Raw genomic sequence first — 230,686 nt, 5'->3', positions numbered from 1 at the left:
TAGGTACTATACAATAAGGGATATAGTACAAATTAGTCGGAAACTGGAGTTTTATAGCCAGCGATAAAGTGGCCAGCATGGTAGTAATTACCAGTAATATCAAACTTACCAACCTGTTATCAGCGTAAATATCCTTACGGAAAAGATAAAGGAAAATCATGAGCAGCGATATAGCTATAGCCACCAGGAAAAACTGCCCCAAGAGCACTAAGTTCCTGTTACCGTTAACACGGGCGTTATCCTCAAAGGCTTTTTTAAATGATTCCAGCTTTTGATAAACATCGTCATTAACTACCGAGCCTTTGTAAACTATCACTTCTCCTTTTTGTACCATTCCGCGTGTTACCGAAAGGCCATCTACAACTTCCTTCTCCAGCCTTGAAGTAAGGTTATTATCATAGGCAAGATTATTTTGGAGGCGGTTACTGATCACATCGAGCAGGAAGGCTTTATCTAAATCTGTGTGCTTGCTCAGCACTTTATCACAATAAGCCTGCGCTTTTTCTTTGGTAAACAGTTCGCTGGTGTTTTTATCAGTGGCTACATTCTTATCCAGAATCCGTATGGGGTAATTTTCGGAGCTTTGCTGATATTTGGCATTGGGTTTAAAAATCCCTGTTTGGTAAATTTCGGTTAATAAATCGGTACCGACAGCAATGTACTTCGACTTGAGTTTGTCATTGATACCGGCATTGTGCCATTTAATTTCCAGGTCGGCTTTAAAACCTTCAATCTGCTGATTTTGCATCCCTGCGTCCAGCTGGTAAATCGGCGTTATGCTTTCCAGCGCCGATTTTTGATCGGCTATGATTTCCTGCGGTGTTTTTAGTATTGCGAAATTATAGGGCGATATCAGGTCTTTCTGGTTCCAGATCCTCCCCTTTTCGTGCTCGTAGCTAAATTTTGCCTGCTTCGGTAAAAAGTAAACAATAAGCACGATACTAATCAGCATCATCAAAAACTTAACATTACGGGCGTATTTGCGCAGTAAAGCCTTTTGGCGCGAAGTGGATAGTTTTGCCATTTAAATGATTAACCTGCCAAAAATAATATAAGTTTCTGTTATATGCAGTTTTTCTTGCTTTTGTAAAAATAAATTTGATATCTTTATGATATCATTTTAAAATCAAACTAAATCATGAATACTGAAAAAACCATTAACCCGCCATCCGGCTTCTCTGTGTTTATTTTGGCTATTGCTTTGTTAATTGCGGCCGTTTTCTGCTTAAGCACCGGACTGGAAGCTATCGGTTTCCTATTAATTCCGGTGAGCCTCATATTTTTACTTCCTGGCATCATCGTTGTTAATCCCAACGAATCAAAAGTGCTTACCCTTTTTGGCAAGTATGTTGGTACTGTAAAAACTGACGGCTTTTTCTGGGTTAATCCATTCACTGTTAAAAAGAAGGTATCATTGAAGGCATTTAACCTTAACGGGCAACAACTGAAAGTGAACGATAGCATTGGTAACCCTATTGAAATCGCAGCGGTTATAGTATGGCAGATAAAAGATACCGCCGCTGCCGTATTTGCGGTTGAAAATTACATTCAATATGTAAATATCCAGAGCGAAGCTGCAGTAAGGCACCTGGCCAACTCTTTCCCTTATGATAACCTGGAGGATGAAACCGCGGCTATTACCCTGCGCGGTGGTGCCGAACAGGTAAGTTCTATGCTGGAGAAGGAATTGAACGAAAGGCTTGACCGCGCCGGCATTGAGGTATTAGAAGCCCGCATCTCTCATTTGGCCTACGCTCCTGAAATTGCCCATTCCATGCTGCAGGTACAGCAGGCATCGGCCATAATAGCTGCCCGTAAGCTGATAGTTGAAGGTGCCGTTGGCATGGTTGAAATGGCACTGAACAAGCTATCCGAAAAAAACATAGTTGAACTTGACGAGGAACGCAAGGCAGCCATGGTAAGCAATCTGCTGGTTGTACTTTGCGGTGATAAAGCTGTTAACCCTGTTGTTAATACCGGTACTTTATACCATTAATACCATGGATCAATTCAGAAGCTTTGATCAGCTCCGCGTATCGGAATTACCAGTACTGAGGCATGGTTTTTGGCGACCATGGTACGAACTTACCGACGGGCAGTTTAGCTATGGTAAGCTCACCTATATGGGAGCTTTAAAACGCGCTTGCTTACTGGAAACAGCGAATGGAAACTGGATAGTAAAACGCAAGAACTGGTTAGGCCGAAAACTTGCTATTGAGCAGTCCGATGGCATGGAAACAGGTTTGGTGACACCAGACATCTGGAACCGTAAGATAACGCTCAATTTAAACAATGGGCTCATGGCTACTTTTTATAACAAAAAGATCCTTTCACGCACCTGTACCTGGGTAAACGAGCAATTGGGCGATATCCTGAATGTAGAAACCAAAATATGGAGCCGGAAAAAGCCATTTATTGTAAAAATGAACCTCGATATGATCAAAAAAGTACCAGAACTGCCGCTATTGGCGTTACTGGGCATAAATTTAGTTTTGTTAAAACAGGCCCAGGCAGCGGCCGCAAGTTGATATGGCCGAAAAAAAAGCATTTGTATTACGCATTAACCCCGACATGCTGAAGGAGATTGAGAGCTGGGCTGCCGAAGAATTCAGAAGCACCAACGGCCAGATCGAATACCTCATGCAACAAGCCCTGCACGCCAGGAAAAAAGGAAGTTCGAAGAAGAAAAAGGAAGATAGTGATTAGCGGCAGTAGCAGTAGGTAGCAACTGTTTGCCGTTTATAGTTTGCAGTTAGTATAATTATTGTCCCATTACAAAAGCCCTAATTTTAGATAATCAAAAAACTGCAAACTAAACTATCAACTGATTTAAAACCTGCTACTGCCACTAAAAAACTGCAACTAATTTTATTATGCGTGCATAGTATTTTCTTTCTTTCAAATCACTAAATTTGCCCACCAATTTTAATGAGGGACACATGAAAGAAGTAGTAATAGTAGCGGCTACACGCACACCTATAGGTAGTTTTGGAGGCAGTCTGGCCGCTATCAGTGCCACACAGCTGGGCGCGGCAGTCATCAAATCGGCAGTTGAAAAAGCGGGTTTACGGCCCGATCAGGTTCAGGAAATTTATATGGGCAATGTAATGTCGGCCAATGTTGGGCAGGCGCCTGCTACACAGGCAGCCATATTTGCAGGGCTCCCCTATCTGCCCGCAACAACCGTTAACAAAGTTTGTGCATCGGGTATGAAAGCCATTATGTTAGCCGCCCAAAGCATAGCCATAGGGCAAAACGATATTGTTGTTGCCGGCGGCATGGAAAGCATGAGCAACGTACCTTATTACCTGGATAAAGCCCGCAACGGTTACCGTTTAGGTAACGGGCAAATCATTGACGGTTTGGTAAAAGACGGTCTTTGGGATGTTTACAACGACTATCATATGGGCTCAGCAGCCGAACTTTGCGCTGCCGACTGCAACATCAGCCGGGAGGAACAGGATGCATATGCCATACTATCATACCAGCGCGCCCAAAAAGCACAGGCAGACGGTAAATTTAAAGACGAAATTACCCCGGTTGGTCTTAAAGACAAAAAAGGCGATATCACCATGTTTACCGAAGATGAGGAACCTCAAACAGTTAAGTTTGACAAGATCCCATCATTAAAACCCGTATTTAAAAAAGACGGCACGGTTACGGCCGCCAACGCGTCGACCCTGAATGATGGCGCAGCAGCTGTAGTGCTTATGAGCCGCGAAAAAGCAGATGAACTTGGCATAAAGCCGCTTGCTAAAATAGTATCTTATGCCGATGCCCAGCAGGCACCCGAATGGTTTACCACTGCGCCCTCAAAAGCTATTCCGCTGGCACTGCACAGGGCGGGCCTGCAAAATTCCGATATCGACTTCTTTGAGATCAATGAAGCCTTCTCTGTAGTATCAATAGCCAACAACCAGCTTTTGAACCTCGACCCGGAAAAAGTAAACGTTAACGGCGGTGCTGTTTCATTAGGCCACCCTCTCGGCGTTTCGGGTGCGCGAATCATTGTTACCCTTTTACACGTATTAAAGCAAAATAACGGTAAATATGGCGCTGCAGGTATCTGTAACGGAGGCGGCGGTGCCAGTGCAATGGTTATCGAAAATTTACGTTAGTATTTTATAAATAACGTCATTATAAGCAAAATATATTTTTAATGATGTTGCGTGTGGGCGCGTTAGGGATTGCAGTGAAAAGCCCACAGCGCGGGTTGCGGTTGCGGGCAGGAAAAGCGAGGACTTGTAACGGAAAGCCCGGGCCGCAGGTAACGCCCATATTTATAAAATAGATTATAAAATACAATACTAACCAATAGCTTACAATTACATCATTATAAGAAACGAAACAATCTTATTCTATATAAAGAAACTTGCAAAGCCATCTCGCAAAGACATAAAAAATAAGCTCAACTAATTAAATTAAAATAGTGACAAAAAAAACCCTTCTTACTATCTTCTCCATACTGCTTTGCATGCAAACTTTTGCGCAATACTATGACGAAGGTACAAGGCTCAAAAAACTTAACGAATACCAGGATAGTCTCACTCGCCTTGGCAAAAAGATTGTAAATGATGAGAATGACATGGAGCGTAAAAACGCTAATTACCAGTTTATTAAAACACTGGTACAGGCGTTAAAAATCAATAACTCCTTCCTGTTCCCCTTTGATTCTGTTAAGAGCATCAGCATTGTTAACTCTCCAGATAACCGCTTCAGGATTTTGAGCTGGCATGTTACAAACCTCGATGGCAGTTATCGCTTTTATGGTACTGTTCAAATAAATACCGGCGGCCCGCTCAAAATGTACCCGCTCGAAGATTATTCGCCTTTATTGAAAAACCCGGAAGATTCGGTAACCGATAGCCATAAATGGTATGGTGCCCAATACTATAAGATAATGCCGGTGTACGGCCCCAAACCATATTATGTATTATTAGGGTGGAAAGGTAATACCGTTAAATCTACAAAAAAAGTGATCGATGCAATTTCATTTAATAATGGCGTGCCGCAGTTTGGTATGCCCGTGTTTAACGGCAATGGCAAAACCCGCAACCGGGTGATATTTGAATATGCCCGGCAGGTATCTATGCTGTTAAGATTTGTACCCGAGAAAAACATTATTGTTTTTGACCATCTTTCGGCGCCAGATGGGCGGAGTAAGGACAAGCCCGAGACCTTTGGCCCCGACCTGAGTTATGACGGCTATAAATTAAAAGATGGCCGCTGGACTTATATAGAAAACCTTGATATGCGCAATATTACCGACGGCAATTCGGCCAACGATAATGAATATATTGACCCCAAAAAGCAAGCTGCAAAAGACCGCGCCCTTTTACCGGTAAAACATTAAGAAATTAAATAACACCAACGCCCCGAAAACCAACACATTTATTGTTTAAATTGTAACACTTTCGGTATTAAATTTCGGATTAGAAGATTTATATTACCTTTAGCAAATTTTAAGTTAACTGATGCAAGAAAAAACTGCTCCCCTAAAATCAAAATTCCCCAAGAGCGTCCCTTACATTATCGGCAATGAAGCTGCTGAACGTTTTAGCTTTTATGGCATGCGTTCCATACTTACCCTTTTTTTGGTAAAACAATTCTTTAACCCTGCAGGTAATCCCGCATTAGCCCAACAGGCTGATGCCCACGCCAATAAGCTGAACCATTTATTTGTTATGGTGGCCTACGCTTTGCCATTTGTAGGCGGCATGGTGGCCGACTGGTTTACCGGCAAATACAAGCTAATCCTTTATATATCCATCGTATATTGCTTTGGGCATCTGTTGCTGGCGATGTTTGATACAAGCCTTAGTGGCTTTGAGATAGGTATGCTTGTTGTCGCCATCGGTGCGGGTGGTATCAAATCGTGCGTTTCGGCCAACGTAGGCGACCAGTTTGATGCCAGTAACCAGGATTTGCTCTCAAAAGTTTACGGCTGGTTTTACTTTAGCATCAATGCAGGCTCTATGTTATCAACGATTGCTATTCCTACCATTTACAAATATTACGGCCCTAAATGGGCTTTTGGTGTTCCCGGGCTTTTGATGGGTTTGGCAACCATTATATTTTTTATGGGCCGCAAAAAATATGTAAAAGTACCTCCACAAGGCGTAAACCGAAATAACCTGGTGTTTATTACATGGTATGCACTTACCAATCTAAATAAAAAGAAACCAGGCCAATCATTACTTGATATTGCTAAAGAAAGCTATGACCCGGAACGCGTTGAAGGAGTTAAAGCAGTATACCGCGTGATTTCTGTATTCTTTTTTGCGCTGGCGTTTTGGGCTGTTTGGGATCAGTGCCTTTCAGAATGGACACTTTATGCTGCGAAAATGGATCGAAACATCAACCTTGGTTTTACTTCGTTTCAGATAGAACCAGGTTCAATGTCTACATTTAACACAATTTTCCTGCTGTTGTTCATACCATTTTTCAACTATGTGGTTTACCCTAATTTAGATAAGATGGGATTAAAAACAACACCTTTGCGAAGGCTTGGTACAGGTTTGGTTTTAACAGCATTATCATTTGTAGTTATCGGTTTTACACATGTTAGTATTGATCATGGCGGCACACCATCAATGTGGTGGCAGGTGCTGGCCTTTTTAATATTATCAGCCGCGGAAGTATTGGTATCAATTACAGGTTTGGAATACGCTTATACCCATTCTCCAAAATCAATGAAAAGTACTATGTCGGGAATCTGGTTCCTGGTTGTTTCATTTGGAAACCTGATCACCGCTCTTGTAAATGGTCTTATTGAAGACGGCGGCTGGTGGGCCGAAAATCTTAAAGGCGCCAATTATGAATGGTTTTTTGTGGCCTTTATCGCGGTGTTTATTATTATATTCATGTTTGTTGCACCACGCCTTAAGGAAAGAAACTATATTACAGATCCTTATATAGGAAATGAGGTGATTGCCGAGACCAACAACCTTTAAAATATAACTTCAAAAAAACAGGATTGCGAAAGCTTTCCTGTTTTTTTTGTTTTGATGCTCTGTAAATTGATTATTTTCGCAGCTTAAACATTTAACTCATTTCAAAATACTGTTCAGTGCCAGACAGCGTTGTAATCATACCCACCTATAATGAGAAGGAAAATATCGAACGGATGATCCGTAAAGTATTTTCTTTACCTCATGATTTTCATATCCTGATCATTGACGACGGATCGCCGGACGGCACGCCACAGATAGTAAAAAGTCTGCAACCTGAATACGACGGTCGCCTTTTTATGGAAGAACGGGCCGGTAAACAGGGGTTGGGCACTGCCTATATACATGGTTTTAAATGGTGCATAGCCCGCCACTACGACTATATTTTTGAGATGGATGCAGACTTTTCCCACAACCCGGATGATCTGTTGAAGCTAAGGCAAGCCTGTATCGATGGAGCTGATGCGGCAATAGGTTCCCGTTATGTAACTGGTGTAAACGTAGTAAACTGGCCCATGAGCCGGGTGCTGATGAGCTATTTTGCATCAGTATACGTTCGTTTTATAACCGGCATGAAGATCCAGGATTCAACCGCCGGTTTCATGTGCTACAAACGTAAGGTATTGGAAACTGTGCGATTGGATAAAATTAAGTTTGTTGGCTATGCTTTCCAAATTGAGATGAAATACACCTCCCTTAAACATGGTTTTAAGGTGGTTGAAATTCCCATCATATTCACCGACCGCACAGCGGGTTCCTCCAAAATGTCGACGCGTATTTTTCGCGAAGCATTTTTAGGCGTGATCCAGATGAAGATCAACAGCATTTTCAGGAAATATCCGGAAGGATGATTTTAAGGTAAAAGTAAAAGGCAAAAGGTGAAAGGTAGAAGCATTTCGCCTTTTTTGTTACTTTTCAAAAAAAACAAACCTATTGCCCTTCGCCCTGACCTTGTTACCTAAAACCTTTCGCCTTTTACCTTTGTCCTTTCACCTAAATAAAAGAAACAAACCTTTTACCTTTAACCTTTCACCTTTAGCCTAAAAAATTACTAATTTCGTTGGCAATGAATGAGCATCTTGACCCTGAACGCGAACGCCTCAGTCCTGCCGAACGTGATATTGAAAAAGTATTGCGCCCGCAGCAGTTTGAGGACTTTACCGGTCAGCATAAAATATTAGCCAATTTAAGGATCTTTGTACAGGCCGCCCGCCAGCGTGGTGAAGCGCTTGATCATGTGTTATTGCATGGCCCTCCGGGTTTGGGCAAAACCACCCTGTCGCACATCATCGCCAATGAAATGGGCGTTGGCATTAAAATTACCTCTGGGCCTGTTTTAGATAAACCCGGCGATTTGGCAGGTTTGCTTACCAATCTTGAAACCGGGGATATCCTTTTTATTGATGAAATTCACCGCTTAAGTCCGCTGGTTGAAGAATACCTGTACTCGGCCATGGAGGATTTTAAGATCGATATTATGCTGGAGAGCGGCCCCAATGCCCGTTCAGTACAGATTTCGCTCAATCCGTTCACCCTGGTTGGGGCTACCACCCGCTCGGGCCTGCTTACTGCACCGCTAAGGGCAAGGTTTGGTATAAATTCAAGATTGGAATATTATGATGCAAAATTGCTTACTACAATTGTACTGCGTTCGGCATCGATACTAAAAACGCCTATTACTGATGAAGGTGCCTATGAAATTGCCCGCCGCAGCCGTGGTACCCCACGTATTGCCAATGCATTACTTCGCCGCACACGTGATTTCGCCCAAATCAAAGGAAATGGAAAAATTGATACGGAGATTGCCCAGTATGCATTGAACGCATTAAATGTAGACAGTCACGGACTGGACGAAATGGACAACAAGATCCTGCTTACCATTATTGATAAGTTTAAAGGCGGCCCTGTAGGTTTAAAAACTGTTGCAACGGCAGTTGGTGAAGACGAGGGCACAATTGAAGAGGTTTACGAACCGTTCTTAATACAGGAAGGCTTTTTAATGCGTACGGCCCGCGGCCGTGAAGCTACTGAGGCTGCCTACAAACATTTAGGAAAGATAAAGCTGGGGGGAAATCCATCCTTATTTTGAGATAAACGTATACATCGCCACCAATCATGAAAATCAAATTAAAACTACTGCTCACTGCAACTACGCTCTTTTTAAGCTGCATAACTATCTTATCGGCACAAACAACCCCGCCACCGGCTACAGCCCCCGCTTCTTCGGTTACGGCGCCTACTGACTCAGTTAACAAGGTAAAAAAAGACACCATACCCGTGGTGCACAAGCCCGTACCGACACTAAAAGTGGGTATTATGGGCTTAAACCATGACCATATCCACCTGATATTAAGCGAGTACCGCAAAGGAAACGTAAATATTGTAGGCATTGCCGAACCTGATAAAAAGCTCTGGGAAAAATTTGGCAAAGCATATAACCTGCCCGATTCCCTGTTTTTTGATGACCTAAGGAAAATGTGCACCACCCGTAAGCCTGCTATTGTACTCGGTTACAACGCTGTTGGCAAACATGTGGATATTGTGGAAACCTGCGCACCCTTAGGTATTTCTGTAATGGTTGAAAAACCGTTGGCCGCCACCCTTGAGCAGGCTAAACGCATGGAGTTTCTGGCCCTTAAATATTACGTAAAAGTGTTAACCAATTATGAAACCACCTGGTACCCATCCTTCCAGGATGCTTATAACACTGTTAAGCTGGACAGCTTAGGTTTAATCCGTAAAATGGTAGTACACGACGGGCACCAGGGTCCACGCGAAATTGGCTGCAGCGAAGATTTTTTGAGCTGGTTAACAGATCCTGTATTAAATGGTGCAGGAGCCCTGAATGATTTTGGTTGCTATGGCGCTGATTTGATGACCTGGTTAATGAAGGGCCAGCGCCCGATAGCAGTAACCGCCATTGCAAGGCATTATAAACCAAACGTATATCCGAAGGTTGAGGATGATGCCACCATATTGGTTGAATACGCCAATGCCACCGGGCAAATTGAAGCTTCCTGGAACTGGCCTTTCAGTATCAAGGACATGGAGATTTTCGGTGCTAAGGGTTATATCCACGCCTTCGATAAGGATAGTGTTGAAATAAAAGTTAATAACCATGTAAGAGGTTATAAAGCTGCCCCACTGGTAGCACCAGCTGATGCGCCGGTTGCCTATTTTACCGCTGCATTGCAAAATCCGCTCAAACACCCGGATGACCGTTCATCATTAAAATACAATATGATTGTGATGCAGATCCTGGATGCTGCTAAACGTTCGATAAAAGAAGGAAAGCGTATAGTTTTATAACAAACACAACGGGGCCGATGAAAAACATAACTTTATTACTGTTATTTTCCTCGGCCTTGTTAAGCTGTGGAGCCAAAAAAGGCAAAGCACCCGCTGAGGTTTACCCAACGGTTAGTTACTTAAAGATCAAACTTGATGCGGCTGGGCACCTGCCTGCCAATCCGTACATTTTAAGGTTTAAAAACGAAAAAAAAGAGATTGTTTTTTGTGGCGTTAACCATCTGCCGGATAACAACGATATCGAAAACCCGATGTTTAAGGATATCGAAAAGGCATTTTTTGAATTTAAACCTGATGTATGTGTTAACGAAGGAGGAGATGTTTCAAAAACGATCTTTACCTCAAAAAAAGAAGCCATACAAAAAGATGGTGAAATAGGGCTTACTAAAGCCCTTGCCGATAGCCTTAAAATAAAAACCGTTAACGGCGACATGACCGACAGCCTGGAATTTAGAGAGCTGCTGAAAAGATACACCACCGGCGAGTTTTTAGCTTATATTGCTACCGAACGCTTTATGTGGGGACAGCGACCACCAATTACCGATAGTGTGGCCTTTAAGGGAAACTACGCTAAATTTATAGGAGGTTATATCATGAAAACAGGCGGCGTCAAACTTTCGCGCACCGAGCAAACGCTGGAATTTTATAAAACAAACTATCAAAAATTGCTTAACCGCCCTTTTAAGCTCGAGGAGCTGGAACCTACCAATCCGTTTAATCCGAAAGGAAAATTCCAGGAAATTGGGCGGGCATCCAAAGAGATCAGGGATCAAAGCCTGCTTCGCACCATTGACAACCTGCTCAAAACCCATAACAAAGTGTTTGTAGTTTTTGGCGGCTGGCACCTGCTTACCTGCCAGCCGGGCCTGAAGCAGATCATCAGTAAAAGCGATTAATTATCCGGTTATCATACTTAAAGTCTTAATTAATTTTGTTTACATCGCAGGGCTTGCGTGTTATATAATTATTAATTTAGCTGCCGTTAATTAAGGAATAAAACCAACCTATAATATGATAAAACAAACGTTAGCCATGCTGGCCCTTTGTGCTTTCGGCGCTGTTTCATGCCAGTCGAAGCCATCAGATAAATCAACTACTACTACCCCTGTTACCGAAGTTCCGGCTGCCAATGCAACATCACAGGGTGACGCGGCCGCTATTTTAGCCCGCAAACAAGTACCTATCCTCTGCTACCACCAAATCCGCGACTGGAAGCCTACCGATTCAAAAAATGCCAAAGATTATATAGTTCAGGTTGCTGCTTTTAAAGAGCACATTAAAATGCTGGCCGACAGCGGTTATCATACCATACTGCCCGATCAGCTTTATGCATACCTTACCAAGGGAGCGCCGCTGCCTAAAAAGCCTATAATGCTTACGTTTGATGATACTGACCTTGATCAGTTCACCATTGCCAATCCTACCCTTAAAAAGTATGGTTTTAAAGCGGTTTATTTTGTGATGACCGTATCGTTAGGCCGTCCGCATTATATGACCAAGGAGCAGGTAAAACAACTATCTGCCGAAGGTAATGTTATCGCGAGCCATACCTGGGACCACCACCGTGTTGACCGCTACTCCCATACTTCTACCCTTAAGATCATTGGTAAAAATGGTAAAATAACCAATCGCCCGGTTGACGACTGGGTTACCCAAATTGAAAAACCAACCAAAACACTGGAAGAGATCACCGGCAAAAAGATGGATTACTTTGCTTATCCGTTTGGCATCTGGAACAAGGCCGCTTTACCTGAGCTTAGGAAACGCGGTTTTAAAATGGCTTTCCAATTAGCTGACAAACGCGATCAAACTGATCCATTGATGACAGTACGCCGTATTTTAGATAGCGGTTACTGGAGCGCAAAAACTTTGAGCAACAGCATCAGGAATAGCTTTTAGCCCCGCGCCTGCTAAAAGGAGGATATGGAAACAGTTAAACAAAAACGCCTGACTCTTTTGAGTCAGGCGTTTTTGTTATCAATGTATTGAAATGCTATTTGTTGATCAACAGCTCCCTTTTAGCACCGGTGGACTACAAATCCTCCCCTGCCGGGCCTTGTCCTTTGTTTGAGGATGGCATACTACCGATATCTTTTTCATCGGCCTTTAAGTGAGCCATTTCGGCTATTATGGTATCATCGCCGGTATTTTCACCCAACTCATCATTGTGCAGGTCTGAATCATCATTATTCACAACTGCTGTTTTATGTATTGTTTCCATAATGGTTATTTATTTAATTCCTGTTACCCATTTTAAAGCCTCGTCCAAATCCTCCAGTTTGTACCCTGCAAACTTGCCTGGCAAAATATATTTAAACAGATGGCTAAACTCACGTACCCCGTCCTGATCGGTAACTACGGCAACTTTGTTCCACCGGGTGAAGTACTTAAGACCAAGCCTGATATTGCCGCACCAGGCACCCGCTGTAAAGTTTTTAATTTTAGTTTCCAGTATCAATAAGAAGTTTATCCGCCCGGTTTGTTTCACCTGCTGCTCAAGCAATGGCCGTAATGCCTTTTCATAATCGCCAATAGTAACATAGCCAACCGCATGCATTCCTAACACATGCGGGGGCAAGTATCTTATATGCTCAAGCATGCTATAAATCCTTGTTTTTTTAATCAGATACAAAAACTGCACCAATAGTCAATTTATAGCAAACAGCGTAAATAATAATAACGAATAATGTCCCGGTGCAAGTACAACAAGTTTGATAAAACGTGTTGAATAATATTACCAGGCACATAGCAATTTCAATTTATCCTATCTTTGCACCAATGCAACCAAACAAAGCGATATATAGTCAACTCATTAAAAACGAGGCGCAAAATCTTGGCTTTTTGTTTTGCGGCATTGCCAAAGCAGATTTTTTAGAAGATGAGGCCCCACGCCTTGAAGCCTGGCTAAATAAAAACATGCACGGCGAAATGTCGTACATGGAAAACCATTTCGATAAGCGCCTCGACCCGCGTTTGTTGGTTGATGGGGCAAAGTCAGTTATCTCGCTTGGTATAAATTACTATACCGATCAGCAACAGGACGATCCCTTATCGCCCAAAATTTCCAAATATGCTTATGGAATTGACTACCACACGGTGATTAAAGATAAGCTGAGGCAATTACTACAGATCATTAATGATAAGATAGGTGAAGTCGGCGGCCGCGCGTTTGTTGATTCGGCCCCGGTGCTTGATAAGGTATGGGCACGTAAAGCGGGCATGGGCTGGATTGGAAAAAACAGCAACCTGCTTAACAAAAAAGCCGGATCATTCTTTTTCCTGGCCGAACTGATCATCGATCTTGAACTGGAATATGATATAGCCCCCACAGCCAATCATTGCGGTACCTGCACCAATTGTATCGACGCCTGCCCGACCGATGCTATTGTAGGCCCATACGTGGTTGATGGCAGCCGTTGTATCTCTTATTTAACCATAGAGCTTAAAAACGAAATTCCGCAGGAGTTTAAAGGCAAAATGGATAACTGGATGTTCGGTTGCGACGTTTGCCAGGATGTTTGTCCGTGGAACCGCTTCTCTGTTTTAAATACAGAGCCGGCTTTTACCCCGCATCCTGATCTTCTACATTTAAAAACCGCTGACTGGCAGGAGATCACACAGGATATTTTTCAAAAAGTATTTAAAAACTCGGCCGTTAAGCGCACAAAATTTGGCGGGTTGAAGCGGAATATTGATTTTTTGAAGGCTAAAGGCTAAAGGCTAAAGGCTAAAGGCTAAAGGCTAAAGGCTAAAGGCTAAAGGCTAAAGGCTAAAGGCTAAAGGCTAAAGGCTAAAGGCTAAAGTTGAACGGCCTCATGAAGCTTAGGTTTCAAAATATTATCAACAAAAAACCCTTGCATAAATAACTGCAAGGGCTTCAACAAAAAATCCTGAAAATCCTTTAATCCTAAAAATCAGGGTTCAGAACAATTATCCCTTTTTAAACTTCAAGGCTAACTGAGCCAGCATATCATCATTAACCGGTTGGGCTGGTTCATCCTTCTTTTTAAAAGGTTTGTTTTGATACTGCTGATTTTTGGTATGATCGGGCTTGGTGTATTCCTTTTTCTGATACTCAGGTTTAGGAGCAGCAGGCTGTTGATCTGCAGGTTTCGGCTGGGCCGCTTTGTTTGCCTGGCGTTCGGCAATTTTTTTGGCATTCCAGCGGGTATAAATTTCTTCGAGTTTGCGCTTGGTATAAAGTGGGAAATCACCCTGCATCATCCATGAGTAATAACTTGGCTCGGCGTTCAACACGTCTTCAACACGTTTGCCTTTATGTTTACCAAAATTTATTAATTCCTCGCCCTGTTCATTGTAAACCATACGGCCTGCAAAATCAACCGGCTTGCTCAGGTTGGTAAACGCGTGCAGCGCTTCAACATCGCCCACTACAGGGATTATTTTATTACCTTTTTTATCCTCCCACTCTACATTTTCATAACGCTCAATCTGTGCCAGCAAAACTTCCATGGTAGCACGGGTATCTGCTTCGGCCGAATGGGCATTTTCAATTACTTTATTGCAGTAAAACTGGTAAGCAGCCTTTAACGTACGCTGCTCCATTTGATGAAATATGTTCTGTACATCAACAAAATGGCGGGCATCCAGGTTGAAATCCACTCCGGAACGTAAAAACTCCTCCATAATCATGGGGATATCAAACTTATTCGAATTGTATCCGGCCAAGTCGCTATCACCAATAAAATCGGCTATTTCCTGGCCAAGTTCTTTAAATTGCTTTTCGTTTTGGATATGCTCGTCATAAATGCCGTGCACCAGCGATGACTCGAGCGGGATAGGAATGCCGGGGTGGACACGCCAGGTTTTCACCTCTTCGCTGCCATCAGGGTTAAGCTTGATTACAGATATTTCAACTATACGGTCGGCACCGATATTGGTACCTGTTGTTTCAAGATCAAAGAAAGCGAGTGGGCGTTTTAAGTTTAATTTCATTTGTCAGTATTCAGAGATGCAAAGGTCGCAAATGTCCTAAAATTAATCAGCAGAATAAATTTTTTAATTTATTTAATATACCAATTTATTATTTAATTTGATTATCCCTAATTATCACGATTCATATGAACAAGATCGCCCTTATCCTTTTGATTTTTATCGGCTTATCGTACAAAGCTGCCGCGCAGGATTTTGAATCCGGAATCACCGACCAGGAGATTGAGATGGCCAAATACGATAAAGATCCGCAGGCTAATGCTGTTTTTTTAAACGAGTTTGGTAATACCCGTATAGATGAATATATGGATCATATCAGGCTCATTTATACGTACCATGCGAAAATTAAAATATTTACTAAGGAAGGGCTAAACCATGGCACCATAGAAATACCTATACACAACGGCGATAACTCGGCAGAAGAAGTTAATAACGTTACCGGATTTACTTACTATAAAGATGATAACGGTATTATTCAGAAGGCGGAACTTGATTCAAAAAAGGTATTTACCGTTAAAGACTATAAATATGGCAGCACTGTAAAGTTTGCCTTGCCTGCATTACGGCCCGGCTGCGTTATTGAATTTAAATACGAACTTATCTCACCATACTGGGATCATTTCAGGGGCTGGACATTTCAGGATGATATTCCTAAAATAAATTCACAATATGAAGTGCATATCCCGGGCTTCTGGACATTTAACGCATCGCTGCGCGGGGCACTCAAATTAACCAAAAGTAATTCGGAGGTTGAACGCGAATGCTTCTCATCAGGGGGTTCAAAAGCCGATTGCTCGCATATCACTTACAACATGAAGGATATTCCGGCATTTGTTGATGAGGATTATATGACTGCCCGTAAAAACTTTTTATCGGCGATATTTTTTGAGCTGGTTGAATATACCAATCCTTATAACGGCGTTAAAACTGTTGTAACAAAAGAGTGGAGCGATGTTGACCGCCAGTTAAAAATATCAGATGATTTTGGCGTACAACTAAAACGCACAAGCCTGCTCAAAGAGCGCATAGCATCGGTAATTGCAGGTAAAACAGACGATCTTGATAAAGCAAAAACCTTGTATGCCTGGGTCAAAAATCAGATAAAATGGAACGACTATATTGGTTTTTCCAGTAACGATGGTATTAAAAAAGCGCTGGATACACATGCAGGCAGCATAGCCGATATCAATCTGACGCTTATTACTGCACTTAGCGCCGCCGGCCTTAATGCCGAAGCTGTGTTACTTTCGACCCGCGAACACGGCATGGTGAATAATCTTTACCCGGTACTTACTGACTTTAACTATGTTATAGCCAGGTTAACTATCGGCACTCAAACCTACCTGCTTGATGCTACCGATCCGTTATTGTCCTTCGGTTTACTCCCTCTTAAATGTATAAACGATAAGGGCAGGGTGATTAGCCTTAATAAACCATCATACTGGATAGAGTTAAGCACTCAGCAAAAAGCGGCCACCACACGGATGTTCGATTTGACATTGCTTGATAATGGAAAGCTAAAAGGAACTATAACCAATTACTACAAAGGTTACGACGCTTATGAAAAACGCAAAGCCATTAAAAAATTTAATACAGTTGATGAATACGTTGAAGATTTTGACGAGAAACAGCCAAAGCTAAGAGTATTTAAATCAGATATAGCAAATCTCGACAGTCTTGAAAATCCGTTACGGGAAACTTTTGAAGTGGAAATAGAGGCTTTTGATAATACCAATCATGATAAGCTTGCGTTTAACCCTTACTTTTGGGAAAAACGCACCACCAACCCTTTCAAACTTGCCGAACGTGATTACCCTGTTGACTGGGCCTTTGCCTCAGATAAGAGGCTGGTTTTGGTGATGCATCTGCCTGCACAATACACCGTTGAAACCCCGCCGCAGGTAGTGGCCTATTCATTGCCCAATAAAGGTGGTATGTTTGCCAGCACGTTTGAATCCCAGGATAATAACACCTTTACTTTTTCCAACATCACCCAGTTTAACAAGTCGGTTTATGATTCGGCTGAATACCCTTATCTTAAGGAGCTGTTTAATAAGATCATTCTAACGGAAAAAGGAGATATGATCTTCAGGAAAAAATAATGAAAGCATTTTTAAATACCCTTTTTATATTTTCGCTAGCAACCAGTGTACAAGCACAGGAAAACTACGATGTATCGCTCATTTCAAAAGACCTTTTGCCTTATGCCAGCTCGGTGGTGCGTAATGAAGAAGTTACCGTAGAGGTTAAGGATCTTGACAACACACTTTACCATGTAAAAGAAGTATTAACGGTACTTAATAAAAATGGCGACGATGAGGTTGATATAGCGATATGGCATGACAAAAGTCGTTATATAAAGGATATAAAGGGCATAGTTTACAACCAATGGGGCAAACCCATCAGCAAATTTTCGGAAGGCGACTTTGAGGATGACAACAACCACGATGGCTTTTCGCTTTTTACCGACCTAAAGATAAAACATTATCAACCCAGGGTAAATGATTATCCTTACACCGTAAGTTATGAGTATGATGTAAAGTCAAAACAATCACTTGACCTTGAGAGTTGGCACCCGATACCTTCGGATGGTATAGCAGTTGAGAAAAGCTCGTATACGTTAATCTGCAAGCCCGATTTTAAGATCAAATATAAACAAACCAATTTGCCGGTTAAGGTAACAATTGGCACCAATAAGCAGGGGCTGCAAACATACACCTGGCAAACTAACAACCTCAAAGCTTTAAAGCATGAACCTTACAGCCCTATTTACAGATCAATAATGCCCAGGCTGGAAATAGTGCCCGAAAAATTCATTTATCGCGGAATTAGCGGCTCATTTACCAACTGGAAAGAGTTGGGCCAATGGCAATATGACAAGCTTAATGCAGGCCGTCAGCAACTTTCGCCTCAAACTATGGCGAAAGTAAAAGAACTTACAAGTTCAATAACCGATCCCAAAGCCAAAGCCCGCAAGGTTTATGAATACATGCAGAGTAAAACGCATTACATCAGTATCCAGGTAGGGATAGGCGGTTTACAACCCTTCCCGGCATCAGATGTTGATGCTCAAAATTATGGTGATTGCAAGGCCCTGGTTAACTATACACAGGCATTGTTAAAGGCCGTCGACATTGATTCATATTACTGTGTGGTATATGCAGGATCATCCAAAGTAAACTTTCAGCCTGATTTTGCGAGCATGGACCAGGGCAACCATATTATTTTATGCCTGCCTTTTAAAAATGACACCACCTTTTTAGAATGTACCAGCCAGAACATACCGTTTGGCTTTTTAGGCGATTTCACCGATGATCGGATCGTGTTGGCTTGTACCCCACAAGGCGGCAAATTAATGCATACGCCAAAATACACGGCCCAGGCTAATCTTGAGCAACGCAAAGCCAATTTTACATTAAGTGCCAACGGTAACCTATCGGGCACAATGGTTACCAATTTCAAGGGTACAAATTATGAAGATCGTGATCACGTGATCTACGAGTCGAAAACAGAGCAGATCAAGGATCTGAAGAAGATTTACCCTATTAATAACCTTGATATTGAAAGTGCAGACCTGAAGCAGTTTAAAGTTGACCAGCCTTACACTACAGAAACGTTAAAAATTTTGGCTACAGACTATGGTTCGGTATCTGACGGAAAGATAATCTTCCTGGCCAACCCGGCTAACCGCATAACTTCACCGTTGCGGGAAGTTCGTAACCGCCATAATGATGTGTATATCAACCGGGGATATACTGATGAAGATGAAATCATCTATACCCTGCCCGCAGGATATAAAGTTGATATGCGCCCTAAAAAAGTAAGTATCGAAAAACCTTTCGGAAAATTTAATTCAAGCACAATAGTAAATGGCGATAAGCTGATCTATAGCCGCAAGCTGCAACTTATTGATGGCACTTACAGCAAGGATACTTACCAGGAACTGGTCGACTTCTATCAGTCAATTGCCGATGTGGATAATGACAACGTTACCTTAGTTAAAGGTAACTAAATATCACGATACCGAGGATAATGCCAAGCACCATGATCACATAAAGCATGATCTCGGTGCCTGCAAAACGCTTGTACTTAGTCCAGAAAGAGTAATCGTTTTTTTTGTCGGCCATGATGGTGCAAAATTATTGAAAATAAATGCACAATTTGGCTCAAATTTTCACGAATTACACGAATGCGATTTAAGCTTGCTAATGGTGTAATTCGCAAAAATCCTTCTAAAATTTGTGTTACTAATTCATGCCTGTAGGTACGTTTTCAATAGAGCCTGCCCTTGAAAAGTACTTATATAAGGATGGGTCGCGCAGTTTTACAACGATTACCCCACGGCGCGAACTGGCATGCACAACGTAGCCATTTTGCAGGTAAACCCCAACGTGGCTAAACTGCTTTCCGTCGAAATCAAAAAACACCAGATCGCCTTCCTTTAGCTCATCTTCATATTTTCGTTTGATGACGGAGATCTGCTTGCTGGTCATTCGTGGAATGGTGATGCCATAAACCTGTTGTTCCAATAAAAAGGTAAGACCGGAGCAATCAATACCGTCTTTATCAAGTCCGCCAAATTTGTAAGGCGTACCCATCCATTGATCAATAAAAGCGTAAAGGCGACCATTTTGGATATCGCCCCTATCAACCCCCATAATTTCGGAATATTTTGAAGCGATATCAGGCGATGGATTAACCACCTCACCCGGCTGGCCGCGCATAGCGGCCTTGCGCGAGTGACATGAACTTAATATAAATGGGGAAAGGAAAAGTATAAACAAATAAAAACTACGACGCAGGTATATGCTCATAAAGTAAAATTAACTTTAATGTTTATTGAGAGGATACGGATGTTTTTAACATATTAACATGGGGAGGATGTGCAGATGTGTAAATTTCAGATGAGCAGATGCTGCGGACGAGCAGTATAGTTTCCCTAATTTCATTATTTTGCATCATAATATGATTTAATGAAGAAGCTATTTTTATTTATTCCCTGTTTAATTTGTAGCATTAGCTTATACGGACAAAGCCTGACTTTTGATAACCTGCACCATCTTTTAAAAGAAAAAGATCCAAATTATCTCATTAGCAAACCATTTCTATTTACAAAGGATACAAGGCCATATCCAGTGCCCAGATTTATTAAAAACGCGTCGACCCCAAACGAAGAACTTATTGATTACAATCATAAAGGAGCAACTTATAAATCGCCCAATAAAACTTTTATTGATGCCTTAATTAAGCAAATAAAATATCCGCTCATCCTCAAAGATGATAACGGTCAATCAACCTTTTATCAATATGGAGATACACATGTAACTATTATGATTGACGTTTACAAAAAGCCGGCCAAGGGTGGCAGTATAACAATTACCGAAAAATAGGTTGATAGACATAATTAAGCCTCCTGTCGGCAACTGCACAATACTGGCTTTGGTGAAGTGCTGCCTTTAGATGTGCAGATATTAGAAAGCCAAAACTTACGATGTTTTTAAAACTTCGTAAGTTTCCCTCCAAAGGATTGGCCTTCAAACCATTTGCACATTTGAAATCCGCACATCAAAAATCAACTCTTCACCACCCTTTGGATCTCATCCAGCTTCATGAGTGCCTCAACCGGGGTTAGCGTATTTACATCAAGGTTGTTCAGCGTATCGCGGATCTTAACCAGTACCGGGTCATCTATCGAAAACATCTGCATCTGTACAGCTTGTTTCTGCACCTTGCGGATACTTTCTTTGATATGCTCGCCGCCGGTACGTTCGTTTTCGAGTTTCTTTAAGATCTCATTGGCACGGGAAAGTACCTTTGAAGGCATACCCGCCAGTTTAGCTACGTGGATCCCGAAGCTATGCTCGCTGCCGCCTGGTACCAGTTTACGTAAAAAGATGATTTGCTGGCCCACTTCTTTTACCGATACGTTAAAGTTTTTGACGCGGCTAAATGAGTTGCTAAGCTCATTTAGCTCATGATAGTGCGTTGCAAACAGCGTTTTTGCCCTTGCCGTCGGGTGGTTATGCAAATACTCGGCGATTGACCAGGCAATCGAAATACCATCATAGGTTGATGTACCGCGACCAATCTCATCCAGCAAGATCAGGCTCCTGTCGCTCAGGTTATTAAGGATACTGGCCGTTTCATTCATCTCCACCATAAAGGTCGATTCGCCGGACGAAAGGTTATCCGAAGCGCCCACCCTGGTAAAGATCTTATCAACCAGGCCTATTGACGCAGCTTTTGCCGGCACAAAACAACCCATCTGGGCCATTAGTACTATCAAGCCGGTTTGTCTTAACAAAGCCGACTTACCAGCCATATTGGGGCCAGTGATAATGATGATCTGCTGGGTTTCCGAGTCGAGGTAAACGCTGTTGGTGATGTACTCCTCGCCTATCGGCAGGTTTTTTTCAATAACCGGGTGGCGACCACCTTTAATGTCAAGTACCTTGCTTTCGTTTATCTCAGGCTTAACATAGTAGTTTTTAATGGAGATGGTAGCAAAGTTGAGCAACACATCCAAACGGGCTATCAGTTGGGCATTCAACTGGATTGGCTTAATATATTCGGCAAGCGAATACAATAGATCGTTATATAGTCGGGTTTCAAGCGCCAGGATCTTTTCCTCGGCCCCTAAAATCTGCTCTTCATACTCTTTAAGCTCGGGGGTAATGTATCGCTCGGCATTAACCAGCGTTTGCTTGCGGATCCACTCGGTGGGTACTTTATCCCGGTGGCTGTGCGTAACCTCCAAATAATAGCCAAACACGTTATTGAACGATACTTTAAGCGATGGGATCCCCGTTAATTCAGCTTCGCGCTTCTGAATCTCCAGCAGGTAGCCTTTACCACCGAAGGCGATCTTACGCAACCTGTCAAGCTCTTCATTAATCCCCTCGTTCATTACCGAACCTTTCACCAGCATAACCGGAGGCTCGGGGTTTAATTCACGTTCTATCTTTTCGCAAATTAGTGCACAAGGGTTAAGCTGCTCGCCAATGGCACGCAGCGGGGCACTTTGTGATGATTCCGCTATGCGTTTGATCTGTGCTATGGCGGTTAAAGCCTTCTTTAACTGGCAAACCTCGCGCGGGTTGGCTTTTTGGAGGCCAATTTTTGAGATGAGCCTTTCCAAATCACCTATCTGGCGCAGGTATTGGAGCAGCTCTTCCCTCAATTCTTCGTTTTCTATCAGGTATTCAACCACGCCAAGGCGGTCGTTAATTGCTTTGATCTGCTTCAACGGCATCACAATCCAGCGGCGCAATAAACGTGCGCCCATAGGCGAGCAGGTGTGATCAAGTACATCAACCAGGGTCATGGCGTTTTCGTTAGCCGAGCCAACAAGTTCCAGATTGCGGATACTAAACCTGTCGAGCCACAGGTACCTGTCTTCCTCGATCCTGCTGATAGCCGAAATATGACCCAGGTTACGGTGTTCGGTTTCATTCAAATAATGAATAGCTACACCGGCAGCGATGATGCCTAAATTCAGTTTATCGATACCAAAGCCTTTGAGCGATTTTACACCAAAGTGCTTAAGCAACGTTTCAGTGGCGTAATCGCCGCTGTATGGCCATTCGTCAAGGGCATAGGTGTAAAAGCGGTCGCCATAAGTATCTTTAAAATCGCGTGTACGGCTTTTGGGGTAGATCACTTCGCTGGGCGAAAAACTTTGCAGCAGCTTATCAATATAATCGCTGTTACCCTGGGCGGTCATGAACTCACCGGTAGAGATATCTATCAGGGCAATGCCTATCGTATTCTTTTCAAAATGCAGCGAGGCCAGGTAGTTATTGCTTTTTTGCTGAAGGATGTTATCGTTAGTGGCTACACCTGGGGTAACCAGTTCGGTTACACCGCGTTTAACGATGGTTTTGGTAGTTTTGGGGTCTTCCAGCTGATCGCAGATGGCTACACGCTGCCCGGCACGTACCAGCTTAGGCAGGTAAGTATCCAGCGAATGGTGCGGAAAACCGGCAAGCTCAATATGTGTAGCGGCGCCGTTTGCCCGGCGGGTAAGTACGATGCCTAAAATACCGGCAGCCTTAACGGCGTCTTCGCCAAATGTTTCATAAAAATCGCCCACCCTAAACAGCAATAAAGCACCTGGATACTTTACTTTGATAGCATTATATTGCTGCATTAAGGGGGTTTCTTTGGTAGTATCTTTAGCCAAGCGGTTACTCCTTCTGTTAATCGGGTAAAGTTAATGCATTAGCGGGGGTTTTAGGGTATTGTTGAAAAGTTGGGGTGGTGTGGATATGTAGGGAATGAACGCACCTGTTCGATAAATAAATGCTATCTGTATCGATATAAACTTTACCTGGCCACCAGTTTCCCGTTCACAATCCTATCCGTATAATCCTGTATCAGCGCTTTGCAATCCTGCATGCCTTTTTGCATTTCGGCATTGGGTTGCGCGGTCATCAGATTTTTCTCCAGCCCCTTGTCACTCACAGCAAAAATGCCGGTGAAGTTTTTACCATCAAACAAGTAAGTATAATTACCCTGCATAAACTGGTAGATGTTACCTGTTGAATTGATAACCCTTGGCTGCTCATCGGGTAGGTTACTTACCAAACTCCTCCCCCACGACCTGAAAGGCTTGTTATAACCGATCAGATCGACCACCGTTGGATAAATATCCATTTGCGACGCCAGATCGGTACGCACACCTTTCAAATTATAAGCGCCATTGGCGCTGTAAAACAGGATAGGCACTGCGAAACGGTTTACCTGCTTGCTGTATTCGGGATAATAAGTTTGACTGGTATGGTCGGCAGTGATCACAAAAATGGTATTGTTAAACCACGACTGCGTTTTAGCGTAATTGAAAAAGATCCGCAGCGAGTTATCGGTATACTGAACGCATTTATCAATAGCCAACGGACCGCCCTTAAACCTCGCTTTATATTTTTCGGGCAGTTGATATGGATCATGCGATGACAGCGTGAACAACGTAGCCATAAACGGCTGTTTCTGGCTGCTTAGTGTGCGCCCCATGAATGGAAAAAAATGCTCGTCCCAAATACCCCAAATGCCGTCAAAATCTTTATCGTCGTTATATTCGGTACGGCCATAATAGTTTTTATACCCCAAAATACTGCCAAAGCCCTGAAATCCCATCGACCCATTGGCTGCCCCATGGAAGAACGAGGTTTGATATCCCATACTGTCACAAACTGATACCACTGACTGGATTTTCTGCTTGGCATAAGGTGATGATGTAAAAGCATTCTGAAAAGACGGGATCCCTGCTATTACCGATGATACAGCATGAATGGATTGTCGTCCGGTAGCGTAAGCATTGGTAAAAATAAGACTGCTATTGGATAGCGAATCCAGAAACGGTGTATATGATTTAAAGCCCGGTATATTAACATCGCGGTTCATGCTGCCCCAATATTCGCGGGCCATACTTTCCAATATAATGATCACTACATTGGGCTTAGCAGCCGGTTTGGTGCTGTATTGTTTTATGGGTTTAATGTTGGTGTTGATGTAAGCCTCATCCGTCCAATGCTGAAGCTTGTAATTATTGGTTCCCAGTGTGCGGAATACAGCAAAAGGGGTGTTCAGCACGATATCGCCCTGGTTTGGGACAGTGATGTGCTTGTAGGCATCAACCATGTTAATAGGCCTTGTGCTGTGTGCAAAATCGCCCCGGATGCCACCTATAACCAGTGTGAGGATTAACAGGAAGGAAACTATCGACGATAGAAAATACACTTTCTTATCCGTTACCGCAGTGGGCTTTAACTTCACCTGTTTGTACAGCCAAACCCAGCAAACAGAACACAATATAAATATGATGATCACATACCAATAAGCTTCAGAAAAATGGGTAAATAACAGCTTCTTGTTATTTTCATCAGCCAGTACATCAAGCGTTGCCTTGGTAGAACGCACCTGGCTAAAGCGATAGTAAATGATATCAACAAAGTTGGTGGCGTAAGCAAGTAAATTGGTAACAAAGTACAGGATAGCCATACCTTTTTGAAAAGCCGGCCGGGTATTTACAGTTAAGGGCAAAACGCTGAGCAGGATAAACAGGCTGTTGATGTATAGTAAAGCCGTGGTGTCGAAGGCCATACCGTAATAACACAGCTTAAGCAAGGCCCAAATGCTATCCACGGCAAACAGGTGGGTATTAAAGGTAAAGAATAATACCCTTGCAATAAAATAAAACAAATACCCCAAAAACAGCCTGTATAAAAGTACTTTATATTCGGCCAACCTCAATTTACTTTCCATGAAAAACACGTTGCTTTAGTTTCCCCAAAGGTTTGACCGGCAGGGATTGATCAAATCCTAATTTCCCCGGGAGCTAATAAAAAGCGAAAGTAAAGAAAATTGGATTACAATTATTTAATACTAAATCAACGGTGATTTAATGACATTAGGTTGGCAAACTGGAGCGCTAAATATTTTTAAGAGCGGAAAACGAGTCCTTGGAAAGCTGATCCCCTCTTTTATAAACAATATATTCAAATAGCTTTCAATTGCCTGTATTGCCTTAAAGTGGCCTGGTTATTTCGTTTGATCCGGTAAGGCAGCTTTTTCAATTTTTCCTGTAATTGCATATAGGCCTGAAAATCGGCATTGCCCTGTAGTTTCTTCACCAGTTTATCCAACTGATCTTCAAACTTTACAATTTGCTTATAGGCCTCGTTGTTATCCCTTAAGTTGGGCAAAAATTCCCGGATGGTGCTATACACCCACACTTCAAACTTAGGGTTAAGCCAGCCGGCAAATTTCAACGCTAAAATTTCGCACATCCATAGTCCATCCAGTTTGTTCACAAATATCATTGCTTCCAGATCAGCAGAATTCTTTGTGCTGTTCCCTTCAAAATTCGATTCATTAAAAGGCAAGGGCATGCTTTTCAATTCGTCAATAAAATCTTTAGTTTGTTTCAGCTTTAAAAATTCTGTTGGGTTTTTCCCAAAGATCTTGCCCATTTCTGTGGCATTGATCATTAAATCCTTATCGCTGATATCAAACTCAACAACCTGATTATTAAATTCAAATTCAAAAACTGCATTTACCATAAGCCTGCTCCAAATATATTCCTTATTAAAATACAAGTATACCAACAGTAATTTTAAAACTATAAAAATTAGCAAAAAAAAATTTTAATAATTAAAAAGCCATAAAAATTAGCAATCAATTAGTAACTGAATCTGATACCAACCTTCCACCACTCTAAATAAATCACCTGCTTCCTATTGCAAACTCAAATCATTTTAATAACTTTGAAACACAAAGTACTTTTATAAAACAAAGTAAAAGCAACCAAAAACATATAACATGGATCTTTTTGTAGATGAATATTCGATAGTGCGCAGGATCTGGGGCAAGGCAGATACCATCCTGTTCATTTTCGCCGGGGCCGCAGCCGAGTTTGCTTTAAATAAGGCTGTCGACTGGCTTTATTTCACGGGCAAACTTCCTGCTGATCCTTTAGCACGCCTGTTTAGCACCGTAGCCTATTCGCGGCAGATCATCTTTTCGGAGCGCGAAGCAGCTTTAAAGGCTATTGATAAAATAAATGCCATTCATAAAGGTGTTGAAACCGCCCGCGGTTCCCAAATACCCGACTGGGCTTATCGTGATGTGCTGTTCCTGTTGATCGATCTGTCCATCCGTTCATATGAATTACTGGAAAAGCCTCTTAGTACAACCGAAAAAGCCGAGGTATTTAATGTATTTTATAGAGTTGGGAAACGAATGCAGCTAACAGACCTGCCATCAGATTATCAACACTATCTACAAATGCGTAAAGAACACCTTGAACACAACCTGATCAGCAGCGCGTTCACCGCCGATTTATATCGCCAGTATGAAAAATATCTTGGTTTTGTCCGGTATCAAATCATGAAACAAGCACAGTTATTAACCGTACCTACGCAGGTTAGCCAACAACTGCCGCTGGGTAAAATAGCCTGGCTTTGGCCTGTATTAAAGGTATACAAGGTAATAAAGAACCTTAAACCCGGAAAATTTTTAAGGGATACTCTCCTGCCGGCGCAATACAAAATCCAGATCCAGGGAATGGACCAGGCATATGCTTTAAATTAATCCATGAAAACAGCTATTAAACATTTCGGGATTTTTGTGCAGCAGCAGGCGCTTTCTTGCCTGTTCCCGGTTTCGGTATTTGCCATGCTGGCACTTTCGCATTTGTTTACGGGCATTTTACCCCGGTATGATTTTATGCTGATAGCTTGCCTGCTTATCCAGGCGGCTTTATATTGCACCGGGATTGAAACTAAAGATGAAGTACTGGTAATTTGCATATTTCACCTGCTGGGCCTGGTAATGGAGCTCTTCAAAGTTCACTACGGCTCATGGGCCTATCCTGAATTTGCTTATCTGAAAATAGGCGGCGTTCCGCTATACAGCGGCTTTATGTATGCCAGCGTTGCCAGCTACATGTGCCAGGCGTGGCGAAGGCTTAACCTGCAAATACAAAACTGGCCTAACCGCTACATTGCCCGCACTATAGGTATTTTGATATATTTTAATTTCTTCAGCAATCATTTTATGCCCGATATCCGCTATGGCATAGGCGTGATGATCCTTTATTTTTTCAGGCAATCGGTTGTAGTTTTTCATTTACAAGAAAAAGTTTATCGCATGCCAACAATATTATCATTTATGCTTATAGGCTTTTTCATCTGGCTTGCCGAAAATATAGCTACCCGGCTTGGGGCCTGGCGTTATGCTTATCAGCATCATGCATGGACAGTAGTAAATTATCAGAAAATAAGCTCCTGGGCCCTCCTGGTAATTGTAAGTTTCATCATTGTCGCCGAATTAAAATTACTAAAAGACAGCACAAAGCCGTTACCGGTGCTATCGGTTTAAAATCCCTTACTCCAATAACTATTTCGATAATTCACGCGAAGGCGCTAAGCCGCAAAGACGTTACTTTTTCTTAGCACCGATGCTCCCAAAGTCGCCGAATCCGAAATCGAAATTCCGAAATCCGAAATTATAATGAAATCACAACTCTCTGATCACTCGGCATGGATTTCCTGCAGCAACTACATTTGCCGGAATACTTTTGGTCACCACACTTCCTGCACCGATTGTCGTATTATCGCCTATGGCAACTCCGGGACAAACAATTACACCGCCACCCAGCCACACGTTATTGCCAATAGTAATAGGTGCTGCATATTCAGGACCTTTGATCCGTTCGGCAGCCATTACCGGGTGATAGGCTGTATAAAGCTGAACATTTGGCGCCAGGAACACGTTATCGCCAAAGGTAACACGGGCGCAATCCAATATAATGCAGTTAAAATTCAGAAATAGGTTATTCCCGGCTATTATATTAAAGCCATAATCACAGTAAAAAGGCGATTGAACATCAATATTGCCTTTAAAACTTCCCAACAGTTGTTTTAACAGGGCGGTTTTGGTTTCTTTATCATCATAGCTTGCGGCATTGTATTGTGTAAACAATTGCCGGGCCTTTGAACGGGCGGCAACAAGTTCGGCATCTCCGGCATTATACAGTTCGCCGGATATCATTTTTTCAAGTTCAGTCATAGGGTAATGTTTGCATATGCAGGTTACAGGCAAATATAGGTGCTCAATATTTAAACCGGCCACTCATCAACAATGCAAACGCTGTTATAATGCGTTGCATTACCAGGGCATTTGCTTCAATAGGTGTGGTTAATGCACTGGACTTGGATTCATTTCAAATTTCAAAAACTATTCCTTTCTCGTCAAGTTATCTTAATAGTTAACTTTTCATAAATAAAAAGAAAAAAATATGAAAAATTTAAGAATAACAGCCGCAGCTGTCGCCCTGTCATTAGCCGGCTCTTTGGCATTAGCTAACGGACACCAAGGTCAAAATACCGGTGTATCAGTAACAAAGTACACATTGACCACTGATACTGTGCCAGATAAAAATAAAAAGAAACCAAAAACTCCGGTACCCACACCAAAACCAACAGATCCTGTGCCAAGTCCGACACCAACGCCTACTGATCCAAATCGGGTACCAACTCCTGCGCCCACGCCAACACCAAACCCTTCACCAACACCTAATACCCCTAACCCGGCGCCGCAGCCAAACACGCCTAACCCAAGCCCTCTACCAAATACGCCAAGCCCGACAACACCAAGCCCGACACCTAATCCGTCGAGCCCAACCAGGCCAAGTCCTGGCCAATAATTACGGATCGGTTTAAAAAAGAACGCCCCGGGATATTGCAAACCGGGGCGTTCATGTTATATTTTCTAATTTATTTAATTACTGACCTGGGTAAAGGTATAAGGCAGATTAGTGAACGTACCACCTAATATCTGCGACGTTTCAATAGATGCTATGGTACCATCATCATTATAGTTTACCTTTTTCGTGGTCATGCTATAGGTACCGGTTATCACATTTTTTGATGGATCTATAGAGGTAATTATGATAGAACCCGAACCCGGCTCAACCACACCCACCTGATTATAGGATGTACCGCCAGTTGATGTAAAGTAAGCCATATTTACCTTGTTGGTAGCATCAACCTTATAAGTAGCCAGCGGAAAAGTATTGACATTGGTAGCATTAGCATCACTTAAAGTAATCGTCCATTTTACTCTTTTCAGGTCAGCAGTACCAACTACATTAAATGATTTTGTTTTAGCAGTAGCATCATAATTTATAGTAGCGGTAACATCATCAGGGATCCATGATGTACCATTTATAGTTGCGGCAAGTATTTGGTCAGAAGTAGTGGAAGCAGAAGTAACAACGTCCTTTTTACAGCCCTGGAATATTATAGCTGATAAAACGAACAGCATTAATAGTTGGATTTTCCTCATATATAAATTTTATGCAAATAACGATGTTTAAGAAGTAATAATCACAACCGAAATTACTTTTTTCACATATTTTAACATTCGCCGGTACGGCGGCTTTTAATAGTTAAGCCCCAATTATAATACAATTCATTTTATTTAACCATATTAGGCCGAAATTTTTAAACATGATCAACGTAAACGAATATTTTGAAGGTGCCGTAAAATCACTGGCATACACTACTCCGCAAGGGCGCTCAACCATCGGCGTTATTGAACCCGGCGAATATGAATTTGGCACCTCAAGTCACGAAACCATGACAGTAATTGAAGGCAGCCTTGAAGCTTTATTACCAGGTCAAAGCCAATGGCAAACTTTTATCAACGGACAAGTATTTGAGGTTGAAGCAAATACTTCATTTAAAGTTAAAACAGAAGTGCAGAGTTCGTATCTGTGTACTTACAGATAGTTGATTTTGTCTGAACTCGAATTGAACGAATTTTGAAAATTTATAGAATTTGCATAGCATCATGTTGATTCCTTAAATTCTATAAATTCGAGTTCAGACAATAATTCGAAATCAAAAGTTATAGACCTATCCACTCCCAGAACTTTATCTATACCTTGATAGGAGATTGTTCAAAATTCAACTTTTGGATTGCCGACTTACTGCCCCCGGACTTTTCCCCTCCCAAATCCTACTAATCACATAGAGAAACACCACAAAATTTAATTTGGTTATAGCTAAAAAGTCAGCTTTAATAAATGTATTGCACAAGTTTGGTATAACTTTATATTGATTCTAAATAATTTTTTTCGTACTTTCATTTTGTACATCATAATATTTGTCTCTTTTTGTTGAGATAATGTTAAATAATTATGATTTAAATAATTGATTTTTTAGAAATCTTTAAAAATTACCGTAAATTTTATAATTTATTTGAGTTTTGGTAACTTCGTGGTTACACCCCTTATAAAATTGTAAACGGTTTAATTTAAACAATGGATCAAACTGATAGCCACCAGGGTCTTTACAGACCGGAATTTGAACACGATTCGTGCGGAACGGGATTTATAACCAATATCAACGGTCATAAAACCAACCAAATTATTGATAACGCGTTAACCATGCTCGAAAACATGGAACATCGCGGTGCGTGCGGATGCGACCCCGAGAGCGGGGACGGTGCGGGAATTTTAATACAATTGCCCCATGAGTTTTTAATGGAAGAATGCTCAAACCTCGAGATCAGCCTGCCGGAACCCGGCGAGTATGGTGTAGGTATGATATTTTTACCTAAAGATTCGGCCCAGAAAAAGGCCTGCCGTACCATTATTAACAATGCTATTGAAAAATTAGGTTTACATAAGCTGGGCGAGCGTAAGCTTACCGTTGATTCATCAGTTATTGGTGAAACAGCCCGCCAGGCCGAGCCTGATATTGAGCAAATTTATATCGCAAGGCCACATCATATTACCAACGCCGATGATTTTGAACGCAAATTATTCGTGCTCAGAAGGTATATCAACAAAACCATTACTGAAACGGTAGCCGGCGCTTCTGATAATTTTTATTTTACATCATTAAGCTGTAAAACAATTATTTACAAAGGGCAGCTTACTACCTACCAGCTGCGTAAATACTATACTGATCTTTCTGATCCGCGTATTGCATCGGGCTTTGCCATGATCCATTCGCGTTTCTCTACCAATACTTTCCCTTCATGGAAACTGGCCCAGCCATTCCGCTTAATTGCGCATAACGGCGAGATCAATACCCTTACAGGTAACTTAAACTGGTTTTATGCCGGCCTGAAATCATACGCTTCGTCATACTTTACTGCCGAAGAAATGGACATGTTGTTGCCGGTGATTGATAACAACCAGTCGGATTCTGCCTGCCTGGATAATATCATTGAAATATTGTTGCACTCCGGCCGTTCATTGCCACATGTGATGATGATGCTGGTGCCTGAAGCATGGGATGGCAACGAAGCCATGGATCCGCTTAAAAAAGCCTTCTATGAGTTCCACGCTACACTAATGGAGCCATGGGATGGACCTGCCGCAATTACCTTTACCGATGGTAAACTGGTAGGAGCCCTGCTTGACCGCAATGGTTTGCGCCCACTGCGCTTCGTGGTAACGAACGATGGTCGTGTAATAGCCGCTTCTGAAGCAGGTACTTTAGCTATCGACGAAAGCACTGTTTTACGCAAAGGCCGTTTACAGCCCGGTAAAATGTTATTGATCGACACTGAAAAAGGCCGCATCATCACTGATGAAGAGATCAAGCAACAAATTGCATCACAACAGCCATATGGCCGTTGGTTAGAGAATTATAAAATTAACCTGAGCGAGCTTTCAGAACCGCGCCTGGCTTTCGCCAGCCTGTCTGAAGCCTCTGTATACCGTTACCAGCAGGTATTCGGCTACAGCCGCGAGGATATCGACACCATCATTAAACCGATGGCCCTTGATGGCAAAGAGCCTGTAGGCTCAATGGGAACCGATGTGCCTTTGGCTATCCTTTCGGACAAACCTCAGCACCTGTCAAGCTATTTCAAACAATTCTTCGCGCAGGTAACCAATCCACCAATCGACCCGATCCGTGAGCGTTTGGTGATGAGCCTTGCTACCTTTATCGGTAACAATGGCAACCTGTTAGACGAAGATAAAATGCATTGCCATTGCGTGGTATTGAAACACCCGATATTGAAAAACCACCAGTTAGAAAAACTGCGTAGTATCGATACCGGCCTGTTCCACGCCAAAACTTTGCAAACTTACTTTAAGGCTGATGGCCTGCCAGGCTCACTGGAAAAAGGCATTGCACGCCTTTGCCGCTACGCCGAAGATGCTGTTGATGACGGCTTCGAGGTATTGATCCTTTCGGATCGTGCGGTTGATTCTGAGCATGCCCCTATCCCTACCCTGCTGGCTGTATCAGCAGTACACCACCATTTGATCCGCAAGGGGCGCCGTGGCGCTGTTGGCCTGGTTGTTGAAACCGGCGATGCCTGGGAAGTACACCACTTTGCCTGTTTACTGGCCTTTGGTGCTACAGCTATCAACCCGTACCTGGCGCTTTCAACCATTGAAACGCTCAAGGACAATGGCAGCCTTGAAACCAGCTACGATATCAAAAAGCTGCGTAATAACTACGTTAAATCTATTAACGATGGCTTGCTGAAGATCTTCTCAAAAATGGGGATCTCAACCTTACAGTCATACCATGGCGCACAGGTATTCGAGATCCTTGGCATAAACAAAACCGTTGTTGACAAATACTTCCATGGTGCTGTTACCCGTATAGGTGGTTTAGGCCTTGATGAAATTGCCCGCGAAGCGCTTTGCAAACACAAAATGGGCTTTGAAGCTAAAGGAGCTGACAACCTGTTACCTGAAGGTGGTATCTACCAGTGGAAACGCCGAGGCGAAGCCCACTTGTTTAATCCTACTACCGTTCACCTCTTACAGCACGCCACACGTACTAATAGCTACGAGGTATATAAAAACTACGCTAAGGTGGTTAACGAGCAAACTGAAAAGCACTTCACTATCCGTGGCTTGCTTGATTTTGCCCACCACCGCGAATCAATCAGCATTGATGAGGTTGAACCTGCGGAAAGCATCATGAAGCGTTTCGCTACAGGTGCCATGTCATTCGGCTCTATCTCGCACGAGGCGCACAGCACCATGGCTATTGCGATGAACCGTATTGGCGGTAAAAGTAATACTGGTGAAGGAGGTGAAGACGAGATGCGTTACGACAAATTGCCAAACGGCGATTCGTTACGTTCTGCCATTAAACAGGTAGCATCGGGCCGTTTTGGGGTAACTTCAAACTACCTTACCAACGCCGATGAGTTGCAGATTAAAATGGCACAGGGTGCAAAACCAGGTGAAGGCGGTCAGCTGCCGGGCCACAAGGTTGATGACTGGATCGCTAAAACCCGTCACTCTACTCCGGGTGTAGGTTTGATCTCTCCTCCACCGCACCACGATATTTACTCTATCGAAGATTTGGCACAGCTTATCTTCGATCTTAAAAATGCTAACCGTGCTGCCCGTATCAACGTTAAGCTGGTATCAAAAGCAGGTGTAGGTACTATTGCAGCCGGTGTTGCCAAAGCACACGCCGACGTAATCCTGATTGCAGGTTATGACGGTGGTACTGGTGCATCGCCAATAAGCTCTATCAAACATGCTGGTTTACCATGGGAGCTTGGTTTAACCGAAGCTCACCAAACACTGGTACGTAATAAACTGCGCAGCCGCGTGGTACTACAAACAGACGGTCAGCTGAAAACCGGCAGGGATTTGGCAATCGCAGCTCTGATGGGTGCCGAAGAATGGGGTGTAGCTACTGCTGCCCTTGTTGCAGGCGGCTGTATCATGATGCGCAAATGCCACCTGAACACCTGCCCTGTAGGTGTAGCTACTCAGGATCCTGAACTGCGCAAATTATTCTCGGGCAAACCTGAGCACATCGTTAACCTGTTCCGCTTTATGGCCGAAGAGTTACGTGAGATCATGGCCGAGCTTGGTTTCCGTACTATTCATGAAATGGTTGGCCGCGTACAATTCCTGAAAGTGAAAGATAACCTGCAAAGCTGGAAAGCCAAAAAGATCGACTTGAGCGGCATTCTGCACCCGGTTACCAACACCAAAGGTATGACCTTGTACAACAGTGAATCACAAGATCATGGCATGGCCAATATCCTTGACTGGAAACTATGGGAAGCTGCGAAGCCTGCTATTGAAGATAAAACCCCGGTATTTGCTTCGTTTGATGTGATCAACGTTGACCGCACTATCGGTACCTTGTTATCTAACGAGATTTCTAAAGTGTATGGTTCGGCCGGTTTACCTGACAATACCGTTAACTTCAAATTTAAAGGTTCGGCCGGTCAAAGTTTTGCAGCATTCACCACTAAAGGTGTTTCTTTCGAGCTGGAAGGCGAAGCTAACGACTACGTAGGTAAAGGTCTCTCGGGCGCTCAGATAGCCGTTTATCCGGCAGCTAACGCAACATTCGTACCTGAAGATAACATCATCATCGGTAACGTAGCTCTTTACGGTGCTACATCGGGTGAATTGTTTGTAGGTGGTATGGCCGGCGAGCGTTTCGCGGTACGTAACTCTGGCGCTACCACTGTTGTTGAAGGCATCGGCGACCATGGTTGCGAGTACATGACCGGCGGGCGGGCGCTTATTCTTGGTAATACAGGCCGCAACTTTGCAGCCGGTATGAGCGGAGGTATAGCGTGGGTTTATAATCCTGAAGGTACGTTTGCAGAAAATTGCAATACTGAGATGGTTGACCTTGACCCGCTAAGTGTACAAGACGAAGAACAGATCCTCACCCTGCTGCGTAAACACATCACCTTAACAGGCAGCAAGCTGGCGCAAAAGATACTAAACAACTGGAATGAAGCATCAACCCAGTTTGTGAAAGTATTCCCGAGAGAGTATAAAAAAGTATTAGAGAAATTACAATATCAAACCATAGGCTAAGAAATGGGAAAACCTACAGGATTTCAGGAGTTTAATCGCGAACTTCCATCAAAAGTTCCGGCTGCTGAACGCGTTAAGAACTATAACGAATTTGTGAATTTATATACTGAAGAAAAGCTTAACCAGCAATCGGCCAGGTGTATGAATTGCGGTATCCCTTTCTGCCATTCGGGATGCCCCCTTGGTAATATCATTCCTGAGTTTAACGATGCCGTGTATCGTAAAAACTGGGAAGAAGCTTACCATATATTATCATCAACCAATAACTTCCCTGAGTTTACAGGCCGTATATGCCCTGCCCCATGCGAATCTGCATGTGTGTTAGGCATCAACAAACCGCCTGTTGCTATTGAGGAAATTGAGCGCCATATTATCGAGATAGCTTATGAGAAAAACCTTGTAAAACCAACTGCACCGCTTGTTAAAACGGGCAAAAAGGTAGCCGTTGTAGGTTCGGGCCCTGCGGGCCTTGCCGCTGCCGCACAGTTGGTGAAAGTTGGCCACACCGTTACCGTTTACGAACGTGATGACCGTGCAGGTGGTTTATTACGTTATGGCATACCCGATTTTAAACTGGAAAAATGGGTTGTTGAGCGCCGCGTTGAAGTAATGGAAAAAGATGGCGTTGTATTTAAATACAACAGCGAAGTTGGCGTGAACGTAGCAGCCGATGAACTGGTACGTAATAACGATGCAGTGATTTTAGCAGGAGGTTCCACCATTCCGCGTAATCTTAACATTCCGGGCCGTGAGTTAAAAGGCATCCATTTTGCAATGGACTTCCTGAAACAGCAAAACAAGCGTGTGAGCAATATTGAAGTTACTGCAGAAGATATTATAGCTACCGGTAAAGACGTAGTGGTAATTGGCGGTGGTGACACCGGATCAGACTGTGTGGGTACTTCAAACCGCCAGGGTGCTGCATCAATCAAGCAATTTGAGGTGATGTTCCAACCGCCGGCTCAGCGTACACAGCATATGCCATGGCCTACTTACCCAATGGTACTGAAAACAACAAGCTCACATGAGGAAGGTGCCGACCGTTTTTGGGGTGTTAACACCTTAGAATTTTTAGGTGATGAAGAAGGTAACCTGCGCGCGTTAAAAGTAGTTGATGTTGAATGGGAGCAGGATTTCATGGGTCGCCCGGTAAAATTCCATGTGGTTGAAGGTTCGGAGCGTGAGATACCTTGTCAGCGCGTATTCCTGGCTATGGGTTTCTTACATCCACAGCATGATACTTTCATCAGCCAGCTTGGCGTTGAAATTGACGACCGTAAAAACGTTAAAGCCAAAGAAGGTGTTTACCGTACCAACGTAAGCAAAGTGTTTACAGCAGGCGATATGCGCCGCGGACAATCATTGGTGGTTTGGGCTATATCTGAAGGCCGCGAAGCTGCCCGCAAGGTTGACGAGTTTTTAATGGGCCACTCTCTGCTGGAAAGTAAAGACGCTGTTAACCAGTTTGACCAGGTGTTTTAGTGGTAGAGATTGCAGGTTTGAGATCAGAGGTTAGTTACTTCTTTGAAGAGATCTCCCTGTCATATCGTTTTTAATTACAAAGCCGGGTTTTGCCCGGCTTTGTTGTTTGTTCCGGTTTATCTTTCAATTTTGCCGGCCAATTCCTTATCATTTTGCTTTTTAAGATCTGGCAGCATCTTTTTTGCCTGCTTTTGCCAGTCCAAATCTTTATCAACTCGTTCATAATAAGTATGGTAGCTACTAAAATCAAGCTTTGAAGCTCCCGGCGTGTACGGACCACTAACAGCCAGTTGCAAGTTATTGTCTTCTTCATCATAATAGCTCTTGTAGTTGAATACATAAAACAGTTTTCCCTTATCGGAGATTGTACCTAAAAGTTTTATGTGACTTGGGCTTTCATCTTCATCAGTGGCAATGGCGTTTTGATAAACGCATAATTTAGCAAAAGCAGCCTGTGTTTTATATTTTTCAGGAACCCTTGCAAGTTGTTTTTCTTTATCGAGCTCCAGCATCAGATCATAGCGTTGAGCAATGCTGTCCAAAAGCCTGTTCACCAAAATCTGACTTACCGGCAATCGATTTTTAATACGTGTAATTACAGCGGTTGGCAAATATTTTTCTATATCGTTTTGCTTTATTATCTTGTTGGTAAAACCAGCTGTTATGGGCTGCCCTTTAATTTTTTGCATTAGTGACAAGTAATAATAAACCGGCAAATACATTTTATTACTATCTTTTTTGCTCAACAGGTTATCAAGATCGCTATTGGCAAACGTTACTAAATCGTTAAAATGAGCACGGATAAAATCATCATATTGGCCCTTCTTATTTCCGGCTATTTTTTCAAATACCATCAACAAATTTGAACGGTAATCTTCATTTTTTAACAGTGGTATAATACGCTTATAATTAGCTACTACATAATCATTTGAATCAATAAGGGGCACAAATGAGTTATAATTATATTCGGCTTTGGGTGCCGGGATATTGGTGAGCAGGTCCAGATATAGGTTATACCCTTTTTGTTTATCAATCTGAGCAATTGCCGCCAATATATCCGGCTTTACATTGGCGTTTATCTGCGAATTTTTATATACCGATGCAAGCACGTCGATGGTCTTATCATCATGTGTTGATTCCAGTATACGTACCAGTTTATGGGTTGTTCCCTCATAGGTGCTGTCATTGGCGTAGCTTTTTTCAAGAGCTTTATAAACATAAGCCAACTCATCCTTGTTAAAATCATAATATGACAAGGCACCATGAGCGTATTTAAATTTGGTTGTATCGGTTGATGCCAAGCCATCAGCAATTTTGGATGCTTTTGAAGATGCCAGATCTATTGTATTAGTTGGCTTTATCTTCTTTACCGAATTATAAAACGCGTTACTGGTTTCGTTAAAAAGCTCCTCATCGGCCAGGTAACCTGTTAAATAAAACAGATCTCCGTTATCAATAAGTATCCTGTTCCGTTTCCTGGTGCCGTTTTCCTTATTTTGAGTTATAAATTCATGCCCCTTGATGCCATTAACTGTTATGGTATCATCTTTCAAAAGGGTATCGGTGTATTTTATCCTTTTATGCGTAAAAGAATGAAATATGGAATCCACGCTTTTAGCGCGATAATATCCGCTTATTCGCGCATGTTCAATACCATATAACCCACCCGAAGCAAGGTTGGTTGAATACATTGTTACCGAATTACCAAAAGCAGAAGCATAACTACTATCAACAATACTTTTTGCTTTTTGAAATACTCCTGCTGTGAAATTGCCGCCATCAACAGGATATTGATCCATTACCGCCTTATTATAGGGTAAAAGCTTAAAGGATTCAAAAAAGTCGTCGTTAGTTTTATCATCCTTAGCCCCAGGCTGCAAATTTTGTCTTAATAGCACATAAGTGCGGTTACCTCTCAACAGCAATTGTATTTTGCAGTAATATTTTTCGGCCATAAGCACCTCTTCTTCCAAGCCCTCGTATCCCTCTTTTATAATTTTATGGGGAGCTTTGATGATTTTGGTGGCATTACCAAATAATTGGTTCATATTTCCAAACAATGCTTTCCTGTCAGCAAGATAAGTGCCTTTAGGATAATCGTTATACCTGATGATGTAATTTTCGATATTATTCGTATCGATAGCCATTAAAAGATGGATGCGATAAGGCTCACTCAACGAATCTCCGGATGGAAGTTCCTTTAATATTGGTTGGGGATTGCTCGGCAAATGAACAGAAAACGCAGCCGTATCATTTTTATAAGTTATCCAGGCTGGATTAGATTTTGGAACGGGTTTGAATGTTTGAAATGAATCAAAAAACCTGTTTACGTAAGGTGAACGGATAGTTGACAGCTTCAACCCTGCATAAACCATATATAAATAATCGTTTACAACCATGAACCTTGCACGCAGGGTTTGCCCCTTGGTTTGCATTATCAATTCCCGTACTTTCTGACCATTTACAATAATGGTATTCTGACTCAAAACCCGATCTTCTGATTTCTTTTTGAAGTTGCCGGTCATATTGTTTAATACCTTTTCCGCATCAACAGGTTTAAGACCCGATCCTATTTTTGTAGAATACACGCCCATAAAAACCTCGTTGGCTATATCAGCATAAATAACGGTAGGCATTTCATAAAATATTTTTGTTTTAACAGGCGCAAAAGGCAGGTTTATGGAGAAGCCATCACTTTCATATTTGTAGATTTCCCAGTTAAATTTGGTAAAATCGGTATTAAATTTATCAGCAACGCCGGTAAAACTGGCTTTAACAGGTGTAACCGTGTAGCCCGCGTTTCGCAGCAAGGCTATTAAACCGTGCCCGCCAGGTAAATGCGCAGCTCCCACCGCCGAAAACATAGTTTGATTATGAATATGATTAACAATACTGTTAAACATAACCTTGTTTCGTGTGATAAGCTCGTCATCATTCAACTGTTCCTCGGTCATAAACGCCTTCATATTATCAAGGTTACCGGCACTATATAACCTGATCATAGTTTCTATAGCGTCAAGATATCTTGCATCGCTCCCTTTATCTTCTTCTACCAGGTCTTTTACACGTTCTTTGATATTTGACCGCAGGCCAAAGTAACTATCAAACTGTTCAGCCGTATTCTCCAGTCCATAAACTTCTTTACCAAGGCTTTGGGCTACTCCGTACAAATAAGCATCAACAACCGCGGCCTTATCGCCCGGTTTATCATATTCAGGCCGCATTGCCGCTTCAAGGCTCATTGGGTCCATATTACCCATATCATAACCCTTTTTCTGTTTAAAGCGCTTTGAAAGTTTAGCATACTCTGCAGGCGAAAGCCATTTGCGAAGGCTGCGCAAACTATCGCGTGAGCCGAGCTGATTAAACATGGTTTTAATCAGGGTATCGGGCTGTACCTCCAGGGCAAAAGCCGAAGTATTTTTGATTGCCAGCATTACCGAATCGCTAAAACCAAAGGCACGCTTATCTTTTACGTGCATGGTACCAAACAAATACGAAGACTGAGTTAAGCCTTTTCCGCTAATGCGCCACAGCAAGGTATAATTACTTCTTTGCTGGGCCGAAACTAACGACGAAATTATAAACAATAATAAAAAAGTGTAGTATCTTAATTTTAAACAAGCTGTAAGTGATCTAAAAAAAGAGGGTTTTGATAAGTAAAATTTGATCATATAAAATTGTAACAGGTTTAAGCAAGCACTAATATAAAAGATATTGGCATATCGAGTATTCCGAAGCGATAACTTTATGCAAAATTAACAAGCAATAATAAAAAGGCACCTGTTGGGGAACAAGTGCCTTTGGAATAAATAGGATTACGATATTGTTTTTTTTACTTCTCCAGATAATCTTTAAGCGATACGCCCGTAATATGTGTCCAGCCGGCAACAAAATTTTCTTTTTTGAAGGAATCCAACGGCGGGAAAGTTTCCAGACCGCTGTGGGTGAGGATTAATTTGGTGCCATTCCCTTCAGGAAAAAGTTCCCACGTAACTTCCGAGTCGCCTTCGTAGCCATCATATCGCCAGGTATAAGCAATGATTTTACCCTCAACAACTTTAGTTACCCGGCACAGGTGACGGTATTGAAAATTATCCTTATCTCCCGCCGTAAATTCAAATTCAAATCCTACCTCGGGTTTAAATTCGGCAAGGTCAAAATACCATTCTTTCATTTTTTCTTTAACGGTAATGGCTTCCCATACCTTTTGAATAGGCGCCGAATAAACACGTTCAATTACAAATGGTTGTGTGCTCATAGTTTGCTGTTTTTATGGTTATCTGTATTTTGTTCGTTGGTTAAAAAAGCGTCGAGGCCATCCAGTTTCTGCGTCCAAAACCGGCGGTATTGCTCTGCCCAGTCTGTAACTTGCTTTAACTGTTTCAAATCGGCATGGCAATAGCGTTCCCTCCCCTGTTGCTTAATAACGAGCAAGCCGCATTCGGTTAATATTTTTATGTGTTTGGATACGGCCGGCCTGCTGATATCAAAATTATCGGCCACGGCATTAAGGTTCATTTGCCGGCTGGCCAGCAGGTTAATGATCTCGCGGCGGGTTGGGTCGGCAATGGCCTGGAAAACATCTCTTCGCATAGTAACAGAACGGAAACATGAAACCGTTCGGTTACAAATATAAATGAAACCATTTGGTTACGCAATATCTATTTTAATTTTCTTAAAAAGACGCAACACGCACCTACAGGGTGCTACTTTACTTTCAACATACTTATTTACAAGCATATGCAATACACTCCTATCCTCAAATCATTTCATTATTCGCCAAATAAGCGATATGGTTAGCAAGCGGCAGCGCCTATACCATAGGTAATTTTACGTAGTGAAAATTGGGTGATTATACCTATTTCGGGGTATTGTTTTTTGCCATATTTTTATCACACCTGAATGTCTAATGCAATTTAATACAATGGCAGTACGTATAGTATCTATAAAAACCGACACCGCACCGCACAATAACCCGTATGTGGCCATCGACTCACTTGAATGGATCAACGAGCGGATCAATGTAAAAGGCCTCACCGAAAGGTCGAAACTTTATGACTGGATAAAACATGAGGATGGTGAGGCTTACATTATTGATGACAAAGGCAACAAAACCAGTTTGATCCCTGCTGTTTGTCCCCAAGGCAACAAGTATGTTAAAACGGTTTACGACGAATCGAAACCCGACTATCTGCTTGACTTACCGGAATGTGCCTGAAAAGTTGCTACCAGTTTTTAAAAGGATGAACGCTTAACCTGGCATTGTAATACCGATCATCGCCGGTTACCTCAGTTGTTACCCATGGCGGCAGTTCAAACTCTTCATCCTCGCTCCCAAGTTCAATTTCGGCCATCAGCAAACCCTGGTTATCGCCTAAAAACTCGTCAACTTCCCAAAGTTTACCGGCGTGGTGGATGTTATAGCGATATTTTTCCAGTTCAGAGACTGCAAAGTTATCAAGCAACTGAATACCATCAGTTTTGGGAATAGTATATTCAAACTCGCTGCGGCTAAAACCTTCTGTACTCCCTTTTATAGTGATATATGCTTCTGTATCAGTAACCCGTACCCTGATAGTTTTCTTTTCATCACTAAAAATGTACCCCTGCCTGAAATGCACTGTTTCAGGCTTTGTTACCTGCTGCCATTTCTCCTGATCTACCAAAAATTTACGTTCTATTTCAATTGCCATCAGCTTATATCCGATTTACTTACAATCTGCAATTTTAGCATTATTTAACATTTGGGCGTTGGTAAATATCATATATTTATAATATATCGAACCTATATGCTAATTGCTAAACCTTTTACAAATTTAACCTGCATTGTTTTGACTTTGTTTTGCCTTGGCTGTAAACACCGCAACATTGTTAAACACAACGGCGAAAAAGATCTGATCTCATTTAAACCTGTCTTTGGCATCAGCTATACCGAAATTGCGCGGCGTTCACAAAACGGGCTATCATTTAACCATTTTGGTTACCAGTTAGAACCGGAATGGAAAATGCGATTTGTTTCAAATGATTCAACAAGCATCTACAGCCCTACAAAAAAACGATTCATCAACTTTCCACTCACACGCGGTTATGATTCCATTTTTAATACTGCCCGCTCCTGGTTAAAAGTTAAAACAATGACAAAAGACAGCATGATCATTGAATTGCTAAAGGCCTATGCAGATTCGGTTGATACGCGCGGCGCTAAAGTTTACATGGTTTTTTATTCGGATAAGTATATAAACAACGTACTTCATGGCGATATAAGCAAATGCAAAAGTCCCAGCCGAAGAGATACTGTATATATACAATCATTAACCAATGCAGCGGGTAAAGATTTTACCAAAGCATTTGCCGCAAGACAACCTGTGGAGATTGAAAGCAAAAGCCCGCATGTTACTTTTAGTAAACGCCATACAGAGCCAACCATGCTTAACAACTTCGATGCTTCTTACGATTATATGAACCCGGAGTTTGATATTGCCATCGATAAAGCCTACAGCAATTTTTACTATTCATTCTCCATTTTCGTTGATCCGGCCGGGCAAATACACTATGGAAAACCCCTTACGGCATTTTCGGAGAAAAGCTACGAGGAAAATTATATTCACCTCTCTACAGCGGTAATGAACAGTTACCTTAAATACTACCTGAACTTTATTCCCGGTAAAACACTTGGTATAGTGCATACCAGCGAGATAGCCGTTCATGTTACAGGAAACCGGGGCGTGTAGACTTAAGTCACGAGGTTATGTAACCTCCTCATTTTAGCGTTCATAATAAGTCATATATTTAACAAATACCTATATGATAACTAACAAACCTATAGCAAAATTAACCTGCATCGTTTTTGCTTTGCTTTGCATGGGCTGCAAACAACGTAACATTGTTAAACACAATGGCGAAAAAGACCTGATTTCCTTTAAACCTGTATTGGGTATCAGCTATACAGAAATAGCGCGCAGATCAGATAATGGGCTGTCATTTAATAACTCCGGTTATCAATTAGAGCCGCAATGGAAAATGCAATTCGTTTCCGATGACTCAGTCAGCGTTTACAGCCCGACAAAAAAACAATTTATCAATTTTCAGCTAACCCGCGGATACGATTCCGTTTTCAATACCGCCCGCACCTGGTTAAAAGTTAAGACCATGACTAAGGATAGCATGATCATCGAAATGCTTAAAGCTCGCAGCGATTCGGTTGATACTCGCGGCGCAAAGGTTTATATGGTTTTTTATGCCGATAATTATATTAAAAACACACTTCACGGCGATTTGAGCAAATGTAAAAGCCCCAACCGCAAAGACTCGATATATATAAAGCAGTTAGCCGAAGCTGCCAATAAAAACATTAAAAAAGCTTTTGCAGCCCGGCAACCGGTTGAGCTTAGCAGCAGCAGTAACCGGATAAAAATAAAAAAACTCCATACCGAGCCAACCATGCTCAACAATTTTAACCCATCCGACTATATGCGCCCCGAGTTTGACATCACTATTGACAAAGCCTATGCAAACTTTTACTACTCGTTCTCAATTTTTGTTGACCCCATGGGGCGGATGTATTATGGTAAACCCCTACGGGTATTTTTCGAAGAAACTCAAAGGGAGAGCAACACCCATCTTTCAAAAGCTGTAATGGAAACTTACCTCAAGTTTTATCTCGATGTGAAGCCAGGCAGTACGCTTGGCATTGTGCATGCCAGCGAGATTGCAGTAAACGTTACCGGCAAAAGTGGCTTGTAACGATATCGGTCCATTTTTTAGCCATTTATCAAATTATCTATATCTTTAGCAGCAATGCTACTTATCAATTTTAAAATGTTAAAAACGGCAGCATTTGGGCTGCTCTTCATCATATCTGCCTTTATTTCAGGTTGCGGCAGCGGCCCTTCAGGTAAAAAGAAAAGAGAGCTGATCTCCTTTAAACCTTACAATGGCATCAACTACTCCGAAGTATCCAGACGTCAAAAAAACGGGCTCTCGTTTAACGAATATGGTTATCAACTGGAGCCGCAATGGAAGCTAAAATTTGTTTCAGACGATTCGATAAGCATTTTCAGTCCAACAAAAAATGCTTTTATTAATTTTCCGCTAACCCGTGGCTATGATTCAATCTTCAATGCAGCGCGTTCATGGTTAAAGATAAGGCAGATCAATAAGGACAGCATAACCATGGAGATCCTGATCCAGAAAGGGGATTCACTTGATGTAAAAGGCACCAAGGTGTTCATGCGATTTTTTGCTGATAATTATGTAAAAAACGTTTTGCACACCGATACCGCTACATTAAGAAGGCCAAGCCGTGCCGATACTGTATTCATCCGTTCGCTTGCCGCTAAAGCAACTGCAGATTATACCAAGGCTTTTGCAGCCAGACAGCCGGCCATAATAACCAGCAAAAGCCCGCTGGTAACCGTATCTCGCCGTACTACCAAACCGGATATACTTAATAATTTAGATAACTCTGACGATTACCTTGACCCTACTTACGACATCGTGATCAAAAACGCTTATAAAGATTTCTATTTTTCCTTCACCATGTATGTTGATGATAAGGGCAAGTTCTACTACGGCGCCCCGCTTGTTGGATTTAACGGCGACCAGGAAAGAGAGGCTGATTATATCCATACCTCAAAAGCGGTTGTGGACAGCTACTTTAAATTTTACCTTAATGTAAAGCCCGGTACTACCCTGGGCATCATCCACTCAAGCATGGTCTCGGTACATGTTGAGGGCAAGGCCAAAACTGCAGCCAAGTAACAATTGTGCTATTTTGTATAAGCGTATAGCTTTTAGCGTTTAACTTTCGCAAGCGGCTAAAAAAAGCATTTGTAAAAAAGTGTTAAATAAACAGCCGCTAAAAATGCAATACGGCTAAATGTTTATATTAGCCCCTGTTACTTCTTTAACTTATATTGATGATCATACGTCGATTTTTACTCCTATTATGCCTGTTAACCGCATTTGGCGCATCTGTTTTTGCCCAGCAGGATAGCATCCCCCTAACAACCATAATCGAAAAAACAAGCAAGTTTAACAGCAGCTACCCTATCGAGAAGGTTTACCTGCATACAGATAAACCTTATTACGCTGTTGGCGATACCATTTGGTTTAAGGCCTATGTAACCATTGAAAAGCACCAGCCATCGGCATTGAGCCGCATTGTTTATGTCGACCTGATCAACAACCGCGATTCGGTAGTTGAAAGCCAGCGCATTGCAGTTACCAATGGCTTTGCCAGCGGTAACATTGTACTTAACGGCGATACTTATAAACAGGGAGCTTATCGTTTGCGCAGCTACACCAACTGGATGCGTAATTTTGACCCGGATTATTTTTATGACCATACTTTTAATGTTGGCAACGCCATAGATAACCAGGTACGCACCAACATCACTTATAAAAGTTCAAGCAAAAGAACAGGCGTTAAAGTTGATGCCACCATCCTTTACAAAGGGCCGGACAACAGTCCATATGCCAACAAAAAAGTAAACTGGCAACTGATGAAAAACGGCGACCCTGTAAGCAAAGGCCACGGTATTACTGACGATAAAGGCGTATTGCAGGTTGACCTGCCCGAAAGCCAGGCCGATGTAATTACCGGCGGTATCCTGGTTACTTCCATTGACGTTGGCGACCGTAAAACCATTAGCAGCAGCTTTTCAATGCGTACTGCAGTAAAAGGTTATGATGTACAGTTTTTCCCCGAAGGTGGCCAGTTAACCAATGGGATCCGTACTAAAGTTGCGTTCAAAGCCATAGCTTCAAGCGGTTTGGGTGTAGACATTAAAGGAACGATAGTTGACGATAAAGGCGCCGAAATAGCCCAGATCAGCAGCGCGCATTTAGGCATGGGAATTTTCGCCATCACGCCGGATCTTGAAAGATCATACAAAGCGAACATCACCTTCCCTGACGGGTCGCAGGCTACCTATAACCTGCCACGCGTACAATCAATGGGGATAAATATTGCCGTTTACAACAATGACCCAACCAATCTTACTGTAAAAATATCGGCTAACGACCTGTTCTTTCAGCGTAAAAAAAACAAAAGCTTTTATCTGGTGGCGCAAAGCGGTGGCGTTATTTACTACGCGGCGCAAACTGTATTGCAAAGCACAGTTTATTCGGCCAATATCCCTAAAAGCAAGTTCCCCACAGGTATTGTACAGGTAACGCTATTTTCATCGGGCGGATATGCTTTATGCGAGCGGATTGTATTTATTCAACATAATGACCAGATGAACCTGGCCCTTAAAACTGATAAACCATCCTACAGTACAAGGGGGAGTGTTAAGATCACAGTATCGGCAAAAAATAATACAACCCCGGCCGAAGGCAGCTTTTCGGTAGCTGTTGTTGATGATGGCACGGTACCATCAAATGAAGATGCTGAATCAACCATATTAAGTAATATGTTGCTTACCTCCGATCTGAAAGGTTACATCGAAAAACCGAACTATTACTTTAATAAACCCGATGATGAAAAACTGGCCAACCTGGATATTTTGATGCTTACCCAGGGTTACCGTCGCTTTGATTATGAGGATATACTGGCCGACAAAAATCCGCCTATATACCTGATGCCGGAGCAAGGCATTGACGTAACAGGAACATTGAGGACCAATGCAGGTCTTCCGGTAGCCAAAGGCAGCTTAAGGTTATTGATTCCAGATAAGAACTTTTCGGCAGAAACAATTACCGATATGTCGGGCAATTTTAAATTCTCAAACGTGAATGTGCCGGATACATCAAAAATTACCCTGAGCGCCCGCAACAACCCTAACGGACGCAACATGGTTATATCGGTTAATGGCGAAGCTTATCAAAAATTGAACAAAAACAACAACATCCCCGATGAGATCCTGAATATTGACAGTACTTTCCGCCCTTATTTACAAAACAGCTATAAGCAATATCAAAGCTCACGCACTATAAAGGAAGTTGTTGTAAAATCAACCAAGATCGTAAAAAAAGCCAGCCATGCCGATTATGGCACCTTCTCAGGTTTACCTATGCAGGCGGACCATGAAGTATCGGCACAACAATTACAGGGCTGCCCTTTGTTGTTAAACTGTTTATCAACCATGGCAATGGGCCTTACCTATATTGACAACAATTTTTACGTTACCCGCGATTACAATGCAGGCGGCCGCACCCCGGTGCAGGTATATGTGGGCAGCCTGCCTGTTGATGCCAACTTTTTATCAAGCATACAATCGAGCGAGGTTGAATCTGTGGAGATCTTTTTAAATGATGGGGTAAGCGGCATCAACCGTAGTACCCAAACCAAGGGCGTACTGGTGATTAACAAAAAGGTTGTTAAAAAACAAAAGATAACACTTGCACAACTACAGGAACTTATTCCCAAGCAAAATGTGATCACTTTTGCAGTGCAGGGCTATACCAAGGCCAAGGAGTTTTACTCGCCTAAATATGACGTAACCAAAGCAGGCACGCTTGGGGGTGACTTACGTAATACGATTTATTGGAAACCTAACGTAATTACCGATAAGGCAACCGGTACGGCAACTATCAGCTTCTTTAACAGCGACCAACGCGGCTCATACCGTGCTATAATTGAGGGAATTGACGCCGAAGGTAATATAGGCCGAAGTGTGATCCACTACAACGTAAAATAAACCAGCACAAATTTTGCTGACAGGAAAAAAGCCCTGGTTGCTAAAAAGCAGCCAGGGCTTTTCATTTATCCCTATTTGTATCAATTTATTAGCTTTTGGCTTTGGGCATTCAGCTTTTAGCTATTAATAGTTATATTAGTACAACCAATTAATTTAAACATTATCATCATGAATTTTCAACTTATCAACTGGCTGGCCGTTGTGGTTGCAGCATTATCCGCGTTTTTAGTTGGCGGTATCTGGTACTCTCCTGCCCTGTTTGCCAATGCATGGATGGCAGATAATAAGCTTAGCAGTGCCGAGCTTCAGGCATCCAGCAAAGGGAGGGCCTTTGGCTTTACAGCCTTCTTTTCTATCATTATGGCTGTAAACCTCGCTATGTTTTTAGCCGATGCGAAAACTGATCTTGCCTGGGGAGCGACAGCGGGTTTTCTTGCGGGCATCTGGACGTTTTGCGCTATCGCTATTCACAGCCTGTTTGAGCTCAAAAGCTGGCGGCTGATCTTCATAAACGGCGGCTATAGCGTAGTGTCCCTAACCCTGATGGGCTTAATATTAGGTACCTGGAGATAAGATGATTATTCACTAATAGAAAACGAATTTATGCGAATTACACGAATAGCTATCGAGCCTTAATTCGTGTAATTCGTTTACACCATTAGTGCAATTAATGCAGGTTCAAAATGACACTGATGTTATATATTCCATGAACAATACTGATGCTTTTTAGTTGAACTTTACAGTAGTCAATCCAAAATACATTACCATGGCAAGCACAACAAGTTCATTTGAAAAAACATTCACCATTGGTGGCGACATTACCATTAATCGTTTAGGTTACGGCGCAATGCGGATTACCGGCAGCGGTATCTGGGGACCGCCAAAAGATAAAGAAGAAAGCATCCGTGTATTAAAACGCGCTGTCGAGCTGGGCGTAAACTTCATTGATACCGCCGATAGTTATGGGCCAAATGTATCGGAAGAGTTAATTGCCAAAGCCTTGCATCCATATCCTACCGACCTCCTGATAGGTACCAAAGGCGGTTTATTACGTACTGGCCCTAACGAGTGGCCTGTAGATTCCTCGCCGGAGCATTTGAAGGAAGCTCTTGAGGGCAGTTTGAAACGCCTCCAGGTTGATCGTATAGATCTGTACCAACTACACCGCATCGATCCTAAAGTTCCTGCCGAAAAATCATTTGAGTTTTTGCAAAAAGCACAGCAGGAAGGTAAGATCAGGCATATAGGCTTATCTGAAGTGAGCGTTGAGGATATCAAGCTTGCCCAGCAATACTTTGAAGTAGTATCGGTACAAAACATGTACAGCGTTGACAACCGCAAATGGGAGGCCGAACTGGAATACACCCGCGATCATAACATCGCCTTCATTCCATGGTTCCCGCTTGGCGGCGGTAATGTACAGGGCGAAGACATGTTGGGCCGTATTGCTGCCAAACACGATGCTACCATTCACCAGGTGGCATTAAGCTGGTTATTGCATCATTCACCAAATATCCTGCTCATCCCCGGCACATCAAGTGTTAAACATTTGGAGGAGAATATGAGAACCGCCGATATTCAACTGTCAGATGATGATATAGATGTATTGAACAGCCTGTCTGAAGCATAAATAGAACATTTGAAGAGCTAAAATTAAAAGGATGTCATTAATTTGGCATCCTTTTAATTTTGAATCAAATTGAAAGGATAAAAAAACGGCAGCTATTATGAAACATTAGTCCTGAATGAAAAGCAAAGAAGAAATACTAAACAGCTATAATACTACTGGCAAGGATGGCCTGCCGGAAATATCAGCCGAAGACTTGCTCAACGCCATGGAAGCCTACAAACAACAATGGGCCGAAGCTGCTTTTAACGCAGCAAGGAAACAATGTAACGAAGCTTACGAGTTTGAAACTTTTAATGATTTTATGACGAGTACCCAGGCTAAGGAACAGGTACAGGATGACTTCGGTGCTATGATAACCGCGGTAGCTGATAATGTAGTCGCCAATTTTTTGCCGGATGACAGTTCAATAAATGAGTTTGATTTTAATTTTACGATGCAGGGCAAGGGTTATACTGCTTTTTATGCTAAAGATGCTCGGGGATACTGGCAAATGAGCAGATGGGCGGAGCAATAGGCAGCAGGCAGTTTTGAGTTAGCAGTTTGCAGTGAAAATCTGTTTGACATTCTGTGATATCGCTGTCCGAAGTCCTTGGCTTCGAACAGCGGAGTTTTTTGTCACTGCAAACTGCACACTAATGACTGCAAACCGCATTAAACGTCGGCCACTTTAAAGGGCTTTACATCAACGCTTTCCCATACCTTTTGAGTAACATACGGATCATTTTGTTTCCAGGCTTCCATCTCTTCGTCGGTTTCAAACTGTACTATCATGGTTGAGCCAATCATCTTGCCTTCTTCGTTCAGCATAGCTCCTCCTAACACAAAATTACCATTGGCTTTTAAAGCCCTGGCACCATCAAGATGATGAGGGCGGGCGCCTAAACGACGTTCAAATGCCTCGGCATCGGTGTAATCATAGGCAGTAACGAGGTATTGTTTCATGGGTATCTATTTTAATTGGTATTTAAATAACAGGCCTGCAGTTTTTGCGCATGCATGCTTTATCAGGTTCGAATATCTGCAAAACTATCCCATTAAAATAAATTAAAAATTAAATTAAATTTATAACTGTAAAGTTGACAATTTTTACAATATTTGTTTCCCGAAAAACCAACCTGAATAATGAAGAATAATTTGCACCAGGAATTTATTAAGATCTTTAACAAAGAAGCAGACAACGCGTACTTTTCGCCCGGTCGTGTAAACCTTATTGGCGAACATATTGATTATAACGGTGGTTTGGTTATGCCATGCGCCATTACTTTTGGTACTTATTTACTAACCTCCCCTAATGAGGATGGCGTTTTCCGCTTCAGGAGTTTAAATTTTAGTGAGCAAAAAGATATTCCGTTGCAAATCAGTTATGAAAAAACCGGCGAAAACTGGTTTAACTTTCCTATTGGTGTTATTGACCGCTTTATTAAGGATGGTCACCCGTTAAAAGGCCTGGATATGTTATTTTATGGCGATATCCCAATTGGCTCGGGTTTGTCATCATCAGCTTCTATCGAGGTGGTTACCTCCTATGCACTTAACGACCTGTTTAACAGGGGCTACAGCAAGCTCGACCTGGTTAAACTGTCGAAAGATGTAGAAAACAACTTTATAGGTGTTAACTGCGGTATTATGGACCAGTTTGCAGTTGCCTTTGGCGAAAAGAACAAAGCCCTGATGCTTAATTGCGATACATTGGATTACCAGGCTGTTGACAGCAATCTTGGCGATTATGTACTTGCCATTATCAACACTAATAAACCCCGCAAACTGGCCGAATCAAAATATAACGAACGCGTAGAGGAGTGCCAGGCAGCCCTAATGGCCTTGCAACAGCAACTGGACATTAAATATCTTTGCGAGATCAATAGCACTACTTTTGAGCAATACAAACACCTGATAACAGATCCGGTTGTGTTGAAACGGGCCAAACACGTAATTGAAGAGAACGACCGTGTAAAACTGGCCGCAACGGCCCTTGCAGATAACAACCTGACCGAATTTGGCAGGCTGATGTACGCCTCACATGATTCCCTGCGCGATTTATACGAAGTAAGCGGTGTTGAACTGGACGCTGTTGCTGAATACAGCAAAACCAACCCTGATGTTGCGGGTGCCCGTATGACGGGTGCAGGTTTTGGCGGTTGCGCCATTGCTCTGGTAAAAGGTGACGCGTTTGATAATTTCAGCAAAGAAATAACCGAATACTACACGCAAAAAATAGGTTACGCCCCGTCTGTTTACAGCTCGCTTATTGGCGATGGTGTAGGCGTATTGGCTTCAGTGCTTAACTAACGGCTTTTTTGTATTTTTGTCGATGGACCATGGTCGATGGACGATAGCCATTTGCTTTAAACTATCGACTATGGTCTATGGACTATCGACAAAAAAATATGCGCAAATTAAAATTGGATGAGCTGAACCGGGCTACGGTTGATGAATTTAAAGCACAGGATAAATTGCCGGTAGCCGTAGTGCTGGATAACGTACGCAGTATGCACAATATTGGCTCCATTTTCCGCACCTCCGATGGTTTTGCGGTTGAACAGATTTGCCTTTGCGGTATTACCGCCCAACCACCTCACCGCGAAATTGAAAAAACAGCCCTTGGCGCAACCCAGTCTGTTAACTGGACTTATTACGAAACTCCTCTGCAGGCTGTTGAACAATTACGTAACGATGGCTACCAGATCATAGCCATTGAACAAGCCGAAAACAGCACCATGCTTCACGAGTTTAAACCCGCTGAAGATGGCAAATACGCCCTGATTTTTGGTAACGAAGTAAACGGTGTAAGTGATGAAGTAATGCAAGCGATTGACGCCTGTATTGAGATCCCCCAGTTTGGCACTAAGCATTCGTTTAATATTGTAGTATCGGCAGGCATCGTGCTTTGGGATTTTTTTGCTAAGATGGCGATATAGAACCTCACCCAACCCTCTCCAAAGGAGAGGGCTTAAAAAATTGCTTCTTAAAGTCTCCCCCCTCGGGGGAAATTTAGAGGGGGTTACTTCCTCAACACATAAAACGACATTTCCTTCCGCGTTACAAAACCAAGCTTTTCATATACTTTGATAGCTCTGTCATTTTCAGATTTCACGTGCAGAAATGGAATTTCAGCAACTTCTTTAATCCGTTTAACCTGATTCAATAACAGCCTACCGGCATATCCGCGTCCCAGGTAATCCGGATGGGTACAAACAGCACTGATCTCGGCATAAGGGGTAGGGTTTAAACGCTGGCCTGCCATGGCAACCAGTTTATCGCCATCAAAAATGCCATGGTAATGACCAAATTCAATAGTTCGTTCTATAAAAGGGCCGGGATTAGTTAGTCGAGTGAGTTCGACCATTTGGGGCACATATTGTTCTGTAAGCGGCACCAGGCCTTCGTCCGAAACATCAGCCGGCACTTCCCCTTCAAAAACCATTTGCAGGCATTTCAGGTAATGTACTATTTTCCATTGTTCGGGAATTTCAATATCATGCGGAGCAATAAATATAAAATGGCTCTCAAAGGGAATAGTATCGTAAAGCAGGTTAAAATTACCTGCAGATATTTCAGCGGTAGCAACAAAAGGTGAAACCTCCTTCGGGAAATATTTAGCTATATCATTACCCCTTGCAAGGGTTTTATTACCGGTGCTAAGCGCGTTCCAGGCCGGGCTATCAAGTACGTGTTCCATCAAGGCAAAGCTATTAAAAATACCATGCAGCAGGGTTTGGGCTTGTCATTCAATTTTAATTTATTGCTTACATTAGCTTTATCCATTATAAAACGTTTACAATGAATGCCCTTGCTAAAAAACTGCTGATCAAACCAAATTCACGCTGGTTGTTGCAAAATGCCCCTGCCGGTTACCAGGACAACTTGTTGCCCCTGCCAGATAATGCCGGTCTTGTCTTTAACACCGAAGGCGAATTTAACGGTATCCAGCTATTTGTGACCAACAGTACAGAACTGACATCCGAACTTAAGGTGATCACTCCCCTTATCAAAGCCGACACCGTTTTTTGGATCATCTACCCAAAGAAAAGCTCAGGTATCCAAACAGATCTGGAAATGATGAGCAGTTGGGACGCCCCGGCTCAGTACGGATTACGGCCTGTAGCATCAGCTGCTGTTAACGAAATATGGACTGCATTACGCTTTCGGCCGGTTGAAGCTGTAAAAGTTTCAGCAGAGCGTAAGGAGGCTGTGCGAAATAACGAATACGGCGATTATATTGACGTGGATAATAAAAAAGTAACTCTGCCTGATTATATAAAGCAAACGTTGGAACAATATCCGGGAGTGATTGATTACTTCCAGTCGCTGGCTTACAGCCATAAAAAAGAGTATGTACTTTGGATCCTTACAGCCAAACAGGAAAAAACCCGCCAGGACCGCTTAACTAAAATGGTGGAAATGCTGCAGAATAAAAAGAAGAATCCTTCGGATAAATAAAAAATTTCAAATGGTTACTAAACAAAAGCGCCCTGCATTTTCAACAAATACAGGGCATTTTTATGTTTAGTTTTATTTACCAGCCAGAGCCTTTTTTAGCATTACCATTTTTGATATGCTCTTCGGCAGTTGCTTTGCCCATGATGGCAGCCATTTTGTTACCTTCACTGTCAGTTCCTGTCGCAATGTATCTGCCCGATTTTACGTCGATAACGGGATTGATCATTGGTACATTTTTAGTTTTTGTTTTCACTGAATAAGCGGTGATGCCACTTCCTTTTTCTGTTGCCATGATAAGTTTCTTTTGTTTTTTAATGTTAACCCCATTTAAACTGAATTGTTTTCAGCACAGGTATAATTGGTTTCTATGCGTAAACATGCATCATTTTTTTTTAATTAAAAATAGCTGGCATAAATAATTTGTTAACAGATTTAAGTTTGTGTTAATAACGAATAAACCATCGTATCCTCAAAACGACCGTTATACAAATGATCTTCCTTAAAATAAGCCTCCTGCACAAAATTGTTTTTGAGCAATAATTTAATTGAAGCGAAATTCGCCGGACTTACATAAGCTCCTATAGAATGCAGTTTCATCACATTAAAACCATAGTCGATAGCGGCTGTTATTGCCTCCTGCATGAGCCCCTGCCCCTGGTATACCGGGTTTAAAAGGTATCCGATCTCGGCACGGTGACTGTCTTTCTCTATCCGCCAAAAACCTATGCTCCCAATATATTTATTATTGTTTTTCAGGCAGATACACCAGGTAATACCATCATTTTTGCCAAGCAGGTCTTCTATCACGTCTATCAGTGCAACAGCGTCATCAATGGTTTTGTTGATTGGCCGGTGAATGTACTGCATCACGGTTTCGTTCGACCGCATTTCAAACAAATCGGCAGCGTCATCACGGGTAAAGCGCCTTAATATAAGGCGCTCAGTTACCAAAACAGGAAACGGATTAAAGTTGGGGCTAAGCATAAATAAATAATGTTGATAACCGGCTACAATAGCGGCATTTTAAATAAAACTGTCCGCCTCGCGATATGCTTTAATTAATGCAAGCTCACCTTCTTTTCCTGTTCCGGCAGTACCATGCTCCATACCCATTACGCCTTTATAACCTTTGTTATAAATGTGTTTGAATATATTTTTATAATTAACTTCACCGGTTCCGGGTTCTCTACGGCCGGGGTTATCCCCTATCTGGTAATAGCCTATCTCATCGTAAACCAAATCAAGTGTCGGGATAATATTACCCTGGTTACGTTGAACGTGATACATATCATACAGGATCTTACATGACGGACTTCCCACAGCCTTACAGATAGCATAAGCCTGGTCGGGTGTACGCAGGAACAGGTCCGGATTATCGCTTAGCGGCTCCAAAACCATAATAATGCCGTGCGGCTCCAGTATAGCAGTTCCCTTTTTTATGGCTTCAATAACATTGCCTGTTTGCACACCGATAGGAAGTTTCCGCGCAAAATCGCCAGGGACAACGGTAACCAGTTTGCTGCCTATGCGTTTGGCTACCTCAACCGCCTGCTTGCAGGAAGCTATAAACTTTTCAACCTGGTCGGCATTGCCTGTTGCCAGCATGTTGCTGTCATTGCCCAGGCCTGGCTGCACAAAAACGCCCATGGCTATACCCAGCTTTGCCAATGTATCGCCTATTTTTTTTTGCTGCTCAACCGGGCGGCCGCTCATCCCGTTATCCTCAATAGCACGGAAACCTTTATCGTATGCGAATTTTATCTGGTCGATAAAATCATCCCCTGCATGGTTTTTAAACATCCCGTCATGAATGCCATAGTTAAGGTTAAAAGGCTTATCGCCGGCTATAGCGGCTGCTTCATCTGCGGGTTCAGCACAGCCGGTAAGTGTGGAGGCTTTTAAAACACCTGAAGTAAATAACGAGGCCCCGGCCAGTACCGAGCTTTGAACAAAGTTTCTGCGTTTCATGAGGTTATAATTGGTTTTGCGGGCTAAATATAACACCTACGCCTCGTTTTCAAACATGGATAACATTGTTTTATCCGTTTTTTTCCAAGCATTCTTGCTGGCCCGGCGACATGGTCTGGTTGAAAATTCAGCTATTTTTGTTATCTTTGTGTATAAACGGCAAAATATTAAAGCTATTCCAGCTCACAGCGCCCAGCTATTTGATGCTGATCTGTTTTATTCCCCGCTGATACCGTTGCTGCCCGGAACTTAACTTAAAGATCATTTTTACGCTCACCAAAACAAGGGATTATTACCTGGCCCGATCTTTTTATTGCTACACGGAATAGCTATTGTTTAACTTAATTGATCTTAATTATGGCTAAATCGCAAGCAACATTTATGAAAAAACAACTGGAAAAAAATCGCCAGAAAAAAAAGGAAGATAAAGAACAACGCAAACAGGAACGCAAACAAAATGCAGGCAGCAGCGATCTGGAAAGCATGCTGGCCTATGTAAATGAATTTGGGGAAATTGTATCAACCCCGCCCGAAAAAAAACAGGCATAACCGGGTACTAATGACATTAATCAGTACATTGTAACTATTTCGTGGCTGTAGCAATTAGTGATTGAACCTTTTACTATTTTAATTGTCATAACAAAAAATCAACCACAGTTATGAAATTTCAATTAGGCTTTGTTTCCCTTATCGCAATGACGGTTGCCTCTTGCTCAGGCAATCATTCAACAAATGATACTGATACGGTAATTAAAAAGGAAGACACCGCCATGGCTAATGCACCCGACGCGCCGGCTGTAAATATGGAGTATTGCTTTTATACTACCGAAGGCACCGCCGGTCAGGACACTACCAAAGTTAACCTGCATATTAACGGCAATAAAGTTACCGGCGATATGGACTGGCTGCCCAAAGAAAAAGATGCCCGCAAAGGCAGCCTGATGGGCAATTTAAACGGCAATGTTATTAAAGCCTTATGGACTTACGGCCAGGAAGGCCGCGCGGATACGCTGAGCGTCGAATTTCAGCTAAGGGGCAATCAGCTTGCCCAAAAGCCTTACAGGTACGATGCAAAAACCGGCAAGCAACAAACAAACAGCACAGCCGATTATACAGTAATTTACAGCATGAAAAATTGCCGTTAATTTAAACGCAATTTATAAATTAGCTAAAAAATAAAAGGTCAAGAAAATGGAAAAGCGCGAAACCAGTATACTATATCTTGTTTTAGGATTATATAGTTTAATGATAAGCTGGTACTACAACCACAGTGTTATTTTACTTATCATCCATTACATATTTTGGCCTGTATACCTGATATATGAGTTGCTGATAGGCCACCTTGCCCACGGCATGTGGAAAACCATCCCACTTTCATATTTTAAATAAAGTAAAGCTGTACCATATAAAACAGAAAACCACCCTGGTATAATTTCAGGGTGGTTTTTCCTTTTTTATTAAACCTTTTCAACTACAACAGCGGTACCGTAAGCAAGCACTTCTGTAACGCCCTGCATTACTTCGTTGGCATCATAACGCATGTTAATGATTGCATTGGCGCCAATAGCCTGCGCGTGCTGAATTAAAAGCAGGTAAGCCTCTTCGCGCGCGTTTTCGCACAGTTCAACGTAAATTGAAAGCCTGCCGCCAAACAGCGATTGAAAACCGCCGGCAATATTGCCCAAGGCGCTCCGGCTCCGCACCGTAATGCCGCGTACAACGCCTAAATGCCTGGTAACTTTGTAGCCATCTAAGGCTGTACTGGTAGTAATAAGTGATGTATCCATTTTTAGTTTAAGTTTGTTAGCCAGCAATTTATCCGGCCTGATTTTTATTTAGATGTAGTATGGTTAACGATATTACGTAAATATCTGTTTTTATTTTTTGAGATCCATGGTTTGTGATCAGAGATTAGTGCTGGGGGGTAGTTTCTTTTGTCATATGCAAGTGCACATGATATCTGAATTAACAGCAAATCCTAAATCTGTTTAATCCAGGTCAGGAACATAGCCGGTATCCGCTATTAACCAACGCAATCTCCGTTTTCAATTTAAATAATCGAAGCAAACTGCTCCATTGCTTTTTTAACCACCAACTATGATCTATGAACTATGAACCATCGTCTATGGACCATCGACTATGGACTAAAAAACGTACCTTCGCCAAAAAATTAAAATAGATGCCTGATAAAATTAAAGCTGTTTTTTTAGATCGTGATGGTGTGTTAAACCAGGAAATGGGCGATTACGTACGCCGTTTTGAGGATTTCCATGTACTTGATAACTTTGATGCCCTTAAAACCCTGCAGGATCGCGGCTATATGCTGCTTGTTGCTACCAACCAGGGTGGTCTGGCCAAAGGCTGGTATACTGAAGAGGAACTGGCAAAAATGCACACTCACCTGAAACAGGTTTATCATGAACACGGCGTTGAACTTACCGACTTTTTTTACTGCCCGCATCACCCCAACTTTACCGGCGACTGCGATTGCCGCAAACCAAAACCGGGACTCCTGCTGCAAGGCATAGCAAAATATAACATCGATCCATCAAAATCGTACTTTATAGGCGACCGCGAACGCGACGTTGAAGCAGGCACAGCTGCCGGTGTAAAAGGTATCCTCATTGACAGCGACCAGCCGATCAGTACGGTACTGGATCTGATACTGTAGAACGGCCCCCTCTAAATCTCCCACGGGAGGGGAGACTTGAGTTTAAAGCCCTCCCTTCCGGGGAGGGTTGGGGTGGGGCTTTTTCACTTTCCCTAAAACATTTTCTTCTCTCCTGCTTTTTACCAATATTCATATTATCCCATGCAAAAAAGCCGCTACTTAAAAAACCTTGATGCTGTAATAGCCGCCTTAATCGGCTGGTTTATATTAAGCTTGTTTTTCAGGTATAGCGGTGTAGGGGTTTCGCCGGATAGTATCATGTATACCAGCGCGGCCAGGAGCTTTAAAGACCACGGTACACTGTTAACATTCAACCGTGTACCTATTGTCGATTTTCCGGTATTTTATCCCATTTATCTTGGCATCATTTCGTTTATCACACAGATAGATCCTGTTAAGTTTGGCGCGGTAATGAATGGGATCATGTTCGCCACACTCATCTTTACCAGTGGGTGGATCATGGAGCACTTTGTACCGGCTTCAAGAATTTATAAATGGCTGATGCTGGCGGCTATCATCCTGAGCCCGCCGTTGCTCCAGGTATATTCCTATTTATGGTCGGAGACCTTGTTCATCCTCGAAATCCTTTTTTTTCTGGTAGCCTTTCGGGAATATCTTTTAAAACACACGCTTAAAGCGCTTATTGTAGCGGCTGTTATAGCCGCCATAAGCTGTATTACGCGTTACGCGGCTGTTACTATTGTAGGTACAGGCGGCTTAATTTTATTGCTTGACAGGGTGCTGCCGCTTAAAAAGAAAATAGTTCATATCAGCATTTACGGACTAATTTGCATTTCGCTGCTGGTAAGCAACCTGGTATTCAATGCTTTTGTAACAGGTACAACAACCGGTCCGCGGGAGCCATCCATCACTCCGTTTAGCAAAAACCTGTATTACTTTGGTACCGTAATGTGCGACTGGATGGGCCTTACACCAAATCAATACTGGGTTGCTACACCTTTAGCCATCATCATATTCCTGGGCTTTATTGCTGCCCTGGCATTTAATTATTATCGCCGCAAGCTGGATAGTTTTGAAAATCTGGCTATAACCTTCGCGTTGGTTTACGGAGCGTTTATTGTACTTTCATCTACCTTTTCAAGGTATGAGCGAATTAATCACCGCCTGTTATCGCCGTTATACATTTCCGCTTTATGGGGATATACCAGTTGGGCCTTGCTGCTGCTTAAAAAGTTAAATAATACCACCACCCGGCGTATTGTTGGAGCTATAATGGTGATACTGATGCTGGGCTTTATAACCAGCGAGTTTTTGATAGATAAAGCCCGCTATAACGACCAGGTAGTCGACGAATACGGCAACCCCGGCTATACCGACGAAAGCTGGATCGATTCGGAGTTTGCAGCTTATTTGAGGGGAACAGACCACAGTTTATTTAAACCGGGCGTCAGGATCTATACCGATGCGCATGAAGCCGTTTACTTTTTCTCAGGCATGTCATCATACCTGGTACCGCACCGCTTTTTTACCAAGGATATTGATAAGTTTTACAAGGTTAAACACTACTACCTCATCTGGTTCAACGTATTGGAGAACCCGGAGCTTATCAACCTAAAAGACATTCAAAAAGTTAAAAATCTAAAAAAGATCAAGGATTTTGGCGAAGAGGGTGCGATTTATGAGTATGAGTCTGAACCATGATTTATAGGATTTTAGGATTACCACGAATTCCGTTCCCGCCGTTGTTGGTGATGACAAGCTCCCGCCGTTGTTGGTGTTGTCACCAACAACTTGTTCCCGTATCTTTTTATGAACCTATAAGGCCGCTATGCATAGCGTAAAGGTTGTTGGTGACAACACCAACAACGGCAAAAGACCAACAACGGGCGGGTTTCATTTGTCAATGTTTATCTTTGTTTTATGGCAGGCCAGAAGAACCCCAAAGAAGCATCAAACATCGTTAACTCTATAATAAAAACATCGGTGAATATTCCTTTGCCTAAAAAACCTTACCCCGACTGTTTAGAATGTAGTGAAGAAGCAAAAGAAATTGTATCGAATAAGCGAGATGGTAAACTGATAATCTATACATACAAATGCCCCAATGGGCATTTGTTTACCGAAGAATTAACGTTGAAGTAATTCTCTTCTCATCCACATGGTTTAACAGGTATATAGTTACCTGACAACAGCAACAACGGGCGGAGCAACTTAGCAATTAACAAAATTAAATTCTAAAAGCTCGTTCAATCGGACATAAAACTTCTTGAAAATTTCACGCACCCGTATACTTTTTCACATTAAATTTTGATTTAAAAAACATCTGTCTATATTTGCACCGCTAATCTATAGTTTTACTATATAAAAAATGAACGGTATCGCACTACATCATCTTCATCTGCATCACCACCATGTGGTGATCAGCTAATATGTATGTTTCTACGCGAAATAACAACCTCCGTTTATATTCTTTTTTATCATAGTCTCTTAAATTCAATCTTTTGAAAACACTTAAAATAGCTATCCAAAAATCGGGTAGGCTCAACGAAAAATCCGTTGAATTATTAAAAAATTGCGGCTTAAACTTTGAAAACTACAAAAGCTCGCTTATCTCTCCGGTATCCAATTTCCCTTTAGAAATCCTTTTCCTTCGCGATGATGATATCCCTGAATATGTGCAGGATGGCATTGCCGATTTAGGTATCGTAGGCGAAAATGTGATCCAGGAAACCGAAGTTGAAGTAAGCTATCTGCAGCGCCTTGGTTTTGGTAAATGCTCGCTCAAGATAGCAGTGCCCAACAACAGCGATATCAACTCACTGGCCGATTTACACGGCAAAGCAATTGCTACCACCTACCCTGCCATTTTAGGCAAGTTTTTAAAACAACAAAATATTACTTCAGATATCCGCACCATTTCCGGTTCGGTTGAAATATCACCTGGCTTAGGTCTTAGCGACGCCATTTGCGATTTGGTATCAACAGGCGGTACCCTTAAAAGCAACGGGCTGAAACCTTTTGCCGATGTAATGTCGTCGGAAGCGGTGCTGATTGGCAGCAAAGCCATTGCCGAAAGCGACCTTGTACAGGAACTGATCCAGCGTATTCAATCAGTTTTACGCGCCAAAGAAACTAAATATGTGGTACTTAACGTTGAGAAAAAGAACCTCGATGCCGTTATTGCTTTATTGCCGGGCGTAAAAAGCCCGTCGGTAGTACCATTGGCCGAAGAAGGCTGGGTAGCAGTGCATACCGTGATCCCCGAACGTGATTTCTGGGATCGCATAAGCCAGCTCAAACAAGCAGGCGCGCAAGGCATTGTGGTAATGCCTATTGAGAAGATAATCCTTTAGCCCCACCCAAACCCTCCCCGGAAGGGAGGGCTTAAAATTGAGGGCCGTTTAAAAAATAGCATCAAAAGTCTCCCCTTCCGGGGGAGATTTAGAGGGGGCTGATCTTATGAAGACATACAACTATTCAGAACTTTCATCCAACGAGATCCAGAAACTGGTTCAGCGTAATGTTGACCCGGCCAACGAGATCAGGACTATTGTTGAAGATGTGATTGCCAGCGTGCAGCAGCATGGTGACAGCGCTCTGCTTGATTATGCTTTAAAGTTTGACAAGGTGGAGCTGAACAAGCTTTACCTCGATAAAGCCGAACTGAAAGAAATTGCCAAAGCCATATCTGCCGATCAGAAAGCAGCGTTGGAAACAGCGTATAATAACATTTACAATTTTCACCAAACCCAGTTAAAAACCGAGGACAGGGTTGAAACCATGCCCGGCGTAACCTGCTGGCGCGAATTAAGGCCGATTGAAAAAGTTGGCTTGTATATCCCCGGTGGCTCTGCTGTATTGCCAAGTACGTTTTTGATGCTGGGGATTCCGGCACGTATTGCCGGTTGCCATGAAATAGTGGTTTGCTCACCTCCGCAAAAAAACGGTAAAGTAAATGCCTTTATAGCTTATGTGGCATTGATGCTGGGGATTGATAAGATCTACCTGGCTGGTGGTTCGCAGGCTGTGGCGGCAATGGCTTACGGAACAGCCAGCATTCCTAAGGTAGATAAGATTTTCGGGCCGGGCAACCAGTTTGTAACCAAAGCTAAAACCATTATCCAGTCAACCACCACAACGGCAATTGATATGCCTGCGGGCCCGTCGGAAGTGTTGGTTATTGCTGATGAAACCGCTATTCCGGCATACATTGCAGCCGATCTGCTGGCCCAGGCCGAGCATGGCATCGACAGCCAGGCTGTATTGGTTTGTACCTCCGTTGATGTTGCCGAAAAAGCCATTGCCGAAGTTGAAAAACAGCTGCCTGTATTGCCCCGTGGGGAGATAGCCAAATTGGCCATCGATAATTCATATGTGGTAATCACTGATAACCTGGCCGAGGCCATGAGTTTCAGCAATCAATATGCTCCTGAGCACCTGATCCTGGCAACCAACAGTTGGGAACAGATCACCGGAGACATCATCAATGCGGGTTCAGTATTTTTAGGAAACTTAACACCAGAAAGCGCAGGTGACTATGCATCAGGAACCAACCATACCCTGCCAACCAGCAGTTATGCAAGGGCTTATTCGGGTGTGTCAGTTGATTCGTTTGTGAAAAAGATCACGTTTCAGCATATCACTCGCGAAGGGATCCAAAACATCGGTCCAACAGTTGAAGTTTTGGCCGAATTGGAGGGTTTACATGCACACAGGAATGCTGTGAGTGTCAGAAACAATAGTTGATCATGAAAAAGCTTGCATACCTTTTGAGTTTGTTTGCACTCACTGCTTGTCACAACGGTAATCATAAACAATTAATATCTGATACAGTTAAACGAGATACCACTACCTCGTTTAAGCCTTATCAGCTTAATAAAGACTACATTGTAATTGACACAGGTATTTTTGATGCAACTGTTATGGGAGGCAGCTATGCCGTTGTAACAAGAAACGGAAAGCTTGCCGATACTATTGACAAATATTACGGAATTGAGAAAATTGGCAACGATAACTATTTATATCTAACAATAACAGGTACAGGGCCGGGAGAAGATGATACTTCGAAAACACAGAAATCTCAAAAATCAATCAGTGGGTCTTTGGGCAGTTATATAATGGTCGTAAATGGTAAAAAACAAAATCTGTCAGCGTTTATAACTGACTTTAATGACTATTTTTCTTCACCATCTGTAATAAACGGCAACATTTATTTCTGGCAAATAAAAAAAATAGATACAACAGGTAATAACAGTATATCGGCTGCTAAATATGATCCGGTTACCAAGAAAACCACGAATTATTATTTGGTTGATGATTATATCGAAACAGATGATGCCAACTATTTTTCAGCGCCATATTTTAAAAATGACACCATCTATTTTGACGGAGAGAATAAAAAATTAAGAAAATTCACAAAGGATTTTAAGCCTTACAATTAAAATGTTCGACATAAATAATATACTCAGAGAAAATATAAAACGTCTTGTACCCTATTCATCGGCACGCGATGAATACCAGGGTGAAGCAAGCGTTTTCCTGGATGCCAACGAAAATGCTTTTGGCTCTCCTTTAGATCAGCAGTTTAACCGCTACCCTGATCCTTTACAGTACGATTTAAAAAAACGCATTACCGAAATTAAAGGCGTACCGCCGCGCAATATTTTTGTAGGCAACGGCAGTGATGAAGCTATCGATATCCTGTTCCGCAGCTTTTGTAACCCGGGTGTTGACAATGTGATATTGGTGCCGCCTACTTATGGCATGTACGAGGTATCGGCCAATATCAACGATATCCAGGCCCGCAAAGTAAACCTTACGGAAGATTATCAGCTAAATTTAGAGGGAATTGCCGAAGCTATCGACAAAAACACCAAGCTCATCTTTATCTGCTCGCCCAACAACCCGACTGGCAATTCTATCAACCGCGATGATATTCAAACCCTGCTGGCCAACTTCAGCGGAATTGTAGTGGTTGATGAGGCTTACATCAACTTCAGCCGTCAAAAGTCATTTATACAGGAATTGACCGAATGTGCCAACCTTGTGGTAATGCAAACCCTTTCCAAAGCCTGGGGCCTGGCCGGTTTACGTGTTGGTATGGCTTTCGCCAGCGAGGAAATCATTGAGGTGATGAACAAAGTAAAGCCGCCTTATAACGTTAACGAGTCCTCACAACAGCTGGCATTGGCTGCCCTGGCAAACGTTGGTCAGGTTAATGAATGGATTAAAGAAACCCTTACACAACGCGACAGGTTGGTTTTACAACTGAAAGATTTTGAGTTTGTGGTAGATATTTACCCTTCAGATGCCAACTTTATCCTTGTAAAAACCACCAATGCTAACGGTATTTACGACTACCTGGTAAAACAGGGCATTATAGTGCGCAACCGTTCAAAAGTTGAGCTTTGCGAGGGCTGTCTGCGCATCACTGTAGGCACACCAGATGAGAACACTATTTTACTCGAAGCGCTTCAAAACTTTAAATAAAAAAATCACTAACTCAATAATTCGCTAATTCACTAATTATAAAGAATGAGTTTACAGAAAATATTATTTGTCGACCGCGACGGCACCCTGATCAAAGAGCCTGCTGATGAGCAAATTGATTCATTTTCCAAGCTGGAGTTTTATCCGGGCGCGTTAACCTATCTGCCCAAAATAGCCAAAGAACTTGATTTTGAACTGGTAATGGTTACCAACCAGGACGGTTTAGGAACTTCTGTTTATCCTGAAGATACATTTTGGCCTGTCCACAATTTCATCCTGCAAACCTTTGAAGGTGAAGGCGTAAAATTTGCTAACCAGATCATTGACCGTACTTTTGCGCGTGATAATGCCCCCACCCGTAAGCCGGGCACTGCACTGTTAACGCAATACTTAGATGCGGATAAATACGACCTGAAAAATTCGTTTACCATCGGCGATCGTAAAAACGATGTGCTGCTGGCAAAAAACCTGGGTGCAAAAGCTATCTGGCTTAACAACAACAGCAACCTTGGCGGCAACGAGTTTAGCGAAGCAGATCATATTGACGACGTTATCGCCCTTGAAACTACCGACTGGCAAAAGATCTATGAGTTTCTGAAACTTGGTCAGCGGGTATTTGAACATCGCCGTGCCACTAAGGAAACCGATATCTATATCAAAATAAACCTTGATGGTAAGGGCGATGCCAAAATATCAACCGGTTTGCATTTTTTTGACCACATGCTGGATCAGATTGCCCGTCATGGTAGTATTGACCTGGAAATTACAGCCAAAGGAGATCTGCATATCGACGAGCATCATACCATTGAAGATACCGGCATTGCTTTAGGCGAAGTATTTGCCGCTGCTTTGGGCAACAAAATGGGAATTGAACGTTACGGTTTCTGTTTGCCAATGGACGATTGCCTTGCACAAGCTGCTATTGATTTCGGCGGCCGTAACTGGCTTGTTTGGGAAGCCGATTTTAAACGCGAAAAAGTAGGCGATGTGCCTACCGAAATGTTCTACCACTTCTTCAAATCATTCAGCGATGCCTCAAAAAGCAACCTGAATATAAAAGCAGAAGGACAAAACGAACATCACAAAATTGAAGCTATATTTAAAGCCTTTGCCAAGGCAATAAAAGTGGCTGTAAAACGTGATGTAGATAAGATGGTTTTACCAAGCACTAAAGGGCTTTTGTAACTCCCCAGCCTCCTAAAGGGGGAGTAACTAATCAAAATGGAAACACCAGATCAAAACAATACATCGGGAACCGATAAAAGCCTCGCAGAGGCACCCCCTTCAGGGGGCGGGGGGGGTATCGGCATCATCCTATACGGAGCCGGAAACATATTTTCCCTAACTGCCGCTTTAGAGCGCTTAGGTATCCCCTATGGCTTTATAAACAGCGAGGAGGATTTTGACAAGTACGACCGCTATATCATCCCCGGTGTCGGACATGCGGGCGCAGCCATGAATAAGCTTAAAGCTACCGGGCTTGTACCTTCCATCAAAGCGTTAAAAAAGCCCACCCTCGGTATTTGTGTAGGTATGCAATTGCTTACCTCTTACTCTGAAGAGGGCGACTCTAACCTGTTGGATATCATACCGGTTAAAACTTTAAGGTTTAAAGATAGCGCCGATCATAAAGTGCCGCACACGGGCTGGAACAGGGTTTACCCTGAAAAGGACAACCCGCTATTTGAAAATATACCGTCAGGTTCACATTTTTACTTTGTACATTCATACTTTATTGAGTATGATAAAGCATACACTTTATTAGCCTCCGATTACGGAAATCAATTTTCGGCATCAATTTGGCTTGATAATTTTTACGGCGTACAATTTCACCCCGAAAAGTCGGGCGTGTTTGGCGAAACATTGTTAACTAATTTCTCAAAAATATAAAGGATATGTACATTATTCCTGCCATTGACATTTTGAACAAGAAGGTTGTCCGTCTTCGTGAAGGCGACTACAAACAGGTAACCGAATACGATGTTACCCTTGAAGAAATGATTGAACGCTACCAGAGCAACGGCACCAACTTCATCCACATTATCGACCTTAACGGCGCAAAAAATGATTTCAGCAATCAGCAGTACCTGTTTGACGTGATCCGTAAAACTGATATGAAGGTACAGTATGGCGGTGGTATACGCAGCATCGAAAAAGTAAAAGAGCTGATAGATGCAGGCGTTCACCGCGTTATTGTTGGCACGCAGGCACTTACCAACCCTGATTTTCTACCAGATCTGAGCAAAGAGATCTGCGGCAAAGACAAATGCTCCGACCAGGTGGTAGTAGCCATCGACGTACTTGACGAGGTAATCAAATACTCAGGCTGGATGGAAAGCTCCCCCATCAAACTGATGGATTACGTTGATAAATGCCTGGCTTTAGGTTTCTTCCGTTTCCTTTGTACTGACATTAATAAAGACGGTAAATTGGGCGGTGCCGGCATTGAACTGTACGAAAAACTGCTTGACCATTCTCCGTTCATTAAGTTGATCGCCTCAGGCGGCGTTAGCTCCATGAGCGATATCGAAAAACTTAACCGCTTAAAAGTTGAGTCGGTAGTAGTTGGCAAAGCCATATATGAGGGCCATATCACCATTGAAAACGTGAAACACTGGAATTTGGACGCATTGATATCGATATAATCGCCCCCTAACCCCCTAAAGGGGGAACAATAGTTTTATAATGAAAAGAAAAATGTTTTTGGGAGCAGATCGATTAGTCTTTCAAAACGCAGAAGCACTTCGTTATAGAATGACAGTTGCCGAAGAGTTACTTTGGGAACAATTAAAGGGTAAACGGTTGGGTGTAAAATTTCGAAGGCAGCATCCTTTAGGAATTTACATCGCTGATTTCTATTGTCACCAACATAAATTAATCATTGAATTGGATGGAAGTATTCATAATCTTCCTGATGTAATTCAAAATGATATTGTTAGACAAAACAACTTGGTTTCCGATGGACTTAAAGTATTGCGCTTTACCAATGACCAGGTGCTTAATAATTTAGAAAAAGTATTGGAAAATATAAATACGCAAATCAAAAGCTCCCCCTTTAGGGGGCGGGGGGGGTTAGCCAAGCGAATCATCCCCTGTCTTGACGTTAAAGACGGTCGTACGGTAAAAGGTGTAAACTTTGTTGACTTGCGCGATGCCGGCGACCCGGTTGAGCTGGCCTGGAATTACTCGAACCAGGGAGCCGACGAGTTGGTGTTTCTGGATATTACAGCAACCGTTGAACGCCGTAAAACTATGGTTGAACTGGTGAAAGCAGTAGCCAGGCAGATCAATATCCCATTCACCATTGGCGGCGGCATTAATGAAATTGCTGATGCCGATGCACTGCTCAATGCCGGAGCCGATAAAATCTCCATCAATTCGGCCGCGGTACGTAATCCTAAGCTGATAGATGAACTTGCTAATGCCTTCGGTGTTCAGTTTGTAGTAATAGCGGTTGATACCCGTAGCATTGGTGATAAAAATATAGTACACCTGAATGGCGGCAGGCTGCCAACCGAGCGCCAAACACTGGAGTGGATCCTGGAGGCTGAAAGCCGTGGTGCAGGCGAAATCCTGCTCACTTCTATGGATCATGACGGCACCAAAGGCGGCTTTGATAATGGTTTGCTGAAAACTGTTAATGATGCCGTGCATATCCCGGTGATAGCCTCGGGCGGTGCAGGCAAGGTTGAACACTTTGTTGATGTATTTGAGAAAACCAATGTGGATGCAGCACTGGCGGCTTCAGTGTTTCATTATGGTGAGATTTTGATACCGGATTTAAAGCGGATATTGCAAAGCAATAAAATAGAAGTTAGGATTTGAGACAACGCGGCGGCCTTGCGCGATTCCCTCCCTTGGGAGGGTGTAGGGAGGGGTTTCAGCAACAGATGTACCCCCCTCCCTGCCATTGCACATTCCCAATACACCCCTCCCCAGGGAGGAAATTAAAAGAAAAGAATGAATATAGATTTTGAAAAAACCGGCGGACTTGTCCCCGTAATTATACAGGACGAGCAAACTTTAGAGGTACTGATGCTGGGTTACATGAACCAGGAAGCTTATGATAAAACCGTTCAGGAAAATATCGTTACTTTTTATTCCCGTACAAAAAACCGTTTATGGACTAAGGGGGAAACCAGCAGCAACTTCCTGCATGTAAAAAGCATCAGCATTGATTGCGATAATGATACGCTGCTGATCAAAGTGAAAGCCGACGGCCCAACCTGTCATACAGGCTCACGCAGCTGCTTCAATACCGAATTTAATCAAAATTTTATCCTGGAGCTGGAAAATATCATTGCCGACAGATATACTAACCCGGTTGAAGGATCATATGTAAATAAACTTCGCAACAAAGGCCTTAACAAAATAGCCCAGAAAGTTGGTGAAGAAGGAGTTGAAACTGTTATCGCCGCCCTTGCCGAAACAGAAACCGACCTGATCAATGAATCATCAGACCTGGTTTTCCATCTATTGGTTCTGCTTCGTGAAAAAGGTTTAACACTGGAAACTATCGCTAAAAATTTAGAATCAAGACATAAGTAAATAGTTGGCAGTTTTGAGTTTGCAGCAGGCAGTTGGAGAGTTTTAACTAATATTGCAAAATACAAAACTATAAACTACCAACCGGCAACTGCAAACTGAAATGATCACCATCCAAAAAACAGCCGAGCTCACAGGCCATGCCAACCCAATATTCACGCTTGAGTTATCGCAAAAGCCGGGCATATTGTTTACGGGCGGAAATGATAAAGGACTGGTTGAATGGGGCTTGAATGATTTCACTTTTATTAAAGTGATGTTCCCGGTCAATGCATCTATTTATGCTATTCATTGTCCGGAGGGATATCCGCTAATGTTTGCGGGTTTGCGCAGCGGCGAAGTTCTGGTGTTTGATTTTATTCAGCAAAAATTGCTCAAACCTTTAAGGCACCACCGCAAGGCTATCTTCGATATCAAATCATCAGTTAAAAAAGATGAGTTATTAATAGCATCGGAAGATGGCACCGTATCTGTATGGAACCTTAAAACGCTTGAAATGGTGCACAGCATAACAGTATCCAGGGACACCGTTCGTTGTATTGCCGTTTCGCCGGATCAAAAACAGGTGGCATTCGGTTGCCGGGATAATCACATCGCCATTTACGACCTGGAAGATTATACTATTATTAAAGCTCTTCACGGCCATACTATGGCTGTTTTTGCGCTTGTCTACAGTCCCGATGGGAGTTACATCGCTTCCGGCTCAAGAGATGCACAGGTAAAGATTTGGGATAGCAGCAGTTATCATGAAATAAAAAATGTTCCTGCCCATTTATTTGCGGTGAACCATATTGCATTCCATCCCACCCTACCCTATTTTGCTACCGCCAGCATGGATAAAAGTATCAAGATTTGGGGATCGGACGATTTTAAACTCTACAAAAATATCAGCAGGGAAAAAGGTTATCCAGGCCACGTGCTATCTATCAATAAATTAGCATGGGGAACATCCAACCAGCTCCTTTCGGTAAGCGACGATAAAAAGATAATTTCATGGGAGATTAAATTTAGTTGACATTCATCTTTTTTTCAGGAAACTTATCTTACCAAATTAACTACCTTCCCTACGTATACCTTTACCATTTTTAGAAAAAATAAGGCATGGAGCTAATTAAAAAAACGCCTGATACCGCACAGATTATGTGTGTGCTTTTTTTGTTCAAGTGAGTAAATTCCATCTTCATTAATGGTGTCAATTTTAACCCTGCCCGATGCATGGATAATATGTTCATTATTAAGCATAATACCCACATGCGTTACCCGGCCTTCGGCATTATCAAAAAAAGCCAGGTCGCCCAGCCTTGCATCCTTTATTGAATCAATTTTAATACCTTCTTTTACCTGCATGCTTGCATCCCGCTTAATTCTGAGGCCTTTAAGTTTGTAAACCATTTGCGTAAAACCTGAGCAATCAATACCAAAATGCGTTCGCCCGCCCCACAAGTAAGGAGAGTTCAGAAAAGCTTTAGCGGTGTCAGCAATGTCTTCAGGCTCACCAATTTTACCAATTATTTCAAAACGTTCATGGCCAATGCGGCATGAGGTCCCTTCTAAAAAAGCAAGCGAACTGCCCGCCGGTAAATAAACAACGCTGTTATCGCTTATTTTCCAGGCTTGTGTAACGGCATGGTAAGTGAGCTTTGAGGGATGGTTCTTGATATTTTTATACGCTATATGACCAAGCATAGCAAATTGCAAGCGGCCTATCCACCCAATATACCCATCAGCCTCGGCAATGATCTTAACCCAGTTGTTTTGCCACTCGGTAATTTCAAATGCTTCACCAAATAATAATTGCGATACCTGCTCGCTCCGCTCGTTAGGCTCGGCCCTCAGTGGGATTACAGCAAGATTACATATCCCGTACTCCATAGTTCTGTAATGTCAAATAAACAAAAAATCTGGCGCGTATTTTCAATCTATACGCGGTTAACATTTAAATATGATATTATTTAATAATTGGTATCAGTAACTTTTGGGGTAAAAGCTATACGATAATACAAAATATTTTTGAAATATTTAACCCAACAGAAATCTTCTGACAATCCTTAATATTTAATTTATCACTCGCTGAATCATCGCTAACTAAAAAGGGACATGCATTGCATATCCCTTTTAATATCCTTAAAATAAAATCCTATTCGTTCATATGCAGCCACTCTTTTTTGGCAAGCAGCTCTTCTTCGCTTTCGCGGATATCTTCGTCATCAACACAACAATCTACCGGGCAAACAGCAGCACACTGGGGTTCATCATGGAAACCCACACATTCGGTACACTTATCGGGTACTATATAATAAATATCGTCAGATAATGCAGCCTGTGTTTCTTCGGCATTCAAGGTGTTACCATCGCCAAAATCAATAACCCCTTTCAGGCCTGTCCCGTCGCTAAAACGCCAGGCCGCTCCTGCATCATAAATAGCATTATTAGGGCATTCCGGCTCGCAGGCCCCGCAGTTTATGCATTCGTCGGTGATTTTAATCGCCATATTTCTAAATATCTAATAATCTCAATTAACTTTGCCTGCAAATTGCAAGTGCACAAATATAACAAAAAAAGGCTTTAAGGGTTTAATCCCTTAACATATATATGTCAAAAATTAATCCAAAAAACTCAATAAATTCATTTTCGGAATTAGGCAGGCAACTTCTATCGCCCGATGCAGCATTAAGCGCCCTTATTGAAAATGAGCAATACCATAATGCATGGTTTACACCTGCAAGCGTATCTGAAGCGGTAACCGCCATCGGCAACATGCTTAACCAGGCCGATCTAACTACCTGGCTTTCGAAATATGTGCTTGAAACAGGCAAATCTTCAAAAAACGTAGGGCTTATACTGGCAGGCAACATCCCGCTGGTAGGGTTTCACGACGTGCTTTGTGTTATTGCTTCCAGCAACAAGGCGCTTATCAAAGCCTCATCACAGGATGCACGACTCATCAAAGCTGTATTGGAAAAACTGGTAGCCATTGATCCTGATTTTGCCGGCAGTTTTAGCTTTGTTGACAGGCTGGAAGGTTTCGACGCCATTATAGCCACTGGCAGCAACAACAGCTCGCGCTATTTTGATTACTATTTTAGTAAAGTTCCTAACATCATCCGCAAAAACCGCAATAGCATCGCTGTATTGGGCGGCAAGGAAACCGCCGCCGAACTTTTCAATCTCGGCCATGACATTTTAGATTATTACGGCCTTGGCTGTCGCAACGTATCCAAAATACTGGTACCAGAGGGGTATGACTTTACTTTCTTTTTTGAATCGATAGAAGATCATAAAGCCATTATCAATCATCATAAATACAACAATAATTACGATTATAACAAATCCATTTACCTGGTTAACGGTGATAAACATTTTGATAACGGTTTTTTGATGGTTAAAGAAGATGACAGGCTGACATCTCCGCTGTCAGTATTATTCTTTAACTACTATCATGACATGGCAGGGGTCGAAAATATCATCGATCAGAATGCGGAAAATATCCAGTGTATAGTGAGCAAACTACCGCTGCAGGTTACAAGCCAGGTAGTAGGTTTTGGACAAAGCCAGCAACCCAAACTATGGGATTATGCCGACGGCGTGGATACGATGGAATTTTTGTCAAGTCTTTAAATAAATAATACCTTTGGGAAGTAAGGTGAAAGGATAAAGGTAAAAGGCGAAAGGTTACTACCTTTTTCACTTTAAAAGGCACCTTTTGCCTTTTACCTTTCAGCTTTAACCTTAAAAAAATGTATATCATAAAAGTTAAAGGTGTCGCTAAAATACCCGATTATGTGCAGTTGCGTGATGATAAATTTACGCTGCTGGCTTATTTCAGGGTTGACAGGCCGGATAAATCGCTGGACAAAGTTGGCTTGGGCGACAAGGCCGACGAAATCATGAATATTATCAAAGACCTGCCGTTTGGGCAGATCTTAAAATTAGAGCTATAAAAACGATGATTGGAAATTCTATAATAAAACTAAACAACGTTGATATTTTTCAACAGGCGCACCTGGTACTTTCAAACGTGAATTTACATGTTGATAAAGGTGACTTTGTGTGGCTGATAGGTCAGACAGGGTCAGGAAAAAGCAGCCTGCTGAAAGTAATTTATGGCGATTTGGGAATTAAAGCCGGTACCGGTCATGCCTGTGGTTATGAATTAAGCAAGCTGCCCAGCCGCGACATTCCCTACCTGCGTCGTAAACTGGGTATAGTTTTCCAGGATTTCCAATTACTTACTGATCGTACCATTGAGCAAAATCTCAACTTTGTAATGCGTGCGACCGGTTGGAACGATAAAAAGCTGATTGCAGATAAAGCTCTTGATGTACTTGAAAAAGTTGGCCTGCGGTCAAAATTAAAGAAAATGCCTCACGAACTTTCAGGCGGCGAGCAGCAGCGTGTGGTTATAGCGCGCGCCCTGCTTAATGATCCAGAAATAATCCTGGCCGATGAACCTACGGGCAACCTCGACCCCGAAACATCTGAAGAAATTGTACTCCTGCTGAAACAGATCAGTCAATCGGGCACTGCTGTACTGGTAGCCACGCACGATTATCACATTATCCGCGCTTTTCCGTCGCGTATTATCAAATGCGAGAACGGTAAGGTTTTGGAAGATGTGGAGATATAAACTAAACCATGATTTTTAGGATTTAAGGATGTCCCTGATGCATAAAACTCAAGGCATCCTTAAATCAGGCGAATCATGGTTCTGGTTTGCCCATTTGGCGCTTCCCCTGTCATCCTTTCTTAAAATTACTACATGCCACTGACAGCTTGACTGCTTTACAGTTGTGGCAAGATACTTGATTGGCACTACTCGCTATGAAATTTAACGATATGTTGAAGAAAAAGAAGAAAGAAAATACGGATAATACTGAAAATATAAACGAAGTGAACAACGAGCAATTACATGACGAGGGGCAGGAACAAGCCCCGATAGCAGAAGCTACAGCCACGGAAACCCAACAGGAAACTGCTGCTGCCGCAACTGTCGAAGAAAAATTGAAAGAAGAACTGGCACAGGCTAATGACAAGTACTTGCGTTTATATGCCGAATTTGATAACTTTAGAAGGCGTACCATTAAAGAACGCGAGGAAGCCCGCAAAACTGAAGGTAAAGATGTAATTGTGGCTTTACTACCCGTACTTGACGACTTTGAGCGCGCGCAACGCGCTATGGATAAGGCTACCGAAGTGGCCCCGGTTAAAGAGGGCGTTACTTTGATCCAAAACAAGCTGAAAAATATACTTGGCCAAAAAGGCCTGAAAGAAATGACATCAATAGGCAATGCCTTTGATGCCGACCTGCATGAAGCCATCACCAATATTCCTGCACCTACTGATGACCTTAAAGGCAAGGTAATGGACGAAATGGAAAAAGGCTATACCCTTAACGACAAAGTGATCCGCTTTGCTAAAGTGGTTGTAGGAGCATAAAAATTAATTATTGAATGATTGATTTAGTGAATTAGTGGTTTAATCACTTTTCGCTTAATCAATCATTCTGCATTACAAATAAAATCATGAGTTTGGATTATTGGTTGGGACGCCGCATATAATTCGCTAACTCACTAACTCATTAATTCGACATTAAATAACATGGCTAAAAGAGATTATTACGATGTGCTTGGGGTTGCGAAAGGCGCAAGTGCTGATGACATAAAAAAAGCATATCGTAAAATGGCTATTAAATATCACCCTGATAAAAACCAGGGCGATAAGGAAGCGGAAGAAAAGTTTAAGGAAGCTGCCGAAGCTTACGAAGTACTAAGCACTCCCGAAAAACGTCAGCGTTATGATCAGTTTGGCCATGCAGCCAACGCTTCATCGCCAAATGGTGGCGGTTATGGTGGCGGTGGCATGAATATGGACGACATATTTAGCCAGTTTGGCGATATTTTTGGCGGAGGCAGTCCGTTTGAAGGCTTCTTTGGCGGCGGCCGTCAAAGCGGCGGCGGCAGGCGTGTAGCCCGCGGTAGTAACCTGCGTATTAAAGTGCGCTTAACACTTGAAGAAATTGCCAACGGGGCCGAAAAGAAAATCAAGGTTAACAAGCAGATCATCTGTAAAACCTGCGACGGCAGCGGTGCTAAGGACAAATCATCGTTCCAAACCTGCAAAACCTGCGGTGGTTCAGGTGCGGTACGCAGAGTAACCAATACCATTTTAGGCCAGATGCAAACCACCAGCACCTGCCCTACCTGTAACGGCGAAGGTTCAACCATACTGTCAAAATGTAATGTTTGTCATGGTGACGGCGTGGTTCGCGGTGAAGAGCTGATCACCATCCAGGTGCCTGCAGGTGTTAGCGAAGGTATGCAGTTGAGCATGAGCGGTAAAGGTAATGCAGCCCCACGCGGCGGTGTTCCCGGCGACCTTATCATCCTGATTGAAGAAGTACCTCACGAAACATTAAAACGTGATGGCAACAATGTGATCTATGATCTGCATGTAAACTTTGTTGATGCAACTTTAGGCACATCTATTGAAGTGCCAACCATTGACGGTAAAGCCAAAATAAAAATTGACCCCGGAACACAAGGAGGCAAAATCCTGCGCCTGAAAGGTAAGGGACTACCAGAAGTAAACTCATATCACCGTGGTGATCAGTTGGTGCACATTAACATATGGACACCAAAAGCATTAAGCCGCGAGGAGCGTGAGATCCTGGAAAAACTGCAAGGTTCTCCTAACTTTAAACCCAATCCGGGCAAAAACGAAAAAAGTTTCTTTGAACGGATGAAGGAATACTTTGAATAGTATTTGCTTTAGGTAAAAGGATAAAGGCGAAAGCTGAAAAATATATCAAAGCCCGGAGTTATTATGACTTTGGGCTTTTTAGTTTCTCAACGCAAGTTAAAGCGCGGACGTGTGACTGACATTATATCACCCCAGCTTTTTCCAACTCCACCTGCATTTGCTGCTGCAAACTTAGGGCTTCCGCGCGGGCGGCGTCGGCAAAATCTTCACCGTTGCTTGCATATAATATAGAACGCGACGAGTTTACAATAAGGCCACAATCTTTAGTAATACCGTATTTGCAAACTTCTTCCAGGCTTCCGCCCTGCGCCCCTACTCCGGGTACCAGTAAAAAGCTATCTGGCGCGTATGCGCGGATATTGGTAAATTCGGTGCTTTTAGTAGCCCCTACTACGTACATGATCCTGTCGGCTCCGGCCCAGGTGTTGGCCTTTTTTATCACATTTTCATATAAATACCCATCCCCGGTTTGCAGGTATTGAAAATCCTTACTACCTACAGATGATGTTAGGGCCAAAATAATAACCCATTTACCCTCGTAAGCAAGATATGGTGTAACACTGTCATTACCCATATAAGGCGTAATGGTTATAGCATCAAAGCTCATCCCGCCCGATTGCTCATCAAAAAATGCTTTGGCATATTTATCGGATGTATTGCCGATATCGCCCCGTTTAGCGTCAATGATGCTTAAACAATCTTTGGGCAGGTATTTATAGGTATCAATTAAGCTTTGTAATCCTTTTATACCATAGGCTTCGTAAAAAGCGGCATTAGGCTTATAAGCTATACAGAGATCCTGCGTAGCATCAACGATGCGTTTGTTAAATTCAAGTACAGGATCGGGATATGATCTTAAAAATTCGGGAATCTTGTTGAGATCGGGATCAAGCCCAACACATAAAAACGATTTCTTTTTTTTGATTTGTTCAATTAATTCCTGGCGGGACATCATCAGCGACTGAATAATATTTTAATTGTCAAAAAAACTAAAAATTTGGCTTATGTGTTCTGATATAAGTGATATTTATTTAATTAATTTGAAATTAAAGAATAATTGTTTACACTTGCATCGTTTTCCATTGAATTTTTCTTGCACTAAAGAAACAATTTAAATCACCACGCTTTTTATTATCACTTTAAATAATACTTGCATGGGGTTGGATGTTTACTAAAACAAGGTTTCAAGATCAATTTCTTTCAATTATAGCCTCATATGTTTTTACATGTGGTCAAGCTTTAACACTTGCATAGAAATTTTTGCCGTTTGAAAACAAATTACAATTAAAAAATCCCATTGAACTATAATTCATATCATGTCTGATAAAATTGAATTGAACGACAAACTCGTTTCTGAGTTGCGCGAAATTGCCAGAAATTTAGGTATTGCTGAGGCCGACGAACTACGTAAAGCTCAGCTTGTTGCCCGTATTATTGAACAACAACAGCTTATTGAAGCCGCCAGGGCCCAACAAGATCTAATTGAATCAAACTATACCCCTACACCCGAGCCAGGCGAAGCGCCTGCCGAAACAATTGAAAAACCCCGAAAAAGAACCCGTGTTATAAAAACCAAAGATTCATCAAAACCGCGTATAGAGGTTCCTTTAGATGATACCAATCTTTTTGATGCGCAGGATGATGAGCCATCACAGGAAGATCCGGAAACTGAAATTCCTGCTGTAACCACAGAAACGGAAGCGCCGCAAGCCGGTGAAACAGTTAGTCGTACAGAAGAAGTTGTTCCGGAAGCCCGCCCGCAAAAATTTGAGCGCAGGGTTAACAGCAACAACCAAAACCAGCAAAAAGCACAGGAACCGCCAATCAATCTCGATTTTGATAATGTAATTGTAAATGAGGGTGTTTTGGAAATCATGCCTGATGGTTATGGCTTCCTTCGTTCATCTGATTATAACTACCTTACTTCTCCCGATGATATTTACGTATCACAATCGCAGATAAAACTATTCGGCCTTAAAACAGGTGATACTGTTAGGGGCAGCATCCGCCCACCGAAAGAAGGTGAAAAATACTTCCCGCTGGTACGTGTTGAGGCCATTAACGGCCGAATCCCGGCCGAAGTGCGTGACCGCGTTCCGTTTGATCACTTAACGCCATTGTTCCCTTCCGAAAAGCTGAGCCTCTTCACCGATCCGAACAACTATTCAACCCGCATTATGGACCTGTTTTCGCCTATTGGTAAAGGTCAGCGTGGTTTAATCGTGGCACAGCCAAAAACTGGTAAAACCATGTTATTAAAGGATGTGGCCAATGCTATTGCCAAAAACCATCCTGAAGTATACCTTATTATATTGCTGATAGACGAACGTCCGGAAGAGGTTACCGACATGGCCCGTAGTGTACGAGCCGAAGTTGTATCATCAACCTTTGATGAGCCAGCCGAACGCCACGTAAAAATTGCTAATATTGTACTTGAAAAATCAAAACGTATGGTGGAGTGTGGCCATGACGTAGTGATCCTCCTTGACTCTATCACCCGTTTGGCACGCGCTTATAATACTGTTGCCCCTGCATCAGGTAAAATATTATCAGGCGGTGTTGATGCTAACGCATTGCACAAACCTAAACGCTTTTTTGGCGCCGCGCGTAACATTGAGGATGGCGGTTCATTAACTATCATCGCCACAGCGCTTACCGAAACCGGCTCAAAAATGGATGAGGTTATTTTTGAAGAATTTAAAGGTACCGGCAACATGGAGTTACAACTGGATCGTAAATTATCAAATAAACGCATCTTCCCTGCTATCGATATCACCGCTTCAAGTACCCGCCGCGACGACTTATTGCTTGACCGTGACACGCTTCAGCGTATCTGGATCCTTCGCAATCACCTTGCCGATATGAATTCGCAGGAATCAATGGAGTTTTTACAAGCTCAAATAAGGGGCACAAAAACTAACGAAGAATTTCTGATTTCGATGAATTCGTAATATTTTAGCGATAATGAAGTTATAAGTAAGTAGAATATTATTTGTAACTTCATTATTACTTAATAAATTCCTGATAACTTCGATGGCGAAATGAAGAGACGCGTCAAAAAACACCTTCCAAATGCTATTACCTGCGCCAACCTTTTTAGCGGTTGTATAGGTATAGTTTTCGCTTTCCAGGGTAACCTCATAGTGGCTGCTTATGCCATTTTTCTTTCCTCAATATTTGATTTTTTTGATGGCCTTGCATCAAGGGTTTTAAACTCCTATTCATTTATTGGTAAAGACCTCGATTCGCTGGCCGATATGGTGAGCTTTGGCGTACTGCCGTCGGTGATTATGTACGAACTATTTTTACAGGCTCCGCAAATAGACAACATAAGTCACCTGTTAAACTTCGTTGCATTCCTTTTACCGGTATTTTCGGCGTTGAGGCTTGCCAAGTTCAATAACGACACGCGGCAATCAGATAGCTTTATCGGTTTACCAACACCAGCAAACGCCATCCTTATAGCATCGCTGCCTTTAATAGTACAGCAGTACGATGCTTTGGCACATTACATTTTAAATCCTTACCTTCTAACAGTCCTGGTTTTAATAATGTGTACCCTACTGGTATCCGAAATACCGCTCATGTCGCTTAAATTCAAGAACCGCGACTTTAACAAAAACATTTTCCGTTATTTACTGCTCTTGTTTTCGGCAATACTCATACTATTTTTTAAATTTGTGGCCGTTCCGGTGGTTATATTTATTTATATCACCTTATCTCTAATTCAAACAAAACTCACAAATGACAAAGTTCCAGGCTGAAATCGACGTAATGCCCAAAAAAGAAATACTTGATCCACAAGGAAAAGCAGTAACCGGTAGCATGAAAAACCTTGGCTTAGCCGAAATTCATAACGTGCGCATTGGCAAACACATTACGCTTGAAATAGAAGCTGAAAATGCCGAAGCTGCCAGCGCCAAAGTTGACCAGGCCTGCAAAAACCTACTGGCCAACCTGATTATGGAAAGCTATACTTTTAAAATATCTAAAGTTTAGGTTAAAGGCGAAAGGCTTTTTTAGGATAAAGGCGAAAGGTAAAAGGCCAAAGGTTTCTTATCTGCATAAACAACTAAAACTTTATAAAATACAAAAGGCAAAAGGGAAACCTCTTGCCTTTGCTTTTTATATCTAAGCGGCGAAACTTTCACCTTTCACCTTTCACCTTTCACCTTTCACCTTTCACCTTTCACCTTTCACCTTAAAGACTTACAAATTAGCTTCCTTCTCGGCTTTAATTTCCTTTAAAGTGATGAGGTTTGCAGATACCATACTGTTTACCTGGTTAAATTTTTCAAATATTTCGGTTGGGTTTTGACCGCCGGCTTTACAGGCCAGCTCAACTTCCTGTATGGTAGCCTGACTTATGGGCATACCAAAAAAACCAAGGTTAGGCTTTAATTTATGAGCTGCCTGGGCTGCTAACGCCCAATCCTGGTTATTTAACGCGTTGCTGATCGTATTAAGTAGATCGGGCGATTGCTCAAGGAACATCCCAATCGAGTCAACAATAAAATCGTCGCTACCATCGGCAATCTCGTATAAAAAAGAAAGATCAAGGTCCTGTTCTGGTGAAATATCTGCCATTATAAAAGCTTTGTGTTTATTCAAAAATATGCTTTTTTACGATTAAGTTATCCTTTAGTTCATCCTTTAGCTGCAAAATATTTTTTTTGAACACAGGATGAATAAGGTTAGGTGCTATCTCGGCCAGGGGGATCAGCGTAAAACTGCGTTTATACAATTCGGGATGGGGCACCACCAGGTTAAAATCATGGATCACTTCATCGCCATAAAACAAAATATCAATATCAATAATGCGCGATCCCCATTTAACCTCCCGCTTACGACCCATTTGCAGTTCGATATTCAATATTTTTTCCAACACGTCCTGCGCCGACAGATCAGTTTGGAGCATCAGCACCTGGTTTAAATAGTCGGGCTCATCGGTTTTACCCCACGACTGGGTTTCATAAACCGACGATATCAGTTTAACCGGAGCAATCTGGGCCGAAATAGATTCAATTGCCTGCTGCAGAAACAATTCGCGGGTACCGAGGTTGCTCCCAAGTAATAAAAAAACATCAATCATGTTGTAACAAATATAATGGAAACCGCTCTTAGCATTATACGGCTCCTTATTACTAAGTTTGCATAGTTAAAAAGATTTATAACATTAATGAAACAATTCTTCAAATTCGTTCTGGCCACTATTGTAGGGGTAATTATTTCGGGTATAATAATAGGTGTTGTAGGAGCGGTTCTTGTTATCGGCCTTATTGCATCCGCAGGCAGTGATAAAACTGTAGATGTTAGCTCAAACTCTATTTTATACATGTCGCTTAAAAATCAGATCACCGAGCGTACACCAAACAATCCCCTTGCCGGTCTGGATTTTTTAGGTTTGAATGAAGATAAATCAATCGGCTTAAATGATATCCTGGCTGATATTAAAAAAGCCAAAACCGACGATAATATTAAAGGCATATACCTTGATGAGAGTTATATGACCGCCGGCCAGGCCACTACCGAAGAGATCCGCAACGCACTAATCGACTTTAAAAAATCAGGTAAATTTATTGTAGCCTACGCCGAAGTATATACCCAGGGCTTTTACTACCTGGCATCGGTTGCCGATAAAGTTTATATTAACCCAAAAGGCATTTTTGAGTTTCACGGCTTTAGTTCTCAAACCACTTTCCTGAAGGGAGCACTGGACAAATTAGGCATAGAAGCACAGATCATTAAAGTTGGCACCTTTAAAAGCGCTGTTGAACCGTTGTTCCTTACCAAGATGAGTGATGCCAATAAGCTACAGGTAACTTCATATCTTGGTTCACTGTACAATCATTTTTTAACAGGCATCAGCAAAAGCCGCGGCCTTAACAGGGATTCGTTATTCACTTATGCCGATAATATGCGCATTCAATTTCCTGAGGATGCCTATAAATTGAAGTTGGTTGACGGCTTAAAATATAAAGATGAGATCCTGAACGATTTGAAAAGGCGCACTGGCACTGATTTAAAAGACGACTTAAAAAGCGTTGACCTTAGGGACTACGCTAAAAGCAAAAGTGATGATTCGGACGATAAGGAGGATGATTCATCATCTAAAAACCGTATCGCCCTTGTCTATGCATCGGGCGATATCACCGGTGGCGATGGCGACGATAACAATATCGGTTCAGAAACTATTTCGAAAGCATTGCGCAAAGCTCGTTTAGATGATAAAGTTAAAGCTGTGGTATTGCGTGTAAATTCGCCGGGCGGCAGCTCACTGGCATCTGACGTGATCTGGCGCGAGGTGAAACTCATCCACGAAAAAAAGCCGATCATTGTTTCTATGGGTGATTATGCTGCATCGGGTGGTTATTACATTTCATGTGCAGCCGATTCGATCATTGCCCAGCCTAATACTATTACCGGTTCTATCGGCATTTTTGCTGTATTGCCCAACATGCAAAAACTGTTTAACGATAAACTGGGTGTAACCTTTGATGGTGTAAAGACCGGGAAGTATGCAGATTTGGGCGACATTAGCCGTCCGCTTAGTCCAGCCGAGCGCCTGATATTACAAAACAGTGTGAACCGTGGTTATGATGAATTTACCAAAGCAGTGGCCGAAGGCCGCGGCAAAACACAGGCTTACATTAACAGCATTGGCCAGGGCCGTGTTTGGACCGGTGAACAGGCCCTAAAAATTGGCCTGGTTGACCGTTTGGGGAATATCAACGACGCTATCTCTTCAGCGGCCAAAAAAGCTAAGATCAAAACCTATAATATTGTAAGTTACCCCGAGCAAAAAAGCTTTTTCAACAAGGTGGGCAGCGGTTTGAGCGCCGAAGTACAAACCCGTATGGTGAAAAACGAGCTTGGTGAAAATTACAGGGTTTACCAACAGATAAAAGGTATCACACAAATGATGCGCACCCCTCAAGCCCGCCTGCCTTATGACCTTGTGATCAAATAAAATTTCATTAATACATTAATTTTAATTGTGAAAAGCTGCCCGATTTGGGTGGCTTTTTTTATTTTTAAAAAAACTTAAACCATGAAATATCCGTTGGATTTTTACACTTCATATGGTCAATTTTATGTTTATGACAAAGATTCACCGGACCTGAGAGATTCAGTTAACTTTTGGTCCCATGAAGCATATGAAAATAGATTAGCTATCGAAGAAGGTATGTTAGGCATCGGTACTGAATGTTATGGCCCTGTTAAAGCCGAACTTGAAATTTTAGAATCGGTGAATAACATTGTAGATTTTTCCAGTTTCGATCATGTTGTTGAGGGAGGGATCAACATAAAATCGGGAATAATCCAAATACTTAGTTGCCCAGATTCCGCTGTTCAAATTGAACTAAATACTACACCGGGAAATTACAGGGTTAGAATTTATTCATCAAACCTTGCTTCGGTTGAGGGAGATGAAGGTGATGATTTTTACCGAATAGAGATTTGGCCCGGCGAAAGTATAGAAAGAACGGTTTTAAAAAGATATTTACAGCGTTAGTACACGGGCAAACCTTTGTAAATCTGTTAAATATTATAACTCCTATCCTCTCTTCAAATAAGCATTTGGAACATTCCCTGGCACGTAATCAATCCCGTAGACGTGATTTATAAGCAAGCTAACTATTTCCATAATGGTTTGCTCCCTGCGATGAAATTGTGGCAATGGGTCGATCATATCATAGCTTATCGGCTATGCTGACACTCCAAAATATAAAACTCAACAAAAGGGCTGTTTTTTTTTATGATATGTAAATAGATGTTTAGTATATCTAATATACTAATACTTTAAATGTAATTATGTGACACTCTCACAAAAACAAACCCACCATCTAAGCTGTCATTACAATGGCTTTTTGTATTTTTACCGCCTCATTGTAATTATGGAAAATAAACCCATAGCCCGCACACTTCGATTACTTTCGCAACTCATGGAACTGCATGAGGCTAATCCATTCAAGATCAAATCGGTAGCTAATGCAGCTTTTAAGGTTGATAAGCTCCCCTTCCCTATCGCCGGTAAAAAACTGGATGAACTGGAAAAGATTGATGGCATTGGCAAAAGTATAGCCGGCAAAGTTGCTGAGTTGCTTGAAACCGGCACCATGACCGAGCTGCAGGACATGTTGGATAAAACCCCTGCCGGTGTGGTTGAAATGATGGGTATCAAAGGCATCGGCCCCAAAAAGGTAGCTGTTATCTGGAAAGAGCTGGGCATTGAAAATACCGGTGAGCTTTTTTATGCCTGCAATGAAAACCGCCTTATAGAGGCTAAAGGCTTCGGCCTTAAAACGCAGGAAGAGATCCGTAAGGCTATCGAGTTCAGAATGGCGAGCAATGGTAAGTTCCTTTTTGCCCAGGTTGAAAAGGAAGCCAACGAACTGATGGATGAGGTAAAAGCCATTTTCCCTGATGCGCTAAAACATTTCGCCGGCGAATTCAGGCGTTTGAATGAGATCATCACCGAAATTGTGATTGTAGTTGGCAGTCTTAACCATGATGTTGCCTACGAAGCGCTGGTAAATTCAACCATACTTTGCAATGTAAGTAAAAATCAAAACCATATTCAGGGCGAGCTGCAAAATGGCTTGCTCGTTGATATTGTTTGTGTAGATAAGGCTGATTATTACAAAGAACTATTTATCAATACAGGTACTGATGATCATGTACAAGCCGTTTTCGATAGGATTAATGTTCCTGTTGAACAGCCAGAAACGGAAGAAATGATCTACACCAAGGCCGGCTTAAGCTGGATGCAGCCCGAACTGCGTGAAGGTACCCTGTTTATTGAAAAGGCCGAAAAGAACATACTGCCAACGCTCATTAACTGGCACGACCTGAAAGGCACACTTCATAACCACAGCACCTGGAGCGATGGCGTAAACACCATTGAAGAAATGGCCTTATACTGCCGGGATACCCTGAAACTGGAATACCTGGGCATGTGCGATCATAGTAAAAGCGCCTTTTATGCCAAGGGACTGAGCATTGAACGTGTGCTACAGCAACACGAAGAAATTGATGCCCTTAATAAAAAGCTCGATGGCTTCCATATTTTTAAAGGCATAGAATCGGATATTTTGTACGATGGATCGCTTGATTATCCGGAAGAAATTCTGCAAAAGTTTGACTTTATTGTCGCCTCTGTACATTCCATCCTTAAAATGGATGAAGAAAAAGCTACATCAAGGCTTATTACCGCTATCGAGAATCCGTACACTACCATATTAGGCCACCCTACCGGCAGGCTTTTGCTTAGCCGCGGCGGGTACCCTATTAATTATAAAAAGGTGATAGATGTTTGCGCGGCCAATAACGTAGTTATCGAGATCAACGCCAACCCATTGCGGCTCGATCTCGACTGGCGCTGGCACCAATATGCTTTGGATAAAGGCGTTATGCTTTCCATAAACCCCGATGCCCACCGCATTGAAGGTTTTACAGACATGCATTACGGCATCCTGGCAGCCCGCAAAGGAGGTTTATATAAGGAGATGTGCATGAACGCTATGTCTTTAGAAGAAATCACTAAAGCATTTGCTGTTAAAAGAGGTTAGAGATTAGAGGTTGGGGATCAGAGATTAGCTGATACGCCACCAATGAACTATTGAACTAATGAGCTAATGAACAATCTAAAAGATAAAGCACAATCCATACAGGCAGCAGCCAGCAAACCGGCAATACTGGTAATTGGCGACCTGATGGTTGACCATTATATATGGGGAGATGCCACCCGCCTTTCGCCCGAGGCTCCTGTACCTATTGTAAATGTAAAAAACGAAACCACTACATTAGGTGGTGCCGGGAATGTGGTTCAAAACCTGGTATCATTAGGTGCAAAAGTTATTGTTGCGGGAGTAATTGGAAACGACCAGGCTGCGGGTGAACTGATCAAAATCCTAACCGATGAAGGCGTTGAAACGGACTCTATTATTAAAGATAGCAATCGCCCTACCACAGTAAAAACCCGCGTTGTTGTTGGCAGCCACCAACTGGTACGTGTTGACCGCGAAGTTACCGACGAAGTATCGGAGCCTATTGCCAAAGAGCTTATAAGTAAACTAAGCGGTTATATTGACAACGCAGATATGGTACTTTTATCGGACTATAACAAAGGTCTTTTTTCACCGTTTTTAACGCAAGGCATTATCAGGGCGGCCAATGCTAAAGGCAAAAAAGTGATCATCGACCCCAAAGGGCTTAATTACGAAAAGTATAAAGGCGCTTTTATCATTAAACCTAACCGCAAGGAATTGTCGGAGGCAGCGAAAACCGAAAAGATCAACTCGATAGAAAGCCTGCAACAGGCCGGTAAAGTAATTTTTGAACAAACAGGGACTCAATATATAGTAGTTACCTTATCCGAAGAGGGCATGGTAATACTGAGCGAAGAGGGATATCAAAGTTTACCGGTAAAGGCAACCGAAGTGTTTGATGTAACCGGTGCCGGCGACACTGTACTGGCCACCATGGCATACTTTATGGCAGGAGGTCTGAATATTGAGGATGCCTGCGAACTGGCTAACCATGCCGCTGCTATAGTGATTCGCCGCGTAGGTAGCGCAACAACTACGGTAGATGAGATAATTGAAGATATATTAAAAGGCAAAAGGTGAGATAGAGGTGAAAGGCCAAAGGTTAAAGGCGAAGGGTTTGAAATGTGCTTGCCCTAACCGACTAATGAACTAATGAACAAGTGAACTAATGAACCAAAAGATATTAAACGAACTTAAAGATCACCAGGACACGCTGCAAAGGGTAATCGACACGCTTAGTGGCGATATCGAGGTAGCCTGTGAGATGATCACCTCGACCATAAAAAACGGCAATAAAGTTCTACTGGCTGGTAACGGCGGCAGTGCTGCTGATGCTCAGCACATTGCAGCGGAGCTTACCGGCCGTTATGTGAAAGACCGTCAGCCTTTACCGGGTATTGCCTTAACAGTTGATACTTCGGCGCTTACCTCTATCGCTAACGATTATGGTTATGAACATGTGTTTTCGCGCCAACTGGAGGCATTTGCCAGGCCGGGCGACTTGTTCATCGGCATTTCGACCAGTGGAAACAGTCCGGGGATCTTGGCGGCGTTTGAGTCGGCTAAAAAACTGGAAGTTAAAACATTAGGCCTTTCGGGCAGGGACGGTGGTAAAATGAACGGAATTTGCGATTTGAATATTATCGCGCCATCAAATATTACCGCGCGCATCCAGGAAATGCATATCCTCATAGGGCATATCCTATGTACCGCCGTTGATGACCTTTTTGATTAAATAATACCTTAGAGACGCATCACATGCGTCTTATATTGAGCAATAACAAGGGGACGCCTATGAAGCGTTTCTACAGAAAAAATAAATGAGAACCGGCTTCGAAAAAACCCTTCTTGATAAAATAACCGACTTGCAATCACTGCAAACGCAGGTCAAAAACTGGCAGGCAGAAGGTAAAAAAGTAGTGTTCACCAATGGTGTTTTTGATTTGCTGCACATAGGCCATCTCACCTACCTGGCCAAAGCGGCAGAACTTGGCGACAAGCTGGTGATCGGCCTTAATGCCGATAGCTCGGTAAGGCGTATCAAAGGCCCAACCCGCCCCGTAAATGATCAAAACAGCCGCGCAGCACTGTTGGCGGCATTGTTTTTTGTGGATGCTATCGTTGTTTTTGAAGAAGATACCCCTCTTAATTTGATCAGCTTCCTTCTGCCCGACATACTGGTAAAGGGAGCCGATTATGCAGTTGAAAATATTGTGGGCGCTAAAGAAGTAATAGCAAACGGAGGCGAGGTTAAAACAATTAATTTTGTTGAAGGATATTCATCCACTTCCATAATCGAAAAAATCAGGAACCAGATTTCCTGAACTTAATAACAACATGAAGATACTGGTGATCCGCTTTAGCTCGATGGGTGATATAATTTATACTACGCCTGTTGTGCGCTGCCTCAAAAAGCAGGTCCCTGATGCCGAAGTTCATTTTTTAACCAAACCAGCTTTCAAATACATTTACGATAATAACCAGTATGTTGATAAGTTGCTGCTATTAAAACCCTCGTTAACAGATACCATTAACGACATTAAGGCCGAAAAGTATGATCAGATCATTGATCTGCATAATAATCTTCGCACAAGCATCATCAAGCTGCGTACCGGTATCAAAGCATCAACTTATAAAAAACAGCCAATTTTAAAATGGCTAAGTTTAAAGTTGAAACGCAACCTGGTAGGTAAGGAACATTTGGTTGACAGGTATTTAAAAGCTGTTAAGTTTTTAGGTGTGGTTAATGACGATAAGCCTATCGATTATTATATCAAAGCCCAACACGATATAACTAAATTACTACCGGTTAGTCATCAGCATGGCTATGTTGCTTTTGTAATAGGTGCAACACATTTTACGAAGCGGATGCCTAATTACAAGATCATTAGCATTTGCAGGCAGCTTAATTTACCTGTTTTGTTATTGGGCGGTAATGATGTAAAAGCAAATGGCGATGAAATAGCTACGGCAGTTGGTGAATCTGTTTACAATGCATGCGGAGTAACTTCTCTTGATGAATCGGTTTTCCTGGTATCGCGCGCAAAAAATGTAATTGGTTTTGATACAGGTCTCACACATATTGCCGAAGCGTTTAATGTGCCTATAGCCTCGGTTTGGGGTGGCACCACACCCGATTTGCTGGGGGTTTGGCCTTATAAAGTAAAAGAAACACTGATTGCCGGTATTGAACTATCCTGCCGTCCCTGCTCCAAATTCGGACTTGAAAAATGCCCGCTCGGACACTTTAAATGTATGAACGATATGCCAGAAGCTGATATTGTAGACTTCTCCAATCTTTAATTGCGGGTGTGACCTTGCCTAAGTTATACTTACAAATCCACAATTGTTAATATTTCACCAAAAAACATCAGATACCTTTTAATGTTAGTGTATTTGTATACTTTTGTGTATTAACTTAAATCCCTTACACGATGAAAAAAACATTACTAAGCCTGTGCCTTTTAATGGCATCCTTTGCAGCATTTGCACAATTACCTACTGTTGGTTTTAAAGGAGGTGTAAACTTCGCAACGTTACACGCTACAGTTGACGGGGTTAGCGGCTCCGGCAATTCGGGCAGCTTAACCACATTCAACGTAGGCGCTTTTGTCGATTTTAAATTTGGCAATGTATCATTACAACCAGCCTTAAACTTTACCGGTAAAGGCGGATCATCAAGTGTTTCTTTTGATGACGAAGCAAGCTCTGGCGGCAAAGTAAAACTCTATTACCTGCAAGTTCCGGTAAATGTTGTGTACCACGTGCCTGCGGTAGTCGGTGACTTTTACTTTGGTGCCGGCCCTTACCTTGGTATGGGTGTTTCCGGCAAAGCAAAAGACAACAGCGGCAATTCTGAAGATATTAAATTTGGCAGTGGCCAGGACGAAATTAAAAGAACCGACGCGGGTTTAAATGCTATTGTTGGTTTTAAATTCAGAACCGGTTTCCTGATCAATGCTAATTATGATTGGGGCCTAACCAACATCACTAACGTTGATGGCATCAAACTTACAAACCGTGTTTTCGGTATTTCAGTTGGTTACGCGTTTTAATTAACCTGGCGAAAAATTGAAGTAGACTTTGTCTGTCTTTTATTATAAGGAGAAGCAACAGCTTCTCCTTATTTATTTAGTATTATTGGAAACTTATTATAAATGTCTCACGTTATAATCACAAAACCGTAACATTACAAACCGATCGGTCAACCGTTCAAAATCATGAAAAAGTTATTATTAATACGCCACGCAAAAGCTACCCATGAAAGCGGTTATGTTGATTTTGACCGGCCTTTAAAACAATCGGGTATGCAGGATGCGGTTTTAATGGCCACCCTTTTAAAAGGACAGTTACAAATACCTCAAATTATAATAACCAGTCCGGCACTGCGTACCAAAACTACTGCCGAAATTTTTGCTAACCAGTTTAAACTACCGGCTCCTGGGGAAGACAAAAGAATTTACGAAGCCAGCGAAAACACCTGGGTTAAAGTAGTTAATAGCCTGCCCGATGAATATGATTATATAGGCATAGTTGGCCATAACCCGGGTATAAGCCAAATACTATATTACCTCACCAGCCAGCTAAAAGAGATGCCTACCTGTGCCGTGGCCATCATTACCTTTGAAAATGATACATGGCAATCCATCAGCGAAGAAGACGGGACACTGACGCATTTTGATTCGCCGAAAGGGTAGTCTTAAGTCGGAAGTCTTAAGTTCTAAGTCTATATCTATAGTCTTCTAAAGTCATATTTTTTCAAGACTTTGAACTGGCGACCTAAGACTCCAGACTTATAACACTCAATTTACTCTATAAGTTTTTCCCGGCAGCGAGCTGATATACCCTTGCATTTCCATATTAAGGAGGTTCATGGCCAGTTGGCTCATAGGCATATTAGCCCTTAAAGTAAGATCATCTATGGCAAGCGGCGTTTTATTCTGCTGCAATATCTCCATAATCAGCCGTTCATCTGCCGACAAATCAAAAGGCAGCATAAATTGCTCTACAGGTTTATTGCCATCGTTCTTTTCCCAGCCAAGACTAAAAGCCAGATCGGCGGTGCAGGTGAGTAAGCTTGCTTTATTGTTACGGATCAGGAAGTTACATCCTTCAGAAAATTCATCACCTAATCTGCCCGGGAAAGCAAAAACATCCCGGTTATAGGAGTTGGCAATTTCGGCCGTGATGAGCGCACCTCCTTTGATACTGGCTTCAATCACCACCGTTGCATCGGCAATACCGGCAACTATACGGTTTCGCTGCGGAAAGTTTTCCCTGTCGGGATTAGTGCCTGAAGGGTATTCGGATAATAAGCCGCCGTTTTCGAGCATTTTATCGGCAGTACCCCTATTTTGAGCCGGATAAAGCCTGTCGAGCCCATGGCCCAGTACACCGATGGTTGGCACGTTTAGCTTTATACATTCTTTATGTGCCGCTACATCAATGCCATGCGCCAAACCACTTACTATTAATACATTGTATTGCTGTAATTCTTCAACTAACTGGCGGCATAATTGCCTGCCATAATCGGTAGCGTTACGGGTGCCCACTATACTGATAATGTGGGGCGGGTTAAGATCCATTTTGCCCTTTGCATAAAGCAGCACCGGCGAATCGTGGCAATTTTTTAAGCGCTTTGGGTAACGGGCATCTGTATAAAAAATAACATCGATATCGTGACCTTCTAAAAACTTCAGCTCCTTTTCGGCTTGCCTCAAAGCATCGTCAAAATCCCATTTTACAGCGCGCTTCTCACCTATTCCCGGAATCCTGGTCATTTTTTCGGGCGATGCATTAAACACTTCTTCTACGCTGCCAAGATATGCGATCAACGACTTAGCCGCTACCGGCCCGAGGTTTTTAACAAAAGATAAAGCTACTTTATGGAGTAATGACATTGGGTTTAGACGTACAGATTATAGCCTTGCAAATTATAAATATTCAGGCGATTTTCAAGCAGGACCTGTTATTTGCAATACAATATATAAAGTGTGGATATCATATTTAGCTTTAAACCATATGTCTTTCCTTATTTAATTTGCATATCTGCACATTCCTATTTCGCACATTTATTAAAAAACTACAAAAATAGTTTGCAAACTATAAAAATAGTTTTACCTTTATTCAACTATAAAAATAGTTTGCTATGCATATCAAAGAACTAACCAAAGCCGAAGAGCAGGTAATGCAGATCCTTTGGCAACTGAAGGAAGCCATTGTTAAAGATATTATTGAAGAAATGCCGGAACCTAAACCCGCTTATAACACGGTGTCGACTGTGGTAAGGGTATTGGAAGGCAAAGGCTTTATCGACCATAAGGCCTATGGTAACTCCCATGTTTACTTCCCACTCATCAGCGATGCGGAGTACAAAAAATTCACATTTGATAAGATGATGAAAAACTATTTCAGCAATTCATATCAGAGTTTGGTATCCTTTATCGTGGATGAAAAGAACATCAGCGTTAAAGAACTGGACGAACTAACATCATTAATTGATAAACTTAAAAGCAAACAACAATGAACTGGCTATATTATTTGCTTGAGGCAAACTTGTACCTATGCGTATTTTATGCAGGTTACTGCCTGTTTTTAAATAAGGAAACACACTACACGTTAAACCGCATATACCTGTTATTGAGCTGTGTGGTTTCATTTGTATTACCCGTTGTACAAATTGGCTGGCTAAAACCGGTTGAAACTGCAACAAAAACAATTGTTATCATTCCACAAATGGCTTACCAAACCACTGTGCAAAAACTTACCGTGCAGCCAACGTTAACCTTTAACGGTATTTTGGTTTACGCCTATATACTTGGCACAATAGTACTTACCACAGTACTCTTTATCAGGCTCTATCAATTGGCAAAACTGACTAAGACCACCAAAACTCTGGTTGATGATAAGTATAAACTTATCAATATAGAGGGATCAAACACCGCCTTTTCCTTCTTTAACTACCTTTTTATTGGCACAAAAACCCAGGCTAATAATATCATTATCAGGCACGAGCTGGTTCACATACGTCAAAAACACTCGGTTGATATTGTTTTTCTGGAGCTGATCAAGATCATCAATTGGTTTAATCCGCTGGTTTATTTATTGCAAATCAGCCTGAAAACCATCCATGAATATATAGCCGACGAGCAAACTGTCGCGCAGGAAAGTGATGCCCTTAGCTATTCGTCGTTTTTGGTAAGCAATGCTTATGGGTTAAACGGCTCGCCCCTGGCGCATTCATTTTTCAATTATAACTTATTAAAAAAGAGGATAATTATGTTAAACAAAAAACGTTCGGGGAAATTAGCCAGGCTAAAATACCTCGTGGCCGTACCCATATGCGCCGGCCTGCTTTGCGCGTCAACCTTAGTATTCAGTAAAAGCTATGGGATCATCGACCTGATTCCCGGCCATCGAATTGCTAATCAAAAGCCGACAAATGCGCAAAAAAGCCCTTCAGATACTATAAAAGTAGACCCAATCCGTATAAAAAAGCAAGATCTTACTGTAAAAGGCTATAAATATGAGGAGACAGGTTATCTTATTGATAACAAAACCGATTTCCGGGTAATCGTTACTGAAAAAAATGGAGAACAAAAGGAATATTACAAGAGCAAAGCAACACCAGAACAACTGGCTATGCTGAAAAACAAATACGGCTATACATTCCCTAAAATGTTGATCTATCCAAAACTTCCGCCGCCACCGCCTGTTCCACCTGCCAATGGAAAAAAACCAAAAGTTACCGACGTAAAACTTCCGCCTCCGCCGCCACCTGCAAATCCGGAAAAAGTAAAAAAAACACCTAAAGTAGTAGAAGTAACACCGGTTACCCCGGCAGTACCGGCAGGTTCTGTACCAGCAATTACAGAACGCGTTGCGCCGCCACCACCACCTGCCGATCCATTTCAGAACCTGTATTCGTATGTTGCAAAACACGTTCGCTATCCTTCAAAGGCACGCTTAAACCATATTTCGGGAAGAGTAATCCTAACCTTCAGTATCGATAACGGGAAAATAAACAATGTAAACATTATCAGAGGTGTTGACCAGGAAATTGACAATGAGGTGCAGCGGGTAGTGAATGATTTTGATGGCAACCTTAGTGTAAAATCAGGTTACTATAATATACCTGTAACTCTATCATTGGTAGATGCCCAGGATAAAAAATACGCTTATACCCCTGCAAAACTATATGCTCAGGCAAATACATCCGCCGCTAAGCTTTCAACTACTCTTCGCGAAGTTGTTGTTTTAGGCTATGGCCCCCTGACTGACAATAAGTAAATAAAAAGGCTTTAACAAGCTTTTATAATTGCCGACCGGCCTAAAACCGACCCGGCAATTTTCTGCGTAAATCCCTCCTCTCCCTTTAACAGTCCTGTTTTACAAATCGTTAAATAATTTCTTTAAATATTCAAAAGTTTGTAACTTAGACATATCCCATCGGGACAATTTCTTTTAAAATATATCTAAAACAAAGCAAACACATTAAAATACGCTTTGTTTAATAAGTACCAATTATACTTCCTGGACCTTACCGGTAACCTGATTTTGTTCATTTTTAAACCTCATAACATGAAAAAGTTTGGGATCATTTTAGCAATAGTAGGCATTGTGATGCTTATTGCAGGTAATTTTTTTTATAAGCATACCATCAATGCGGTAGATAGCTCTGGCAGTTCAATTATCACTACCGGCTTAAATGGCGGATGGACATTTAAACTGCCTGTTTTTGCCGGCGGCGCGTTATTTTTCCTGGGGTTTGTTTTTTGGGCAGCTTCACGCACCGACAACCAGCATCATGATCATTTGATATAAGCACCACCCAACCCTACCCGGGAGGGAGGGCTTTTAAAGTCCTAAAAGTCTCCCCTACCGGGGGAGATTTAGAGGGGGCTTTTCACATATATCACCTGTTTTGTTTCGAAAAACTCCTCTTTAAAGTAATCTTTCAGATGATACTGGGTAACTTTTAAGCCCGATTCTTTGATCTCCTGCTCCAAATCGCCTCCCTTTAAATACAGGATGCCGTTGAGTAGTTTGTTATTCGATTGCTTGTTGAATTTACCTTTTACCCATGGATAAAAATCCTTTAACTGGGTAACAGCGCGTGATACTACAAAGTCAAATTTATCCGCAATTTGCTCTGCCCGAAGGTGTGATGCTTTCACATTTCTGAGGCCTAAGGCTGCAGCTGCCTCCGTAACAACCTTGATTTTTTTGCCTATCGAATCAACCAAATGAAATTGTGTTTCGGGGAATAAGATAGCCAGCGGAATACCGGGGAAGCCCCCACCGGTACCCACATCAAGCACATTTTCACCCGGTAAAAAAGCCATTACTTTGGCAATCCCAAGCGAGTGGAGCACGTGACGTTCAAATAAAAGATCAATATCTTTGCGGGAAATTACGTTGATCTGGCTGTTCCAGTGTTCATATAAAGCAGGCAATTTTTCAAATTGCTCACGCTGTTCGGCACTTAAATCAGGAAAATATTGTAGAATTATTTCAGATGTCATCCCTGTTAAAACGGTTAATAATATTGCCAAGCAGGTACCTTGCCCTAAATAATTGGGCCTTTACCGTCCCTAACGGGAGGTCGAGTTGCTGGGCTATTTCTTCGTACGAAAGCTCATCAAAATAACGTAAGGTAATCAGGTTACGATAACGCGTAGGGAGGCTTTCAATTAATGATCTTAGCTCCTGGGTTTGTTGCTTTTTGATAGATGTTTCTTCGGGGTTAAGGCTATCGGCCTTAATTTGCAGCGGCTTTTCATCGCCTTCATCGTCCATCATACCATGAATTGACATGGTGCTCAGTTTCTTTTTGCGGATAAAATCGATGCAATTGTTAGTTGCTACCCTGAAAAGCCAGGTGCTAAAAGCAAAATCAGGCTGGTATTTTTCAAGTTTTTCAAATGCCTTGGCAAACGTTTCAACCGTTAAATCCATTGCATCTTCTTTGTTGTTTACCATCTTAAGCACCATGAAATAAATCGAATCTTTATAACGGTGCATCAAATCGGCATAGGCTTTTTGATCTCCCTGCCTGGCCTTCACTACCAGGTGAAAATCATTCTTTGCGTTCTCGGTAAAGTTGGCGTTTATTTCCATTGAGTAGTTTTTAAAAAGGTACCGATCAATCCAAAAACATTTAAATATGTATAATATAATAGGTCAAAAAAGGGGAGATACCACCAAAGGTCTTTGCCATTAAGTTTTTTAAATATACGATTATAAATGGCCATTTGTAATATCAACCTAAAAACGTACAAACCTAATGCCAGTAACGGCTCATATCTCAAAATAAGGAATAATATCAATAAAATATAGAATATAAACCCGCTAACTGCATCAAAACTAAGCATGCGCCTGTGCTGGTTTTTATACAGTTTCCCCACTCCCATGTGTCGCTTTTTTTGTTTAAACCATGATTTAAAAGTTGTTTTAGCCTCTGTAAACATAAATGATTCGGTACTCAATTCAACCACTGTGTTATCAGGAGTTGCATGCTGGTTAACAAACAGGTCATCATCGCCTGATATTACGTGCATGTGCGAAGCAAAACCTTTTGCACTAAAAAATAACGTTTTTGTATAGGCAAGGTTGCGGCCAATACCCATATAGGGATCGCCGGTTAACGCGCCCGACAGGTAACTGGTTGCTGTTTTTATGGTTTCAAAGCGGGTAAAAGCATTAATAAAACCATCTTTTTTATAATAAGGAGAGTACCCCAAAACTATTTGCACACCGCTTGCAAAATTGGCCGCCATACGGCTTATCCAGTTTTCGGAAGCTGGCTTACAATCAGCATCGGTAAATAAAAGGTGTTCATTTTTTGATGCCTTGATGCCTAAGGTAAGGGCAAACTTTTTACCGGTTTTAAAGCGGTCATGCTCGGTAATGGTAACAACTTTAAGGTGAGCGTATTTTTTTTGCATGGTTTCAAGCACCTCATCGGAAGTATCAAAAGAGCAATCATTGATAACAACCACCTCAAAATCAGGATAGTTTTGTTCCAGTATCGATGGCAGATTTTCCTCTAAGTTACGAGCTTCATTGCGGGCGCTGATAATGACAGAAATGGGGATTAAGACTCTGGGCGGCGGCCCTTCGGCGGGTTTATGGCCTGCAAGGCGGGTATGCCTGCTCACCAGGTAATATAGCTGAACTATAAAACAAAGCTGAAAAAGAATAAAAAGCGCGTCGTGTAAGTACGTTTCCAAACAAAAAAAATAATGAGGCAAATTTGTTAAAAATCAATGAAATTAAGGCTCAATATCAGCGTTAATTTGAAGTTTAATGTACTCTTATTTAATCCCCCTTAAAATAAAAGTACTTTAATTAACATGGTTTTAATATTCAGCACGTTTATAAATAGCTTTTATCCTGCCGCCGTTTTGGAAAGGACGGGCATGAGGGTTTTTTTTGCTAATTTTGCAACCCTAAAATGAAATTTAACTTAACAGCACAAGACCCGCTTTCAAAGGCCCGAGCCGGCGAGATCACTACCGACCACGGTACCATACAAACCCCTATTTTTATGCCGGTAGGCACTGCCGGCACTGTAAAGGCGGTGCACCAGCACGAGCTTAAACAGGATATTTCGGCGCAAATTATATTGGGCAACACTTATCACCTATATCTGCGTCCCGGTTTAAATACACTTGAAAGCGCCGGAGGACTACATAAATTTAATGGATGGGACGGTCCCATCTTGACCGATAGCGGCGGCTACCAGGTATATTCATTAACCGAAGTACGCAAAATAAAAGAGGAAGGGGTTACGTTCCGCTCGCATATTGACGGATCAAAACATTTGTTTACTCCCGAAAATGTAATGGACATTCAGCGCATAATCGGCGCCGATATTATCATGGCGTTTGATGAGTGTACCCCCTATCCCTGCGATTACAACTACGCAAAACGATCGATAGAAATGACCCACCGCTGGCTGAAACGCTGCTGCGACAGATTTGACAGCACCGGGCCAAAATATGGCTACAGTCAAACACTTTTCCCAATTGTACAAGGTTCGGTATATAAAGATCTGCGCGTACGATCGGCCGAAGTAATAGCTTCATATGAGCGCGAAGGTAATGCCATAGGGGGGCTTTCGGTAGGTGAACCGGCCGAAGAAATGTATGCCATGACCGAAATTGTATGCAATATATTACCGCAGCAAAAACCGCGTTACTTAATGGGTGTAGGTACGCCTGTAAACATTTTGGAAAACATAGCTCTGGGTATTGACATGTTTGATTGTGTTATGCCAACCCGGAACGCGCGCAATGGCATGCTTTTCACCAAAAACGGCATCATCAACATCAAAAATGAGAAATGGAAAAACGACTTTTCGGCCATCGAAGATGATAGCGATCTGTTTGCCGACAGAGATTACAGTAAAGCTTATTTACGCCATTTGATCCACTCTGGCGAGATGTTAGGCGCTCAAATCGCCACCTTGCACAACCTCCATTTTTATCTATGGCTGGTTAAAGAGGCGCGAAAAAAAATTATTGCGGGTGAGTTTTACGATTGGAAAAACATGATGGTAAAGCGCCTTGGACAGCGTTTATAATAACTCATAAAATCAAAAAAAATCTCCAGGAAAAACATGGAAATTAACAAACAAACAACCGACAGATGAAAGCTTTTTTTCATAGATATTTAAAGATCATCGACAGGTTTATTATTGGCAAATACCTCGGCACTTTTATATTTACTATGGGTATTTTCATGGTGATATCTGTAGTGTTTGACGTATCAGAAAAGCTGGATAATTTCCTTAATAAACATGCCAGTCTGCACGATATTGTGTTCAGATATTATGCGGGTTTTATACCATTTTATTTAAATATGCTGTCGCCGTTGATCAATTTTTTAGCGGTAATTTTCTTTACAGCTAAGATGGCAAATCAAACTGAAATCGTTCCGATACTAAGCGGCCGGGCAAGTTTCAATCGCTTTTTACGACCTTATGTAATCGCTTCATCCATCATATTTGTGGTGTCATTTTTCGCAAATGTTTACCTCATTCCTTTCACAAATCGGCTGAAAATCGACTTTGAAAATGCCAATGGAATGATGGATAATGACCCGACTAAGGTAGAGGTACACATGCAGATTGACAAACACACTTTTGTTTATCTTGCCAATTACGACCCTACAACACACCTTGGTTATAATTTTATCATGGAAAAATTTAATGGTGATACGTTGCGTGAAAAATTAATTGCCGACCAAATCCAATACGATTCTTTAAAACGGATCTGGTCGCTTAAGCAATACAGTGTTAAATATGTGAACGGAATGAAAGAGCAATTCATTACAAGCAACACACCAAAAGACACTGTTTTGGATATGCACCCGAGCGATTTTATTGTATATGATAACGTATACCAGGCCATGTCTTTAAACGACCTGAACAAGAATATTGACAAGGAAAAACTGCGCAGACCAGAGTATCTAAAAGCTATTTATTTTGAAAAATATCACCGGTTTGTTTACCCATTATCGGCGTTTGTATTAACGCTTATTGGTGTTTCTATATCATCAAGAAAGGTGCGTGGTGGCGTTGGTTTACCATTGGGGATAGGTATCCTGTTATGCTTTGCCTATATTATATTAGAGCGGTTTGCCCTCGTATTTTCGGTAAAAGGGGGCATGACACCTTTAATAGCGGTATTCATTCCTAACATCGTTTTTGGCATTTTAGGTTACTATCTGCTTTTAAAAGCACCCAAATAATGGCGCAAAACACCCCTTCATCCCCAAATAAGAACCTAATTATTCTCCATTTTACAGTTTTTGTATGGGGATTTACCGGAATTTTGGGCGCCCTGATCACCATTTCGGCCGTACAATTGGTGTGGTTTAGGGTACTTATTGCCTTTTCATCGTTATTTTTGTATTTCAAATTCAACAAAACTGATTTTAAGGTTGACAGAAAAACCCTTGTAAAATTGGTACTCACTGGCGCGATTGTGGGCGGGCATTGGATCCTTTTTTTCGCTGCCATCAAACTTTCCACAGTCGCCGTCACCCTGGTTTGCCTCTCATCCATCACACTTTTCACGGCAATTTTTGAACCGTTGATCAACAAAAAAAGTATTTCGAAACTTGAAATATTGGCCGGCATTTTAATTATCACCGGCATTGTTTTGATTTTCAAATTCGAAAGCAGATACACTAAGGGTATCATAACAGGGCTTGCCAGCGCTGTTTGTGCCAGCCTTTTCTCTATCATTAATTCGCGTCAGGTGCAAAAAGTACAGGCGCCGGTTATTGCATTTTATGAACTTTCCGGAGCCTTTGTCTGGATCTCAATATACCTGTTTATAACCTCTGGTTACACCAGGGCCATGCTGTTGAAACCAGCAGATATCGGTTACCTGGTACTACTTGGCACCGTATGCACATCGCTTGCTTACGTGGCCGGCGTATCTGTAATGCGCGAACTTTCGGCTTTCCGGGTGGCGCTCATTACCAACCTCGAGCCGGTATACGGTATCATCCTTTCGTTTATTTTTTTCGGAGATCTCAACAAAATGACGCCCGGATTTTGGGGCGGAGCATTCCTTATCCTGTCAACAATTTTTTTGTACCCCATAGCCCGAAAGCAAATAACAAGGCGCAAAACTGTAGCTTAATTCTTAACTCTCCATATTCTTGTTTTATACAAACACTTGTAATAGCCGTGGTTCTGCCTGTTCTTAAAGCAGCCTTTCAACAACTCAAATCACCTTAATTTTTTCGTCATTTTCTCCCAAATAGGGGCGAAGCACCTAAGGCTGCTTTAGCCTTTTTTAGCCCCTCTAAGCCATTTAAATTTTTTAAGACATTCCGGGCTCAACTAATGCATTAGCGCCAAACAGGGGCAAAATCCATTTTTAACTTAGTGTATTAAATATCAATATAAAAACAGGGCATCGAATCTACGTATTCCTATTTTTAACCATTTTTTTAAAATCTACAAACTTAAATAATTCAATTATATACTAAACATATAAATTTAAAAATCAATTACTTATAAAATTTAAATAAATAGATAGTTAATCAAAATTCATCTAAGAAAACCTCCAAAAACTAAAAATATTAGTATATAAATATAAAGCCGCTTTAAATTATCATATAAATTTAAAAATCAAATAAATACATGTAATTATTTAGTGTAAAACTTCTAATCAACCAAAAGTCAAAACCCAATTTACAAAGTGTAATGAAGTAACAATTCAGGAATCAAAAAAAATCGCAGCATTTCTCCTGCTTGTATACAAAATCTATTTTCGAACGATTTTTTTACGCTCTCGCAGAATCCTCGCGAAGAAATTTTTGGCATTAGGAATTACTACCTCGTCAAATTTCAGAAGTGTTAAAAGCATTGATTTTGTATTAAAAAAATTTGCTTAAAATTTCACCATGATTTTGGTCGCTTCGTTTTTGAAAGCGCGATTAGTAACCAGACCAAATCTGAACGAATTAAAAAAAGGCAGAGGTGGCCAAGGTTGATGTAGTCCATAAAATATGACCGTAAAATCAAGGCATATCTTCTCGCTCAGATATAATAAATTTTCGGCGTCTCCATTTATACGAGATCGATTTTTATTAAACATTTAAAAAGCGGATATTGTATTACTCTAAAACCAACATCCATCATGAGCATTAAAACAATTGTCATTGTAGCCATCGCAGTTTTGCTTACCATCGTACTCATGCAAAACACAGATGAGGTTTACTTCAAATTTCTGTTCGCCACATTCAGGGTATCCAAACTAATGATGATGCTTATAGTTGCCATAACGGGTTTTGTGCTCGGCCTGATCGTTGCATGGCCGAAAAAGCAAAAATTTGATATAGAAGGCTACCATGACGCCATACATAAAAAAGAGAACCCCGATACACTAAGTGACGAGGACCGAGAATACATCAGCTAATTATGAAAATAAAAATTGGATTTATTGGCCTCGGCCACATGGGTATCAATATGGCTAAAAACCTGATCGACTCCGGATACCATCTTCAGGTTTACAACCGTACAATTTCAAAGATTGACGAGCTTGATGCCGGCAGCGTAACCAAATGCCTGAGCCCGGCCGAAGCGGCAGCAAATGTGCCGTTTTTGATCACCATGGTGTCGGATGACGAAGTGCTGCGAGAATCGGCTGTAGGCGACGGCGGAATTTTAAAAACGCTACAGCCAAATGCTGTGCACATATCCATGAGCACCATTTCGCCCGATACTTCTGAAGAATTGGCCAAATTACATGAACAGGCCGGCAGCCGCTACCTCGCTTCCCCGGTGTTTGGCAGGCCCGAAGCGGCGGCTGCCCGTAAGCTCTGGATCTGCGTTTCGGGCGATGAACAAGTTAAAACTGATGCCCGGCCAATCCTTGATTTATTGGGCCAGGGCGTGATAGATTTTGGCCCATCAACAGGTGGTGCCAACGTGGTGAAGATAGCAGGCAATTTCATGATCATGGCTTCTATGGAAATGATGGCCGAAGCGTTCACCCTTGCCGAAAAAAACGGACTGAGCCGGACACAGGTTTCCGAGTTTTTTGGTTCGACACTCTTCAATGCTCCTATTTTCCAAAACTATGGCAAGGCTCTTGCAGGTAAGCAATATCAATTTGTAAGCTTCCAATCAAAACTAGGCTATAAGGACGCGCGCCTGGCGTTCAAATTATCGCAGACAAGCGAGATGCCGATGCCTATTGCAAACGCTGTACACGGCCGCTTATTAACTGCTGTAGCCAAAGGCTGGGGTGAGCGTGACTGGATAGAAGGAATAGGTCGCGGCGTGAGTGAAGACGCGGGACTTTGATATCGGATTTCGGATGTTCAACTTCGGATTTTGATTGACGAATTTCGAGATTAATGTCCGGCATAAAACAAGAAGCCGGGTGATATATCGATCGTTTTAAAGATCAATAATCCATTCGGCATTTTTGTGTATAATCAGGATAGGTACAACTTGTACGAGAAGGTATTATTAGAGACTTACGAAGTTTTAAAAACTTCGTAAGTCTGTTATCCATGCCATTGCAATGACGCTTTCTTTCTGGTTTATTCGGCTATAAAAAAATCCAGCCAATTCCGAAATCGGACATCTGAAATCTGATATTATAAATAGAACACTTCGTTCTCACTTTCTAAAAATTTCAGATCAGGAGCTTCGGCAAAAATACCAAACACAGATGCACCGCTTCCGCTCATGCTGGAGTAAATGGCACCGGCTTCGTAAAGGGCCGCTTTAATACCACGGATCTCCACATGATTTTTAAACACGGTTTGTTCAAAATCATTTTTTATAAGCTTCTTCCAGTCGGCTATTGGTTCGTTGATCAAATCAAACAGCGAATCTTTCACCGGGGTTGGTTTTATGCCTCTGAAAGCCTCCCCTGTTGATACATGAACAGGAGGCATCACCAACACTATTTTGTATGCCGATAAATCAAGTTTAATGCTCTCAAATTCGTCGCCACGCTCAAAGGCGAACACGGGTTTGTTCTCGATAAAGAAGGCGCAGTCGGCACCAAGGCGACGGGCGTAATCGGTCATCTCGTCAACAGATAAACCAAGCTTAAATTCGTCGTTCATCAGCCGGATAAAAAACGCCGCGTCAGATGAACCGCCGCCCAGTCCCGCGCCTATAGGGATATGCTTATGCAGGTGAATGCTTACCGGGGGCAGGTCATAATCCTGCTTAAGCATATGGTAACCTTTTACGCAGAGGTTATCTTCCATCAGCCCGGGAATTTCCAGGCCCGTTGAGGTAAAGCTGAGCTTGTCGCCCGGTACCACTTCAAGGGCGTCTTTAATATCGATAGGATAAAAAATGGTTTCGAGATTATGATAACCATCAGGCCGGCGTTCGGTAATATTGAGGCCGATGTTTATTTTTGCATTCGGAAATAAAATCATACAAAGTAATTAACACGTGATGTATTTGCCAACATCAGTAGGAAACCAAAGGTAGATTATTTTTCTTTGCCCTCTGAAAATGTTCATTAGTTCATTGGTTCATTAGTTCATTGGTATTTTATCCAATAAATCTGTATAACCACTCACCTAATCAACTACTCACGTAATCAACTAAAAAGAAATGAAACAGTATCTCGATCTGATGAGGCATGTGATGGAAACCGGCGCGCAAAAGCACGACAGAACCGGTACCGGTACGGTAAGTGTGTTTGGCTACCAGATGCGTTTCAACCTTAAGGATGGTTTCCCGATGGTAACCACCAAAAAACTTCACCTCAAATCTATCATTCATGAGCTCATCTGGTTTTTGAGCGGCGATAGCAATATCCGCTACCTGAAAGAAAATGGCGTAAAAATATGGGACGAATGGGCCGACGAAAATGGCGACCTTGGTCCGGTATACGGTAAACAGTGGCGCTCATGGCCTACACCGGATGGCGGCCATATCGACCAGATCCAACAAGTGGTGAACCAGCTTAAAAACAATCCCGATTCGCGCCGGATTATTGTGTCGGCCTGGAACGTTGCAGAGGTTAACCAAATGGCCCTGCCGCCATGCCATAGTTTGTTCCAGTTTTATGTGGCTCCGCCCGATATTTCAAAAGGCGAGACTAAAGGAAAGTTATCGTGCCAGTTGTATCAGAGAAGTGCAGATATATTCTTAGGAGTTCCGTTCAACATAGCTTCCTATGCGTTGCTCACCATGATGATGGCACAGGTATGTGACCTCGACCTTGGCGACTTTATACACACCTTTGGAGATGCACATTTGTACAACAACCACATGGAACAGGCGCGCCTGCAGCTAAGCCGCGATCCGCGTCCGCTGCCTACCATGAAGATCAATCCTGAGGTAAGAGATATCTTCTCGTTTAAATTTGAAGATTTCACTTTGGAGAATTATGATCCCTGGCCGCATATTAAGGCCGAAGTGGCGGTATAACTTAGTCATTGGCTTCGCGTCATTTGGTCATTGAGTCATTTTTTTGATTGTCCTATTTTACGCCTGATCTTATCATGAGTAATAGAATTGAAGAACTTGAAGTGTATAATCTTTCAGAAGCATTTTCCGACAGGGTTTGGTTTATAGTGGCTAAATGGGAATACTTTGCTAAAGACACTTTGGGTAAACAAATTGTTCGCTCATCTGATTCGATTGGCGCAAACATTGCTGAAGGATTTGGACGCTATCATTACAAGGAGAATAAGAACTTCTGCTATTTTAGCCGCGGATCAATAATTGAAACCAAAGGCTGGCTCAAAAAGGCAAATACGAGAAGCCTGATCAATGACGACGATTATCAATCGCTACTTAGGGAGTTAGAAACAATTCACTTAAAATTAAATATCTACATCAAATTCATTGGAAAAGGAAACATATAAGGCAAGTCAAAAAAAAATGACTCAATGACCTAATGACGCGGTGCATATGACGTAAAACGAATGACGCGAAGCAAATGACCCAATGACTTAATGACCTGCAAGAAATGATACTAAGCATCATCGTAGCCATAGCCAAAAACCACGCTATCGGTAAAGACAATAAATTACTCTGGTATTTGCCTAATGATCTGAAGCATTTTAAAGATGTTACTACCGGGCATACCGTTATCATGGGCCGTAAAACTTTTGATTCGGTTGGTAAGCCATTGCCTAAGCGCCGCAACATTGTTATTACCCGGCAAGCCATCAGTATCGATGGTTGCGAGGTGGTACCATCCATTGAAGCGGCTATTGAGCTTTGCAAGGCCGAGGATGAAGTTTTTATTGTTGGCGGAGCTGAGATCTACCGGCAGGCTATTCCTCTTACAAACCGCATATATCTCACCATTATCGACCAGGATTTTGAGGGAGATACCTTCTTCCCCGAGTTAAATCCTGATGAGTGGCAGGAAACAGATCGTGAAGATTTTGATCCGGACGAAAAAAACAAGTATAAATATGCTTTTATTACACTTGTGCGACGCTAACATTTTTTGTCATGATTTTGTTTTAATTTAAAATTTTGTGCTTACGAAATTTTATTAGATTTGCTGCCTTATTGAAAAAAAGCTTATAAACTAATTTATTACATATTACAAATTCGATGCAAGGCAAAGGGGTTATTAAATTTTTCGCCATACTACTGGCAGTGGTGTGCTTATACCAGCTATCATTTACGTGGGTGGCCCATAAGGTTAGGGAGGATGCCAAAGTATACTCAAAGGGAGATCCTGAGAAAGAAAAAGCTTATTTGGATTCTATTTCCAATCAACCGGTTTATCCGCTATTAAAACATGATTACGCTTATGTATTGCAAAGGGAAATTGCATTAGGCCTTGACCTTAAGGGTGGTATGAACGTTACCATGCAGATCCAGCTTAATGAGCTGGTTAGGAAAATTGCCAACAACAATCCTGATGCTACTTTTAACCAGGCTTTGGCTAACGCCGATAAATTACAGGCCAATGCGCAAACCAACCAAAAAGATTACATCGCTTTATTTGTAAGCGAGTACGAAAAGCTAAGCCCTAACGGTAAACTTGCCGCTATCTTTTCAACAAAAGATAACCAGGACCATCTGAAGTTCAACGCATCAAACAGCGAGGTTAAAACTTACCTTGAGGATTTGGCTTCAACAGCGGTTAAACAATCGTTCACTGTTTTAAACACCCGTATCAACCAGTTTGGTGTAACCCAGCCAAACATCCAGTTGCAACAAGGCTCAAACAGGATTTTAGTTGAGCTGCCAGGCGTTAAAGAACCGGAGCGTGTTCGTAAATTGCTTTCAGGTTCTGCAAAATTGGAGTTCTATGAAACTTTTGATAATGCGGAAGCTTACCAGTACCTGATCAATATTGACAACCTGCTTGCTGCAAAAAGCAAAACTGCCAAAGCGGACACAGGTAAATCAGCGAAAGTAGATACCACTGCTAAACTTGCAGCCGGAAAAGCTGATACAGCTAAAGGAGGTTCATTGTTAAGCAAAGTTCAAAAGAATGCTGCTAAAAACGATACTTCAGCTGCTTCATTAAGCAAAACAAAATTAGCTGCACAACACCCGTTGTTTGCAGTAATGTCATTAAACGTTGGCCAGGGTGCAAACGGCCAGCAGCAATTAGGCCAGGGCCCTGTTGTTGGTTATGCTCCACTTCAGGATACTGCTAAAGTAAATTCATACCTGCACAGTGCAGATGTTTTAGCAGTTATTCCACGTAACATCAAATTTTTGTGGGAAGTAAAACCTATTAAAAACACCAAAACTTTCGCGTTATACGCTATCAAACTTACAGGTGCCGAAAATGGCCCGGTATTATCAGGCGACGTAATTAACGATGCCCGTGCCGATAATGACCAGAAAGGCAGCCCTGAGGTTGTGATGATTATGAACTCGGAAGGTGCCCAAAAATGGCGTACTGTTACTGCTGAGGCATCATCAGGCACTAACAAAAAAGCTATTGCCATAGTTTTGGATGATAACGTATACTCCGCTCCTACCGTTCAGAATGAAATTTCGGGTGGTGTATCGTCAATCTCAGGTAATTTTACCATTGATGACACCCGTGACTTAGCCAACGTATTAAAAGCAGGCCGTCTACCTGCTCCTGCCCACATCGTATCTGAATCAATCGTAGGTCCGTCATTAGGGCAGGAAGCTATTTCTGCCGGTATTACTTCAAGTATCTTGGGTTTGGTGGTTGTGTTGATTTTCATGATCGCATATTACAACCGTGCAGGTACTGTAGCGGTAGTTGCGGTAATTATCAACATTTTCTTCTTGATGGGCGTATTAACCAGCCTGGGCGCTGTATTGACTGTACCGGGTGTTGCCGGTATCGTACTGACCTTAGGTATTGCGGTAGATGCTAACGTACTGGTTTACGAACGTGTACGTGAAGAGCTTGGCCTTGGCAAATCATTAAGGGTTGCAGTAGCCGATGGTTTCAAACATGCATTGCCTTCAATCCTCGATTCACAGATCAGTACATTCCTTACCGGTTTAATCCTGTTCGTATTCGGTTCAGGTCCTATCCAGGGTTTTGCAACTACATTGATGATCGGTATCGCTACTTCATTGTTCTGTTCATTATTGATCTCAAGGGTTATATTTGAGTGGATGCTTGACAAAGGCATGGACATCAAATTCTCAAACCCATGGAGCTCGCATACCTTTAAAAATGCAAACTTTGCATTTGTTAAAAACCGTACTAAATTCTACATCTTCTCCGGCGTGTTTATCGCTGCCGGTTTGGTATCTATCTTCACCCGCGGCTTTACTTACGGTGTCGACTTTGAAGGCGGTCGTAACTACATTGTTAGCTTTACCAACAAAGCAGTAACTACCGAACAGATCCACGATGCCGTTGATGCTACTTTAGGCCGCAGTACTGAAGTTAAAACCATGGGCGATAAATTTAGTATCACCACTAACTATTTGTTTAATGATAACTCAACCGCTGCAGATGCTAAAGTAAAGGCAGCCCTCGTAGATGCGTTGAATAAAAAACCCGAAACCAAAATTGCTAATAGCGACTTAGGTGGTTCAAAAGTAAGTGCTACTATTGCTGATGAGTTAAAAACATCAGCTATTTACACCGTACTATTCGCCATATTTGTAATCTCGGCTTACATCCTGATCCGTTTCCGCAAATGGCAGTTCAGCTTGGGTGCCATGATTGCAACCGCTCACGATGCCCTATTGGTATTGTCTTTCTTCTCATTGTTCAATGGCTTCCTTCCGTTTTCACTGGATATTGACCAGGCGTTTATTGCGGCTATATTAACGGTTATTGGTTATTCGATTAACGATACCGTGGTAGTATTTGACAGGATCCGTGAATTCCTTGATCACTCTAACAAAAACGAAAAACCAGAAGAGGTTATCAACAGGGCCATCAACAGTACATTAAGCCGTACAATTATCACAGCATTAACCGTGGTATTCGTATTGTTGGTATTATTCATCTTTGGTGGCGATGTGATCAAAGGGTTCTCTTTCGCGTTATTGATCGGAGTTCTTTTCGGTACATATTCGTCGATCTGTGTGGCAACACCGGTGATCGTTGACTTTGGAAAGAAAGACCTGAAATAAGAAAAAGAATAAATTGTTAAAAGGCTCCAAAGTAATTTGGGGCCTTTTTTGTTGATGTACAATGCCATACTGCTCATTAGAAAAAGCTATAATATCACCAACAGATGGTGTCGCATATCGCGTACAATGAACTATACTTACACCGTATTTCATATAAATGTTATTGGCGGCACGGAGATTGCGCTATATTCCCAAAAGCGCATTACGTTGCCCTTAAAAAGTTTTTTAACAGATACCCTGCACAAATGAACACATCAAATAATTCAAAATTTCCACTTGTAGTGATCGTAGGCGGCGGCTTCGGCGGCCTGCAGGTAGCAAAACAACTAAAGGACAAACCTGTAGACGTTTTGATGCTGGATAAGCATAACTACCATACTTTTCAGCCCCTCTTATACCAGGTTGCTATGGGCAGCCTCGAATCGGAGTCGATAGCTTTCTCATTAAGGAAAAATTTTGCCAGTCAAAAGAACTTCAGGTTTAGGATTGCCGAAGTAACCAGGGTTGATGCCGATAACAACATGCTAGAAACCACTATAGGCAATATAGCTTATGATTACCTGGTGATTGCTACCGGCTCAACCACTAACTTTTTCGGCAATAAGGATATTGAGCATTACTCCATGCCAATGAAGTCGATCCCCGAGGCATTGAACCTCCGGTATTCTATTTTGCAGAATATTGAAGAAGCCCTGCTTAAAGTAGGCAAGGCCGAACGCGATCCCTATCTTACATTTGTGCTTGTAGGCGCCGGGCCAACCGGTGTGGAGCTTGCCGGCTCATTGGCCGAACTCCGTAACCACGTTTTAACAAAAGATTACCCGGAACTTAAAAAAGAGGACATGAAGGTTTACCTGGTTGACTTTTTACCGAAAGTGCTGGGGCCTTTCTCCGACCAGGCATCCAACGCAGCCCGCACCTTCCTGACCAATATGGGCGTTGAAGTGCTAACCGGCGTAAAGGTGGAAAGCTACGACGGCGAGGAAATAAAATTTGAAGGCGGTAAAACCATCCGCACCAAAAACGTGATCTGGAGCGCCGGGGTTATGGGCGTTGTACCCGAAGGCTTTGATAAAGATGTTATTGAACGTGGAAATAGAATAAAGGTGGATAGTATCGGCCGCGTTGCCGGCTTTAACAACGTATTCGCAATTGGCGACGTTGCAGCCATGATCACCGATGAAACCCCTAAGGGACACCCCGGCGTAGCGCAGGTAGCCATACAAATGGGCCAGCACGTGGCTAAAAATATCATTCATATCATTAACGGCGAACAAACCTCACCGTTTAAGTATAACGATAAAGGCTCATTGGCAACTATTGGCCGCAATAAGGCGGTGGCCGATTTGGGCAAAGTAAAATTCCAGGGATTTTTTGCATGGCTTGTATGGATGTTTGTGCACCTGATATCGCTTTTAGGCGGCCGTAATAAGGTGATTGTATTCATTAACTGGGTATCGAGCTATGTAACCTATAATGGCGGTACGAGACTTATTATCCGCAAATTTGAGCGTGAAGGCTTAACTGAGGATCAGCATTTGCCTAATACGGTTGATTAGCTTAAGTCCGGAGTCTAAAGTCTCGGGTTCTAAGGCTTAAGTCAAAAGTTTTAAGTTGGAAGTTTAGCGTTTTCTAAACTAAATTGATGACTTTTGACTTAAGACTTAAAACCTAAGATTTCCAAAAATGAGCATCAAAATAACCGAATGTCCCCGCGATGCCATGCAGGGCATTCATGATTTTATTCCTACCGATATAAAGGCCGAATACATTAACCTGCTTTTACAGGTGGGCTTTGATACGATAGATTTTGGCAGCTTTGTATCACCCAAGGCTATCCCCCAGTTACAGGACACAGCGGAGGTATTAAAGAAACTCGATCTGAGTAATACTCGCTCAAAGCTATTGGCTATTATAGCCAACTATCGCGGGGCAGAAGACGCGGCTAAACATGAAGAGATCACTTACCTTGGTTATCCATTTTCCATATCCGAAACATTTCAGCTTAGAAATACAAACTCAACCATTGAGCAGGCTTTTGAAACCGTACAGCGGATAAAGGAATTGAGCCATAAAAACGGCAAGCAATTGTTAGTTTATCTTTCCATGGGTTTTGGAAACCCTTACGGTGATGAATGGAATACCGGCATCATTGAACACTGGGCAGAAAAAATGACAGCAGAAGGAATAAAAAACGTCGCTCTTGCCGATACCATAGGTATTGCGGATGCAGAACAGATCAGTGGCATTTACCCCAACCTTTGCCGTTTATTCACCAATACCGAGTTTGGCATTCACTTGCATTCCACTCCTGATACATGGCAACCTAAAATAGCCGCAGCCTACCAAAGCGGTTGCAAGCGTTTCGATACTGCAATAAAAGGCTACGGAGGCTGCCCAATGGCCAAAGACGATCTCACAGGCAATATTGCCACCGAAAACCTGATAGGCTACCTTAAAATACAAAATGAGCCCACAGGGCTTAATATGGATAAATTTAAAGAAGCGATGGATTACTCGGGAAGGGTGTTCGCCTGAGCAGAATTTACAGAACTTAAGAAGTTACAGAATTGAAGCTTGCATACCAGGGCAAAGAAATTAATTCTGCTAATTTAAAAATTCTGTAAATTCTGATTCAGACCATTCTTTATGCCGCGGCGTGCTTAGTTGCTTTAGCTGCTTTATTTTTCACCACTCTGTCAAAGTTTTCCATTACCAACACAGCCGCACCAATTAACTCAGCATCAAATCCAAGTTCAGATACTAATAGTTCGGTACCGCCTGCCAGGCGCGGGATACAGTACTTGTGAAGGGCTTGTTGTATCGGGGCCATCAGTATCTTGGCAACTTTAGCCCCGCGACCACTTAATACAATGATGGCGGGGTTCATAATATGGATAAGAATGGCCAGGGCCTTCCCTATTTTATAACCCGCATCCGATAATAGTTCAATCGCAAACTGATCGCCATTATTTGCAGCCTCTATCAGGGCATCTCCCATTAGTTTGGAGTGATCTTCCTCATTATATTTTAAGCTGGTTACACGGCCTTTTTTGATACCTGCTATGGCTTTTTGAGCAACTACCAATAATGATGCTTCGGCTTCCAGGCAGCCACGTTTACCACATTCGCAAAGGGAACCATCTTCCGATAGCGGGATATGGCTTAGCTCGCCTGCAAAACCGTTGTGACCGCGGAACAGTTTTCCATTTACGATCATCCCCAGGCCAATACCCCAGCCCAGGTTTATTACCATAACTTCCTGCTGTGATTTGGCAATACCAAATTTTTGTTCGGCAAGGGCTATCAGGCTCGAATCGTTATCGATGTAGGTGGCGATGCCTGTTTTGGAAGTAAGGTAGGCAGTTAAGCTTTGTCCGCCGGCATCAAGGTAGGTGTAATTGATACCTTCGGTGATATTGATGAAGCCGGGCATACCGATACCTATTCCGGCAATCTTATCTTTAAGGACCCCACTGTTTGCTATGTAGTTATTAATCTGCTCAACCAGCGTGGGCAATGCCTCGGGGTTATTGAGTAGCTTAAGCTCAAAGGTAAGCATATCGGCAACCGGATTATTCAGCAGATCAAACATCTGGATACGGGCGGTGAGCTGATCGAGCGCGATAGCTAAAATATGCATAGCGCTTGACTTTACCGAATACATTAACGGGCGACGGCCGCCGCTCGAAGGGGCATACCCCTGTTCAACCACAAAACCCTCGTGCATTAACTCGTTTATAGCTTTGGCTATAGACGGAATACTTTTATCAAATAACTCACTTAATCCGGCACACGACATGGCCTTATTAAAATAAAGCCTTTTAATGATCATATTTTTTAACTGGCTGCCCTTTACCCCTTTATTCGTAAGTTCCATCAACAATTATTATAGTTTGGTTTATAACAGGCAACACCTTAGTGTTCTGAATTTTATAAAATTAAAAATAAAGTCAATAATACAACTGTAAAAACTACAGTATTAAACCCGTTGTAAGTACATGGACATTATAAACGTACTATTTGCCTACAACGTACAAAAATATCTATTATATCCGTGTACGATATAAAATAAGCGAAAGTTTTGATTAAAATTAGTTTCAAGGGGCCGCGAAGGTAAATAATTACCTTATGGCAACAGCCAAAAGCGCCATCCATTCCAGTAATTATCGTATTGCGAACTGAAGCTTTGTAACTGAAGCGATAATGGTAAACCGTACGAAAAAGCAAAAGCATCATACATTTGCCCCTCACTGAAGTTTACAACGCCCTTGGTTTTTAAATTATACACTTTATATCCCGAATCAACTGCCATGCAAAGGTTATCTCCTTTCAAAACAAAAGCTTTCACATGCACTTGTTTATTTGTGCCCTTGGGTGTAAAATATGCAAACTGGTCTCCTTGTTCTATTGCTTCGCCGTGCCCTAAAGGAATGCGTGAATCATCACCAAGCCCGTGATTGCCATAGTAAGTAAATGAAAACATAATTAGCAGAAGGCCCACAATGACATAAACCCTCCATATTCCTGACCATTTAAAGCCGGTGTACTTTTTCCGTACTTTCAAGATCAATACCCATAAAAGCCAAACTATGGGCGTATAAATAAGGGCAAGCAAGTATGATTTAATAATAACGAATAGGAAATGGAACAGAGCGGTCATAAGGTGGTTTAATTTTTTTCAATTTGCATAAACATCCAGCGTTGCCCTTCAAGGTCGGAGGCGCGGTAACGGGTACCAGGAAAGCCATATTCGAGTTCGCTTAATATGATCGCACCTTTACTTTTCGCGATATTATAATGAGCCACAATATCATCTACATAAACTAAAACGCCGTTTATAATGTAAGGCACCGTGCTCCATTTGGCGGCAATCTCACAATTTTGGGCATGATGCGCCGGTCCCTGATAGTGGGGTGTCGGCTCGGCCAGTATAACCAAACTTTTACCCATTTTGAGTTCCCCGTGTGTAAGGCGGCCGGCTTCATCCGTCATCCGCATGTTTTCGGTAAATCCAAACACATTGCATAACCAGTTCATAGCCGCGATGCCATCTTCATAGGCAAGCATAGGGATTATTTGCTGGTTATTGTTCATCGGTTTACCTCTGGCTGTTGGCAGCACTAAAGGTAAACTATTGCGGCCTATTTATCAAAGCAGCTTATTTTTCTTCCAGCTGCTTTTTAAGTTTTGCTATTTCGTACTCAAGTTTAAGTACGTACTCATTTTGCGGGGCAAAGGCTTCCTTAATTTCATCAACGGTGTAGCGCGGCGTAATATGCTGCGGGCAATTCCAGTCGAACGCTTTTACATCGAAGATGAGCATTCTTTCGGGCGTGTGTTTGTACTCAGCAGGATCAATCAGATCAAATAATTCCGGATTATCGGCAAGTTCAACAACGCGTGCATCGGCATAAATTTTAAGCCGTGTTTTATGAGGATAATCCATCATAAACAAAGATACCTGCGGATGCGCCATCACGTTGCCAACCGAAATATATTGCTTGTTGCCCCTGAAATCGACCACACCAATGGTATGGTTATCTATCACTTTAATAAAACCGGCCGGCCCTCCCCTGTGCTGAATATATGGGTAGCCATTCTCGCCTATACTGGCCATATAAAAACTGTCGCGGCTTTCAATAAATATTTGCTCAGATTCCGTAATGCCATCCTTATCCGCCATTAGGCTTTCCATACGGGCATAACTACTGCGGCTGCCATATTTTTCCTGGAGCTTTTTAACGCCATCTGTAAAAGCAAAGCGTGCAAAATTCATAATATAAAAATTTTAAATGGATAAAATACTTATGCCCGCCTTGCGGTGCAAGGCGGGCATAAAGGTGTAAACTAAATTATAAATCAGGAGAAATTATTTTACCAGTTCAGGAATCGCAGGCCAGTCAACCGGTACCTGGGTTAAGGCGTATACGTAGTTGGTAATGGTTTTATCGCCAACGGCTACTGCTACGTCGATCAGGTTAGCCTGGGTATAACCGGCAGCATAAAAGTTTTCAACCAGTTGATGATCGGCATGGCCTTTATTTTCGGTAATTGATTTGGCTACTTTAACCAAAGCATCAATTTTGGGATCAAATGAAGCTGAACCGCCACGGATCTCGACGATCTGATCATCAGTGAAACCATTCATTTTAGCGATGGCAGTGTGAGCGGCAGAACAGTAAGCACAATCATTTACCTGGCTTACTATGAGGTTTACAGCTTCTTTTTCTTTAGCACGTAATGATGTTTTACCGTTTGAAAGAGTTATATAGTTAGCAAGCGCATGATCTGAAGTTGCAAAAACTGCAAACAGGTTTGGCACGCGGCCCACTACTTTTGTTAATGTATCAAATATGGCCTGGTTTTCTGAAGTTACTTGTTCTCTGGTTGGAATTGCGAAAGTTTTCATTTTATGTGGTGTTAATTTTGTTGTTTTGAATTAACACTACAAAGGTGGCGACTTTCGCCCCCCTGCGGAATGGGCAAACTTCCCGGCTTCTTGTAATTATTTCCCTTCGGCCACCAAAACCTTATTATTTCTGAAATCGGTGGGTGAAACCGAGGTGTGTTTTTTGAAGAAATTGCTGAAATAAGCCGCATCTTCAAAACCAAGTTCATAAGTTATCTCCTTGGCCGATTTATCGGTATAGTACAACAACCGCTTAGCCTCAATAATAAGCCGCTCCCGTATCACCTGTAATGGCGACTTATGATTGTATAATGCAAAAAGATTGGAAAGCGTTTTGGGCGATTTATTTAATTGCTGCGCGTAATAGGCAACAGAATGATGTTCGCGGTAATTATTCTCTACCATTAAGTTGAACTTGCGGATAGTACCAAACTTTTCGTCAGCCAGCGCCTCTTTATGCCCACTGTGGGCCTTGGCGAGGCGGGTTACGATAATGATAAGCCGTTTTAACAGCATCCTGAGCATATCTATCTGGATATTATCTGCCGTTTCAAATTCTTCAATGAAAATATCAAGCAAGCGCTGTAGTTTAAACTGCATGGTTGCGTCGAGGGTAACAAAAACCTGCTCCGAGTTACCATAAAAAAGGAAGCCCACACAGCTTACTTCCTCGTCATGATCTACAATGCAATAAAAATCGCGGTTAAACTGCCAGGCTACTATATCTTCCGGCCGTTCAAAACGGAAGGATTGGTTAACCATCAACGGCAAAATGGTATTGGGCAAAAAATCGTAATCCACCTCATCAATTGTAACAGTTTGCTTTTCGCCCTTATTCCAGGCTATGGTGAGGTACTTATGCTGACGATCGCGGGTAAAAAACATCCTGTCGAAATGTTTTTCATTAATGAGCAGCAGCAAATCGCCGCCTGTAGATTGTTCTGTAGCTGATAGTTTCATTTTTGCGTGATAGCAAAGATATTTAAAAGTAGTAATTAAGAACTCACCAGCATCGGTTTATCGCAACCGGATGACCAATCGTGCTGAACATTGGTCATAAGTAACGCATTGTCAAACTTTACTGAACCCTTCGGAAAAATACTTTCATCTTCAAAAAAGCTTGATTTAACAGCACTCACTTCGAGCGCCTGTACTTTCCAGTTATCGGTATATAACACTAACCCTTCATACTTATTGCCATTGGGTGAATATCCGGTTGCCCCGGCCTTAAAGAAATCAGAAGCTACATCAAGCGTCCCGAATATCGAATCCGGATTGAGTTGATCAGCAACTTTTGCATCCACACTAATCGCCGTTCCGTCCGAACTGGTGAAAGCCACGTGATATTGGTCGTCGTGCTCATTAACGTCAAATTTGGCATGATAATGCCTGCCGGGAAATACCCTGCCGCCGGCAACCGTATTAAATAAAGATGATGTATCTCTGCGCGGAATATAAACTCCTTGTTTTAATTCTCCATTTTCGTGCCATTCAACGGCAATGCGATGCGCACCATTTTCAGATCCAACTCCTAAAAAAGCAGGCATTCCTTTAGGTCGCACCTTTTTAAGCCTGATCAAACAGATCCCGGCTATAGCCTTGCCATTAAAAAGCTGGGGGCTGAAGGGCGGCGGTACCATTTTTTTAGCTATATCCGCATCTACTGTAAAGTTTATTAATATACGTCTGTCAATTATACCGGTAATATTCGGAATCTTCATAGGATAAATGTATGATGGCTTTTTGTTGTTTGAGTGACCGAACGCAGATTATTTTATCTCAATTAATCGCACAATTTAACAACCGCTTAACATACTTCATCAAACATTCATTCAAAAAAGGGAAATTGCCATTAATTGTCTGCAGCTATTGCAGGCAACTACCCCTATTGATTTAAAAATGGCTATTACCCAATTTCTTGACCGGCATCAGGATGCTGTGCAGGTTGCTTTATATGCTTTTATCATATGCTCGTTATGGCTTATGGAAGTTTGCGTTGCTTCTGGTATGATTTCGGTAAAAAAGCGCTGGCAGCATAATAAAACCAACCTCCTGTTCATTTTCACAGCCCTCCCTATCCAACTATTGCTCACTACTATTGTTTTAATCATAGTTGGCTGGACCAACTTACATCATTGGGGGCTGATTAATTACATGCCCGGTCATCACAATAAATGGGTTTACTATATCAGCCTTTTCATGCTGCTTGACCTCTGCGAATACATTTACCATGTGGTAATGCACAAGATAGATCCGCTTTGGAAATTTCACCTCGTGCATCACAGCGATCTTCATGTTGACGTTTCAACCACAGTACGTGAACATCCCTGCGAAACCTGTGTGCGCACATGCTGCTTAATGCTTTGGGTATTTATTTGCGGCCCGGCTATTAGCGTTTTAGTATTAAGGCAAACCTTTCAATCATTATTTAATATCCTGGCCCATACCGAATTCAGGCTTCCCCGGAAGGTTAATAAAGTGGTTGGCCTGATTTTCATAACGCCCAACCTGCACCATGTACACCACCACTATCAACTGCCCCATATCGACCGGAACTATGGCGATGTATTAAGTATATGGGACAGGCTTTTTGGTACTTTTGGTGAGCTTGAGCAGGAAAACACCCGTTTTGGCATAGATACCCATATGGATAAAGAAACTACCGGTAAGTTTGCGAATATTCTTAAAATACCGTTTCAAAAGCTGGAACGGCCAAACGGGTACCAGGATCAACATTAATCGGAGCTGTCATTCTTCGTCTTCCCCAAAATCTTCCATTACTCCAAAGTATTCTTCCCATTCCGGATCTTCGATAACGGTTATACTTATAGGAAGTTCATCAAACTCAGATAAAGCATCATTTAACCTGTCGCCTGCCATGTCAATATCAGTGGTATACCAGGCCCACCAGCGTTCATTTTCGCCGGTGAATACAAATGCCAGGATACTTTGATAATCATCCTCAAGGATATCCACCAATGCGTCCTCTACCTGCTCCATCAGCAACATTTCATCAGCCGGAGGCAGTAACGATGGATCAAATGATTCATAACTCCAGGTTACATCCATCCGCTGCAGGTAAACACCGGTTTCAAAAAAGTTTGATAAATTGGGCCTGTAACGGACCAGCAGCGGGATATCGTCATCGGATACGGCTTCAACCGATACCCAGGTATCGTCTAAGATCATACGTCTGTTTTTTTAAGGTTTAGCAGGGACGTTTTTACAGATAAAATACTATAGCAGAACGATACGGATTTGTAATTATTTTAGTCCTCAATAACAAATGTTTAGCTACCGTCAACTTTCCGGGTATAAAGATAATCATGCCAGACAAAATCCGGTTCATTTGTTCAAAAAATCATTCATTAAGCCCCTTTATTAATGAAGAACAGACTTACGAAGTTTTTAAAAACTTCGTAAGTCATAAACATCCTTTTTACTCTATCTCAAACTCTTTCTTCAGTTTAATATCAACCGATGAACTGCCTATCATCACCATAAACTTACCAGGCTCAACCGTCCAGTTCATGTTTTTATCCAGCAGTGCCAAATCATCGGGATGCAGCGTGAATTGCACAGTTTTCTTTTCGCCCGGGTTAAGGGTGATCCTGTCAAAACCACGTAAGTCATACTCATAAGTTGTAACGCTGCTTACTTCATCCTTAAGATAAAGCTGCACCACGTCATCACCTTTGCGCTGACCGGTATTGGTCACATCAACACTAACCTGTATAAGTCCCTGCGAGTTACCTTTTTCGGGCGATACCTGCAGGTTACTGTACTCAAACGTAGTGTAGCTTAAACCGTAACCATAAGGGTATAAAGCACCTTTTACACTGGTTTTGCCCCAGCTGTTTTGCCCGCCCTGTTCTGCCTGCGACGATGGTTTAAAAGGGAAATTATACTCCAACTGACCGGTTGTTTTTGGGAAAGTGATCGGCAACCTTCCGCCGGGATTGTTATCGCCAAACAGGGTTTCAGCAATCACCCTCCCGCTTTGTACACTGGGAAACCAGGCTTCCAATATGGCCGGTACATATTTATTTTCCCAGTTGATGGTTAGCGGCTGCCCGTTGATCATCACCATTACCACAGGCTTGCCAGTGGCTTGTAATGCCTGAATCAGTTTTAATTGCCTGCCGGGAAGGTTCAAGCCGGTACGCGATAAGCTTTCGCCTACACGGTCAACATCCTCACCTACCACAGCAATCACTATATCCGATTGTTTGGCCTGCGCCACCGCCGAATCAATTCCTGCCTGCTCCTGCGCCGTCAGCGGCGTTTCAATGATCTCGCTTTCGGGCCAGGTAGCGTTAATCATATCGCAGCCTTTAACATAGCTTACTTTAGCATCGTTGCCAACATAATTTTTAACACCATCAAACACGGTAGTAACCGGGTTATGCGATGGACCATACCTGCTTACAGCATAGTTAGTTTCCTTAGCCAGCGGACCAGTTACCAGAATGTTAGGATACTTCTTTTTGTCTAACGGCAACAGGTTATTGGCATTTTTAAGCAGTATCATCGATTCGCGGTTCATTTTGAGACTCATGGCCTTGTCCGCATCGGTGTGCACTATTTTATCTGCAGCTTTAGGATCTTTAACGTAAGGACTGTCAAACAACCCCAACCTGAATTTTACTTTCAGCACTTCGCCAACGCGGGTATCAATAATCTTCATGGAGATGCGGTTTTCTTTGATCAGCTCGCGCAAAGGCATAATAAAGGTTTGCGGCATAGTGAAATTAGTGCGTACGTTAAGCCCGGCTTCCACCGCCTGCCTTACGGCTTCCTTATAATCTGCCGCTACATGGTGTTTAGAGTACAGAAACTCAACAGCCTCACTGTCGCTTACCACATAACCATCAAATCCAAATTGCTGGCGTAAAAGCTGGGTTAAAAAGTAATAACTACCGGTTATGGGCACACCATCCCAGTCATTATAGCTACTCATTACGCCCATAGGATGCGCCTCCTGGATCACCCTGCGGAAAGGATATAAATACAACTGGTGCATTTCTCTCGGTGCCACATGCGGATCGGTACGGGCGCTGCCGTCACGGCCTCCTTTAGGCACGCTGTACACAGCAAAGTGCTTAAGGGTTGAGGCTACGCCACCTTCCTGAATCCCCAGCACCATTTGCTTGCCCATTTCGGCAATATGAAAGGGGTCTTCACCATAACATTCAACTACACGGCCCCAGCGCTGGTCACGGGCGGGGTCAAGTATAGGCGCATAAACGTTGGTATATCCGAGGGCTTTAGCCTCGCGGCCAACGGTTTTACCCGCCTGATACACAAGTTCTTTATCAAAGGTACTGCCTATGGATATTGGCGCAGGCAGTGGCGTGGCCCGGTCATGGTTAAGGCCGTGAATCCCCTCGTTGGTAAAATCAACCGGAATTCCTAAACGGGTTTCCTCAACAAACCATTTTTGGATGGTGTTGATTGCCGAAGCATGTTTACTGAACGGGTATGAATATTGCGTGGGCGCATCGTCGGTATGCGAGGTAAGGTTATTCAGTTCCTCGTCGATGTTGGCGATACCATCTTTCCAAACTTCATTTTTCCAGTTGGGTACAGGCATTTCATCTTTTAAAACGCGTTTATAACCATAAAGGGTAGCCATTTGGCAGGTTTTCTCTTCAACAGTCATCTGGCTTACCAGGTCGGCCACACGCTTATCAATGGGTTGTGAGGGATCTTCAAACACATCCATTTTGCCGTTCTTATTAAAATCTATCCAGCCTTTGTGATAGATATTTTTTTCCTGTGCCGATGCTGCAAGGCTAAAGCTGATAGATAAAGCGGATGCCACAAATACCCGCGGCAGATAGTACTTAATTCTCATGAGGTTGTATTGGAGTTGGAACTTCAAATATATAAACCTGTGTGGGGTGCAGCCATGCCCGGGGCCGTATATTTTAACTATATCGTTTGAGTGACGAGGTTTAAACCCGCCACTTGCATAGTAACAACCTTAATCTAATCCAATTCGGCATTTGCGTACCTTCTAATTTTAACGCTTATTATTTATGGCATCTGCCGGGAAGGCCGCGAGATAACGGCAGCTATTATGTAAGGTTTGTTTGCAATTGCGGATTATATAATAATTGGCGTTTGCAGCTATTTGATAATATATATTATCAAAACTCCATGGCATGATCTTAACGGGCATCTGCCCAATCAGCTTCGGTAAAGGCTGGATTTATTTTATAATCGTTATAGGTAATGCTGCTTTTTTGCGCACCCTCTGTTTGTAATTCGGCGGCAGGGAAAACAATACCATCAACCGTTTTAAAACCGGTAAAAGCCGATATCTGCACCAACGAGCCTACTTTAGTACCTTCGCCAACCAACTGATTTTTATTGTCTAACACGGCAAAACTGGTTATGCCGTCAAAACTATAGCTCACTATCATCACGTTATTTTTACCCTCCTGTGCCTTAACATTTTGAATATGGTCGAGGTTCTCTTTCCTGAATAATAACGCTCCTGAACGGAAACCTTGTTTCAATTGCGATATGCGGGAAGATGAAAGCGGTTTTTTATCGCCGTTACGCCATTGCCAGCCATTATCACCTTCCATTTGCTCAACCTGCAACAACTTCCCACCTTTGCGAATCTCAGAGCGCACACGATGAGCAGACAGGTCAATCTTAATGGTAAAATCGAGGCCCGTCATCGTAGCAGAGATCTGCATGGTTTTAATTGCATTGAGCTTTGCACCGCCGTGTACTTCGGCAGCCTTGTTTAATAAACCCGCAGCATCATTATCACCGGTTTCAGCTGCCTGATTTCCGGCAGTTGTTTTGGCATTGCCGGAAGACCCGGATGTTGTTTTAGATGAGGATGACGCGCTTTTGGGTGCTTTGTCCTCCATAAAATAAATATTGCCGTCAATGGCAGCCATCACCGGTTTTTCACCGGGGCGGCAAAAGAAACTATGCGTTTCGGTTTTACCTGTATTGTAATTTAGGGTAAGTACTCCATCTTTAATTGTATAGGTACCTGCCCCGCTGTCTTTGCGACCTCCGCCACCTCCTATGCCTTCACCGGATACCATGGTAGCTGAAGAACTATTTTGGCTAAAATTGCCCTTACCATCAAAATAAAGACCTTTTGAGCCCGATGTGCCAACAAATACCTGCCCGGTATTCCCGCCTCCCATGCTACTTGCATGTGTAAATTGATAATAACCGGCAGGTACCCTATCGGCAGTATTGAGCTTTAAAATACTGAAAGAACCTGCATCGATATCGCCGTCAGATTCAATTTTATATTCCTGTTTGGCGCCTTTGAGATACTGCAGCTTGAGCGTACTGCCCTGTACCTGGTAACGGCCTGCAACATGTGTTTTCCAATCGGGCTTTTCAAGCAAATCGTTAAAAGTACCATCGGGCCTTAACTGGAAAACAACATCACTGCGGCCCATGCCTCCCCCCATAGTAACAGGTAAGGTTATTTCAATACCGGCGTAAACGCCGCTTACATTTTTTGGTTGCGCGCCGGCATTAACACCGGCAAAAAGTGTGATAAGCAAACCTAACACAAAAGCTTTCATAGTATCGGCAGGAAAAAATTCTACGATTCAGATTTAACTATCAACTCCTGCACGATAAAAATGTTTTTAGCCTAATGATAAGGTTTTGTTAAATTTTACTGGCCGACTAATACTTTAACGCCGTCTTAAAAAAGCCGACAGCCAAGCTGTCCACCTGTAAGTGAATGGCATGCCTGTTAACCGAAGGATCATCGGTAAAATATATCGGAGCTTCTTTTTTTACAGCGTCAATGGCCTCGCCAAGCATTACGTAATGGCCTACCTTACCGGGCAGCTCTGTATATTTTGATTTGCCAATTAGCTGATGATAATGCCTGGCATTGGTTTTAACCGGGGCTATGCTATCACTTTGTGAGCCTACAATATACAAGGCGCCTTTAATATCAGCTACCTGCTCTTTGCGGGTAAAACCGAAGCCTAATGCGGGCGATATGGAAAAGAATGCTTTGATCCGGTTATCTTTTAGCGGGGGCACATGTTTGGAGTCGGCAATCAGGGTGCTATCGTCCAGCAGTTTTACCAAACCCGGAAACTCCGGTATCTCCAGATCTTTGCGCCCTGTGGTTTTATAATAATTACGGGCCTGTTCAAAATCAAGCCTTGCACCGGCCAGGGCTATCATAGTATATCCGCCAAATGAAAACCCGGTTGCGCCTATTTTTTGCTGATTAATAAGGGGGCCAATCTCGGGGTTATTCAGTAAGAATGTAAGAGCGAAACTGATATCCAGCGGACGTTCCCATGGCTTAACAAATTCAAGAGGAATTTTATGATCATAGGTATTGCCGTAATGATCGACAGCAGCAACTATGCAACCGCTGTTTGCAATGGCCTGGGCAAGCCACTCCAAAGTTAACCGGCCGCCACCTGTGCCATGCGAGAGCAGGATAAGCGGCAGTTTATTTGCCGGAAGCTTACCATTACGAACTGTTGACTGCCGTAAAAAGGGCGAAAAGTGTTTATCTGTGGGTTTCAATGTATCAGCCGTTGGGTACCAGATTTCCGTAACTACCGGGCGGTTATTGCGGCTTTCGTCCTTAAAATTGAGGGTACGCTCGCCTAAGTTTTGGGCAATCGCAAGATGGCCTGATAGCAAGATTATAATAATGGTGAAGGTTTGTTTCCACATAATGTTAGCGTTTATATCACAAAGCAACACATTCAGTGAGTCAAAAAGATTGACAATAGTCAATAAATCACTTTTTTGATTTAAGGCGGCTCAGGGTTTCCTGCGAGATACCAAGGTAATCGGCAACTATTTTATTGGGCAGCCTTTTAATAATTTCGGGCTGGGTTTGCATCAGGATATTGTAACGGGCTTTTGAATCCATGGTGATAAGGCTTTCTATCCGCTGTATGGACGCGATGTAATCCAGCTCAAGCCCTTTACGGTACATGGTTTCAAATCCGGGAATCTCCTGAAGCAGCAGGTCGCGATCTGTATAGCTCAGTACCAGCAACTCGGATGGCTCGGGGCTTTGAATGGAGGCAACAGAAGGCTCTTTTAATATAAAGCTGGGGAATGCGGTACCCATACGCCCTTCAAATATCAGGAACCGGGTTGATTCATTGCCCTCATCATCAGTTAAGAATACCCTAAGGCATCCTTTAACCACAAAATATAAATGTTTTGCGATGCTCCCCTTTTCAACCAGGACCTCATTGCGTTTGGTAAAGCGGGTTTTAAAACAATTAGCAATCAGCCACTCATGTTCAGGCGAGAGGATTAATTTACCTTCAAGATGTTGTTTTAAAGCAGGATGCATAGCTGCAATTTATGCACTTAGCATTGGGTTGACAAATCCCTGATCATTTTTGAGCAAGCAAATTCTCGTACAGGCCAAAGTTTTCAGCATCAAAACAAACAAATATTACTTTCTCAACAACATCATTATCAGCCAAAAAAACCTTGACAGTTTTAATGGCAATGGCTGCAGCCTTATCTTTTGGAAAATGATAGATGCCGGTACTGATATTAGGAAAAGCTATGGTGTGCACATCGTTTTCTGCGGCAAGCTTCAAACTATTTAAATAAGCGGATTGCAACAGTCCGTCCTCGCCTTTTTTACCGCTATTATAAACAGGACCTACGGTATGGATGACGTATTTAGCAGGCAACTTACCGCCGGTTGTAATTACAGCTTGCCCGGTTTTGCAGCCGCCCTGCCGGGCTACTATCTTACGACAATCTTCCAGAATCTCCGGTCCGCCGGCACGGTGTATCGCGCCATCGACACCGCCGCCACCCATCAGTGATGTATTTGCCGCGTTTACAATGGCATCAGCTTTAATTTTTGTGATATCGCCCTGTACTAATTCAATAGTGCCCATAATATTTTAAATTATAGCAAATAAACAAACAGGAAAGTGTTTTGCTTTTAGAAATAAAGTTGCACCATTTTACGCCAGTAACGGGCGCGGTGTGCTTCCTCGTGCCAAATATACAAGCTGTTTTGGATGCCTTTGCTGGCCAATACGGTGCTTAGGTATTTATTATCTTCCAAAAATGCATCCTCCTCGCCCACGGCCAGGATAATTTGGAGACGCTTGATCTGGTCAATAATTTCGGGGCTATGCAGGTTATTTAAAAACTGGTTAGGCATATTGAAATACACATTCTCATCGCGGTACCCATCTAACAGGTCGCGGAAATTGCCCATAGCCTGGGTAATGTCATAGCGCCCGCTCATACCTACTACTTTCACAAATACCAAGGGATGTTTAAATGCTATGTTAACCGCATGATAGGCCCCCATGCTGCAACCTGCCGAAATAATTGAACCGGCGGCGTTAAGTGTTTTCATTAAGGGCACTACCTCCTGTAAAATGTATTGCTCATACTGCAGGTGCCTTTCCATGCGATGGTAAGGATGACTGAACTCATTATAAAAGCTTTCCCGGTCGATGCTATCCACACAGTAGACCTGCAGGTGACCTGCCTCAATTTTACTGCGTAAGGCTTCAATTACTTTCCAGTCTTCATAATCATAAAACCGGGCTGTGCGGGTGGGAAAAAATAGAACAGAGGCGCCCGCATGGCCAAAAACCAGCAATTCCATATTGCGCTGAAGCGACGGACTGAACCACTTGTGGTACTCTCTTTTCATCTTTTAAACCGCTGAAAGATGACAAATGCGTGTAAACCCTATATTAAGCTAATTTGATACTTTGCGGCATTCGCTGTAAAACAGCTTTTTTCCACAAAGCGTAACCGGCGCTGCTCAAATGCAAACCATCTTTATCATAATATTCTCGTATTGGTTTACCGGAAGCATCTATCATCTGATTAAATATATTGATGAACTGCCAGTTTTTATGGCGGTGTATTATCTCGTTTTCAATTAAGCTATTGGTGTACCTGTACTTTTCAACAATAGGCCAGCGGGCAAGGCTTGGCTTAAGCGATATATAATAGCAGGGAATATTACCAAAAAGCCGCTCAACCTCAACTGTGAGCTGCTTAAAAAATATAAAAACTTCTTCGGGATTGCGGCCATCGCCGAGATCATTATCGCCCGCATACACTACGATGGATTCGGGGTTATAAGAATGCATTATACGTTCAAAAAACCATACACAGGCAGCCAGTGTAGAACCGCCAAAACCCAGGTTAACTGGTTGCATGTCATCAAAATCAGCATCAAGCGTATTCCACAAACGAATGGATGAGCTTCCATAAAAAATTACCCGCGGCACATAATCAAGCTTGGTTCGCTTAATTTCCAGCTGCTTCACATCCTCTTCGTACCAGATCATATTCTTCTATAGTAGGGCCGTATTAATTTAAGCGCTAAAGATAATACAATAGCCCTAACTTAATGTAACGATGATTAACAATGGTATTAAAAATGTAAAAATGACTATTATTCTGCCGCTTCTTCGCCTTTGGTGCCCAACTCAACAATATCACCCTCTTTAAAAAGGATAGCCTGCAGCGTAGTACGCCATACCGGCTTTTTGCGCAGTAAAAACTCAAGGTCCATACCAAAGTGCTTAAACTCCTCCTGCTGTGCGTTTTGCATAATGGCTTTGGCCTGGTTATCTTTCTCGACAGAAATCCGCTGTTCGTACCAGTTTATAGCTTCAGCTTCTTCGATTAATGAAACTATCATCCGGGCAAAGGTGCGGGTTTCGTCGGATAGCTCATTTGCCGGTTCGTGATATTGATCAAATGACATAATACTTTTTTTAGGAGATAAGTATTATGTAAACGCTTTTGTTTTAAGTGTGTAAGTATTTAGAATGGATTAAGCCAGGTGTTTCCTGATTTTGATATTAACCAGTTTGGATGTTGGCGTATTGCTTTGTTCTGCAACGCTGTTGATCGGCACCAACACATTGGCCTCGGGGTAATAGGTAGCTGTATTCCCTTCGGGAATGTTGTAAGGTACAACTACAAACAACCTCGCTACCCGCTCAACACCATCATCATAATTAAACAGGTCAACTTTTTCCTGCGCCCTGAAACCGGCTTTTTTCATATCTTTTTCATTCATCAAAATTACCCGGCGCTCATTGTGAATGCCCCGGTAGCGGTCGTCAAGGCCATATATGGTGGTGTTAAACTGATCATGACTGCGGATGGTTGCCATATGGTATTCGTCGGCAGCCAGTTCATGCTTCGGCAACGGGGCGATATTGAAAGGCACAACAGCTCCATTCTTTTCGGTGATAAACTTACCCTCGCGGGCGGCGTTTGGCAGGTAAAAACCGCCGGGCAAACGTACCTTTTGGTTATAATCCTCACAGCCCGGAATGACTTTGGCAATCGCGTCGCGCACAGCATCATAGCTTTGTGCGTACTTATCCCAGTCGACAACGGCACGATTACCTAATGTGGCTTTAGCAAGATTACAAATGATCTGGTTCTCGTTCATCAGATGTTCAGATACAGGCTTCAGCATCCCTTTTGACATTTGGACAACCCCCATGGAGTTTTCACAGCTTATAAATTGATCCTCGCCATTTACAACATCTTTATCGCTTCGTGACAGTGTTGGCAAGATCAAAGCTTCTTCACCATGAACCAGATGGCTACGGTTTAATTTGGTTGATACATGTACCGAAAGTTTAAGTTTACGCAAGGCCTGTGCCGTAAACAGGGTATCCGGCGTAGCCGAAAGGAAATTGCCGCCCATGGCAAAAAACACTTTAAGTTTGCCTTCGTCCATAGCTTTAATAGATTCAACAACATCATAACCATGGCCCCGCGGCGGCTCAAAACCAAAAACTTCCTTGAGTTTATCCAACTGCTTCGGTTTTGGCTTATCCCAGATCATCATGGTACGGTTACCCTGTACGTTGCTATGACCACGCACCGGACACAAACCGGCACCGGGTTTACCAATGGCGCCTTTAAGCATGGCCAGGTTCACAATTTCTTTTACGGTATCCACTCCGTTTTTATGCTGGGTGATGCCCATAGCCCAGCAAATAATGATGCGGCTTTTATTTTTAATCAAATCAACCGCCTGTTCAATTTCATTCACTGTTAAACCGGCAGCTTTAGCCAGGTCATCAATCTTGTATTGGTTCAGGCTGTCTAAAAAGGCAACGTAACCAGTAGTGTTCTTTTTAATAAATTCATGATCGAAGACACTGCCGGAATTTTCCCGCTCGGCTTTATATAGCAGTTTTTCCATGGCTTTTAGCAAAGCCATATCACCGTTTATTTTTACCTGCAGGTACAGATCGGCCAATTGCGTTTTGATACCTAAAATGCCTTTTACCGTTTGCGGGTTTTTAAAACCCATTAACCCAGCCTCATGCAAGGGGTTTACCGCAATGATCTTTGAGCCTTTCTGCTTAGCCTTTTCAAGCGCGCTAAGCATCCGGGGATGATTGGTACCTGGGTTTTGCCCCATGATAATGATTACATCGGTATCGTAAAAATCATTAAGGGTGACTGTGCCCTTGCCAATGCCAATAGTATCGGCAAGGCCAACACCGGTACTTTCATGGCACATATTGGAGCAATCGGGCATGTTATTGGTACCAAACTCGCGCACAAATAACTGGTAAGTAAATGAAGCCTCGTTACTGGTACGGCCGGATGTATAAAATGCAGCTTCATCGGGCGACGCCAAGCCGTTAAGCTCATTCGCTATTTTTTTAAACGCGAAGTCCCAGTTTACCGGTGTGTAATGTGTAGCTCCTTTGGCCAGATATACTGGTTGGGCTATGCGTCCCTTCTTCCCTATCTCATAATCGTTAAGTTTGGCAAGATCCGCTACCGAATTTTCAGCAAAAAAATCACCAGTGACCTTTTTGGTAGTAGCTTCTTCGGCAAGCGCTTTGGCTCCATTTTCACAATATTCGGCGATGGGCGAACGGTCGTCATCCGGGTCGGGCCAGGCACAGCCAGAACAATCAAAACCGCTCTTTTTGTTCATATGAAACAAGCCTTCCATACCTCTTGCCAGGCCTACTTCCTTTAATATATCAACCATAGCCACTGTAACAGCAGGGATACCCGCCGCCCAGTCTTTTGGATGTGTTATTTTCAGGTCGAGTAGCTCCTCAGGATTCTCTGCTGCCGGTCCTTGTTCTGCTTGCTTGCTCATGGCTTTTTAGCTGCTAAGGGATTAGGATAATTATCGCTTTGATCTTCGGCGACTTCATCCAAACACGTAAAATCTTTTTCAACCAGTAAATGCAAACTGCCGTGTTTACCTTCGTAACCTACCTTATCGTCGTCGGCAAAGCCGGTGGCCACAGCTTTTGGCACATATAGTGTTATGGCATTCTCCTTATAGGTTGCCGAAAGATGCTCATCATCAACCAGTCTCAAAGCATAAATAAGCTGCTGACTGCCAAAATCGACGGTTTCCTGAACATAACCTTCTTCGGCCAGTTTGGCTACATCAGTTTTTGTGAGCCTGTATCTTAATGAATTACCTTTTATCCTTATTTTCATTGGTATCAATCAGTTTACGCCGATGGCGCCGTTAGTACGGCCTCATCGTGGACCATTACCCGGTGCGCGCCCGCGTAAATATTAAAGCGCTCATCGCGTAAAAAGCCAATCAGTGTAATATTAAATTCGTTTGCCAGTTCTATAGCCAGGCTTGACGGCGCACCTACTGCCGCAATAATACTGATACCTGCCATCGCGGCCTTTTGAATAAGCTCAAAACTTGCCCTGCCGCTAAGTAACAATACTGTTTGCTGCAACGGCAGCCAGTTATACATCATAGCAGCACCTATCAGCTTATCTAAAGCATTATGCCTGCCTACGTCTTCTCTTAATAATAACAGCTCACCCAAAGGAGTAAACAAAGCCGATGCATGCAAACCGCCCGTATCATCAAATACCCGCTGGTGCCCGCGCAAAATCTTCGGTAACTGATTAAGTACCAAACTATGGATCACATTGCCATCATCTGCCCCGGCGGCAAAATTGCTTACTGTGCGAATAGCGCTGATAGAACCCTTTCCGCACACACCGCAACTGCTTGTGGTATAAAAATTCCGTTCGGTATTTTGAAGGTACGGCAGTGCATCCTGTTCAAGTGTTACCAGCATGGTATTCTTCTTGTTTTCAGCGCAGGTTATAAAGCTGTGTTTAGCTGATTTTATCTCATCTGCATTTTTAATAATGCCTTCGGTAAAAAGGAAACCGGTTGCCAGTTCGGCATCATGACCGGGGGTACGCATAGTTACAGAGATATTACGTAACTCTCTGCCATCTGCAGGACCATATTCCAGTTTAATTTCAAGTGGTTCTTCAATGGCTATGCTATCCTCCTCCCTTGCGCTTCGGTTAGCGTTAACTTTTACAACCGGGATATGAATAACTGATGGCGAAGACATATTCAAAGATACAATTTATGGCATAGTTTGTTTATGCAAGTTTATGTGCAGAAGGCAAGTTTAAGTCCCTTCGTTTGAATTGTTTTTGAGGCAAGCGTCTGCAAAACAGCCGTTAGCTTAGCCCGGCAAGGGATTAACAGGGTTAACAGAAATTCGAACTATTTTACATTATTTAATTTATAATCAATTAATTACATTAAAAACAGCATTAACACATGTAAACCCCGACAAGGTTAATCCTCCAAGCTTATTTTTTTGTTTAGGTTCAAACCCGGAGGTTTGGACCCGCATAATGAACTTACATATGTTGATTTGTTAAATTTAAACCTGCTGCTCGTTTTGTAAGCTAATTTGAATATTTTTGAGATATGAAGATCAACATACTGGCTTTTGGAGTGGCTAAGGAGATATTTGGAAGCAGCGAAGTTAGCCTGGAAATGACCAACGATGCAACTATCTCCAATTTAAAATACCTGCTTGAGCAACAATACCCGCGTTTAAAGCAGCTTTCATCATACATGCTGGCTGTTAACAACGAATATGCCCTGCCCGGCGATACTATTCACGAACGCGACGAAATAGCGATCATTCCGCCGGTAAGCGGGGGGTAGATCAGTTTGCAGTTTTTAAGTAGCAGTGGCAGTAAACTTTTTAGCGGCAGTTTACAGTTTTTAGTGGGCAGCTTGCAGTAGTATTTTAGGACTTACCTCAATTTCATCAATATTAAACAATCAACTTAATATAGAATGGCCATCAGAAGCGCAACGCTTGCCGATCATACTGCAATATCAAATTTGCTAACACAATTGGGTTATCCAGGCACTGAAGATTTTTTGCCGGGTAACCTTGAACGAATGTTAGAGCAACCTTCATCGAAGGTTTTGGTTTATGAAGATGAAGGTGAGGTTGCAGGTTTTATCGCCATTGATTTTTTAACACAGCTGGTAGTTAAGGGTGATTTTATTCGCATCAGTTGTTTTTCTGTTGATGAAAACACCCGGGGCAAAGGTATTGGTAAGGCTCTTGAGGGTTATATTACCGAACTTGGCAAAGAACGTGATGCCGACAGGATAGAGGTACACTGCCATACACGCAGGACCGACGCCCACCGGTTTTATTACAGGCAGGGTTATTCCGAGTCGCCCAAATACCTCATGAAATCATTGGCAGATAAAATATAGATTTGCATTGCTATGAACACACAGATCCTTCTATCGGCCCAAACACTGGATATCCAATCATGTATCGACTGGATCATGTCACATGAATCCGGGGGGATAGATGTGTTTATTGGTACCGTACGCAATGCAACCAAAGGAAAAAAAGTTTTAAGGCTCGATTTTGAAGCTTACGAGCCAATGGCCATCAGCGAGATGAACAAAATTGCTGCGCAGGCCTTTGAACGCTGGCCGGTACAAAAAATACTGATTCACCACCGTACCGGATTGCTGCAGGTTGGCGAGGTGCCGGTTGTTATTGCCGTTTCAGCAGCGCACCGTGACGCTGCCTTTGATGCCTGCAGGTACATCATCGACACACTTAAACAAACCGTCCCTATCTGGAAAAAAGAAAGCTTTGAGGATGGCGATGTCTGGGTGGCAGCACATCCTTAGGATTTGGGATATTGGATTTCGGAACTTGAAATTCGGATTTTTCAATTTTCAATGGGAGATTTTCCTCGTCGTTGTTGGTGTTGTCACCAACAACTCCCACTCCGTAGCTGCCGCTTGTTGGAGGTTTCGTCATTATAAAAGCTTAGGATACAAAAAAGTTGTTGGTGACAACACAAACAACGGCACAAACTTTCGATTCAAATTAAAAAAATCCGAAATCGAAATTCCGATATCCGAAATCATTTAATCAGCCTTATACTCTTCTAACCCACCTTCCAATGAAAACACATCGGCCTCGGGGATCATTTTGAGGATAAGTTTTACGGCTTCCTCGCTTCGTTTACCTGATGAGCAGTAAAGGACTTTGGTATTCGGGCTGGTAAAGTAGGCCAGGTACTCTTCTATTTCATCCAGCGGGATATGCGTACCGCCAATATCATAGGCTTCACGCTCGTGGATGGTACGCACGTCAATAAGTTCTACCGTATCATCTAAAAGGATCCGTTTTTTTAGTTCATCTGCATTGATGGTTGGAATAGTGATAGTTGTTTTTAACCTGCGGATATGTGTTTTTGTTACCGGGCCAATCTTAAAGATGCGGCTTTGCATGCTTTGTGCATCAAAGATCAGCACTTTCCCGGCCAGTAATTCACCGGTTTTGGTAATGTACTTGATTACTTCATTGGCCTGCATACAGCCAATGATTCCGGCCAGTGTAGGTACTACTCCGCCTTCAGTACAGTTAGGGATCTGGGTAGCATCCACTTCGGGGAACAAATCACGATAATTGGGCGAATTTGCCCCTTTGGGGTTGCTTACGTTCCAAATGGCAACCTGCCCTTCAAACTGATAAATGGCACCATAAACAAGCGGTTTAGCGGCCAAAACACAGGCATCATTAAGCAGGTAACGGGTTTCGAAATTATCGGTACCATCCAGCACAATGTCGTAATTGCTGATAACATCCATCACATTATCGGATGTTATTTTGATGGCATGAGAAACAAGCTTAATACCTGGATTTTGCGCTTGCAGGCGTGAACAAGCCACTTCAGCTTTATTTTCCCCCTCATCAGTAGGGTTATATAATACCTGGCGGTGCAGGTTACTTACCGATACCTGGTCGAAATCAGCAATTCCCAATGTGCCAATTCCGGTTGATGCCAGGTATTGTGCAGCCGGGCAGCCCAACCCTCCAGCCCCGACAACCAGCACGCGGGCTTGCTGCAATAATTGCTGGGCTTCCTCGCCAAAACCAGGCAGTGCTATCTGGCAGTTATATCGTTGTAAATCCTGATTCATTAGTAGCAACTATTGTATGGTGGATCATTGATTTTACTTTCTCCAATTCTTCAGGCGTATTCACATTGGTCAGTGCCTCCTGTTGTGGGGCGTTTAACAATGTAATATCACTATTGATCAAAACCTTGCGCGGGCATGAATACCCTTGCGCCAAAAACGATAGCAGTACAGGGTAGCTTTTAGGCTCCCATATAGCTATCAAAGGTTCAGGGAAATCGGTTACCGGACTGTGATAAGCCGTAGCCACCGACGAACTGTTTCGCCAGGCCACTAAATTGCGAAGGGTAGCTTCATCCATCAAAGGCAAATCGCAGGCTATGATCAGCCAGGCGGCATCCGGCTGCTCGCGAAAAGCGGAAAGAATAGCCCCATAAGGTCCTAAACCAGTAAATGTATCCTCAATAACGGGATAAACCGGGTCAATTTCCTGCTGCTGGCCGGGGCGACCGGAAATGTAAACCTCCCGACAAAAGGTTTTAAGCAGATCGGCCATATAATACCGTTGCTGCTTGCCATGCCATTTGGCCGTACCTTTATCAAAACCCATTCGGGTACTTTTGCCGCCGGCCAATACCAGTCCATTTAAAACAGGTTTGGCCTGTTTTAACGCGGCTTCAAAAAAGGCTACGATCTTTTCACGTTCATCTACTTTTAAAACGGGGATCTGCTGCCAGTGAGGGATAACCTCCTGTATAAAGCCCGGGATTTCGCTTGCATTATCGGCCAGCAGAAAAAGCTGAACATTATTGAGCTGACCTATCCTTTTTTGCAGCGACGCTTCTTTATTACTATCGATAATAACTACCTGTGCCTTAGCCTGCTGGTGATTTCCATTAACTATTACCAGGTCGGCAGACGAGAATTGCTGTTTGAGCTGATAAGGATATACCGGGTTTTGATAATTGAATTGCTGATAGTTTACCTGGTCGGTATATTCGAGCAAGGCGCCGCTCACCAATCTGCCGGGCAGCAAAGTAATATCATCGTTATGTGACATATCCACATAAGCACATTTATAAACCGGTGAAAGCGAACGGATCACATCATCGGCCAATAATTTGATCACGGTACAGGGGCCGCCCAGAATAGCCCACTCGTTACGGCCAAAGTTACCGGTTGAAGGCCTTGACAGCCTGGCGTGTTTTTTATGGGTGCCCGACGGCTGGTTATGATCTTTTAAAGTCACGTTTACCTCCTGTTTTTGAGATCAGTTTGGTTTCTTTTATCACTATATCATGGCTCATGGCCTTGCACATATCATAAATAGTAAGCGCCGCTATTGAAGCTCCTACCAGCGCTTCCATTTCTACGCCTGTTTTGGCGGTGATGCTTGCAGTACAATCAACAACAACCTCTTGTTGTTCGTTGATATGTATGGCTACATTGCAATTATCCAAACCCAGCGGATGGCAAAGCGGGATCAGTTCGCCGGTTTTTTTGGCGGCCATAATACCGGCAATGATAGCTGTTTGAAAAACAGGGCCCTTTTTAGTCTGCAATTCATTCCCTGCTAAAAGCTCAAATACTTGTGCAGGCAAAGCAACCACGCTGCGCGCGGTAGCAGTACGGTGTGTAACCTGCTTTTCAGTTACATCAACCATATTAGGATCGCCTTGTTTGTTTATGTGGGTTAACATTATGAACCTTGATTTACTTGATTATAGGATTTAAGAATATTTGCATGCATAACTTTTATTTGGTTTCTAATTGCCATCAAGGCAATCCTAAAATCCTACAAATCATGGTTAAACCTCCAAACCTTAAACACCTCTCCTGCTTTAAAATTATTCTTTTCAGGCGGAAGTTCTAAAAAAGCTTCGGTATCTGCTAAGTTAGCAAAATCGCCCGAACCATTTCCTTCAACGGGCATAGCTATTAACCGGCCTTGCTCATTACTTTGCAACTTTACCTGCAAATAATATTGCAATGCCGGCTGAAAAGTAAAGTCTTTGCTCAATACTGCATAAGTTGGCGGCTTTGTTGGCAAACCAAGTACAGCATTAAGCCACGGCAAAAAGTAACGGTGCAGGCACATAAATGTGGCTACCGGGTTACCCGGAAAAGCAAACACCAATGCACCGTTATTATGCCTGCCAAACCAAAAGGGTTTGCCGGGCCGCTGGGCTACTTTATGAAACAACTTTTCAACCTTTAATTCTTCAAGCGCCCGGGGGATATAATCAAACTTCCCCATCGAAACACCGCCGCTTAGCAGCAGTACATCATAGTATTGTAAACAGTATTGGATCTTTTCTTTAGTAACCGCGGGCTCATCGGGGATATGCAAAATATCAGCATCGGTACCATGCTGTTTTAAAACGGCCTTTACCATATAGCTGTTTGATTTGCGTATCTGGTACGGCAGCGGCGTTTCATGCACATCAACTAATTCATCGCCCGACGAAACTATTACCACCCTCGGCATTTTTTCAACAAGCAAGTGGGTTTTACCTACTGATGCCGCCACACTAATGATAGCAGGGCTTACCACCTGTCCTGCTGTTGATATAATATCATTTTGTTTTTTATCAAGGCCTTGCAAATGCAGGTTCTGCCCCTTTTTTATATCGCGGGTATGTATGCTCACCGACCCGGCAATGATCTCTACATCCTCATAACGGATCACTGTATCGGCCGAAGCGGGCAACACAGCACCGGTCATGATCTCGATGCATTCGTCGGCGCTGTCGATCTGAACCGGCTCGTCACCGGCTGCCTGGGTAGCTTTGATGCGGAAAATATTGATCCCGCTTTCAATAGCTTCATATCTTATAGCGATACCATCCATGGTTACCCGGTTAAAAGGGGGCAGGTCGCGGTCGGCCTTCAGGTCTTCGGCCAGGGCATAACCCAGAGCCTGTTCAAACGGGAGGTTTTGCGTGCCATAATCCCTAATTTGCGCAAGCACCAGTTTTTCAGCTTCTTCAACCGTTGTCATATAATATATGTAGTTTAAAACTATCCGCCAATAGTGGCCATTGACTCGTGGATGCCTGTTTTGGCTATCCGTGCCCGCTCGGCTTCCCAGCCATCTGCCGGCCGATGGCTAAAAGCGGTTAACAAGGCACTCTCTAATACTTCATCAGAAGCTTCCGCACGCATCAGATCTTTTAAATTGAGTACGCCATCATCATACAAACAGGTTTTTAGCCCGCCCTGAGGCGTTATGCGAATCCGGTTACAGCTACCGCAAAACGTACGCGAATAAGCTGCTATAATACCAACTGTACCTTTATGCCCTGGGATCTGATAATTGTATGAAGTAGAATAAGCCGGGTCATCCAGTTTCTTTATTTGCGGATATTTGCTTTTTATTTCATCTAAAATGCGAAGGTAATCCCAATGTAATCCATCGTACACATGACCATCGCCGTTAAAAGGCATTTCTTCTATAAACCTGACACTTACCGGCAACTCTTTTGCCAATTCAACCAGCGGAATAATATCCTGTATATTTTTGCCATCCATCACCACGGCATTGATCTTCACTTCCATATCATGGCTTAACATGGCATCTAAGGCTGCCATCACACTGGTAAATTCGTCGCGGCGGGTAATGGTAAAAAAGCGGTTGGCATCCAGCGTATCCAGGCTCAGGTTTATTGACCGTACACCTATCTTCTTCAATTCGGGCACATAAGGAGCCGTGAGTACGCCGTTAGTTGTAAGGCCCAGCTCTTTCAAGCCATCCAGCCTGGATATAGCTGTGAGCAAATGCATAATATCTTTACGTACAAAGGGCTCGCCTCCGGTAATACGGATTTTTTCGATACCCATTTTTACAAGCAAACTACAGCTGCGCAGCATTTCCTCATAGGTCATGAGCTCGGCACGTGAAAGCCAGTTCAAGCCATCCTCGGGCATACAGTAAAAACAACGCAGGTTGCACCTGTCTGTCACCGCGAGGCGCATATAGCTGATCTTCCGTCCATGATTATCTGTTAACAAAATATAGTTTTTTTATCCTGTAAAAATAATTAATTAACAGCCATTACACCTTTAAGTTTATGCATGGCAATTGTAAAAATAAGCATTACCCCGCTTGGAGATGTTTACGAAATGTATTTTTATTTCCTTTCTCATTGATATATCCAGTCGCAAATAAAATTGCGAAAGCGTACCCAAGGCATACTCCTTTCCTAATCCAACACATAAAGCGCAAAAAATCAAATTGTTATAAATGAACAGATCTAATTAAAACTTTCATTAAATTATTACCGTATTAAGGCAAGCATCCGCCCCAAAGAATTTATAAAAGGAAGCCCCCTGAGCCTAAACAACATAAAACGCAGGACCGGAAGCTACAAAATGGTAATGCATGATCATTACAACAATAGTCATATCAACATCTAATGTAATAGTTATAAAAAATGACAGGGATTATTATTCTGGCAGCAGGCGCATCAAATCGTTTTGGCTCCCCCAAGCAAAACCAAATTTACCAGGGTAAAACCCTTTTACAGCGGGCGATTCAAACCGCGCTTACCTGCCTGCATTGCGAAAAAGTTATTGTGGTGTTAGGAGCCAATGAACAATTAATCCGTCCCAATATAGATGAACAACTTGTAGGGGTCATTCACAATCCGCGTTGGGAAGAGGGAATGGGCTCGTCAATAAAAGTTGGTGTAGCCGAAATTTTGAGGCTTGAACCCCACATAACTTCAATTATCCTAATGCTTTGCGATCAGCCATTTGTTGATTCTTTCCTGATATCACAATTAATGGAAAAAAAGGAAGTTAATGACTGCGGTATTATTGCCTGCGGCTATCGTGACGTTTTGGGTGCGCCCGCTTTGTTCGATATAAAATATTTCCCCGAACTACTTGGCCTGCAAGGCACCGAAGGTGCAAAAAAAATCATCGAAGCACATGCCGACGACGTTTTTATACTCCCTTTTCCGCTGGGAGCTATTGACATTGACACCGCCGATGATTTAGAAAGGCTCAACCAGGTAGGATAAGATAATTAAGCCGAAGCAACCAGTTTATTTACGCTGCGATATACAAACTCGTTAAAAATATGCCTGCGGGCAAACCGGCCGGGCGAATCCGCATTGACCAGTTTGATATAAACCGCTTTGGGCACGCCAAAATATTCATACACATTACCATCAAGAAAAGTAACTTTCAGTACCTGTTGCTTATACTCAAAATCGGCAATGTTTGATAAGGTAGTGGTAGCTGTATAATCGGGCAAGGTTTGAGCACGGGTTTCGGGGGCAATGCTTACCAAAAAATGATAAGCTTCGATGATGGTTTTACTCTTCTCTTCTGCCTCTGTCCTGCTGTCGTCCTGAAACCTGTCGGGATGCCAGGTTTTCATCATGCTTTTATAAACCGAACGCAACTCGCTTAACTCTGCATTTTCGGTCACGTTCAGGAGTTTCCTGTAGTCGCCAATTTTTTTCATTGTTTATTTAATTCTTTTTTATTGTCGATGAAGGAATTACAGGCAAAAACGCGCTCAGCACCACCATGAAAATAACGGCGCAAAGGTACACTTTTTTAACGAGGAAAAACAGGAAGTTTTATTTATTAAACAATGATGATATGGAGTAAATATTAGCTAAAACTTTTATTAACATTCAACTTAATTCCCTACCCTGTTTGCAGCCTTAATTCAGCGGCGCAGATGAATAAAATATGGTGGCAGCTGTTTAAATTATAAACCGTATTTTTGCAGGCTATGAAGTTTCCCAAATTTGCCGATCTGATACTGTTTGAGAACGACGACCTTATTGTTGTAAACAAACCGCCTTTTGTAAGTTCACTTGATGAACGTGGCGAAGGCAGCAGCGAGATCAGCATGTTAAGGCTGGCTAAGGCTTATTGGGACGATGCGCAGATCTGCCATCGCCTTGATAAAGAAACATCCGGCGCGCTTATTTTTGCAAAAAATCCCGAAGCTTACCGATCGATTTCCATTCAGTTTGAAAAGCGTAAGGTTAAAAAAGTATATCATGCAGTTATTGACGGTACGCATATTTTCGATAACCTGCTTGTTGATTTGCCTATATTAAATGTTGGCAAGGGCAGTGTAACCATCAGCAGGCAGGAAGGCAAGCGTGCCGAAACCTGGTTTCAGTCATTAAAATATTATCAACATTATACTTTGGTTGAGTGCCGTCCGGTTACAGGCCGTATGCACCAGATCAGGATCCACCTGGCTACACAAAGGGCCTCCATAGCCGGCGATGAGATGTATAAGGGCGAGCCTGTTTTTCTCTCCAAATTAAAGCGCAAATATCATTTGGGTAAAGATCAGGAAGAGTTGCCTATCATGAAGCGCTTTGCCCTGCATGCTTATGAAGTAACATTTCGTATCAATCCCGAAACCGAAGTTACCATCCATGCTCCATATCCTAAAGACTTTGAAACGCTTTTGAAGCTGCTTGATAAATTTGACAGTTAAAATTAAATGGTACAAAGTATTTGAAATTATCATACGCCAACGTATTTTTATGCTCCATGCCGCGTAGCTTAAAAAAATTCCTCTACTGTATTTTGCTGGTAATATTTGGTGTAAGCTATTCAAAAGCTGATCCTTATATATATCTTCCTGAAGACAGTCTTGTTCATTTTTTAAAGATCCAGAACAGGGATCTTCAGGATAAAAAGCTGGTTAATTATATTAAGCTTCGCTTTCAGCAAGGGCCCGTAAATACGATCCCGCAGGGTAAAAATGAAGTTTATAAAGAGCTTGATAAATACGATGTGGGCGACAAGGAAGCTTTAAAATACTTTATTGAAAGCATTATTCAGAAACGCTTTTTAAAACTCCCCGAAGCTGAAAGTGCTATGGTTAAAGCCATTAACCAGGCATCAAAGAACAAAGCCGATTTTTTGCTTTATTCATTTATTAGCCATCTTGCTTTTATTCAGACAGATAAAGGCAACCCCATAGGCGCTATATACAGTTACGGCCTGGCTCAAAAACAAGCTTTAAAACTTAACGATCCGCTATTGCAGGTATTCTTGAATATCAATATATCCGATCTGTATTACAAACTCAACCTATATAGCCAATCATTATATTACCTTAACCAGGCATTCCATATCAAGGAAGAAAATAAGATAAAGGACGACAGATTTTACACGATAATAAGCTATAACAAAGCCGAGAACTTTTTCAGGATGAAAAATCTTGATTCGCTGCAGCGATGTCATGATGATTTAATGGGGCCAAACAACAAAAGTTATAAACTATTCAGCTACCAATATCGTACTGCCTATTATATATCGCTGTTAAAACATGATTATAACAAAGCTATAACACAAATCAAAAACCTTCAACGAGACAAGAAATATGTGCCAAACGATGTTGAGAAACAAAATCTGGCCGATGCTTTTTACCTTAACGGACAGCCGGATTCGGCAAGCTCTATAGCTAACCAGCTGCTTGCGCTCCCGTATTCTGATAATCACCCTGAAATAAAGCATCACCTTTATCAATTGCTTGGAAAAATAGCCCGAGACAGGGGCGATTACAAGCTGGCTGTCGAGAATTTTGACCTTGCATTGAAGCAATCAGAAGAAAGCCTGAATAATACCACACAGGTGGGCAATGTATCGGCGCAAATAAAAATTGATAAAATTGAAACCTCGTTTACCGATACTGCCGAAAAATACAGGCGCGAACGCCTTATTTTGATCCTCATCAGTATTACCACAGTTTTCATGTTTGCTGTTATTGCCCTGTTATACCGCAGCGCCAGGCAAAAACGGCACTATGAAAAATTATTATATGATACCAAAAAAAATGAGCTGGCTTTTATCAACTCGCATGAGGTGCGTAAACATCTTACCAATATATTAGGCCTTGTTGAGCTGATGAGCGAAAGCAAGGACAAAAAAGAGGAGTTTTTACAGGTTGAAAAGCATCTTTATGATTCGGCCACCAGGCTCGACGACGCTATTAAGAATATTTCAGAAAAATTAAGCGACTAAGTTCCTGCATCAATAATTTTATTTTAGCCTTACCGGAAGAGGCAAGTATATCTGCTTGTATTATACCTGCAGGGCTATCCCGTACACGCACATTTGCGTTATTGATAAAAAACACCCCTTATTCTTTTCCGAAAATATGAAATTGTTAAAAACACAGTTTTACAGATTCTTTTTTACAGGTTTACAGCTATAATCAACGTGTTATTGAAAAAAAATACAAAATTTCTTAACATTTGTAATGAATTTTGTAAAAATAATTTAAATTCGCCTTAATAATTATTGAGATTAATACAAAAACTATAATTAGAACCCCAACTTTACAAATTAATTAAAAAATGGCAACGAAACTCGAGTACATTTGGCTTGATGGCTACAAACCAACACAAAGCCTGCGCAGCAAAACAAAAATCGTTAAAGAATTTAGCGGAAAAGTAGAAGATTTAGATAACTGGAGCTTTGACGGTTCTTCAACTGAGCAGGCACCAGGTGGTTCATCAGATTGTATCTTAAAGCCAGTTTTTGTTGTTCCTGATCCACAAAGAAAAAGCGCTTACCTGGTAATGTGCGAAGTATTAAGCGCTGATGGCAAACCACACGAATCAAATGGTCGTGCTACTATTGCTGATGACGATAATGATTTCTGGTTCGGTTTTGAGCAGGAGTACTTCCTGTGGGATCCGTCAACCAGCAAACCGCTTGGTTTCCCGGCAGCAGGTTACCCAGCTCCGCAAGGCCCTTACTACTGTTCAGTAGGTGCTAAAAATGCTTTCGGCCGCGAAATTGTTGAAGAGCACTTAGACGCATGTTTAGAAGCAGGCTTAAACGTTGAAGGTATCAACGCTGAGGTTGCTGCCGGTCAGTGGGAGTTCCAGATTTTTGCTAAAGGTGCTAAAGAAGCCGGTGACCAGATCTGGGTTGCACGTTATTTATTGGAAAGAATTGGTGAAAAATACGGAGTTGCTATTAACTGGCATTGCAAACCGCTTGGTCAATTAGACTGGAACGGCTCTGGTATGCATGCTAACTTCTCAAATACTACTTTACGTACTGCAAATAGCAAAGAAATTTTCACAGCTATCTGCGAGTCTTTCCGCCCTGCAGTTGCTGAGTGTATCGCTGTTTACGGTGCTGATAACGATCAGCGTTTAACCGGCAAACACGAAACAGCTTCTATTCATGATTTTAGCTATGGTGTATCTGACCGTGGTGCATCTATCCGTATCCCTCTGTACGCTGTTGACCACAACTGGAGCGGTTACCTGGAAGATCGTCGTCCTAACTCAGCTGCCGATCCATACAAAGTTGCTGCAGTTATCATCAAAACTGTAAAATCAGCTAAGCTTTAATCCCCCTAATAAATAGTTATTATTTTTATCCCCCGGTTTATAACCGGGGGATTTTTTTTCTACAATCTGTTTGTCAACTACATATAGTTCTTCAATCAAAGCATTAGCTTAATAATATTTATATTCAACTTTTATTTAAATGGCTGCTTAGCAGCATTATTTTTGACAGAAGTATCTTTTAAATATTGGATATAGTCACCCGTGGTAATCTCATTATAAGCGGCTACAGGTAAATTATAAAGATACATCCAACACTCCATGATATCATTAGTGGTATAGATGCTCACCGTTTCCCTTATATATTCATACGGATGTTGGTATAACCCACCGACACCTTCATAATCGTCAATTACCTTTAATATAATGTCGGGATCATCCATCATAAAAATACTACCGTAAATGTAGCGCTCTGCAGTATTACCGATCACAGCGCCGGGATATTCGCCAATATCATAAAGTCGCCCTCTTATTCTTCCGTCAGCTATAAATTTACAGTGTTTATTTAGATACGCTGCAAACTCATTACCGGGCTGCAGCAATGTGCCATACACAAATAAAAATTGACTTGTTGTTTCCATAAATAGCTCAAACAAAGGTAAGCGCAAACGCGTATATACACGCACAGGCTATTTTTTTATAGTTTAAGCCATAATAGCTATCTTGCTGCACCTTAACCGGCCATACTTTTATACCATGAACACAGAAGAGATCAAAGCGTATATAGAACAGAATAACATCCAGAAAATAAAATTCGCCTTTGCCGATATTGATGGCATTTTGCGCGGTAAGGTGATCAACCCTAAAAAATTTATTGATGGATTGCAAAGTGGCTATGGCTTTTGCGATGTAGTATTTGGCTGGGATAGTAGCGATGTTTGTTATGATAACGTACAGTTAACCGGCTGGCAAAGCGGTTACCCGGACAAACTTTGCCGTATTGACCTGTCGACCCTGCGCAATGTGCCCTGGCAGGATGATATCCCCTTTTTTTTAGCCGATTTCAGCAAACCCGACGGCAACGACTTGCCGGCCTGTCCGCGTAGCCTGCTCAAACATATTAAAGCGCAATGTGATGAGATGGGCTATCACGCCGAGTTTGCGCAGGAGTTTGAATGGTTCAATTTTAAAGAGACACCGCAAACCCTTGCCGATAAAAAATTCATCAATATTGAACCGCTTACACCGGGCATGTTCGGCTACTCGATATTGCGCACATCCGAAAACAGCGATTTTTATTATGATCTGTTTAATCTGCTTACCAAATTCAATATCCCTATTGAGGGTCTGCATACCGAAACCGGCCCGGGAGTATATGAAGCTGCCATACTTCATGATGAAGTTTTAGCTGCCGCAGATAAAGCAACGCTGTTTAAAACCGCAGTTAAAGAGATAGCCTATAAACACGGTATCATGGCATCATTCATGGCCAAATGGACCGAAACACTGCCTGGCTGTAGTGGCCACATCCATCAAAGCCTGTGGACTAAAGACCAATCAAAGAACCTGTTTTACGATGCTAACGATGTAAACAAAATGAGCGACCTGCATAAGCATTACCTTGCAGGCCAGCTATATTGCATGCCTTACCTGTTGCCGATGTACGCGCCAACCATCAACAGTTATAAACGCCTGGTTGAAGGCGCCTGGGCTCCCACCACCATAACATGGGGTGTTGAAAACCGTACTACCGCGCTACGTGTTATCAATACCACCGAAAACTATACCCGCCTGGAAACCCGCATCCCGGGCTCGGATACTAACCCTTACCTGGCCATGGCTGCAGCACTGGCTTCAGGCCTGTACGGTATTAAAAACAAGCTTGAGCTAAATATTAAGCCAACAACAGGTAATGGTTACCAGGACAAAAGTAATGGTGTACTATGGCCAAATCTGCATACTGCCGCAATGGCCATGCAAAACTCCGATATTGCCAAAGAGCTCTTCGGCGAAGGCTTTGTTGATCACTTCACCCAAACCAGACTGTGGGAATACCGCCAGTTTGCCAAAAGCGTAACCGACTGGGAGTTGAAAAGGTATTTTGAGATTATATAATCTGAACCGGGGATAAAGGCCCATCTCTCCCATCGTCATTGCGAGGCACGAAGCAATCCCTAACTGTACAGAGCGAACTTGAATAGCTGCTCTGTTAATCGGAGATTGCTTCGTACCTCGCAATGACGCGTTATAACTAAAACCCAGTTCAGAGAAATATAATATATTTATACCCTTAATTATAAACCGAATGCTGCCAATGGCGTAACTTTGCCGGCAGACACATACAAATGGACTATTCTTTTATTATCCGCAAGGCCTGGGAGGGGTATGACGCGTCAAAAACTATCCGTGATATTGAAGATATCAGCGCTATGGTTTCAACCAATCACGTGTACCGCATTACGTTTGATGACGATGATATTATCATAGCCAAACTCTCATACTTTGGCAAGTTCGAACATTTTAAGGAGGACCACCGCATTATTCAAACGCTGGCAATTAACCTGCTTTACCCGTTTGAGAATTTCCTGGCCCGTTCTTTACAAAAAAATAACCGAGTTTACATCTACCACCATAAACACGGCAAAACCGATGCCTGGGTGGTTTTCTATAACCCTACACGTATTTTACAGCGCCTGCCGCGCCGGTTAGAAGAAAACCATATTAAAAAGCTTGGTCAGCAGGTTGGCAAATTTCATAAAGCCTGCTCCAGGGTTAAAAATGTGCTGCCTAAATCGTCAAAGACTTTACGTACCGATATCTGGGCGTTGCAGCAACAAATCGAGAGCAACCCAAAACAATTTGGTACCGGTATGCAGGCCGACTTTTTAAAATACCACTGTGAAACCTTTTTGAAAAACCGCTCCAAATACAATATGAGCTCGTTCGAGATCATTCCTGTGTTTATCGACTGGAATATCGGCAACTTTTCGGTGACACCTGATCTTGAGCTTTACTCACGTTGGGATTATGATTGGTTCAGGATGAGTTACCGTTTGCTCGATTTTTATTTTTTTAGTCGCGTAGTTTCTGATATTGGCGACCGTACCGTTTTCAGCTACGTGATCAACACCATGATGGAAGACCGATTCATCATTTTTTTAAAAGAATACCATAAAATTAACCCGCTTACTGCCGATGAAATCCGCTTTTTAAAAGAAGCTTATCGTTTTTTTATCCTGAATTACGTAATTAAAGATGGCAAGCACTTTTTTAGCGAACAATATGCCAAAAAACTACAGGCTGAAGCTTTTGACATCTATTTACCATCGGTAGACCGGGATTTTGATGCCGAAAAGATCATTGAGGCTTTAAAATTAAAATAGGTTAGCTATCTTTCGGGCTGATTTTATAAAAAGCCCTAAAACAGATAAGTATGACCCGGATAGACAACTTTAAATCTATAATTGATAAATACGAAGTTGTTTTTTTTGATGCTTTTGGGGTTCTGAAAAACTATGGTGGCTTGCTTCCGGGTATTGAGCGTACTTTTTCTTACCTGGCAGAACAAGGTAAGGAATATTACATTGTAACCAACGATGCTTCACGAAGCCCGGTGCAATTAGCCGAATCCTATACCACCAAAGGCTTGACAGCCATAACACCCGACAGGATCATATCATCGGGCATGCTTACCAAAGAATATCTTGACCTGAAGGTGAACGATGGTATTGTAGCTTATTTAGGTACGCCCGATTCTGCCCATTACATTGACAGTTCGGGGCTGCATACATTGCCTATCAGCGAAGTAAACGAAAGCAATATTGATAGGGTTAACGCGCTGGTGTTTTTAGATGACGAAGGTTTTGACTGGGGACGTGACCTGAACAAGTCAGTTAACCTTATGCGTAAGCGCACCATCCCGGCTATTGTAGCCAATACCGATCATGCCTACCCCCTAACCAAACATGATGTATCTATAGCCATAGGCGGCTTAGCCAGTATGATAGAAAAAATTGTAGGCAAAGAATTCATTCGTTTCGGTAAGCCGGATTCGCAGATGTTCATGTTTGCCTACGATCTGCTCCGCGAGCGGAGGCCGATCAGTAAAAGGGATATTGTGATGGTAGGCGATACCCTGCAAACAGACATTTTGGGTGGTAATAAATTTGGCTTGGATACTGTACTGGTACTATCCGGCAACACGCAAGCCAAAGACGCCGAAAACCGCATTACCGCCACCGGCATTGTGCCAACTTATATCTGCGATTCGGCAGTGGCGGAGACCGGTGGATTGGGATTTTAAGCGTCCAAAGCATGTCATTGTTAATGACATGCTACACCCCTCCTTTCTACAAATCCTCTCAATCTTTCTACCGTAACTATTTATTTTGAAAAATTTATTTTAAATGTATGATTTACATTTATTTTTACCAACTTTGAAATCGCTAAGGTATAACTGTCTACCTTACATGTATAAGCCAATTATTACCTGATTTTAAACTAATGGACACAAATTTTGATCTTAAAGAGCATCCTCACAGTAGGTTAAACATTTTAACAGGCGACTGGATCCTGGTATCACCGCATCGTACAAAACGCCCGTGGCAAGGCAAAGTTGAGGCTACACAAGCCGACGACCGCCCGCAGTATGATCCGGCCTGTTACCTGTGCCCCACAAACAAAAGGGCCGATGGCAGCGAAAACCCCGATTATAAAGGAAGCTTTGTGTTTACCAATGACTATTCATCGCTGTTGCTGAATACGCCCGATGGCGGTTTAAATGAAGATGAACTGTTGGTAGCTAACAGCCAGAAAGGTATTTGCCGGGTAATCAGTTTTTCGCCGAGGCATGACCTCACCTTGCCCCAGATGACCACCAAAGAGATCAGCAAAGTGGTTGACGTATGGCAGTCGGAATTTGAGGACCTGGCTTCTTATCCATGGATCAAGCACATCCAGATCTTTGAAAATAAAGGCGATATCATGGGTTGCAGCAACCCACATCCGCATGGACAAATCTGGGCGCAAAATAGCCTGCCGGTTGAAGTAGCTAAAGAAACCCAGCAGCAAAAGCTGCATTTTGAGCAAAAAGGAACAAGCCTTTTAGCCGATTACCTTGCATTGGAACTTAAAAAGCAGGACCGCATAGTTTTTGAAAATGAACATTTTGTTGTGCTTGTGCCATTTTGGGCAGTTTGGCCGTACGAAACTATGATTGTAAGCAAAAGGCATGTAACAAGCATTTTATACTTTACCGAGCAGGAAAAACATGCCCTTGCCGACGCTATCAGGAGGCTCACCATCAGGTATGATAACATGTTTGAAACATCGTTCCCTTATTCGGCAGGCATGCACCAGTCTCCGGTTAATTCGGGCGATCATCCCTACTGGCACTGGCATATGCATTTTTACCCGCCGCTGTTACGTTCGGCCACGGTTAAAAAGTTCATGGTAGGTTATGAGATGCTGGCCAATCCGCAACGCGATATCACAGCAGAGTTTGCCGCTGAAAAATTGCGTGGCTTAAGTGAGATCCATTATAAAACGAGGGAATAATGAAAAAACGCTATTTTTAAACCAAACTATAACCAACCTATTTATGAGAAACTTAATTAAAGGTATTTCTTTAACAATTTTACCTGCTTGTAGCCTATATTTGGCTGCCTGTAATCAAAATTCAACCTCACAGAAAAACACTACTATGGCGGATAGCACCCAAACCACTGTATCAGCATTCGAAAAAACAATCGATGGTAAACAAACCCATTTATTTACCCTTAAAAACAAAAACGGCGTTATTGCCACCATCACCAATTATGGCGGCCGTGTGGTAAGCCTGTTAGTGCCCGACAAAAACGGCAAGTTAACCGATGTTGTTTTAGGTTTTGATGATGTGGAAGGTTTTGAAAAATCAACCGAACGTTATTACGGCGCCACCATTGGCCGTTACGGCAACCGTATTGCCAAAGGCCATTTTAAAATAGATGGTAAAGATTATCAATCATCAATTAACAATACACCCAATATGCTGCACGGCGGCAAACATGGTTTCCAGGAAGTGGTGTGGGATGGTAAAATGATCGATTCGTCTACCGTAGAGCTTACCTATCTTTCAAAGGATATGGAAGAAGGTTTCCCCGGTAATCTTAATGTTAAAGTAATTTACAGCCTTACCGACGATAATTCATTTAAATGCCAGTATGAAGCTACTACCGATAAAAAAACGGTTGTTAACCTTACTAACCACGCGTTCTTTAACCTCAATGGCGAAGGCAGCGGTACGATCCTCAATCATTTGGTACAGATAGATGCCGATAATTATTTACCGGTTGATGCAGGCTTGATCCCTACCGGAAAAATTGAAAGAGTTGCCGGCACTCCGTTTGACTTCACCAAGCCCGAAACCATTGGCAAACGTATTAATGAAGATAACGTCCAGTTAAAAGACGGCAAAGGTTACGATCACAACTTTGTGCTGAACAAACATGACATGAGCACTCCGATAGCAACTGTAGTTGGTGATAAGAGCGGCATTAAAATGGAAGTATTTACCGAAGAGCCGGGCCTACAATTTTACAGCGGTAACTTTATGCAGGCTAAAAACGCGATGAAACGCGGTATTAAAGATGAGTACCGTACTTCGTTTGCTATGGAAACCCAGCATTTTCCTGATTCACCAAATCAGCCGCAATTCCCTTCTACGGAATTGAAACCCGGCGATACCTATAAAACGCAATCGCTTTATAAGTTTTCGGTAGTAAAATAATTGAACGCCTTTTTTATACAAAAGTCCTGCCCAACGGCGGGACTTTTTGCTTTATATTAGTTCCTGATATAACCATAGATTTACAAAATGAGTGCCTGGCGAAAAAGGGCAATTGAATGCCTCCCTGCTTTAAAGAGAGAATTTGAAGACCCCGAAACGTCTATTTACAGCGTTTTTATGGAATTATTACATGCAACTGTTGCTGCACATCGCGATAATGACACCATGCAGCTCAAAAAGAACTATGATTTTGCCGAATGGTGTTTCAGGCAAAAATCTGAAGACCTGTGGAATGCCGCCTGCGTATTGTTTTATGAACATCTGGGTGATAAGACCGAAACACTTCAGGCCATACATTTATGGGTTAAACAAGATATCTATATCGAGATACGATCACTCTTGAAGCAGGGAGTTGGCGAGGCTACTTTAAAAATAATAGACGGCTTATATGGGTTGAGTAATGCCAGGTTTAAAGGGTGATCTCAATGGCTTCGATGTTTACTGTTTGTTAAGCAGATTTAAAACAAACCTAAACTTTTTGAGGTTAACAGGTTAATTAATAACAATCTGTTTACCTATCTATAAAAACATCATGAGTGATCAATCAACCCAACCTGAAGAAAAGGGATTTTTCGAGAAGGTTAAAGAAACAATTGAAAGCCTTTGGGAAGGCACAAAAGATACAGCCGAAGACGTAAAAGAAGCAGCCGAAGAAAAAATAGAGGATATCAAGGAAAAAGTAACCGCTAAAAAGACCTCTGCCACCAAAAAAGCCGCGCCAACTAAAACCGCAGCAGCTAAAAAAGCTGACGCGGTAACCACCAAAGCAAAAAAAGCAGTTTCTGAAGTAAAAGCCAAAGCCGAAACTAAGGCTAAAGCCATTACCACCAAAGCAAAAGATGAAGCAGCAACCGCTAAACAAGCTGCGGCTGATGTAAAAGCAAAGGCTGCAACAAAGGCAAAAACTATTACTGCTAAAGCCAAAACCGAAGCCACGGAAGCTAAGAAGGCCGTAGCATCGAAAACTGCTAAAGCAGCTACCAGCGTTAAAAAGAAAGCGGCAGCTACAGCTAAGTAAGATTGCTAATTTTCAGACCTGCGAAGTTTCTAAACTTCGCAGGTCTTCCTCTCCTCTTTCCGAATTTACTTCATCAATCAACATCCAGCCGAAAATTAAATTGTAAAAGCTATTGACAGTAATTTAATTAATCGTAATATTGCAATATAATTATGGGAATCACTAAAACAGAAATATTTACCGACGAGCAGAACAAACTCGCTGTGCAGCTTAAAGCTATCGCTCATCCGGCCCGTATTGCCATCCTGCAGCTTATTATTGAAGCGAAGGCTTGTATCTGCGGCGATCTGTCATCCGAACTGGGGCTTGCCCAACCCACCGTATCCCAGCATCTTAAAGAATTAAAGAATGCCGGCCTTATACAGGGTACTATTGAAGGTGTAAGTGTTTGCTACTGCATTGAGCCCGAAGCCTGGCAAAACCTGAATGATGAGTTAAATAAACTATTCTCATCGTACAAAGACTTTAATAATTGCTGTTAAAATTTTTTGGTCACATTAATCGTAATATTGCAATACACAAATGAAAACAAACGAGGAATTAAAAGAGTTGGTAAAGCTGAAATACAGCGAAATTGCCTTACAGGACAAGGATACCAATCAATCATCATGCTGCGGAGCCAGCGGATGTTCAACCGAGGTTTATAATATCATGAGCGAAGATTATACCAAACTGCAAGGTTACAATGCCGATGCCGACCTTGGTTTAGGCTGCGGTTTGCCCACGCAATTCGCCCAAATTAAAAAGGGAGATACGGTAATTGACCTCGGCAGCGGTGCAGGTAATGATTGCTTTATAGCGCGCTCCGAAACCGGCGAGACCGGCAAAGTAATAGGGATTGATTTTACAGAAGTTATGATTAGCAAGGCCCGCGAAAACGCCGACAAACTTGGCTTTAATAATGTGGAGTTTCGTTTGGGCGATATCGAGCAGATGCCGGTAACTGCCAACGCGGCCGATGTAATTGTAAGCAACTGTGTATTAAACCTGGTGCCTGATAAAAATGCTGTCATTAAAGACATTTACCGCGTATTGAAACCCGGCGGCCACTTTAGCATTTCGGATATTGTATTGACAGGCAGCCTGCCCGAAAAGATCAGGACAGCCGCCGAAATGTATGCAGGCTGCGTATCAGGGGCCATTCAAAAAGAGGAATACCTTGAGCTCATCAGCAAAAATGGTTTTGTCAATATCATTGTACAAAAAGAAAAACCCATTATTATTCCTGGCGATATTTTAAGCAATTACCTATCGGCAGATGAAATCAACGAATTTAAAAACGGCAACGGCGCTATTGTAAGCGTCACCGTGTATGCCGAAAAACCCGAAACAAAAGTATGCTGCGAACCAGGCTGCTGCCAATAAAACATTATGAAAAATATATTAGTACTGTGCACAGGCAATAGTTGCCGCAGTCAGATAGCCGAGGGATATTTAAAGCATTTTGCGGGCAGTAAAGCAAACATATATAGTGCGGGCATTGAAACCCATGGCGTAAACCCCAAAGCCATTAAAACCATGGCCGAGGATGATATTGATATTTCCAACCATACCTCAAACCATGTGGATGAATACGCCAACGTTGCTTTTGATTATTTAATAACCGTTTGCGATAATGCTAACGAAGCCTGCCCTTACTTTCCGGGGAATGTGAAACGTTTTCATTATAACTTCCCGGATCCGGCCAAAGCCCGCGGCACCGAAGATGAAGTGATGGACGAATTCAGAAAAGTGCGTGAACAGATCAAAGCGTACACCCAACAATTTCTAGAACAGCATTTAACCGAAGCACAATAATATGTCTGCCAATAATTGCACTCCGGCTGTTGAACGAAAACGGCTCGGTTTTATTGATCGTTATCTCACCATCTGGATTTTCCTGGCTATGGCTATAGGCGTTGTAACAGGGTATTTTATACCCTCATCGTCCGATTTTATCAACTCGTTTTCGAGCGGGACTACTAATATTCCGTTGGCGATCGGCCTCATATTAATGATGTACCCGCCGCTTGCCAAAGTAAAATATGAACAGATGGGCAGGGTATTTAAAGATGTAAAGATATTAAGTGCCTCGCTTATTTTAAACTGGATAATAGGCCCTATCCTAATGTTCATTTTAGCTGTCGTTTTCCTGCGCGGTTACCCAGGATATATGACAGGACTAATACTGATTGGGCTTGCCCGTTGTATTGCCATGGTTGTAGTATGGAATGAACTTGCCGATGGCAGCCGCGAATATGCCGCCGGTTTGATAGCCCTGAACAGTATTTTCCAGGTACTTTTATATAGCGTATATGCTTACATTTTTATAACCGTATTGCCGCCGGTGCTTGGCTTTAAAAGTCTCCAGGTACATATTACCATGCTCCAGATTGCCAAAAGCGTGGGTATCTATCTCGGTATTCCTTTTGCCGCTGGTATTATTAGTCGTTATACATTGATCAAACTAAAGGGCGAGGGCTGGTTTCAGCAAAAATTTATTCCTTTTATTTCGCCCATAACCCTTATTGCGCTGTTGTTTACCATTATACTGATGTTTAGCCTCAAGGGTAGGCTCATAGTGCAAATCCCTATGGATGTTGTTCACATTGCTATACCGCTGGTATTTTACTTTGCAATTATGTTCCTGCTTAGCTTCTACATCGGCAAATATTTGGGTGCCGATTACTCAAAAAGTACATCCATTGCGTTTACAGCTACCGGCAATAATTTTGAACTGGCTATCGCCGTATCTATTGGTGTATTTGGTATTAATTCGGGGCAAGCATTTGCAGGGGTAATCGGCCCGCTGGTTGAGGTTCCGGCACTGATAGCGCTGGTTAACGTGGCATTTTGGCTTCGCAGAAAATACTATCGTAACGAAGTTATAGCCAAATGGGACTAATTACAATGCCATCCCACAAAAAAAAGCGATTGGTTGTCCAATCGCTTTTTTTAATATAACTCCCCTTTAGGGGGCCGGGGGGCTAAGCCTCAAACTTATAACCCACACCCTTCACGGTTGCAACGCAATCGTCGCCCAGTTTTTCGCGTAGTTTACGGATGTGTACGTCGATGGTACGGTTGGTAACCACTACCGAATCTTCCCAGATGTTTTTAAGGATCACCTCGCGGGTGTAAACTTTGCCGGGTTTTGAAGCCAGCAGGTACAACAGCTCAAATTCTTTCTTGGCCAACACAACTTTAACACCGTTTTTATAAACCAGGTAAGCTTCGCGGTCGATAACCAGGTCGCCTATTTCCAGTTTGTTATCAATTACGTCTTCGGCAGGGGCATTACGACGAAGTATGGCGTTTATGCGGCTAACCAGGGCGCGTGGCTTGATAGGTTTTGCAATGTAATCATCGGCACCTACGTTAAAACCGGCAATTTCCGAATACTCCTCGCTGCGGGCTGTTAAAAACACCATAAAGGTATTTTTAAACTCGGGCATGGTGCGCATAATGCGGCATGCCTCTATCCCATCCATTTTAGGCATCATGATGTCAAGTACAATCAAATCAGGCAGGGCCTTTTTTGCCTCGGCAACAGCTTCCTGGCCGTTACGTGCTAAAAACACCTGGTAACCTTCCTTTTTGAGGTTATACTCAATCAGTTCTAAAATATCCGGTTCATCATCAACAATAAGTATTTTCTGTTTTGCGGTGCTGCTCATGTTGCGTTAAATTTTTTGTATAAAAGTATACGCTTTACAACAGCTAATGGTTAAGCTAATATTAACAAATTGTTAAACGTTACCTTATATTAACCCTAAGTTGAGGCTATTTAAATGTTTTATTTAAAAAAGCTTCAAGATCGGCGCCTGTAATATTCTTGGCAACAATATTTCCCTGCGGATCGATGATGAAATTTGAAGGAATAGCTTCAATATGGTAAAGCCTTTCTGTAGGGCCTTCAAAGCCGTTTAAATCCGAGCCATGCGCCCAGGCAAGCTTATCATCGCTGATAGCTTTTTGCCATGGTGCTTTGTCCTTATCAAGCGATACTCCTAATATATTAAAGCCTTTATCTTTAAATGCATTGTACTGTTTAACCACATTTGGATTTTCCTGGCGGCAAGGCTGGCACCATGAAGCCCAAAAATCAATCATTACATACTTGCCTTTGTAATCAGACAAATTAATTGGCTTGCCATCAATACCGTTAACGGTAAACTCGGGCGCTTTATGACCAAGGGATATCGGCTTAGCCTTATCCATCTGCGCGATAAACTTTTGTACCGTAGGGTTATCTTTAAAATCGCCCCTGATTTCATCAGCAAATTTAATAAGCTGGGCTTCGTATTTGGTAGGATCGAGCGTGGTAGCTGCATAAAAGCCCGCAAGCGATTTTTTATTATCGTTCACAAATTTTAAAACCGCTTCGCCGCTTTCATTCACATTCTTTAAAAATATAGGCATATATATTTTCAGCAGCGAATCGTTCCGCTCACCGCGAGATTTTTCCTGATATTCGGCAAAAAGCTTAGCATTTTTATCGCCGTAAAGATTACTGATACGGTTAAACTCCTTTATCTTATCCGAATCATCAGAACCTTTGATAGTATACTCGTGGTTTTTATTGTTATTGTCTGTTTCAAACTCAATATCGTCGCCATTTTTAGCAATGAAATCGTACAGGTTTTCGCCCTGCATTTCGCCACCCTGCGGACCAGTATTGCCTACCCTAAGTTTAAACAGGTTTGGATAAAGCGCCACATGCTTAAACTCAAACTTACCGCCCTCGCCTAACGAAGTAGAATCAACAACCTTTAAGCCCGAGCTATCGGCCTCAATCAAATAAACAGCTTTAAGGTTACCCGGATTTTTGATAGTTCCCGAAACACTAAATTGTGATTCGTTTTTACAAGAGTACATGCCCGCGCTAAGCAATAACAACGCGCCGGCAGCCAGATTTTTAACTTTCATTTACTTAGCTTCTAATTCCTTTATCAATAGCTGGTTAGTTTTCTGCGGGTCGATCTTCCCTTTTGAGCTTTTCATGATCTCGCCCATAAACAGGCCCAAAACGCCCTTTTTCCCCTTTTGGTATTCCTTAACCTTATCAGGATATTTGGCGATGGCATCCTTTATAAAACGGGTTACATCATCACCATCGGCACTGATTAGCAGGTTAAGTTCCTTAGCCAGATCATCCGGTTTTTTGCCGGGTTCTTTGATCATGGCAGGAAATAATTTGTGCGAAGCTACAGAATTATTTATCACCCCGGTGTCAATTAGTTTGATGAGGGCGGCAAGGTTTTGCGGCGTAACAGCAAAGTTACCAATGGTTTGGTTATGATCATTCAGGTATGAGCGTACAGCACCCATCAGCCAGTTAGCAGCAGCTTTATAATGATCAGTATGTTTTATCAGCGATTCAAAATAAAAGGCGGTGTCCCTATCGGCAGTGATAACCGAGGCGTCATAAGCGGTTAAGCCCAATTGCTCCGTATACTTATGATACAACTGACCGGGTAGTGCCGGTAAGCTTTTACGGACGCTTTCCACATACTCATTGGTAAGCTTCAAGGGCGGCAGGTCCGGTTCGGGGAAATATCGGTAATCATTGGCCATTTCTTTTGAACGGAGCACTGAAGTTTCGCCTGTATCAGCGTTAAAGTTCAGTGTATTTTGATCGATGTGGCCGCCGGCTTCAATAATGTTTACCTGGCGAGCAAACTCATGCTCAATAGCACGCTGCACGTTACGGATGGAGTTAAGGTTTTTTACCTCGCAACGGTTACCATAGGCAGTTGCACCTTTAAGCCGCACCGAAATATTAGCGTCGCAGCGCATGCTGCCCTCTTCCATGTTACCATCGCAAATATCAAGATAGCGGAGAATTTTACGCAATTCGGTCAGGAACTGACCAGCCTCTTCGGCGCTGCGCATATCCGGTTCAGATACGATCTCCACCAGCGGTACACCAGCGCGGTTCAGGTCGATCAGTGAATCGGCGTGGTGCTGATCGTGCATACTTTTCCCGGCATCCTCTTCCATATGAATGTGGTGCAGGGCTATGTTCTTTTCAGTGCCATCGGCCAGTTTCACGGGCACATAACCGTTAAGGCAAACAGGCGCCTGGTCCTGACTAATTTGGTAGCCTTTGGGCAGATCGGCATAAAAATAATTTTTACGGGCGAAGCTGTTATTCAGGTTGATAGTGCAATTACAGGCCAGGCCCATTTTAACGGCATATTCAACCGCTTTTTTATTAATAAAGGGCAAAGTGCCTGGATGCCCCAGCGATACCGCGCTAACATGGCGGTTAGGTTCGGCACCAAAGGCAGCCGAATCTGCCGAGAATATCTTACTTGATGTAGATAACTGCGCGTGTACTTCGAGGCCTATCACCAACTCGTACTTTTCAGCTACCCCGTCTGCGAGAACTGTCATAAAAATAAAAATTCAGCTATGATTTTACTGATGTATAAAAGTCAAATATATAAAGATTAATACAGTAACAACACCATTTTGCTTTTAAACAACGGTAAAAGTGCAATTATATAGTTGTAAGGTAGGGGTTATAGAGATTATAGCAGATGATTGGAGATCAGTTGATGGGAATATTCAATTCAAAACATGCCTGTCATCAGCATGATTAAACTTTCTGTATCCTCCGCTGTCTATTTATTTGTCAGGCACAGAAATTGAATAAGTGTTCATATTTAGACAGACACCATGAAAAAATTAATTTTAGGAATGCTTGCAGGATGTTTTTTACTTGCAGCTTCGGTTACCAGGACAAATGCACAGGTAAGTGTAAATTTAAATGTTGGCTTATGGAACCCGCCCGCCGAATATGCGGGTATTAATTATTACTACTTACCCGATGTAGAAAGCTACTATTATGTCCCTACTCATCAATATGTTTATTTGGATGGCGGAAACTGGGTTTGGAGGCGATCATTGCCGCCACGCTATGCCAGCTACGCCATTGCAACAGGTTACAAAGTGGCCGTAAACCGTCCAAGAGCGTATACCTATTTTACACACGACCGTGACACCTATGCCCGCTACCGCGGTACAAAGAATGTTATAGTGCGAGATAACTATCGCACCAGGGTAGTGAACCGCACACATGTGATTAACCGTACCAAGGTAGTAAACCGTTACCAAAAGCCGCATAAAACCGTAGTAAAACGTACCCGCGTAGTTGAACACCGTGGACAAAAAAATGGTCACCGCCATTAATTGTCCAACAGGCTTTCCCCTAAAAAGTATATAAATAAAAACGACCGCTTCAGTGGAGGTGGTCGTTTTTTTATTTTATTAAATTCGTCATTGCGAGGAACGAAGCAATCCCCAACGTTACAGAGATACTTGCTTAGCCGCTCAACTCATTAGGGATTGCTTCGTACCTTATAATGACGTGATTGTAAGTTATTAAAGTGTATTTTTTCGATCAGTTTTATAACGTGGGCGTTGCCTGCGGCCCGGGCTTTCCGTTACAAGTCCTCGCTTTTCCTGCCCACAATCCTAACGCTCGCTGTGGGCTTTACACTGCAATCCCTAACGCGGCCCCCGCGCACCATCGCTAAAATATGTTTCACATGTCATCACGGCTTTTTTCAGGGCTTCCCTGATGGTTACTCGCAATGACGTGATGGAGGGGTTATTTACCCCGCAAAGCTCCTCGCCTTCACCAATACATTATCCAATCCGCTTACATCACTGCCACCAGCTGTAGCGAAAAACGGCTGACCGCCGCCACCGCCTTTAACTTCTTTAGCCAGCTCTTTAACGATGTTACCGGCATGCAGGCCTTTTTCCTTTACCAGGTTTTCGGCAATCATTACGGTAATGCTTGGTTTGCCATCGAAATCAGCAACCAGCACCAGGAACAGGTTTGATACGATATCTTTAAGCTGGTAAGCCAGGTTTTTAACCGCGTCGGCATTAGGCAGGGCTACTTTTTGGGCGATGAAATTGATATCACCAATAGCTTCGGCTTTTTGGGCCAGCTCTGTTTTTAAGCCTGATGATTTCTCAAGGATCGATTTTTCGATCTCCTTTTTCAGTTTAGCGTTTTCGTCCAGTAAGCTTTCAATGCTTTTTGAAAGGTCTTTAGGATTCTTAAGCAATTCTTTTAACTGGTTAACCAAAGCGTTTTGGGTAACGATATATTTTTCGGCAGCAACACCGGTAATAGCTTCAATACGGCGAACACCAGCAGCTACAGCACTTTCGGCGATAATTTTAAAGAAACCGATTTGCCCGGTAGCTTTCACGTGCGTGCCGCCACAAAGCTCCTTGCTAAAGTTGTCATCAAAAGTAATTACGCGTACGTATTCACCATATTTTTCACCAAACAGGGCGGTTACACCACTGCTGATGGCTTCGGCATAGAGTACACTGCGCTCTTCTTTCAGCGGGATATTTTCACGAACCTTTTGGTTTACGATAGACTCGATCTGCGCCAGTTCCTCATCGGTAACTTTGGCAAAGTGCGAAAAATCAAACCTTAAGTAATCGGCATTCACCAATGAACCTTTTTGGTTTACATGGCTACCCAAAACCTGTTTCATGGCAGCATGCAGCAAGTGCGTAGCCGAGTGATTACTATTGGTTTGGCTGCGTAGAGCAGGATCAACAATAGCAGTTAAGGCATCGTCAATATCCTGCGGCAATTTATCGGTAAAATGAACTATCAGTCCGTTCTCCTTTTTCGTATCTGTAACCAGGATGATCTCCCCATCAGGGAAAACCAGTTCGCCCTTATCCCCTACCTGGCCACCGCTTTCAGCATAGAAAGGTGTTTTATCCAGCACCAACTGGTATTGCTCCTTGCCCTTAGCGGTTACCTTACGATATTTTACGATATGGGCAATGGTTTCGGTTTCGTCATAACCGGTAAACTCTACCGATTCATCGTCTTTTAAAACGATCCAATCGCCGGTATCGATGGCGGTTGCTGCACGGGAACGGGTTTTTTGTTCTTGGAGGGCGGCCTCAAAACCCACCATATCTACTGTCCAGCCAATTTCGCGCGCCATCAATTCGGTAAGATCGATAGGAAAACCGTAGGTATCAGATAATTCAAATGCGAGGGCGCCACTTAAAACTTTATCATTATTGCCGCTCACGCTTTTATTAAAATAGCTTATACCCTGCTGCAGTGTTCTTAAGAAAGAAATTTCCTCCTCCAAAACTACCTTCTGTACAAAATCCTTTTGAGAATATAATTCATCAAATACACCCTTAAACTGTTCAGCCAATAAAGGTACCAGCTGATTAAAGAAAGGTTCTTTAAATCCTAAAGTTTGATAGCTGTAACGCACTGCCCTACGTAAAATCCTGCGGATTACATAACCTGCTTTATTACTCGCAGGCAGTTGTCCGTCTGATATAGCAAAGCTTATGGCGCGGATATGATCAGCCAGTACGCGCATAGCCACAGCGTCATTCCAGTCGGTATCCCCTGGTTTAGCGGCGCTGTTATATTTCTTCCCAGATTTTTCGGCAATGAACTGGATCATCGGCTGAAAAACATCGGTATCATAATTTGATGTTTTGCCTTGCAGCACGCGTACCAGACGCTCAAAACCCATCCCGGTATCCACATGTTTGTTAGGCAACGGTTGCAATACACCACCTTTAAGGCGGTTAAACTGCATAAAAACGTCGTTCCAGATCTCGATAACCTGGTCGTGATCGGCATTAACTAAGATGGCGCCGCTTACTTCGGCACGCTCGTTATCCGGGCGGCTGTCAAAATGGATCTCCGAGCAAGGGCCGCATGGGCCTGTTTCGCCCATTTCCCAAAAGTTATCTTTTTTATTGCCACGGAGGATGTGATCTTCAGCTACATACTGCTTCCACAGTTCGTAGGTTTCGGTATCGGCTTCAAGACCTTCCTTTTCGTCGCCTTCAAAATAGGTAACGTACAGGCGGTCTTTAGGCAGCTTGTAAACTTCGGTAAGCAGTTCCCAGCTCCAGGCTATGGCTTCTTTTTTAAAGTAGTCGCCAAAGCTCCAGTTGCCCAGCATTTCAAACATGGTGTGGTGATAGGTATCGATACCTACCTCTTCTAAATCGTTGTGCTTGCCGGATACGCGTAAACAACGCTGCGTATCTGCCACGCGCGGGGCTTTCGGGGCTGCCTCGCCTAAAAATATATCTTTAAACTGGTTCATCCCCGCGTTGGTGAACATCAGGGTTGGATCGTTTTTAATTACAATTGGCGCCGAAGGAACGATGGTGTGTCCCTTTGAAACAAAAAAACCAAGAAAAGCCTGTCGTATTTCGGTAGCAGTCATAGGGAGCAAAGGTAAATAATAGTCGGGAAGTCAGAAAGTCCGGAAGTCGGAAAGTAAAAGGAATTACTCCGAGAGCCCCTGAGGGACTTTCAATTTGAGCTTTATTTATTAATTACATCATATTAACCCTCATTCGTCGATATATATTAATACAATTTACCTTATTTGCTTTAAATTTGTTTATGGAAACTTTAAGAGTTGATATTCAAAACGAACAGGAGAAGCGAGTACTCCTGGCTTTTCTTGACAGTTTGGATTATAATTATCGCATAGATAATGAAAACGACGCTGTGCTTGAACAACAGGCTAAAGACCTGGCCAGCCGCAAAGCTGATTTCCTGGCAGGCAAAGCGTCTTCCCTGCCCTGGAGCGAAACCAAATAGCCATACGATACAGATTTAGCGGACATTAAAAATAATTACTGATGCAATTATAGAGCGGGTTGAAAAAAGTCCGAATGTAGTATCCGGACTTTTTTAAACAGTCATTAACTTTTTTTCTCAAACAGTATTTTCTGCGCATTGAATCCCGCTGAAGCGTCAATCACCTCGCTAAGGAGCGGCCAGTTTTCTGCTTTTTCAAAATTATTATTGTAAACACGTGTTATCACAATGGTTACAACATTACCGTTAAGGGTTGCTTCTGACGAAAACGAACCGGTTTTATTAGTCTTTTTTGCTGCTATTTCCTCAAGGCCTTTGGCTGTATATCCCTGTGGTACAGCAATGTTTATGGTGTATTTAAAACTACGGGAGCATGGCATATACACGTCATAAGTGCGTTTTCGTTCTTTTTCCACCAGTTTGTAAAACGATCCTGCAAGTTTACCTGCGTCAATAATATAATTATTGCCCGCTTTTTTTACCAGATTATCCAATACAAATGATTCTGAGTACTGAAAAACTGGATTGCTGTTATCAAGAGCGGCGTTAATAATTTTACAATCTGTAACCTGGGTTGGCTCCTGCTCGTACTGGGCTTTTATTTCAGATGTAAATTTCTTTACTGATTTTGACTCATCATCCGAAAATGCGTAGCTGAAATCATCACGCAGTTTTTTTGTTTCAGGGTTTTCTGCCAGTCGTTTTTCCAGCCTTTCACTCTTAGATAATTCCATAAGGATGTTATCAATATCAACTACCGGCACTAAACGTAACTGATCATCATGCCTCATCAACCCTGTTTGTTTAACCAACCTCTGTATCTTTATTTTTTGCATATTGGCCGGCAAAAGCGAAACCTTAATGTCTTCATTGATATTATTAACAGCGGCCTGCATTACCGGCAAAACCGCTGTACCTTCAGCAAACGAATATTTGGTTGAACTTTCCCGCTTAGGAGTAAGCACAATCACTTTTTCACCCTGAAAGCGTTGAGGTATCTCATTAAAGTGAGTTGCGGCGTCATCAAAAAACATATATAGCGGCTTGGTATCGTTTATGCGGATACAGGCGTCAAAATCACTATAATTAAAGATATTATCGAGTGTATTAGCATTACGCGAACAAACCAATAATACGTCATGATCAATTTTCAGATCATTTAAAGCCATGCTCATAACAACCGTATTAAACTTTGAGGACATACGACGATAATTGATTTCATCAACTTTGCCAACATCATCTTTACTATAACTACCAAAAACCATCCCCTTTCTGATATTGTAAAGCACCTTCATAGCGCTATCAAGCGGTACAGCTTTAATGTTCTTTTTACCGTCGAAATATTTTTTTAAACGATCAACAACATCGCTGAAGTAAGGAATGTTCCGCTCGGTAAAAGTTCCTTCAAAAATTGCTTTATTGGCCTGCAACCTATCAGCAGCACTTTCACCTGCTTTACCACCCGAAACAAACTTTACAAAGCCCATGGTGTGTGAACTGCTGATTTCGATATAAGGGAACTGACGAAACTTGGAAGTCCAAAATTCACTCGAATATTTTGCCTGATCTCTGACCTTCAAACTGTATATCTGGTCGCCGGCTGCGTTCGTACTTATATTAAACTGCGGGGCGCCATTTGCACAAATATGCTTTACATTATCTTTTTTTGAATATTGAAAATCATAGCTGCTGTATAAAACAGGATACTCGCCGGCCAATACAAAAACCATGTCGTTATCGGCAAAATTATCGGTACTTGCATTTTCGTTTACGTCAACAGTGCTCACGTAATAATCAAGTATATCACCAACCTGCAAATCGGATACGGCAAGTTTACTCACCTGATCGTTCTTTTCATTTTTGATCAGAACTTCTTCGCTTGTGTTTACCACAACTTCTTTGCCGCTTGGCTTAATGATCTTAGCCCCAATGTAGGTATCATGTGTCATGGAAAATTTAGCGCTCAAAATATGTACGCTTTCATCAAGACGTTTTTGGTAAGATATAGTTGAAAAATCTTCAAGTGCTGATTTATCGTTTATCTTAACCCGTTCGTGAAAAGTGGTAAGCTTGAGTGCCCGAGTTGTTGACGACGCCGTGATGATCATAAATTTAAATTTATTGGTCAGCGATCTTTGCATGCTGTATGATTTGGCAAAAACCACGGCGCTTTCATTACTTAAATTAACAGGCACCTTTGTGGTTGCAAATTCAGGCACGGTTGTCCCCCAAACCTCCTTCTGAATTTCGGCTGCTTTTTCCGCATAGGTTTGGTTATTGTTTTGCGCACCCGCGGTCGTGGCAAACAGAGGAAAGAAAAATAATAAACGTAATGTTTTTTTCATTGTGATACAGGTTTTATAACTAAATTTTCGTTGTAAGCTTTATTCAGGAGCTCAATATCCTGGTTCCATTGTACAAAATTTGCTTTTGTAAGCAGCGTGTTCTTTATGAGCAACGTTTTTTTATAAGTGATTTTTCCGGGCGAACTGATGTAAGTAATATGAAACTCATACCCAGGTCTGGATATGTCAACGCCGGGCGGTATGCTTGCGGCTTTATAACCTTGCGGCAGTGTGAGTTCGGTTTCGGTTGCAATCTGGTCTTTTCTTGAAAACCAATAATCATTTTTTTGCTCATCAATAGCTATGACAGCATCCGAAAGCTCTTTACGGTTATCCAGATCAATATAATACTCTTTACCAAAAGCAGATATTCCACTTTTACGATCAACAGCATACCCGACATTTAAATCTTTATCGGGGTTGCTTGTAGTACTTAAAACAAGGTTATTGATGGTATAATCGACATTACCTGCAGCGAGATAATGTTTCATAACATCTTCGACATTTTCATGCTTAATGCTATTTATTCCGGCTAATACCTCTTCTTTATCCTCTCCTTTCCAAACGTTGCTCACTTTACCGGCAAGACTCGCGCCATTTATATAGAGTTTGCTTATTTCGCTGCTTAAATTTTGCTGAGGTTGCGCGGATGGTATTTTACCGAGAACATACTTATCACCATCCTCCATTAAAACCTGTCTGCCTTGTATCCTTTCCGCATATTCATTAATACCTATATAGGTTTCAGTGGCATCAAGATAGTAGGTTTTGCCTTTATAAAGCAACCCGCAAATCATATGATTATCAACCGCCATTGAGGGTGTTTGATAATCATATGCAATATGTTTTGTACCCAGCCAGCAAAGCCGGGCATCAAAGCCTGCAGATACAAGCAGGGCTTTGGTCAGGTTGGCCATTCCTTTACAGTCACCATATTTTTTTCTCAGCACCTCGTCGGCTTTTTCAGGTTTAAAACCTGCTATGCCATCTTCAAATGCTATATATCTGATGTTGTCCTGAACATAATAAAATATGGCTTTTATTTTATCTAAATCATTAGTTAACCCTGCAGTAAGCTCATTACTTTTAGTACGCAATGGCGCGGGGTCGCCGGCCACATCCTTTACTAACTCGTGATACCATGCATAAAGATCGGCAAGAGTATTGAAATAAGTAAATTGTTTACTCCCTACAATGGCCGATTTACACATGATGAGCAAATGCGGGTATATGTAGGTTGGGCCCGGACCATGCAATTCCTTTTTCATTGCCGGGATATTAGTAAACTTATATGTTATAATATCGGCATCATTGCTGCTGTTATAAATAGTGCTTTTTTTAATGTTAAAAGCATTAAAATTAAACTCCTTAATATCCACTTTCATCCAGTGCGGAATTTCAATACTAACTTCGCCTTGTTGGACCGGTAGGTTATCAGCAAAATAAATATTTGTAAAATAGCGGGGATCATTAACAGTTTCTTCAAAAGTAACATTGCCAATACTTCCTTTTTTTGCCAGATCGAGTGGAAAGTAACACAACCGTTCATCCGAATAAAAAATATCATTATTGCTGTAATAGGTATACTCAGGCTTAAAACCGCGGGGAGTGCGGCCGTCAACTTTGCAGGTTATATTATTAATAGAAATATTGTTGTTGTAAAATTCAGATACCGTGTAATTAACCTGGTAAGCACTACTGGTGTAGATATTATTAAGTTTTTGGTTGATCTCTACACGGTTGTCTTTGCTGTTCCAATTAAACCGAAACTCATTTTTCAGGGAGGTTATGGTTACAGCCGAATCAGCTTCGAGGGCACTTACCCGCATAGTACACAACACACATAGCGTGTATGTTATCAATAGTTTAATAGTCATAAAGTTATTAGGGCAATAAATATATTATTATTTTTTGATTTTATGGTGTCACTATAATTTGAAAGAAGGCAGCAATTGGCACAACCCAACCATTTTCAAACACATAATTGGAAATAAAGCAATTGTGTTGAAACCTTATGATAATTATATAGATCAGATTCAAAGAAAATTCCGAAACCTAATTCCCAATTCCGAAATCAAATAGATACATTTGTATTATGCCGTATAAAGAACGTGAAATAAGCAAGATGTACTACACCATGGGCGAGGTATCGGCCATGTTTGATGTAAATCAATCGCTTATACGTTTTTACGAAAAGGAGTTTGATGTACTGCAGCCCAAGAAAAACAAAAAGGGCAACAGGTATTTCACCCCCGAAGACATCGAAAACTTCAAGATCATCTTTCACCTCATCCGCGATAAAGGTTATACCCTAAACGGAGCTAAGGAACATCTTAAAAGCAACATGGGCGATACCAAGGACAACCAGCGCGTTATCGATTCGCTCGAAAACCTCAAAAAATTCCTGCTTGAGGTACGCGACCAGTTGTAATCTTCCGCATAAAAACTATCTTTATTTTTATAACCCTGTTGCGTTAACCTTAGCATGCTGTCACCTGCAATAACAATCCGTAACTAAAATATGATCGCTAACCACAAGGGCGAGATCCCGGTTGTTATTTTACTGATTCCTTTTTTATTGGGTATAAGCGTTGGGGTCAATTTAAGGTCTGTCGCTTATTTAATGCCCTTGGCTGTTGGGTTTGCCAGTCTGCTGATGTTATTTCTGCTGCTCAATTTTTATTACAGTCGCTTTAAAATTTACAAAAAACGATGGATTGGGGGAATCATCATTCACTTGTTATTATTTCTTGCTGGCTGGATAACTGTCATCAACAATAACGAACTTAATAATCCAGGTCATTTTTCAAAGCTGCCCGCGCAACGGTTGCTTGTACGCATTAATAATGAGCCACAAATAAAAAACGGGCTGATCCGCTTTACAGTCACTGTAATTGCAAACATTAATCAAAAACAGCCAACACCAACAACCGGTACATTGATGATCAGCATCAAAGACAGCGCTGCAACGCGATTGAACTACGGCGATGAACTGCTCATCCCCTGTAAGTATTCGCCTATCGATCCGCCTTTTAACCCTGCCGAGTTTAATTATAAAAAATACCTCGCCCATCAAAACATTTATTACCAGGAGTTTTTATACCCGGGGCAATACGGTTTGGTGCAATCACACGCCGGCAATATGTTCATAGCAAACGCGCTGGCGCTAAGGCGGCAAATGGTTGAAAAGTTAAAAAAACAAATGCATGATCCAAATGCTATAGCCGTAGCCTCCACCTTAATATTAGGCTATAAAGCTGATTTGAGCGAAGATGTATTGCAGGCCTATTCCAAAACAGGCACCATTCATGTGTTATCGGTTTCCGGCGCTCATGTGGCTATCATTTGGGCTTTGCTGACATTTATGCTTGGCTTCCTGAACAGGCTGAAACATGGTCGGTTGATCAAAGCGATTATTATCATTCCCATCATCTGGTATTATGCCATGCTTACCGGATTTTCGCCCGCGGTTTGCCGGGCAGCAGTAATGATCAGCACGGTTATCATTGGTAAAACTTATAGCCGGTATATCAATAATTTAAATATCCTGGCCATATCGGCGTTTATATTGCTGCTATATAATCCTTTGCTGATAACTGATGTAGGCTTTCAGTTGTCATATCTTGCCGTTACCGGACTTGTTGTTTTACAGCCGGTAGTTTATGCCTGGTTTATTTTTAATAACAAATGGATTGACAAACTGTGGGCCTTATGTTCGGTATCCATTGCCGCGCAGGTAATTACCTTCCCGCTGAGTGCTTTTTATTTTCACCAGTTCCCGGTTTATTTTCTGTTTAGCAATTTGTTAATTGTTATTCCAACGGCTGTTATTATGTACAGCGGGATTTTCTATCTCCTGTTGCCGTCAATCCCTTTTATATCAGCCCTTCTTGCATGGATCCTTGAGAAAACCATTATGTTTATGAACCTTGTAATGGCATGGGTTGAACATTTGCCGTTTGCAAGCATCAACAAAATATGGCTCACCACAACCGAATACCTGGTACTTTACGTCATTATTATTTGTGTGTTTTACTTTTTGTACGATAGAAAAACCTGGCTGTTGAAGGCAGGTATCGCGTTGATACTTTTGTTGGCTGTAAGCATCAGCGTAAAAATATACCGATCATACAACACCAATAGCATAGTCTTTTTAAACCTGCGTAAAAACACTGGCATTATATTTAAAAACGGCAATCATGCTATTGTACTAAGCAACCTGGCCGATACCGACAAAAACTATAATTATTCTATCCGGCCATATTTGGATAGTTGTAAAATAAGCGATGTTCGTTTATATCAACCTGACCAGGATATCCGGTTAGGCTTTTTACGAAAACAGGATAATTTTATCCAGTTCCGAAACCAGTCTATAACTATCATAAACAAAGATTATACGGATATCATGTCCCCTGAAAAACGAAAAACTGATTTCCTGTACATTACCGGCAGCCCGAAAATTCTGCTTGCTATTATTAACAAAAACTACGAATATCATACCGTAATTATTGATGCCACAAACACCCCTAAAACCGTGCAGCTTATTGTGGACCAAGCCCACCTGCTACATGCTAATTATGTGGTATTAAAACGTAACAAATCGTTCGTGACAGCATCTAATTGAAAAACATATTAAACTACTTATCTAAAAATTTGTCTTTTAATTATTAAAAATTAATTTGGCATTAAATCAAACTCAAAACATGAACATTAAAATTTTCAATGTTGCCTTAGGCCTTGCCCTTACCGCAACAGCAATCAGCGCAAACGCTCAAAAAGCTTACAAAGAGGGCGTGGTAACTATTTCAACAGCTATGCAGGGGCAACAAGTTGAAGCTAAAAGTTATTTCCGTGCCGATTCTGCAGCTATGCAATTTACTACCGGTCCGGCTACTATTAAAATATTAACCGATGCCGATGGTAAATCGTTAGTTGTAATGGTTGATGTACCTGTTGCATCTATCAAAAAAGCAGCAGTAGCAACTCCTGATGAGGTTGACCAGGCTATGGCTTCATTACCAACTCTTACTTTTGCCCCAGGTAGCGAAACCAAAGTTATTTCGGGTTTTAATTGCAAAAAAGTGGTAGCTACAGATGCAAAAGCCAACAAAACTTATGATATCTGGGTAACTAATGATGTTACTGTACCTGTAACTGCTATTGCTAAATACTACCGATCTGTTGGTGGTTTCCCGGTACAATACACTTCATTTTCACAAGGTCAAAGCACCGAGGTTACTGTTAAAAGCATTACCGAACAAAAAAACCCTGCCGGTACCTTCGGGATCCCTGCTGATTTTGAAAAGATCACCCTGGATGACCTGAAAGCTATGAGCGGCGGCAGGTAATCGAAAATATTTCATTAACAATTCATTAAAGGTTCCTTAACATTGTAGCAAAATATTATTTTTGTTACCCCAATGTTAAGGAACCTTTTTAGCTTTTTCAGATTCTTCATCTTTTGGATCGCCTTTTTCGCAATTACAAGAGCGACATTTGAGATCTATTTTCTGCACAAGCTTGATAATGCCAGCATCAGTGAAATCCTTCAAACGTTTTTCTGGGGCTTAAGGCTTGACATATCGGCAACAGCATATATCTGTATCATTCCCATCCTTGTATTTGCCATCAACTGGTTTATCCCAAAGGTTAGAATAAAACCCATCTGGCTAAAAGTATATGTTTGGTTTTGCTTGTTCTGCATTTCGTTGAATACGGTACTTAACTTTAATATTTTCCGTGAATGGGGCACCAAAGTTAGTTTCAGGGTGTTTACTTCGTTTTATCACGCACCTTCAGAAGCCATTGCCTCAAGCGGTTCTTCGCCGGTTGGTAAATGTATTTTCATTGGCATAGCCTTACTGACAACAGGCATAATGTTATCTCACTTTATAATCAACTACGATTTTAAAAAGCCCGAAGCCCGGCCAAGCCTAAAAGTTTCGCTTACTGCACTACTTTTATTTTTGAACTTTGTGCTGATGCGTGGTGGTTTACAAGCTAAGTCAGTAAGCCAGAATTCCGCCTATTTCTCCGAAAAGCAGATCCTCAACCAGAGTGCGCTCAACACCGAGTGGAACCTTTTTAACAATGTATTTGAAAACCTGCGCGCACCTTATAACCCTTATCTCTACAACCATCCAAATAATGCTGCTAAAATTGTTAATGAGCTGTACGATGTTAAAAACGATTCTACCGAACAAATCCTTACCACCAGCAGGCCCAATGTGGTAATTATCCAGTTGGAAAGTTATACAGCCGATGTGATTGAATCACTGGGCGGCGATAAAGGCGTAGCGCCAAACTTTGAAAAGTTCATTAAAAACGGACTGTTCTTTAACAACATTTATGCCTCAGGCGATCGTACCGACAAGGGTATTGTAGCTCTCCTGAGTGGCTTCCCGTCACAGGCAATCCGTACCATAATCAGCGATACGCTTAAACATAAAAAACTTCCGGCTTTATCTGCATCGTTTAAAGATGCAGGCTATGAAACAGCTTATTTTTATGGTGGCAAAAGTAATTATATGAATTTTGATAAGTTCATGACTTCACATAATATCGATCATATTATCGACGAGGCCAGCTTTGATAACAGCCATATAAAAACACAATGGGGTGTTTATGACGATGACTTGCTTACCCGAAACCTGCAATATTTGGCCCGTCAAAAACAGCCGTTCTTTAACTATGTACAAACATCATCCAATCATGAGCCTTTTGTACTACCTGTTAAGCACCATTTTAATGATGACGCTGATGTAAGTAATAAATTCAGAAGCACAGCCTATTTTACCGATTCATGCCTGAACGCTTATTTTGATCAGGCCAGAAAACAGCCCTGGTATAAAAACACACTGTTTATCCTTGTGGCCGATCACGGTCACCGCCTGCCGCGTAATACAGCCGAGGCTTACGACCCGGCTAAATACCATATACCTCTTTTGTTTTTCGGCGATGTGATCAAGCCCGAATATCGTGGTAAAAAGAACAGTAAACTGGGCGGACAAACAGACCTCGCAGCTACCCTGCTGGCTCAGTTAGGTATGCCACATAATCAGTTTAAGTGGTCGAAAGATCTCTTGAATCCCAATAGTAAAGAGTTTGCCTTTTTTGATTGGGATAACGGGTTCGGTTTTATGCACCCGGGGCAGGCGGTATCCTATGATAACGCCGGCCGCACCACGATCTATAACAGCAAACCAAATGCTGATAAAAAGGCTACCGAAACAGCACTTGCTTACGGTAAAGCTTATCTGCAACAGGTGTTTACGGAGTATATGGCGTATTGACTACCAATGCTAATTCTCAAAAACGTCATTATAAGGTACGAAGCAATCCCCGATTAGCAGAGTCTCTCCGTATAGTTCGCGATTGCTTCGTACCTCGCAATGACGGGAGTTTATAAAGCTATTTCCTTCCCCAACTGCTCAACCCACTGATTAAACAATTTGGTTTCAAATTCAACCGCTTTTTGAGCATGTAATTCCCATTGAGGAGAAAAATGCTGTAGTTGGTTGATCATCTCTTCCAAATGACCTTCCTCTTCTAAAATGATTGATTTTACGTTCACTTTGCTGCCTGCTTCGTCAAGGGCATCCTGGTAAATTGGATAAAGTTCATCGGCACGTACCTCAATAGCGTAGGTAACCAACAGGTAAGCTGCAAAACGGAGGTCGGCACCTTTCAGGTTAAGCTCGCTTTTTAAATAACGGCAAACATCAACATCCAACTGGTTCAAATAGTACTTACTTGAGCCCGGAGCCAGCAGGTATTCGGCCGCGTACGTAGGCAGTGTTACAGCCGTTTTTTCCAGTTGTTTTTTTAGGTAGAAAGCATGACGGTGCTCTTCGGCAGCGTGCTTTAATATGATGTAAGTCACAGTAAGTGGATCTTCACTGGCCGAAATCTTGCGTGCGCCGGTATTTTCCATTAAGGATAAAGTATTTAACCAGCGTGAATGCAGTTCGTTATCGGCAATTATGGTAGGTAGTATTTTGTTCAGCATAATTTATAGTTCTTCAAGAGCCTGCTCAATTTTGCTGTAAACATAGTTGAGTTGCTCATTAGTAATGCAATATGGCGGTAAAATATAAATAACGTTCCCCAGGGGACGCAATATGATCCCCGCGGATAAAAAATAATGGTACAGCTTATCCCTAAGCGAACTGAAGTATGAGGTATTATCGCCGGTTTCCCACTCCATGGCCAGTATAGTGCCTGTTTGCCTCGCGGTTTTTATTTTAGGGTGATTGCGGATCTTATCTGCAAAGGCGGTATGAGCGGCTTTGATCCTGGCAATGTTCTCTGCCGTTTCGGGTTGTTGAAACAGATCAAGACTTGCCAATGCCGAAGCGCATGCTATCGGGTTGGCCGTAAACGAATGCCCGTGAAAAAGGGTTTTCAACTTATCATCCGATAAAAAAGCATCATAAATTTGCTGCGTACAGGTAGTTAAGCCCAGGGCCATGGTACCGCCTGTAAGCCCCTTTGAGAAACACATGATATCCGGTTCAACATCCACATGATTTGTGGCGAAGGGTTTACCCGTACGACCAAAACCTGTAAACACCTCATCGGCAATCAGCATCACTTCCTCCTCACGGCAGTGGGCCATCAATTCATTCAAATACTCAGCCTCATACATGATCATCCCTGCCGAGCCCTGCACCAATGGTTCAAAAATAAAGCAGGCTGTTTCGTTCTTTAGATTTGAGATCTGAGATTTGAGATTTGAGATGTTTTCTTTTGTAGGGATGTCGATGAATTCTACTTCAAACAACAGGCTATCAAACGCTTTGGTAAATGCACTGCGGCCGCTTACGGCCATAGCCCCGAAGGTATCGCCGTGGTAAGCATTATTAAAAGCTATGATTTTGGTGCGCTGATCACCTTTATTAAGCCAGTATTGCAGGCACATTTTTATGGCCACCTCAACAGCGGTTGAACCGTTATCTGAATAGAATGCCTTTTTTTGGTTGCCCGGCAAAATTGCTAACAGCCGTTCCGCCAATTCAACGGCGCCTTCATGGGTAAAGCCTGCAAAGATCACATGTTCCAGTTTGTGAAGCTGCTCTGATACCTTTTGGGCAATATAAGGATGAGCATGCCCGTGAATGTTTACCCACCATGACGATACTGCATCAATGTACTGTTTTCCTTCTTCGTCAAATAACAGTGCCCCTTCGCCGCGTACAATGCCTACAGGCGGCTGCGCGGTTTTCATTTGGGTATAGGGGTGCCATATTACTTTTAAATCCCTTTCGGTAAGGTTCATAGTTCGTTCTGCAAAAGTTCAACCACACGTTTATCTGTCGGAAATTCAAAATCGGCTACGCTCAGCGCGGTAAGCGGCACCCATCTAAAAGCCTGCAACACCTCTCCTTCCCCGTCAAAATCAAATGCAACAGCCTTTATATTCAAATTAACCGGGGTGATGCTTCGCACCAAATAATATACACTGATCACCTGGGAGTTGTTAAATGCCGATTTTACGGCAAAATCAGTGGTGTAAAAATGGCCTACAACTTCAATCTCAATATTACACTCTTCCATAAACTCACGTTTAAGCCCGTCAATCAGGCCCTCACCAAGTTCCAGGCCTCCGCCCGGGAACTTTGAAAAACGCATGCCATATTCCTGTTCATCGCTTATGAGCAATTCATCATCATCGTTCAGAAGCAGACCATAAACCCTTACATTAAAGTATTCCATTATTCAAAGTGTTTTTTATTACGTACAACCTTTTCCATTGTCCAGGCTATTGTTTCGGTTTTTGCTTCCGACCGGATAGGGCAATTGGGCATACTGCAGTAGTGACAGCAATTGGGCACACAAGGGTCAGCATGAATAAAAAGCTCCGTTTTGATGCCCATATCTTTATTAATCATCTTATCAACCAATGATATTTCGGTATGTACTGTGTTCAGATCAAAATAGTTTGGCAGCGTCATGTGACAGTCGATATGCAGCTCATGTCCATATTTCTGCGCGCGCAAATTGTGTACATCTATCCAGGCCTCACGGCGTTTTTCACTTAAAACGTTCACGATCCCGGTCACTACCTGAAAATCTGCCTCATCCATTAATCCCCCTACCGATTTACGCACCAATTTGTAACTACTGTACACTATATATAAGCCAACCAATATAGATAATGCACTATCGAGCCATAAAATCCTGGTAAATTCAATTAACAATAAACCTACCACCAGGCCTACGCTGGTAACGGTATCGGCCAGCAAATGACGACCGTCGGCATCAAGGGTGATGGAACGAAGCTCTTTGCCCTTACGGATCATATAATAACCCAGCACGCCATTAATGGCTCCAGTAGCCGCTATAATAATGGCACCGGTAAACAGGTCATGGATAATGTTGGGAAAGAAAAAGCTGTAAACCGATTTTACAATGATTATGCACCCGGCAATGCCGATAAGTGATCCTTCTATAAAAACAGAAAAAAACTCCACCTTGCCGTGGCCGTAAGGGTGGTTTTCATCTCGTGGCAGGGCGGAAAGATAGATACTGTAAAAGGCAAATGAGCTTGCTATTACATTTACAATACTTTCGGCGGCATCGGTAAGTACAAAATTGGAGGCTGTTAAAAAGTAGGCGCCAAATTTCGCCAGCATCAGCACAATCCCCGTTATCAGCGAAATTAAAATGATCCTTTTTTGTTGATTCAAAGCAAGGGTGGTATTAGGCCGCAAATTTAAAAAATAACAAGCGTAAGTAGCAGTAAAGTTATTTTCTATATTTGCCGCGATAACATAATTTATATGAGCGCATTAAGTACCCGGATACAAAACCTGTCCGAATCTGCAACAATTAAAATGGCCAAACTGGGCCGTGAACTTGCCGCTAAAGGTGTCGACGTGATCAGCCTTAGCTTTGGTGAACCTGATTTTCATACCCCTGAACACATCAAGGAAGCCGCCAAGCAGGCCATGGACAAGAACTTCACCTACTACACACCAGTAGCAGGCTACCCTGACCTTCGTAAAGCCGTAGTTACAAAGCTAAAAAACGAGAACAATCTTGATTATGATGCTGCCGACATAGTTGTTTCAACAGGTGCCAAGCAGGCTATCGCTAACGCGGTATTGTGTTTGGTTAACCCCGGCGAAGAAGTAATTATCCCTACTCCTTACTGGGTTTCATACAGTGAAGTAGTTAAATTGGCCGAAGGTAAAAGCGTTTTCATTAACACTACCGTTGATACTAACTTCAAAATTAGCCCTGAGCAGTTAGAGGCTGCTATTACGCCTAAAACCAAACTGTTCATGTTTTCATCACCTTGCAACCCTACAGGAAGCGTTTACAGCAAAGATGAACTTGAAGGTTTAGCTAAGGTATTTGAAAAATATCCACAAGTTTATATCCTGAGCGATGAGATCTACGAACACATCAACTTTGTTGACAAACACGAGTCTATCGCGCAGTTTGACTATATCAAAGATCGTGTGGTTATCATCAACGGCTGGTCGAAAGCTTTTGCCATGACCGGCTGGCGTATTGGTTACACAGCCAGCACTAAAGAACTTGCTGCTGCTTTTGATAAAATGCAGGGCCAGGTAACTTCCGGTACCTGTTCAATCACTCAGCGTGCCGGCATAGCCGCTTACGAAGGTGGTTTGGAAAGCGTGCTTGAAATGCGCGCCGCATTCAAAAAACGCCGTGATATTGTTTATAAATTGCTGAGCGAAATAGAAGGCATTAAAGTAAACCTGCCAGATGGAGCGTTCTACTTTTTCCCTAACGTTACTTCGTTCTTTGGTAAAAGCTACAATGGCCGCGTGATCAATGACTCTGACGACTTGAGCCTTTACCTTCTTGAAGAAGGCCACGTAGCCACCGTGGGCGGCGATTCTTTCGGTGATCCGTCGTCTATCCGTTTATCATACGCTGCTGCTGAAGATAAACTGATTGAGGCTATGAGAAGGTTAAAAGAAGCATTAGGTAAATTGGCATAATAAACTGAACCTGGATTTTTAGGATTTGAGGATTATCAGGATATTAATTGTCTGCACGGCGAAATCAATCCTTTAAATCCGGTAAATCCCCGCAAATCCCGGTTCAGAAATAAAAAATCCGCTTGCTGTTGGCAAGCGTTTTTTTTAACTATATCAGGAATTACAATCCAAATCCGTATGCTAACCGCAAGCCAATCAAACCATAATTGTTACCCTGTCCAAAAAAACCTTCGTAACGTAGACCTAAATCAATTACGTTAGTAGCAAAACCAATGGTTGGCGAAAGGATTAGTTTGGTATCCTTGCTGCCATCGGGATAAAGAGAAGTCGCTTCAAAACCGGCACCCGCTTCGGCTCCGAAATATAACTTATTGGCAAGAAAAGATTTTATACCAAGCTTTACAGGTATAATGCCCAAGTCTTTAGATTTTACCTCTACACCTGTTCCTCCCGCAGTTGCATCAAGAACCGTGATGGATTTACCGAACATATTATAGTAGCCTGACGTAAGCGTTAAGGCAGTACTATTACTTAAGCCGTATTGTAAACGTGCTGTACCGCCTAATTCAAAATTTGATATATCATGAGCGTTTCCCGTTGGCCTTCCTATTTCGAGTCCTATTCCCAAACGCCATTTATTGGCCGGGGTGGTTTGAGCATCAACGTCTTTAACAGTAAACAAAGCCATGGCAACTGATATGCCGGTAATAACTTTTGAAATCGTATTTTTCATGTAGCTGTAATTTAAGTCCCTGTTAACTCTTTGTTACAAGGTGGCAAATGTATAAAAAATAAAAGCCCCCTATCATGTGTAATAAGGAGCTTTTAAAGCTTTCTTTGTTATTAGCTTATAACCCAAAACCATAGGCTACACGCAGGCCAACCAAGCCATAGTTATTACTCTGTCCTGAAAAATTTTCGTAACGAACGCCAACGTCCCATGTTTTGTTTGCCCAGCCAATTGCAGGCGACAAAATCAGCTTAGTTTGTTTCTCAGCTCCGGGAAATCGCTCTTTAGTTTCGAAACCGGCACCAACTTCAGCTCCAAAATAAACATTTTCTGCAAAAAAAGCTTTAATACCGGCCTTTAATGGAACAAGCCCTAAGTCTCTCGCCGAATGGGTCAGACCATCTATCGTATAATCCTTGCCAAAGAAATTATAATAACCCGACGTAAGCGTTAAAGCGAGATTGTTTGAAACACCATACTGCAAACGCGCTGTACCACCAAGTTCAAAGTTGGAGAAATCACTAATATTGTTACCAACCGGTATACCGGTTTCCAAACCTATCCCAAAGCGTAACGCATTTGCTGGTGTGGTTTGAGCTTTAACATTTGTTCCGATAAAGATAGCCACCGCAGTAAACGCCGAAGCTATCATTTTAGTCATTGTTTTCATAGTTGTGTTTTTTTAGTCAAATTCTACAATGTTCATTTTTTAATTTTCCATTGCATTAACTCCTCCTTAACAAATACTTTGCCATTATTGGCATCATTTACCATCGAAAATATTATTTGAACTATTAATACAACCGCGTTTAATCCAATCACACCCGGCTTAATAATTGAAAATCAACATTATTTAAAGTGACAAGGTCAATACAAAATAATTAACGTTAATATAATTTATGATGAATAGTTTTATTAAAAACTGCCCTGCATAAGCATCAAAAGTGTCTACTAACGCCAAATTTCGAGGCCATAAATGGTTAAATAGCCAGGTATAGCAGCATACCAATCCTGCCGGAAAATAAAAAAGAGAGACTTGCGCCTCTCTTTTTACAAAACTTTAACAATTATTACGCGTCCGGTCCGTGCTTTTTAGGATCATAGTTTTTTTCAAGCTCGGCAAGTTTTTCTTTACCATAAGCCATTTTGGTGATCAGGTAAAATAAAACGGGCACTATGAAGATAGCTAAGGAAGTGGCAGTAAGCATTCCTCCAAACACTGTCCAACCTATGGTTTTGCGAGCTTCGGCACCGGCACCTGATGAGAGCATCAACGGCACCACACCTAATATAAAGGCCATGGATGTCATGATAATAGGTCTTAAACGAAGGCGTACCGCTTCAAGCGTCGCTTTCTCTAACTCCATACCAGAGTCTACACGTTCTTTGGCAAACTCCACAATCAGGATGGCGTTTTTGGCCGCCAGGCCTATCAGCGTTATCAAACCAATTTGTGCATATACGTTATTGGTCAGATCGGGCCAGAAAGTAAGAAAAAGGATAGCCCCAAATGCACCCAACGGTACTGATAATAATACGGAGAACGGCACCGACCAACTCTCATACAATGCCGCCAGGAACAGGAACACGAACCCGATTGACAGTGCAAAGATGTAAACCGTTTTAGAGCCCGACAATAATTCCTCACGGCTCAGGCCCGAAAACTCATAGCCATAACCTTGCGGCAACACCTGCGCGGCTGTTTCCCGCAGGGCGGTATTAGCGTCACCACTGCTGTAGCCGGGTTTAGTACTACCATTGATCTCGGCCGAACGGAACAGGTTATAGTGCGATATCAGTGGCGAGTTTTCTATTACTTTGTATGATGTTAATGTACTCAGCGGCACCATGGCACCGGCAGAGTTACGAACAAAATACTGTCCTATGTTTTGCACATTGGTACGGTAGCTGGTATCAGCCTGGGCCACCACCCTGAAATTACGCCCATAAATGGTAAAATCGTTGATATAGGTACTACCTAAATACGTTTGCAGCGCGTTGTTGATATCAGATATAGCTACACCCAGCTTTTTGGCTTTCTCCCGGTCGACAGTTAACTGGTAAGCTGGCGTACTTGCCGTGAAGAAAGAGAACGCCCTTGCAATTTCTTTACGCTGATTAATGGCCCCCAAAAACGAACGAAGTGTTTTTTCAAATACCTTGATATCCCCGCCGGCCTGTTTCTCCTCTAATATAAATGAAAAACCACCTGTACTACCCAAACCCGGAATTGCCGGCGGTTGGATCACTACCACGTTAGCCTCCTTATACTTACCAAGTTTTTGATTCAGCCTTGCAACAAGCGCAGTTATCTGCTGCGATTTTTGTTTACGCTCATCCCAGGGCTTAAGTTGCACAAATATGGTTGCACTATTTGATTTACTTGCAAAGCTGATGGCATTCAACCCTCCCAAAGCTGCATAGTGGGCTATTTCGGGTACGCTATCAAGCGTTTTCATCATATTATGTAACACATCAACAGTACGGCCGGTTGATGAGGCTTCGGGCAAATCAAAGGTGATATAAACACGGCCATCGTCTTCCAGCGGAATAAACCCTGATGGTTTGCTTCTGAACAACAATATGGCGCCAATAATAATACACACCAGTACAATGATTACGTATCTTGAATTCTTAATGCTCTTATCAACTGTATTACGATACTTGCCGGTTACCCGGGTAAACCATGTATTAAACTTAAAGAAGAACCTATCCAATCCGCCCGATTTCTCGTCGATCTTGTGTGGTTTTAATAATAAGGTGCACAATGCCGGAGTTAATGACAGCGCCACAAAAGCCGAGATCAATACCGATATAGCAATGGTGATAGCAAACTGTTGATACAACCGCCCTACTATACCCGGTACAAAGCCTACCGGCACAAATACTGCCGCAAGGATCAGGGCAATGGCAATTACCGGCGCCGAAATATCAGCCATAGCATGCTTGGTAGCTTCTTTAGGTGTCATGCCCTCTTCGTCCATATAATGCTGAACTGCTTCCACCACTACAATGGCATCATCCACCACAATACCAATAGCCAGTACAAAACCAAACAGTGTTAATGTATTGATCGTAAAATTAAGAGGAATAAAAAAGATAAACGTACCGATAATAGACACTGGGATGGCTAATACAGGGATGAGCGTGGTACGCCAGCTTTGTAAAAACAGGAATACCACTATAATTACCAGTGCAAGTGCTATCAAAAGCGTTTCGACCACTTCGCTTACCGACACTTTTACAACGGTTACAGCTTCAAAAGGCACCACGTAGTCAATATCCTTGGGAAAGCTCTTTTTTAGCTCTTCCATGGTAGCATACACATTGTCGGCTGTTTGGAGCGAGTTACTGTTCGGGGCCTGATAAACCAGCAGGTAAGATGCCCTCTTGCCATCAACAAACGAGTTACCTGAATAGTTGAATTTACCGAGTTCAATCCTGGCAACATCTTTAAGGTGTACTACTCCGCCATTGTTAGGCTGGGTTTTAACAACAACATTTCCAAACTCTTCGGGTTTACTTAAACGACCTTTTACAATTACCGAATACTCAAAAGTTTGTCCTTTTAATTGCGGTGTTGCACCTACCGTACCGGCAGCTACCTGCGCGTTTTGTTCCTGCAGAGCCGTAGTTACATCGGCAGCGCTCATACCTAAGGCGGCAAGCTTGTCGGGATTAAGCCAGAGGCGCATACTAAAATCGTCGGCACGGGTAACAACGTCGCCCACACCTTTGGTGCGTAAAATAGCGTCTTTTATAAATACGTTGGTATAGTTATCGGTGAAAGTGACATCGTGGCTGCCATTAGGGCTGTACATAGCCACAAGCATTAATATACTCGGGTTACGTTTACGCACTACCATACCCAAACGCTGTACCTCCTGCGGTAAGGTTGGAAGGGCGATGCCCACACGGTTTTGCACGTCGAGGGCAGCGATGTTGATATCAGTACCTACGTCAAAGTTAACAGTCATGCTCATTTGCCCGTTGCTGCTGCTGTTACTTTGCAGGTAAGTCATGCCCGGTACACCGTTCACCTGTACCTCAACCGGCGTAGCTACTGTTTGTTCAACCGTTAACGCGTCGGCGCCGGTATAAGTACCGCTTACAGATACGGTAGGCGGTGTAATATCGGGGTACTGGCCTATTGGCAGGCTGGTTATTGACAGGATACCCACTATTAATATCACCAGGGATATTACAATGGCGGTAACCGGTCGTTTTATAAAAGTATCTGCGATCATTCTTTCTCTATATTAAGTTTTCCAGGGTAGATGCACCCCTTCTTCGGCTTAAAATTTTTCCTGTTGATATAAATTTATTTTTTGGGTGCTGCTCCTGCCGGCGCGGCTGTTCCGGTAGTGACCCTACCACCATCGCGCAAACGCTGAAAACCATCGGTAATTACTTTATCGCCTTGTTTTATGCCATCCATTATCACTACATCGCTGTTAATACGCGGCCCTAATTTCACCTTCACCTGTTTTGCAATTGTATCACGCCTGTCCTTAACCGTTTTATCGGCAGCTGTGTCTTTAACAACGGTATCTCTTGTTGCGAAAACAAAAAACTCGCCCATTTGCTCGGTCACCGCTTTAAACGGAATCTGCACCCGCTCGCCCGATTGGCTGTTCAGCACCTGCAAAACGCAGCTCATGCCATCCTTCAGCACGTCATCCTCGTTCGGAAACTGGATCCTCACCCTAATGCTGCCGGTTTGATTGCTCACGCCCCTGTCAATCGCCAGTACTTTGCCTGTCTTGTTGTATTTACTTCCATCGGGCAGCACGAGTTTAAAGGTACTGTCGGTGCTTGACTTTTGAAGGCCATAAAAGCGGTTGATGTCCTGCTCGTTGACCACCACATCAACACCTATTGGGTGCTCGGCGGATATGGTGTTCATCAATGTGGTGCCTGCTGCTACCTGTGTTCCAAGCCTCACCTGCGAGATCCCTATTCGCCCCGTGAAAGGCGCGGTAATGGTGGCATATGACAAATCAGTACGGGCCGACTCAAGCGCGGCTTTGGCTACAGCAACCTGGCTTTTATTGGTCTCGTAGGCAGCCTGCGCCTGATCCACTGTCTGACGGGCAATCGCATCGCTCTTAAGCAGCATGTTATACCTGTCAATGTCTTTTTGCGCTTTAACCAAATTGGCTTCGGCGCTTAGCACATTAGCTTTGGCCTGGTCAAAAGCAGCCTGGTATTTGCGTTTATCTATTTCATACAATACTTTGCCCTTCTGCACAACATCTCCCTCTTTAAAAAATATACCGGTTACAAAACCCGGTACCTGGCTGCGCAGTTCGACAGTGTTCACCGAAACCACAATACCCTGGTATTTATCATAATATACTGCTTCGGCTGTTTTAGCGTCGGCAAGGTATACTGGGGTTGGGGGCATGGCCGCCGGCCCGCCCTTTTGAGGTTTACCGCATGATGCCCAAGTTAAAAGTGCTGCAGGGGCTAACCAATATATATATGTATGTTTCATGTAGAATAGGTTGTTCGTGTGTTGCTGTAGTTTTTATTTTTTATAACAATATCTTATGGTTGCTGAACAGGCAGGATTCCAAGGGCCCTCTGCAGGTCAATTTTACTGCTGAGCAAATTGAACAGGGCATTATAATAGCTCAGTTCGGCAGTACGAAGATCGGCCTGCGATACAATTACGTCGAGGTAGGTTTTTACCCCCTCGCGGTATTGCAGGCTTACCACCTTATATACATCTTTTGCCAGTGTTACATTTTCGCGAATGAGCTGATAGCTGGTATAATTGCTTTTATATGCCGCCAATGCCTGGGTGTACTCCGTATAAATACTATTTTTTGTGTTTATCAGGTCAAGGTCAGTACGTTCAACCTGCAGCCTGGCTTTAGCAAGGTTTTGCAGGCGCTTCGTCCCCTGGAAAATAGGTACAGCCAGCGTTAAGCCAACATAACCTGTAGGGAAAGATTTATTATACAAATCACCAAAATCATGACTGAAGTATGCATGCTGGTAACTCCCTACCGCCGATAATGAAGGCAAAAACCCAAAGCGGTAGTAATTTACGTTGAGATTATTGAGTGCCTTTGTTGTTTCGAGCAAACGGTATTCGATCCGGTTATTTACATTGAGCGATTGTAAAGTATCAATACTGGCCTCCTGCTCATACCGGCTCGAATCATAGGAAAGGCTTAACGGTGTAGCCGCCCCTACGCCCATGATCTGTTTTAATAAAGCCGTTTTACTTTTGATGGCTTCTTCAGTTTGTTTACGGGTAGCCAATGAATTATTTAAAGCGATGGTTGCCTGCTTATAATCCGTAGGATCGGATATACCGGCGGTATACCTGCTTTTCGCATCCTTCAGGCTTCTTTGCAACCTGATGATGTCCTCATTAGTGATGTCAAGTTGTTTGCCGGATAGTAAAACATCAAAGAAAGCTTTGCTTACATCACTTACTACATCAATCTGGCTGCTCAAGGTGTTCTGCTTATAGTACTCGCGCGAATATCTTTTCGCCCTTGAAGCAAGAAATACATCGTTGTTATATAATACCTGTGAGGCCGTAACGCCCAAGGTTGAAAGGTTACGGATACTGCCCGCGTTGCTGGGGATGTTAGCACCGGAGGCACCAGCCTGCGGGCTGCCCTTATAGTAATAATTATAAAGGCCCGAGCCGTTCACCTGCGGCAGCCAGGCCGACAGGCCAATTCTAATATCACGCTCATTGATCTGTTCATCAATGGAAGCCTGCCTTACTGTTGGTTGGTTACGCAAGGCAAAGTCAATAGCCTGTTTTAGGGAAACCGGTCCGCTTATACTATCAACGGCAGTTTGGGCATAACTATTGCTATGTAAATTCAATGTTAAATTAAGTACAAGAAGCGCCAAAAAGTACTTGTGTTTTTTCATAGGGTAGCTATAAATAACAATGTATATCAGGCAAAAATTATAAGAAAAATTTTATAATTAGTGCAAGATTGTTACGGGGAATGCGAATATGTAATTAATATTACTAATTTAAAATCACGAACAAGAATTTTACGTAAAAAATTACAAAAACACGGGATAGTATCAGCTTTTTGGGCTTTTGACAAAAAAATGAAAATAATAGGCTCGATATAAACAAAAAAATTAATTAATTTGCCGTGTAAGAATTTGTGTGCTTCTTAAGTAGTATTGATACGTTAATAGGCATTATTTTAAAAAAATTTACACACACCGTATAAGTTATATGCTTATTCATGGTATTTTTACACAAAATTTAAGCAGAGTTAATATACATGGTTAAAAAACTACATGGGAAAATCGCTCAGTTTCAAGTAGCAAATATGCTGCGTGAACGGGGGTTATATCCTTATTTCAGGCCTATTGAGTCTGCACAAGACACTGAGGTAATTATTGACAACAAGCGGGTATTAATGTTTGGTTCTAACTCATACTTAGGCCTTACCAATCATCCAAAAATCAAAGAAGCTTCAAAAAAAGCAATTGACAAATATGGCACAGGCTGTGCCGGTTCACGTTTTTTGAACGGCACACTTGATATCCACATTGAGCTTGAAAACAGGCTTGCTAACTATGTAGGCAAAGAAGCTACTGTTTTATTCAGCACAGGTTACCAGGTTAACCTTGGTGTACTTTCGTGCGTTACCGGCCGGAATGACTATATCATACTTGATGAGTATGACCATGCCTGTATCATTGACGGCAGCCGCCTGTCGTTTTCAAAAGTGATCAAGTACGCTCATAACGATATGGCCGATTTGGAACGCAAATTAAGCATACTTCCTGAAGATGCCGTGAAGATTATCGCTGTTGACGGTATTTTCAGCATGGAAGGTGACATTGTTAAATTGCCTAAAATCGTTGAGCTTGCCGATACTTATGGTGCCAATATCATGGTTGATGATGCCCACAGCCTTGGTGTAATTGGTGATAAAGGTGCAGGTACCGCCTCACACTTTAACCTTACCAATGAAGTTGACCTGATCATGGGTACTTTCAGTAAATCATTAGCATCATTAGGTGGTTTTATTGCCAGCGACCAGGATACTATTGATTATATCAAACATCGTGCACGTTCATTGATGTTTAGCGCGAGTATGCCTCCGGGCTCTGTAGCCAGCGTGATTGCGGCATTAGATATTATTGAGTCGGAACCGGAGCGTATCGAAAAATTATGGGATAACACCAATTATGCCATGAAACTTTTGCTGGAAGAAGGTTTTGACCTTGGCCCTACCGAAAGCCCTATTTTGCCGATCTACGTTCGTGATAACGAAAAAACTTTCGCTGTTACCAAACACCTGCAAGCTTCTGGTGTATTTGTCAACCCGGTTGTATCCCCTGCCGTTCCTTCCGATTCGTCACTGCTTCGTTTCTCATTGATGGCTACCCATACCTTTGAGCAAATTGACGAAGCCGTTGAAAAACTGTCAAAAGCCTTTAAAGAAGTTGGTGTAACCGCTTCTGTTAAAGAAAAAATATAATGAAAAAAACCTTGGTGCATTTAGCTGCTTTTTTATTAAGGTAAGCTAAATGCACTTTTTATTTTAAAGCATACCAATTTGCTTTATTCAATCATTTACCACACATGATTACAATAGTAACGGTTAAGTCAAAAAAAGAACTGGCTTCGTTTATTGATTTCCCTCATGACCTTTACAAGGACGATCCTTACTATGTTCCTGAGTTGTTTATTGCCCAAAGGGACCTCTTAACCAAACACCCCTTCCACAAACACAATACCGTACAACCCTTTTTAGCTTATGATGGCGATAAAATTGTTGGCCGGATAGCCGCGATCCTTAATAACGGCCATAACGAATACAGCCATGTTAACGATGGCTTTTTTGGCTTTTTTGATTGTATTAACAACACAGCGGTATCTAACCTGCTTTTTGAAACCGTTACCAAATGGCTTAAAGAAAAAGGCGTTACCGGTAAATTATTAGGCCCTACCAACTTTTCAACCAATGAGCCTTGCGGCCTGCTGGTAGAAGGTTTTGACAGTTCGCCATTCCTGATGAACACCTATAACTTTGCTTATTACGCTAACCTGGTCGAAAATTTTGGTTTTGCTAAAGATGTCGATCTGATTGCCTGGCACTGGGACGGCCAAGCTTATGATGATAAATCAGTACGTTTATTAAACGCGCTTGAAGAGCGGTTAAAGCGAAATGATATCATTATCCGTAAGATCAACCTTAAAAATTTCAAGGAGGAAGCCGCCAAACTGCGCGAAGTGTATAACTCAGCCTGGGACAAAAACACTGGTTTTGTGCCCCTGACCAATGAAGAGTACGATTACCTGGCCAAAGATCTTAAACTGATCCTCGATCCTGATTTTGCCATCGTGGCCGAGCAGCGCGGTAAGATAGTTGCCTTTGGCCTGGCCCTGCCCGACTATAATGACATTTTCAAAAAAATAAAACGCGGCCGCTTGTTGCCAACCGGTATTTTCAAATTACTGTTCAGCAAAAAAAGCATTACCGGCATCCGTATTTATGCCCTCGGTGTTATTGAAGATTACCGCAAAATGGGTATCGAGGCCTGTTTATATGGCACCATCATAAAGGAATATAAGGCCAAGGGTTATAAACATGCCGAAGCCGGCTGGACACTGGAGAACAACGATATGATGAACCGTGCCATTGAAGCTATAAAGGGCGATCCTTATAAAAAATACAGGTTATATCAAAAAGCGATATGAGGGAGCGGGTTTTAATAACCGGTGGAAGCGGATTTGTTGGATATCATTTGATTGAAGAGGCCTTACAAAACAATCTGGAGGTTTTTATAGCCATCAGAAAAAGCAGTGTAATAAGTCACTTAAACGATTTAGATATCCAATATATCTATCCCGAATTTAACAATAAGGAAACATTAAAGAAGCAACTGGCCGAGATAAAGCCCGATTATATCATCCACGCGGCAGGTGTAACCAGTGCCCGCTCCGAAGCCGAATATAACCGGATCAATGCTACATATACCCATAACCTTGCTTCGGCGGCTTATGAAGCTTGCCCCGATTTAAAAAAGTTTGTACTTATTGGCAGCCTGGCTTCGGTTGGGCCGCTTAATACGCTAACCGGCACCATAACCGAAGCAACCCCTCCGCACCCTGTTACAGCATATGGCAGGAGCAAATTGCTTGCCGAACAGAAATTAAAAACGGTGAGCGGCCTGAATTATACCATACTAAGACCTACCGCGGTTTACGGACCGAGGGACACCGGCATATTTATATTTTTTAAACAGATAGTGAAGGGTATTGAGCCCTATATAGGCAAGGCGCAGCAAAAACTCAGCTTTATATATGTTAAAGACCTGGCCAAAGCAAGTATCAAGGCTTTATACGGTGGCAATAACAAGACATATAACCTGAGCGATGGTAACTTTTATAACCGTTATGAGTTAGGCACCATCACCAAAGAGGTATTAATGCTAAAAACGCTAAAGTTTCATCTGCCTGTAAATTTTGTTAAAATGATTGCAGCAGTATCTGAAAAAATAAGTTCTTTGAGCAACAAAGCTGCAGTGCTGAATATCGAAAAGCTTAATGAACTGACCGCCATTAACTGGAATTGCGATATTGAAGCAGCTAAATCCGACCTGGGTTTTTATCCTTTATACAATCTGCAAAGCGGCATGGCCGAAACGCTAAAATGGTATAAAGCCAACAAATGGCTTTAGCCGATTAATTTGAAATAAATAATAGTAACATAAATGAAAATCAACATTACACCTGCTAAAGGTAAGCTTGGCATCCTGATCCCCGGGTTAGGCGCTGTAGCAACTACCTTAATTGCCGGCGTAGAGGCCGTTAAAAAAGGCATCTCGCAGCCAATTGGCTCCCTTACTCAAATGGGCCACATACGTTTAGGAAAAAGAACCGAAAACCGTAACCCGAAAATTAAAGAATTTGTTCCTTTAGCCGATTTAAACGACATCGTATTTGGCGGTTGGGATGTTTATGAAGATAACGTATTTGAAGCTGCCTCAAACGCACAGGTACTGGAAGCAGGACTTTTACATTCGGTTAAAGCCGAATTGGAAGCTATAAAGCCAATGAAAGCCGCGTTTGATAAAAACTACGCTAAAAACCTTGATGGCACCCACGTTAAAACCGGAACCAGGCTTGAACTTGCCGAGCAGGTAATGGAAGATATCAAAAACTTTAAAGAGGCTAATGGTCTTGACAGGGTTGTGTTGGTATGGTGTGGTTCAACCGAGATCTATTATGAAGCATCTGCTGTACATCAGTCATTAGCCGCTTTTGAAGAAGGATTGAAAAATGACGACAAGCTGATCGCTCCAAGCATGATTTATGCTTACGCAGCTTTAAAATTAGGCGTTCCTTTTGCTAATGGTGCCCCTAACTTAACAGTTGATATCCCTGCATTGATCGAACTGGCTAAATTAACCAAAACCCCGATTGCTGGTAAAGATTTCAAAACAGGTCAAACTTTAATGAAAACAGTATTGGCCCCAGGTTTGGCAGCACGTTCATTAGGTGTACATGGTTGGTTCTCGACCAACATTTTGGGTAATCGCGATGGCTGGGTTCTTGACGATCCGGATAACTTCAAAACTAAAGAAGTATCAAAACTGGGTGTATTGGAAGATATCTTCAAACCGGAAGATAACCAGGAACTTTATGGTAACATCTACCACAAGATCCGTATCAACTACTACCCTCCGCATGGTGATAACAAAGAGAGCTGGGATAACATCGATATTTTTGGCTGGTTAGGCTACAAAATGCAGATCAAGATCAACTTCCTTTGCCGCGACTCAATCCTTGCTGCCCCTATCGCGCTTGATTTGGCTATCTTCTGCGATCTGGCTAAACGTGCCGGCATGAGCGGTATCCAGGAATGGCTGTCATTCTACCTGAAATCGCCTCAAACTGCCCCGGGTTTACATGCAGAAAATGACATCTTTAAACAACTGATCAAATTGGAGAATACCCTTCGTTACCTGATGGGCGAAGACCTGATCACCCACCTTGGTTTGGATTATTATGACGATATGTTCGCGACCGAATAATCGTTAAATTACCAAATACCGTCAAAACAGCCGTAAGCAACTAAACCCTGCATTACGGCTGTTTTGTTTTTATCAGGTAAAAATGATCATACGCAAGTAACATTATTTTAAAGCAATAGTCTTATTGGCGCTAATGTTAATTTGTTAAATAATGTTATTTATTGACCTAAAGGCTTCTTCCAAACAATCAAAAAATGGCAAATAACATCTAATTATCAGATCGTTACGCAATTGATTATATAACTAACAGCAAACAATAGGAATACTAACTAACCGGCCAAGCCGTTGTTTGAGTTTAGTTATAATTACAGTAATATGATAGCGTAAATAGCTGTAAACAATATTTGACTTTTTGACCACATTAGTCTGTAGTGATTTTTTTTACCTTTGGCCTGTTAATTGTAAACTCCGTAATAACCATCTGCCGGGAGTGTACAAAACAAGGTAAGTGTAGAAAGATTAAGCGGCAGAACAATGAAAAACATACGGAGGCAGGCATAATCAATCTGCCAAAAATATTTGAATAACTGATACATACCTCTTTATCCGATAATAAAAGTGTTAAGCCGAAAAAAGAAGTTTGTATTTGCACAATGCACAAAGTACATGGATTGTAAAAAATTTTATAAAAGCTTATTTTTCTTAATACTGTTCTTCTCTGCTTCGGCATTATATGCGCAGCAAACGGTAATAACGGGTACTGTTACTGATGCAGGTAACAAACAAACCCTGCCTTCTGTTAGTATTTCTTTTACGGGCAGCACTACCGGTACCACTACAGATGTTAATGGCAAATATCGCCTTGCTACAAACAATCAGCAATATAAACAAATCAAAATTTCATTTTTAGGCTATAAAGATGCTTTTTTAGCTGTTGTTCCCGGTAAAGAGCAGGTTATCAATGTAAAGATGTTCCCCGCTTCTCAGCAACTTAACGAGGTTGTGGTAAAATCGGGCAAAAAACCTAAGTACCGTAATAAAGACAACCCCGCTGTTGAGCTGATCCGTAAGGTTATCGAAAATAAAGAAAAGAACCGCCCCGAAGCATACAACTATGTTGAATACAAGGAGTATGATAAAATGATGTTTGCACTAAGCAATGTATCCGCCCAGTTTTCGGACAGGAAATTCTTTCGCAAGTATAAGTTCATTTTAGATAACCGCGATAGCTCATTGGTACCAGGCAAATCATTGCTGCCTATTTATCTTGATGAAAAGCTGCAGCAGGTTTATTACCGTAAAAACCCCGAAAAAACAAGGGAAGATATAACCGGCCAAAAAAGTGTTAACTACGGTGCGGGTATCGATAATGAAGGGCTTACCCAATATTTCAAGCACTTATACAATAAGGTTGATATTTATACTAACAACGTATTTTTGATAACCAGCCAGTTTCTTAGCCCGATATCTGACAACTCGCCGAACTATTACAAATACTTTATTGCCGATACCATTGTTGACGCACATAACAACAAACTGGTTAAGCTTGACTTTACCCCCCGCAATACAACCGACGTACTTTTTGAGGGTAGTATCTACATTACGCTTGATGGTAACTACGCTGTACAAAAGTGCGACCTGACCATTAATAAACATATCAACATCAACTTTATCAGGTCGATGACCGTTAACCTGGAGTTTCAGCAAAACCCCGATGGCCGATATCATCTGAGCAAAAGTACTACCATTGCAGATTTTGGCGCTTCCAAAAAAGATGCAAAGAGTGGTTTATTTGGTATCCGGGCCATAACCTACAGCAATTACGTGGTTAACAAACCCCGGCCGGATACAACTTATCAGGGATCGCCATATGCTGAATTAAGCGATGAAGTGAAACATCGCCCCGAATCCTTCTGGCAGGAAAACAGGCCGGATACTTTAACGCTTGCCGAATCAAAGGTTTATAAAAACATCGACAGCCTGCGTAATATGCCTTCGTTTAAACGTACGGTTGATATAGCAACGCTCCTGCTTGCAGGCTATAAAGGCTTTGGTAAATTTGAGTTAGGTCCTGCCAACACATTTTACAGCTTTAACCCGGTTGAAGGTTTCCGTTTACGTGTAGGCGGCCGTACAACACCCGAATTAAGCAAACGTTATTATTTTGAAACTTATGCAGCTTATGGTTTTAAAGACGAGCGCTGGAAGTACTTTTTAAGTGCAACCTACTCCATTAATAATAAATCTATCTATCGTTTCCCTCAAAACTATATTAGGGCAAGTTTTCAGCGTGATACCAAAATCCCTGGCGCAAGCCTGCAGTTTGTGCAGGAGGATAACTTCCTGTTATCGTTTAAGCGTGGTGTGAACGATAAGTTCCTTTATAACGATTTTTACAGGTTTGATTATTTACACGAACTGGAAAGCCATCTTTCGTTTGCCGCGGGCTTCAAAAAATGGACCCAGGAGCCGGCGGGATCATTATATTTTGATAATGTTGTTAATGATCTGCCAAATTCTATCCATCATTTAACCACCACCGAGCTTACCGGAAGTATCCGCTGGGCACCTCATGAGCAGTTTTACCAGGGCAAGATCTATCGCATCCCTATCCCTAACAAATACCCGGCCTTTGAACTTGATTATGCTCAAGGTATTAAAGGCTTATTTGCCGGCGAATACAATTATCAAAAGCTTGACTTCCGCGCTGATAAACGCTTTTACTTTTCGCAGTTAGGTTATGCGGATATCAACGTTTCGGCAGGTAAAATCTTTGGTTCGGTGCCGTACCCTTTGTTAACCATACACAGGGCTAACCAAACTTACGCGTATGACCTCGACTCATACAACTTAATGAATTTTTTGGAGTTTGTGAGTGATAAATATGCCAGCTTCAGGATAGATCAGCACTTCAGCGGTTTCTTCTTTAATAAAATACCTTTGCTAAAGAAATTGAAATGGCGCGAAACCGCATCGTTAAAAGTACTATACGGCGGCCTGTCTGATCAAAACAATCCTTCGATACATCCGTCATTATATCAACTACCTGTTGGCACCGATGGCGTGCCGATTACTTATACATTGGGCAAAACGCCTTATGTTGAGGGTAGTGTTGGTATAGAAAATATATTTAAATTTATACGCATAGATTTTGTGAGGCGCTTTAACTACCTTGACCAGCCAAACGTTGCCCAATGGGGCCTGCGCACAAGGGTTAAATTCGACTTCTAATCATTGCACCTAAACAAGCAGAGAGAAAAATGGAACAGCAAACAACAACACTTAGGAGATCATTCAGAACCAACCTACAGTTAGGGATATATAAGGTTATTGATCCGTTTGTGAAGATCCTTATAAAAATAGGCTTAACCCCCAATGCAGTTACTACCATAGGTTTTGTACTTAATGTAGGCGTTGCAGGGATATTTATTTTAGGTGCCGAAGAAGGTAACCGCGGCGACCTGAGCTATGTTGGCTGGGCCGGCGGCCTCATCCTTTTTGCAGGCTTATTTGATATGCTTGACGGTCAGGTAGCCCGCTTAGGCAATATGAAATCAACCTTTGGTGCTTTGTATGATTCCGTACTTGACCGCTACAGCGAATTGATCATGTTCCTTGGCATTTGCTATTACCTGGTGGCACATCACTACTTCCTGAGCTCGATAGCCGCGTTTATAGCGCTGATCGGCTCCATGATGGTTAGTTATGTACGTGCACGTGCTGAAGGTTTAGGTGTTGAAATTAAAGGCGGTTTAATGCAAAGACCTGAACGTGTAGTAACTATCGGCTTATGCGCAGCTTTATCGGGCATAGTAGCTCAATACATCGGCGGTAACTATAAATTATTTGTTCCCGGCATCAAATTTCATGTATTTGAAACCATATCGATATTTACTATCCCATTGGTAATACTTGCCGTTTTAACCAATATTACCGCGTTTAACAGGTTAAGAGAAGCTAAAAAAGCTTTAATTAAACTGGAGGAGGAGGAAGGTAAGTAAGCCTGTAGTTCTAAGTCAAAAGTCTTAAGCGGGGACGTTGAATTACTTATCTTAAGACCGTAAACTTTAGGCTTAAGACTTCGCAACAAATATCATATCTTCGTAACAATAAAATAAAGGCATTTACACTTAGCAATATCTTTGCTAAAATTGCCTTTTGTTGGTTAAAGGCCAGCCATTCTGAACAATTTTAACACCCATAAACAGGCAGAGAAATAATAAAACATTTTAAACCCTGATTATAACAATGAAAAAGAAATACATATCCAACTCGCAGGAATCGGTGCGAATGTTTAAGAGCGACTTTTTAGAAGGCTTATCAAAGGTACACTATACCGTACCTCTATATATTTTTGTACCCGTTATTGGATATTGCAGCTATAAATTCTTTGACCTGGGATTGGATGTATTAACATATCTTGGCCTGTTTATTTTCGGCCTCTTCATCTGGACTATCACCGAATACATCATGCACCGTTTTGTTTTCCACTATCAGCCAAGCGAAAAACTGGAATGGGCACAACGTCTGCATTTTATCATGCATGGCGTGCATCATGATTATCCGAGCGATGCCAAACGTTTGGTATTGCCCCCGTCATTAAGCATTCCGCTGGCTACAGGCTTTTTCTTTTTGTTTAAATGGTTATTACCTGTAAACTACATCTGGGGCTTTTTTCCGGGCTTTATTTTGGGCTACCTGTTTTATGACATATCGCACTATGCCATGCACCATTTTAATTTTAAAAGCGGCTTGTTCAAAAAAATAAAACAACACCATATGCTGCACCACTACCAGGATCCTGAAAAAGGTTATGGTGTGAGTTCACCTTTCTGGGATAAAATTTTCCGTTCAGATTTCTTAAAAAAATAGCAATGACCAATGCCAATACAGGCGTAACAGTAAATATCCGGTCGATAATTATTGTTTCACTGCTTTCCATTGCTTACCTGGCGTTTTCAACTTTCCTTATTGGTTATAAACCAGATGAGCTTACACTGGTAGTTATTTTCAATGTGTTATTCTATGCATCGGCAATAACCCGCAAGTTTATATTAGGCTTCACTATTTTCATAGTGTACTGGATTGTTTTTGATTACATGAAGGCCTTCCCCAATTATAATTATAACCCCGTACATATTGCCGAGCTCTATAATGCAGAGAAACACCTGTTCGGCATTCATTTTAACGGCAAACTGCTTACACCCAATGAATACTGGCTGGCCAACAGCAACACTTTTATTGATGTGTTATCGGGCTTATTCTATTTATGCTGGATCCCTGTGCCGCTGGGTTTTGCTGCTTACCTGTTCTTCAAAAACAAAAAACAGTTCCTCAATTTTTCGTTAACGTTTGTTTTGGTGAATATCCTGGGCTTTATAGTTTACTACGCATACCCTGCCGCACCACCCTGGTTTGTTCAATATCACGGGTTTCATTTTATTCCGTTAACCATGGGCAATACCGCCGGGCTGGCCAGGTTTGACGCCTATTTTCATGCCGGGGTTTTTAAAGGGATTTATACAAAAGGATCAAACGTGTTTGCTGCCATGCCGTCGCTGCATTCGTCATACCCGGTTATAGTGCTTTACTACGGCTTAAAAAACAAGCTGGGACTTGCTAATATCTTTTTTGCGGTGGTAACCGTTGGTATCTGGTTTACGGCGGTATATGCAAGCCACCATTACGTGCTTGACGTGTTAGCCGGCATTACTTGCGCGGCATTAGGTATTACCTTATACAATGTACTATTAAAAAAATTCGCGGGTTTGCAGTCTGCTTTAAATAAATACCAAAGGGTAATCTCGTAGTGTAACATCTTGCTTACACAATTAGCGGATTGTTAGCGTTTACTACAAATTATCATTATATTAAATATAAGCAAAAAATACTGAAACTTTATCAATATTCCCCGAAATACATTATCAATTTTTAACGTTCCACCAACCTCCCCTTAACACCGCGGACGCATTTTTGCCTTAACTAAAAATGTTAAAATGTTAAGGATAAACAAAGTTTTTTTTAAAAAGTTGTGCCTTTTGGGCATATTCAATTTATTTTTAATAACGGTTGGTATGGCACAAACCAATTTGGCCGGTATTTCAGGGAAGGTTTCCGGCCCGAATGGTGAAGCTTTGCCAAATGCTACCATTACCGTTAAAAATGAGTCGACCGGGTTTGTAATCAAAGCTACAACCAATTCTAAAGGAACATTTCTGTTAAAGGAGCTTCCGCTGGGTGCACCTTATAGCATAACAGCAGAAATTATGGGCATGACTGCGCAAAGACAAACCGGTTATGCTTTAAATCAGAGCGACTTGCTACAGGTTACGTTTGTAATGACAGAAAAGATCCAGGAACTCAATGTTGTTGAAGTAAGAACTACCACAACCCGTAACAGGATCGAAAACATTGGCTCATCCACCGCTGTTACAGCTAAAGATATAGCCAAGTTACCGGTAAACGGTCGTAATTTCACATCCCTGGCCGATTTATCTCCATTGAGCGCGGGAAGCAGCTTAAGCGGGCAGCTGGGGTCAGCTACAAATTATACCATTGATGGCATGGCGGCACGCAGTACTATAGCCGGTGGCCAACCAACCGGTGCTTACTCTATTTCGCTTGAGGCTGTAAGGGAATTTCAGGTAGTTACCAATCAATATGATGTTACTTATGGCAACGCCGGCGGCGGTACAATAAGTACGGTAACCAAATCAGGAACTAACGTATTATCAGGGAGCGCTTTCACTTATGCACGTGCAAATTGGCTATCCAGTCCATTTGGATTAAATGGATTAAAACGTAACCAGTCGTTTTCTACTTATCAATATGGTTTTTCATTAGGAGGTCCTATTGTTAAAGATAAAGCGCAATTCTTTATTGCCTGGGATCATCAGGCAGATTCAAGGCCACTTTATATTGCCAATATCCAATCTGCAGATGACGAAAAACGAAACAATGTAACCCAGGCCACATTAGATAACTTTTTGAGTATAGCAAGGGCTAAATATGGAGTTGCCAATACTCCACAGTTTGGTCAGTTTGATAAATTTAAAAATACTCACGCCGCTTTTGCACGTATCGACTGGCAAATTAATTCCAAAAATTTGTTCACTATCAGAGATAATTTCATCTACGACCTGGATAACCAATCCGACGGTGATAATACTGCCATAAACATCTACGAGGTTTACAGCACGCGCAAAAGTTTAAATAACAGTGTAATGGCCTCATTGCGTAGTATATTCAGTCCTAATTTAACCAACGAACTGAAAGTGCAGCACTACTGGGAATACAATAAGATGTTTGCAAACAGCCAGTTACCTGCCGATAATATTCCCCGCGCTATTGTGCAGAATATTTCTTCGCTTGCAGCGGATGGTTCTACCTATTCTACCGCTATACAGTTGGGAGGGCAACGTTACGGCGGCGACTATTTTAACAATAATGTAGCACAGCTAACCGACAACTTGTACTGGACCAAAGGCAAATATAACTTTACATTTGGTGGAGGGTTAACTTTTACCAATCAAAATTCTATTTACGGCAGCGAAACAAATGGACGTTTTTACTTTACAGGCTTAACTAATTTCAATAACCTTACACCCTATCGCTTTGCAAGGGATATTTATACCTCATCAAACCGGAACATTAAATTTAACATACTTGCACCTAATGCTTACGCACAGGTACAAACTATGTTGTTTCCGGGTTTTGAAGTAACCGCCGGGGTACGTATTGATTATACCGATTACCTTGACCAGGCAAATTTCAATCCTACGGTTTATAAAACTTTAGGCTTAAATACATCTAACAAACTGGCTACGCTACAAATTCAACCGCGTTTGCAAACCACCTGGGATGTAGGGCAAAATGGTAAAGACATTGTCAGGTTAGGTGGTGGCATTTTAGGTTCGGCATTGAACCCTTATTCTATGATAAACAATATGCTGTTTGATGGCTCACACATTTTAAGTGTTGATCTTAACGGCAGCCAAGTGCCTACCCCTAACTTTCCGGCTTACCGCAAGGACCCTGCAACAGCACCAGGACAGGATTTACTTAATAACCCCGCCATACCCAAGCTTGCTACTATTAATATGAATGGCAAGGATGCTAAAGTGCCAACGGTTTACAAAGCCAACTTGTCTTATTCTCACTTCTTTGCTCAAAACTTCAGGGTTACAGCATCCGGCTACTTAAGTTTAGGTCGCAACAACTATACTTATCTGGATAAAAACATGGTTGATCAGCCGTACTTCCGTATTGCTGCCGAAGATAACAGAGGTGTATATGTTCCGGCAAATACAATAAACGCGTCAAATGGTTCGGCAGACTGGACACAAGGCAGAAAAACAACTGAAGTAGGCAGGGTATTGGAATTAGAAAGCAAGGGCAGAGTTAACCAGATGGCTTTTGTTATTGATGCCGACTACAAATATTATAAACAGGGCGAAATCTCCGTTTCTTATACATGGAATCAAACTAAAGACAATACATCATACAACGGAAACGTTGCTAATACGGCTACGCTTGTACAGTACGTAAAAGATGATCCGCGTAACCTGGGCGGAATGAATTATTCTGATAACCAATTCAGGAATAAGATTGTTGCTTACGGAAGTTCGCCAACCTTTCATGGCTTTAGCGCAGGCTTGCGATTTTCGGGGATAAGCGGCACCAGGTATTCTTTATTGGTGAACGGTAACGTGAACGGCGATTTTGTGGCCAGTAACGATCTGGCTTACATTTACGATCCGAATGCAGCGTCAACACCTCAATATATAAAAGACGGGATCAATGCGATACTGAACAACCCTAAGGTAGAGCAAAGCGCCAAAAATTACATAGTTAAAAGTTTCGGAAAAATTGCTGAACGTAATGGAGGAGTAAACCCGTTTTATGGTGTATTTGATTTACGTTTGATTAAAAGGGTTACGCTATTTAAAAAACAGTATTTTGAAATATCTGTCGACTTATTTAACGTGGCCAATTTATTGAATAAAGAATGGGGCGTTAACCATAACCTGGGTGCAACTCCTATTTATACGATTAAAAGCTTCGACCCTGTTAAAAAACAATACGCATACGCGGTTAACACAAATGCGGGGGTATCCAATTTAAGCGGCAACCCTTACCAGTTTCAGATAGGCTTAAGATATGGTTTTTAATTATCAACCCTAATTAACAACAATAGCTAAAACCTTGTAAACCTTCACGGGCCCTGCTTTGAATAGCATAGGATTTTAATGGAATAAAGCTCTGCGATTGGCAACTTTTGACCTTTAAAATCCTTGCTATTTTAAATACCCAATAGTGCAAAATCTCTTTTTCTATACAACTTTATGTATTAAAGCAGGCAGTGTGGAAAACGCGCAAACATTTGTTAATTAATATTTCCAGGGCTATCCTCCTGAAAAACAGCCTATACAATTCAAAAACAAACAAAAAGCCAAGCGACTTTCACAAACACCTATGGCGGTGACTTAAACGGGCACGCTATTTGCCTAATTATAAGCAGATTATTGTATTTTGGAGTAATCCGTTATATGAAGAGACTTATTACCTTACTTTTTATCCTGACAGCCACGCTTAAATTATCCGCACACGCCAGTGAGCTGGATAGTCTTAAGCAAAAATTACAGGTTACCAGCGACTCGTTAAAAGGCCCTATCTATACCCAAATAGCTGCCCATTATTTAGGATATGATACCGTATCAACCCGCCGGATGAAATACTATTTCCAAACCGAGGCGCTTAATTACACTATGCTTGCCCTGCATAGCTATTCCACTTATAACGATACTTTAGGCTTGCGTACAAGCTTTAACGCGCTTGCAAAGGTTTACCGCTCACAGCGTAAATTCAGCCAGGCCAAATGGTTCATTTTGCAATCGAACACCATATCGAGGCAAAGGAAGGATACCCTTAATATTATCAGCTCGCTTATAGAGCTTGCAGCCATTAAAAGCGACATCAAAGACTACAAACTCAGTATGAAGGACCTAAACGATGCTTTAACCCTATCGCTTAAAACCCACGATCCAAAAAAAGAATCGATAGTGCAGGTAGGTTATGCCGAATTGTACCGAAAAATGAACGATTATGATAAAGCTGCGGTAGCTATTAAACGCCATGAATTTTTGGACGATAGTCTTAACCAGGTTACAGTCGACAGCATTGCCAAGGTAGCTGCTGCCGATTCGATCAAGATCAAAAAACAGGATTCGGTGATAGCCAAAAAAAAAGTATTTACCAAAAACTCCAGGCGCAGGCCAATGCTAAGATACGCCAGGCACATAACGTCATTGTCGTTCTCATCGGCACCACTCTTGTTCTCGTCGTTGTAGCCATCATTATCATTTACAGGCGGAAGAAAACCGGTCGCTGGCGTTCAGCTATCAGGCGGCCTAAACAATAATTTAAACCACAGGCGTTTAAAATTGTCAAAGCACTAAGATGAAAAAATTGATAGTATTATTTGCTGCATTATTCTGGTTTGCGAATGCCTACAGCCAAAGCAGCAAACAATTCAGGACCGAGTTTTTAAACAGCATTAATGCTACACGCCAGAAAGGCTGCAATTGCGGCAGCAAATATTTCCCGCCGGCCCCTCCCCTTACCTGGAATAATGATTTGGAAGATGCAGCCATAGGCCACGCTAAAGACATGGCCCGCAAAAGCTATTTTAGTCACGACAGTAAAGATGGTCGCAGCATGGAAGACCGCATTGTATACGCCGGTTATAAATTTAAAGGCTTCAAAAGTTTTGCCATAGGCGAAAACATAGCACAGGGCCAGCAAAGTATTGCCGAAGTAATGGCCGGATGGTTTAAAAGCGAAGGCCACTGCCGGAACCTCATGAACCCGGACTTTAAGGAAGTTGGTGTGGCTGAATATAAAACCTACTGGGTACAGGATTTCGGTGGCAGAACCTCATTTTCGGCTCAGCAACAAAAGCTTATTAAATCAGGGAGATACAGATTAATACAGGAAAAGCCGGTGGAAGGGCATTGATTTTTGTCTGAACCGGGATTTTTAGGATTAAAGGATTGCCCGGGCTTATCTATCCGCTCGCAAATCAAATCCTATAAATGGTGAATCCCCCTTTGCCGTTGTTGGAGTTGTCTCCAACAACCTTATTTGCCGGCCTCCGTTTTTGGTTTCTGCTCCCTTGGGCCGCGTTTGTAGATAATGAGGCCATTCAGGAAATTACGCAGGATCTGGTCTCCACAGGGTTTAAAGTTGGGATGGTCATCAGCACGGAATATGGCGCCTATTTCGGCTTTGGTGATCCTGAAATTAACCAATGCCAAAACCTTGATAATATCATCATCAGTAAATTTCATAGCCACCCGCAGCTTTTTCATGATATCGTTATTGCTCATTATATCTTTCTTTTTAACAAAATTACCTCGAAATTTCCATCTTCACCTTTTTACCTTTAATTTTTTCGGCTTTTACCTGCCTTACCACCTCCTCAATCTTATCCCGTTTTATAGCTGCATATGATGAGTAATCAAGCACTTCTATCAGGCCAAGATCGTCTTTGGCCAGTCCGCCTTTTTTAAGTAGCAGGCCTACTATATCCACCTTGTTTACCTTATCCTTTTTTCCGGCGGCTATATATAAAGTAACCCAGGGGGAAGCCGGTGGAAAGATCAGCTTTTCGGGTAGTTCTTCAATCTCAGGCAGTTGTTTTAAGTATGGCAACTTTTCATCGGGTGTTAGCATCAGGTATGATGTGCCTTTAGCGTTCATACGTGCCGTGCGACCGTTACGATGTAAAAAAGCCTCCTCATTGTGCGGCAGCTGGTAATGTACCACATATTCTATCTCCGGGATATCCAGCCCACGTGAGGCCAGATCGGTGGTGATCAATAAACGGTGACTTCCGTTCCTGAATTTTAACAGGGCACGCTCACGGTCATCCTGTTCCATACCGCCGTGAAAAACATCGTGCTCCAACCCCTTGTACCAAAGCAACTCGCTGATCCTGTCAACCGCCTCACGGTGATTACAAAACACAAGGGTTGCTTTATTACCAATTTTACAGATCAGGGCAAAAAGTGCATCCAGTTTATCGGCAGCTTCGGATATCACCGCTTTTTGTTTAATATCCGGCGCCGAGGTAACATTACTTAAAAAGTTCACTTCAACAGGTTTAGCAATCCCTGTAAAATCCGGGATCTCACTCATTTTTGTAGCCGAAGTCAATATCCGCTTTTTTACAACGGGCAACTGCCTGATGATATAAGCCATATCCTCCTGGAAACCGAACTCAAGCGCTTTATCAAACTCATCGAGAATGAGCGTACGTACAGTATCAGTACTAAAATTTTCTTCACGCAAATGAAAGGCAATCCTCCCCGGCGTGCCAACCAAAACTGCAGGCGGATGCGACAGGTTATTACGTTCGATTTTTACGGCATGGCCGCCATAACAGCAATTGATCTTGAAGCCCGTACCCATCGATTTCCAAACCTGTTCAATTTGCAAAGCAAGCTCACGCGATGGCACCAGGATCATTATCTGTACAGTAGCAATGCCCGCATCAATCAGGTTAAGTAAAGGCAATAAAAAACCAAGTGTTTTGCCCGAACCGGTAGGCGATAAAAGAATTACATCACCTTTTTTTGCGGCGCTAAGAGCGGCAAGCTGCATGGGGTTAAGGGCAGTTATGCCAAGGTTACTCAGTGCCTGATCGATCATGATTTACTTTGTTGAGGCGCAAAGATACTGTAAAAATCCGGAGGACTATTTATTTGCGCGGATTAAGCGCCGCCAGCAGGTTTAAGCACCCATGCTTACAAAAAAACCGGAGGATGAACACTTCCGGTTTTTTAATATTCAAGAACTTATCACCAATGCATTTTGCGGGAGCGGCTCAAAAAAACTATCCGGCAACTTCAGTTTTGAAGTTATGTTTGATAAACCTCGCAATCTTTTTGGCATCACGATGGCTCAAATTGCCCATACAGGTATATTCCCATTCGTGCATATGATCATCAAAAACAATATCGCCTAAATCTGCTTCTCCCTCACTTAAACTAAATACACCGGTTGCATAAGCATGCGTACCGGGTATAAGCTGGTGTACTGCTTTAATACTGATCCGGCGTATACCGTCCTCGGTATCCAGATCAAAAACCACCGACTTTTTCATGTATTTAACTACAATATTAACCCGATTTTGTTTACCTGATTTTCTTAGAAGCTGTTTAAATAAATGTTTTTTGTAGAGACGTATCACATACGTCTCCCGTAGGACAAGCCGCGTTCAAGAGACGAGCATGCATAAATTGCATAGGGGGAGACGCATGTGATGCGTCTCTACATTTGGCAATTATCGTTTTTAAATAGCTTCTTAAAGGTTAACACAATTACCAGCCCATGATTTTCATTACCCTATCAAATTCGGGTTGAAGCGCGGCTTCTATTGTTATCTCTTCGCCGGTTATGGGGTGTGTAAAACTCAACTGCGATGCATGAAGCAACATCGTGGTCATTTCCCATTGTTCCCAAAATAGCTTGTTTTGTTTGTTACAACCGTGGGTACGGTCGCCGATAATGGGATGAAAAATATGGCTCATGTGCTTGCGAAGCTGATGCATGCGGCCTGTTGTGGGTACGGCCTCAACCAATGAGTATCTTGAAGTAGCATGTTTGCCAAAAGCGATATTGAGCTCAGCCCTTTTTAGGGTTGTGTAGGTTGTGAACGCGTCCTGCAGGGTGCCGTTTTCCTTCCGCAATGGATAGTCTATATCTTCCATGTCCGGCGTATGGCCGCGCACAACTGCCAGATATTTTTTACTTACCCGGTTTTCCATAAAAGCCTTTTGCATAGCTATTTCAACTTCTTTGTTAAATGCAAAAAGCAGGATCCCACCGGTTTTACGATCTATACGATGAACAGGGTTAACTTTCATGCCGATTTGATCGCGGAGCAATTGCAGGGCAAATTCTGAAGCGTCGGCTGCGATTGATGAACGGTGTACCAGCAACCCGTGCGGCTTGTTGATGGCTATCAGGTACTCGTCGCGGTATATGATCTCTAACATTGGCATAATTAAAAGGCCGCTTCGGATAAATTAAAAAAATCTGATTTTTAAGTAAAAGCCACTCAATCACGGAGTCATCCCAAATCCAGGTTCAGACATCAACGTAATCACAAATAAATCAACGGCCGGCTTTGCTCCAGGCCTGCTGCTCAACAGGCGTTAAAAAGGTCCAGGCCATAATACGGCTTACTTTTTGCCCTTGCGACATATTGATGGTTTGCACATCTTTAACACCTTCTTTTTGCAGGGCATTGTATAAAACACGAAGGTTCTCTTTTTTAGATACCAGCGTTGTGAACCATAAAACCTGTTTCTCAAACGGTTTACTTTGTGTAGCCATCAGCTTCAGGAAGGCGGCTTCGCCGCCGGGGTACCAGAGCTCGGTGTTTTGGCCTCCGAAGTTAAGTATAGGCTGTTTATCCTTTCTTAAACCCAGGTTATCCCATTTACGGGCCGAACCGGCAGCAGCCTCTTTGGCCGAAGCGTGGAACGGAGGGTTACAAAGGGTAAGGTCAAATAACTCACCGGGTTTAATGATCCCCTTAAAAATATCGGCCTTTTTGCTTTGCTGCCTTAGCTCAACTGCAACCTTTAGGTGGCTGTTTTGCTCAACAATACGTTGTGCCGATGCCATAGCCTCCAGGTCAAGTTCGGATCCAACAAAATTCCAGCCATATTCTTTAAAGCCCACTATGGGATAAACAAGGTTAGCTCCCGTTCCTATATCAAGCACCTGTACTTTCCGGCCTTTGCGTACAACACCCTCATTAACAGAAGCAAGCAGATCGGCAGCATAATGAATGTAATCGGCACGACCTGGTATCGGCGGGCATAAAAACCCTTCAGGAATATCCCAATGATTTATACCATAGTGATGCTGCAGCAATGCCTTGTTAAGCATTTTTACCGCTTCGGGATTGGCAAAATTGATAGTTAAATTATCATACTCATTGGTACGCACAAATTGCCTTAAAGCGGGCGTGGCTTTTATCAATGCTTTAAAATCATACCCTTCGCGGTGTTTATTACGCGGGTGCATATTGGTTTTAGCCTCGGGCTGATTGGATTCTTGTGCTGACAATGGAATAGTATTTTTAGTTTATGATTAACCCACAATGCCATTCAGATAGGCAGGCGAATAATTGATAGATTTTAACGTTTTATGATCAGATGTACGGTACACCAGATACAAACCATCTATCGCTTTATAATATGCTTCTGTATTAGCAGTAGCTTTATAGTGTTCGATGGTTTTTTCGGCTTCTTCTATTGTTTTACAGGCTTTGCTCATGTTTGAGCGGTGTACCTCGTCAAACAATTCTTTAAACTTTGAGCCCAAACCAAATTCAAGTATCGCTCCCGATAATACGTATTGCAGATCGCAAAGGGCATCAGCTACTTCAACCATGTTATTATCATTAACGGCCTGTTGCAACTCTTTTAATTCTTCGGCAATCAGTTCGATACGCAGATCGCAGCGTGCTTTTGACGGTATTGCAGGTTTTTCAATTATAGGGTGTTTAAAAGTGGCATGAAATTCGGCTACCTGGGTTAATGCACTTAAATCTTTAATCATGTTGTTTTAGGACGATAAATAAACGGCTAAGTTAAGAATTAACCCGAAGGCTTTCAAAAAATTAGTTTAGGCCGTATTAGGCTAAGCGTTATAAAACAAAAAATAAATAAAGTAACAACATTTAATAGCACTGATTATCAATTAATAAAAAGTTAACATAGATAGCGACTGTTAACATAAACATAATATTAAAACCACATTATATTAACCTAACTTTGCGCCGCGCAGAAAAAACTGTGCTTCACCCGATCTCTAATCCATTCACATGAAAAACATAAAAGATAAAGCCGCTACTAAACAAGCCCGTAAAGCTCTTAAGAAACAATTAAAAGAAAAATTAGTTATCCAGATTGAAACCCTGGTAAGTGAATTTGGCCCTGATGCCAGTAAAGCTAAAAAAGCTATCGACAAAGCTGCAAAAAACCTGGCAAAAATATTAGCGGCTAAATTAAGTCCAGAAGTACATGCTGCTCCCGCTGAACACAAAGTAAAAAAAGAGAAGAAAACAACTGCAGCAGCATCGATTACTCCCGCAAAAGCACCGAACAAAACAACAAAAGATACCGAGCCTGAAAAAGCCGTTTAATTAAAAAATTAAACGACAAAAAGGCGTTCAATCATTTTTTTAAAGCCAAAAAAGCCAATTGTTAAGGATTAAAGCCTTTAAACAATTGGCTTTTCTTATTACTTCAAAAATTAGGCATAAAAAATAACAAAAGGCTAATATTTTTTATACAAATTACCTAAAACACCAAATCATGAATGAAAACATTCCAATAAAATTGATTTTATATTAATAATTATTCAATAATTATTAACTTACGTTAAAATTAACATTATTTCAATAGCCACAACCTTCATTTTATGAAGAAAATTTTACTATTCACTCTCATTTTGCTAACTATAACTCCCCTATTAGCATTAGCACAAAAGAAAGCTATAGCCGGAATCGTTACCGATGCGGCAAGCAATGCACCAATGCCCGGAGTATCGGTACATATAAAAGGTAGCAACTTAGGTACAAGCACCAACGCAAAAGGGATATACACTATTTCGGCGGCAGCAACTGATGAACTGATTATAAGTTATACGGGCTACAAAACCATAACAGTTGCCATTAACGGGCGCTCTAAAATTGATATCACTTTGGTTGGTGATATAGCCCAATTAAATGAAGTAGTGTTAATAGGTACACGCTCTGCCGGGCGGGTAAAACTTGAAACGGCGGTTCCTGTTGATATTGTTAATGTGGGTAAGGCAGCATCGGTAACCGGTCGTATGGATATTACCGACATCCTTAACTACTCAGCCCCCTCATTCAACTATAATAAACAATCAGGCTCAGATGGCGCCGATCACGTTGAACTGGGTACCTTACGCGGCTTAGGCCCCGATCAAACCCTGGTTTTAGTAAATGGCAAACGCCGCCACTCCACTGCTTTCGTTTCTGTGTTTGGCACCCGTGGCCGCGGTAACTCGGGTGTCGATCTGAGTTCTATCCCAACGGCATCTATCGACAGGATCGAGATCCTTCGTGACGGAGCTTCGGCCCAGTATGGCTCTGACGCTATTGCGGGTGTTATCAACCTTGTTTTAAAGAAAACCACTGGTGTGTTTAATGCCAACGTTGGTTATTCTGGTTACTATGATCCCGCCTTTAACAGTGGTAAAAGTGTTGTATCATCTCAATACCCTCACGGCGGTGCTATTGATGGCAATGGTATCACTATTGATGCCAACTACGGTTTAGCGCTCGGCAAAAACGGCGGTTTCATCAACTTTACGGGCGACTATGCCAAAAACGGCAAAACCTTTCGCCAAACGCATGATACCACAACCTCAAACCCTAAAGCACTGCCGATAAACCCTTACAGGCGAGCCAATGGCGATGGATCGGCCGAGAGCGGCACATTCTTTTTCAACCATGAATCACCTCTTGCCGGTACCCGTACAACCTTGTACAGCTTTGGTGGTTACAGCTATAAGGCATCTGACGATTATGCCTTTACCCGTAATTTCTCTGGCCGTCCCGAACGTTTCCCTACCAACAACAGCGGCAAAATGATCCCGGTGAGCGGTATCATTTTTAACACCCCAGACGGCGAATCATATTACAATCCCATTATCCGTACACATAATACAGATCTTGCCATTGCCGTAGGCGCAAAAGGCACCCTGGGCAATGCCTGGGACTGGGATTTGAGCAATAATATTGGTAACAATAAGTTCCACTTTTTTGGCTATAAAACATTTAATGCTTCTTTAGGGGCTGATAAAACCAATTTTGACGACGGCGGATCGGAGTTTTTACAAAACACCAGTAACCTGAACATCAACAAACATTTTGGCAATGTAATGCAGGGACTTAACCTTGGTTTTGGCGGCGAATACCGTTACGAGCGCTATAAGATCTTTTCGGGCGAAGAGGCATCGTACAAAAATTATGACCCCACCGGCGTAAAGGCGGCAGGCTCACAGGGTTTCCCCGGCTATCAGCCCGGTGATGTGGTAAATGCCCACCGTTCGGTAGAAGGTGTTTATGTTGATCTTGAAGGTGATATCACTAAAAAATGGCTGGTCGATTTCGCTAACCGCTATGAACATTACAGCGACTTTGGCTCAAACTTTAATACCAAACTGGCTACACGCTATAAAATTACCGATAACTTTAACATCCGCGGTTCATTGGGTACAGGTTTCCGTGCACCATCGTTACAGCAGATCAATTACAGTTCAACCTTTACCAACGTACAGGGCACGGTGATATCTGAAGTTAAAATAGCGCCAAACTATAGCCCTATCACCAAAGCAGCAGGCATCCCTAACCTTAAACAGGAAAAATCAAAAAATGCCGGTTTAGGCTTTACCTTTAAACCAATGCCTGAGTTAAGCTTTACTGTTGATGGATACTATATTAAAGTTACCGACCGCGTTGTGCTTTCTGGCCAGTTCAGTGCCGATGACGAAACCCTCGACCCTACATTTACCAATGCCCTGAAAAACCTGCATGTAAGCTCTGCCCAGTTTTTTGCCAATGCTGTAAACACTACCAACAAAGGTTTGGACGTAGTTATTGACTACAACAAAACTATTGGCGCCAACAGGTTCAGGGTACTTTTTACGGGCAATTTCCAAACCATGAAGATTGACAAGGTAAACTACCCGCCTATACTTGGTACTACCCCTGCCTTGCGCGAAACATTTTTGAGCGAGCGCGAAAAGAAATTCATCCTGGCATCGGCCCCGCCTCAAAAACTTAGCTTAAACCCCGAGTTTAGCCACAAAAGCTTTACCGTAGGTACACGCTTTACTTACTTTGGTAAAGTTGTGATTGATGGCTATGGCGACGGTACAACCCTCACCCCTACCGTACCAACCGATAATGGTTCGGCACAACTACCCGACCAATATATTTACAGCGGTAAAGTTGTAAGCGACCTGTATTTTGCTTATAAAGTGGCGAAATCGGTTCGTGTATCTATAGGAGCGGATAACATTTTTAACGTACATCCTGATCTGGCTTATGTAAAGGGAGCTAAGGGATGGGCTTATAACAACGAACCATCAGGTCCGTTTGATGCCGTACAGATGGGCGAAAACGGCCGCCGCTTTTTTGCCCGGGTAGGCTTTACATTTTAAATAATTAACTAAAAAACTATTAACTGACTGATTCGATACAGGTCGTCCCGATTGTGGGGCGGCCTTTTTTTATTTAGAGGAAATTCATAAATATTGATAGATCTGTAACTTTATATGTTGATTAAACTCTAAACTTGTAAACTGTTAAAACATGTTAAATAGGTTCAAAAAATAAGATTTTGCAATCTATTTAACATAGCATTGCAGATAAAATAATGCCTGTACCAAACCAGCACATAGCCCACACCGACGAACAGTTATTACAACTAATGGCCCGCGACAACCGCGATGCCTTTACCGAGCTGTATAACCGGTATTGGGATAAAACCTTTGCTGTTGCCTATCACCGTTTAGATGATGAGCATGAAGCCGAAGAAGTGGTTCAGGAAGTATTTTTAAGCATCTGGCAGCGCCGGGCAAGCCTTAAGTTAACACATACCATGGCTACGTATCTTTCGGTAGCCATTAAATACAAGGTGATCAATCATCTTGATCGTCAATACAGAAAGCAACAACATTTGGATGAGCTTGCTTTCACCTCAACCGAAACAGAGGATAGCACTATTCAATGGTTGGAAGAAAAAGAGTTGAGGGAACGCCTTAACCACAGCATCAGCCTCCTGCCCGAAAGATGCCGTATCGTATTCCTGCTTAGCCGTGATGAAAATAAAACCTATGCCGAGATAGCTGCTGAACTGGGCATATCACAAAAAACTGTTGAGGCACATATGTCAAAAGCTTTAAGTTCGCTCAGGCAATCGCTGGGTATTTCTCTGCCGGTGCTGATTTTACTCCTCAGTTAACATACGCTTCAATTTTTAACATAATGAAGCGCGATACAGCCCGATTCAAGGATCTTTGATTCAATTAGTTTTAAGCCTACATTTTCCTTTAAACCTACGGCTTCCAGCAGACTTCTTCCCTCACCTACAATTACGGGATGTATAACATAATGAAACTCATCAACCAAACCAAGTTCAATGAGTTGTAAGGGCAGGTTCACACCTCCTATTGAAATATTACCACCAGCCTGTTGCTTCAGTTTGCGGATCTCATCGCCAGGGTTTGCTTGACTAATAACAGAGTTTTTATCGTCGGTACTGGTCAGTGTCCGTGAGAAAACAAGTTTTTCAATACTGTCAAATGCCTGTGCAAATTCTTTTTCCTCTTTGGTTGAGTTAGGATCTTTTGCGGCATCCGGCCAATACGGAACCATAAGCTCGAAGGTTTTACGCCCGTATACAATCAGGTCAACATCATCCATAAGTCGGGTAAAATGTTCTAATATATCCTTGCCACCGCTAAATTTGGTGTGGTCGCAGCAACCATCTAAGCTCAGGTTAATGCCGTAGATTACTTTTCTCATTTGATTGGTTTTTAATCGACTTTTTTAAAATTAGTAAATTTCAACCAGCATAACTTATACAGATCTTTATCTCACCAAAAAAGAAAAAAAAGATAGCGGTAAATATTTTTCATTTTCCACTAAGGGTATCTGCTTCCATCACTGACTATATGTGCAAAAGGTTGAAAGATCAGGCACAATGGAAAACAACACCTACAACGTAAAGGAGCTCGCTCATAAATTAAAACAAGGCACCATCAGTGCTGACGAAAAAGCCTGGCTTGATACCTGGTATGCCGGTTTTAATGATGAGGAAGTATTGTTATCGGCCTCGAAATACCAAAATCCTGAACAGCTGCGGGAAAGTATTTTGACTAAGATAACCGCGCAAATGGAAACACCGGGGCAACCTGCGCGTAAGGTATTTACCTTATGGCGAAATATAGCTGCTGCAGCGGCTGTGGTATTACTGGTTACCTTTGCCGCGCTTTACAAAAACCAGGTATTGGAAGTTATTGATCCTGCCAAACAGGTCGATCTGGTTACAGCTCCGGGCAAACACCGGCAAATCAGTTTGCCCGATGGTACCCGGATCTGGCTTAGTCCCGGCAGCCGCATCAGTTATCCAGATAAATTCAGGACTAAAGAACGTTTGGTAACATTGGAGGGTGAGGCGTTTTTCGATGTAGTGCATGATGAAGACCATCCATTCGTTATCCAATCGGGACAGCTTAAAACCGTTGTATTAGGTACCAGCTTTAATGTTAAGGCCTATCCCGACCAGATTATCTCTGAAGTTACGGTTATCAGCGGAAAAGTGGCGGTGCAGGAGCATAACCTGCCCAAAAGCCAGCAAGCCATTATGGTACTTAACCAACGGGCCTTGTATAACAAGGCTGACAGATCATTAATTAAAGAAAATTATCCCAATGCCTCCAAATTCCTTTCACAACGTACCGGTTTGTTCAGTTATGACGGGGCGTCCCTGCAAACCGTGGTTGACGACCTGTCGCATCAGTATGGTATCCGCATAAACCTTACGCCGGATATCACCCAAAACGGTTTTTACGGTCATATCAACACGAATGAGCCTATCGACAAAACGTTTAATAAACTTTGCGCCGTAATGGACCTTCGGTGGAAACGCGTCGAAAATCAATACTTCCTGCAACCTTTATCATCCAACAATTAACCTTTTCATTCTAAAACATCATCCCTAAAAAGGAAACAAACCACACCAACAATTTAAAGCAACTATGAAAACCAACAGACCGGCATGGCCCTCCATGCTGATTTGCGAAATAACGCGAATACCCTTCCGAACGGCACTCTGCATGTTGTTATTTTTAATGATGGCACTAAGCAAAGCACAAGCCCAGGGGCCTTTAGATAAACCCGTTACTATAACCATAAACAACGAACCGCTTAAGCAGGCTTTGGATAAAATCACAGCTGCCTGCGGCGTAAGGTTCACCTATAACGAAACCGTTGCTAAAAGCACGGTGAAACTCAGTGTCAACGCCCAAAATCAACCTTTAGGCAATGTATTACGCAAAGCCCTTGCTCCGCATCCTTTTAGTTTTACGGTGCTGGATAATGAAGTACTGATCAAATATGATGAGGCTAAGATAAAAAAGCGGGCAGCCGCCCCGGCAGACGGGAAATACACGGTAAGCGGCACCATTAAATCTAAACAAACCGGCGAAACGATCATCGGGGCGAGCATCAGGGTTGCCAGTGTAAACGCGGGCACATCCAGTAATGAATACGGTTTTTATTCGCTCACGCTGCCTGCCGGCAATCACGAGCTTTGGGTAACCGCCATGGGGCAAAAAGCCGCGGTTGTTCCGGTATCATTAGCCGGTAGCCTTCGTTTAAATATCGAACTGGAAGACAATGCCCAGCAACTGCAGGAAGTAACCGTTAAAGCAGCGCCTCCCGGCGCGCGCGACCTGGCCAGCCCGCAAATGGGCGTTGAGCACCTCAGCATCCAGGAAACCAAAAACATTCCCGTGCTACTTGGCGAGCGCGATGTGATCAAAACCATCCAATTGCTTCCGGGCATCAAATCGGCCGGGGAAGGCAGCGGCGGGTTCTTTGTACGCGGTGGCGCGACCGATCAAAATTTGATCCTGCTGGATGAGGCACCCGTATACAATGCATCGCATTTGCTGGGTTTCTTCTCCACCTTTAACTCGGATGCCATCAAGAATATCAATATTTATAAAGGCGATATGCCCGCACAATACGGCGGCAGGTTATCATCTGTACTGGATATTAAAATGAACGATGGTAACAACCAGAAGTTTGGCGTAAGCGGCGGCATTGGCCTGATAGCCGCGCGCATAAATGCCGAAGGGCCTATTCAAAAGGGCAAATCTTCCTTTCTGATTTCCGCACGGCGTACTTATGCCGATGCTTTCCTGGCCTTATCAAAAGACAGTATTGCCAAAAAAAGCCAGCTTTATTTTTATGACCTTAATGCCAAAGCCAATTATGTTTTAGGCGATAAAGACAGGTTGTTTGTCTCGGGATATTTTGGAAAGGATGTGCTTAAGGCTGCCGATATAGCCGGCATTAACTGGGGTAACACCACGGCTACCTTGCGCTGGAACCATATTTTTAACAGTCAGCTGTTCTCAAACACCTCGCTCATCTACAGCAATTATGACTACAAGCTTAACATTAAGCAGGATGTAAACGAATACAATATTTATTCGCAGATCCGCGACTTTAACCTTAAGGAAGACATGCAATGGTATGCCGGCGGCAAAAACACCATCAGTTTTGGTGTAAACAGCATTTACCATACCATTAAACCGGGCGAAATTTCGGCAACAGGTAACTCGGGCGTTATATCTCAAAGTCTGCAAAACAGGTATGCCCTTGAAAACGCCGCTTATGTTACCAACACCTGGAAAGCAACAGACCGCTTTACCCTAACCTATGGGGTACGCCTGTCGGCCTTTACCATTCTTGGCTCAGGCGACTATTATGACATTGATGCTGACGGGAACATCGTAGGCTCTAAACATTACACTTCCGGCCAGGGGGTAAAAACCTATATAAACCCCGAGCCCCGCATTGCAGCGGCTTTCCAGCTAAATGATGTGAGTTCTATCAAGGCATCGTACGCCCGTAATGCGCAAAACCTGCATTTGATCTCCAACTCTAATTCGGGCTCGCCAACGGATAAATGGGTGGCCAGCACTAATATCATTAAACCGGAAATTGCCGACCAGTTCTCTGTGGGATACTACAAGGATTTCAACGAACACAACTATGAATTTACGGTTGAAAGCTATTACAAAAAGCTGCAAAACCAGATAGATTACCGTAATGGCGCCAATGTGTTCACCAACCAACCCATAGAAACACAGTTGCTTTTCGGAAAAGGCCGCTCCTACGGTGCCGAGTTCTTGCTAAAAAAGAAAACCGGCAGGCTTAGCGGCTGGATTAGCTATACCCTGTCAAAATCTGAACGGATGATCGACGGCATCAATAACAACCAGTGGTATAATGCCCGGCAGGACCGCACCCACGACATTGCCATTGTAGCTATGTACAAAACCAGCGAAAAATGGACATTCTCGGCCAACTTTGTTTACTATACCGGCGATGCTGTGACCTTCCCGAGCGGTAAATACCAGGTTGACGGCGTAACTTATTACTACTATACCAACCGAAATGCCGACAGGATGCCGGCCTACCACCGCTTAGACCTGGGAGCCACTCGGCAACTCAAAAAAACAGCGAAATTTCAATCTGATCTAACCTTCAGTCTTTACAATGCTTACGGCAACCCTAACGCTTACCGCATATTCTTCCGCGATAATAAAACCGATGCAAGCCGCACCGAAGCTGTACGCACTACCCTGTTCACGTTTGTACCTTCGGTTACTTATAACTTTAAATTTTAAGCCGATGAAAAACACTATAAAATACATCACCACTATGCTTTTTGCAGCAACCTTAAGCAGTTGCGAAAAAGCCATCGACCTGAAACTGAAAGACACCACGCCGCAATATGTAGTTGAAGGCGTATTAACCAACCAGGCCGGCGGCTGCAAGGTATTATTAAGCAAGACCAAAAACTTCACTGATAATAATGACTTCAATGGGATAAGCGGCGCTACCGTTACCATTGCCGATGATAACAACAATATTTACCCGCTTACAGCTACAGGTACTGGCATTTACCAAAACAGTACTTTAATAGGCAACCCTGGCCATACCTATCAGCTTAGTGTGAGTGTTGATGGCAAAACATTCACATCAAGCTGCTTAATGCATCCCGCCGTTCCTTTAGATAGTATTTACCTGGTTAAAGACGAGCTTGAAAATAACAAGGACGGCACCCCGCGCAAATATGTTACCGTGCGATATGACGACCCTATAGCTACCAAAAACTATTATCGTTTTGTACAGTATGTAAACGGCCGCAAAGAAGAAACGATCATGCTGGAAGACGACGAATTTACCAATGGGCAGGAAGTGAACAACAACCTCAGGTTTGATAACAGCAATGATAACCCGGCACGCGATATCCGCCCCGGTAATCAGGTAACCATCGAAATGATGAGCATTGACCAGGCGGTTTACAAATACTTTTACAGCCTCAGCAACAGCGCAAACGGCGATGGCAATAACGCCGCCCCGGCAAATCCGCTAACCAATATTAAGGGCGGCGCACTGGGATATTTTAGCGCGCATACGGTGGAGAGGAAGACGTTGATAGCGCCGTAATCTGGTTCAAGTTTAGCGACAGCGTAACTTGGACCTAAAACCGGGGACGCAGAATGCTTCCCCGGTTTTAGGTAAAATACCCGTTATTCAACCCGCTTCCAAACAAGGATTGTTTAACTCACGCCAAAAGATTAAGCCATTTTAGGAGGAAGTTACGCTATCGTTAAACATCGACCAGTAACAGTGGCAACTTATACATTTCAGACTGCCAACACAATATGTTTACGCCTGCTGCAGTTAACGCTCTGTATATAAATACTTTTTCATTGTTTTACAATTAAAAAAAAGGAACACACTTATCATCAACATGATCAAATTTACCTGGAAAGACAATTGAGGATATTTAGTATTGTCGTAGAAAAACAGTTTAATAACTACATTAAAAACATCGTAATAAAAACCGTAATCAAGACCACCCCAATTCTTTTTAAAATAAACTGATATATCAGGGCCTAAATTATTGCTAATGATAATACCTCTCCCGCGAAACTCAAGGCCAGAAATTAAACTATATATTGCGTTTACAAGTAAAATCAATTTACGGCCATTTTCGGATTCTTTTTTGAACAAAAAGAATAAGTTAACCACCACGACAAATAGATTAATCAACAAAACAGATATAAAGAAGATATTGAAATTTCCTATTATTTGGCTGATTTTTGTAATTAAAATAAAAAGGGTCACCAAACCAATAAAAGTTAAATAGCTTATCAAAGCCTTAATAAATTTGATCTTCTTATTCGTCATCATATTTTCCTATAAGTGTATATTACGAATATGCGAATTTAAGCCAAGCATTGAATCTGCTTTTAGATCAGCGGCCGTTTTTTTCCATGGGATTTTAAATTAATGATCTGATTTTAATTCCTCAATAACTTTCGACCAATCAATGGTTTTAAAGGCAATTCACACTTGCTCCCATCATTCAAATAAATTCATAAATTTAGCATGTGCAAGATTACCTTTTATTCATAGATACCGAAACTTCCGGCCTGCCCAAAAAGTGGGACCTGCCCTATTGTGATAACGACAACTGGCCTTATGCCCTACAGGTGTCGTGGATCGTGTACACCAAAGATATGCAGGAGGTAAAGCGCGAAGATCATTATATTAAGGACAATGACTTCACCATAAGCCCAAAAGCGTTTGCCGTTCATGGCCTTACCCACGAGTATTTGGTTGAGCACGGTGAATGGCGGAGGGACGTAATGAACATGCTGGCCAACGATCTGCTTGAATATCAACCACTCGTAGTAGGTCATTTTATTGAGCTTGACCTGAATGTTGCCGGCGTTGAGTTTTATCGCACAGGCATCACCAATCCGCTTCAAAATTTAAAAACCTTTTGTACCATGCTGGCAACCACCAAATGGGTACAAAACCCGCAGACCAAGTATTTAAGGTTAAACCAACTGTACGAAGTACTGTTTAACAAAACATTCGACAGACAGCACAACGCCCTTGAAGATGCCGAAGCTACCGCCGAGTGCTTTTTTGAGATGCTGAAACGCGGCGATATTAGCGAAGAGAGCGTAGAGCACCAGGAGGTTTACCTGCAAAAAATCCGCTCCGAAAAAAAATACCTTTTACCCGCAGCCATCATTTTAATTTTGATCATCATCATAGCTTTTTGGTTATATGGTTCAACGTCTTGATTTTTTAAGTAAAGTGGCCCCTTTTAACCTGCTCCCGGCCGATGTGCTTGAACAGGTTGCCGACCAATTGCAGGAGATCCGTTATAGTAAAGACACGGTTATTTACCAGCAGGAAGTAACCAAAATGCGCGGCGTGGACATCATAGCCGAAGGGGAATATGAATCCTTTTTTTACGATAGTCAGCAAAATAAACGCTTATTGGAGCACCATCATCCGGGCTATTGCTATGGCGGCATTTCGGTATTGCTTAACCGCAAGCAGTCTATCCGTACAGTAATAGCTAAAAGGGGCACAACCGTTTTCTTTTTACATCGCAAAGATTTCCGGTCACTGTGCAAAGCTTCCGAGGATTTTGTACAATATTTTACTGCCGATTTTGGCAAACGGATGCTTGATGATGAGTTCGCCCATTTTTATAAACGCCCGGCAACGTTTGAAGAAAGCTACATAGCTTCCGAACAAATGTACTCGCGTAAAATTGAAAGTATCGAATACCGCGAGATAGTATCCTGCCCTCAAGGTACCCCTGTTTATGAAACGGCCCGCCTAATGGCTAAACATAAGGTAAGCTGCATTTTTATCCGCGATGAGCAAGCCAAAATTGTAGGCTATGTGACCGATATAACCCTGCGCGATAATGTAGTTGCAAAACAGGCAGATACCGCCCAACCGGTCGGCAACATTATAGATAATCCTATCGTTTGCATTAGCACCAACGCTTATGTATACGAAGCTATTTTGATGATGTTCCGTACCAAAACACGGTATTTACTCATCAAAAACGGGGATGAATTTGTAGGCAGCATCAGCAGGAATAAATTATTGTCCGAACAGGCGCAATCACCACTGGTGTTTATTCAATCGGTAAAACAAGCCATATCGGTACAGGAACTTAAACGCAAATGGGAATCGGTACCGCAAATGGTTACGCAACTGCTTGGCCGCGGTGTAAACGCCGAAATTGTAAACCAGGTTATTACCACCATTGCCGATACCATTGCCATAAAAGTAATTGAAAGCGTTATTGCCACTATGGGGCAGCCGCCTGCAAAATTTGTTTTCATGGTGCTTGGCAGCGAAGGCCGTAAGGAACAAACTTTTAAAACCGACCAGGATAACGCCATTGTTTACGAAGATAAAGCCAACGAGCAGCGTGAGTTAGTGCGCGAATATTTCCTGAGTTTTGCGCAACAGGTATCTGAAAAACTTGACCATATCGGCTTCAGCTTTTGCACCGGCGGCTACATGGCCCAAAACCCCAAATGGACGCACTCCCTCTCCCACTGGAAACGCAATTACGAAAGCTGGATGACCGAGGCCGTACCCGAAACTGTGATCCAATTCTCTACCTTTTTTGATTGCCGCTTCCTATATGGCGAGGCCAGTATTATGGATGAGCTCAAAGAATTTCTGGATGAGGAACTGCAAAAACCGTTGGGCAAGATCTTCTTCCACATGGCTAAAAATGCTTTGCAATATGAGCCGCCCCTCACCTTTTTCAAAAACATCAAAACGTTCACCAAAGGCAGCCAGGAAGTTTTCGATATTAAAAAATCAATGACCCCGATCGTCGACCTGGTGCGGATGTACGCCCTGCGCCACCGTATTTTTGAGGTGAATACTGGCGAGCGGTTGAAGGCGCTAAAAGAGAAAGGTGTGTTCAACGAAAAAGAGGTTCATGAGCTGATCCAGTCGTACTATTTTTTAATGGGCCTGCGCCTCCGCAATCAGGCCTCTCAAATTATCCAGGACCGCACCGAACCCGACAACTACATCGATCCGGATAAACTCACCAAAATTGAAAAAGTAGCCTTAAAGGAGATTTTTAAAACGATAGATAACTTTCAAACAAGGATAAAGATGGAGTTTACTAATAATTTGTTTGGGTGACGGGGGATGATAAAACCTTCCCAACCGTCATGCCGAATTTATTTCGGCATCCCATCTGCTAAGAAGTACGCATGCTAAGCATATCGCCAACCTGTCCCGTGGGATCCCGAAACAAGTTCGGGATGACGGACGCTTTATCTTAATTGTCATGCCGAACTTGTTTCGGCACCCCACGCGCTAAGAAGTACGCGTGCTAAGCATATCGCCCACCTGTCCTATGGGATCCCGAAACATGTTCGGGATGACGGGCGCTCTATCTTACTGTCATGCCGAATTTATTTCGGCACCCCACCTGCTAAGAAATACGCGCGCTAAGCATATCGCCAACCTTTCCCGTTGGATCCCGAAACAAGTTCGGGATGACGGACGCTTCATCTTACTGTCATGCCGAACTTGTTTCGGCACCCCACCTGCTAAGAAATACGCGTGCTAAGTGGACAGATTATAATTATAAACATAATTATTCTATTTCCAATTCTTCCTTCAAGTCTTTCATTGTAGGATTAACAGATTTAATCAAATTGATCTTCCAGTCCTTATGCCAATTCTTTAGTTGTTTTTCCCTATCAATAGCATCTGTTATTCTATGAAAATGTTCATAATAAACAAGATCGTACAAGCGATACCTCTTTACAAAAGCTGAACCTTCTCCGTTAATATGCTTCCAAACCCTTGTACGTAAATCACTCGTGACACCGATGTAAAACGTAGTTCGATAGGTATTGGTCATGATATAAACATGACCTTGTTTGTCTGGCATTGTGATTTAGTTAATATGCTAAATTATTCTATTCTATTAATAAAAATAAACTTCATCACCTAAATACTTAGCACGTGGGGTGCCGAAACAAGTTCGGCATGACGGCTATATGAATTAGGCGTCGTCCCGAACTTGTTTCGGGATCCCACAGAACAGGTGGGCAACATGCTCAGCATACGTATTTCTTAGCGCGTGGGGTGCCGAAACAAGTTCGGCAAGACGGGGGAGTAGTACTTTACACCCCCATCTCCTCCAGCCTCGCATAAATCTCTATCATCGCTGCCTGGTCTATCAGGCTTTTGATGCGATGCTGGCCGAGCAGGTTTTTATCGTTCCGTTCCTGTTGCCATATACGGTTAGCGTCGTCAACAAAAAAACGAAATTGTGTTTTGTCTTTATCAACAAGATATAATTCCTGGTAGCCACGAAGTAAAACCGCATTGAACCAATAATTGCCGGGCAGCCGGTTGTTACGGTAAAAATATTGTTCGGAAGCTTTGGCTATGCGACGGGCCTCGGTCAGGTATTTTTTATCATGGGTGATGTTATAGAGCAGCACATTGGCTTGCAGCATGGTACCCGCGTTGTATGTATAAATGGCCGAATCGATCTTTAACGACGGCACCTTTATGTTATCATAAAACAAGCCGGCTGGCGCCTGCAGGTTTTTGTTTGTCCAGTTATAAGCCAGTAAAGCTGTGTCTAAATATTGTTTACGACCTGTTGCTTTGTACAGCTGCAAGGCCACCAATATCCCCGGACCATTTGAACAGGTATTTTTACTTTTCCGGTTGCCTTCTTCCCAATAAAAACCACCACCGGCTTCATTGGTATAACCGGTTAGCAAAAACCGGTAGATCATTTTAGAGGTTTCCAAATACTGTTTATTATGGGTACGGTTATAGGCATCCATCAGGGCAATGGCCACCCACTCGTTATCATCATAAAAACGCGAATCCTGTTTTTCCTTTGCTACCATGGCCTGGTAAGCCGGTGCAGGTGAACGAGGCGAATAATATTGCTGGATAGCAACCATAACAGGCTTAAGATATTGTTTGGAAGGTTCCAGCACTTCCATTTCGTTAGCGGCCTGCACCAGGGCACAAAGCGGCCACAAAAACGAATGGTTGCCCTTATTCTCACCCGAGTCGGTAGTTTCAAGATACAACCCTGTTTTGGTATCAGCAAAACAACTGTTGATATTTTGGTTAATGATTTTTATCCGCTCTTTGTAGCCGGGCGTTTGGGCACTTGTACTTAAGGCAACAGACAGACAAAGCAGGCTAATCAATTTAATTTTCATAGATAATTGTATTTAAGACAGGTATAAATCAGATACTAAAATAAGCCATAAAAGTGGTTGAATACTTTTATGGCTTTTATTGTTACAAAGTTGTTGTTTAAAATTTACCGGCCGATTTCAGCGTTGCGGCAGCTTCAACCATCATCACACCGCTTAACTGGGTAGTAAGGTCTGTTGTTCCCGATGGTTTCTTTTTCCAGTCGGGGCTGATCATGAGCGATGGTCTTTCGATACCTGCCGTATATAGTGTTTCGGCGTTAAATTTCAGGAAGCTGATAAACTTAGTCCTGTCGGTTTCAGCAACATCGGGGTCGAGGGCCAGCAGTGTAAGATACCTGATCAGGATTCCCTTAAATAAACCACCGTCGCCCTGCCCTTCCGATTTCAGGATACCGCCGGGTGAAATATCTGTATCATTAATGGTGGCATTAGCTGTGTTTACCGCATCGGTAAGGTAGGCAGCATCTTTGGTAACATGATAAAGTTCTAATGCGGCCCCGATAAACACGCCCTGGTTATAGGTAAACTTCCACTTGCTGATCTGCCCGTCGCCATTGGCGTTGATACCATCCCAGATAATACCTGATGGATCAAGCAGGGTTTTCTTGAGCCAGGTATATAATCTTTTTGCTGTCGCGAGGTCGGCCTCATTTTTTTCCAGAGCATATAAACGCGCCGCAAAGATGATGGCCGGAGCATTTGCAGGTGTATTTTTATAATCCAACTGATTTTTACGCCAGGCTATGCCGCCGCCCTGGTTATTGTTTTCGCCGGTCTGGATATCTGCCCAAAGCGCATGGGCAGCTGTTAGATAAGCGGCATCCTTTGTAGCATTGTAAGCCCTTAGTGCAGCCAAGTCCAGCCATTCCATATCATCGTAAAAATTATTGGAAAGCCCGCCGTTAGTAGCTTTTATCCCGGCTAAAAGCGAGCTCATTCTTTGTTTGTAGATATCATTGTTGGTGCGCAGATAGGCGTCGGTAAAAATATCAAGCGTATGCGCGTTAGGCCAGTAGTTAAACGTGGTACTACCCGCGTTATTCGCTACGAAGTAGTTACCCTTTGCTGATATGAAAGTTGTGTATGTTTTTTCCTGTAATGAATCGGCCGTTTCGGCGTACTTATATTGCACCTTTGCCGAAGCTTTATTGCCGTACAAGGGGAAAGGTTTATCTTTCAGGCACGACGAAAAGCTTGCTGCTACCCCTCCCGCGAGGGCAACGACAGCTAAATTCTTGAATACTTTATTTTTCATAAAATATAGTTTATAGTGAACCTGCCGACGGTTAGGCGACAGGTGCTAATCATTAATTATTTAACAGTAACAGAGTGAGTATAAGCAGCAGCATCAGCGCTAAAATCAACTACGATATCGGCGTTGTGATTATCGGCTGCACCGGTAAACTTAAAGCAGAAATCATATTGCGAGTTGTTAACCGGCACCATGTACCAGAATGATTTGGCTGTATTGGCATCCGGACGACTGTTATCCGAATTTTTGCTGCCATAAAACTGAGTTGTAGTGTTACCAGCCGCATCTTTAAAGGTAAAGCGGAACTTGTAACGCTCGTCCCTACCCCATGATTCCTGGTGAAATACAATAGAAGCGTTATCTATTTCCCATTTACCACCGGCTTTGTAAGGCAGTGGGAACCATACTTTATTATCTGCCGCAAACCATAAACCAACCTCGGTTACTTCGGTTATAGTAGCTGACGCAGAGGTAAAGTCAACTACGATACGTTCGACCTTTGTGGCTCCGGTTACGGTAGTGCTACCGTCTTTCAGCAGTTTAATGCCATCGACAGAGTAAGTTGCAGGCGTGCCTGTGTTACGCTCGGCGAAGTGATAAGTACCTGCTTTTAATGAAGTCCAGGCCTCAAAAACACCCGCTGCAGTTTGTTTAAAATGTACCGCTTTGCTTAAGTCTTCGCCGCCTTCGGTAGCCGAACCTGTCAGGTACAGATCAGCAGGAATATCTGTAAAACCCGCAGCACGCTGCACTTCAATAATGCTTGATGCAGTCGCTTTAACCACATTGATACCTTTTGATGACATTACGGTCCATTTCAATTTACCGGTAGCCTGCGGTTGGATCCCGGCTAAATCGGCCACCTTATTCAGGTCTTTGTACGAGATGGTAAGTTTGTTGTATAGTCCGTTAGCATCTGAAGGAATAGTATAAATTGGCTTTGAAAAATCGCCGCCTTCTTTATCAAAGGCAACCTCGTACAAAACCAATCCATTGTCTTCGGCATGGGCTTCGGCCCATTCAAAGGTGGCCGAACCTGTTACCGGCTCTAACTGGATGAATTTGTTATTTGCAGGAGCAAAAAGGTTGGTTACTGCCGATACCTGTGTATGTTGTAAGGTTTTATCCTTTTTGCAGCCTGTTACCATTAAAATGGCTATGATGCCTGCCATGAGGCAGTATGTAATATTTTTCATGATCGTAATTGATTATAATGTCTTTTTATAAATAATTAATGATTTACCAGCCCGGGTTTTGAGTTAGGTTAGGGTCAACAGCGCGCTCATCGCGAGGGATTGGCCAGAGGTAGTTTTTACCTTTGTCAAATGTGCGCAGGTTGGCCCTGATGTAGCCATTATCAACCGATGCCGGACCAAATTTGGCTCCGTGCGCCCAACCGTTCAGTACGGTTTCGGCAGTATGCCAACGACGGATATCAAACACCCGCAGGCCTTCCATAGCCAGCTCTACGCGGCGCTCGTTGCGTACAACGTTCCGTAAATCTGCCTGTCCGGTTGCACTGAAGTTAAGTGCAGGCGCATCGGTAAAACCGGCGCGGGCGCGTAAGGCTTTGATTGTTTTATCCCAAACACCGGCATCCAGCTGGCCAAGCTCATTTTTAGCTTCGGCATACATCAGCAACACATCGGCATAACGGATTAATATTAAGTTTAAACCCGACTGAAAATTGGTGGCAGATGTAGGATCGTAATACTTACGGATATAGTAGCCAGTCGGCGAACTTACCTTTCCGGGAGCATATTCATCAAGCTTGGTAGGAGCAGGATCATCGCCCGGTTTGGTATATATAACCTGTGTTGTGTTATCAGGTTTTTTCCATTGATAGCCATTGTAAACAATAGTATTGGTTAGACGTGGATCGCGGTGAACGTACGGATTGTTTTCGTCGTAGCCCGAACCTGCATCAGATATTTTTTTTCCGTTATCCATCAGGTAACTGTCCACCAGTTCCTGGGTTGGCGCAAGTGCATTCAAACGCGCGCCCACAGCCAGCGGGGCCATATCAAAAAAGTTGCTGTAGGTACGCACAATAGGCACATATTCCAGGTCAAGCATTACCTCGCTGTTATATTCGTTTTGCGGCAAAAACACACCTTCATATGAGGGGAACAAGCTGTATGTACCATTACTATTATCGTTCATCAGCTTTTCGCAGGTAGCAGCAACTTCCTGCCAGCGGTTTTCATATAACAACACCCTTGCTTTAAGGGCAATGGCAGCGCCTTTAGTGATGCGCCCTCTGTCGGATTCTTTATAGGCGGTGTTCACCGGCAAATCGGCAGCCGCTGCATCAAGTTCTTTTAAAACAAAATCCACTACCTGCGCCTTCGGCGTACGTGCAACTGTTTTTGATTCTTCAATTGTAATGTCGTGATCAAATAAAGGCACATCCCCCCACCAGGTCTCCAGCATAAAATAATGAAAAGCACGGATAAACCTTGCTTCAGCTTTCATACGGGCTTTCAGCGTTGCGTCCATAGCGGTAACCTTATCAACATTCTCTAAAAAGATATTGCAAGTTTTTATGCCACTATAGTGAAAGCCCCACTCCTGTTTGATACGCCCCAATGACGGATCATAGGTGCCTGCGGCAAGCGAAGCCACCCCTTGGTTGTCACCACGGCCATTGTATGCATTATCCGACGCTCCTTCGTTATAAAAGAAATAGTCATTATTATACATTTGAGTATATGCCGTATTAAGCACACTGCCGGCCTTTTCAGCTGTCGTCCAGAAATTGCTATCGGTAAATTTGTTTACCGGTGCCAGGTCAAGCTTTTTACAGGCCGATACCAACCCGGCAAGCAATATAAAGAAGGCAATTTTATGTGTTGATTTTTTTTTCATGATGGATAGTGTTATAAGGTTACATCTAAGCCAAAACCATAATAAATTGGTGTTGGATAAGCGCGTGCGCTGTTTGCTCCATTTGCACTAAGGTTATTGTTGAACTCGGTCGATTCAGGATCTATAAACTTCACACCTGAAAAAGTGAGTACGTTTTGACCGGATACATAGGCCCTCAGTTTTTGTAAGCCCAATTTCTTTGACCAAGTTGCAGGTAAGGTATAACCAAACTGCACATTTTTCACCCGCAGGTATTTGCCATCAAACAGGTACATGTCTGACCCTCGCCTGAAGTTATTTTCATTCGATTGACTGCCGCTGGCCGCGAGTCTTGGGTAACGTGCGTCTGGGTTTTCAGGAGTCCAATAATCTAACTGGTGCTGATAAATAACCTGCGAATAATTTACGTGGAAGGGCTCAACCTGTTCGCCTCTTACAAACATGCTCCGCTTGCCCACGCCCTGTAAAAACAGGTTGAAGTCAAAACCTTTAAACGTAACATTATAGGTAAAACCGAAAGTCAATCGTGGGAATGGGTTGCCCAAAACAAACTTGTCGTTATCATCAATAACGCCGTCGCCGTTAACGTCAACATAACGATTGTCGCCAGGCGAAACAGTTAGGCCGGCTGGTTTAGGGCCTGTTTGGATATCATGGAGATTTTGAAAATAGCCATCGCGTTTTAAACCCACATACGAACCAATAGGCAGACCAACGCGGTTAATAACCTGCATCTCATCGTACGTTTTTAACTGGTCGCCGCCCTCAAGGTATAAAACTTTGTTTTTACTATCGCCCACATTAAAGCTAAAGGAATGCTTAAAGTTTTGAGTGGTCAAATAATAATTAACCGTAAGTTCCCAGCCGTGGTTTTGCACCTTCCCCGCGTTATAACTTGGTAGCCCGGCGCCGAAAGTTCCTGGTACAACCGGCGGCAACAGGATATCACGGGTTGTTTTGTTGAAATAATCAACCGATACACTTAAACTGTTTTTAAAGAAATTGGCATCAACGCCGGCATTAAATGTTGCCGCGCGTTCCCAACGCAGGTTTGGATTGGCAAAATCAATAGTTATGCCGCCAACGCCGGAGTTATTGAACCCGTAAGGATTGGGATTGATTGTTCCATCTCCATTGCGGTAAGGCCCATAAGTACGCAGATACTGATAATCGCGCACACTCTGGTTTCCCAAAATACCATATGAAGCCCTTAACTTAATATCGCCTAATTTATCGCGATAGTTTTGCATAAAGGCCTCTTCTGTTAACCTGTAACCGCCCGAAACCGATGGAAAAAATGCGTTACGATTTTGTGTATTGAATTTAGACGAAGCATCCAAACGGAAATCGAACTCGCCGTAGAGCTTGTTTTTGTACGAATAGTTAGCCCTGCCAAATAACGAGTTAAGACTTGTTTCTACGGTGTTATTATTGGTGTTTGAAGATGCCGGATCGATAACGGTGCCTGTAACTGGGGTGCCTAACTCCGGGTCGGTATACTTTAAATAAAGCCTGTTTGATTTATTAGTGGTCGATTCATTAGCAACACCAATAAGCACATCAACATTATGCGATTTATTAAAGGTTTTAGTATACTGCGCCAGAAACTGTGCATTGGTAAACAGGTTTTTGTCGTTCTCGTCGTTGGTGTTTCTATCAGCACCGTAGGTACCCGACGGATAAAAATTAACCTGCATTACCCTGCCAAACATGTGGTTTGATAGCAACGTACCACCAAATACACCTTTTAACTTCAGGTCTTTAGTGATGGAAAGTTCGGCATTAAGATTTCCAAATATGTTATCATTATCGCGTAACCGATAGCCACCTTTTTCGAGTATACCCAACGGGTTAAACTCGGTAAGCACATCATTCGTAAGGTAGCGGCCCTGGTCGTCTTTGATTTTATAATAAGTAGGTGTACGGCCGGCATCCACAATAAGGGTACCGGTGCTGTACGAGTGTTCTTTAATTTCGGTACGTGAGTAGGAAAGTATGCCTGTTAACTTAAGTTTACCATAATTACTGGTAAGGTTCATCCTGTAATTGTAACGCCTTAAGCCATAATTGGGACCAACGAGGTTACTTCGCTGGTCAGTAACCCCGGCCGATACCAGGAATGTAGTAGTGGCGTTTCCGCCGGTTAAAGCCAGGTTGTGATTTTGCTGCCATGCATCTTTTAAAATTGCATCCAAAAACCATTGCTGATCGCCTTGTTGCTGAAAGTCACGAATTTGCTGCGGACTGTAAATAGGCTGCAAACCGGCATTCACCACAGCCTCGTTACGCAAAATGGCATTTTCATAACTATGCACCGGCTTGTAGCCAACATGCGGTGACTGGATACCAGCCTGCCCATTATATGAAAGCGTTGTACGCGAATTATTTTTTCCTTTTTTAGTGGTAACCAAAATAACCCCATTGGCCGAGCGTGAACCATAAATAGCAGCCGAACCGGCATCCTTCAATACCGAAACACTTTCAATATCTAAAGGGTTGAGCAAGTTGATATCGCCGCCCGTAATACCATCAATAACTACCAATGGGTTATTATCATTCAAGGTACTCATACCCCGTATATTAATATTAGCGTAAGCACCTGGCTCTGAACTGGTTTGCTGGATGATAAGGTTTGGGGATGTTCCCTGCAAAGCTTGTGTCAGGTTAACCGATGGTTTCGTCTCGATAGCCTTCGAGCTGACCTGGTCAACCGCACCAATAACATTGGCACGCCTTTGCGTTCCATAACCAATAACTACCACCTCATTAAGAGAAGTTCTTTCAGGAACCAATTGCACGTTCAGCGTAGTTTGGCCACCGACAGGCTGTTCCTTTGTGGTATAACCAATAAAGTTAAACACCAGTACAGCGTTAGCATCCGGAGCATCAATAGTGTAATTGCCGTTAACGTCAGTTACTGTGCCAATAGAAGTACCTTTAACCCGAACGCTCGCGCCGGGTATAACTAAGTTGTTTTCGTCGGTAACTTTACCTTTAATTTTGATGGGTTGCCTGGGGCCTTGTTGTATGCCTCCCGTGCTGCTTTCAATCTCGGGCTTTTCATCAATAACAATAACATCGTCGATGATCTTATAGCTAAGATTAAAAGGGGTTAAAACCTGATCGAGTACTTCCCTGATACTTTTGTCCTTAACCTTAAGGCTTACAACATAAGTTGATTTAAGTACATTATCGGCATAAGCAAATTTGATATGCTTTTGGTTCGAGATCTTATCCAGCGCGTCGGTTAGCTTGGCATTTTTCAACTTGAGCGTAACCGATACCTCCAGAAATTTTTGGCCAAACGAGTTGTTTGCCACGGCCGTAAAGCACATGAGGCAAACCACAAAGCAGGCAAGCGAGGTAATTTTCATTAATATTAATACATGACGAATTACTCCATTTGAAAATAGAGATATATTCATAGATTTGAGAAAATTAAAGTGTTTGAAATTCAAGTGCTTCGTTCTGAATTGGACCTCTAAACGCTGCACTAATTAATAACCCGGCATTTTAGTTTAACCCTGTCAAAATCCCTTTTGAGCAGGGTTTTTTAATGTATTTATGTTATCATAGCTTGTATTTAGGTTAACTGATAATTGGTATATCTCTTTAATTAATTGGTTTTATGTTAGCAGCCCTTCCCTTTTAGCTGATAAACCGGGCCCTTTTGCACAGCTTTTCCCTTCACCAGTTTCGATATGATCTTCATAATATTTTCCAGTGAAACATTGGTAAAGTTGGCGGTAATAGAGCAACGTGCCAGGTTAACATCGGCCATTACGGTTACATTGAAGTGGCGGTTAATAGTGTTGAGCACTTCAGGCAGCGCCATATTTTTAAATACCAGTTCGCCGTCCTTCCAGCTGCTTAGGGCGTTCACATCAACCTGTTTATTTTTGGTAACCGACAGGCCATCCTTGTTAAAAACAACCTCTTCGGCAGGGGTTAACATTGTGGTTGTACTTTTCGACTTACCTTCGGGGGTAACCACCCCTACCTTTCCGCTTAAAACGTCAACCTTAATAAAGCGCTCATTGGCGTAGGCTTTGATATTGAAACTGGTACCCAATACATGGGTGCTCACCTGCCCCGTATGTATAATAAAAGCTTTGGCCGGATCATGGGCTACATCCAAAAAAGCTTCGCCTTCCAGCCTGATCTCCCGTTTTTCGCCCCGGAAGGTTTCGGGGTAAGTAAGCTTGCTGCCTGCGTTTAACCATATCTTAGTACCATCGGCAAGGGTAAAGTTTATAGTTTGCCCGTTAGCGGCAACCAATTGTTTGCTGGCGATAGGATCTAAACGATCAAGCAGGGCATAACGGTAATGATAGGCCGCAGTTACCGAAATGCATAAACCGGCAAGCAGCGAGGCTGCAACCATCCATCTTTTTGATTTGCCGGGAGTTTTCTTTTCTGCATTATCTAAAGCAGCATTGATCCTGCTGTATACACCGTCGGCGTTAAATTCCACATCATCACCTGCTTCGTTTTGTACGCTGCGGAGATCAAGCTCATCGAAATACTTATTCACAAGCTCTTCCTGCAAATGCCTGTCATTTGCACCGGATTGTTTTTTTCTGAAAGGGAATTTTGCCATGGTTTATAATTGCAGGATGCAATTAACCGGGGTACCCCCCAAAGCAATTGAAAATATTTTTTTGGGTCTATTTGCCAAACATATGCAGCAATACCAGCGCCACTACCGATGGCAGATAGTCAGTTAAACCAGTACGCAGGTATCTTAAAGCGATAGTGATCTGATTTTCGACGGTTTTAATAGAAATGTTTAGCCGGGTAGCTATCTCTTTATTGCTGAGATACTCTTTACGGCTCAGGGTAAAGATCTGCCGGCATTTTTCGGGTAACTGAGCTACGCCATCTTCCAATAAATGAGTAATATCATCCTGGAACAATTTACTATCGGCCGAATACTTTTCAACCAGTGTTTCAATCACAGCGAGATCTACCGATGCCTTTTTTGTACGCAGATAAAATAACACACGGTGCCTGATGGCTACTTTAAGGTAAGCTTCAAGCGAAGTGATATTTAGCTGATTGCGCTTTGTCCACAGATCAATAAATAACTCCTGCACCAGGTCTTCACAAACATCCTTATCCCTGAAAAGATTATAAGCCGCATAAAACAACTTCGACGAATATTTATGGTACAGGATTTCAAATGCCTTACGGTCATCAAGCCTTAACTGCTCCAATAACCGGGCATCGGGCCACATTTGATATTCCTTATCGTGAAGCATAGCGGCGGTAAAACGGTTTACTGATTGGTAGGGCATATTTACAAGAAAATTTTTAAATAAAAAAACTTTTAAATATTCCACACGCTAAACAGGTTACCTCATCAGCTAATAAAACATAATGAAATAGTGGCCGGCACACCGGTTTTAATTGATTGAATAGTTGCCTTTCTCTTGCCCTACCGCTTCTCAATATCTAACTTTGTATTATGTCAGTCGCCCAAAACATAAAGGTTGCCGTTGATGCCGTAGTATTTGGATATACCTCCAAGGAGGGATTATCCGTACTGCTCATTAAACGCAATATTGAGCCTTTTAAAAACAGCTGGGCGTTGCCGGGCGGCCTGGTGGGTGACCATGAGTCGTTAGAGGAAGCCATTCAGCGCGAGCTACGGGAAGAGACCGGCGTAAACATCACTTACCTGGAGCAATTGTACAGCTTCGGCCAGCCGGGGCGCGACCCGCGTAACCGCGTGATCTCCATAACTTATTACGGCCTTGTACGGCCCGACGCCTTCGTTGTTAAAGCCGCTACCGATGCCAGCGATGTAAACTGGTTCAATATCAAAAAGCTTCCCGCCCTGGCATTCGATCATACAACCATTATCAGCGTAGCGCGCGAACGCCTCAAAAGTAAAATGCTTTATCAGCCGGTGGGCTTTGAGCTGCTTGAAGAAAAGTTCCCCTTTTCTGAACTCGAAAAGCTCTACCTCGCGGTGCTCGACCGCCCTATCGACCGCCGTAACTTTAAAAAGAAGATCACCAAATACGGCTTCCTCGAAGAAACTACCGAAAAACAAGCCCTCGAAGGCGCCGGCAGGCCGGGTAACCTTTTCCGCTTTAATGAGGAAAAGTATTTTCAGTTGAAGAAAGAGGGAATTAGTTTCGAGATATAAGGCCGGCCCCCTCTAAATCTCCCCCGGTTGGGGAGACTTTTAACTTTTCCGTCGTCCCGAATTTATTTCGGGATCCAACATGCTAAGTCATCACCATACCCTCGTCTCCGCTTATTGTGTGTCAAGCCTTACATAAACGGCCGGTCATCCTGAGTGTTTAAATCCGTGGCCTCTGAAGGTGAAATGACATAGATTTGCTGAACCGTGCAGTGTGGCCGACCGAGTTATAGTGCTTATT

214 protein-coding genes and 1 pseudogene (1 of these 215 cut by a window edge) are annotated in these 230,686 nt (G+C 42.4%); 126 read left to right on the top strand and 89 right to left on the bottom strand.

The window, feature by feature from the left end; genetic code table 11:
• On the bottom strand, positions 1–1,024 hold the start of the coding sequence (locus ABIC84_RS01075) for an HD family phosphohydrolase (protein ID WP_426586561.1). 1,046 nt of this gene lie to the left of the window's left edge; 1,024 of the gene's 2,070 nt are visible here — the first part of the coding sequence; its start codon is at positions 1,022–1,024; its stop codon lies beyond the left edge, outside the window.
• Between the two features lie 114 nt (positions 1,025–1,138).
• Here ABIC84_RS01075 and ABIC84_RS01070 point away from each other — a divergent pair, with 114 nt between their 5' ends.
• The 11 genes from ABIC84_RS01070 to ABIC84_RS01020 all read left to right on the top strand — a co-directional run bounded on the left by ABIC84_RS01070 (position 1,139) and on the right by ABIC84_RS01020 (position 12,158).
• Positions 1,139–1,996 carry an SPFH domain-containing protein gene (locus ABIC84_RS01070; protein ID WP_129569798.1) on the top strand — a complete coding sequence of 286 codons (858 nt, stop codon included), beginning with the start codon at positions 1,139–1,141 and terminating at the stop codon, positions 1,994–1,996.
• 4 nt (positions 1,997–2,000) lie between these two features.
• Positions 2,001–2,528 carry a hypothetical protein gene (locus ABIC84_RS01065; protein WP_426586559.1) on the top strand — a complete coding sequence of 176 codons (528 nt, stop codon included), beginning with the start codon at positions 2,001–2,003 and terminating at the stop codon, positions 2,526–2,528.
• 1 nt (position 2,529) lies between these two features.
• Complete coding sequence (locus ABIC84_RS01060) at positions 2,530–2,706, top strand: ribbon-helix-helix domain-containing protein (RefSeq protein WP_188832692.1); 177 nt, start codon at positions 2,530–2,532, stop codon at positions 2,704–2,706.
• A gap of 233 nt (positions 2,707–2,939) precedes the next feature.
• Complete coding sequence (locus tag ABIC84_RS01055; RefSeq protein WP_426586556.1) at positions 2,940–4,118, top strand: acetyl-CoA C-acyltransferase; 1,179 nt, start codon at positions 2,940–2,942, stop codon at positions 4,116–4,118.
• A gap of 311 nt (positions 4,119–4,429) precedes the next feature.
• Complete coding sequence (locus ABIC84_RS01050; RefSeq protein WP_426586554.1) at positions 4,430–5,353, top strand: hypothetical protein; 924 nt, start codon at positions 4,430–4,432, stop codon at positions 5,351–5,353.
• A gap of 121 nt (positions 5,354–5,474) precedes the next feature.
• Positions 5,475–6,953 (top strand): MFS transporter, encoded by a 1,479-nt coding sequence (locus tag ABIC84_RS01045; RefSeq protein WP_426586552.1) that lies wholly within the window; start codon positions 5,475–5,477, stop codon positions 6,951–6,953.
• A 116-nt stretch (positions 6,954–7,069) separates the two neighbouring features.
• Positions 7,070–7,801, top strand: a complete 732-nt coding sequence (locus tag ABIC84_RS01040; RefSeq protein WP_426586550.1) for a polyprenol monophosphomannose synthase — start codon at positions 7,070–7,072, stop codon at positions 7,799–7,801.
• 215 nt (positions 7,802–8,016) lie between these two features.
• Positions 8,017–9,039: a Holliday junction branch migration DNA helicase RuvB gene (gene ruvB, locus ABIC84_RS01035; RefSeq protein WP_121229611.1), complete on the top strand. Its 1,023-nt coding sequence runs from the start codon at positions 8,017–8,019 to the stop codon at positions 9,037–9,039.
• A gap of 26 nt (positions 9,040–9,065) precedes the next feature.
• Positions 9,066–10,259 (top strand): Gfo/Idh/MocA family protein, encoded by a 1,194-nt coding sequence (locus ABIC84_RS01030; RefSeq protein ID WP_429262388.1) that lies wholly within the window; start codon positions 9,066–9,068, stop codon positions 10,257–10,259.
• Between the two features lie 17 nt (positions 10,260–10,276).
• Complete coding sequence (locus ABIC84_RS01025; protein ID WP_429262387.1) at positions 10,277–11,155, top strand: hypothetical protein; 879 nt, start codon at positions 10,277–10,279, stop codon at positions 11,153–11,155.
• Between the two features lie 115 nt (positions 11,156–11,270).
• Positions 11,271–12,158 (top strand): polysaccharide deacetylase family protein, encoded by an 888-nt coding sequence (locus ABIC84_RS01020; protein WP_426586544.1) that lies wholly within the window; start codon positions 11,271–11,273, stop codon positions 12,156–12,158.
• 133 nt (positions 12,159–12,291) lie between these two features.
• Here the strand turns inward: ABIC84_RS01020 and ABIC84_RS01015 are convergent, their stop codons facing one another.
• Both ABIC84_RS01015 and ABIC84_RS01010 read right to left on the bottom strand, forming a co-directional pair.
• Entirely contained in the window at positions 12,292–12,480 is a 189-nt protein-coding gene (locus ABIC84_RS01015) for a hypothetical protein (protein WP_426586543.1), read from the bottom strand.
• Between the two features lie 9 nt (positions 12,481–12,489).
• Positions 12,490–12,858: an STAS/SEC14 domain-containing protein gene (locus tag ABIC84_RS01010; protein ID WP_426586541.1), complete on the bottom strand. Its 369-nt coding sequence runs from the start codon at positions 12,856–12,858 to the stop codon at positions 12,490–12,492.
• A gap of 179 nt (positions 12,859–13,037) precedes the next feature.
• Between ABIC84_RS01010 and queG the strand changes: the two genes are divergently transcribed.
• The gene (gene queG, locus ABIC84_RS01005) at positions 13,038–13,976 is read left to right on the top strand and encodes a tRNA epoxyqueuosine(34) reductase QueG (RefSeq protein ID WP_426586539.1); all 939 of its coding nucleotides are present in this window, start codon (positions 13,038–13,040) and stop codon (positions 13,974–13,976) included.
• A 213-nt stretch (positions 13,977–14,189) separates the two neighbouring features.
• Here queG and ABIC84_RS01000 read toward each other — a convergent pair whose 3' ends face one another.
• A complete protein-coding gene (locus ABIC84_RS01000; RefSeq protein ID WP_426586537.1) occupies positions 14,190–15,215 on the bottom strand; it encodes an exonuclease domain-containing protein in 1,026 nt (341 codons plus the stop codon).
• A gap of 125 nt (positions 15,216–15,340) precedes the next feature.
• Between ABIC84_RS01000 and ABIC84_RS00995 the strand changes: the two genes are divergently transcribed.
• Positions 15,341–17,314 (top strand): DUF3857 domain-containing protein, encoded by a 1,974-nt coding sequence (locus ABIC84_RS00995; protein WP_426586535.1) that lies wholly within the window; start codon positions 15,341–15,343, stop codon positions 17,312–17,314.
• Entirely contained in the window at positions 17,314–19,224 is a 1,911-nt protein-coding gene (locus tag ABIC84_RS00990; RefSeq protein ID WP_429262386.1) for a DUF3857 domain-containing protein, read from the top strand. The genes ABIC84_RS00995 and ABIC84_RS00990 overlap by 1 nt, the downstream gene beginning before the upstream one ends.
• Here ABIC84_RS00990 and ABIC84_RS00985 read toward each other — a convergent pair.
• A complete protein-coding gene (locus ABIC84_RS00985; RefSeq protein ID WP_274987845.1) occupies positions 19,211–19,339 on the bottom strand; it encodes a hypothetical protein in 129 nt (42 codons plus the stop codon). The genes ABIC84_RS00990 and ABIC84_RS00985 overlap by 14 nt on opposite strands.
• A gap of 120 nt (positions 19,340–19,459) precedes the next feature.
• The gene (locus ABIC84_RS00980; RefSeq protein ID WP_429262385.1) at positions 19,460–20,026 is read right to left on the bottom strand and encodes a C40 family peptidase; all 567 of its coding nucleotides are present in this window, start codon (positions 20,024–20,026) and stop codon (positions 19,460–19,462) included.
• A 159-nt stretch (positions 20,027–20,185) separates the two neighbouring features.
• Between ABIC84_RS00980 and ABIC84_RS00975 the strand changes: the two genes are divergently transcribed.
• Positions 20,186–20,602, top strand: a complete 417-nt coding sequence (locus tag ABIC84_RS00975; RefSeq protein ID WP_429262384.1) for a hypothetical protein — start codon at positions 20,186–20,188, stop codon at positions 20,600–20,602.
• Positions 20,603–20,784: 182 nt separating this feature from the next.
• On the opposite strand, the gene mutS is transcribed toward ABIC84_RS00975, so the two are convergent.
• From mutS to ABIC84_RS00960, 3 genes are all read right to left on the bottom strand, one after another.
• Positions 20,785–23,394: a DNA mismatch repair protein MutS gene (mutS, locus tag ABIC84_RS00970; RefSeq protein WP_429262383.1), complete on the bottom strand. Its 2,610-nt coding sequence runs from the start codon at positions 23,392–23,394 to the stop codon at positions 20,785–20,787.
• Between the two features lie 143 nt (positions 23,395–23,537).
• Complete coding sequence (locus tag ABIC84_RS00965; protein ID WP_426586525.1) at positions 23,538–25,472, bottom strand: LTA synthase family protein; 1,935 nt, start codon at positions 25,470–25,472, stop codon at positions 23,538–23,540.
• A 233-nt stretch (positions 25,473–25,705) separates the two neighbouring features.
• The gene (locus tag ABIC84_RS00960) at positions 25,706–26,269 is read right to left on the bottom strand and encodes a KilA-N domain-containing protein (RefSeq protein ID WP_091162386.1); all 564 of its coding nucleotides are present in this window, start codon (positions 26,267–26,269) and stop codon (positions 25,706–25,708) included.
• Positions 26,270–26,528: 259 nt separating this feature from the next.
• Between ABIC84_RS00960 and ABIC84_RS00955 the strand changes: the two genes are divergently transcribed.
• Both ABIC84_RS00955 and ABIC84_RS00950 read left to right on the top strand, forming a co-directional pair.
• A complete protein-coding gene (locus tag ABIC84_RS00955; protein WP_426586523.1) occupies positions 26,529–27,299 on the top strand; it encodes an oxygenase MpaB family protein in 771 nt (256 codons plus the stop codon).
• A gap of 3 nt (positions 27,300–27,302) precedes the next feature.
• Positions 27,303–28,088, top strand: a complete 786-nt coding sequence (locus tag ABIC84_RS00950) for a DUF817 domain-containing protein (RefSeq protein ID WP_426586521.1) — start codon at positions 27,303–27,305, stop codon at positions 28,086–28,088.
• Positions 28,089–28,226: 138 nt separating this feature from the next.
• On the opposite strand, the gene ABIC84_RS00945 is transcribed toward ABIC84_RS00950, so the two are convergent.
• The 3 genes from ABIC84_RS00945 to ABIC84_RS00935 form a co-directional block, all read right to left on the bottom strand.
• Positions 28,227–28,778 (bottom strand): sugar O-acetyltransferase, encoded by a 552-nt coding sequence (locus tag ABIC84_RS00945; protein ID WP_426586519.1) that lies wholly within the window; start codon positions 28,776–28,778, stop codon positions 28,227–28,229.
• A gap of 309 nt (positions 28,779–29,087) precedes the next feature.
• Positions 29,088–29,456 carry a hypothetical protein gene (locus ABIC84_RS00940; protein ID WP_426586517.1) on the bottom strand — a complete coding sequence of 123 codons (369 nt, stop codon included), beginning with the start codon at positions 29,454–29,456 and terminating at the stop codon, positions 29,088–29,090.
• Between the two features lie 33 nt (positions 29,457–29,489).
• Positions 29,490–30,056, bottom strand: a complete 567-nt coding sequence (locus ABIC84_RS00935; protein WP_426586515.1) for a hypothetical protein — start codon at positions 30,054–30,056, stop codon at positions 29,490–29,492.
• Between the two features lie 164 nt (positions 30,057–30,220).
• On the opposite strand from ABIC84_RS00935, the gene ABIC84_RS00930 reads away from it, so the two are divergent.
• The 3 genes from ABIC84_RS00930 to ABIC84_RS00920 all read left to right on the top strand — a co-directional run bounded on the left by ABIC84_RS00930 (position 30,221) and on the right by ABIC84_RS00920 (position 37,035).
• Positions 30,221–30,502, top strand: a complete 282-nt coding sequence (locus ABIC84_RS00930; RefSeq protein WP_426586513.1) for a pyrimidine/purine nucleoside phosphorylase — start codon at positions 30,221–30,223, stop codon at positions 30,500–30,502.
• 533 nt (positions 30,503–31,035) lie between these two features.
• Positions 31,036–35,553, top strand: coding sequence for a glutamate synthase large subunit (gene gltB / locus ABIC84_RS00925; RefSeq protein ID WP_426586511.1), 4,518 nt, complete (start codon positions 31,036–31,038; stop codon positions 35,551–35,553).
• A gap of 3 nt (positions 35,554–35,556) precedes the next feature.
• Positions 35,557–37,035, top strand: a complete 1,479-nt coding sequence (locus ABIC84_RS00920) for a glutamate synthase subunit beta (protein ID WP_426586509.1) — start codon at positions 35,557–35,559, stop codon at positions 37,033–37,035.
• Between the two features lie 116 nt (positions 37,036–37,151).
• On the opposite strand, the gene ABIC84_RS00915 is transcribed toward ABIC84_RS00920, so the two are convergent.
• The 3 genes from ABIC84_RS00915 to ABIC84_RS00905 all read right to left on the bottom strand — a co-directional run bounded on the left by ABIC84_RS00915 (position 37,152) and on the right by ABIC84_RS00905 (position 41,631).
• Positions 37,152–40,625, bottom strand: a complete 3,474-nt coding sequence (locus ABIC84_RS00915; RefSeq protein ID WP_429262382.1) for a TraB/GumN family protein — start codon at positions 40,623–40,625, stop codon at positions 37,152–37,154.
• A 245-nt stretch (positions 40,626–40,870) separates the two neighbouring features.
• Entirely contained in the window at positions 40,871–41,296 is a 426-nt protein-coding gene (locus tag ABIC84_RS00910) for an SRPBCC family protein (protein WP_426586505.1), read from the bottom strand.
• Positions 41,293–41,631: an ArsR/SmtB family transcription factor gene (locus ABIC84_RS00905; RefSeq protein WP_426586503.1), complete on the bottom strand. Its 339-nt coding sequence runs from the start codon at positions 41,629–41,631 to the stop codon at positions 41,293–41,295. The genes ABIC84_RS00910 and ABIC84_RS00905 overlap by 4 nt, the downstream gene beginning before the upstream one ends.
• A 331-nt stretch (positions 41,632–41,962) precedes the next feature.
• Between ABIC84_RS00905 and ABIC84_RS00900 the strand changes: the two genes are divergently transcribed.
• A complete protein-coding gene (locus ABIC84_RS00900; protein WP_426586501.1) occupies positions 41,963–42,256 on the top strand; it encodes a hypothetical protein in 294 nt (97 codons plus the stop codon).
• A gap of 7 nt (positions 42,257–42,263) precedes the next feature.
• Here ABIC84_RS00900 and ABIC84_RS00895 read toward each other — a convergent pair whose 3' ends face one another.
• Entirely contained in the window at positions 42,264–42,731 is a 468-nt protein-coding gene (locus tag ABIC84_RS00895; protein WP_426586499.1) for a CYTH domain-containing protein, read from the bottom strand.
• 96 nt (positions 42,732–42,827) lie between these two features.
• Here ABIC84_RS00895 and ABIC84_RS00890 point away from each other — a divergent pair, with 96 nt between their 5' ends.
• The 7 genes from ABIC84_RS00890 (at position 42,828) to ABIC84_RS00860 (ending at position 50,824) form a co-directional block, all read left to right on the top strand.
• Positions 42,828–43,769, top strand: a complete 942-nt coding sequence (locus ABIC84_RS00890; RefSeq protein ID WP_429262381.1) for a hypothetical protein — start codon at positions 42,828–42,830, stop codon at positions 43,767–43,769.
• Positions 43,770–43,842: 73 nt separating this feature from the next.
• Positions 43,843–44,781 carry a hypothetical protein gene (locus tag ABIC84_RS00885; protein WP_426586495.1) on the top strand — a complete coding sequence of 313 codons (939 nt, stop codon included), beginning with the start codon at positions 43,843–43,845 and terminating at the stop codon, positions 44,779–44,781.
• Between the two features lie 75 nt (positions 44,782–44,856).
• Positions 44,857–45,798 carry a hypothetical protein gene (locus ABIC84_RS00880; protein WP_429262380.1) on the top strand — a complete coding sequence of 314 codons (942 nt, stop codon included), beginning with the start codon at positions 44,857–44,859 and terminating at the stop codon, positions 45,796–45,798.
• Between the two features lie 158 nt (positions 45,799–45,956).
• Positions 45,957–48,680 carry a carboxypeptidase regulatory-like domain-containing protein gene (locus tag ABIC84_RS00875; RefSeq protein WP_429262379.1) on the top strand — a complete coding sequence of 908 codons (2,724 nt, stop codon included), beginning with the start codon at positions 45,957–45,959 and terminating at the stop codon, positions 48,678–48,680.
• Positions 48,681–48,848: 168 nt separating this feature from the next.
• Entirely contained in the window at positions 48,849–49,253 is a 405-nt protein-coding gene (locus tag ABIC84_RS00870) for a DUF1761 domain-containing protein (protein ID WP_426586489.1), read from the top strand.
• 193 nt (positions 49,254–49,446) lie between these two features.
• Complete coding sequence (locus ABIC84_RS00865; RefSeq protein ID WP_426586487.1) at positions 49,447–50,310, top strand: aldo/keto reductase; 864 nt, start codon at positions 49,447–49,449, stop codon at positions 50,308–50,310.
• A 115-nt stretch (positions 50,311–50,425) separates the two neighbouring features.
• A complete protein-coding gene (locus tag ABIC84_RS00860) occupies positions 50,426–50,824 on the top strand; it encodes a hypothetical protein (RefSeq protein ID WP_429262378.1) in 399 nt (132 codons plus the stop codon).
• Positions 50,825–50,961: 137 nt separating this feature from the next.
• On the opposite strand, the gene ABIC84_RS00855 is transcribed toward ABIC84_RS00860, so the two are convergent.
• Positions 50,962–51,252, bottom strand: coding sequence for a YciI family protein (locus ABIC84_RS00855; RefSeq protein WP_091162351.1), 291 nt, complete (start codon positions 51,250–51,252; stop codon positions 50,962–50,964).
• Between the two features lie 180 nt (positions 51,253–51,432).
• Here ABIC84_RS00855 and ABIC84_RS00850 point away from each other — a divergent pair, with 180 nt between their 5' ends.
• A complete protein-coding gene (locus ABIC84_RS00850; RefSeq protein WP_429262377.1) occupies positions 51,433–52,599 on the top strand; it encodes a galactokinase in 1,167 nt (388 codons plus the stop codon).
• Between the two features lie 98 nt (positions 52,600–52,697).
• Complete coding sequence (locus ABIC84_RS00845) at positions 52,698–53,228, top strand: RNA methyltransferase (RefSeq protein ID WP_091162906.1); 531 nt, start codon at positions 52,698–52,700, stop codon at positions 53,226–53,228.
• Positions 53,229–53,311: 83 nt separating this feature from the next.
• Here the strand turns inward: ABIC84_RS00845 and ABIC84_RS00840 are convergent, their stop codons facing one another.
• Positions 53,312–53,989, bottom strand: coding sequence for a GNAT family N-acetyltransferase (locus tag ABIC84_RS00840; protein WP_429262376.1), 678 nt, complete (start codon positions 53,987–53,989; stop codon positions 53,312–53,314).
• Positions 53,990–54,090: 101 nt separating this feature from the next.
• Here ABIC84_RS00840 and ABIC84_RS00835 point away from each other — a divergent pair, with 101 nt between their 5' ends.
• Positions 54,091–54,750 carry a YdeI/OmpD-associated family protein gene (locus ABIC84_RS00835; protein WP_429262375.1) on the top strand — a complete coding sequence of 220 codons (660 nt, stop codon included), beginning with the start codon at positions 54,091–54,093 and terminating at the stop codon, positions 54,748–54,750.
• A 76-nt stretch (positions 54,751–54,826) separates the two neighbouring features.
• Here the strand turns inward: ABIC84_RS00835 and ABIC84_RS00830 are convergent, their stop codons facing one another.
• The 3 genes from ABIC84_RS00830 to ABIC84_RS00820 all read right to left on the bottom strand — a co-directional run bounded on the left by ABIC84_RS00830 (position 54,827) and on the right by ABIC84_RS00820 (position 56,718).
• A complete protein-coding gene (locus tag ABIC84_RS00830; protein ID WP_090526601.1) occupies positions 54,827–55,042 on the bottom strand; it encodes a hypothetical protein in 216 nt (71 codons plus the stop codon).
• A 140-nt stretch (positions 55,043–55,182) separates the two neighbouring features.
• Complete coding sequence (locus ABIC84_RS00825; RefSeq protein ID WP_429262374.1) at positions 55,183–55,734, bottom strand: GNAT family N-acetyltransferase; 552 nt, start codon at positions 55,732–55,734, stop codon at positions 55,183–55,185.
• A gap of 39 nt (positions 55,735–55,773) precedes the next feature.
• Complete coding sequence (locus ABIC84_RS00820) at positions 55,774–56,718, bottom strand: hydroxypyruvate isomerase family protein (protein ID WP_429262373.1); 945 nt, start codon at positions 56,716–56,718, stop codon at positions 55,774–55,776.
• Between the two features lie 55 nt (positions 56,719–56,773).
• Between ABIC84_RS00820 and ABIC84_RS00815 the strand changes: the two genes are divergently transcribed.
• From ABIC84_RS00815 to ABIC84_RS00800, 4 genes are all read left to right on the top strand, one after another.
• Positions 56,774–56,971 carry a hypothetical protein gene (locus ABIC84_RS00815; protein ID WP_426586468.1) on the top strand — a complete coding sequence of 66 codons (198 nt, stop codon included), beginning with the start codon at positions 56,774–56,776 and terminating at the stop codon, positions 56,969–56,971.
• A gap of 104 nt (positions 56,972–57,075) precedes the next feature.
• Positions 57,076–57,267 carry a hypothetical protein gene (locus ABIC84_RS00810; RefSeq protein WP_429262372.1) on the top strand — a complete coding sequence of 64 codons (192 nt, stop codon included), beginning with the start codon at positions 57,076–57,078 and terminating at the stop codon, positions 57,265–57,267.
• 110 nt (positions 57,268–57,377) lie between these two features.
• Positions 57,378–57,863 (top strand): hypothetical protein, encoded by a 486-nt coding sequence (locus ABIC84_RS00805; RefSeq protein ID WP_429262371.1) that lies wholly within the window; start codon positions 57,378–57,380, stop codon positions 57,861–57,863.
• A 46-nt stretch (positions 57,864–57,909) separates the two neighbouring features.
• The gene (locus ABIC84_RS00800; protein WP_090526592.1) at positions 57,910–58,107 is read left to right on the top strand and encodes a hypothetical protein; all 198 of its coding nucleotides are present in this window, start codon (positions 57,910–57,912) and stop codon (positions 58,105–58,107) included.
• Between the two features lie 68 nt (positions 58,108–58,175).
• Here ABIC84_RS00800 and ABIC84_RS00795 read toward each other — a convergent pair whose 3' ends face one another.
• On the bottom strand, positions 58,176–58,505 hold the full coding sequence (locus ABIC84_RS00795) for a YbjQ family protein (protein WP_429262370.1): 330 nt from the start codon (positions 58,503–58,505) through the stop codon (positions 58,176–58,178).
• A 392-nt stretch (positions 58,506–58,897) separates the two neighbouring features.
• Between ABIC84_RS00795 and ABIC84_RS00790 the strand changes: the two genes are divergently transcribed.
• The 14 genes and pseudogenes from ABIC84_RS00790 (at position 58,898) to ABIC84_RS00725 (ending at position 71,399) form a co-directional block, all read left to right on the top strand.
• On the top strand, positions 58,898–59,389 hold the full coding sequence (locus ABIC84_RS00790; RefSeq protein WP_426586462.1) for a D-glycero-alpha-D-manno-heptose-1,7-bisphosphate 7-phosphatase: 492 nt from the start codon (positions 58,898–58,900) through the stop codon (positions 59,387–59,389).
• A gap of 141 nt (positions 59,390–59,530) precedes the next feature.
• Positions 59,531–61,051: a hypothetical protein gene (locus ABIC84_RS00785; RefSeq protein WP_426586460.1), complete on the top strand. Its 1,521-nt coding sequence runs from the start codon at positions 59,531–59,533 to the stop codon at positions 61,049–61,051.
• A 219-nt stretch (positions 61,052–61,270) separates the two neighbouring features.
• The gene (locus tag ABIC84_RS00780; RefSeq protein ID WP_426586458.1) at positions 61,271–61,492 is read left to right on the top strand and encodes a hypothetical protein; all 222 of its coding nucleotides are present in this window, start codon (positions 61,271–61,273) and stop codon (positions 61,490–61,492) included.
• 359 nt (positions 61,493–61,851) lie between these two features.
• Positions 61,852–62,703: an ATP phosphoribosyltransferase gene (hisG, locus tag ABIC84_RS00775; protein WP_426586456.1), complete on the top strand. Its 852-nt coding sequence runs from the start codon at positions 61,852–61,854 to the stop codon at positions 62,701–62,703.
• A gap of 106 nt (positions 62,704–62,809) precedes the next feature.
• Positions 62,810–64,096 (top strand): histidinol dehydrogenase, encoded by a 1,287-nt coding sequence (gene hisD, locus ABIC84_RS00770; RefSeq protein WP_426586454.1) that lies wholly within the window; start codon positions 62,810–62,812, stop codon positions 64,094–64,096.
• A gap of 2 nt (positions 64,097–64,098) precedes the next feature.
• Entirely contained in the window at positions 64,099–64,791 is a 693-nt protein-coding gene (locus ABIC84_RS00765) for a hypothetical protein (protein ID WP_429262369.1), read from the top strand.
• 1 nt (position 64,792) lies between these two features.
• A complete protein-coding gene (hisC, locus tag ABIC84_RS00760; protein WP_090526578.1) occupies positions 64,793–65,839 on the top strand; it encodes a histidinol-phosphate transaminase in 1,047 nt (348 codons plus the stop codon).
• 45 nt (positions 65,840–65,884) lie between these two features.
• The gene (gene hisB / locus ABIC84_RS00755) at positions 65,885–67,024 is read left to right on the top strand and encodes a bifunctional histidinol-phosphatase/imidazoleglycerol-phosphate dehydratase HisB (RefSeq protein WP_090526576.1); all 1,140 of its coding nucleotides are present in this window, start codon (positions 65,885–65,887) and stop codon (positions 67,022–67,024) included.
• A 36-nt stretch (positions 67,025–67,060) separates the two neighbouring features.
• On the top strand, positions 67,061–67,729 hold the full coding sequence (gene hisH, locus ABIC84_RS00750) for an imidazole glycerol phosphate synthase subunit HisH (RefSeq protein ID WP_090526574.1): 669 nt from the start codon (positions 67,061–67,063) through the stop codon (positions 67,727–67,729).
• A gap of 5 nt (positions 67,730–67,734) precedes the next feature.
• On the top strand, positions 67,735–68,484 hold the full coding sequence (locus ABIC84_RS00745; protein ID WP_090526572.1) for a HisA/HisF-related TIM barrel protein: 750 nt from the start codon (positions 67,735–67,737) through the stop codon (positions 68,482–68,484).
• A gap of 40 nt (positions 68,485–68,524) precedes the next feature.
• Positions 68,525–68,869: pseudogene (locus tag ABIC84_RS00740) on the top strand (endonuclease domain-containing protein); the annotation flags it as partial.
• 9 nt (positions 68,870–68,878) lie between these two features.
• Positions 68,879–69,664: an imidazole glycerol phosphate synthase subunit HisF gene (hisF, locus tag ABIC84_RS00735; RefSeq protein ID WP_229701594.1), complete on the top strand. Its 786-nt coding sequence runs from the start codon at positions 68,879–68,881 to the stop codon at positions 69,662–69,664.
• 135 nt (positions 69,665–69,799) lie between these two features.
• The gene (hisIE, locus tag ABIC84_RS00730; RefSeq protein WP_091162321.1) at positions 69,800–70,387 is read left to right on the top strand and encodes a bifunctional phosphoribosyl-AMP cyclohydrolase/phosphoribosyl-ATP diphosphatase HisIE; all 588 of its coding nucleotides are present in this window, start codon (positions 69,800–69,802) and stop codon (positions 70,385–70,387) included.
• A gap of 100 nt (positions 70,388–70,487) precedes the next feature.
• Positions 70,488–71,399, top strand: coding sequence for a WD40 repeat domain-containing protein (locus tag ABIC84_RS00725; protein ID WP_429262368.1), 912 nt, complete (start codon positions 70,488–70,490; stop codon positions 71,397–71,399).
• 92 nt (positions 71,400–71,491) lie between these two features.
• Here the strand turns inward: ABIC84_RS00725 and ABIC84_RS00720 are convergent, their stop codons facing one another.
• Together ABIC84_RS00720 and ABIC84_RS00715 are read right to left on the bottom strand one after the other, a co-directional pair.
• Positions 71,492–72,256, bottom strand: a complete 765-nt coding sequence (locus ABIC84_RS00720; protein ID WP_429262367.1) for an NlpC/P60 family protein — start codon at positions 72,254–72,256, stop codon at positions 71,492–71,494.
• Between the two features lie 265 nt (positions 72,257–72,521).
• Positions 72,522–72,875 (bottom strand): 4Fe-4S dicluster domain-containing protein, encoded by a 354-nt coding sequence (locus tag ABIC84_RS00715; RefSeq protein WP_321561322.1) that lies wholly within the window; start codon positions 72,873–72,875, stop codon positions 72,522–72,524.
• 101 nt (positions 72,876–72,976) lie between these two features.
• On the opposite strand from ABIC84_RS00715, the gene ABIC84_RS00710 reads away from it, so the two are divergent.
• The 5 genes from ABIC84_RS00710 to dnaJ all read left to right on the top strand — a co-directional run bounded on the left by ABIC84_RS00710 (position 72,977) and on the right by dnaJ (position 77,143).
• Positions 72,977–74,002 (top strand): acyl-CoA reductase, encoded by a 1,026-nt coding sequence (locus ABIC84_RS00710; RefSeq protein ID WP_429262366.1) that lies wholly within the window; start codon positions 72,977–72,979, stop codon positions 74,000–74,002.
• 119 nt (positions 74,003–74,121) lie between these two features.
• Positions 74,122–74,325 carry a fructose-6-phosphate aldolase gene (locus ABIC84_RS00705; protein WP_090526558.1) on the top strand — a complete coding sequence of 68 codons (204 nt, stop codon included), beginning with the start codon at positions 74,122–74,124 and terminating at the stop codon, positions 74,323–74,325.
• Between the two features lie 5 nt (positions 74,326–74,330).
• Positions 74,331–75,011 (top strand): cell division ATP-binding protein FtsE, encoded by a 681-nt coding sequence (locus ABIC84_RS00700; RefSeq protein ID WP_090526556.1) that lies wholly within the window; start codon positions 74,331–74,333, stop codon positions 75,009–75,011.
• A gap of 194 nt (positions 75,012–75,205) precedes the next feature.
• Complete coding sequence (locus tag ABIC84_RS00695; protein WP_429262365.1) at positions 75,206–75,820, top strand: nucleotide exchange factor GrpE; 615 nt, start codon at positions 75,206–75,208, stop codon at positions 75,818–75,820.
• A gap of 162 nt (positions 75,821–75,982) precedes the next feature.
• On the top strand, positions 75,983–77,143 hold the full coding sequence (gene dnaJ, locus ABIC84_RS00690; protein WP_426586440.1) for a molecular chaperone DnaJ: 1,161 nt from the start codon (positions 75,983–75,985) through the stop codon (positions 77,141–77,143).
• Positions 77,144–77,264: 121 nt separating this feature from the next.
• Here the strand turns inward: dnaJ and pyrF are convergent, their stop codons facing one another.
• Complete coding sequence (gene pyrF / locus ABIC84_RS00685) at positions 77,265–78,095, bottom strand: orotidine-5'-phosphate decarboxylase (protein ID WP_429262711.1); 831 nt, start codon at positions 78,093–78,095, stop codon at positions 77,265–77,267.
• 364 nt (positions 78,096–78,459) lie between these two features.
• Between pyrF and rho the strand changes: the two genes are divergently transcribed.
• From rho to purS, 3 genes are all read left to right on the top strand, one after another.
• Positions 78,460–80,094 carry a transcription termination factor Rho gene (gene rho / locus ABIC84_RS00680; protein WP_429262364.1) on the top strand — a complete coding sequence of 545 codons (1,635 nt, stop codon included), beginning with the start codon at positions 78,460–78,462 and terminating at the stop codon, positions 80,092–80,094.
• Positions 80,095–80,184: 90 nt separating this feature from the next.
• A complete protein-coding gene (pssA, locus tag ABIC84_RS00675) occupies positions 80,185–80,907 on the top strand; it encodes a CDP-diacylglycerol--serine O-phosphatidyltransferase (RefSeq protein ID WP_429262363.1) in 723 nt (240 codons plus the stop codon).
• Positions 80,888–81,142, top strand: coding sequence for a phosphoribosylformylglycinamidine synthase subunit PurS (gene purS, locus ABIC84_RS00670; protein WP_413322078.1), 255 nt, complete (start codon positions 80,888–80,890; stop codon positions 81,140–81,142). Before pssA ends, purS begins: the two co-directional genes overlap by 20 nt.
• 210 nt (positions 81,143–81,352) lie before the next feature.
• On the opposite strand, the gene ABIC84_RS00665 is transcribed toward purS, so the two are convergent.
• Together ABIC84_RS00665 and folK are read right to left on the bottom strand one after the other, a co-directional pair.
• Entirely contained in the window at positions 81,353–81,730 is a 378-nt protein-coding gene (locus tag ABIC84_RS00665) for an Hpt domain-containing protein (protein WP_112655708.1), read from the bottom strand.
• A gap of 16 nt (positions 81,731–81,746) precedes the next feature.
• On the bottom strand, positions 81,747–82,235 hold the full coding sequence (gene folK, locus ABIC84_RS00660) for a 2-amino-4-hydroxy-6-hydroxymethyldihydropteridine diphosphokinase (RefSeq protein ID WP_176627631.1): 489 nt from the start codon (positions 82,233–82,235) through the stop codon (positions 81,747–81,749).
• Between the two features lie 87 nt (positions 82,236–82,322).
• Here folK and sppA point away from each other — a divergent pair, with 87 nt between their 5' ends.
• The 9 genes from sppA (at position 82,323) to ABIC84_RS00615 (ending at position 91,391) form a co-directional block, all read left to right on the top strand.
• A complete protein-coding gene (gene sppA, locus ABIC84_RS00655; RefSeq protein WP_429262362.1) occupies positions 82,323–84,113 on the top strand; it encodes a signal peptide peptidase SppA in 1,791 nt (596 codons plus the stop codon).
• 81 nt (positions 84,114–84,194) lie between these two features.
• Positions 84,195–84,659 carry a hypothetical protein gene (locus tag ABIC84_RS00650; protein WP_429262361.1) on the top strand — a complete coding sequence of 155 codons (465 nt, stop codon included), beginning with the start codon at positions 84,195–84,197 and terminating at the stop codon, positions 84,657–84,659.
• Between the two features lie 382 nt (positions 84,660–85,041).
• Positions 85,042–86,715 carry a helix-hairpin-helix domain-containing protein gene (locus ABIC84_RS00645; protein WP_429262360.1) on the top strand — a complete coding sequence of 558 codons (1,674 nt, stop codon included), beginning with the start codon at positions 85,042–85,044 and terminating at the stop codon, positions 86,713–86,715.
• Positions 86,716–86,781: 66 nt separating this feature from the next.
• Complete coding sequence (rfaE1, locus tag ABIC84_RS00640) at positions 86,782–87,774, top strand: D-glycero-beta-D-manno-heptose-7-phosphate kinase (RefSeq protein ID WP_429262359.1); 993 nt, start codon at positions 86,782–86,784, stop codon at positions 87,772–87,774.
• A gap of 88 nt (positions 87,775–87,862) precedes the next feature.
• Positions 87,863–88,429 carry a D-sedoheptulose 7-phosphate isomerase gene (locus ABIC84_RS00635; RefSeq protein WP_429262358.1) on the top strand — a complete coding sequence of 189 codons (567 nt, stop codon included), beginning with the start codon at positions 87,863–87,865 and terminating at the stop codon, positions 88,427–88,429.
• 85 nt (positions 88,430–88,514) lie between these two features.
• The gene (gene rfaE2, locus ABIC84_RS00630) at positions 88,515–89,018 is read left to right on the top strand and encodes a D-glycero-beta-D-manno-heptose 1-phosphate adenylyltransferase (protein WP_429262357.1); all 504 of its coding nucleotides are present in this window, start codon (positions 88,515–88,517) and stop codon (positions 89,016–89,018) included.
• Between the two features lie 13 nt (positions 89,019–89,031).
• Entirely contained in the window at positions 89,032–89,997 is a 966-nt protein-coding gene (locus tag ABIC84_RS00625; protein ID WP_429262356.1) for a glycosyltransferase family 9 protein, read from the top strand.
• A gap of 131 nt (positions 89,998–90,128) precedes the next feature.
• Positions 90,129–90,749: a porin family protein gene (locus ABIC84_RS00620; protein ID WP_429262355.1), complete on the top strand. Its 621-nt coding sequence runs from the start codon at positions 90,129–90,131 to the stop codon at positions 90,747–90,749.
• A gap of 165 nt (positions 90,750–90,914) precedes the next feature.
• A complete protein-coding gene (locus tag ABIC84_RS00615) occupies positions 90,915–91,391 on the top strand; it encodes a SixA phosphatase family protein (protein ID WP_090526524.1) in 477 nt (158 codons plus the stop codon).
• A 105-nt stretch (positions 91,392–91,496) separates the two neighbouring features.
• Here ABIC84_RS00615 and dprA read toward each other — a convergent pair whose 3' ends face one another.
• A complete protein-coding gene (dprA, locus tag ABIC84_RS00610) occupies positions 91,497–92,594 on the bottom strand; it encodes a DNA-processing protein DprA (protein ID WP_429262354.1) in 1,098 nt (365 codons plus the stop codon).
• Positions 92,595–92,842: 248 nt separating this feature from the next.
• Between dprA and ABIC84_RS00605 the strand changes: the two genes are divergently transcribed.
• From ABIC84_RS00605 to ABIC84_RS00595, 3 genes are all read left to right on the top strand, one after another.
• A complete protein-coding gene (locus ABIC84_RS00605) occupies positions 92,843–93,220 on the top strand; it encodes a BlaI/MecI/CopY family transcriptional regulator (protein ID WP_090526521.1) in 378 nt (125 codons plus the stop codon).
• Positions 93,217–94,983, top strand: a complete 1,767-nt coding sequence (locus tag ABIC84_RS00600) for a M56 family metallopeptidase (protein WP_429262353.1) — start codon at positions 93,217–93,219, stop codon at positions 94,981–94,983. The genes ABIC84_RS00605 and ABIC84_RS00600 overlap by 4 nt, the downstream gene beginning before the upstream one ends.
• Before the next feature lie 291 nt (positions 94,984–95,274).
• Complete coding sequence (locus ABIC84_RS00595; protein ID WP_091162272.1) at positions 95,275–95,517, top strand: hypothetical protein; 243 nt, start codon at positions 95,275–95,277, stop codon at positions 95,515–95,517.
• A gap of 68 nt (positions 95,518–95,585) precedes the next feature.
• Here the strand turns inward: ABIC84_RS00595 and rsmG are convergent, their stop codons facing one another.
• Genes rsmG through ABIC84_RS00580 form a run of 3 tightly spaced genes read right to left on the bottom strand, consistent with a single transcriptional unit; the run spans position 95,586 to position 97,925 of the window.
• Positions 95,586–96,218, bottom strand: coding sequence for a 16S rRNA (guanine(527)-N(7))-methyltransferase RsmG (gene rsmG / locus ABIC84_RS00590; RefSeq protein WP_429262352.1), 633 nt, complete (start codon positions 96,216–96,218; stop codon positions 95,586–95,588).
• Positions 96,208–96,813, bottom strand: coding sequence for an RNA polymerase sigma factor (locus ABIC84_RS00585; RefSeq protein ID WP_090526513.1), 606 nt, complete (start codon positions 96,811–96,813; stop codon positions 96,208–96,210). Before ABIC84_RS00585 ends, rsmG begins: the two co-directional genes overlap by 11 nt.
• The gene (locus ABIC84_RS00580; RefSeq protein WP_429262351.1) at positions 96,804–97,925 is read right to left on the bottom strand and encodes a glycosyltransferase; all 1,122 of its coding nucleotides are present in this window, start codon (positions 97,923–97,925) and stop codon (positions 96,804–96,806) included. Before ABIC84_RS00580 ends, ABIC84_RS00585 begins: the two co-directional genes overlap by 10 nt.
• Positions 97,926–98,149: 224 nt before the next feature.
• Here ABIC84_RS00580 and tgt point away from each other — a divergent pair, with 224 nt between their 5' ends.
• The 5 genes from tgt (at position 98,150) to ABIC84_RS00555 (ending at position 103,525) form a co-directional block, all read left to right on the top strand.
• Complete coding sequence (gene tgt / locus ABIC84_RS00575) at positions 98,150–99,280, top strand: tRNA guanosine(34) transglycosylase Tgt (RefSeq protein WP_090526509.1); 1,131 nt, start codon at positions 98,150–98,152, stop codon at positions 99,278–99,280.
• Between the two features lie 65 nt (positions 99,281–99,345).
• Positions 99,346–100,449 (top strand): LptF/LptG family permease, encoded by a 1,104-nt coding sequence (locus ABIC84_RS00570; protein WP_426586411.1) that lies wholly within the window; start codon positions 99,346–99,348, stop codon positions 100,447–100,449.
• A complete protein-coding gene (locus ABIC84_RS00565; protein ID WP_429262350.1) occupies positions 100,449–101,351 on the top strand; it encodes a DMT family transporter in 903 nt (300 codons plus the stop codon). The genes ABIC84_RS00570 and ABIC84_RS00565 overlap by 1 nt, the downstream gene beginning before the upstream one ends.
• Before the next feature lie 1,005 nt (positions 101,352–102,356).
• Positions 102,357–102,635 carry a lipopolysaccharide assembly protein LapA domain-containing protein gene (locus ABIC84_RS00560; RefSeq protein ID WP_429262349.1) on the top strand — a complete coding sequence of 93 codons (279 nt, stop codon included), beginning with the start codon at positions 102,357–102,359 and terminating at the stop codon, positions 102,633–102,635.
• A gap of 2 nt (positions 102,636–102,637) precedes the next feature.
• Positions 102,638–103,525: an NAD(P)-dependent oxidoreductase gene (locus ABIC84_RS00555; protein ID WP_429262348.1), complete on the top strand. Its 888-nt coding sequence runs from the start codon at positions 102,638–102,640 to the stop codon at positions 103,523–103,525.
• A 299-nt stretch (positions 103,526–103,824) separates the two neighbouring features.
• Here ABIC84_RS00555 and ispE read toward each other — a convergent pair whose 3' ends face one another.
• Positions 103,825–104,625 carry a 4-(cytidine 5'-diphospho)-2-C-methyl-D-erythritol kinase gene (ispE, locus tag ABIC84_RS00550; protein ID WP_429262347.1) on the bottom strand — a complete coding sequence of 267 codons (801 nt, stop codon included), beginning with the start codon at positions 104,623–104,625 and terminating at the stop codon, positions 103,825–103,827.
• A gap of 181 nt (positions 104,626–104,806) precedes the next feature.
• Here ispE and ABIC84_RS00545 point away from each other — a divergent pair, with 181 nt between their 5' ends.
• From ABIC84_RS00545 to ABIC84_RS00520, 6 genes are all read left to right on the top strand, one after another.
• Complete coding sequence (locus ABIC84_RS00545; RefSeq protein WP_426586399.1) at positions 104,807–105,628, top strand: thymidylate synthase; 822 nt, start codon at positions 104,807–104,809, stop codon at positions 105,626–105,628.
• A gap of 74 nt (positions 105,629–105,702) precedes the next feature.
• The gene (locus tag ABIC84_RS00540; protein WP_429262346.1) at positions 105,703–106,068 is read left to right on the top strand and encodes a four helix bundle protein; all 366 of its coding nucleotides are present in this window, start codon (positions 105,703–105,705) and stop codon (positions 106,066–106,068) included.
• A 104-nt stretch (positions 106,069–106,172) separates the two neighbouring features.
• Positions 106,173–106,655 carry a dihydrofolate reductase gene (locus ABIC84_RS00535; RefSeq protein ID WP_426586395.1) on the top strand — a complete coding sequence of 161 codons (483 nt, stop codon included), beginning with the start codon at positions 106,173–106,175 and terminating at the stop codon, positions 106,653–106,655.
• Positions 106,656–106,771: 116 nt separating this feature from the next.
• Positions 106,772–109,756 (top strand): protein translocase subunit SecDF, encoded by a 2,985-nt coding sequence (gene secDF, locus ABIC84_RS00530; RefSeq protein ID WP_429262345.1) that lies wholly within the window; start codon positions 106,772–106,774, stop codon positions 109,754–109,756.
• Positions 109,757–110,001: 245 nt separating this feature from the next.
• Positions 110,002–111,315 (top strand): NAD(P)/FAD-dependent oxidoreductase, encoded by a 1,314-nt coding sequence (locus ABIC84_RS00525; protein WP_426586391.1) that lies wholly within the window; start codon positions 110,002–110,004, stop codon positions 111,313–111,315.
• Positions 111,316–111,442: 127 nt separating this feature from the next.
• Positions 111,443–112,294, top strand: coding sequence for a hydroxymethylglutaryl-CoA lyase (locus tag ABIC84_RS00520; protein ID WP_426586389.1), 852 nt, complete (start codon positions 111,443–111,445; stop codon positions 112,292–112,294).
• A gap of 109 nt (positions 112,295–112,403) precedes the next feature.
• Here ABIC84_RS00520 and ABIC84_RS00515 read toward each other — a convergent pair whose 3' ends face one another.
• From ABIC84_RS00515 to ABIC84_RS00485, 7 genes are all read right to left on the bottom strand, one after another.
• Positions 112,404–113,636: an ROK family protein gene (locus ABIC84_RS00515; protein WP_429262344.1), complete on the bottom strand. Its 1,233-nt coding sequence runs from the start codon at positions 113,634–113,636 to the stop codon at positions 112,404–112,406.
• Positions 113,637–113,885: 249 nt separating this feature from the next.
• The gene (locus ABIC84_RS00510; RefSeq protein ID WP_429262343.1) at positions 113,886–114,419 is read right to left on the bottom strand and encodes a hypothetical protein; all 534 of its coding nucleotides are present in this window, start codon (positions 114,417–114,419) and stop codon (positions 113,886–113,888) included.
• Between the two features lie 8 nt (positions 114,420–114,427).
• Positions 114,428–114,853, bottom strand: coding sequence for a VOC family protein (locus ABIC84_RS00505; protein ID WP_429262342.1), 426 nt, complete (start codon positions 114,851–114,853; stop codon positions 114,428–114,430).
• Positions 114,854–114,917: 64 nt separating this feature from the next.
• Complete coding sequence (locus ABIC84_RS00500; protein WP_429262341.1) at positions 114,918–115,535, bottom strand: pyridoxamine 5'-phosphate oxidase family protein; 618 nt, start codon at positions 115,533–115,535, stop codon at positions 114,918–114,920.
• A 93-nt stretch (positions 115,536–115,628) separates the two neighbouring features.
• Complete coding sequence (locus ABIC84_RS00495) at positions 115,629–116,168, bottom strand: carboxymuconolactone decarboxylase family protein (RefSeq protein ID WP_426586379.1); 540 nt, start codon at positions 116,166–116,168, stop codon at positions 115,629–115,631.
• A 96-nt stretch (positions 116,169–116,264) separates the two neighbouring features.
• Positions 116,265–117,128, bottom strand: a complete 864-nt coding sequence (locus ABIC84_RS00490; protein WP_429262340.1) for a helix-turn-helix domain-containing protein — start codon at positions 117,126–117,128, stop codon at positions 116,265–116,267.
• A gap of 35 nt (positions 117,129–117,163) precedes the next feature.
• Positions 117,164–117,889 (bottom strand): DUF2071 domain-containing protein, encoded by a 726-nt coding sequence (locus ABIC84_RS00485; protein WP_429262339.1) that lies wholly within the window; start codon positions 117,887–117,889, stop codon positions 117,164–117,166.
• 178 nt (positions 117,890–118,067) lie between these two features.
• Here ABIC84_RS00485 and ABIC84_RS00480 point away from each other — a divergent pair, with 178 nt between their 5' ends.
• Entirely contained in the window at positions 118,068–118,907 is an 840-nt protein-coding gene (locus tag ABIC84_RS00480) for a sterol desaturase family protein (protein ID WP_429262338.1), read from the top strand.
• A 9-nt stretch (positions 118,908–118,916) separates the two neighbouring features.
• On the opposite strand, the gene ABIC84_RS00475 is transcribed toward ABIC84_RS00480, so the two are convergent.
• From ABIC84_RS00475 to fdhD, 12 genes are all read right to left on the bottom strand, one after another.
• The gene (locus ABIC84_RS00475; RefSeq protein ID WP_429262337.1) at positions 118,917–119,357 is read right to left on the bottom strand and encodes a DUF695 domain-containing protein; all 441 of its coding nucleotides are present in this window, start codon (positions 119,355–119,357) and stop codon (positions 118,917–118,919) included.
• A 250-nt stretch (positions 119,358–119,607) separates the two neighbouring features.
• A complete protein-coding gene (locus tag ABIC84_RS00470) occupies positions 119,608–122,025 on the bottom strand; it encodes a glycoside hydrolase family 3 N-terminal domain-containing protein (RefSeq protein WP_429262336.1) in 2,418 nt (805 codons plus the stop codon).
• A gap of 316 nt (positions 122,026–122,341) precedes the next feature.
• A complete protein-coding gene (locus ABIC84_RS00465; protein WP_429262335.1) occupies positions 122,342–123,739 on the bottom strand; it encodes a hypothetical protein in 1,398 nt (465 codons plus the stop codon).
• Between the two features lie 106 nt (positions 123,740–123,845).
• Positions 123,846–124,868 carry an alpha/beta hydrolase family protein gene (locus ABIC84_RS00460; RefSeq protein ID WP_429262334.1) on the bottom strand — a complete coding sequence of 341 codons (1,023 nt, stop codon included), beginning with the start codon at positions 124,866–124,868 and terminating at the stop codon, positions 123,846–123,848.
• Positions 124,869–124,935: 67 nt separating this feature from the next.
• A complete protein-coding gene (locus ABIC84_RS00455; protein ID WP_429262333.1) occupies positions 124,936–125,505 on the bottom strand; it encodes a Crp/Fnr family transcriptional regulator in 570 nt (189 codons plus the stop codon).
• A 43-nt stretch (positions 125,506–125,548) separates the two neighbouring features.
• Entirely contained in the window at positions 125,549–126,070 is a 522-nt protein-coding gene (locus ABIC84_RS00450; protein ID WP_429262332.1) for an O-acetyl-ADP-ribose deacetylase, read from the bottom strand.
• 47 nt (positions 126,071–126,117) lie between these two features.
• A complete protein-coding gene (locus tag ABIC84_RS00445) occupies positions 126,118–126,846 on the bottom strand; it encodes an esterase family protein (RefSeq protein WP_176627656.1) in 729 nt (242 codons plus the stop codon).
• 43 nt (positions 126,847–126,889) lie between these two features.
• The gene (locus tag ABIC84_RS00440) at positions 126,890–127,495 is read right to left on the bottom strand and encodes a GDSL-type esterase/lipase family protein (protein WP_354484065.1); all 606 of its coding nucleotides are present in this window, start codon (positions 127,493–127,495) and stop codon (positions 126,890–126,892) included.
• Between the two features lie 107 nt (positions 127,496–127,602).
• Positions 127,603–127,917 carry a hypothetical protein gene (locus tag ABIC84_RS00435; RefSeq protein ID WP_429262331.1) on the bottom strand — a complete coding sequence of 105 codons (315 nt, stop codon included), beginning with the start codon at positions 127,915–127,917 and terminating at the stop codon, positions 127,603–127,605.
• Between the two features lie 69 nt (positions 127,918–127,986).
• Complete coding sequence (locus ABIC84_RS00430) at positions 127,987–130,302, bottom strand: FdhF/YdeP family oxidoreductase (RefSeq protein ID WP_429262330.1); 2,316 nt, start codon at positions 130,300–130,302, stop codon at positions 127,987–127,989.
• Positions 130,299–130,655, bottom strand: coding sequence for a DUF7009 family protein (locus tag ABIC84_RS00425; protein ID WP_176627658.1), 357 nt, complete (start codon positions 130,653–130,655; stop codon positions 130,299–130,301). Before ABIC84_RS00425 ends, ABIC84_RS00430 begins: the two co-directional genes overlap by 4 nt.
• Positions 130,656–130,669: 14 nt before the next feature.
• Positions 130,670–131,551, bottom strand: a complete 882-nt coding sequence (gene fdhD / locus ABIC84_RS00420) for a formate dehydrogenase accessory sulfurtransferase FdhD (RefSeq protein WP_429262329.1) — start codon at positions 131,549–131,551, stop codon at positions 130,670–130,672.
• A gap of 368 nt (positions 131,552–131,919) precedes the next feature.
• On the opposite strand from fdhD, the gene ABIC84_RS00415 reads away from it, so the two are divergent.
• The 3 genes from ABIC84_RS00415 (at position 131,920) to ABIC84_RS00405 (ending at position 133,164) form a co-directional block, all read left to right on the top strand.
• A complete protein-coding gene (locus ABIC84_RS00415) occupies positions 131,920–132,162 on the top strand; it encodes a MoaD/ThiS family protein (RefSeq protein WP_090526447.1) in 243 nt (80 codons plus the stop codon).
• A gap of 135 nt (positions 132,163–132,297) precedes the next feature.
• A complete protein-coding gene (locus ABIC84_RS00410) occupies positions 132,298–132,732 on the top strand; it encodes a GNAT family N-acetyltransferase (protein ID WP_429262328.1) in 435 nt (144 codons plus the stop codon).
• Positions 132,733–132,744: 12 nt separating this feature from the next.
• Positions 132,745–133,164, top strand: coding sequence for a molybdenum cofactor biosynthesis protein MoaE (locus ABIC84_RS00405; protein ID WP_426586348.1), 420 nt, complete (start codon positions 132,745–132,747; stop codon positions 133,162–133,164).
• 243 nt (positions 133,165–133,407) lie between these two features.
• Here ABIC84_RS00405 and ABIC84_RS00400 read toward each other — a convergent pair whose 3' ends face one another.
• The 5 genes from ABIC84_RS00400 to moaA form a co-directional block, all read right to left on the bottom strand.
• Positions 133,408–134,466: a ThiF family adenylyltransferase gene (locus ABIC84_RS00400; protein WP_429262327.1), complete on the bottom strand. Its 1,059-nt coding sequence runs from the start codon at positions 134,464–134,466 to the stop codon at positions 133,408–133,410.
• Positions 134,441–135,652: an NTP transferase domain-containing protein gene (locus ABIC84_RS00395; RefSeq protein ID WP_426586344.1), complete on the bottom strand. Its 1,212-nt coding sequence runs from the start codon at positions 135,650–135,652 to the stop codon at positions 134,441–134,443. The genes ABIC84_RS00400 and ABIC84_RS00395 overlap by 26 nt, the downstream gene beginning before the upstream one ends.
• Complete coding sequence (gene moaC, locus ABIC84_RS00390) at positions 135,633–136,103, bottom strand: cyclic pyranopterin monophosphate synthase MoaC (RefSeq protein WP_426586342.1); 471 nt, start codon at positions 136,101–136,103, stop codon at positions 135,633–135,635. The genes ABIC84_RS00395 and moaC overlap by 20 nt, the downstream gene beginning before the upstream one ends.
• 95 nt (positions 136,104–136,198) lie before the next feature.
• Positions 136,199–137,404: a molybdopterin molybdotransferase MoeA gene (locus tag ABIC84_RS00385; protein WP_426586340.1), complete on the bottom strand. Its 1,206-nt coding sequence runs from the start codon at positions 137,402–137,404 to the stop codon at positions 136,199–136,201.
• A gap of 20 nt (positions 137,405–137,424) precedes the next feature.
• Positions 137,425–138,414, bottom strand: coding sequence for a GTP 3',8-cyclase MoaA (gene moaA / locus ABIC84_RS00380; RefSeq protein ID WP_426586338.1), 990 nt, complete (start codon positions 138,412–138,414; stop codon positions 137,425–137,427).
• A 422-nt stretch (positions 138,415–138,836) separates the two neighbouring features.
• On the opposite strand from moaA, the gene ABIC84_RS00375 reads away from it, so the two are divergent.
• Positions 138,837–139,427 carry a nucleotidyltransferase family protein gene (locus ABIC84_RS00375; RefSeq protein ID WP_426586336.1) on the top strand — a complete coding sequence of 197 codons (591 nt, stop codon included), beginning with the start codon at positions 138,837–138,839 and terminating at the stop codon, positions 139,425–139,427.
• A 5-nt stretch (positions 139,428–139,432) separates the two neighbouring features.
• On the opposite strand, the gene ABIC84_RS00370 is transcribed toward ABIC84_RS00375, so the two are convergent.
• On the bottom strand, positions 139,433–139,876 hold the full coding sequence (locus tag ABIC84_RS00370; protein ID WP_426586334.1) for a KTSC domain-containing protein: 444 nt from the start codon (positions 139,874–139,876) through the stop codon (positions 139,433–139,435).
• A gap of 276 nt (positions 139,877–140,152) precedes the next feature.
• Here ABIC84_RS00370 and ABIC84_RS00365 point away from each other — a divergent pair, with 276 nt between their 5' ends.
• The 3 genes from ABIC84_RS00365 (at position 140,153) to ABIC84_RS00355 (ending at position 143,759) form a co-directional block, all read left to right on the top strand.
• The gene (locus ABIC84_RS00365) at positions 140,153–140,878 is read left to right on the top strand and encodes an RluA family pseudouridine synthase (RefSeq protein ID WP_429262326.1); all 726 of its coding nucleotides are present in this window, start codon (positions 140,153–140,155) and stop codon (positions 140,876–140,878) included.
• Positions 140,879–140,898: 20 nt separating this feature from the next.
• Positions 140,899–142,413 carry a hypothetical protein gene (locus tag ABIC84_RS00360; protein ID WP_426586330.1) on the top strand — a complete coding sequence of 505 codons (1,515 nt, stop codon included), beginning with the start codon at positions 140,899–140,901 and terminating at the stop codon, positions 142,411–142,413.
• 335 nt (positions 142,414–142,748) lie between these two features.
• The gene (locus ABIC84_RS00355; RefSeq protein ID WP_091210736.1) at positions 142,749–143,759 is read left to right on the top strand and encodes a glutamine synthetase beta-grasp domain-containing protein; all 1,011 of its coding nucleotides are present in this window, start codon (positions 142,749–142,751) and stop codon (positions 143,757–143,759) included.
• Positions 143,760–143,890: 131 nt separating this feature from the next.
• Here ABIC84_RS00355 and ABIC84_RS00350 read toward each other — a convergent pair whose 3' ends face one another.
• Complete coding sequence (locus tag ABIC84_RS00350; protein WP_429262325.1) at positions 143,891–144,337, bottom strand: gamma-glutamylcyclotransferase family protein; 447 nt, start codon at positions 144,335–144,337, stop codon at positions 143,891–143,893.
• Positions 144,338–144,452: 115 nt separating this feature from the next.
• Here ABIC84_RS00350 and ABIC84_RS00345 point away from each other — a divergent pair, with 115 nt between their 5' ends.
• From ABIC84_RS00345 to arsB, 11 genes are all read left to right on the top strand, one after another.
• On the top strand, positions 144,453–145,811 hold the full coding sequence (locus ABIC84_RS00345; protein ID WP_429262324.1) for a glutamine synthetase family protein: 1,359 nt from the start codon (positions 144,453–144,455) through the stop codon (positions 145,809–145,811).
• A 230-nt stretch (positions 145,812–146,041) separates the two neighbouring features.
• Positions 146,042–147,079 (top strand): hypothetical protein, encoded by a 1,038-nt coding sequence (locus ABIC84_RS00340; RefSeq protein ID WP_429262323.1) that lies wholly within the window; start codon positions 146,042–146,044, stop codon positions 147,077–147,079.
• Positions 147,080–147,129: 50 nt separating this feature from the next.
• Positions 147,130–147,999 carry an HAD-IIA family hydrolase gene (locus tag ABIC84_RS00335; protein WP_429262322.1) on the top strand — a complete coding sequence of 290 codons (870 nt, stop codon included), beginning with the start codon at positions 147,130–147,132 and terminating at the stop codon, positions 147,997–147,999.
• Positions 148,000–148,199: 200 nt separating this feature from the next.
• Entirely contained in the window at positions 148,200–149,252 is a 1,053-nt protein-coding gene (locus ABIC84_RS00330) for a UDP-glucose--hexose-1-phosphate uridylyltransferase (protein WP_429262321.1), read from the top strand.
• A gap of 145 nt (positions 149,253–149,397) precedes the next feature.
• Complete coding sequence (locus tag ABIC84_RS00325) at positions 149,398–150,462, top strand: aldose epimerase family protein (RefSeq protein WP_429262320.1); 1,065 nt, start codon at positions 149,398–149,400, stop codon at positions 150,460–150,462.
• 87 nt (positions 150,463–150,549) lie between these two features.
• Positions 150,550–150,942 carry a DUF7674 family protein gene (locus tag ABIC84_RS00320; RefSeq protein ID WP_429262319.1) on the top strand — a complete coding sequence of 131 codons (393 nt, stop codon included), beginning with the start codon at positions 150,550–150,552 and terminating at the stop codon, positions 150,940–150,942.
• Positions 150,943–151,054: 112 nt separating this feature from the next.
• The gene (locus ABIC84_RS00315; protein ID WP_429262318.1) at positions 151,055–151,540 is read left to right on the top strand and encodes a hypothetical protein; all 486 of its coding nucleotides are present in this window, start codon (positions 151,055–151,057) and stop codon (positions 151,538–151,540) included.
• A gap of 152 nt (positions 151,541–151,692) precedes the next feature.
• Entirely contained in the window at positions 151,693–152,022 is a 330-nt protein-coding gene (locus ABIC84_RS00310) for an ArsR/SmtB family transcription factor (protein ID WP_090526397.1), read from the top strand.
• Positions 152,023–152,062: 40 nt separating this feature from the next.
• Positions 152,063–152,905, top strand: coding sequence for an arsenite methyltransferase (locus tag ABIC84_RS00305; protein ID WP_429262317.1), 843 nt, complete (start codon positions 152,063–152,065; stop codon positions 152,903–152,905).
• Positions 152,906–152,911: 6 nt separating this feature from the next.
• Complete coding sequence (locus tag ABIC84_RS00300) at positions 152,912–153,337, top strand: arsenate reductase ArsC (protein ID WP_429262316.1); 426 nt, start codon at positions 152,912–152,914, stop codon at positions 153,335–153,337.
• A 1-nt stretch (position 153,338) separates the two neighbouring features.
• Positions 153,339–154,424, top strand: a complete 1,086-nt coding sequence (gene arsB, locus ABIC84_RS00295; RefSeq protein ID WP_429262315.1) for an ACR3 family arsenite efflux transporter — start codon at positions 153,339–153,341, stop codon at positions 154,422–154,424.
• Between the two features lie 82 nt (positions 154,425–154,506).
• Here the strand turns inward: arsB and ABIC84_RS00290 are convergent, their stop codons facing one another.
• The 3 genes from ABIC84_RS00290 to gatB all read right to left on the bottom strand — a co-directional run bounded on the left by ABIC84_RS00290 (position 154,507) and on the right by gatB (position 157,918).
• The gene (locus ABIC84_RS00290) at positions 154,507–155,196 is read right to left on the bottom strand and encodes a response regulator transcription factor (RefSeq protein WP_022831601.1); all 690 of its coding nucleotides are present in this window, start codon (positions 155,194–155,196) and stop codon (positions 154,507–154,509) included.
• A 106-nt stretch (positions 155,197–155,302) separates the two neighbouring features.
• Positions 155,303–156,448 carry a redoxin domain-containing protein gene (locus ABIC84_RS00285; protein ID WP_429262314.1) on the bottom strand — a complete coding sequence of 382 codons (1,146 nt, stop codon included), beginning with the start codon at positions 156,446–156,448 and terminating at the stop codon, positions 155,303–155,305.
• Positions 156,449–157,918, bottom strand: a complete 1,470-nt coding sequence (gene gatB / locus ABIC84_RS00280) for an Asp-tRNA(Asn)/Glu-tRNA(Gln) amidotransferase subunit GatB (RefSeq protein ID WP_429262313.1) — start codon at positions 157,916–157,918, stop codon at positions 156,449–156,451. It abuts the gene before it with no gap.
• A 285-nt stretch (positions 157,919–158,203) separates the two neighbouring features.
• Between gatB and ABIC84_RS00275 the strand changes: the two genes are divergently transcribed.
• Positions 158,204–158,716, top strand: coding sequence for a hypothetical protein (locus tag ABIC84_RS00275; RefSeq protein WP_429262312.1), 513 nt, complete (start codon positions 158,204–158,206; stop codon positions 158,714–158,716).
• Positions 158,717–159,141: 425 nt separating this feature from the next.
• On the opposite strand, the gene alaS is transcribed toward ABIC84_RS00275, so the two are convergent.
• On the bottom strand, positions 159,142–161,781 hold the full coding sequence (gene alaS, locus ABIC84_RS00270; RefSeq protein ID WP_429262311.1) for an alanine--tRNA ligase: 2,640 nt from the start codon (positions 161,779–161,781) through the stop codon (positions 159,142–159,144).
• A gap of 182 nt (positions 161,782–161,963) precedes the next feature.
• Between alaS and ABIC84_RS00265 the strand changes: the two genes are divergently transcribed.
• Entirely contained in the window at positions 161,964–162,164 is a 201-nt protein-coding gene (locus tag ABIC84_RS00265; protein WP_090526381.1) for a hypothetical protein, read from the top strand.
• A gap of 104 nt (positions 162,165–162,268) precedes the next feature.
• Here ABIC84_RS00265 and ABIC84_RS00260 read toward each other — a convergent pair whose 3' ends face one another.
• Both ABIC84_RS00260 and ABIC84_RS00255 read right to left on the bottom strand, forming a co-directional pair.
• Positions 162,269–164,509 carry a hypothetical protein gene (locus tag ABIC84_RS00260; RefSeq protein WP_429262310.1) on the bottom strand — a complete coding sequence of 747 codons (2,241 nt, stop codon included), beginning with the start codon at positions 164,507–164,509 and terminating at the stop codon, positions 162,269–162,271.
• Positions 164,506–166,386: a transglutaminase-like domain-containing protein gene (locus ABIC84_RS00255; protein ID WP_429262309.1), complete on the bottom strand. Its 1,881-nt coding sequence runs from the start codon at positions 166,384–166,386 to the stop codon at positions 164,506–164,508. Before ABIC84_RS00255 ends, ABIC84_RS00260 begins: the two co-directional genes overlap by 4 nt.
• A gap of 218 nt (positions 166,387–166,604) precedes the next feature.
• Between ABIC84_RS00255 and ABIC84_RS00250 the strand changes: the two genes are divergently transcribed.
• The 4 genes from ABIC84_RS00250 (at position 166,605) to ABIC84_RS00235 (ending at position 171,801) form a co-directional block, all read left to right on the top strand.
• Positions 166,605–166,940 carry a MerR family transcriptional regulator gene (locus tag ABIC84_RS00250; protein WP_426586292.1) on the top strand — a complete coding sequence of 112 codons (336 nt, stop codon included), beginning with the start codon at positions 166,605–166,607 and terminating at the stop codon, positions 166,938–166,940.
• A 90-nt stretch (positions 166,941–167,030) separates the two neighbouring features.
• Positions 167,031–169,133, top strand: coding sequence for a ComEC/Rec2 family competence protein (locus ABIC84_RS00245; protein WP_429262308.1), 2,103 nt, complete (start codon positions 167,031–167,033; stop codon positions 169,131–169,133).
• Between the two features lie 79 nt (positions 169,134–169,212).
• Positions 169,213–169,857: a hypothetical protein gene (locus ABIC84_RS00240; RefSeq protein WP_426586288.1), complete on the top strand. Its 645-nt coding sequence runs from the start codon at positions 169,213–169,215 to the stop codon at positions 169,855–169,857.
• Positions 169,858–169,929: 72 nt separating this feature from the next.
• A complete protein-coding gene (locus ABIC84_RS00235) occupies positions 169,930–171,801 on the top strand; it encodes an LTA synthase family protein (RefSeq protein ID WP_429262307.1) in 1,872 nt (623 codons plus the stop codon).
• Positions 171,802–171,911: 110 nt separating this feature from the next.
• On the opposite strand, the gene ABIC84_RS00230 is transcribed toward ABIC84_RS00235, so the two are convergent.
• The 4 genes from ABIC84_RS00230 to ABIC84_RS00215 are packed head-to-tail and all read right to left on the bottom strand — an operon-like array spanning position 171,912 to position 175,197.
• The gene (locus ABIC84_RS00230) at positions 171,912–172,517 is read right to left on the bottom strand and encodes a hypothetical protein (RefSeq protein ID WP_217633140.1); all 606 of its coding nucleotides are present in this window, start codon (positions 172,515–172,517) and stop codon (positions 171,912–171,914) included.
• A gap of 3 nt (positions 172,518–172,520) precedes the next feature.
• Complete coding sequence (bioA, locus tag ABIC84_RS00225; RefSeq protein ID WP_188832760.1) at positions 172,521–173,786, bottom strand: adenosylmethionine--8-amino-7-oxononanoate transaminase; 1,266 nt, start codon at positions 173,784–173,786, stop codon at positions 172,521–172,523.
• A complete protein-coding gene (locus ABIC84_RS00220; RefSeq protein WP_090526365.1) occupies positions 173,783–174,223 on the bottom strand; it encodes an NUDIX domain-containing protein in 441 nt (146 codons plus the stop codon). Before ABIC84_RS00220 ends, bioA begins: the two co-directional genes overlap by 4 nt.
• A complete protein-coding gene (locus ABIC84_RS00215) occupies positions 174,223–175,197 on the bottom strand; it encodes a cation diffusion facilitator family transporter (protein ID WP_112655876.1) in 975 nt (324 codons plus the stop codon). The genes ABIC84_RS00220 and ABIC84_RS00215 overlap by 1 nt, the downstream gene beginning before the upstream one ends.
• Before the next feature lie 93 nt (positions 175,198–175,290).
• Here ABIC84_RS00215 and ABIC84_RS00210 point away from each other — a divergent pair, with 93 nt between their 5' ends.
• Positions 175,291–176,484, top strand: coding sequence for a pyridoxal phosphate-dependent aminotransferase (locus ABIC84_RS00210; protein WP_175489972.1), 1,194 nt, complete (start codon positions 175,291–175,293; stop codon positions 176,482–176,484).
• A gap of 160 nt (positions 176,485–176,644) precedes the next feature.
• Here the strand turns inward: ABIC84_RS00210 and ABIC84_RS00205 are convergent, their stop codons facing one another.
• From ABIC84_RS00205 to ABIC84_RS00185, 5 genes are all read right to left on the bottom strand, one after another.
• Complete coding sequence (locus tag ABIC84_RS00205) at positions 176,645–177,217, bottom strand: hypothetical protein (RefSeq protein ID WP_426586279.1); 573 nt, start codon at positions 177,215–177,217, stop codon at positions 176,645–176,647.
• Positions 177,218–177,332: 115 nt separating this feature from the next.
• Positions 177,333–177,884, bottom strand: coding sequence for a hypothetical protein (locus ABIC84_RS00200; protein ID WP_426586277.1), 552 nt, complete (start codon positions 177,882–177,884; stop codon positions 177,333–177,335).
• 400 nt (positions 177,885–178,284) lie between these two features.
• Entirely contained in the window at positions 178,285–181,461 is a 3,177-nt protein-coding gene (locus ABIC84_RS00195) for an efflux RND transporter permease subunit (RefSeq protein WP_429262306.1), read from the bottom strand.
• A gap of 74 nt (positions 181,462–181,535) precedes the next feature.
• Positions 181,536–182,711, bottom strand: coding sequence for an efflux RND transporter periplasmic adaptor subunit (locus tag ABIC84_RS00190; protein ID WP_429262305.1), 1,176 nt, complete (start codon positions 182,709–182,711; stop codon positions 181,536–181,538).
• Between the two features lie 53 nt (positions 182,712–182,764).
• On the bottom strand, positions 182,765–184,117 hold the full coding sequence (locus tag ABIC84_RS00185; RefSeq protein ID WP_429262304.1) for a TolC family protein: 1,353 nt from the start codon (positions 184,115–184,117) through the stop codon (positions 182,765–182,767).
• A gap of 371 nt (positions 184,118–184,488) precedes the next feature.
• Here ABIC84_RS00185 and spt point away from each other — a divergent pair, with 371 nt between their 5' ends.
• From spt to ABIC84_RS00130, 11 genes are all read left to right on the top strand, one after another.
• Complete coding sequence (spt, locus tag ABIC84_RS00180) at positions 184,489–185,697, top strand: serine palmitoyltransferase (protein WP_090526354.1); 1,209 nt, start codon at positions 184,489–184,491, stop codon at positions 185,695–185,697.
• A 104-nt stretch (positions 185,698–185,801) separates the two neighbouring features.
• Entirely contained in the window at positions 185,802–186,920 is a 1,119-nt protein-coding gene (locus ABIC84_RS00175; RefSeq protein ID WP_429262303.1) for a GNAT family N-acetyltransferase, read from the top strand.
• Positions 186,917–187,903 (top strand): NAD-dependent epimerase/dehydratase family protein, encoded by a 987-nt coding sequence (locus ABIC84_RS00170; protein WP_429262302.1) that lies wholly within the window; start codon positions 186,917–186,919, stop codon positions 187,901–187,903. Before ABIC84_RS00175 ends, ABIC84_RS00170 begins: the two co-directional genes overlap by 4 nt.
• Positions 187,904–187,936: 33 nt before the next feature.
• A complete protein-coding gene (locus tag ABIC84_RS00165; protein WP_090526349.1) occupies positions 187,937–189,259 on the top strand; it encodes an inositol-3-phosphate synthase in 1,323 nt (440 codons plus the stop codon).
• A gap of 606 nt (positions 189,260–189,865) precedes the next feature.
• Positions 189,866–192,430, top strand: coding sequence for a DUF5686 family protein (locus ABIC84_RS00160; protein WP_090526347.1), 2,565 nt, complete (start codon positions 189,866–189,868; stop codon positions 192,428–192,430).
• A gap of 29 nt (positions 192,431–192,459) precedes the next feature.
• A complete protein-coding gene (locus ABIC84_RS00155; RefSeq protein ID WP_090526345.1) occupies positions 192,460–193,200 on the top strand; it encodes a CDP-alcohol phosphatidyltransferase family protein in 741 nt (246 codons plus the stop codon).
• Positions 193,201–193,447: 247 nt separating this feature from the next.
• Complete coding sequence (locus ABIC84_RS00150) at positions 193,448–194,071, top strand: sterol desaturase family protein (RefSeq protein WP_090526343.1); 624 nt, start codon at positions 193,448–193,450, stop codon at positions 194,069–194,071.
• A 2-nt stretch (positions 194,072–194,073) separates the two neighbouring features.
• Positions 194,074–195,009: a phosphatase PAP2 family protein gene (locus ABIC84_RS00145; protein WP_426586259.1), complete on the top strand. Its 936-nt coding sequence runs from the start codon at positions 194,074–194,076 to the stop codon at positions 195,007–195,009.
• 264 nt (positions 195,010–195,273) lie between these two features.
• Positions 195,274–198,369 carry a carboxypeptidase regulatory-like domain-containing protein gene (locus ABIC84_RS00140; protein ID WP_429262301.1) on the top strand — a complete coding sequence of 1,032 codons (3,096 nt, stop codon included), beginning with the start codon at positions 195,274–195,276 and terminating at the stop codon, positions 198,367–198,369.
• A gap of 378 nt (positions 198,370–198,747) precedes the next feature.
• Positions 198,748–199,548 carry a hypothetical protein gene (locus ABIC84_RS00135; protein WP_429262300.1) on the top strand — a complete coding sequence of 267 codons (801 nt, stop codon included), beginning with the start codon at positions 198,748–198,750 and terminating at the stop codon, positions 199,546–199,548.
• A 109-nt stretch (positions 199,549–199,657) separates the two neighbouring features.
• Positions 199,658–200,215 (top strand): CAP domain-containing protein, encoded by a 558-nt coding sequence (locus tag ABIC84_RS00130; protein WP_321558069.1) that lies wholly within the window; start codon positions 199,658–199,660, stop codon positions 200,213–200,215.
• Positions 200,216–200,337: 122 nt separating this feature from the next.
• Here ABIC84_RS00130 and ABIC84_RS00125 read toward each other — a convergent pair whose 3' ends face one another.
• The 6 genes from ABIC84_RS00125 to ABIC84_RS00100 all read right to left on the bottom strand — a co-directional run bounded on the left by ABIC84_RS00125 (position 200,338) and on the right by ABIC84_RS00100 (position 204,835).
• The gene (locus ABIC84_RS00125; protein WP_426586253.1) at positions 200,338–200,586 is read right to left on the bottom strand and encodes a DUF1456 family protein; all 249 of its coding nucleotides are present in this window, start codon (positions 200,584–200,586) and stop codon (positions 200,338–200,340) included.
• A gap of 22 nt (positions 200,587–200,608) precedes the next feature.
• Entirely contained in the window at positions 200,609–201,910 is a 1,302-nt protein-coding gene (locus ABIC84_RS00120) for a DEAD/DEAH box helicase (protein ID WP_426586251.1), read from the bottom strand.
• 184 nt (positions 201,911–202,094) lie between these two features.
• The gene (locus ABIC84_RS00115) at positions 202,095–202,364 is read right to left on the bottom strand and encodes a hypothetical protein (RefSeq protein WP_426586249.1); all 270 of its coding nucleotides are present in this window, start codon (positions 202,362–202,364) and stop codon (positions 202,095–202,097) included.
• Positions 202,365–202,581: 217 nt separating this feature from the next.
• Positions 202,582–203,259: a pseudouridine synthase gene (locus ABIC84_RS00110; protein WP_429262299.1), complete on the bottom strand. Its 678-nt coding sequence runs from the start codon at positions 203,257–203,259 to the stop codon at positions 202,582–202,584.
• A gap of 118 nt (positions 203,260–203,377) precedes the next feature.
• Positions 203,378–204,340, bottom strand: coding sequence for a 23S rRNA (adenine(1618)-N(6))-methyltransferase RlmF (rlmF, locus tag ABIC84_RS00105; RefSeq protein ID WP_429262298.1), 963 nt, complete (start codon positions 204,338–204,340; stop codon positions 203,378–203,380).
• Between the two features lie 24 nt (positions 204,341–204,364).
• The gene (locus ABIC84_RS00100; protein WP_426586243.1) at positions 204,365–204,835 is read right to left on the bottom strand and encodes a hypothetical protein; all 471 of its coding nucleotides are present in this window, start codon (positions 204,833–204,835) and stop codon (positions 204,365–204,367) included.
• Between the two features lie 265 nt (positions 204,836–205,100).
• Between ABIC84_RS00100 and ABIC84_RS00095 the strand changes: the two genes are divergently transcribed.
• The 3 genes from ABIC84_RS00095 to ABIC84_RS00085 all read left to right on the top strand — a co-directional run bounded on the left by ABIC84_RS00095 (position 205,101) and on the right by ABIC84_RS00085 (position 209,277).
• Complete coding sequence (locus ABIC84_RS00095; protein ID WP_429262297.1) at positions 205,101–205,421, top strand: hypothetical protein; 321 nt, start codon at positions 205,101–205,103, stop codon at positions 205,419–205,421.
• 278 nt (positions 205,422–205,699) lie between these two features.
• A complete protein-coding gene (locus ABIC84_RS00090) occupies positions 205,700–208,474 on the top strand; it encodes a TonB-dependent receptor (RefSeq protein WP_429262296.1) in 2,775 nt (924 codons plus the stop codon).
• A 215-nt stretch (positions 208,475–208,689) separates the two neighbouring features.
• The gene (locus ABIC84_RS00085) at positions 208,690–209,277 is read left to right on the top strand and encodes an RNA polymerase sigma-70 factor (protein ID WP_429262295.1); all 588 of its coding nucleotides are present in this window, start codon (positions 208,690–208,692) and stop codon (positions 209,275–209,277) included.
• An 8-nt stretch (positions 209,278–209,285) separates the two neighbouring features.
• On the opposite strand, the gene ABIC84_RS00080 is transcribed toward ABIC84_RS00085, so the two are convergent.
• Positions 209,286–209,840, bottom strand: coding sequence for a dihydrofolate reductase family protein (locus ABIC84_RS00080; protein ID WP_090526314.1), 555 nt, complete (start codon positions 209,838–209,840; stop codon positions 209,286–209,288).
• 178 nt (positions 209,841–210,018) lie between these two features.
• On the opposite strand from ABIC84_RS00080, the gene ABIC84_RS00075 reads away from it, so the two are divergent.
• The 3 genes from ABIC84_RS00075 to ABIC84_RS00065 all read left to right on the top strand — a co-directional run bounded on the left by ABIC84_RS00075 (position 210,019) and on the right by ABIC84_RS00065 (position 214,565).
• A complete protein-coding gene (locus ABIC84_RS00075) occupies positions 210,019–211,011 on the top strand; it encodes a FecR family protein (RefSeq protein ID WP_429262294.1) in 993 nt (330 codons plus the stop codon).
• 64 nt (positions 211,012–211,075) lie between these two features.
• A complete protein-coding gene (locus ABIC84_RS00070) occupies positions 211,076–213,739 on the top strand; it encodes a TonB-dependent receptor (protein ID WP_429262293.1) in 2,664 nt (887 codons plus the stop codon).
• A gap of 4 nt (positions 213,740–213,743) precedes the next feature.
• Complete coding sequence (locus ABIC84_RS00065) at positions 213,744–214,565, top strand: DUF4249 domain-containing protein (protein WP_429262292.1); 822 nt, start codon at positions 213,744–213,746, stop codon at positions 214,563–214,565.
• 237 nt (positions 214,566–214,802) lie between these two features.
• On the opposite strand, the gene ABIC84_RS00060 is transcribed toward ABIC84_RS00065, so the two are convergent.
• Positions 214,803–215,315 (bottom strand): hypothetical protein, encoded by a 513-nt coding sequence (locus ABIC84_RS00060; protein WP_429262291.1) that lies wholly within the window; start codon positions 215,313–215,315, stop codon positions 214,803–214,805.
• A gap of 200 nt (positions 215,316–215,515) precedes the next feature.
• Between ABIC84_RS00060 and ABIC84_RS00055 the strand changes: the two genes are divergently transcribed.
• Positions 215,516–216,220 carry a 3'-5' exonuclease gene (locus ABIC84_RS00055; RefSeq protein WP_429262290.1) on the top strand — a complete coding sequence of 235 codons (705 nt, stop codon included), beginning with the start codon at positions 215,516–215,518 and terminating at the stop codon, positions 216,218–216,220.
• Positions 216,204–218,111, top strand: coding sequence for a DUF294 nucleotidyltransferase-like domain-containing protein (locus ABIC84_RS00050; protein ID WP_429262289.1), 1,908 nt, complete (start codon positions 216,204–216,206; stop codon positions 218,109–218,111). Before ABIC84_RS00055 ends, ABIC84_RS00050 begins: the two co-directional genes overlap by 17 nt.
• A gap of 460 nt (positions 218,112–218,571) precedes the next feature.
• On the opposite strand, the gene ABIC84_RS00045 is transcribed toward ABIC84_RS00050, so the two are convergent.
• The 8 genes from ABIC84_RS00045 to ABIC84_RS00010 all read right to left on the bottom strand — a co-directional run bounded on the left by ABIC84_RS00045 (position 218,572) and on the right by ABIC84_RS00010 (position 229,591).
• Complete coding sequence (locus tag ABIC84_RS00045; RefSeq protein WP_429262288.1) at positions 218,572–218,871, bottom strand: GIY-YIG nuclease family protein; 300 nt, start codon at positions 218,869–218,871, stop codon at positions 218,572–218,574.
• Positions 218,872–219,106: 235 nt separating this feature from the next.
• Positions 219,107–220,174, bottom strand: coding sequence for a glycoside hydrolase family 76 protein (locus tag ABIC84_RS00040; protein ID WP_429262287.1), 1,068 nt, complete (start codon positions 220,172–220,174; stop codon positions 219,107–219,109).
• A 97-nt stretch (positions 220,175–220,271) separates the two neighbouring features.
• Positions 220,272–221,429: a glycoside hydrolase family 76 protein gene (locus tag ABIC84_RS00035; RefSeq protein WP_429262286.1), complete on the bottom strand. Its 1,158-nt coding sequence runs from the start codon at positions 221,427–221,429 to the stop codon at positions 220,272–220,274.
• A gap of 56 nt (positions 221,430–221,485) precedes the next feature.
• Complete coding sequence (locus tag ABIC84_RS00030; RefSeq protein ID WP_426586219.1) at positions 221,486–222,622, bottom strand: SusE domain-containing protein; 1,137 nt, start codon at positions 222,620–222,622, stop codon at positions 221,486–221,488.
• A 43-nt stretch (positions 222,623–222,665) separates the two neighbouring features.
• Entirely contained in the window at positions 222,666–224,294 is a 1,629-nt protein-coding gene (locus ABIC84_RS00025; protein ID WP_429262285.1) for a RagB/SusD family nutrient uptake outer membrane protein, read from the bottom strand.
• 11 nt (positions 224,295–224,305) lie between these two features.
• Entirely contained in the window at positions 224,306–227,668 is a 3,363-nt protein-coding gene (locus tag ABIC84_RS00020) for a TonB-dependent receptor (protein ID WP_429262284.1), read from the bottom strand.
• 257 nt (positions 227,669–227,925) lie between these two features.
• The gene (locus ABIC84_RS00015) at positions 227,926–228,894 is read right to left on the bottom strand and encodes a FecR family protein (protein WP_429262283.1); all 969 of its coding nucleotides are present in this window, start codon (positions 228,892–228,894) and stop codon (positions 227,926–227,928) included.
• Between the two features lie 67 nt (positions 228,895–228,961).
• Positions 228,962–229,591: an RNA polymerase sigma-70 factor gene (locus tag ABIC84_RS00010; RefSeq protein WP_429262282.1), complete on the bottom strand. Its 630-nt coding sequence runs from the start codon at positions 229,589–229,591 to the stop codon at positions 228,962–228,964.
• A 170-nt stretch (positions 229,592–229,761) separates the two neighbouring features.
• Between ABIC84_RS00010 and ABIC84_RS00005 the strand changes: the two genes are divergently transcribed.
• A complete protein-coding gene (locus ABIC84_RS00005) occupies positions 229,762–230,448 on the top strand; it encodes an NUDIX hydrolase (RefSeq protein WP_090526287.1) in 687 nt (228 codons plus the stop codon).
• Positions 230,449–230,686: the final 238 nt, after the last annotated feature.

The sequence above is a fragment of the Mucilaginibacter sp. 3215 genome (assembly GCF_050433785.1).
GTDB lineage: Bacteria > Bacteroidota > Bacteroidia > Sphingobacteriales > Sphingobacteriaceae > Mucilaginibacter.
Note: the sequence above shows the minus strand (reverse complement) of the source record. Positions and strands in the feature narration are given on the sequence as shown.

Bases quoted from the DNA above. Each gene is read 5' to 3' on its own strand.
- ABIC84_RS01070 (WP_129569798.1), top strand. From the start codon at position 1,139: ATGAATACTGAAAAAACCATTAACCCGCCATCCGGCTTCTCTGTGTTT.
- ABIC84_RS01065 (WP_426586559.1), top strand. From the start codon at position 2,001: ATGGATCAATTCAGAAGCTTTGATCAGCTCCGCGTATCGGAATTACCA.
- ABIC84_RS01060 (WP_188832692.1), top strand. From the start codon at position 2,530: ATGGCCGAAAAAAAAGCATTTGTATTACGCATTAACCCCGACATGCTG.
- ABIC84_RS01055 (WP_426586556.1), top strand. From the start codon at position 2,940: ATGAAAGAAGTAGTAATAGTAGCGGCTACACGCACACCTATAGGTAGT.
- ABIC84_RS01045 (WP_426586552.1), top strand. From the start codon at position 5,475: ATGCAAGAAAAAACTGCTCCCCTAAAATCAAAATTCCCCAAGAGCGTC.
- ruvB (WP_121229611.1), top strand. From the start codon at position 8,017: ATGAATGAGCATCTTGACCCTGAACGCGAACGCCTCAGTCCTGCCGAA.
- ABIC84_RS01030 (WP_429262388.1), top strand. From the start codon at position 9,066: ATGAAAATCAAATTAAAACTACTGCTCACTGCAACTACGCTCTTTTTA.
- ABIC84_RS01025 (WP_429262387.1), top strand. From the start codon at position 10,277: ATGAAAAACATAACTTTATTACTGTTATTTTCCTCGGCCTTGTTAAGC.
- ABIC84_RS01020 (WP_426586544.1), top strand. From the start codon at position 11,271: ATGATAAAACAAACGTTAGCCATGCTGGCCCTTTGTGCTTTCGGCGCT.
- ABIC84_RS01015 (WP_426586543.1), bottom strand. From the start codon at position 12,480: ATGGAAACAATACATAAAACAGCAGTTGTGAATAATGATGATTCAGAC.
- ABIC84_RS01010 (WP_426586541.1), bottom strand. From the start codon at position 12,858: ATGCTTGAGCATATAAGATACTTGCCCCCGCATGTGTTAGGAATGCAT.
- queG (WP_426586539.1), top strand. From the start codon at position 13,038: ATGCAACCAAACAAAGCGATATATAGTCAACTCATTAAAAACGAGGCG.
- ABIC84_RS01000 (WP_426586537.1), bottom strand. From the start codon at position 15,215: ATGAAATTAAACTTAAAACGCCCACTCGCTTTCTTTGATCTTGAAACA.
- ABIC84_RS00995 (WP_426586535.1), top strand. From the start codon at position 15,341: ATGAACAAGATCGCCCTTATCCTTTTGATTTTTATCGGCTTATCGTAC.
- ABIC84_RS00990 (WP_429262386.1), top strand. From the start codon at position 17,314: ATGAAAGCATTTTTAAATACCCTTTTTATATTTTCGCTAGCAACCAGT.
- ABIC84_RS00985 (WP_274987845.1), bottom strand. From the start codon at position 19,339: ATGGCCGACAAAAAAAACGATTACTCTTTCTGGACTAAGTACAAGCGT.
- ABIC84_RS00980 (WP_429262385.1), bottom strand. From the start codon at position 20,026: ATGAGCATATACCTGCGTCGTAGTTTTTATTTGTTTATACTTTTCCTT.
- ABIC84_RS00975 (WP_429262384.1), top strand. From the start codon at position 20,186: ATGAAGAAGCTATTTTTATTTATTCCCTGTTTAATTTGTAGCATTAGC.
- ABIC84_RS00965 (WP_426586525.1), bottom strand. From the start codon at position 25,472: ATGGAAAGTAAATTGAGGTTGGCCGAATATAAAGTACTTTTATACAGG.
- ABIC84_RS00960 (WP_091162386.1), bottom strand. From the start codon at position 26,269: ATGGTAAATGCAGTTTTTGAATTTGAATTTAATAATCAGGTTGTTGAG.
- ABIC84_RS00955 (WP_426586523.1), top strand. From the start codon at position 26,529: ATGGATCTTTTTGTAGATGAATATTCGATAGTGCGCAGGATCTGGGGC.
- ABIC84_RS00950 (WP_426586521.1), top strand. From the start codon at position 27,303: ATGAAAACAGCTATTAAACATTTCGGGATTTTTGTGCAGCAGCAGGCG.
- ABIC84_RS00945 (WP_426586519.1), bottom strand. From the start codon at position 28,778: ATGACTGAACTTGAAAAAATGATATCCGGCGAACTGTATAATGCCGGA.
- ABIC84_RS00935 (WP_426586515.1), bottom strand. From the start codon at position 30,056: ATGAGGAAAATCCAACTATTAATGCTGTTCGTTTTATCAGCTATAATA.
- ABIC84_RS00930 (WP_426586513.1), top strand. From the start codon at position 30,221: ATGATCAACGTAAACGAATATTTTGAAGGTGCCGTAAAATCACTGGCA.
- gltB (WP_426586511.1), top strand. From the start codon at position 31,036: ATGGATCAAACTGATAGCCACCAGGGTCTTTACAGACCGGAATTTGAA.
- ABIC84_RS00920 (WP_426586509.1), top strand. From the start codon at position 35,557: ATGGGAAAACCTACAGGATTTCAGGAGTTTAATCGCGAACTTCCATCA.
- ABIC84_RS00910 (WP_426586505.1), bottom strand. From the start codon at position 41,296: ATGAGCACACAACCATTTGTAATTGAACGTGTTTATTCGGCGCCTATT.
- ABIC84_RS00905 (WP_426586503.1), bottom strand. From the start codon at position 41,631: ATGCGAAGAGATGTTTTCCAGGCCATTGCCGACCCAACCCGCCGCGAG.
- ABIC84_RS00900 (WP_426586501.1), top strand. From the start codon at position 41,963: ATGGCAGTACGTATAGTATCTATAAAAACCGACACCGCACCGCACAAT.
- ABIC84_RS00895 (WP_426586499.1), bottom strand. From the start codon at position 42,731: ATGGCAATTGAAATAGAACGTAAATTTTTGGTAGATCAGGAGAAATGG.
- ABIC84_RS00890 (WP_429262381.1), top strand. From the start codon at position 42,828: ATGCTAATTGCTAAACCTTTTACAAATTTAACCTGCATTGTTTTGACT.
- ABIC84_RS00885 (WP_426586495.1), top strand. From the start codon at position 43,843: ATGATAACTAACAAACCTATAGCAAAATTAACCTGCATCGTTTTTGCT.
- ABIC84_RS00880 (WP_429262380.1), top strand. From the start codon at position 44,857: ATGTTAAAAACGGCAGCATTTGGGCTGCTCTTCATCATATCTGCCTTT.
- ABIC84_RS00875 (WP_429262379.1), top strand. From the start codon at position 45,957: ATGATCATACGTCGATTTTTACTCCTATTATGCCTGTTAACCGCATTT.
- ABIC84_RS00870 (WP_426586489.1), top strand. From the start codon at position 48,849: ATGAATTTTCAACTTATCAACTGGCTGGCCGTTGTGGTTGCAGCATTA.
- ABIC84_RS00865 (WP_426586487.1), top strand. From the start codon at position 49,447: ATGGCAAGCACAACAAGTTCATTTGAAAAAACATTCACCATTGGTGGC.
- ABIC84_RS00860 (WP_429262378.1), top strand. From the start codon at position 50,426: ATGAAAAGCAAAGAAGAAATACTAAACAGCTATAATACTACTGGCAAG.
- ABIC84_RS00855 (WP_091162351.1), bottom strand. From the start codon at position 51,252: ATGAAACAATACCTCGTTACTGCCTATGATTACACCGATGCCGAGGCA.
- ABIC84_RS00850 (WP_429262377.1), top strand. From the start codon at position 51,433: ATGAAGAATAATTTGCACCAGGAATTTATTAAGATCTTTAACAAAGAA.
- ABIC84_RS00845 (WP_091162906.1), top strand. From the start codon at position 52,698: ATGCGCAAATTAAAATTGGATGAGCTGAACCGGGCTACGGTTGATGAA.
- ABIC84_RS00840 (WP_429262376.1), bottom strand. From the start codon at position 53,989: ATGGAACACGTACTTGATAGCCCGGCCTGGAACGCGCTTAGCACCGGT.
- ABIC84_RS00835 (WP_429262375.1), top strand. From the start codon at position 54,091: ATGAATGCCCTTGCTAAAAAACTGCTGATCAAACCAAATTCACGCTGG.
- ABIC84_RS00830 (WP_090526601.1), bottom strand. From the start codon at position 55,042: ATGGCAACAGAAAAAGGAAGTGGCATCACCGCTTATTCAGTGAAAACA.
- ABIC84_RS00825 (WP_429262374.1), bottom strand. From the start codon at position 55,734: ATGCTTAGCCCCAACTTTAATCCGTTTCCTGTTTTGGTAACTGAGCGC.
- ABIC84_RS00820 (WP_429262373.1), bottom strand. From the start codon at position 56,718: ATGAAACGCAGAAACTTTGTTCAAAGCTCGGTACTGGCCGGGGCCTCG.
- ABIC84_RS00815 (WP_426586468.1), top strand. From the start codon at position 56,774: ATGGATAACATTGTTTTATCCGTTTTTTTCCAAGCATTCTTGCTGGCC.
- ABIC84_RS00810 (WP_429262372.1), top strand. From the start codon at position 57,076: ATGGCTAAATCGCAAGCAACATTTATGAAAAAACAACTGGAAAAAAAT.
- ABIC84_RS00805 (WP_429262371.1), top strand. From the start codon at position 57,378: ATGAAATTTCAATTAGGCTTTGTTTCCCTTATCGCAATGACGGTTGCC.
- ABIC84_RS00800 (WP_090526592.1), top strand. From the start codon at position 57,910: ATGGAAAAGCGCGAAACCAGTATACTATATCTTGTTTTAGGATTATAT.
- ABIC84_RS00795 (WP_429262370.1), bottom strand. From the start codon at position 58,505: ATGGATACATCACTTATTACTACCAGTACAGCCTTAGATGGCTACAAA.
- ABIC84_RS00790 (WP_426586462.1), top strand. From the start codon at position 58,898: ATGCCTGATAAAATTAAAGCTGTTTTTTTAGATCGTGATGGTGTGTTA.
- ABIC84_RS00785 (WP_426586460.1), top strand. From the start codon at position 59,531: ATGCAAAAAAGCCGCTACTTAAAAAACCTTGATGCTGTAATAGCCGCC.
- ABIC84_RS00780 (WP_426586458.1), top strand. From the start codon at position 61,271: ATGGCAGGCCAGAAGAACCCCAAAGAAGCATCAAACATCGTTAACTCT.
- hisD (WP_426586454.1), top strand. From the start codon at position 62,810: ATGAAGACATACAACTATTCAGAACTTTCATCCAACGAGATCCAGAAA.
- ABIC84_RS00765 (WP_429262369.1), top strand. From the start codon at position 64,099: ATGAAAAAGCTTGCATACCTTTTGAGTTTGTTTGCACTCACTGCTTGT.
- hisC (WP_090526578.1), top strand. From the start codon at position 64,793: ATGTTCGACATAAATAATATACTCAGAGAAAATATAAAACGTCTTGTA.
- hisB (WP_090526576.1), top strand. From the start codon at position 65,885: ATGAGTTTACAGAAAATATTATTTGTCGACCGCGACGGCACCCTGATC.
- hisH (WP_090526574.1), top strand. From the start codon at position 67,061: ATGGAAACACCAGATCAAAACAATACATCGGGAACCGATAAAAGCCTC.
- ABIC84_RS00745 (WP_090526572.1), top strand. From the start codon at position 67,735: ATGTACATTATTCCTGCCATTGACATTTTGAACAAGAAGGTTGTCCGT.
- hisIE (WP_091162321.1), top strand. From the start codon at position 69,800: ATGAATATAGATTTTGAAAAAACCGGCGGACTTGTCCCCGTAATTATA.
- ABIC84_RS00725 (WP_429262368.1), top strand. From the start codon at position 70,488: ATGATCACCATCCAAAAAACAGCCGAGCTCACAGGCCATGCCAACCCA.
- ABIC84_RS00720 (WP_429262367.1), bottom strand. From the start codon at position 72,256: ATGGAGTACGGGATATGTAATCTTGCTGTAATCCCACTGAGGGCCGAG.
- ABIC84_RS00715 (WP_321561322.1), bottom strand. From the start codon at position 72,875: ATGGCGATTAAAATCACCGACGAATGCATAAACTGCGGGGCCTGCGAG.
- ABIC84_RS00710 (WP_429262366.1), top strand. From the start codon at position 72,977: ATGTCAAAAATTAATCCAAAAAACTCAATAAATTCATTTTCGGAATTA.
- ABIC84_RS00705 (WP_090526558.1), top strand. From the start codon at position 74,122: ATGTATATCATAAAAGTTAAAGGTGTCGCTAAAATACCCGATTATGTG.
- ABIC84_RS00700 (WP_090526556.1), top strand. From the start codon at position 74,331: ATGATTGGAAATTCTATAATAAAACTAAACAACGTTGATATTTTTCAA.
- ABIC84_RS00695 (WP_429262365.1), top strand. From the start codon at position 75,206: ATGAAATTTAACGATATGTTGAAGAAAAAGAAGAAAGAAAATACGGAT.
- dnaJ (WP_426586440.1), top strand. From the start codon at position 75,983: ATGGCTAAAAGAGATTATTACGATGTGCTTGGGGTTGCGAAAGGCGCA.
- pyrF (WP_429262711.1), bottom strand. From the start codon at position 78,095: ATGTCCCGCCAGGAATTAATTGAACAAATCAAAAAAAAGAAATCGTTT.
- rho (WP_429262364.1), top strand. From the start codon at position 78,460: ATGTCTGATAAAATTGAATTGAACGACAAACTCGTTTCTGAGTTGCGC.
- pssA (WP_429262363.1), top strand. From the start codon at position 80,185: ATGAAGAGACGCGTCAAAAAACACCTTCCAAATGCTATTACCTGCGCC.
- purS (WP_413322078.1), top strand. From the start codon at position 80,888: ATGACAAAGTTCCAGGCTGAAATCGACGTAATGCCCAAAAAAGAAATA.
- ABIC84_RS00665 (WP_112655708.1), bottom strand. From the start codon at position 81,730: ATGGCAGATATTTCACCAGAACAGGACCTTGATCTTTCTTTTTTATAC.
- folK (WP_176627631.1), bottom strand. From the start codon at position 82,235: ATGATTGATGTTTTTTTATTACTTGGGAGCAACCTCGGTACCCGCGAA.
- sppA (WP_429262362.1), top strand. From the start codon at position 82,323: ATGAAACAATTCTTCAAATTCGTTCTGGCCACTATTGTAGGGGTAATT.
- ABIC84_RS00650 (WP_429262361.1), top strand. From the start codon at position 84,195: ATGAAATATCCGTTGGATTTTTACACTTCATATGGTCAATTTTATGTT.
- ABIC84_RS00645 (WP_429262360.1), top strand. From the start codon at position 85,042: ATGGAAAATAAACCCATAGCCCGCACACTTCGATTACTTTCGCAACTC.
- rfaE1 (WP_429262359.1), top strand. From the start codon at position 86,782: ATGAACAATCTAAAAGATAAAGCACAATCCATACAGGCAGCAGCCAGC.
- ABIC84_RS00635 (WP_429262358.1), top strand. From the start codon at position 87,863: ATGAACCAAAAGATATTAAACGAACTTAAAGATCACCAGGACACGCTG.
- rfaE2 (WP_429262357.1), top strand. From the start codon at position 88,515: ATGAGAACCGGCTTCGAAAAAACCCTTCTTGATAAAATAACCGACTTG.
- ABIC84_RS00625 (WP_429262356.1), top strand. From the start codon at position 89,032: ATGAAGATACTGGTGATCCGCTTTAGCTCGATGGGTGATATAATTTAT.
- ABIC84_RS00620 (WP_429262355.1), top strand. From the start codon at position 90,129: ATGAAAAAAACATTACTAAGCCTGTGCCTTTTAATGGCATCCTTTGCA.
- ABIC84_RS00615 (WP_090526524.1), top strand. From the start codon at position 90,915: ATGAAAAAGTTATTATTAATACGCCACGCAAAAGCTACCCATGAAAGC.
- dprA (WP_429262354.1), bottom strand. From the start codon at position 92,594: ATGTCATTACTCCATAAAGTAGCTTTATCTTTTGTTAAAAACCTCGGG.
- ABIC84_RS00605 (WP_090526521.1), top strand. From the start codon at position 92,843: ATGCATATCAAAGAACTAACCAAAGCCGAAGAGCAGGTAATGCAGATC.
- ABIC84_RS00600 (WP_429262353.1), top strand. From the start codon at position 93,217: ATGAACTGGCTATATTATTTGCTTGAGGCAAACTTGTACCTATGCGTA.
- ABIC84_RS00595 (WP_091162272.1), top strand. From the start codon at position 95,275: ATGAAAAAGTTTGGGATCATTTTAGCAATAGTAGGCATTGTGATGCTT.
- rsmG (WP_429262352.1), bottom strand. From the start codon at position 96,218: ATGACATCTGAAATAATTCTACAATATTTTCCTGATTTAAGTGCCGAA.
- ABIC84_RS00585 (WP_090526513.1), bottom strand. From the start codon at position 96,813: ATGGAAATAAACGCCAACTTTACCGAGAACGCAAAGAATGATTTTCAC.
- tgt (WP_090526509.1), top strand. From the start codon at position 98,150: ATGAAATTTAACTTAACAGCACAAGACCCGCTTTCAAAGGCCCGAGCC.
- ABIC84_RS00570 (WP_426586411.1), top strand. From the start codon at position 99,346: ATGAAAGCTTTTTTTCATAGATATTTAAAGATCATCGACAGGTTTATT.
- ABIC84_RS00565 (WP_429262350.1), top strand. From the start codon at position 100,449: ATGGCGCAAAACACCCCTTCATCCCCAAATAAGAACCTAATTATTCTC.
- ABIC84_RS00560 (WP_429262349.1), top strand. From the start codon at position 102,357: ATGAGCATTAAAACAATTGTCATTGTAGCCATCGCAGTTTTGCTTACC.
- ABIC84_RS00555 (WP_429262348.1), top strand. From the start codon at position 102,638: ATGAAAATAAAAATTGGATTTATTGGCCTCGGCCACATGGGTATCAAT.
- ispE (WP_429262347.1), bottom strand. From the start codon at position 104,625: ATGATTTTATTTCCGAATGCAAAAATAAACATCGGCCTCAATATTACC.
- ABIC84_RS00545 (WP_426586399.1), top strand. From the start codon at position 104,807: ATGAAACAGTATCTCGATCTGATGAGGCATGTGATGGAAACCGGCGCG.
- ABIC84_RS00540 (WP_429262346.1), top strand. From the start codon at position 105,703: ATGAGTAATAGAATTGAAGAACTTGAAGTGTATAATCTTTCAGAAGCA.
- ABIC84_RS00535 (WP_426586395.1), top strand. From the start codon at position 106,173: ATGATACTAAGCATCATCGTAGCCATAGCCAAAAACCACGCTATCGGT.
- secDF (WP_429262345.1), top strand. From the start codon at position 106,772: ATGCAAGGCAAAGGGGTTATTAAATTTTTCGCCATACTACTGGCAGTG.
- ABIC84_RS00525 (WP_426586391.1), top strand. From the start codon at position 110,002: ATGAACACATCAAATAATTCAAAATTTCCACTTGTAGTGATCGTAGGC.
- ABIC84_RS00520 (WP_426586389.1), top strand. From the start codon at position 111,443: ATGAGCATCAAAATAACCGAATGTCCCCGCGATGCCATGCAGGGCATT.
- ABIC84_RS00515 (WP_429262344.1), bottom strand. From the start codon at position 113,636: ATGGAACTTACGAATAAAGGGGTAAAGGGCAGCCAGTTAAAAAATATG.
- ABIC84_RS00510 (WP_429262343.1), bottom strand. From the start codon at position 114,419: ATGACCGCTCTGTTCCATTTCCTATTCGTTATTATTAAATCATACTTG.
- ABIC84_RS00505 (WP_429262342.1), bottom strand. From the start codon at position 114,853: ATGAACAATAACCAGCAAATAATCCCTATGCTTGCCTATGAAGATGGC.
- ABIC84_RS00500 (WP_429262341.1), bottom strand. From the start codon at position 115,535: ATGAATTTTGCACGCTTTGCTTTTACAGATGGCGTTAAAAAGCTCCAG.
- ABIC84_RS00495 (WP_426586379.1), bottom strand. From the start codon at position 116,168: ATGAAAACTTTCGCAATTCCAACCAGAGAACAAGTAACTTCAGAAAAC.
- ABIC84_RS00490 (WP_429262340.1), bottom strand. From the start codon at position 117,128: ATGAAACTATCAGCTACAGAACAATCTACAGGCGGCGATTTGCTGCTG.
- ABIC84_RS00485 (WP_429262339.1), bottom strand. From the start codon at position 117,889: ATGAAGATTCCGAATATTACCGGTATAATTGACAGACGTATATTAATA.
- ABIC84_RS00480 (WP_429262338.1), top strand. From the start codon at position 118,068: ATGGCTATTACCCAATTTCTTGACCGGCATCAGGATGCTGTGCAGGTT.
- ABIC84_RS00475 (WP_429262337.1), bottom strand. From the start codon at position 119,357: ATGATCTTAGACGATACCTGGGTATCGGTTGAAGCCGTATCCGATGAC.
- ABIC84_RS00470 (WP_429262336.1), bottom strand. From the start codon at position 122,025: ATGAGAATTAAGTACTATCTGCCGCGGGTATTTGTGGCATCCGCTTTA.
- ABIC84_RS00465 (WP_429262335.1), bottom strand. From the start codon at position 123,739: ATGAAAGCTTTTGTGTTAGGTTTGCTTATCACACTTTTTGCCGGTGTT.
- ABIC84_RS00460 (WP_429262334.1), bottom strand. From the start codon at position 124,868: ATGTGGAAACAAACCTTCACCATTATTATAATCTTGCTATCAGGCCAT.
- ABIC84_RS00455 (WP_429262333.1), bottom strand. From the start codon at position 125,505: ATGCATCCTGCTTTAAAACAACATCTTGAAGGTAAATTAATCCTCTCG.
- ABIC84_RS00450 (WP_429262332.1), bottom strand. From the start codon at position 126,070: ATGGGCACTATTGAATTAGTACAGGGCGATATCACAAAAATTAAAGCT.
- ABIC84_RS00445 (WP_176627656.1), bottom strand. From the start codon at position 126,846: ATGAAAAGAGAGTACCACAAGTGGTTCAGTCCGTCGCTTCAGCGCAAT.
- ABIC84_RS00440 (WP_354484065.1), bottom strand. From the start codon at position 127,495: ATGATCTGGTACGAAGAGGATGTGAAGCAGCTGGAAATTAAGCGAACC.
- ABIC84_RS00435 (WP_429262331.1), bottom strand. From the start codon at position 127,917: ATGTCATTTGATCAATATCACGAACCGGCAAATGAGCTATCCGACGAA.
- ABIC84_RS00430 (WP_429262330.1), bottom strand. From the start codon at position 130,302: ATGAGCAAGCAAGCAGAACAAGGACCGGCAGCAGAGAATCCTGAGGAG.
- ABIC84_RS00425 (WP_176627658.1), bottom strand. From the start codon at position 130,655: ATGAAAATAAGGATAAAAGGTAATTCATTAAGATACAGGCTCACAAAA.
- fdhD (WP_429262329.1), bottom strand. From the start codon at position 131,551: ATGTCTTCGCCATCAGTTATTCATATCCCGGTTGTAAAAGTTAACGCT.
- ABIC84_RS00415 (WP_090526447.1), top strand. From the start codon at position 131,920: ATGAAGATCAACATACTGGCTTTTGGAGTGGCTAAGGAGATATTTGGA.
- ABIC84_RS00410 (WP_429262328.1), top strand. From the start codon at position 132,298: ATGGCCATCAGAAGCGCAACGCTTGCCGATCATACTGCAATATCAAAT.
- ABIC84_RS00405 (WP_426586348.1), top strand. From the start codon at position 132,745: ATGAACACACAGATCCTTCTATCGGCCCAAACACTGGATATCCAATCA.
- ABIC84_RS00400 (WP_429262327.1), bottom strand. From the start codon at position 134,466: ATGAATCAGGATTTACAACGATATAACTGCCAGATAGCACTGCCTGGT.
- moaC (WP_426586342.1), bottom strand. From the start codon at position 136,103: ATGTTAACCCACATAAACAAACAAGGCGATCCTAATATGGTTGATGTA.
- ABIC84_RS00385 (WP_426586340.1), bottom strand. From the start codon at position 137,404: ATGACAACGGTTGAAGAAGCTGAAAAACTGGTGCTTGCGCAAATTAGG.
- ABIC84_RS00375 (WP_426586336.1), top strand. From the start codon at position 138,837: ATGACAGGGATTATTATTCTGGCAGCAGGCGCATCAAATCGTTTTGGC.
- ABIC84_RS00370 (WP_426586334.1), bottom strand. From the start codon at position 139,876: ATGAAAAAAATTGGCGACTACAGGAAACTCCTGAACGTGACCGAAAAT.
- ABIC84_RS00365 (WP_429262326.1), top strand. From the start codon at position 140,153: ATGAAGTTTCCCAAATTTGCCGATCTGATACTGTTTGAGAACGACGAC.
- ABIC84_RS00355 (WP_091210736.1), top strand. From the start codon at position 142,749: ATGGCAACGAAACTCGAGTACATTTGGCTTGATGGCTACAAACCAACA.
- ABIC84_RS00350 (WP_429262325.1), bottom strand. From the start codon at position 144,337: ATGGAAACAACAAGTCAATTTTTATTTGTGTATGGCACATTGCTGCAG.
- ABIC84_RS00345 (WP_429262324.1), top strand. From the start codon at position 144,453: ATGAACACAGAAGAGATCAAAGCGTATATAGAACAGAATAACATCCAG.
- ABIC84_RS00340 (WP_429262323.1), top strand. From the start codon at position 146,042: ATGGACTATTCTTTTATTATCCGCAAGGCCTGGGAGGGGTATGACGCG.
- ABIC84_RS00335 (WP_429262322.1), top strand. From the start codon at position 147,130: ATGACCCGGATAGACAACTTTAAATCTATAATTGATAAATACGAAGTT.
- ABIC84_RS00330 (WP_429262321.1), top strand. From the start codon at position 148,200: ATGGACACAAATTTTGATCTTAAAGAGCATCCTCACAGTAGGTTAAAC.
- ABIC84_RS00325 (WP_429262320.1), top strand. From the start codon at position 149,398: ATGGCGGATAGCACCCAAACCACTGTATCAGCATTCGAAAAAACAATC.
- ABIC84_RS00320 (WP_429262319.1), top strand. From the start codon at position 150,550: ATGAGTGCCTGGCGAAAAAGGGCAATTGAATGCCTCCCTGCTTTAAAG.
- ABIC84_RS00315 (WP_429262318.1), top strand. From the start codon at position 151,055: ATGAGTGATCAATCAACCCAACCTGAAGAAAAGGGATTTTTCGAGAAG.
- ABIC84_RS00310 (WP_090526397.1), top strand. From the start codon at position 151,693: ATGGGAATCACTAAAACAGAAATATTTACCGACGAGCAGAACAAACTC.
- ABIC84_RS00305 (WP_429262317.1), top strand. From the start codon at position 152,063: ATGAAAACAAACGAGGAATTAAAAGAGTTGGTAAAGCTGAAATACAGC.
- ABIC84_RS00300 (WP_429262316.1), top strand. From the start codon at position 152,912: ATGAAAAATATATTAGTACTGTGCACAGGCAATAGTTGCCGCAGTCAG.
- arsB (WP_429262315.1), top strand. From the start codon at position 153,339: ATGTCTGCCAATAATTGCACTCCGGCTGTTGAACGAAAACGGCTCGGT.
- ABIC84_RS00290 (WP_022831601.1), bottom strand. From the start codon at position 155,196: ATGAGCAGCACCGCAAAACAGAAAATACTTATTGTTGATGATGAACCG.
- ABIC84_RS00285 (WP_429262314.1), bottom strand. From the start codon at position 156,448: ATGAAAGTTAAAAATCTGGCTGCCGGCGCGTTGTTATTGCTTAGCGCG.
- gatB (WP_429262313.1), bottom strand. From the start codon at position 157,918: ATGACAGTTCTCGCAGACGGGGTAGCTGAAAAGTACGAGTTGGTGATA.
- ABIC84_RS00275 (WP_429262312.1), top strand. From the start codon at position 158,204: ATGAAAAAATTAATTTTAGGAATGCTTGCAGGATGTTTTTTACTTGCA.
- alaS (WP_429262311.1), bottom strand. From the start codon at position 161,781: ATGACTGCTACCGAAATACGACAGGCTTTTCTTGGTTTTTTTGTTTCA.
- ABIC84_RS00265 (WP_090526381.1), top strand. From the start codon at position 161,964: ATGGAAACTTTAAGAGTTGATATTCAAAACGAACAGGAGAAGCGAGTA.
- ABIC84_RS00260 (WP_429262310.1), bottom strand. From the start codon at position 164,509: ATGAAAAAAACATTACGTTTATTATTTTTCTTTCCTCTGTTTGCCACG.
- ABIC84_RS00255 (WP_429262309.1), bottom strand. From the start codon at position 166,386: ATGACTATTAAACTATTGATAACATACACGCTATGTGTGTTGTGTACT.
- ABIC84_RS00250 (WP_426586292.1), top strand. From the start codon at position 166,605: ATGCCGTATAAAGAACGTGAAATAAGCAAGATGTACTACACCATGGGC.
- ABIC84_RS00245 (WP_429262308.1), top strand. From the start codon at position 167,031: ATGATCGCTAACCACAAGGGCGAGATCCCGGTTGTTATTTTACTGATT.
- ABIC84_RS00240 (WP_426586288.1), top strand. From the start codon at position 169,213: ATGAACATTAAAATTTTCAATGTTGCCTTAGGCCTTGCCCTTACCGCA.
- ABIC84_RS00235 (WP_429262307.1), top strand. From the start codon at position 169,930: ATGTTAAGGAACCTTTTTAGCTTTTTCAGATTCTTCATCTTTTGGATC.
- ABIC84_RS00230 (WP_217633140.1), bottom strand. From the start codon at position 172,517: ATGCTGAACAAAATACTACCTACCATAATTGCCGATAACGAACTGCAT.
- bioA (WP_188832760.1), bottom strand. From the start codon at position 173,786: ATGAACCTTACCGAAAGGGATTTAAAAGTAATATGGCACCCCTATACC.
- ABIC84_RS00220 (WP_090526365.1), bottom strand. From the start codon at position 174,223: ATGGAATACTTTAATGTAAGGGTTTATGGTCTGCTTCTGAACGATGAT.
- ABIC84_RS00210 (WP_175489972.1), top strand. From the start codon at position 175,291: ATGAGCGCATTAAGTACCCGGATACAAAACCTGTCCGAATCTGCAACA.
- ABIC84_RS00205 (WP_426586279.1), bottom strand. From the start codon at position 177,217: ATGAAAAATACGATTTCAAAAGTTATTACCGGCATATCAGTTGCCATG.
- ABIC84_RS00200 (WP_426586277.1), bottom strand. From the start codon at position 177,884: ATGAAAACAATGACTAAAATGATAGCTTCGGCGTTTACTGCGGTGGCT.
- ABIC84_RS00195 (WP_429262306.1), bottom strand. From the start codon at position 181,461: ATGATCGCAGATACTTTTATAAAACGACCGGTTACCGCCATTGTAATA.
- ABIC84_RS00190 (WP_429262305.1), bottom strand. From the start codon at position 182,711: ATGAAACATACATATATATATTGGTTAGCCCCTGCAGCACTTTTAACT.
- ABIC84_RS00185 (WP_429262304.1), bottom strand. From the start codon at position 184,117: ATGAAAAAACACAAGTACTTTTTGGCGCTTCTTGTACTTAATTTAACA.
- spt (WP_090526354.1), top strand. From the start codon at position 184,489: ATGGTTAAAAAACTACATGGGAAAATCGCTCAGTTTCAAGTAGCAAAT.
- ABIC84_RS00175 (WP_429262303.1), top strand. From the start codon at position 185,802: ATGATTACAATAGTAACGGTTAAGTCAAAAAAAGAACTGGCTTCGTTT.
- ABIC84_RS00170 (WP_429262302.1), top strand. From the start codon at position 186,917: ATGAGGGAGCGGGTTTTAATAACCGGTGGAAGCGGATTTGTTGGATAT.
- ABIC84_RS00165 (WP_090526349.1), top strand. From the start codon at position 187,937: ATGAAAATCAACATTACACCTGCTAAAGGTAAGCTTGGCATCCTGATC.
- ABIC84_RS00160 (WP_090526347.1), top strand. From the start codon at position 189,866: ATGGATTGTAAAAAATTTTATAAAAGCTTATTTTTCTTAATACTGTTC.
- ABIC84_RS00155 (WP_090526345.1), top strand. From the start codon at position 192,460: ATGGAACAGCAAACAACAACACTTAGGAGATCATTCAGAACCAACCTA.
- ABIC84_RS00150 (WP_090526343.1), top strand. From the start codon at position 193,448: ATGAAAAAGAAATACATATCCAACTCGCAGGAATCGGTGCGAATGTTT.
- ABIC84_RS00145 (WP_426586259.1), top strand. From the start codon at position 194,074: ATGACCAATGCCAATACAGGCGTAACAGTAAATATCCGGTCGATAATT.
- ABIC84_RS00140 (WP_429262301.1), top strand. From the start codon at position 195,274: ATGGCACAAACCAATTTGGCCGGTATTTCAGGGAAGGTTTCCGGCCCG.
- ABIC84_RS00135 (WP_429262300.1), top strand. From the start codon at position 198,748: ATGAAGAGACTTATTACCTTACTTTTTATCCTGACAGCCACGCTTAAA.
- ABIC84_RS00130 (WP_321558069.1), top strand. From the start codon at position 199,658: ATGAAAAAATTGATAGTATTATTTGCTGCATTATTCTGGTTTGCGAAT.
- ABIC84_RS00125 (WP_426586253.1), bottom strand. From the start codon at position 200,586: ATGAGCAATAACGATATCATGAAAAAGCTGCGGGTGGCTATGAAATTT.
- ABIC84_RS00120 (WP_426586251.1), bottom strand. From the start codon at position 201,910: ATGATCGATCAGGCACTGAGTAACCTTGGCATAACTGCCCTTAACCCC.
- ABIC84_RS00115 (WP_426586249.1), bottom strand. From the start codon at position 202,364: ATGAAAAAGTCGGTGGTTTTTGATCTGGATACCGAGGACGGTATACGC.
- ABIC84_RS00110 (WP_429262299.1), bottom strand. From the start codon at position 203,259: ATGTTAGAGATCATATACCGCGACGAGTACCTGATAGCCATCAACAAG.
- ABIC84_RS00100 (WP_426586243.1), bottom strand. From the start codon at position 204,835: ATGATTAAAGATTTAAGTGCATTAACCCAGGTAGCCGAATTTCATGCC.
- ABIC84_RS00095 (WP_429262297.1), top strand. From the start codon at position 205,101: ATGAAAAACATAAAAGATAAAGCCGCTACTAAACAAGCCCGTAAAGCT.
- ABIC84_RS00090 (WP_429262296.1), top strand. From the start codon at position 205,700: ATGAAGAAAATTTTACTATTCACTCTCATTTTGCTAACTATAACTCCC.
- ABIC84_RS00085 (WP_429262295.1), top strand. From the start codon at position 208,690: ATGCCTGTACCAAACCAGCACATAGCCCACACCGACGAACAGTTATTA.
- ABIC84_RS00080 (WP_090526314.1), bottom strand. From the start codon at position 209,840: ATGAGAAAAGTAATCTACGGCATTAACCTGAGCTTAGATGGTTGCTGC.
- ABIC84_RS00075 (WP_429262294.1), top strand. From the start codon at position 210,019: ATGGAAAACAACACCTACAACGTAAAGGAGCTCGCTCATAAATTAAAA.
- ABIC84_RS00070 (WP_429262293.1), top strand. From the start codon at position 211,076: ATGAAAACCAACAGACCGGCATGGCCCTCCATGCTGATTTGCGAAATA.
- ABIC84_RS00065 (WP_429262292.1), top strand. From the start codon at position 213,744: ATGAAAAACACTATAAAATACATCACCACTATGCTTTTTGCAGCAACC.
- ABIC84_RS00060 (WP_429262291.1), bottom strand. From the start codon at position 215,315: ATGATGACGAATAAGAAGATCAAATTTATTAAGGCTTTGATAAGCTAT.
- ABIC84_RS00050 (WP_429262289.1), top strand. From the start codon at position 216,204: ATGGTTCAACGTCTTGATTTTTTAAGTAAAGTGGCCCCTTTTAACCTG.
- ABIC84_RS00045 (WP_429262288.1), bottom strand. From the start codon at position 218,871: ATGCCAGACAAACAAGGTCATGTTTATATCATGACCAATACCTATCGA.
- ABIC84_RS00040 (WP_429262287.1), bottom strand. From the start codon at position 220,174: ATGAAAATTAAATTGATTAGCCTGCTTTGTCTGTCTGTTGCCTTAAGT.
- ABIC84_RS00035 (WP_429262286.1), bottom strand. From the start codon at position 221,429: ATGAAAAATAAAGTATTCAAGAATTTAGCTGTCGTTGCCCTCGCGGGA.
- ABIC84_RS00030 (WP_426586219.1), bottom strand. From the start codon at position 222,622: ATGAAAAATATTACATACTGCCTCATGGCAGGCATCATAGCCATTTTA.
- ABIC84_RS00025 (WP_429262285.1), bottom strand. From the start codon at position 224,294: ATGAAAAAAAAATCAACACATAAAATTGCCTTCTTTATATTGCTTGCC.
- ABIC84_RS00020 (WP_429262284.1), bottom strand. From the start codon at position 227,668: ATGAAAATTACCTCGCTTGCCTGCTTTGTGGTTTGCCTCATGTGCTTT.
- ABIC84_RS00015 (WP_429262283.1), bottom strand. From the start codon at position 228,894: ATGGCAAAATTCCCTTTCAGAAAAAAACAATCCGGTGCAAATGACAGG.
- ABIC84_RS00010 (WP_429262282.1), bottom strand. From the start codon at position 229,591: ATGCCCTACCAATCAGTAAACCGTTTTACCGCCGCTATGCTTCACGAT.
- ABIC84_RS00005 (WP_090526287.1), top strand. From the start codon at position 229,762: ATGTCAGTCGCCCAAAACATAAAGGTTGCCGTTGATGCCGTAGTATTT.